The sequence below is a fragment of the Helicobacter sp. 12S02232-10 genome (genome assembly GCF_002272895.1).
GTDB lineage: Bacteria > Campylobacterota > Campylobacteria > Campylobacterales > Helicobacteraceae > Helicobacter_J.
On record NZ_MLAQ01000003.1, the window covers coordinates 1 to 192,966 of the forward strand.

The 192,966-nt window shown below is 34.9% G+C and carries 223 protein-coding genes and 7 tRNA genes; 108 read left to right on the top strand and 122 right to left on the bottom strand.

Going from position 1 to position 192,966, the window contains the following annotated elements:
- Positions 1-60 precede the first annotated feature (60 nt).
- From BKH41_RS02940 to BKH41_RS03020, 18 genes are all read right to left on the bottom strand, one after another.
- Complete coding sequence (locus BKH41_RS02940; protein WP_095296951.1) at positions 61-1,179, bottom strand: phage tail protein; 1,119 nt, start codon at positions 1,177-1,179, stop codon at positions 61-63.
- A 10-nt stretch (positions 1,180-1,189) separates the two neighbouring features.
- On the bottom strand, positions 1,190-1,699 hold the full coding sequence (locus BKH41_RS02945; protein WP_095296952.1) for a phage major tail tube protein: 510 nt from the start codon (positions 1,697-1,699) through the stop codon (positions 1,190-1,192).
- 133 nt (positions 1,700-1,832) lie between these two features.
- Positions 1,833-2,246, bottom strand: coding sequence for a hypothetical protein (locus BKH41_RS02950; protein ID WP_095296953.1), 414 nt, complete (start codon positions 2,244-2,246; stop codon positions 1,833-1,835).
- Positions 2,246-2,425, bottom strand: a complete 180-nt coding sequence (locus BKH41_RS02955; protein WP_257875389.1) for a hypothetical protein — start codon at positions 2,423-2,425, stop codon at positions 2,246-2,248. Before BKH41_RS02955 ends, BKH41_RS02950 begins: the two co-directional genes overlap by 1 nt.
- Positions 2,415-2,771 carry a hypothetical protein gene (locus tag BKH41_RS02960; protein WP_095296955.1) on the bottom strand — a complete coding sequence of 119 codons (357 nt, stop codon included), beginning with the start codon at positions 2,769-2,771 and terminating at the stop codon, positions 2,415-2,417. Before BKH41_RS02960 ends, BKH41_RS02955 begins: the two co-directional genes overlap by 11 nt.
- Entirely contained in the window at positions 2,764-3,261 is a 498-nt protein-coding gene (locus BKH41_RS02965) for a glycoside hydrolase (RefSeq protein WP_095296956.1), read from the bottom strand. Before BKH41_RS02965 ends, BKH41_RS02960 begins: the two co-directional genes overlap by 8 nt.
- Positions 3,258-3,578: a phage holin family protein gene (locus BKH41_RS02970; RefSeq protein ID WP_095296957.1), complete on the bottom strand. Its 321-nt coding sequence runs from the start codon at positions 3,576-3,578 to the stop codon at positions 3,258-3,260. Before BKH41_RS02970 ends, BKH41_RS02965 begins: the two co-directional genes overlap by 4 nt.
- Positions 3,575-4,168: a hypothetical protein gene (locus BKH41_RS02975; RefSeq protein ID WP_095296958.1), complete on the bottom strand. Its 594-nt coding sequence runs from the start codon at positions 4,166-4,168 to the stop codon at positions 3,575-3,577. Before BKH41_RS02975 ends, BKH41_RS02970 begins: the two co-directional genes overlap by 4 nt.
- A gap of 69 nt (positions 4,169-4,237) precedes the next feature.
- Positions 4,238-5,737, bottom strand: coding sequence for a hypothetical protein (locus BKH41_RS02980; RefSeq protein ID WP_095296959.1), 1,500 nt, complete (start codon positions 5,735-5,737; stop codon positions 4,238-4,240).
- 22 nt (positions 5,738-5,759) lie between these two features.
- Positions 5,760-7,154 carry a tail fiber protein gene (locus BKH41_RS02985; protein WP_095296960.1) on the bottom strand — a complete coding sequence of 465 codons (1,395 nt, stop codon included), beginning with the start codon at positions 7,152-7,154 and terminating at the stop codon, positions 5,760-5,762.
- The gene (locus tag BKH41_RS02990; RefSeq protein WP_095296961.1) at positions 7,155-7,661 is read right to left on the bottom strand and encodes a phage tail protein; all 507 of its coding nucleotides are present in this window, start codon (positions 7,659-7,661) and stop codon (positions 7,155-7,157) included.
- Positions 7,654-8,691, bottom strand: a complete 1,038-nt coding sequence (locus BKH41_RS02995; RefSeq protein WP_095296962.1) for a baseplate J/gp47 family protein — start codon at positions 8,689-8,691, stop codon at positions 7,654-7,656. The genes BKH41_RS02990 and BKH41_RS02995 overlap by 8 nt, the downstream gene beginning before the upstream one ends.
- 1 nt (position 8,692) lies before the next feature.
- The gene (locus BKH41_RS03000; RefSeq protein WP_095296963.1) at positions 8,693-9,079 is read right to left on the bottom strand and encodes a hypothetical protein; all 387 of its coding nucleotides are present in this window, start codon (positions 9,077-9,079) and stop codon (positions 8,693-8,695) included.
- Complete coding sequence (locus tag BKH41_RS03005) at positions 9,076-9,405, bottom strand: hypothetical protein (protein ID WP_095296964.1); 330 nt, start codon at positions 9,403-9,405, stop codon at positions 9,076-9,078. The genes BKH41_RS03000 and BKH41_RS03005 overlap by 4 nt, the downstream gene beginning before the upstream one ends.
- Positions 9,402-9,617, bottom strand: a complete 216-nt coding sequence (locus BKH41_RS03010) for a hypothetical protein (RefSeq protein WP_095296965.1) — start codon at positions 9,615-9,617, stop codon at positions 9,402-9,404. Before BKH41_RS03010 ends, BKH41_RS03005 begins: the two co-directional genes overlap by 4 nt.
- A 9-nt stretch (positions 9,618-9,626) precedes the next feature.
- Positions 9,627-9,914, bottom strand: a complete 288-nt coding sequence (locus BKH41_RS03015; protein ID WP_095296966.1) for a hypothetical protein — start codon at positions 9,912-9,914, stop codon at positions 9,627-9,629.
- 425 nt (positions 9,915-10,339) lie between these two features.
- Positions 10,340-10,486: a hypothetical protein gene (locus BKH41_RS09990; RefSeq protein ID WP_219350014.1), complete on the bottom strand. Its 147-nt coding sequence runs from the start codon at positions 10,484-10,486 to the stop codon at positions 10,340-10,342.
- 20 nt (positions 10,487-10,506) lie between these two features.
- The gene (locus tag BKH41_RS03020; RefSeq protein WP_095296967.1) at positions 10,507-10,728 is read right to left on the bottom strand and encodes a hypothetical protein; all 222 of its coding nucleotides are present in this window, start codon (positions 10,726-10,728) and stop codon (positions 10,507-10,509) included.
- A 479-nt stretch (positions 10,729-11,207) separates the two neighbouring features.
- On the opposite strand from BKH41_RS03020, the gene BKH41_RS03025 reads away from it, so the two are divergent.
- Positions 11,208-11,492, top strand: coding sequence for a type II toxin-antitoxin system RelE/ParE family toxin (locus BKH41_RS03025; RefSeq protein ID WP_095296968.1), 285 nt, complete (start codon positions 11,208-11,210; stop codon positions 11,490-11,492).
- Positions 11,493-11,500: 8 nt separating this feature from the next.
- Positions 11,501-11,806, top strand: a complete 306-nt coding sequence (locus tag BKH41_RS03030; RefSeq protein WP_095296969.1) for a HigA family addiction module antitoxin — start codon at positions 11,501-11,503, stop codon at positions 11,804-11,806.
- Positions 11,807-11,849: 43 nt separating this feature from the next.
- Here the strand turns inward: BKH41_RS03030 and BKH41_RS03035 are convergent, their stop codons facing one another.
- From BKH41_RS03035 to accB, 7 genes are all read right to left on the bottom strand, one after another.
- Positions 11,850-12,920, bottom strand: coding sequence for a site-specific integrase (locus BKH41_RS03035; protein WP_095296970.1), 1,071 nt, complete (start codon positions 12,918-12,920; stop codon positions 11,850-11,852).
- A 207-nt stretch (positions 12,921-13,127) separates the two neighbouring features.
- A tRNA-Met gene (locus BKH41_RS03040) sits at positions 13,128-13,205 on the bottom strand.
- A 44-nt stretch (positions 13,206-13,249) separates the two neighbouring features.
- Complete coding sequence (locus BKH41_RS03045; RefSeq protein ID WP_095297233.1) at positions 13,250-13,720, bottom strand: hypothetical protein; 471 nt, start codon at positions 13,718-13,720, stop codon at positions 13,250-13,252.
- Between the two features lie 52 nt (positions 13,721-13,772).
- Positions 13,773-14,891, bottom strand: coding sequence for a UDP-4-amino-4,6-dideoxy-N-acetyl-beta-L-altrosamine transaminase (gene pseC / locus BKH41_RS03050; protein WP_095296971.1), 1,119 nt, complete (start codon positions 14,889-14,891; stop codon positions 13,773-13,775).
- Entirely contained in the window at positions 14,891-15,562 is a 672-nt protein-coding gene (locus BKH41_RS03055; protein WP_095296972.1) for a hypothetical protein, read from the bottom strand. Before BKH41_RS03055 ends, pseC begins: the two co-directional genes overlap by 1 nt.
- 41 nt (positions 15,563-15,603) lie before the next feature.
- On the bottom strand, positions 15,604-16,962 hold the full coding sequence (locus tag BKH41_RS03060) for an acetyl-CoA carboxylase biotin carboxylase subunit (protein WP_095296973.1): 1,359 nt from the start codon (positions 16,960-16,962) through the stop codon (positions 15,604-15,606).
- Positions 16,963-16,966: 4 nt separating this feature from the next.
- On the bottom strand, positions 16,967-17,428 hold the full coding sequence (gene accB / locus BKH41_RS03065) for an acetyl-CoA carboxylase biotin carboxyl carrier protein (RefSeq protein ID WP_095296974.1): 462 nt from the start codon (positions 17,426-17,428) through the stop codon (positions 16,967-16,969).
- Between the two features lie 108 nt (positions 17,429-17,536).
- Here accB and dcd point away from each other — a divergent pair, with 108 nt between their 5' ends.
- Complete coding sequence (gene dcd / locus BKH41_RS03070; protein WP_095296975.1) at positions 17,537-18,106, top strand: dCTP deaminase; 570 nt, start codon at positions 17,537-17,539, stop codon at positions 18,104-18,106.
- A 1-nt stretch (position 18,107) separates the two neighbouring features.
- Here the strand turns inward: dcd and BKH41_RS03075 are convergent, their stop codons facing one another.
- Together BKH41_RS03075 and BKH41_RS03080 are read right to left on the bottom strand one after the other, a co-directional pair.
- Complete coding sequence (locus tag BKH41_RS03075) at positions 18,108-18,710, bottom strand: phosphatase PAP2 family protein (RefSeq protein ID WP_180762714.1); 603 nt, start codon at positions 18,708-18,710, stop codon at positions 18,108-18,110.
- 167 nt (positions 18,711-18,877) lie between these two features.
- Positions 18,878-18,954, bottom strand: a tRNA-Arg gene (locus BKH41_RS03080).
- 141 nt (positions 18,955-19,095) lie between these two features.
- Here BKH41_RS03080 and rpsU point away from each other — a divergent pair.
- From rpsU to accA, 5 genes are all read left to right on the top strand, one after another.
- A complete protein-coding gene (gene rpsU, locus BKH41_RS03085) occupies positions 19,096-19,308 on the top strand; it encodes a 30S ribosomal protein S21 (protein WP_095274037.1) in 213 nt (70 codons plus the stop codon).
- Positions 19,309-19,454: 146 nt separating this feature from the next.
- Positions 19,455-20,198 carry a 3-oxoacyl-ACP reductase FabG gene (gene fabG, locus BKH41_RS03090; protein WP_095296977.1) on the top strand — a complete coding sequence of 248 codons (744 nt, stop codon included), beginning with the start codon at positions 19,455-19,457 and terminating at the stop codon, positions 20,196-20,198.
- 100 nt (positions 20,199-20,298) lie between these two features.
- Positions 20,299-20,532, top strand: a complete 234-nt coding sequence (acpP, locus tag BKH41_RS03095) for an acyl carrier protein (protein WP_095296978.1) — start codon at positions 20,299-20,301, stop codon at positions 20,530-20,532.
- A gap of 59 nt (positions 20,533-20,591) precedes the next feature.
- Positions 20,592-21,830 (top strand): beta-ketoacyl-ACP synthase II, encoded by a 1,239-nt coding sequence (locus BKH41_RS03100; RefSeq protein WP_095296979.1) that lies wholly within the window; start codon positions 20,592-20,594, stop codon positions 21,828-21,830.
- Between the two features lie 18 nt (positions 21,831-21,848).
- Positions 21,849-22,778, top strand: coding sequence for an acetyl-CoA carboxylase carboxyl transferase subunit alpha (accA, locus tag BKH41_RS03105; RefSeq protein WP_095296980.1), 930 nt, complete (start codon positions 21,849-21,851; stop codon positions 22,776-22,778).
- 219 nt (positions 22,779-22,997) lie between these two features.
- Here the strand turns inward: accA and ruvB are convergent, their stop codons facing one another.
- Positions 22,998-24,026: a Holliday junction branch migration DNA helicase RuvB gene (gene ruvB, locus BKH41_RS03110; protein ID WP_095296981.1), complete on the bottom strand. Its 1,029-nt coding sequence runs from the start codon at positions 24,024-24,026 to the stop codon at positions 22,998-23,000.
- Between the two features lie 3 nt (positions 24,027-24,029).
- Positions 24,030-24,815 carry a 3-methyl-2-oxobutanoate hydroxymethyltransferase gene (gene panB, locus BKH41_RS03115; protein ID WP_095296982.1) on the bottom strand — a complete coding sequence of 262 codons (786 nt, stop codon included), beginning with the start codon at positions 24,813-24,815 and terminating at the stop codon, positions 24,030-24,032.
- Between the two features lie 154 nt (positions 24,816-24,969).
- Here panB and BKH41_RS03120 point away from each other — a divergent pair, with 154 nt between their 5' ends.
- The 13 genes from BKH41_RS03120 to rimP are packed head-to-tail and all read left to right on the top strand — an operon-like array spanning position 24,970 to position 36,503.
- Entirely contained in the window at positions 24,970-25,632 is a 663-nt protein-coding gene (locus BKH41_RS03120; RefSeq protein ID WP_095296983.1) for an outer membrane beta-barrel protein, read from the top strand.
- The gene (locus BKH41_RS03125; protein WP_095296984.1) at positions 25,622-26,272 is read left to right on the top strand and encodes an outer membrane beta-barrel protein; all 651 of its coding nucleotides are present in this window, start codon (positions 25,622-25,624) and stop codon (positions 26,270-26,272) included. Before BKH41_RS03120 ends, BKH41_RS03125 begins: the two co-directional genes overlap by 11 nt.
- 8 nt (positions 26,273-26,280) lie before the next feature.
- Positions 26,281-27,231 carry an outer membrane beta-barrel protein gene (locus BKH41_RS03130; RefSeq protein WP_095296985.1) on the top strand — a complete coding sequence of 317 codons (951 nt, stop codon included), beginning with the start codon at positions 26,281-26,283 and terminating at the stop codon, positions 27,229-27,231.
- Between the two features lie 52 nt (positions 27,232-27,283).
- Positions 27,284-28,561, top strand: coding sequence for a 3-isopropylmalate dehydratase large subunit (locus BKH41_RS03135; protein ID WP_095296986.1), 1,278 nt, complete (start codon positions 27,284-27,286; stop codon positions 28,559-28,561).
- 9 nt (positions 28,562-28,570) lie between these two features.
- Positions 28,571-29,998: a M23 family metallopeptidase gene (locus tag BKH41_RS03140; RefSeq protein ID WP_095296987.1), complete on the top strand. Its 1,428-nt coding sequence runs from the start codon at positions 28,571-28,573 to the stop codon at positions 29,996-29,998.
- Complete coding sequence (locus BKH41_RS03145; protein ID WP_095296988.1) at positions 29,970-30,518, top strand: septum site-determining protein MinC; 549 nt, start codon at positions 29,970-29,972, stop codon at positions 30,516-30,518. The genes BKH41_RS03140 and BKH41_RS03145 overlap by 29 nt, the downstream gene beginning before the upstream one ends.
- A complete protein-coding gene (lpxC, locus tag BKH41_RS03150) occupies positions 30,515-31,408 on the top strand; it encodes a UDP-3-O-acyl-N-acetylglucosamine deacetylase (protein WP_095296989.1) in 894 nt (297 codons plus the stop codon). Before BKH41_RS03145 ends, lpxC begins: the two co-directional genes overlap by 4 nt.
- 5 nt (positions 31,409-31,413) lie before the next feature.
- The gene (locus BKH41_RS03155) at positions 31,414-31,890 is read left to right on the top strand and encodes a hypothetical protein (RefSeq protein ID WP_095297235.1); all 477 of its coding nucleotides are present in this window, start codon (positions 31,414-31,416) and stop codon (positions 31,888-31,890) included.
- Positions 31,891-31,922: 32 nt separating this feature from the next.
- Entirely contained in the window at positions 31,923-32,807 is an 885-nt protein-coding gene (thrB, locus tag BKH41_RS03160; RefSeq protein ID WP_095296990.1) for a homoserine kinase, read from the top strand.
- A gap of 18 nt (positions 32,808-32,825) precedes the next feature.
- Positions 32,826-33,113 (top strand): DUF448 domain-containing protein, encoded by a 288-nt coding sequence (locus BKH41_RS03165; RefSeq protein ID WP_095296991.1) that lies wholly within the window; start codon positions 32,826-32,828, stop codon positions 33,111-33,113.
- Positions 33,095-35,686, top strand: a complete 2,592-nt coding sequence (gene infB, locus BKH41_RS03170) for a translation initiation factor IF-2 (protein WP_095296992.1) — start codon at positions 33,095-33,097, stop codon at positions 35,684-35,686. Before BKH41_RS03165 ends, infB begins: the two co-directional genes overlap by 19 nt.
- Positions 35,687-35,698: 12 nt before the next feature.
- Entirely contained in the window at positions 35,699-36,073 is a 375-nt protein-coding gene (rbfA, locus tag BKH41_RS03175; protein ID WP_095296993.1) for a 30S ribosome-binding factor RbfA, read from the top strand.
- Positions 36,066-36,503: a ribosome maturation factor RimP gene (rimP, locus tag BKH41_RS03180; protein ID WP_095297237.1), complete on the top strand. Its 438-nt coding sequence runs from the start codon at positions 36,066-36,068 to the stop codon at positions 36,501-36,503. The genes rbfA and rimP overlap by 8 nt, the downstream gene beginning before the upstream one ends.
- Before the next feature lie 21 nt (positions 36,504-36,524).
- On the opposite strand, the gene queC is transcribed toward rimP, so the two are convergent.
- On the bottom strand, positions 36,525-37,211 hold the full coding sequence (gene queC, locus BKH41_RS03185) for a 7-cyano-7-deazaguanine synthase QueC (protein WP_095296994.1): 687 nt from the start codon (positions 37,209-37,211) through the stop codon (positions 36,525-36,527).
- A 67-nt stretch (positions 37,212-37,278) separates the two neighbouring features.
- Between queC and BKH41_RS03190 the strand changes: the two genes are divergently transcribed.
- From BKH41_RS03190 to mnmA, 3 genes are all read left to right on the top strand, one after another.
- Positions 37,279-38,559 (top strand): hypothetical protein, encoded by a 1,281-nt coding sequence (locus tag BKH41_RS03190; protein WP_095296995.1) that lies wholly within the window; start codon positions 37,279-37,281, stop codon positions 38,557-38,559.
- A 358-nt stretch (positions 38,560-38,917) separates the two neighbouring features.
- Positions 38,918-39,787, top strand: a complete 870-nt coding sequence (locus BKH41_RS03195) for an outer membrane beta-barrel protein (RefSeq protein WP_095296996.1) — start codon at positions 38,918-38,920, stop codon at positions 39,785-39,787.
- A 348-nt stretch (positions 39,788-40,135) separates the two neighbouring features.
- Positions 40,136-41,164, top strand: coding sequence for a tRNA 2-thiouridine(34) synthase MnmA (gene mnmA / locus BKH41_RS03200; protein WP_095296997.1), 1,029 nt, complete (start codon positions 40,136-40,138; stop codon positions 41,162-41,164).
- A gap of 22 nt (positions 41,165-41,186) precedes the next feature.
- Here the strand turns inward: mnmA and BKH41_RS03205 are convergent, their stop codons facing one another.
- Positions 41,187-42,125, bottom strand: a complete 939-nt coding sequence (locus BKH41_RS03205; protein ID WP_095296998.1) for a transglutaminase-like domain-containing protein — start codon at positions 42,123-42,125, stop codon at positions 41,187-41,189.
- 149 nt (positions 42,126-42,274) lie between these two features.
- Positions 42,275-43,720 (bottom strand): catalase, encoded by a 1,446-nt coding sequence (locus BKH41_RS03210; protein ID WP_095296999.1) that lies wholly within the window; start codon positions 43,718-43,720, stop codon positions 42,275-42,277.
- A 157-nt stretch (positions 43,721-43,877) separates the two neighbouring features.
- Between BKH41_RS03210 and BKH41_RS03215 the strand changes: the two genes are divergently transcribed.
- The 14 genes from BKH41_RS03215 to fliY all read left to right on the top strand — a co-directional run bounded on the left by BKH41_RS03215 (position 43,878) and on the right by fliY (position 55,380).
- Positions 43,878-44,807 (top strand): ribose-phosphate pyrophosphokinase, encoded by a 930-nt coding sequence (locus tag BKH41_RS03215; protein ID WP_095297000.1) that lies wholly within the window; start codon positions 43,878-43,880, stop codon positions 44,805-44,807.
- Positions 44,808-44,814: 7 nt separating this feature from the next.
- Positions 44,815-45,663, top strand: coding sequence for an ATP phosphoribosyltransferase regulatory subunit (locus BKH41_RS03220; RefSeq protein WP_095297001.1), 849 nt, complete (start codon positions 44,815-44,817; stop codon positions 45,661-45,663).
- 11 nt (positions 45,664-45,674) lie between these two features.
- Positions 45,675-46,916, top strand: coding sequence for an adenylosuccinate synthase (locus BKH41_RS03225; protein WP_095297002.1), 1,242 nt, complete (start codon positions 45,675-45,677; stop codon positions 46,914-46,916).
- Positions 46,913-47,338 carry a flagellar export protein FliJ gene (locus BKH41_RS03230; protein ID WP_095297003.1) on the top strand — a complete coding sequence of 142 codons (426 nt, stop codon included), beginning with the start codon at positions 46,913-46,915 and terminating at the stop codon, positions 47,336-47,338. The genes BKH41_RS03225 and BKH41_RS03230 overlap by 4 nt, the downstream gene beginning before the upstream one ends.
- Positions 47,335-48,027 (top strand): MotE family protein, encoded by a 693-nt coding sequence (locus BKH41_RS03235; protein ID WP_257875390.1) that lies wholly within the window; start codon positions 47,335-47,337, stop codon positions 48,025-48,027. Before BKH41_RS03230 ends, BKH41_RS03235 begins: the two co-directional genes overlap by 4 nt.
- 70 nt (positions 48,028-48,097) lie before the next feature.
- Complete coding sequence (gene aroQ / locus BKH41_RS03240) at positions 48,098-48,637, top strand: type II 3-dehydroquinate dehydratase (protein WP_095297004.1); 540 nt, start codon at positions 48,098-48,100, stop codon at positions 48,635-48,637.
- A complete protein-coding gene (locus tag BKH41_RS03245) occupies positions 48,618-49,670 on the top strand; it encodes an aminopeptidase P family protein (protein ID WP_095297005.1) in 1,053 nt (350 codons plus the stop codon). The genes aroQ and BKH41_RS03245 overlap by 20 nt, the downstream gene beginning before the upstream one ends.
- A 29-nt stretch (positions 49,671-49,699) precedes the next feature.
- Positions 49,700-50,185 (top strand): 2-amino-4-hydroxy-6-hydroxymethyldihydropteridine diphosphokinase, encoded by a 486-nt coding sequence (folK, locus tag BKH41_RS03250; RefSeq protein ID WP_095297239.1) that lies wholly within the window; start codon positions 49,700-49,702, stop codon positions 50,183-50,185.
- Complete coding sequence (gene flhF, locus BKH41_RS03255; protein ID WP_095297006.1) at positions 50,182-51,588, top strand: flagellar biosynthesis protein FlhF; 1,407 nt, start codon at positions 50,182-50,184, stop codon at positions 51,586-51,588. Before folK ends, flhF begins: the two co-directional genes overlap by 4 nt.
- The gene (locus BKH41_RS03260) at positions 51,585-52,442 is read left to right on the top strand and encodes a MinD/ParA family protein (RefSeq protein ID WP_095297007.1); all 858 of its coding nucleotides are present in this window, start codon (positions 51,585-51,587) and stop codon (positions 52,440-52,442) included. Before flhF ends, BKH41_RS03260 begins: the two co-directional genes overlap by 4 nt.
- Positions 52,443-52,451: 9 nt before the next feature.
- Positions 52,452-52,787, top strand: coding sequence for a hypothetical protein (locus BKH41_RS03265; protein ID WP_095297008.1), 336 nt, complete (start codon positions 52,452-52,454; stop codon positions 52,785-52,787).
- Position 52,788: 1 nt separating this feature from the next.
- Complete coding sequence (locus BKH41_RS03270) at positions 52,789-53,493, top strand: RNA polymerase sigma factor FliA (protein ID WP_095297009.1); 705 nt, start codon at positions 52,789-52,791, stop codon at positions 53,491-53,493.
- On the top strand, positions 53,486-54,547 hold the full coding sequence (gene fliM / locus BKH41_RS03275) for a flagellar motor switch protein FliM (RefSeq protein WP_095297010.1): 1,062 nt from the start codon (positions 53,486-53,488) through the stop codon (positions 54,545-54,547). Before BKH41_RS03270 ends, fliM begins: the two co-directional genes overlap by 8 nt.
- Positions 54,547-55,380, top strand: a complete 834-nt coding sequence (gene fliY, locus BKH41_RS03280; RefSeq protein WP_095297011.1) for a flagellar motor switch protein FliY — start codon at positions 54,547-54,549, stop codon at positions 55,378-55,380. The genes fliM and fliY overlap by 1 nt, the downstream gene beginning before the upstream one ends.
- Positions 55,381-55,398: 18 nt before the next feature.
- Here the strand turns inward: fliY and BKH41_RS03285 are convergent, their stop codons facing one another.
- From BKH41_RS03285 to gltX, 5 genes are all read right to left on the bottom strand, one after another.
- A complete protein-coding gene (locus tag BKH41_RS03285; protein ID WP_095297012.1) occupies positions 55,399-55,722 on the bottom strand; it encodes a multidrug efflux SMR transporter in 324 nt (107 codons plus the stop codon).
- Between the two features lies 1 nt (position 55,723).
- Positions 55,724-56,341: a TetR/AcrR family transcriptional regulator gene (locus tag BKH41_RS03290; RefSeq protein ID WP_095297013.1), complete on the bottom strand. Its 618-nt coding sequence runs from the start codon at positions 56,339-56,341 to the stop codon at positions 55,724-55,726.
- 172 nt (positions 56,342-56,513) lie between these two features.
- The gene (locus BKH41_RS03295; RefSeq protein WP_095297014.1) at positions 56,514-57,605 is read right to left on the bottom strand and encodes a hypothetical protein; all 1,092 of its coding nucleotides are present in this window, start codon (positions 57,603-57,605) and stop codon (positions 56,514-56,516) included.
- An 82-nt stretch (positions 57,606-57,687) separates the two neighbouring features.
- Complete coding sequence (locus tag BKH41_RS03300) at positions 57,688-58,242, bottom strand: YceI family protein (protein ID WP_095297015.1); 555 nt, start codon at positions 58,240-58,242, stop codon at positions 57,688-57,690.
- Positions 58,243-58,306: 64 nt separating this feature from the next.
- Positions 58,307-59,686 (bottom strand): glutamate--tRNA ligase, encoded by a 1,380-nt coding sequence (gene gltX / locus BKH41_RS03305; RefSeq protein WP_095297016.1) that lies wholly within the window; start codon positions 59,684-59,686, stop codon positions 58,307-58,309.
- Between the two features lie 88 nt (positions 59,687-59,774).
- Here gltX and BKH41_RS03310 point away from each other — a divergent pair, with 88 nt between their 5' ends.
- From BKH41_RS03310 to cmoA, 7 genes are all read left to right on the top strand, one after another.
- On the top strand, positions 59,775-60,395 hold the full coding sequence (locus BKH41_RS03310) for a trimeric intracellular cation channel family protein (protein ID WP_095297017.1): 621 nt from the start codon (positions 59,775-59,777) through the stop codon (positions 60,393-60,395).
- A gap of 23 nt (positions 60,396-60,418) precedes the next feature.
- A complete protein-coding gene (locus BKH41_RS03315) occupies positions 60,419-61,252 on the top strand; it encodes a 3'-5' exonuclease (RefSeq protein WP_095297018.1) in 834 nt (277 codons plus the stop codon).
- Complete coding sequence (locus BKH41_RS03320; RefSeq protein WP_257875391.1) at positions 61,242-61,487, top strand: hypothetical protein; 246 nt, start codon at positions 61,242-61,244, stop codon at positions 61,485-61,487. The genes BKH41_RS03315 and BKH41_RS03320 overlap by 11 nt, the downstream gene beginning before the upstream one ends.
- A 95-nt stretch (positions 61,488-61,582) precedes the next feature.
- On the top strand, positions 61,583-62,221 hold the full coding sequence (locus BKH41_RS03325) for a superoxide dismutase (protein WP_095297019.1): 639 nt from the start codon (positions 61,583-61,585) through the stop codon (positions 62,219-62,221).
- Positions 62,222-62,319: 98 nt separating this feature from the next.
- Positions 62,320-63,507, top strand: a complete 1,188-nt coding sequence (locus BKH41_RS03330) for an MFS transporter (RefSeq protein WP_095297020.1) — start codon at positions 62,320-62,322, stop codon at positions 63,505-63,507.
- Positions 63,508-63,624: 117 nt separating this feature from the next.
- Entirely contained in the window at positions 63,625-64,404 is a 780-nt protein-coding gene (locus tag BKH41_RS03335; RefSeq protein WP_095297021.1) for a thiazole synthase, read from the top strand.
- The gene (cmoA, locus tag BKH41_RS03340; protein WP_095297022.1) at positions 64,404-65,117 is read left to right on the top strand and encodes a carboxy-S-adenosyl-L-methionine synthase CmoA; all 714 of its coding nucleotides are present in this window, start codon (positions 64,404-64,406) and stop codon (positions 65,115-65,117) included. Before BKH41_RS03335 ends, cmoA begins: the two co-directional genes overlap by 1 nt.
- Here cmoA and BKH41_RS03345 read toward each other — a convergent pair.
- Positions 65,114-66,139 (bottom strand): bifunctional 3,4-dihydroxy-2-butanone 4-phosphate synthase/GTP cyclohydrolase II, encoded by a 1,026-nt coding sequence (locus BKH41_RS03345; RefSeq protein WP_095297023.1) that lies wholly within the window; start codon positions 66,137-66,139, stop codon positions 65,114-65,116. The two genes, cmoA and BKH41_RS03345, sit on opposite strands and share 4 nt — an antisense overlap.
- A 133-nt stretch (positions 66,140-66,272) precedes the next feature.
- Positions 66,273-66,632: a cytochrome c gene (locus tag BKH41_RS03350; protein ID WP_095297024.1), complete on the bottom strand. Its 360-nt coding sequence runs from the start codon at positions 66,630-66,632 to the stop codon at positions 66,273-66,275.
- 66 nt (positions 66,633-66,698) lie between these two features.
- Here BKH41_RS03350 and folD point away from each other — a divergent pair, with 66 nt between their 5' ends.
- From folD to nspC, 12 genes are all read left to right on the top strand, one after another.
- Complete coding sequence (gene folD, locus BKH41_RS03355; protein ID WP_095297025.1) at positions 66,699-67,562, top strand: bifunctional methylenetetrahydrofolate dehydrogenase/methenyltetrahydrofolate cyclohydrolase FolD; 864 nt, start codon at positions 66,699-66,701, stop codon at positions 67,560-67,562.
- 8 nt (positions 67,563-67,570) lie between these two features.
- Positions 67,571-68,467 carry a signal peptidase I gene (lepB, locus tag BKH41_RS03360; protein ID WP_095297026.1) on the top strand — a complete coding sequence of 299 codons (897 nt, stop codon included), beginning with the start codon at positions 67,571-67,573 and terminating at the stop codon, positions 68,465-68,467.
- Positions 68,467-69,126, top strand: a complete 660-nt coding sequence (locus tag BKH41_RS03365) for a site-2 protease family protein (RefSeq protein ID WP_095297027.1) — start codon at positions 68,467-68,469, stop codon at positions 69,124-69,126. The genes lepB and BKH41_RS03365 overlap by 1 nt, the downstream gene beginning before the upstream one ends.
- A gap of 12 nt (positions 69,127-69,138) precedes the next feature.
- Positions 69,139-69,576 carry a ribose 5-phosphate isomerase B gene (rpiB, locus tag BKH41_RS03370; protein ID WP_095297028.1) on the top strand — a complete coding sequence of 146 codons (438 nt, stop codon included), beginning with the start codon at positions 69,139-69,141 and terminating at the stop codon, positions 69,574-69,576.
- Between the two features lie 21 nt (positions 69,577-69,597).
- Positions 69,598-69,930: a hypothetical protein gene (locus tag BKH41_RS03375; RefSeq protein WP_180762715.1), complete on the top strand. Its 333-nt coding sequence runs from the start codon at positions 69,598-69,600 to the stop codon at positions 69,928-69,930.
- A gap of 17 nt (positions 69,931-69,947) precedes the next feature.
- Complete coding sequence (locus tag BKH41_RS03380) at positions 69,948-70,505, top strand: adenine phosphoribosyltransferase (RefSeq protein ID WP_180762730.1); 558 nt, start codon at positions 69,948-69,950, stop codon at positions 70,503-70,505.
- A complete protein-coding gene (locus BKH41_RS03385) occupies positions 70,501-71,142 on the top strand; it encodes a DedA family protein (protein WP_095297243.1) in 642 nt (213 codons plus the stop codon). The genes BKH41_RS03380 and BKH41_RS03385 overlap by 5 nt, the downstream gene beginning before the upstream one ends.
- Positions 71,129-72,562, top strand: a complete 1,434-nt coding sequence (locus tag BKH41_RS03390; RefSeq protein WP_095297031.1) for a leucyl aminopeptidase — start codon at positions 71,129-71,131, stop codon at positions 72,560-72,562. Before BKH41_RS03385 ends, BKH41_RS03390 begins: the two co-directional genes overlap by 14 nt.
- Before the next feature lies 1 nt (position 72,563).
- The gene (gene ychF, locus BKH41_RS03395; protein ID WP_095297032.1) at positions 72,564-73,664 is read left to right on the top strand and encodes a redox-regulated ATPase YchF; all 1,101 of its coding nucleotides are present in this window, start codon (positions 72,564-72,566) and stop codon (positions 73,662-73,664) included.
- 142 nt (positions 73,665-73,806) lie between these two features.
- Positions 73,807-74,646, top strand: coding sequence for a radical SAM/SPASM domain-containing protein (locus BKH41_RS03400; RefSeq protein WP_095297033.1), 840 nt, complete (start codon positions 73,807-73,809; stop codon positions 74,644-74,646).
- Between the two features lie 65 nt (positions 74,647-74,711).
- Complete coding sequence (locus BKH41_RS03405; RefSeq protein ID WP_095297034.1) at positions 74,712-75,683, top strand: chemotaxis protein; 972 nt, start codon at positions 74,712-74,714, stop codon at positions 75,681-75,683.
- Between the two features lie 3 nt (positions 75,684-75,686).
- Entirely contained in the window at positions 75,687-76,901 is a 1,215-nt protein-coding gene (gene nspC / locus BKH41_RS03410; RefSeq protein WP_095297035.1) for a carboxynorspermidine decarboxylase, read from the top strand.
- On the opposite strand, the gene BKH41_RS03415 is transcribed toward nspC, so the two are convergent.
- Positions 76,898-77,362 carry a tRNA (cytidine(34)-2'-O)-methyltransferase gene (locus BKH41_RS03415; protein ID WP_095297036.1) on the bottom strand — a complete coding sequence of 155 codons (465 nt, stop codon included), beginning with the start codon at positions 77,360-77,362 and terminating at the stop codon, positions 76,898-76,900. The genes nspC and BKH41_RS03415 overlap by 4 nt on opposite strands.
- Before the next feature lie 101 nt (positions 77,363-77,463).
- On the opposite strand from BKH41_RS03415, the gene BKH41_RS03420 reads away from it, so the two are divergent.
- Complete coding sequence (locus tag BKH41_RS03420) at positions 77,464-78,759, top strand: PAS domain-containing methyl-accepting chemotaxis protein (protein WP_095297037.1); 1,296 nt, start codon at positions 77,464-77,466, stop codon at positions 78,757-78,759.
- Positions 78,760-78,776: 17 nt separating this feature from the next.
- Here BKH41_RS03420 and BKH41_RS03425 read toward each other — a convergent pair whose 3' ends face one another.
- Genes BKH41_RS03425 through BKH41_RS03440 form a run of 4 tightly spaced genes read right to left on the bottom strand, consistent with a single transcriptional unit; the run spans position 78,777 to position 83,903 of the window.
- Positions 78,777-81,020: an endonuclease MutS2 gene (locus BKH41_RS03425; RefSeq protein WP_095297038.1), complete on the bottom strand. Its 2,244-nt coding sequence runs from the start codon at positions 81,018-81,020 to the stop codon at positions 78,777-78,779.
- Positions 81,020-81,433: a hypothetical protein gene (locus tag BKH41_RS03430; protein ID WP_095297039.1), complete on the bottom strand. Its 414-nt coding sequence runs from the start codon at positions 81,431-81,433 to the stop codon at positions 81,020-81,022. The genes BKH41_RS03425 and BKH41_RS03430 overlap by 1 nt, the downstream gene beginning before the upstream one ends.
- On the bottom strand, positions 81,433-82,767 hold the full coding sequence (gene murC, locus BKH41_RS03435; protein WP_095297040.1) for a UDP-N-acetylmuramate--L-alanine ligase: 1,335 nt from the start codon (positions 82,765-82,767) through the stop codon (positions 81,433-81,435). The genes BKH41_RS03430 and murC overlap by 1 nt, the downstream gene beginning before the upstream one ends.
- Positions 82,764-83,903, bottom strand: a complete 1,140-nt coding sequence (locus BKH41_RS03440) for a succinyldiaminopimelate transaminase (RefSeq protein WP_095297041.1) — start codon at positions 83,901-83,903, stop codon at positions 82,764-82,766. Before BKH41_RS03440 ends, murC begins: the two co-directional genes overlap by 4 nt.
- Positions 83,904-84,031: 128 nt before the next feature.
- Between BKH41_RS03440 and BKH41_RS03445 the strand changes: the two genes are divergently transcribed.
- The 7 genes from BKH41_RS03445 (at position 84,032) to BKH41_RS03475 (ending at position 87,117) form a co-directional block, all read left to right on the top strand.
- Positions 84,032-84,106 (top strand) — tRNA-Gly (locus tag BKH41_RS03445).
- Between the two features lie 103 nt (positions 84,107-84,209).
- Positions 84,210-84,297 (top strand) — tRNA-Leu (locus BKH41_RS03450).
- 15 nt (positions 84,298-84,312) lie between these two features.
- A tRNA-Cys gene (locus BKH41_RS03455) sits at positions 84,313-84,387 on the top strand.
- A 58-nt stretch (positions 84,388-84,445) separates the two neighbouring features.
- Positions 84,446-84,533, top strand: a tRNA-Ser gene (locus BKH41_RS03460).
- A 101-nt stretch (positions 84,534-84,634) separates the two neighbouring features.
- Positions 84,635-85,027 (top strand): DUF1090 family protein, encoded by a 393-nt coding sequence (locus BKH41_RS03465; protein WP_095297042.1) that lies wholly within the window; start codon positions 84,635-84,637, stop codon positions 85,025-85,027.
- Positions 85,028-85,102: 75 nt separating this feature from the next.
- The gene (locus BKH41_RS03470; RefSeq protein ID WP_095297043.1) at positions 85,103-85,507 is read left to right on the top strand and encodes a DUF1090 family protein; all 405 of its coding nucleotides are present in this window, start codon (positions 85,103-85,105) and stop codon (positions 85,505-85,507) included.
- Positions 85,508-85,572: 65 nt separating this feature from the next.
- Positions 85,573-87,117: a Na+/H+ antiporter NhaC family protein gene (locus tag BKH41_RS03475; RefSeq protein ID WP_095297044.1), complete on the top strand. Its 1,545-nt coding sequence runs from the start codon at positions 85,573-85,575 to the stop codon at positions 87,115-87,117.
- Here BKH41_RS03475 and BKH41_RS03480 read toward each other — a convergent pair.
- From BKH41_RS03480 to BKH41_RS03500, 5 genes are all read right to left on the bottom strand, one after another.
- Positions 87,114-87,986 (bottom strand): phosphoethanolamine transferase, encoded by an 873-nt coding sequence (locus tag BKH41_RS03480; protein ID WP_095297045.1) that lies wholly within the window; start codon positions 87,984-87,986, stop codon positions 87,114-87,116. The genes BKH41_RS03475 and BKH41_RS03480 overlap by 4 nt on opposite strands.
- Positions 87,941-88,801 (bottom strand): sulfatase-like hydrolase/transferase, encoded by an 861-nt coding sequence (locus tag BKH41_RS03485; RefSeq protein WP_095297046.1) that lies wholly within the window; start codon positions 88,799-88,801, stop codon positions 87,941-87,943. The genes BKH41_RS03480 and BKH41_RS03485 overlap by 46 nt, the downstream gene beginning before the upstream one ends.
- Before the next feature lie 297 nt (positions 88,802-89,098).
- A complete protein-coding gene (locus BKH41_RS03490) occupies positions 89,099-90,226 on the bottom strand; it encodes a cytochrome d ubiquinol oxidase subunit II (RefSeq protein ID WP_095297047.1) in 1,128 nt (375 codons plus the stop codon).
- Positions 90,219-91,781, bottom strand: a complete 1,563-nt coding sequence (locus BKH41_RS03495) for a cytochrome ubiquinol oxidase subunit I (RefSeq protein WP_095297048.1) — start codon at positions 91,779-91,781, stop codon at positions 90,219-90,221. The genes BKH41_RS03490 and BKH41_RS03495 overlap by 8 nt, the downstream gene beginning before the upstream one ends.
- A gap of 9 nt (positions 91,782-91,790) precedes the next feature.
- Positions 91,791-92,009 carry a DUF4492 domain-containing protein gene (locus tag BKH41_RS03500; protein WP_095297049.1) on the bottom strand — a complete coding sequence of 73 codons (219 nt, stop codon included), beginning with the start codon at positions 92,007-92,009 and terminating at the stop codon, positions 91,791-91,793.
- A gap of 157 nt (positions 92,010-92,166) precedes the next feature.
- On the opposite strand from BKH41_RS03500, the gene BKH41_RS03505 reads away from it, so the two are divergent.
- Entirely contained in the window at positions 92,167-94,113 is a 1,947-nt protein-coding gene (locus BKH41_RS03505; RefSeq protein WP_095297050.1) for a 6-hydroxymethylpterin diphosphokinase MptE-like protein, read from the top strand.
- 16 nt (positions 94,114-94,129) lie between these two features.
- Here the strand turns inward: BKH41_RS03505 and BKH41_RS03510 are convergent, their stop codons facing one another.
- Both BKH41_RS03510 and BKH41_RS03515 read right to left on the bottom strand, forming a co-directional pair.
- A complete protein-coding gene (locus tag BKH41_RS03510; protein WP_095297051.1) occupies positions 94,130-94,921 on the bottom strand; it encodes an ATP-binding protein in 792 nt (263 codons plus the stop codon).
- 14 nt (positions 94,922-94,935) lie between these two features.
- The gene (locus tag BKH41_RS03515) at positions 94,936-96,276 is read right to left on the bottom strand and encodes an MFS transporter (protein ID WP_095297052.1); all 1,341 of its coding nucleotides are present in this window, start codon (positions 96,274-96,276) and stop codon (positions 94,936-94,938) included.
- Positions 96,277-96,369: 93 nt separating this feature from the next.
- On the opposite strand from BKH41_RS03515, the gene rdgB reads away from it, so the two are divergent.
- Positions 96,370-97,074: an RdgB/HAM1 family non-canonical purine NTP pyrophosphatase gene (gene rdgB / locus BKH41_RS03520; RefSeq protein WP_180762716.1), complete on the top strand. Its 705-nt coding sequence runs from the start codon at positions 96,370-96,372 to the stop codon at positions 97,072-97,074.
- On the opposite strand, the gene BKH41_RS03525 is transcribed toward rdgB, so the two are convergent.
- The 3 genes from BKH41_RS03525 to BKH41_RS03535 form a co-directional block, all read right to left on the bottom strand.
- Positions 97,001-98,398: a methyl-accepting chemotaxis protein gene (locus tag BKH41_RS03525; protein ID WP_095297054.1), complete on the bottom strand. Its 1,398-nt coding sequence runs from the start codon at positions 98,396-98,398 to the stop codon at positions 97,001-97,003. The genes rdgB and BKH41_RS03525 overlap by 74 nt on opposite strands.
- Positions 98,395-98,895 (bottom strand): PAS domain-containing protein, encoded by a 501-nt coding sequence (locus BKH41_RS03530; protein ID WP_095297055.1) that lies wholly within the window; start codon positions 98,893-98,895, stop codon positions 98,395-98,397. The genes BKH41_RS03525 and BKH41_RS03530 overlap by 4 nt, the downstream gene beginning before the upstream one ends.
- 247 nt (positions 98,896-99,142) lie before the next feature.
- Positions 99,143-99,637, bottom strand: a complete 495-nt coding sequence (locus BKH41_RS03535; protein ID WP_095297056.1) for a PAS domain-containing protein — start codon at positions 99,635-99,637, stop codon at positions 99,143-99,145.
- A 117-nt stretch (positions 99,638-99,754) separates the two neighbouring features.
- Between BKH41_RS03535 and truB the strand changes: the two genes are divergently transcribed.
- The 13 genes from truB to BKH41_RS03600 all read left to right on the top strand — a co-directional run bounded on the left by truB (position 99,755) and on the right by BKH41_RS03600 (position 108,644).
- Entirely contained in the window at positions 99,755-100,606 is an 852-nt protein-coding gene (truB, locus tag BKH41_RS03540; protein WP_095297057.1) for a tRNA pseudouridine(55) synthase TruB, read from the top strand.
- Entirely contained in the window at positions 100,578-100,808 is a 231-nt protein-coding gene (locus BKH41_RS03545; protein ID WP_095297058.1) for a carbon storage regulator, read from the top strand. The genes truB and BKH41_RS03545 overlap by 29 nt, the downstream gene beginning before the upstream one ends.
- Before the next feature lie 10 nt (positions 100,809-100,818).
- Positions 100,819-101,604, top strand: a complete 786-nt coding sequence (locus tag BKH41_RS03550; protein ID WP_095297059.1) for a 4-(cytidine 5'-diphospho)-2-C-methyl-D-erythritol kinase — start codon at positions 100,819-100,821, stop codon at positions 101,602-101,604.
- Entirely contained in the window at positions 101,601-102,059 is a 459-nt protein-coding gene (smpB, locus tag BKH41_RS03555; protein WP_095297060.1) for an SsrA-binding protein SmpB, read from the top strand. The genes BKH41_RS03550 and smpB overlap by 4 nt, the downstream gene beginning before the upstream one ends.
- A gap of 2 nt (positions 102,060-102,061) precedes the next feature.
- The gene (gene exbB / locus BKH41_RS03560; RefSeq protein ID WP_095297061.1) at positions 102,062-102,523 is read left to right on the top strand and encodes a TonB-system energizer ExbB; all 462 of its coding nucleotides are present in this window, start codon (positions 102,062-102,064) and stop codon (positions 102,521-102,523) included.
- 11 nt (positions 102,524-102,534) lie between these two features.
- On the top strand, positions 102,535-102,933 hold the full coding sequence (locus BKH41_RS03565) for a biopolymer transporter ExbD (protein ID WP_095297062.1): 399 nt from the start codon (positions 102,535-102,537) through the stop codon (positions 102,931-102,933).
- Between the two features lie 69 nt (positions 102,934-103,002).
- Entirely contained in the window at positions 103,003-103,137 is a 135-nt protein-coding gene (gene rpmH / locus BKH41_RS03570; protein WP_095297063.1) for a 50S ribosomal protein L34, read from the top strand.
- Positions 103,097-103,522 carry a ribonuclease P protein component gene (rnpA, locus tag BKH41_RS03575; protein WP_257875392.1) on the top strand — a complete coding sequence of 142 codons (426 nt, stop codon included), beginning with the start codon at positions 103,097-103,099 and terminating at the stop codon, positions 103,520-103,522. Before rpmH ends, rnpA begins: the two co-directional genes overlap by 41 nt.
- Before the next feature lie 35 nt (positions 103,523-103,557).
- Positions 103,558-103,908: a membrane protein insertion efficiency factor YidD gene (gene yidD, locus BKH41_RS03580; RefSeq protein WP_095297065.1), complete on the top strand. Its 351-nt coding sequence runs from the start codon at positions 103,558-103,560 to the stop codon at positions 103,906-103,908.
- Between the two features lie 13 nt (positions 103,909-103,921).
- A complete protein-coding gene (gene yidC, locus BKH41_RS03585; RefSeq protein ID WP_095297066.1) occupies positions 103,922-105,595 on the top strand; it encodes a membrane protein insertase YidC in 1,674 nt (557 codons plus the stop codon).
- Positions 105,592-106,410 (top strand): Jag N-terminal domain-containing protein, encoded by an 819-nt coding sequence (locus BKH41_RS03590; RefSeq protein ID WP_095297067.1) that lies wholly within the window; start codon positions 105,592-105,594, stop codon positions 106,408-106,410. The genes yidC and BKH41_RS03590 overlap by 4 nt, the downstream gene beginning before the upstream one ends.
- Entirely contained in the window at positions 106,403-107,773 is a 1,371-nt protein-coding gene (mnmE, locus tag BKH41_RS03595; RefSeq protein ID WP_095297068.1) for a tRNA uridine-5-carboxymethylaminomethyl(34) synthesis GTPase MnmE, read from the top strand. The genes BKH41_RS03590 and mnmE overlap by 8 nt, the downstream gene beginning before the upstream one ends.
- A 1-nt stretch (position 107,774) precedes the next feature.
- Entirely contained in the window at positions 107,775-108,644 is an 870-nt protein-coding gene (locus tag BKH41_RS03600) for a 1-aminocyclopropane-1-carboxylate deaminase (RefSeq protein WP_095297069.1), read from the top strand.
- Positions 108,645-108,647: 3 nt separating this feature from the next.
- On the opposite strand, the gene BKH41_RS09745 is transcribed toward BKH41_RS03600, so the two are convergent.
- From BKH41_RS09745 to gap, 5 genes are all read right to left on the bottom strand, one after another.
- Positions 108,648-109,367, bottom strand: coding sequence for a TerC family protein (locus tag BKH41_RS09745; protein ID WP_180762717.1), 720 nt, complete (start codon positions 109,365-109,367; stop codon positions 108,648-108,650).
- Positions 109,368-110,330, bottom strand: a complete 963-nt coding sequence (gene corA, locus BKH41_RS09750; RefSeq protein WP_180762718.1) for a magnesium/cobalt transporter CorA — start codon at positions 110,328-110,330, stop codon at positions 109,368-109,370. It abuts the gene before it with no gap.
- A gap of 98 nt (positions 110,331-110,428) precedes the next feature.
- Positions 110,429-111,640, bottom strand: coding sequence for a phosphoglycerate kinase (locus tag BKH41_RS03610; RefSeq protein WP_095297070.1), 1,212 nt, complete (start codon positions 111,638-111,640; stop codon positions 110,429-110,431).
- A gap of 234 nt (positions 111,641-111,874) precedes the next feature.
- Complete coding sequence (locus BKH41_RS03615; protein ID WP_095297071.1) at positions 111,875-113,146, bottom strand: glucose-6-phosphate isomerase; 1,272 nt, start codon at positions 113,144-113,146, stop codon at positions 111,875-111,877.
- Positions 113,147-113,155: 9 nt separating this feature from the next.
- A complete protein-coding gene (gene gap / locus BKH41_RS03620; protein WP_095297072.1) occupies positions 113,156-114,148 on the bottom strand; it encodes a type I glyceraldehyde-3-phosphate dehydrogenase in 993 nt (330 codons plus the stop codon).
- Positions 114,149-114,339: 191 nt separating this feature from the next.
- On the opposite strand from gap, the gene BKH41_RS03625 reads away from it, so the two are divergent.
- From BKH41_RS03625 to BKH41_RS03645, 5 genes are all read left to right on the top strand, one after another.
- Positions 114,340-114,627, top strand: a complete 288-nt coding sequence (locus BKH41_RS03625) for an HU family DNA-binding protein (protein WP_095297073.1) — start codon at positions 114,340-114,342, stop codon at positions 114,625-114,627.
- 58 nt (positions 114,628-114,685) lie between these two features.
- Positions 114,686-114,762, top strand: a tRNA-Arg gene (locus BKH41_RS03630).
- 228 nt (positions 114,763-114,990) lie between these two features.
- Complete coding sequence (locus tag BKH41_RS03635; RefSeq protein ID WP_095297074.1) at positions 114,991-116,025, top strand: site-specific integrase; 1,035 nt, start codon at positions 114,991-114,993, stop codon at positions 116,023-116,025.
- Positions 116,026-116,075: 50 nt separating this feature from the next.
- On the top strand, positions 116,076-116,516 hold the full coding sequence (locus BKH41_RS03640; protein ID WP_095297075.1) for a hypothetical protein: 441 nt from the start codon (positions 116,076-116,078) through the stop codon (positions 116,514-116,516).
- Positions 116,506-117,075: an ImmA/IrrE family metallo-endopeptidase gene (locus tag BKH41_RS03645; protein WP_095297076.1), complete on the top strand. Its 570-nt coding sequence runs from the start codon at positions 116,506-116,508 to the stop codon at positions 117,073-117,075. The genes BKH41_RS03640 and BKH41_RS03645 overlap by 11 nt, the downstream gene beginning before the upstream one ends.
- A gap of 58 nt (positions 117,076-117,133) precedes the next feature.
- On the opposite strand, the gene BKH41_RS09755 is transcribed toward BKH41_RS03645, so the two are convergent.
- The 9 genes from BKH41_RS09755 to BKH41_RS03680 all read right to left on the bottom strand — a co-directional run bounded on the left by BKH41_RS09755 (position 117,134) and on the right by BKH41_RS03680 (position 120,143).
- Positions 117,134-117,304, bottom strand: a complete 171-nt coding sequence (locus tag BKH41_RS09755; RefSeq protein WP_180762719.1) for a hypothetical protein — start codon at positions 117,302-117,304, stop codon at positions 117,134-117,136.
- A gap of 57 nt (positions 117,305-117,361) precedes the next feature.
- Complete coding sequence (locus tag BKH41_RS03650) at positions 117,362-118,249, bottom strand: hypothetical protein (protein ID WP_095297077.1); 888 nt, start codon at positions 118,247-118,249, stop codon at positions 117,362-117,364.
- A gap of 50 nt (positions 118,250-118,299) precedes the next feature.
- Positions 118,300-118,677 carry a hypothetical protein gene (locus tag BKH41_RS03655; RefSeq protein WP_095297078.1) on the bottom strand — a complete coding sequence of 126 codons (378 nt, stop codon included), beginning with the start codon at positions 118,675-118,677 and terminating at the stop codon, positions 118,300-118,302.
- The gene (locus BKH41_RS09760) at positions 118,674-118,841 is read right to left on the bottom strand and encodes a hypothetical protein (protein WP_180762720.1); all 168 of its coding nucleotides are present in this window, start codon (positions 118,839-118,841) and stop codon (positions 118,674-118,676) included. Before BKH41_RS09760 ends, BKH41_RS03655 begins: the two co-directional genes overlap by 4 nt.
- 41 nt (positions 118,842-118,882) lie before the next feature.
- Positions 118,883-119,179 (bottom strand): hypothetical protein, encoded by a 297-nt coding sequence (locus BKH41_RS03660; RefSeq protein ID WP_095297079.1) that lies wholly within the window; start codon positions 119,177-119,179, stop codon positions 118,883-118,885.
- Between the two features lie 62 nt (positions 119,180-119,241).
- The gene (locus tag BKH41_RS09765; RefSeq protein WP_180762721.1) at positions 119,242-119,415 is read right to left on the bottom strand and encodes a hypothetical protein; all 174 of its coding nucleotides are present in this window, start codon (positions 119,413-119,415) and stop codon (positions 119,242-119,244) included.
- Positions 119,416-119,450: 35 nt separating this feature from the next.
- On the bottom strand, positions 119,451-119,705 hold the full coding sequence (locus tag BKH41_RS03670) for a hypothetical protein (RefSeq protein ID WP_095297081.1): 255 nt from the start codon (positions 119,703-119,705) through the stop codon (positions 119,451-119,453).
- 1 nt (position 119,706) lies between these two features.
- A complete protein-coding gene (locus BKH41_RS03675) occupies positions 119,707-119,907 on the bottom strand; it encodes a hypothetical protein (RefSeq protein WP_095297082.1) in 201 nt (66 codons plus the stop codon).
- Positions 119,904-120,143: a hypothetical protein gene (locus tag BKH41_RS03680; protein WP_095297083.1), complete on the bottom strand. Its 240-nt coding sequence runs from the start codon at positions 120,141-120,143 to the stop codon at positions 119,904-119,906. The genes BKH41_RS03675 and BKH41_RS03680 overlap by 4 nt, the downstream gene beginning before the upstream one ends.
- Before the next feature lie 417 nt (positions 120,144-120,560).
- On the opposite strand from BKH41_RS03680, the gene BKH41_RS09630 reads away from it, so the two are divergent.
- Positions 120,561-120,911: a hypothetical protein gene (locus BKH41_RS09630; RefSeq protein ID WP_143428695.1), complete on the top strand. Its 351-nt coding sequence runs from the start codon at positions 120,561-120,563 to the stop codon at positions 120,909-120,911.
- 184 nt (positions 120,912-121,095) lie between these two features.
- Here the strand turns inward: BKH41_RS09630 and BKH41_RS03690 are convergent, their stop codons facing one another.
- Genes BKH41_RS03690 through BKH41_RS03700 form a run of 3 tightly spaced genes read right to left on the bottom strand, consistent with a single transcriptional unit; the run spans position 121,096 to position 122,122 of the window.
- Positions 121,096-121,377 (bottom strand): hypothetical protein, encoded by a 282-nt coding sequence (locus BKH41_RS03690; RefSeq protein WP_095297085.1) that lies wholly within the window; start codon positions 121,375-121,377, stop codon positions 121,096-121,098.
- A gap of 20 nt (positions 121,378-121,397) precedes the next feature.
- Positions 121,398-121,841 (bottom strand): hypothetical protein, encoded by a 444-nt coding sequence (locus BKH41_RS03695; protein ID WP_095297086.1) that lies wholly within the window; start codon positions 121,839-121,841, stop codon positions 121,398-121,400.
- Positions 121,838-122,122, bottom strand: a complete 285-nt coding sequence (locus BKH41_RS03700; protein WP_095297087.1) for a hypothetical protein — start codon at positions 122,120-122,122, stop codon at positions 121,838-121,840. Before BKH41_RS03700 ends, BKH41_RS03695 begins: the two co-directional genes overlap by 4 nt.
- 330 nt (positions 122,123-122,452) lie before the next feature.
- Here BKH41_RS03700 and BKH41_RS03705 point away from each other — a divergent pair, with 330 nt between their 5' ends.
- Both BKH41_RS03705 and BKH41_RS03710 read left to right on the top strand, forming a co-directional pair.
- Positions 122,453-122,827, top strand: coding sequence for a hypothetical protein (locus tag BKH41_RS03705; RefSeq protein WP_095297088.1), 375 nt, complete (start codon positions 122,453-122,455; stop codon positions 122,825-122,827).
- Positions 122,828-122,893: 66 nt separating this feature from the next.
- On the top strand, positions 122,894-123,727 hold the full coding sequence (locus BKH41_RS03710) for a hypothetical protein (protein ID WP_095297089.1): 834 nt from the start codon (positions 122,894-122,896) through the stop codon (positions 123,725-123,727).
- Here the strand turns inward: BKH41_RS03710 and BKH41_RS03715 are convergent.
- From BKH41_RS03715 to BKH41_RS03745, 7 genes are all read right to left on the bottom strand, one after another.
- Positions 123,714-124,427 carry a DNA/RNA non-specific endonuclease gene (locus BKH41_RS03715; protein ID WP_257875393.1) on the bottom strand — a complete coding sequence of 238 codons (714 nt, stop codon included), beginning with the start codon at positions 124,425-124,427 and terminating at the stop codon, positions 123,714-123,716. The genes BKH41_RS03710 and BKH41_RS03715 overlap by 14 nt on opposite strands.
- A gap of 12 nt (positions 124,428-124,439) precedes the next feature.
- Complete coding sequence (locus BKH41_RS03720) at positions 124,440-124,901, bottom strand: hypothetical protein (RefSeq protein WP_095297091.1); 462 nt, start codon at positions 124,899-124,901, stop codon at positions 124,440-124,442.
- The gene (locus BKH41_RS03725; protein ID WP_095297093.1) at positions 124,902-125,384 is read right to left on the bottom strand and encodes a hypothetical protein; all 483 of its coding nucleotides are present in this window, start codon (positions 125,382-125,384) and stop codon (positions 124,902-124,904) included.
- The gene (locus BKH41_RS03730; RefSeq protein ID WP_095297095.1) at positions 125,381-125,779 is read right to left on the bottom strand and encodes a hypothetical protein; all 399 of its coding nucleotides are present in this window, start codon (positions 125,777-125,779) and stop codon (positions 125,381-125,383) included. Before BKH41_RS03730 ends, BKH41_RS03725 begins: the two co-directional genes overlap by 4 nt.
- 78 nt (positions 125,780-125,857) lie before the next feature.
- The gene (locus BKH41_RS03735; protein WP_095297097.1) at positions 125,858-126,766 is read right to left on the bottom strand and encodes a hypothetical protein; all 909 of its coding nucleotides are present in this window, start codon (positions 126,764-126,766) and stop codon (positions 125,858-125,860) included.
- A complete protein-coding gene (locus BKH41_RS03740) occupies positions 126,750-126,995 on the bottom strand; it encodes a hypothetical protein (protein ID WP_095297099.1) in 246 nt (81 codons plus the stop codon). The genes BKH41_RS03735 and BKH41_RS03740 overlap by 17 nt, the downstream gene beginning before the upstream one ends.
- 137 nt (positions 126,996-127,132) lie before the next feature.
- Positions 127,133-127,630: a Rha family transcriptional regulator gene (locus BKH41_RS03745; RefSeq protein ID WP_257875394.1), complete on the bottom strand. Its 498-nt coding sequence runs from the start codon at positions 127,628-127,630 to the stop codon at positions 127,133-127,135.
- A gap of 166 nt (positions 127,631-127,796) precedes the next feature.
- Here BKH41_RS03745 and BKH41_RS09770 point away from each other — a divergent pair, with 166 nt between their 5' ends.
- Positions 127,797-127,964 carry a hypothetical protein gene (locus BKH41_RS09770; protein WP_180762722.1) on the top strand — a complete coding sequence of 56 codons (168 nt, stop codon included), beginning with the start codon at positions 127,797-127,799 and terminating at the stop codon, positions 127,962-127,964.
- Positions 127,965-127,988: 24 nt separating this feature from the next.
- Here the strand turns inward: BKH41_RS09770 and BKH41_RS03750 are convergent, their stop codons facing one another.
- The 3 genes from BKH41_RS03750 to BKH41_RS03760 are packed head-to-tail and all read right to left on the bottom strand — an operon-like array spanning position 127,989 to position 131,435.
- Positions 127,989-128,540: a hypothetical protein gene (locus BKH41_RS03750; protein ID WP_095297103.1), complete on the bottom strand. Its 552-nt coding sequence runs from the start codon at positions 128,538-128,540 to the stop codon at positions 127,989-127,991.
- Positions 128,537-129,058, bottom strand: coding sequence for a hypothetical protein (locus BKH41_RS03755; protein WP_095297105.1), 522 nt, complete (start codon positions 129,056-129,058; stop codon positions 128,537-128,539). Before BKH41_RS03755 ends, BKH41_RS03750 begins: the two co-directional genes overlap by 4 nt.
- 37 nt (positions 129,059-129,095) lie before the next feature.
- Positions 129,096-131,435 (bottom strand): phage tail tape measure protein, encoded by a 2,340-nt coding sequence (locus BKH41_RS03760; RefSeq protein WP_095297107.1) that lies wholly within the window; start codon positions 131,433-131,435, stop codon positions 129,096-129,098.
- 140 nt (positions 131,436-131,575) lie between these two features.
- Here BKH41_RS03760 and BKH41_RS03765 point away from each other — a divergent pair, with 140 nt between their 5' ends.
- Complete coding sequence (locus BKH41_RS03765) at positions 131,576-131,881, top strand: hypothetical protein (protein WP_095297109.1); 306 nt, start codon at positions 131,576-131,578, stop codon at positions 131,879-131,881.
- A 126-nt stretch (positions 131,882-132,007) separates the two neighbouring features.
- Here BKH41_RS03765 and BKH41_RS03770 read toward each other — a convergent pair whose 3' ends face one another.
- The 28 genes from BKH41_RS03770 to BKH41_RS09775 form a co-directional block, all read right to left on the bottom strand.
- The gene (locus BKH41_RS03770) at positions 132,008-132,259 is read right to left on the bottom strand and encodes a phage tail assembly protein (RefSeq protein WP_095297111.1); all 252 of its coding nucleotides are present in this window, start codon (positions 132,257-132,259) and stop codon (positions 132,008-132,010) included.
- Between the two features lie 49 nt (positions 132,260-132,308).
- Positions 132,309-132,821 (bottom strand): phage major tail tube protein, encoded by a 513-nt coding sequence (locus BKH41_RS03775; protein ID WP_180762723.1) that lies wholly within the window; start codon positions 132,819-132,821, stop codon positions 132,309-132,311.
- Positions 132,822-132,877: 56 nt separating this feature from the next.
- Positions 132,878-133,999, bottom strand: a complete 1,122-nt coding sequence (locus BKH41_RS03780) for a phage tail sheath C-terminal domain-containing protein (RefSeq protein ID WP_095297115.1) — start codon at positions 133,997-133,999, stop codon at positions 132,878-132,880.
- A 369-nt stretch (positions 134,000-134,368) separates the two neighbouring features.
- Positions 134,369-134,533, bottom strand: coding sequence for a hypothetical protein (locus BKH41_RS03785; protein ID WP_180762724.1), 165 nt, complete (start codon positions 134,531-134,533; stop codon positions 134,369-134,371).
- Positions 134,534-134,546: 13 nt separating this feature from the next.
- Entirely contained in the window at positions 134,547-134,882 is a 336-nt protein-coding gene (locus BKH41_RS03790; RefSeq protein WP_095297119.1) for a hypothetical protein, read from the bottom strand.
- Positions 134,875-135,468, bottom strand: a complete 594-nt coding sequence (locus BKH41_RS03795) for a hypothetical protein (RefSeq protein WP_095297121.1) — start codon at positions 135,466-135,468, stop codon at positions 134,875-134,877. Before BKH41_RS03795 ends, BKH41_RS03790 begins: the two co-directional genes overlap by 8 nt.
- Positions 135,465-135,785 (bottom strand): phage holin family protein, encoded by a 321-nt coding sequence (locus BKH41_RS03800; RefSeq protein WP_095297123.1) that lies wholly within the window; start codon positions 135,783-135,785, stop codon positions 135,465-135,467. The genes BKH41_RS03795 and BKH41_RS03800 overlap by 4 nt, the downstream gene beginning before the upstream one ends.
- Positions 135,782-136,510 carry a hypothetical protein gene (locus BKH41_RS03805; protein ID WP_095297125.1) on the bottom strand — a complete coding sequence of 243 codons (729 nt, stop codon included), beginning with the start codon at positions 136,508-136,510 and terminating at the stop codon, positions 135,782-135,784. The genes BKH41_RS03800 and BKH41_RS03805 overlap by 4 nt, the downstream gene beginning before the upstream one ends.
- Positions 136,507-137,970 (bottom strand): hypothetical protein, encoded by a 1,464-nt coding sequence (locus BKH41_RS03810; RefSeq protein ID WP_095297127.1) that lies wholly within the window; start codon positions 137,968-137,970, stop codon positions 136,507-136,509. The genes BKH41_RS03805 and BKH41_RS03810 overlap by 4 nt, the downstream gene beginning before the upstream one ends.
- The gene (locus tag BKH41_RS03815; RefSeq protein ID WP_095297129.1) at positions 137,963-139,408 is read right to left on the bottom strand and encodes a hypothetical protein; all 1,446 of its coding nucleotides are present in this window, start codon (positions 139,406-139,408) and stop codon (positions 137,963-137,965) included. The genes BKH41_RS03810 and BKH41_RS03815 overlap by 8 nt, the downstream gene beginning before the upstream one ends.
- Positions 139,409-139,418: 10 nt before the next feature.
- Positions 139,419-139,928, bottom strand: coding sequence for a phage tail protein (locus BKH41_RS03820; RefSeq protein WP_095297131.1), 510 nt, complete (start codon positions 139,926-139,928; stop codon positions 139,419-139,421).
- Complete coding sequence (locus tag BKH41_RS03825) at positions 139,921-140,958, bottom strand: baseplate J/gp47 family protein (RefSeq protein ID WP_095297133.1); 1,038 nt, start codon at positions 140,956-140,958, stop codon at positions 139,921-139,923. Before BKH41_RS03825 ends, BKH41_RS03820 begins: the two co-directional genes overlap by 8 nt.
- Positions 140,959-141,366, bottom strand: coding sequence for a hypothetical protein (locus BKH41_RS03830; RefSeq protein WP_095297135.1), 408 nt, complete (start codon positions 141,364-141,366; stop codon positions 140,959-140,961).
- Positions 141,363-141,770: a hypothetical protein gene (locus tag BKH41_RS03835; RefSeq protein WP_095297138.1), complete on the bottom strand. Its 408-nt coding sequence runs from the start codon at positions 141,768-141,770 to the stop codon at positions 141,363-141,365. The genes BKH41_RS03830 and BKH41_RS03835 overlap by 4 nt, the downstream gene beginning before the upstream one ends.
- Positions 141,767-142,036 (bottom strand): hypothetical protein, encoded by a 270-nt coding sequence (locus BKH41_RS03840; RefSeq protein ID WP_095297140.1) that lies wholly within the window; start codon positions 142,034-142,036, stop codon positions 141,767-141,769. The genes BKH41_RS03835 and BKH41_RS03840 overlap by 4 nt, the downstream gene beginning before the upstream one ends.
- A gap of 11 nt (positions 142,037-142,047) precedes the next feature.
- Positions 142,048-143,937, bottom strand: coding sequence for a phage major capsid protein (locus tag BKH41_RS03845; RefSeq protein WP_180762725.1), 1,890 nt, complete (start codon positions 143,935-143,937; stop codon positions 142,048-142,050).
- Positions 143,930-145,405 carry a phage portal protein gene (locus BKH41_RS03850; protein ID WP_095297145.1) on the bottom strand — a complete coding sequence of 492 codons (1,476 nt, stop codon included), beginning with the start codon at positions 145,403-145,405 and terminating at the stop codon, positions 143,930-143,932. The genes BKH41_RS03845 and BKH41_RS03850 overlap by 8 nt, the downstream gene beginning before the upstream one ends.
- Before the next feature lie 7 nt (positions 145,406-145,412).
- The gene (locus tag BKH41_RS03855; RefSeq protein ID WP_095297147.1) at positions 145,413-145,628 is read right to left on the bottom strand and encodes a hypothetical protein; all 216 of its coding nucleotides are present in this window, start codon (positions 145,626-145,628) and stop codon (positions 145,413-145,415) included.
- Entirely contained in the window at positions 145,625-146,356 is a 732-nt protein-coding gene (locus tag BKH41_RS03860) for a BRO family protein (protein WP_095297149.1), read from the bottom strand. The genes BKH41_RS03855 and BKH41_RS03860 overlap by 4 nt, the downstream gene beginning before the upstream one ends.
- Positions 146,353-147,132 carry a phage antirepressor KilAC domain-containing protein gene (locus BKH41_RS03865; protein WP_095297151.1) on the bottom strand — a complete coding sequence of 260 codons (780 nt, stop codon included), beginning with the start codon at positions 147,130-147,132 and terminating at the stop codon, positions 146,353-146,355. Before BKH41_RS03865 ends, BKH41_RS03860 begins: the two co-directional genes overlap by 4 nt.
- A gap of 198 nt (positions 147,133-147,330) precedes the next feature.
- On the bottom strand, positions 147,331-149,070 hold the full coding sequence (locus tag BKH41_RS03870) for a terminase gpA endonuclease subunit (protein ID WP_095297153.1): 1,740 nt from the start codon (positions 149,068-149,070) through the stop codon (positions 147,331-147,333).
- Positions 149,070-149,354: a type II toxin-antitoxin system RelE/ParE family toxin gene (locus BKH41_RS03875; protein ID WP_095297155.1), complete on the bottom strand. Its 285-nt coding sequence runs from the start codon at positions 149,352-149,354 to the stop codon at positions 149,070-149,072. Before BKH41_RS03875 ends, BKH41_RS03870 begins: the two co-directional genes overlap by 1 nt.
- Positions 149,332-149,547 carry a hypothetical protein gene (locus BKH41_RS03880; RefSeq protein WP_095297158.1) on the bottom strand — a complete coding sequence of 72 codons (216 nt, stop codon included), beginning with the start codon at positions 149,545-149,547 and terminating at the stop codon, positions 149,332-149,334. Before BKH41_RS03880 ends, BKH41_RS03875 begins: the two co-directional genes overlap by 23 nt.
- A 35-nt stretch (positions 149,548-149,582) precedes the next feature.
- On the bottom strand, positions 149,583-149,972 hold the full coding sequence (locus BKH41_RS03885) for a DUF1353 domain-containing protein (RefSeq protein ID WP_180762726.1): 390 nt from the start codon (positions 149,970-149,972) through the stop codon (positions 149,583-149,585).
- The gene (locus BKH41_RS03890; protein ID WP_095297162.1) at positions 149,965-150,513 is read right to left on the bottom strand and encodes a hypothetical protein; all 549 of its coding nucleotides are present in this window, start codon (positions 150,511-150,513) and stop codon (positions 149,965-149,967) included. Before BKH41_RS03890 ends, BKH41_RS03885 begins: the two co-directional genes overlap by 8 nt.
- A complete protein-coding gene (locus BKH41_RS03895) occupies positions 150,510-150,806 on the bottom strand; it encodes a GPW/gp25 family protein (RefSeq protein WP_095297164.1) in 297 nt (98 codons plus the stop codon). Before BKH41_RS03895 ends, BKH41_RS03890 begins: the two co-directional genes overlap by 4 nt.
- A complete protein-coding gene (locus tag BKH41_RS03900; RefSeq protein ID WP_180762727.1) occupies positions 150,803-151,324 on the bottom strand; it encodes a phage baseplate assembly protein V in 522 nt (173 codons plus the stop codon). Before BKH41_RS03900 ends, BKH41_RS03895 begins: the two co-directional genes overlap by 4 nt.
- A gap of 10 nt (positions 151,325-151,334) precedes the next feature.
- On the bottom strand, positions 151,335-151,529 hold the full coding sequence (locus BKH41_RS09775) for a hypothetical protein (RefSeq protein WP_180762728.1): 195 nt from the start codon (positions 151,527-151,529) through the stop codon (positions 151,335-151,337).
- 1,237 nt (positions 151,530-152,766) lie between these two features.
- Here BKH41_RS09775 and BKH41_RS03905 point away from each other — a divergent pair.
- The 3 genes from BKH41_RS03905 (at position 152,767) to BKH41_RS03915 (ending at position 156,999) form a co-directional block, all read left to right on the top strand.
- A complete protein-coding gene (locus BKH41_RS03905; RefSeq protein ID WP_095297168.1) occupies positions 152,767-153,366 on the top strand; it encodes a type II toxin-antitoxin system RelE/ParE family toxin in 600 nt (199 codons plus the stop codon).
- Positions 153,367-154,217: 851 nt separating this feature from the next.
- Positions 154,218-154,661 carry a hypothetical protein gene (locus BKH41_RS03910; RefSeq protein WP_095297170.1) on the top strand — a complete coding sequence of 148 codons (444 nt, stop codon included), beginning with the start codon at positions 154,218-154,220 and terminating at the stop codon, positions 154,659-154,661.
- Positions 154,662-155,334: 673 nt separating this feature from the next.
- Positions 155,335-156,999, top strand: a complete 1,665-nt coding sequence (locus BKH41_RS03915) for an AAA domain-containing protein (protein ID WP_257875395.1) — start codon at positions 155,335-155,337, stop codon at positions 156,997-156,999.
- Positions 157,000-157,012: 13 nt separating this feature from the next.
- On the opposite strand, the gene hypD is transcribed toward BKH41_RS03915, so the two are convergent.
- From hypD to pgeF, 5 genes are all read right to left on the bottom strand, one after another.
- Entirely contained in the window at positions 157,013-158,125 is a 1,113-nt protein-coding gene (hypD, locus tag BKH41_RS03920) for a hydrogenase formation protein HypD (RefSeq protein ID WP_095297174.1), read from the bottom strand.
- A 3-nt stretch (positions 158,126-158,128) separates the two neighbouring features.
- Positions 158,129-158,617, bottom strand: a complete 489-nt coding sequence (locus BKH41_RS03925; protein ID WP_257875396.1) for a DUF2147 domain-containing protein — start codon at positions 158,615-158,617, stop codon at positions 158,129-158,131.
- Positions 158,614-158,874, bottom strand: coding sequence for a HypC/HybG/HupF family hydrogenase formation chaperone (locus BKH41_RS03930; protein ID WP_095297176.1), 261 nt, complete (start codon positions 158,872-158,874; stop codon positions 158,614-158,616). The genes BKH41_RS03925 and BKH41_RS03930 overlap by 4 nt, the downstream gene beginning before the upstream one ends.
- 10 nt (positions 158,875-158,884) lie before the next feature.
- A complete protein-coding gene (gene hypB, locus BKH41_RS03935) occupies positions 158,885-159,610 on the bottom strand; it encodes a hydrogenase nickel incorporation protein HypB (RefSeq protein WP_095297178.1) in 726 nt (241 codons plus the stop codon).
- A 76-nt stretch (positions 159,611-159,686) separates the two neighbouring features.
- Positions 159,687-160,445: a peptidoglycan editing factor PgeF gene (pgeF, locus tag BKH41_RS03940; protein ID WP_095297179.1), complete on the bottom strand. Its 759-nt coding sequence runs from the start codon at positions 160,443-160,445 to the stop codon at positions 159,687-159,689.
- A 132-nt stretch (positions 160,446-160,577) separates the two neighbouring features.
- Here pgeF and nrfH point away from each other — a divergent pair, with 132 nt between their 5' ends.
- The 11 genes from nrfH (at position 160,578) to rplT (ending at position 172,238) form a co-directional block, all read left to right on the top strand.
- A complete protein-coding gene (gene nrfH / locus BKH41_RS03945) occupies positions 160,578-161,033 on the top strand; it encodes a cytochrome c nitrite reductase small subunit (protein ID WP_257875397.1) in 456 nt (151 codons plus the stop codon).
- A 17-nt stretch (positions 161,034-161,050) separates the two neighbouring features.
- Complete coding sequence (locus tag BKH41_RS03950; RefSeq protein ID WP_095297183.1) at positions 161,051-162,877, top strand: ammonia-forming cytochrome c nitrite reductase subunit c552; 1,827 nt, start codon at positions 161,051-161,053, stop codon at positions 162,875-162,877.
- Positions 162,878-162,959: 82 nt separating this feature from the next.
- Positions 162,960-164,054, top strand: a complete 1,095-nt coding sequence (locus BKH41_RS03955; RefSeq protein WP_095297185.1) for a hypothetical protein — start codon at positions 162,960-162,962, stop codon at positions 164,052-164,054.
- On the top strand, positions 164,041-164,427 hold the full coding sequence (locus BKH41_RS03960; RefSeq protein ID WP_095297187.1) for a diacylglycerol kinase: 387 nt from the start codon (positions 164,041-164,043) through the stop codon (positions 164,425-164,427). The genes BKH41_RS03955 and BKH41_RS03960 overlap by 14 nt, the downstream gene beginning before the upstream one ends.
- A gap of 76 nt (positions 164,428-164,503) precedes the next feature.
- Positions 164,504-166,993: a DNA topoisomerase (ATP-hydrolyzing) subunit A gene (gene gyrA, locus BKH41_RS03965; protein WP_095297189.1), complete on the top strand. Its 2,490-nt coding sequence runs from the start codon at positions 164,504-164,506 to the stop codon at positions 166,991-166,993.
- Positions 166,994-167,025: 32 nt separating this feature from the next.
- Positions 167,026-167,658: a hypothetical protein gene (locus BKH41_RS03970; protein ID WP_143428698.1), complete on the top strand. Its 633-nt coding sequence runs from the start codon at positions 167,026-167,028 to the stop codon at positions 167,656-167,658.
- Positions 167,655-168,980, top strand: a complete 1,326-nt coding sequence (locus BKH41_RS03975; protein ID WP_095297192.1) for a sigma-54 dependent transcriptional regulator — start codon at positions 167,655-167,657, stop codon at positions 168,978-168,980. Before BKH41_RS03970 ends, BKH41_RS03975 begins: the two co-directional genes overlap by 4 nt.
- Before the next feature lie 279 nt (positions 168,981-169,259).
- Positions 169,260-171,071 (top strand): threonine--tRNA ligase, encoded by a 1,812-nt coding sequence (thrS, locus tag BKH41_RS03985; RefSeq protein WP_095297196.1) that lies wholly within the window; start codon positions 169,260-169,262, stop codon positions 171,069-171,071.
- The gene (gene infC, locus BKH41_RS03990; protein WP_095297198.1) at positions 171,068-171,586 is read left to right on the top strand and encodes a translation initiation factor IF-3; all 519 of its coding nucleotides are present in this window, start codon (positions 171,068-171,070) and stop codon (positions 171,584-171,586) included. The genes thrS and infC overlap by 4 nt, the downstream gene beginning before the upstream one ends.
- Positions 171,587-171,607: 21 nt before the next feature.
- Positions 171,608-171,802: a 50S ribosomal protein L35 gene (gene rpmI, locus BKH41_RS03995; RefSeq protein ID WP_095297201.1), complete on the top strand. Its 195-nt coding sequence runs from the start codon at positions 171,608-171,610 to the stop codon at positions 171,800-171,802.
- Positions 171,803-171,887: 85 nt separating this feature from the next.
- Complete coding sequence (rplT, locus tag BKH41_RS04000) at positions 171,888-172,238, top strand: 50S ribosomal protein L20 (RefSeq protein ID WP_095297203.1); 351 nt, start codon at positions 171,888-171,890, stop codon at positions 172,236-172,238.
- Positions 172,239-172,491: 253 nt separating this feature from the next.
- Here the strand turns inward: rplT and BKH41_RS04005 are convergent, their stop codons facing one another.
- Entirely contained in the window at positions 172,492-173,043 is a 552-nt protein-coding gene (locus tag BKH41_RS04005; RefSeq protein ID WP_095297205.1) for a DUF4149 domain-containing protein, read from the bottom strand.
- A gap of 47 nt (positions 173,044-173,090) precedes the next feature.
- Here BKH41_RS04005 and yaaA point away from each other — a divergent pair, with 47 nt between their 5' ends.
- Positions 173,091-173,834 (top strand): peroxide stress protein YaaA, encoded by a 744-nt coding sequence (gene yaaA / locus BKH41_RS04010; protein WP_095297208.1) that lies wholly within the window; start codon positions 173,091-173,093, stop codon positions 173,832-173,834.
- Between the two features lie 63 nt (positions 173,835-173,897).
- Positions 173,898-175,673, top strand: coding sequence for a pyruvate/oxaloacetate carboxyltransferase (locus tag BKH41_RS04015; RefSeq protein WP_095297210.1), 1,776 nt, complete (start codon positions 173,898-173,900; stop codon positions 175,671-175,673).
- Here BKH41_RS04015 and BKH41_RS04020 read toward each other — a convergent pair whose 3' ends face one another.
- The 5 genes from BKH41_RS04020 to BKH41_RS04040 all read right to left on the bottom strand — a co-directional run bounded on the left by BKH41_RS04020 (position 175,674) and on the right by BKH41_RS04040 (position 183,056).
- Positions 175,674-176,564 (bottom strand): DMT family transporter, encoded by an 891-nt coding sequence (locus BKH41_RS04020; RefSeq protein WP_180762729.1) that lies wholly within the window; start codon positions 176,562-176,564, stop codon positions 175,674-175,676.
- A gap of 68 nt (positions 176,565-176,632) precedes the next feature.
- On the bottom strand, positions 176,633-177,442 hold the full coding sequence (locus BKH41_RS04025; RefSeq protein WP_095297214.1) for a ferritin-like domain-containing protein: 810 nt from the start codon (positions 177,440-177,442) through the stop codon (positions 176,633-176,635).
- A 71-nt stretch (positions 177,443-177,513) separates the two neighbouring features.
- A complete protein-coding gene (locus BKH41_RS04030) occupies positions 177,514-179,544 on the bottom strand; it encodes a dynamin family protein (protein ID WP_095297216.1) in 2,031 nt (676 codons plus the stop codon).
- On the bottom strand, positions 179,541-181,835 hold the full coding sequence (locus BKH41_RS04035) for a dynamin family protein (RefSeq protein ID WP_095297218.1): 2,295 nt from the start codon (positions 181,833-181,835) through the stop codon (positions 179,541-179,543). Before BKH41_RS04035 ends, BKH41_RS04030 begins: the two co-directional genes overlap by 4 nt.
- 714 nt (positions 181,836-182,549) lie before the next feature.
- Positions 182,550-183,056 carry a peptidylprolyl isomerase gene (locus tag BKH41_RS04040; protein WP_095297220.1) on the bottom strand — a complete coding sequence of 169 codons (507 nt, stop codon included), beginning with the start codon at positions 183,054-183,056 and terminating at the stop codon, positions 182,550-182,552.
- 108 nt (positions 183,057-183,164) lie between these two features.
- On the opposite strand from BKH41_RS04040, the gene BKH41_RS04045 reads away from it, so the two are divergent.
- Entirely contained in the window at positions 183,165-184,028 is an 864-nt protein-coding gene (locus BKH41_RS04045) for a hypothetical protein (RefSeq protein WP_095297223.1), read from the top strand.
- 49 nt (positions 184,029-184,077) lie between these two features.
- Here the strand turns inward: BKH41_RS04045 and BKH41_RS04050 are convergent, their stop codons facing one another.
- The gene (locus tag BKH41_RS04050; RefSeq protein WP_095297225.1) at positions 184,078-185,676 is read right to left on the bottom strand and encodes a ShlB/FhaC/HecB family hemolysin secretion/activation protein; all 1,599 of its coding nucleotides are present in this window, start codon (positions 185,674-185,676) and stop codon (positions 184,078-184,080) included.
- A 25-nt stretch (positions 185,677-185,701) separates the two neighbouring features.
- The gene (locus BKH41_RS04055) at positions 185,702-186,358 is read right to left on the bottom strand and encodes an outer membrane beta-barrel protein (protein WP_095297227.1); all 657 of its coding nucleotides are present in this window, start codon (positions 186,356-186,358) and stop codon (positions 185,702-185,704) included.
- 326 nt (positions 186,359-186,684) lie between these two features.
- On the opposite strand from BKH41_RS04055, the gene BKH41_RS04060 reads away from it, so the two are divergent.
- Positions 186,685-192,417, top strand: a complete 5,733-nt coding sequence (locus tag BKH41_RS04060; protein ID WP_095297229.1) for a hemagglutinin repeat-containing protein — start codon at positions 186,685-186,687, stop codon at positions 192,415-192,417.
- Positions 192,418-192,966 lie beyond the last annotated feature (549 nt).

Genomic DNA, 192,966 nt, shown 5'->3' on the forward strand with positions numbered 1-192,966 from the left:
ATTGATTGATGAGGATTTAGTCATCTCCATATTGCTATAGAGGGCAAAACCTCTGATTCCTTAATTTAATTCCTTCACCAATTCTGCCCCATAGCTATCGACTTTATAAATCTTATTGGTGATGTTTTTGATGATTGGGGTTTCTTGGGCTTTGTGTTCGATATAGATTTTGCCCTCTGCAATGGATTCATTGGTGTTTAGGTTTTCAGGTACAGAAACACTAAAGCCGATAATCACATTATTGGCAATGAGTTTTCTATAAAAGGCTTCCAAATCATCAACGACTTTTTTAAGCGTGTCAGAGACTTGTTTATCAATCGCTTCTTTTTGAGATTTAGCGATGGTTTCAATGATGGTATCAAAGATAACAGCACTATGGATAGAGGGAAAATCAGGATCGGTTGTTTCCCCACCCCAACTTCTAATGCCATCATCACTGATAGCCATAGTAATGCCCTTACTTCTTAAGCGATCAGCCCTGCAATCCTCCCCTGAAATAAATTCAACTGTATCCACGATGGAAGCAACTCCATCAATAATCCGATTTGAAAATGTTTGGGCGAATCCATATTCACTTTGATTCATCACTTTGATGTATTGGGCAATGATAAAGTTGGCTAAAGGTCTGATGACTAAATCAGATCTTTGCACCATTTGATAAGTGATGATGGCTCGTTTGGATTGAAAATCCTTGATAAAAGCATTGATTTTATCTTCTTGTATTTCAAGGATTTCCAAAGCATAGACTGCTCCGAGTTTATCGCCTACCTTTTTCAATTCTTCCCAAAAGCCTCTTTGATTATTATAAGTAGGGGCAAGGATAAATTTAGGCTTAAAGCCTGTGGCTTGCTCAGCTTGCAATAACACTTCCATTGCTAAAAGGGCTTTTCCTATATTGGCTTGTTGTCTTTGATTTTTATCTTCTTGGGTATCTTTTACAAAGCTTGAAAGTATCAAAGTCGTATTGATACCACTAGCTTTTAAATCCTCTAGCGCATCTTTAATGCTCCCATTACCCACACTCTTTAAGGCTTCATCGATTGAGGGGTAGTATTTTAGCCATTCGTTTTCTTTTTTTACATCATCGCCGACAATGGCTAATGTCCTTGTATTGTTGATTGTATAAGCTTTTGTAGCTTGATTGTAGATTTCAATATTAATGCCATATTTTGCACTCATTGCTCACTCCTTATTGAATATTTTTTCTGATCTCTAAATACTGATCCACGCCATTAACTGCATAAATGGAATTGATGACATCATAGAGTAAAAGAGGGGCTTTATCTGCCTGATAGCTAAACATATGCACTGCCATTTCAAAAGATAGCTCAGCTTCTTTGTTGGGTTCATATTTGGGCAATTCCAATATTTTCACACTCCCGTTAAATGTCGCAATGATTTGAGTTTGCTTTTTTATTAACCCATCAGAACTTAAGTTGTTTTTGATATAGATATTTAAAGGCAAATAAGCATTGAGTGTATTGAAATACACCGCATTCACATTTGAGACTACGAATTTTGCCGATAAGGGTTTTAGGGTCGGTAAGACCTGCTCGTATTTGCCGATAGAATTGCTTTGCTCAATGATTTCGTGTTCGATTTTAGGGGGTTCAAAAGATTTTAATACCCCTAGACAACCGATACCATCGATAAAAAGATTCCCACCGCTGAAAGCTTGAGGATTGAAGTTAAATGCCATATTGTTCTCCTTAATATAATTTAATTTAATGGGATTCTTTTAGAATCCCAAGACCACTACAGAGGATTAAAAATCCTCTTGCGTTCCTAAAGCTCAGGGTTATCACTGATTACATCATTGCTCAACCCATTTTTTAAGGACTTCTAAAGAATCCCAAGACCACTACAAGAGAGGTTTGTCTGCTTGTCATTATTTTATTGACTTGTTTTGTCAAAGATTCTATAATTGCCACACCCAACTTTGATAGGGCTGGGTGTCTTAAAAAATATGACCTTGTTGGTAAAGGAGCTCCGCTGATTGCAATCTTTGCGGAGCTTTTTTTATGCTTAAAAACATAAGGGGCAGTGGGTGTGGATTTTACCAACAGGGAGTCCGTAATGGATATATTGTCTATATTCCTTGCGGTTATTGGGATAGCAGTTGCTATTTTTAGAGAAGAGATTAGAAATTTTTTTAATCTCAAGCTTAAATAACCGCCGTTCATATTTCCCGCTAGAGACTTATCACCTTTAGCGGGTTTTTTGATTCCCAATCCTTTTATCTCCATCATTCCCCCCTGCAAAAATTTAGATCTTTTTCAATCAGTTCGGTATAAATCAAAATCGCTTTTAAATCCTTTATCAAATCCCCGCTTTTAACAGGACGTTCTTGTTTTTGGATTTGGCATTGGGTAGGAATATAAACCTTTTGATACCGCACGCTTGAAGCACAACTGCTAAAAAACATCATTATCCCTGCTATCCCTGCCATTAAAAAATATCGATAACGCACGATTGACCTCCTCCAGTTCTTTGGCACAAAAATCTTCAGTTTGTTCTTTGGCACTTCTTAAGGATTGGTATTTTTTAAGAGTCTCTTCTTTTGCTTTGATTTGGGATTCTTGATACTCTTTTGTTGCAAGTTCTTTATCTTTGATGGCTTGGTTTTGAGAGTCAATGATATATGTGGTAATCCCGCTTTCTACGCCTGATTGAATCTTTTGATGGATATAATATTTGATACCTAGAATGCCTGCTAAGACAAAAGAAACAATCAGGGCAGAACTCCAAAATAAAATCTGTTTATTAAGCATTTCTCACCTCATCATCTTTGTGTTCTCGCATTAAAACAGAGAGTTTTTTAGCTCTCTCTTTCACCTGCATTGCCCAAGATGAATTGAGCATTTCGTGGGAGGCATTATCATAATCAGCGCTATTGAGAGCTAAAATCATCTTTTTAAACAGAAGTAGGCGGGGAATGCCTAAGTTATAAGCCATATCCAAAATAATGCTTTGTCTGACAGAATCAAGCTTATGAAACCATCTATATTTGGAGAGTTCGTTATAAAGTCCCTCTAAATGATTCTTTAGCCACTCTTCTGCTTCTTTTTTTCCATAAACCCCTAAATTCATCTTGATATCCCTCTCTTCTGCTTCAGAAAGCGGGTGGGCTTTGAGATTGCGTCCATAGCCAATGGTGGGAATGAATTGGGTATCCAAATAGACTCGCCCTTTATACCCTTCGTGCTTTTTAATCATCTCAATTAACTCCTTGCTAATTGTTTGATTATTTTCTTCTTTCATTTCTCTTCTCCGCCAATCCCTGTTTTTTTCTTAAAGAGTTTGATTAAAAGCCTTGCAATCGTTTCAGCCCCTATAAATCCAAGACCCCCGCCGATAGCACAAGATAAAGAAGCAGGCAAACCATAATAAATAGAGATTTCATACCCAATCCAAGTCACTAACATCGAAGATCCCACACCATAGAGTACAAATTGAATGGCTTTGCTTTTTGAGTTGATAGGCTCTTCTTGGATAGCCCTTAAAATATAAAGAATCCCTACAGCAAAGCCGACGATAATCACAAAAAGATAAAGCTTAAAGATTTCCCAAGCACTCATTTTGACTCCCTATCATCTTTGGTTTCTTGTTTATCTGTGATTTCTTGAATTTCTTTTGATTCTTCCTCATCTATCCATTCAATTGCTTCCACAGCTTCAATACTTTGTGCCTGATTGATTTTGTCTTTGAGTACGCCACACTTAAAAAGTATCTGGGCTTTATAATTCAAGGCATCGTTATAAAGTTGTTTAAATTGTTCTTTTGTATGGGGGATATTTTGTTTATTGAAAGGATCAGAAAGGGTAGCACATCGGAAAAACGAATCAATGCCTGCAAGGATAATGCCCATTAGATTGATTTGATCTTCTTGAGTCATATCATAGATATGGGGTTTTCCTAGAGCATTTGAAGTCAGTTTTTCTAAATGTTTATCACAGATTTGATTCATCTCTCTGATGGCTTTTTGCTTAGAAAAATTTAATTCTTCTTTCAACGCTTCTAGATAATAGGCAGGAGGTTCAGACTCAATAAAAGGTTTTTGTAATTTGGTTTCTGAATGGATATAGACAAATTCAGAATCAGAAGTGAAGCTAATAAATTCACCTTGCACTTCAGTGATTTGGCTTAATGGTAATTTGTAAGTTTTCATTGGTTTATCCTTTAATTTTATTTAAGCGTGGTGTTAAAACAGCCCTAAAGCCTTGCAGAAATGCATTCATCATTTCTCTTCCAAAGGCAATATTTGAGGTTGCAAGAGATTGGTTGTATAGTTGATATTCCCGCCATTGCTTGTTCCACAAGCATACAAGCAACACCCATCAGTAGCAATCAATACCCTCTCACCTTCATAATACGAACAAAGATCATAATCGATGATATGATTTGGTGTGGGTATTCTTGCCCAAGACCTTATATTGTTGTTATGCCCTTGCCCTAAAGCGTTATTGTTGTAACCAAAGCTCCAAAGAGTGCCATTAGTATCTTGAGCAAAAAAGGAAGCATAGGCATAGGGTTTAGTAAGGATACTTTTAAAACTCACATCCGTTCTAAGAGTTTTACCTAAAGAAGTTCCGCTTCGCTCATCTCCAAAGCCAAAATCCCCATACCCCCAAGCCCATACGTTCTGAGTAGCATTTAAAAACAGGCAAGTCCCATAAACCCCAGAACTCACAAATTGAGTGTATTTATACTCCCCCATTTCACCCCCGACTCCTGCACTAAAGATTTGCACTGGGTTTAAAACATCATTTAAAATATCTTTTGAATTTTCCCTTGCCCCGCTAAAACCACAAGCCCATAAACTGCCCCTGCCATCAATATAAGTCTTCGCATCGACTTCAAAAAATGTTAAGCCCTTCCAACCGCCCCTATCGGCAGTGTAGTGATAAACTTTCGTGATGTTTTTTAAAGGAAGCTCTTCAGGGGTTAAAGCATTCGTAGCTTTGCCTAGTCCCAAGCACCCGTTTCCATTCCAGCCCCACGCATAGGTTTTTTTGCCTTGTCTTGCAAATACCCCACTTACAAAGTTATTCCCGCCCCAAATTTCTTCGATGTCAGAGAGAGAATAAATTTTTATAAAACGATTGCAATCAAGTGTATTCCCGATTCCAAGTTCGCCCTCTGTATTTCTTCCACAACTCCAAACGCTCCCATCTTCAAGCAAAATCGTACAAAATTGATATCCTGAACTGTAGCTTTTAGAACAAACCTGCTTAATTTTTGAAGGCATTGTGACTCTTTGAGGTACTGGCACAGGGCTGTTATGCCCTACGCCTAAACAACCTTGAGAATTATTCCCCCATACCCACATCGAATCTGAATTTTTTTCAATCGCAAAGAAGTTGGCGTGACCGCCCACTACATCAATAATCTCTACACCTTGTGGGATAGCAAGACGTGAGAAGCCCGCCCACGCTCTTCCACTCCCGCTTGTATTGGTATCACCCCCACTAACAAAGATATCGCCGTATCTGATGATTTTTGATGCATCAAAGGAAGTGATGACTTTTTGAACCATCACACCCCGATACATATTCACATTTTTTAAAAGTCGGATTTGTTTTTTCAAATAAAACAGAGTATTTTTTGACATTTTTTTTTCAAACTCTTCTTTTAATGCCACCATATAAGTTTCTCTTGCTTTAAATTCTTCTTTTAAATCCATCGATTTTAAAGCTTTTAATGCCTCTAGTTTGTCTAATATGTCATTTTCATTCATTTTTGCTCCTTATATTTTTGTGTTAGTCTCTGTATGGGTTAGCTCCTATCCCCTCTAAAGCCTCTTCAGGAGAAACCTTTATGCGTTTCGCAGGTACCCCTCCGATTTCAGGGATTACATAGTATGCCTCTAAAGGTTTGGACGGGAGACCTTTTTTAACGGGCAATCTCTCGCCACGTGCAGGTTCATAAGGTATCTCTTCCTCTTCAAACCATTCAGGATGTTCCTTTTTCATTTTTTCTTCTTCCTCTTTTACATAATTTTCGTACCACTCTTGGGCTAATTCAGCTCTGATTTCTTTTCTCATTGCAAGCACTTGATTTTTGATACTTAGTTTTTGTTCTTGGCTTAAAGGGGTGCTTGCATAAATCCCTTCTAAATATAAAATGCGATTCACCTCAACACCATCACTTCTGCCATAGATGGGGGAGGAGCGGGAGGCATCAAAATGAGTGATTTTCCCCCCACCTCCATAGCGATACCCATCACATCCGCCGTTTTCAATCCAAAATGCACCATTATCGCCACCTTGAGAGTCACCCCAAAATGCACCTGTGATATTAGGGAGCCCTGATAACTTTTTTTCTCCCACTTCATTGGGGTTACTTGTGCCTTTAGAATAGAAATCAGAAGTGGGTAGTCTAAAGGTTAATCTCCCATCATTTCCCGTTATCCCGATGGTATAAAACCACAGCAGGGGATAGTCGCTTGCTTTGAGAACTTGCCCTAGAGGGATGTGAGTTGGTGGGAGGGAATTCCTATAAAAATAGTCTTTTCTGCCGATTTCTTCTCTGATTTTTTGCTTTTCTAGCAGTCTTTGAAATTCTTCATTGATATAGTTTTCTAAAGCTTCTATAACGATTTGTTTTTGAATGGCTTTGAGTTTGAGGTTAAATTCTTTAATGGGCTTTAAAGTGAGTTCTATTTCATTTTTTAAATCCGTTTGCACATAGTTTAAGAAGTCTTTGAAATTAGAGAGCTCCGCTTCTGAAATATAAGTATCATTCTTAAAAACCATTGATGCACTCTCACCCTCTATATTTGTTTTAAAGATAAATGTCCCACCCACGCCTTCTACCTTTTGGATTTTGGGAGTAAGGGCAATGGCATAAAGGCTTTGTTTTTCTTTATCCCCAATTGCTAGGGCATAAATGAGTGCATCATAAGAATCCTCATAATTTAATAAAATCTCAAAACAGAGATTGCCACTCACATCATAATACGCACTTCTGATATCTTGAGTAAAAATAACATTGTTTTTTATCGCTTCATAATTAGGATTTTCTCCAATCAGTGTATCGATATTAAAATCTTTCTCACTGCTACCGATGAAAAAGGCTTGCGGGCTTGCGTTCTTGATTTCTTCTAACAGATTTTTTTTAACCTGTTGGCTAAGTTTGGTTTCTATTTTTAACATTTATATTCTCCATTGCACCGCTTTTGCTACAGCGACTTTTAAAATTGCAGGCGGAGTTTTAAAATCCAAGCCTTTGAGTTCAGACCTTAATGGCTTGACTGCACCAACTAGGCGTTTTAAAACAATCAAACTAGAGCTATCAAATTCCTCTGTGAGTTCCACACCCAAAGAGAATTCAAAAGCTTTGAGTTTGAGGTCTTGTTTTTGGGTTTGAATGGCAATATCTTTATAATCAATTAAGGTTGCCTCAAGGGCTTTTTTAGTTCCAAGCGTGCGTTTTTTAGTCATCGGAGCATTTAAATAAGCGACTTTTTTATTTTGAGGCAAAAAAGAAATATCTAGATCAAAGGTTTTTGCAATCAAGTGCAAATCTTGGGCTTTGAGTTCTTTAGGATCATAAAAGTGAGAGAATCCAAGATGAAAGCGTTCTTCAATCACATCTCCAATTAAAGACTCCAAAGCTAGAATATGTTTGGGGAAATGTGGAGGCAAATAACTCTTATTCATCCCTAGCCCTCCCAACTTGAGTCAAGATGTTCAAATCTTTTAAAACCAAAATCCCATCAGGGCTACTCTCCTTTAACCCATCAACACAAATATCTACAATCATCTCATCCACAAAAGCAGAAGCGATCACTTTTGAATCACTCACTTCCTCGCCAATATCCAAGCTTGCAAACAAAGAACTCACATTATGATGTACCAAAGCAATGATTAAAGAATTTTTATCATTGCTTTTAAGACTTAAAGTGATGGTAAGGTTGCAATGAATTGGCGTCGCTTCTATGTAGGAGACTTGATCGGTTAAAGGGATTTTATCCTCAATGTTTTCTTTGAGTTTCAAAAGGGCATTTTGCGAGTTTGCCACATAAATCACTTTCACTTGCCCTAAACCTTGATGGATAATTTTAGATTTAGAGACTTCAGGGATTGCGCAGTAGTATTGGTAGCTCTTGAGATTGCCTGCAGTGGAAGGACGGCTTAGGGATAATAAAAATCTCTTTTTTAAATCTGCATCGCTCTCAATACCCTTTTCTTGAACAAATGGGGAGATTTTTTGAATCTCTTTGATATAAATGTTTGGAATTTCTAAGGTTGTCGTGTCATAATCTTGAGTCAGTCCTGATTCAAGTTCGATATTAACAATGCTTTCTTCTTGGATTTCTTCATCTTTAGCTAAATAGGCATTATGCCCTGCATTGTCTTTAAACTTAGTGCCTTTTGGCAGGGTCAAAGGCGTGGTGGCAGTGATTTTTATTTTGCATACAAAAGGGGTGCCTTTAAAGCGTTCAATCCCTGCTAAAGCGACCAAAGCATCTAAATATTCTCCACTTGAAAACTCTAGATAATTTTGAGCAATCGTGTAGTTGATGTAGTTAATGTAGCGATTCATTCTGAAGAGAAAAGCAGAGGTCAAGACGCTAAAGTCATCACCGATTAAAGGGGCATAATCGGGGTAGGTTTCTTTGAATTTTTCTAAAATCATATTCTTTTCATTTTCAATCTCAAAGGGGATTAAGAAATTTGGGAGATTCATATCACAGCTCCCAGCTTAGATTGAAATAACTGACTTGGAGGTTAATGGAAGTTTTAAAGAAAGAGAAGTCCAAGTATTGGGATTCTTTATTAATCTCTTCCACAGCATAGATAAAGCACTCTTGAGGCAATGTGCCAATCAATTTTAAGACTGCATTACTCAAGTCGATGGATTCTAGAGCGTCGGTATGGATAATTAAAATCTCTAGATTGCTTTGGATTTTCCAATTGCCACTTGCAGGGATAGAGATAGAATCGCTTAAATCTTTAATGATACAGACAGGCAATTCATTTGGGTCATAAGTTATTTTTTCAAATAAATCTGTATGATGAAAGATTTTTAATCCTTCGATGGCATTTTGAATTGTTTTTAAGAGTTCTTTTTTCATAAAATCTCATTATTTGGCATTGGTATGGGGTTAGAATAAGTCTCTTTTAAAACCAATCGATTTAAAACTTTGGATTCATCAGCAATTTGAATGATTTGATAGTTTTGAGAAGATGCAATCTCTGTAATGGTATCTCTTAGCCTCAATTGATTCCCATCTTCTTTGAGGATTAAAAGCGTGGTTTGATAGCCGATGGAGTTATCATCATAAAGGACTTGGGCATTTGTTTTGAAATGCCCGCTAAATTCAAAATCGCCTTTTTTAAAAACATCGCACGCATTTAAAAGGGTGCTTAAATCTTTGTTTAAAAGAGTTTTTGGAATCATTGGGCATTTTCCTTAGAATCTTTAGCATTCTTATCATTTTTAGGGGCTTTGGGCTCTTTTAAAGCCTCTGATTCTTTCTCCTCTGTAATGACTTTATCTCTTAAAAGGCGATGGATATAATTTTCATCGGTGCCTTTGGGGAATTCTATGCTTTTGCCTTTGGGGTAAAATGCCCCCAAGAGTTGTGTGTCATAAGCAATGGTATAACGCATTTTTTATCCTTATTTAGTTTTTTTAGAGATGACAAATGATGGCATTGAGTCCAGCAATTTCTTTGGCAAATTCTGAAGCCAGCCACTCGTTTTAAAGAGGGTAATATAAAAACCCCCGCCCTTTTTTTGAAATCCATCATCTATAGAGTCTCTGACTTGTTTTGTATGGTGTATTTCCAAGATTTTACACACGCCACTCAAGCAAAACAGAAGATTTTCAATATCCCTTGATACTTTCCTTTGCCCTAAATTAGAATGATTAAAAATTTGGAATGATTGGCTTCTTGTTATGCCCATTTAATCCCTACTTTAATTTTTAGCAGGATTCTAACACGCGATTTTTAGGAGGGTTTGGATAAGAATATTTTTAAATGGCGATAAATGATTGTGAGTGATTGTGAGGTATCTTGAGTGATTGTGAGTTATTTTTATTTCATTTACTTTTCTTGTTTTTTTATGCCATTTTTGAGAGAAAAAATCTTGATTTTTTAATTTTTAAGCTTTATGATTATCAATCTATGGCATTAATAAATCAACACTTACAGTGAGGTTTTAATTTGGAATCGACTTTTAAGCAGTTCTTTTTGAACCATAGATTTTCACTCTTCAAAGGGGCAACCCCAACAGGGGAGAGAGGTCTAGAAAGAACCTAAATAGGGTGGGGGGGATTCTATTGAGGTAAAAATAATATAGATTTAATTAAAGAATGATTAAGCGTTGCATTATAAACTTGGCAATCTTCTAATTCTTGGAGACTTGATATGATCTTTGAGTTTTAAAATAGAGTAAGTTGATGTGATTTTTTCTTCGCTCAAATCTTCAATTAATTCCACTTCACAAACCAATTTATCACCTTTTGCAAACTGCACCTGCTCATTCTCAATTTTTCTTAAAAATCTGCATCTTTAATGGCGGCATTAATGCTTCCTCTGCCATCTGCAAGTTTCCATTTATTGTTTTTGTTAAAAGCAAGAGAAATGATACTGAATGCTTGAGTATAGACTCTTATTTTTTTGTCTGAATCTTTTGTATAAATTGTTTTTTTGAAATAATCCCTTTCATCTTTTTTAATCTCTAAAATATTGATCATTGCACTTGATTTTAATCTCATCAATAGAATCTGTTTCCAGTGGATTTTAATAAAATTCTCTGCAGCTGTTATCTTTAATTTAAACAAGATCCAATTTTTAGATTTTATTTGCAGTTTCTTTTTTATTTTTATCATCAATTTTAATGCAATTTCAGGCTACAACTAAGATCGGTTTGAATCAAAAATTCAATTTTTAAAATATTGCAATTTGAGTGCTAAGAAAATTAATCATAGATTTTGTATTACGGGGATTTTTAGGATTCCTAGCAAACAATCATTATTTGTCGGGAATTGATAGGGGCGACAATGGTTGGTTTCATCGATTTTTAAGCATTTCTTTTTTGAGAATTTGTCGGAAAATGGTCTTTAAATTTTAATAAAAAATAGGGGTATTTTGGAGGGGGTTGTGAGAATCGTATTTATCGGTAATTAAGATTTGAATACTTGTTTTATATAACTTTATGTGTTATAATTAATAAAGTCATTAAATAAGGCATCAATTGATCCAGTCATTTAAAAATAAAGAAACCAAAAGGCTTTTTGAGACAGGGGAGTATGATAAGCTACCTCCAGACGTTGTAAAGCGGGCTTTATTGAAATTAGACTTTTTAAATGCGGCGAATGATTTATCGGATTTGAAATCTCCTCCCTCCAATCATTTGAAGCTTTTAAAAGGCGAGTTGAAAGGATTTTACAGCATTCGTATCAACGATCAATTTAGGCTGTGTTTTAGATTTGAGAGATCTGATGCTTATGAGGTTTTTATTGTTGATTACCACAAATAGGAGTAAAAATGAACAGACAACCCACACATCCAGGCATTATTTTAAATGAAATGTATTTAAAGGATTTAGGCATTTCACAAGAGGCATTTTCCAAAAAAATAGGCGTTAGTTTTCGCTCTGTCAATCAACTCATCAATGCAAAAAGGGGCGTTAGCGTAGAGATGGCTTTACGTTTGAGTAAGGCACTTGGAACAACGCCTCAACTATGGCTAAACTTACAAAATCAATACGATTTATTTAAGGCACAGGCTTTAAAATCAGGGGCAATCAATCTGATTACGCCGATAAAATCAAAACTTGCAGTGAGGCTTTAACGCTCCTCCTATCAGCAAAGCGATTTAAGGGTTGAGGTGGGGATTAGGTTAAACTATTTTTATTCCATAAATTTTTAACCCACTCTTTACCGCTATCAGGCATTAAATGGGCATACCTCATCGTCATTTGGATGTCTTTATGATTTAAGAGTTTTTGGATAATCTGTATGGGTGTGCCTTTGATGGCAAGATGAGAGGCGAATGTGTGGCGAAGACTATGAATTACAATCTTTTGCTTGGAATCAGGATTGTTTTGGTTGAAAAGAATATTTAAAACTTTACGCAAATGTTCCGTAATGAGACGCTTAGATTTTTGAATGATTTTGCCATCATCTTGGAGTTTATCCCATTTCTTTAAAATCAACTCAATCGTATCATCGTTAAGATATCCTTGATAAATAGATGAATTTTTAAAATCTCTTAAAGTGATAGTTTCTGACTTTAAATTAATATCTTTTTTTCTGATATCCAATAGGGTCATCAGTCTTGCACCCGTGCATAGGGCAAGATTTACAAATAATAAGTATTCATAATCATTCCTTAGAGTTTCTTTGAGTAATAAAACCTCCTCTTTTGTTAAAAATCGTTCTCTCTGATTATCTATTTTTAAATTTTTAATGTTTTTGATATTTACAAGGTAGGGATTTTTAATGTTATACTCCAATTCTGCAAAGCTAATTATTTGTTTTAATGTGCTTATTACTTCATTGATACTTTTAGGCGATAGTGTTTCAGAGAGCTTAATAATAAGACTATTAATATCTTTTTGATTGATAGATTCAACCATTCTAGATTTAAAAATATCTAGATGGTTTAATTTGCTTTTATAAGTTGCCAACGATCTTTTTTTTAATCGCAGTTTTTGAACTTCTAAAAATCTATCGGATACCTCTTGGAAATCAATATGTTTTCGTTCTTCGTAGTTATATTCTAAATCAATTCTCTTGTTATGGGCTTTTTTTTCGCTCCAACCTCCAAATTTAGTTCCCACCTTTCGTTCAATCTGTTTTCCATTTTTAGTAAATCTGACGTAATATACTACATCCCCATCTTTTAAATTTTTATATCTCACACCTTCGTATTTTAGGCTACTTTGTTTTTTTTCCTGTTCCATTTCTGTCCCTAATCTGTCCCTAATTTAAAATTATTGTGAGTGATTGTGGGGTATCTTGAGTTATTGTGAGTGAAAAATACAACCACTTCAAATATTTTAAATTATACCCTACAGATACGTATTTTACGCATAAAATTATTGTGAGTGATTGTGGGGTATCTTGAGTTATTGTGAGTGATATTTTTAAGAAAAGGAGTAAAAATCATTTGGTGTCAAGAGGGAGACTTGAACTCCCGACCTCCGGCTTATGAGACCAGCGCTCTAAACCAGCTGAGCTACCTTGACTTAAAGCTTGTAATTATAAGCGAAAACCCTTAAAAAGTCAATAATTACAGGGTAATATCGACTTTTTGAGCCGTGTTATAAGCGTTTTTATATTTTTCTAAAAAACCATTTAGATTTTGGGGTTCAATGCCAAAAGCTTTTTGGGCGCTTTTTTCATAGGCATTAGATTGCGTTTGGATTTCAGGAGTGTGTTTGCCATTATAAAAACTTGTGAGGCTATAAAGCGATTGGGCTGCCAACATTTTTTCACCTTCACTCATCCCTGCTGTAGCTCTTTGAAAAGCTTCGTATTCATCATTACTCATCAGTTCTAAAACTAAAAGCCCATAAGTTTCTCTTTTTTTAGAATCTTCTCCAAGATCTGTATGAGGTTCTTTGTTTTGTGGGACTTCAAGAGGTTTTTCTGATTTTTTTTCAATTTTTGGAGTTTGAATCGGAAAATTTTGCTCTTTTGGGGTTTGATTGTTCAATAGATTGTAAATAGAGGTTTTTGGTAATTGCGAATTGATTTCCACGAGAGTCTCCAACAAGTTTTTAGAATCTCTAGCAAAAATCGCTCCAAAATTATTATAAACAGGTCTTGATATTTTCAAAAACCTTTAAAATCTTTTCCGCACTTTGTTTGGCCATCTCCAAATCCATTTTTTGATGACAAGGTATGGAAATTTCAGCGCGATAAAAGTCTCTTGCATTTGGGAGCTCCATTTCTCCTAAAAGCTTTTTGTAAAGACTGAATTCATAAACTGGCTTGTAATGGACTTGAATACCAAGTTCGTCTTGTAGCAAAGCTTTAAAAATATCTTCTTTGGAACACCAAAATTCCGGAGCCAAAATAATCGGATATAGATGGTTTGTAGTGGTGTGAGGCATATCTTGATGTAATGTGAAAAAATAAGGGTTTCCCTTGAAAGCTTTGTCATAAAATTGAGCGATTTCTTCTCGAATTTGGAGAAAGCTTTCAAGTTTTTTAAGCTGGGATATTCCCAATGCAGCTTGAAATTCAGTCATTCTAAAATTAAAACCACTTTTGATTACATCGGTATTCCAAAGTTCTTTTTTTACTACTCCGTGCGAGCGGATAAGTTTAGCTTGCTCATAAAAATCTGTGTTATTTGTGACGAGTGCTCCGCCTTCACCTGTTGTGATGGGCTTGATGGCATGAAAGCTAAAAATCGTAATATCAGCAAGCGTACCGATTTTTTTATTTTGATATTTTGCCCCGATGGAATGGGAGCTGTCAGAAATAAAAATAAGACGATTTTTTTCACAAATATCTTGAATGCTTTTGACTTCAACGCTGTTTCCTGCGTAATCAACGCTTACAATTGCTTTGGTTTGAGGAGTGATGAGGGAGGAGATCAGTTTTTCATTTATATTGCCATCTCTTTTAATATCGCAAAATACAGGTAATGCACCGCATTCAAGCATCATATTAGCAGTAGCTGCAAAAGTGATGGGAGATGTGATGGCGTGATTGTTTTTTTCTATGTTAGCAGCTTTATAGGCTGCATAAAGAGCAGAGGTTGCAGAATTAAAGACAAGGGCGTGTTTTACCCCTAAGTATTCACAGAGATTGTTTTCAAAATCTTGAGTGAGTTTTCCTTGAGTCAGGTTTGAACTCTCTAAAGCCTTAATAACTGCTTTTATGTCTTCTTCTTCAATAAGTTGCGTGCTATAAGGGTTCATTAGCCCAGTAGCTTTGCTAAGCGTTCCAAGGTTATCCCATCGGTTTTATGAGATTCTTTAAATTGTTTTTCGTTCAACGCTGATTTATCAAGTGTATCATAATCGGAATTGGTTTTTTTAAAGCTTTCAAGATTGGTTTCAAGCTTTTGATTGAGAAGATGAATGGCATTTTTGGCATATTTTTTTTGGATATTGAGATTTTTCAGAAAGCTTTCGGAAGTTTCGGGGCTATCTGCTTTGATTTGGGAAGGTTTGATTGTGCTTGCATCAAATTTGACATCTAAATCAAGGCGTCTATAATTTTTAATAAAAACGTTTTGACCATTGAAATCGGAAGAATCAAAAGTTTTAGTGATTTTTTCTTTGATTTTATCAGCCTTATCAATGCTTTCTTGCTTGTCTTCTTTTTCTTGATTTTGGAGTTTTTTAGAGATTTTTAAAAGAGATTTGCCTTCTTCAGACATCTCATCAATACTTAAGATGGCAGTTTGAAGAGCGCCAATGGCATTGTTAATTTCTTTTGTCGATTTTGACAGGTCACTTTCGTCAATTTTAATGGAATCTTGAGAATTTTTAACTTCGTTTGGTTTTTTTTCAGAAACAACCTCTGAAGATTTTTTTGAAACAATAGTATCATTGATCGGAGAGGGATTGCGGGGGGTAATCTTCATAATCCATTCCTTTGGCTTATTTTGAACAAAGCAAGCATTTGTTATTCCATATTTTGCTCTAAATATTTCGTATGGATTTTGGAAAGCTTAAAGTCGGCGTTGTCCATCATTTTGAGATGAAAAGGTATGGTTGTTTTGATCCCTTCGATACAGAATTCTTTTAAAGCTCTTTTCATTTTTGCGATGGCTTTGTTTCTGTCTTCCCCCCAAACGATAAGTTTTCCTATCATAGAATCATAAAACATAGGGACGACATAGCCGGCATAAGCGTGAGTATCAAGCCTCACATTTGCACCTCCTGGCGCGATCCATTTGGTGATTTTACCTGGGCAAGGATAGAATTTTTCAGGATCTTCTGCAGTGAGACGACATTCTATTGAATGTCCTTTAAATTTGATAGTTTCTTGTTTGGGGAGCTCTTCGCCTTCTGCGATTCTTATCATCCATTCTACCAAGTCTAGACCACTCACCATTTCACTGATGGTATGTTCGACTTGAAGCCTTGTGTTCATTTCCATAAAATAAAAATCTTTGTAATTGGCATCCAAAAGGAATTCAAAAGTCCCAGCACCTACATAACCAATATGCTTGGCTGCTTTTACGGCAGTATCTAAAAGGGATTGTCTGACTTCAGGGCTAAGGACTGCAGCAGGTGTTTCTTCAATGAGTTTTTGTTGTCTTCGTTGGGTTGAACAGTCTCTTTCTCCGATATGGACAACATTTCCGTGTTTGTCTGCAAGGATTTGGACTTCAATATGCTTGGGATTACGGATGAATTTTTCCATATAAATGGTTCCATCTCCAAAGGCGCTTAATGCTTCACTTTCAGCGGCTAAATAAAGATTTTTCAAAAGTTTTGGTTCTTCAACAACGCGCATTCCTCGCCCACCCCCACCGGCAGCTGCTTTTATGATAACAGGATAGCCGATTCTTTCAGCCACTTCCTCAGCCTCTTTATAACTCTTAAGAGCCCCTTCACTTCCAAGAATTACGGGAACACCCGCATCTTTCATCACATCTTTCGCCTTTGATTTATCGCTCATCATTACCATTACATCTGCATTAGGACCTATAAATTCCACTCCGTGATGGGAGCAGATTTCGACAAAATTCTGATTTTCGCTTAAAAAGCCATAACCCGGGAATATGGCATCTGCATCAAAAAGATCTGCTGCGCTCATAATGGCAGGGACATTAAGATAACTTTCAGATGATTTTGGTCCCCCGATACAAACTTTTGCATCAGAAATATCAAGATAGTGAGCATCCTTATCTGCTGTCGAATAGATAGCAATTGCTTCTTTTCCCATTTCCTGAATGGTTCGAATTGCTCTAAGGGCTATTTCGCCTCGATTAGCGATGAGAATTCTATGGAGTGTTTTTTTTTCTACTTGTTTCATAGCGCTATATTTTCTCTACTTTGATGAGTTTTGTTCCGTATTCAACCGGTTGAGCGTCATTAACCTCCAAAGAAATGATTTTACAATCGTATTCTGCTTCTATTTCGTTCATAATTTTCATTGCTTCAATAATCCCAATAGTTTGACCTTTTTTTATAGTGTCCCCGACATTCACATAGGGAGCGGAGTCTGGAGATGGGCATCTGTAAAAAGTTCCTACCATCGGTGATGTTATAAAATCCCCGCTTTCAGAACAAGGAGCAGAGGGTGTTGGAATTTGGGGAGCGTTTTGGATAATGGGCTGAGGAGGAGTATGGGTTGTCGGGTGAATTTGAGAGGGGATTGCTGGGTCGAAAACAGGCTGTTTGTCAAGTTTAAGTTCAAAATCATTTTGTTTAAGACTCAGACGCGTTATTTCTGAATGATTAAAGATTTCGATGAGTTTTTTTATTTCTACAAGGTTCATAATTTATTTATCCTTTAACTTGAAAAATTTAGAATTCTCAATATTATTGAATTGAGATTGCCTTTCGTCTTTGGTATAATACCATAAGTTTAGCTCAAAAGAGGATTTATGGGATTAAAATCAGATACTTGGATTAAGGATATGAGCCTTACGCAAAGAATGATAGAGCCTTTTTGTGAAAAACAAATCGGGCAGAATGTGATCAGTTACGGATTGAGCAGTTATGGTTATGATATCAGGGTAGGCAATGAGTTTATGATTTTTACAAACGTGGGGGCGACATTGGTTGATCCTAAAGATTTTCATTATGATAATGTTGTAGAGATTGATGCTTCCAAACAAGGTTATTGTGTCGTACCTCCAAATTCTTTCGCTTTGGCAAGAACGGTGGAATATTTTAGAATGCCTAGAGATACGCTTGCAATTTGTTTGGGAAAAAGCACTTATGCTAGATGTGGGATTATCGTGAATGTAACGCCATTTGAACCTGAATTTGAAGGACATATTACTATTGAAATATCTAATACTACGCCTTTGCCGGCAAAAATTTATGCCAATGAAGGCATTGCTCAAGTATTGTTTTTGCAAGGGGATGAAGCTTGCGAAGTAAGCTACAAAGACAAAAAAGGAAAGTATCAAGGGCAGATCGGTATCACCTTGCCAAAAATTTTAAAATAATCTAAAATCTGTAACTTATTGCAACCCCATAAATATTTTGATAAACCCCTTTGGATATTTCCTCTTGATCGACATTTACATCAATATTCACATCTTTGTTTAATTTGCTTGTGACCAAATATGAAATCCCATATCCCAATAAAGCTCCAGCGATCACTTGGGTTACGGTGTGTCTTTGGGCTGTAATTCTTGAAATTCCTACCAAAGTTGCTAAAATAGTTGTAGGAACACCCCATTTCCACCCGTATCGTCTTTGCATAAAACCTGCTGCAGAAAATGCAGATGCTGTATGCCCAGAAGGAAACCCATCATAGCTTCCATTATTAGGTCTTTGGCTGATTCTTGCCCAGCTTGGATGATTTCTTGAAATGCCTACAAAACTATATTTAATAGCAAATGTAAGTGCTAGAGTGCTGCCCGTTCCAATCGCGAGATAGCCTAACCCTTTATAATCTTGTTGGGTTAAGGAATAGACTGCTGCCATTGCAGGTAAAAATTGAAAGATATCTCCATAGATTTCAAAAGCATCTTTTTTTCGTGCTTGCGATTGTGTCAGAAGACTTGCGAGCATAAAAGTGATGAAAAATATTTTCAGAAATTTCATAAAAATCCTCATTATTTATATAAATTGAGATTTGTATTATACAGATTTTAGTACCCATTCCTCTTTCGAAGTTAGAATATAGTTTTTGTTAAGCAATTTTTTGTCATTGCTTTTGGATTTGATATTTGGTTAAGTTTCAAATTTAATGCATTATAAATGTTTGGAGATGGTGTGCCCAGAGGGATTCAAACCCCCGACCTACAGGACCGCAACCTGTTGCTCTATTCAGCTGAGCTATGGGCACTTTTTTAAGTTGTTTGGATGAAAGCAAATTTTACCAAAAGTTTATTGATTTTTATGTTAAATTTATGGTTTTTGACCTATAATCTCTTTCGTAGAAGTTTTAGGACTTCGATAATTTAAATAAAGAAAGTGGTGATTTGGAATGCCTGGTATTAAAGTCAGAGAAAATGAGTCTTTTGATGAAGCTTACCGAAAATTCAAAAAGCAGACCGATCGAAACTTGGTAGTAACCGAGTGTCGAGCGAGAAGATTTTTTGAATCAAAAACTGAGAAGCGCAAAAAACAAAAGATCAATGCCAAGAAAAAAATGCTCAAGCGTCTTTATATGCTCAGACGCTATGAGTCTAGACTTTAATTTCTCAACCTTTGGGTTGAGAAAAATTGAGTCCTTCAATCTTCTTAAAAATCTAGTCATTTATTTTAAACTCGAAACTTTTTGTTAATATTACCTTTTTAAATTTTAGATGAGAATCTAAACTAAGGATAATTAGGAGATTAATAATGAAATTTAGTGGTAAAAATGTCTTGATCACGGGTGCTTCAAGAAGCATCGGCGCAGAGATTGCTAAAACTTTGGCAAGTTTTGGTCTTAAGGTTTGGATTAATTATAGGAGTAAGCCCGAAATCGCTGATAAACTTAAGGAAGAGATTGAAAAATCTGGTACTCAAGCAGCTCTTATTAAATTTGATGTGACTGATGAAGAGGGATTTATTGAGGGAATAAAAACAATCATTGATTGTGATGGAGAATTATCTTATTTGGTAAATAATGCTGGAATTACAAATGATAAGCTCGCTCTCAGAATGAAAACCGAAGAATTTATGAATGTTGTGGATGCAAATTTAAAATCCACTTTTATTGGGTGTCGCGAAGCCCTCAAGTTGATGAGCAAGCAGAAATTTGGAAGCGTGGTAAATATTGCTTCTATTGTAGGAGAAAGAGGTAACCCAGGGCAAACTAACTATGCTGCAAGTAAGGGGGGTATGATTGCGATGAGTAAATCTTTTGCCTATGAAGGGGCGTCTAGAAATGTAAGGTTTAATTGTGTTACCCCTGGTTTTATAGAAACAGATATGACGAGTATTTTGAAAGAGGAAGTCAAAGAAAACTATATCAAAAACATTCCCTTAGGAAGGCTTGGAGATTCTAAAGAAATTGCACAGGCAGTGGCATTTTTATTGAGCGATTATTCAAGTTATATCACCGGTGAGGTTTTGAAAGTCAATGGTGGGCTTTATATGTAAATTTTTGCAGAAAACGCGGTTTTTTTATTTTTTAATTTGTTTTTATTAAAACTTTAGTTAGAATCATAAATTTAAATCGAAAATTATGTAAGGAGATAAAATGGCTTTATTTGATGATATACAAGCTGTAGTGGTCGAACAACTGAACGTAGATGCGAATCAGGTAAAATTAGAGGCTGAATTTGTGAAGGATTTGGGTGCTGACTCTCTTGATGTTGTTGAACTTGTAATGGCATTAGAAGAAAAGTTTGGGATTGAAATTCCTGATGAGCAGGCTGAAAAAATTGTAACGGTTGGCGATGTGGTAAAATTTATTGAAGCCAATAAAAAATAATCAGCTCCTTTAAAATAGGGAGGAGCTTGCTCATTTTATCGTTATAATAAGGAGTATATGTGCGTCGGATCGTTGTAACCGGTTTAGGAATGATAAATTCGTTGGGATTGAATAAAGGGGATTCTTTTAAATCTATTGTGGACGGGGCGTGTGGCGTTAAAAGAATTACTTGTTTTGATGCGAACGATTTTCCGGTGCAAATAGCAGCAGAGATAACAGATTTTGATCCTAATGAAGTGATGAATCCTAAAGAAGTCAAAAAAGCAGATCGTTTCATTCAGTTGGCTCTGAAAGCTTGCAAAGAAGCGATGACTGACAGCGGACTTTTGAATACTGAAGGTAAATGTAGCGATAGCATTGCTGATAGGTTTGGTGTGAGTTCTGCAGCAGGAATAGGGGGGCTAGGGAATATTGAAAAGAACTCTATTGCCTGTTTTGAAAAAGGTCCTAGAAAAATCACTCCATTTTTTATTCCTTCGGCTCTTGTAAATATGCTTGGTGGTTTTACATCTATCGAGTTTGGCATTAAAGGTCCAAATTTATCGAGTGTTACAGCTTGTGCTGCAGGAACTCACGCAATTATTGAGGCAGCCAAGACAATTATGGTCAATGGTGCAGATAGGATGCTTGTAATAGGTTCAGAATCGACAATTTGTCCTGTCGGCATTGGTGGTTTTGCTGCGATGAAAGCCTTGTCATCTAGAAATGATGATCCTTTGAGGGCTTCCCGTCCTTTCGATAAGGATAGAGATGGTTTTGTGATGGGCGAAGGTGCGGGTGCTTTGGTATTGGAAGACTATGAGAGTGCCAAAGCTAGAGGAGCAAAAATTTATGCTGAGCTTGTAGGTTTTGGAGAAAGCGGGGATGCTAATCATATGACAACTCCCGCTCCAGAAGGCGAAGGTGCTTATCGTGCAATGAAAGCTGCTTTAAATATGGCAGGTGTTAAGATTGATTATATCAATGCTCACGGGACAAGTACAGGATATAATGATTTGTTTGAAACTATGGCTTTGAGAAATGTTTTTGGCGGCAAAGAAAATGTTCCACCTGTGAGTTCGACGAAAGGTCAAATCGGACATTGTTTGGGTGCTGCAGGTGCTATTGAGGCTGTTATTTCAATTATGGCAATGAATGAAGGTGTTTTGCCTCCGACCATTAATCAGGAGACTCCAGATCCTGAATGTGATCTTGACTATATACCTAATGTTGCTAGAGAAGCAAAAATTGAAACCGTAATGAGCAATTCTTTTGGTTTTGGCGGCACAAATGGTGTCGTGATTTTCAAAAAAATATAATCATATTAGAGCGTAGAAGTGGCTACTTATTTAGATTTTGAGCAACGTATCAAGAGCATTCAAGATGAAATAGAAATGGCTGTGATTCGTGGCGATCAAGCTGCAAAAGATATTTTAGAGATAGAGCTAGAAAAGGAAGTTCGTTCAGTTTATGCAAATATGAACGATTATCAAAAGCTCCAGTTGGCTCGTCATCCTGACAGACCTTACTCAATGGATTATATTGATTTGATTTTAAAAGATGGCTATGAAATATCAGGAGATCGTCATTTTAGCGATGATAAAGCGATTGTTTGTTTTTTAGGAAAGATTGAAGATCAAACAACTTTGATCATTGGAGAAGAAAAAGGACGTGGCACTAAGAATAAATTGATGCGTAATTTTGGAATGCCAAATCCTGAAGGCTATCGTAAAGCGCTCAAAGCTGCAAAATTTGCTGAAAAGTTTGATATTCCTATTTTAATGCTTGTGGATACTGCCGGTGCTTATCCTGGGTTGGGCGCAGAAGAGAGGGGTCAGAGTGAAGCAATTGCAAAAAATCTCCAAGAGTTTTCAACCTTAAGAGTTCCCACTATTTCAATTGTTATTGGAGAGGGAGGAAGTGGTGGTGCTTTGGCGATTGCAGTTGCTGATAAGCTTGCAATGATGCAATATTCTATTTTTAGTGTCATTTCTCCGGAAGGTTGTGCGGCCATTTTATGGAATGATCCCAGTAAAATAGAATCCGCTACAAAAGCAATGAAAATTACTCCTGATGAACTTAAGAAAGCCGGTTTGATTGATGATATTATTTTGGAACCAAGCAGAGGAGCGCATCGTGATAAAGGGTATGCGGCCAATTCTATTAAAGAATATTTTTTAACCAATTTAGAAATCCTTAGGAAAGATCCTGATTTCGTCCAAAAGCGTTATGAAAAATTAATGGCGTATGGGGCTTTTTCTGAATAATTTCTAATCTTCTAATTGAAGAAATAAATAAAATTCCCATTATTTGATCAATCCTTTCAAAATAGACAATTATTCTTAGAGCTATTCAAATGCAATACTTTAATGTTTAATGAAAGAATTTTAAGATTTATGGTGTTTGATTCTCCTGTTCTTATCAATATTTTGGAATGTGTTACTTTTCTATACATCAAAACTAATTCTTTAAGTGGGTTGCATAGATTATAAAAGTCCTTTTTGATTCATTTTTATATTTAGAATTTCATAGGTTTTATAGGTGGCAATTCTGCCTTTTGCAGTTCGCTCTAAGTAACCATTAGCAAGCAAGTAGGGTTCGATCACATCCTCAATAGTTCCTTCATCTTCACTCATTGCAGCTGCGATTGTGCTTAATCCTATCGGTTTTCCTTTGGTCTCTGATAAAATTTTTAAATAGCGTAAATCCAACTCATCAAATCCGAATTCATTGACACCTAGTTCATTTAAAGCATATTTTGTAATCTTAAGATCTATAGTTTTTTTTTCGGCGACTTCAGCAAAGTCTCTGACTCTGCGGAGTAATCTGAGGGTGATTCTAGGTGTTCCACGTGAGCGAGAAGCGATTTCTTTAGCGCCTTCTTCATCAAGAGGTTTGCCTAATTTTAAACTTGCTTTTTGAGCAATTAGAGCAAGTTCGCCAACTTCGTAAAATTGCATTCGGAAACTCATTCCAAATCGGTCTCTCAAGGGGTTGCTTAACATTCCTGCACGCGTTGTAGCTCCAATCAGTGTGAATTTAGGGAGATCGATTTTGACGGTTTGGGCAGCAGGACCTGAGCCAATAATGATATCTAGGCGAAAATCCTCCATTGCAGGATAAAGAATTTCTTCGATTGCAGGACTTAAACGGTGTATTTCATCAATGAATAAAATATCTCCATCATTCAGATTTGTCATTATTGCAGCCAAATCTCCTGCTTTTTCAATCATCGGGGCGGCTGTTACTCTAATGTTTGCAGCCATTTCATTGGCAATAATATGGCTGAGAGTGGTTTTTCCAAGTCCAGGAGGTCCAAAAAATAGCGTATGGTCAAGACATTCGCCCCTTTTTTTGCTTGCTTGAATAAAAACTTTCAGATTTTTTTTTATTTTTTCCTGCCCGATGTATTCTTCCCATAAAGCAGGTCTTAGAGAATTTTCGGCATTTTCTTCAAAATCAAGTTTTTCAATGTCGATAATGCGACTGTTTTCTTCTAATGATACGCGTTCCATTGTTTAGTAGCTTTCTTCTAAAGAGGGAAAATTTTCTGATTTGACATCTTGAACATATTTTTGAAGTGCTTCTTGAATAAGTGTTGCACCATCAAGATATCTCCTGACAAATTTTGGCTTGAATCTTTGAAAAAATCCCATCATATCACTCCATACAAGAATTTGACCATCGCATTTTTTTCCACTACCTATGCCTATGGTTGGGATTTTTAGTTTTTGAGTGATATGGTTTGAGACTTCAGAAGCTATTCCTTCAAGTACAATCATAGAAGCGCCAGCGTCTTCTATTGCAAGAGCATCATCTATGAGTTTTGAAGCTTCTTTCTCGCTTCTGCCTTTGATTTTATAACCGCCTTCTGAACGCGCAAATTGAGGCATTAATCCAATATGTCCAATTACAGCTACCCCTTCTTTAACAATAGCTCGTACTGATTCTGAGCGTTCTTTACCTCCCTCAAGTTTGATGGCGTCTGCAGAGGTTTTTTGATAAAATTTTAAAGCGTTTTTGACCGCCATTTTTGAGTTTTGATAGCTTCCAAAGGGCATATCTGCAATGATAAAAGATTTTTTAGCGCCTATGCATACCGATTTTGTGTGGTAAATCATTTCTTCTAATGTAATGCTTAATGTATCCTCTTTGCCACCAAAGCTCATATTCAGGCTGTCTCCAACTAAAATTACATCTGTTTGAGCGTCAAATAGGCTTGCAAATAATGCGTCATAGGCCGTGACGGCTGTAATTTTTTCAACTCCTTTTTTGGATTGGAGGGTGTGAATAGTCATTTTCATTTGTTTGCTCCTTGTTTCTTGGGAATTATACAATTTATTTGTTTAGGAGCTTTTTATGAAAAATGTTCTAAAATTCTTTATACAAAAAAAGGAAATTTTATATAAAAATAGATAAAATAACCCGATATTAGAACAACGTTTTTAAGGTTGGCAGATGTTGCAACGGATTGCATTGTTAGTATTATTGTTTTTAGGATCGGTTTGTGTCGCAGATACGATTAATTATGGCACACTCGATCCTTCCTATTACAAATATATCAAATTTTATCAAAAGACAACCGATAAAGAAATTGCCGAACTTGTCCAAAATCTTGATGAAGCTAGTAAAAAAACAGGGCTTTTTTTGGGATTGAGCGTGGGTGCTTTGGGGAATGATGTAGCAAGCAATTTAAAAAAAGATTATCTTTTTGCTTATGGAGCTAAGTTTGGTTATCAGTCTTTTATTCCTTCAATTTTTGAGAAGCTTTTTTTGCCTAATTATGTAGGTAGAAGAATTTATATCCAGTATCTAGCTACAGAATCTAAGGAGGAGCCTTTGGGAAGACTTGATTTTTCAACGATAGCAGTTAATGGTGATTTAATGATTGATCTGCCCGTATGGAAAGGATTGTCTGCTGGCATAATTGCAGGTATTGGACTTGGAAGTATGATTCATGGGTATAATGCTAACTCTGAATTTGCAGCGATGTTGAATACCGGTTTTGGGGTTACATTTTTTGGTCACAATCGTTTGGAGCTTGAACTCAAGTTTATCACAGATAAAAACATTGAATGGTTGGGGGCATTGTTTATGGCAGGGTATCAGTATGTTTTTTAAGCGTTTAATTCTATGTCTTTTATTTGCTCTAAGTTTTAGTTTTGGTCTTGAGACTGACAAGCCTGCCGATCAAAAAAGACAAGTTTATATGCTCAAAGGACAGCTTTATGAGCAAGAGCAAAAGCTCCGGCTTGAAGAGATGGCAAAAGAAAAAAATGGCTTTTTTGTTGGTTTAATCTTGGGCAATATAACACTCAATGCAACCCCTGCAGGCTATGTTGATTCACATCCTTTTCTTTATGGAGCAAGAGTGGGTTATCAGCAGTATTTGAAAGATTATATTGGAGGTCTTAGATTCTATGGGGAATATTTGAGAGGCGATATGGAAAGTATGGCTTATCAATTGGCAAGCTTTAATCTTGATTTGATTGCAGATGTTCCTTTAGATGACGATAAAAAATATGCCTTAGGGGTATTTGGTGGCGTTGGAATGGGTTGGATGGATTATGCTGATCAGGCTGTCAAGCCCCCTTTGAGCCAGTTTGGCGTGGTGATAAATTTAGGCATAGCTTTGACTTTAAATATCAGACATCGCATTGAGTTAGGTTTAAAAATCCCTCCTATAAAAACAAAAGAGACAAGCTTGTATCGATTTGCCACTACAAACGCTTATCTCATAAGTTATAATTTATTGTTTTGAGGCATCAAGTGAAAAAAATTATTTTTATATTATTGGTAATTATGTTGCAGGCAGAAGCTGAACCTCAGACCTCTATAAAGCTTATTGCGAGCTTAGATGGAGAGATCCATTCGCTAAAAGAGCAGATCATCAAAAATGGTGGCACTCCTGAAGAGTATTATCCGAATAAAAAATATATCGAATCTCATTATCCTAACGCTTCTGAAGAGAAAAAAAGACAATTGATGCAAAAATATGGTCGCGCAGATTCTAAAAGTGGTATTTTTATGGGAATCAATGCGGGATATGGGTCATTATTTAATGATTATATAGATGGGCATTATAATCAGACAACAACCACCATTGATGATCTTAAAAATCAGAGAACAGGAGTTTTAAATTCTCCTCTTAAATTGCAATCTAATCTTTATATGTTTGGTGGTAAGCTTGGTTATCAGAGTTTTTTTAATCCGTATTTTGGTGCTAGAATCTATGGAGATGCTATGATTTCGACCGGAAATATTAAGAACAAAGATGATGGCACAAAGATTGGTTCAGTTATTTATATGTTGGGAGCATTGAATCTTGATTTGCTTGTAGAGATGCCTTTGGATAGAAGGTATCGGTATTTTGTGGGTGGGTATTTTGGTATTGGCTTTGGGGCAATGATTTTGCTTGATAGTGCTGATAAAGAAAAAATGAAGCCGCTTTTGAAAGATACAAGCTATAGCAGTGATAATGTCTTATGGAATACGCTTCTTCAGGTTGATTATACTTTTAATGCAGGGGTTGCTTTTACCATCAATACTAAAAATCGCCTCGAAGTAGGGGCAAAAATCCCGTGGAATTTTTTGAGATTAGGACTTGAGAGTCCGGCGAAATATCAGAATGCAAGTGGGGATAGCAAAACGCTTGAATCTAAAGACATTGAATTTAAGCGCTCCGTAATTTGGACGGCAAGTTATATTTATCTCTTTTAAAAATGAAGAAAATTATAGTAGAATTTAGCCTTAAAAGTAAAAGGGAAGCAGAATGACAGGACAGACGATTACGGAAAAAATTTTTTCCGCTCATTGCGGTAAGGCAGTATATGCAGATGAGATTGTAGAGACTGATATTGATATGGTTATTGGGAACGACATTACTACCCCTCTCTCAATTAAAGCATTTCGTAGCATTGGAGCAAAATCTTTGGCAAAGCCCGATAATTTTTGCATTGTAATGGATCATTTTATCCCTGCTAAAGACATTGCTTCTGCAAACCAAGCCAAAATCAGTCGCGATTTTGCAAAAGAATTTGGTTTGAAAAATTATTTTGATGAGAGAGATATGGGAATTGAGCACGCTCTCTTGCCTGAAAAGGGTTTAGTGTTGAGTGGTGATGTGATTATCGGAGCAGATTCTCATACCTGTACTCACGGAGCTTTAGGTGCTTTTTCTACGGGTATGGGTAGCACTGATTTGGCGTATGCGATGATCACGGGTAAAAATTGGTTTAAAATTCCCCAAAGCATTAAAGTTGAATTTATCGGTAAGCCTTCTGAAAGGGTATATGGCAAGGATTTGATTCTAGAGGTTATTCGTCAGATTGGGGTTGATGGAGCGCTTTATCAAGCTCTTGAGTTTTGCGGAGATACGATTGGATATTTGAGTATGGACGATCGTTTCTCATTGTGCAATATGGCCATTGAAGCCGGAGCCAAAAATGGCATCATTGCTGCTGATGCAATAACTAAGGAATTTTTCAGGAGTAGAAACGAACTCAATGGTTTGAGAGCAGAGCCAAAGTATTATTATTCAGACAAAGATGCTAAATATTCTAAAATTATTAGAATTGATGCGAGCAAACTTGAGCCGGTAGTTGCCTATCCTTATCTTCCAAGTAATGGTAAGTTTGTTAGTGAGGCAGTAAAGGATGAGTTGAAGATCGATCAGGCATTTATAGGATCTTGCACAAACGGGCGTTTGAGCGATTTAAAAATAGCAAGCGAGATTCTGAATGGCAAAAAAGTGCATTCAGATGTTCGTCTTATCATTACTCCAGCTACTCAAAGAATTTACAAACAGGCTCAAGAACTTGGGTATATAGACATTCTTATTGAAGCTGGTGCATTGATTTCCAACCCGACTTGCGGGGCTTGTTTGGGCGGATATATGGGGATATTAGGAGATAACGAGCGTTGCATTTCGACAACAAATAGAAATTTTGTTGGAAGAATGGGTGCAAGAAGTTCAGAAGTTTATTTGGCTAATTCTGCTGTGGTTGCTAAAAGTGCTATAGAGGGAAAAATATCCGATCCTAGAATATAAGGTTAATCAATGAAATTTAAAACTTTTATAAAATTATTTTTTTTAATTATTGTAATTGTAGGTGCTTATGCCGTTTATAATTCAAAATTTTTCGAAAGAAATCCTCCAGAAGTAGAAATTTATATGTCTATAAATAAAAAAGATCGTGTGGAGTTAGGGAGTGAGGCATATTGGAACCCGAATAAAAAAATTTACGTCAGCGTTTCTGATGATACCGGAATAAGATCTTATAAGGTGAGTGCGGTAACTTCAGATAATGTAGTTGTATTTGATAAAGAAGAAATTGTTTTGGACAAGCCCAAAGAGAAAGCTTTTTTGTTGCCAAAGCCTGAAATTAAACTTCCTGATGGGATCAAGATTCATTATAAAATTTCTGTTACTGATTGGAGCAATGCAAATTTTTTCAGTGGTAATACAACTGTAAAGAACTTAGATTTGATTGTAGATACGCAAGCCCCTATTATCAATATTGTGGCCAATTCTTATAAAATCACTTACGGGGGTAGTGCTTTATTGATTTTTAGAGTTGTAGATAATGGCGTGCGTTCCATTAGTGTGAGTAATGGCGAAAATGATTTCAAGGTTTTTCCTTTTATGAAAGAAGGGTATTACGCAGTTATTTTGGCTTGGCCTGTGCAGAATAATTTTTTTAACGGAACTATTACGGTTTTAGACAAGGCATTCAATCAAAAAAGAGTTTCCATTCCTTTGATCAAAGATATGAGCGTTCGATATAGATATTCTAGCATTAAAGTTAAAGATAGTTTTTTAAATGGAAAACTTAATGAATTGGTGGATACCGTTGGCGAAAGAAAGCCTGAAAGTTTTTCAAACAATATTGAAAAATTTAAATATATCAATGAAACAATTCGTCATAAAGATGAAGAAATTATTTATAAAGCTGCCACAGAGATTAATTACAATTCTTTATTTGAACCGGTAACTTTTTCGGCTTTTTTACCGTTGAAAGGTAGTGTGGTTGTCGGAAATTTTGGAGATCATAGGACGTATTTTTTAGGTAAGCAAAAAATCAGTAAATCAATGCATTTGGGATTGGACATTGCGAGCGTGAGAAACGCGCCAATAATCTTAAGTAATTCGGGCAAAGTCGTCTTAACAGAGCTTTTGGGTGTGTATGGAAATACTACGCTTGTGTATCATGGTTTTGGTCTTTCTTCTTTATATTCGCATATGTCAAAATTTGAGGTTAAACCCGGTGACGAGGTAGCTTCAGGAACCGTAATCGGATTTACGGGTCAAACGGGATGGGCTTTTGGGGATCATTTGCATTTGGGTATTTTGGTTCAAGGTCATCCGGTTAGGGATGTGGAATGGATGGATCCTAAATGGATAAAATCAAATATCACAGATGTTTTTTTAAAAGCAAAAAATACTATTGAGGGCATTAATGATCAAAACAAGACAGAAAAATATTAGGGTTTTTGAATTGGAAGGAGGAGTAACTTCTGAATATATTGATTTTGTGACCAAAAATTTTGTTTTGCTTAAGGATTATTTATTGGTGTTTAAAAACCGGGTTGAGCCTGCGCTTCTTCAAACTCTAGATAAACTTAAAATCGTTTATGTCGTAAGTGAAAATGAACTCAGGGGTAAAGAGTTTTCCAAGATCTCTCCTACCGATGTTAAAACCGAAATTCGTTATAAAAGTATTCGTAGCGGCGAGGAAATAGAAAGTTTAGGGAATCTTGTGATTCTTGGAAATGTCAATAATGGAGCTAGAATTGTATCAGAAGGAACTGTGAGTATATTTGGAAAATGTGAAGGAATTGTTGTTTGTGGGGGTGAATATTTGATCTTAAAAACTTTATGTTCCAATCATATTGTTTTTAAAGGAGAGATCTTAAATCAAGAAATCGTAAAAAGAATAAGCTCAAATCATTCATTAAAAATAATTACAAAAAATGGCGATAATATATCCGTAAAGGAAATAGAATGAAACAAAGAACGATAGCAAAAAAAGTTGAGTTGATTGGTATCGGTTTGCATAAAGGCGTGCCTGTCAGAATGGTCTTAGAGCCGTTGGAGGCTGATAGTGGAATAATTTTTTATCGTAGCGATAAGGCTGTTAGCATTCCGATGAAGCCTGAAAATGTAACAGATACGATGATGGCCACCGTATTGGGAAAAGGAGATGCTAGAATATCAACGATAGAGCACCTTCTCTCAGCTATTAATGCTTATGGGATTGATAATCTGAAAATATCAGTAGATAATGAAGAAATCCCAATTATGGATGGCAGTTCTATAGCTTATTGTATGCTTTTGGATGAAGCTGGTACGCTTGAGCTTCCTTCTCTTAAAAAAGTCCTTCAGATTAAAAAACCTATAGAAGTCCGTGATGGAGATAAGTTTGTGAGAGTCGAGCCTAATGATAAAATGGTATTTGATTTTACCATTGATTTTAAACATCAAGCAATTAAAGAGCAGACATATAAATTTATTTTTACAAAACAGGCTTATAAAGAAGAAATTGCGCGCGCAAGGACTTTTGGGTTTTTGCACGAGGTAAATTATTTGCGTTCTCAAGGATTGGCAAAGGGCGGTAATTTGAGCAATTGTATCGTGCTTGATGAAAGTGGCATACTCAATAAAGAAGGTTTGAGATATAAAGAAGAGTTTGTTCGCCATAAGATTTTGGATGCTATTGGAGATATGGCAATTCTTGGAATGCCTTTGATGGGAAGCTATATCTCTTTTGCAGGTAGCCATAAACTCAATTCTTTGCTTACTCAAAAAATACTTTCAGAAAGTAATGCTTATGAAATTCTTACTTTAGAGCAAAATGAAGAAGAAAAAATGTTTGAATTTGCTAAAGAATTGCAATAATTTTGATGAGTAAAAAAATTGATTTAGTTTTAATTTCTGTAAATTCCCCTTTAAAATGCGGGATTTATCAGGATTTGTACCTTAGAAAAGAATTTTTTTCCATCCAAAAAACAAGCGATGGGCTTTTAGAGATTTTTTCTGAAATCTTTTCTTATTTGCAAGATCAAAACTTAGATTTGGATTCAATTTTTTATGCGAGGGGACCAGGTAGTTTTACTTCACTTAAATTGACGCATATTTTTTTGCAGACATTGACTTTAAGCTTGGGTGTAAAGCTTTATTCTAGCGATAGTTTTTATTTCAATCAAAATGCCCCTATCAGCGCCTTTGGAAATAAGTTTTTTATTCGTGAGGATTCGGGGGGAATCAAGCTCAAAGAGTTGAAGATCAAAAAAAACGATAATTTTTTTCTGCCCGAAAAAATTGATTTGAGTGCTTTTGATTCTCAAAATGCCCCTCTTTATATTTTGCCACCTATTTAAGATATAATGGCAAAAAAAATTTTAGGAAATAGATGACGATAAGCGTTCCTGCAACAAGCGCAAATTTAGGACCTGGTTTTGATTCCTTGGGATTAAGTCTTGATTTTAGAAATTATTTTAATATTACCCCCTCCACTCTTACAAGTATTCAACTCGTTGGGGAGGGTGAAGGATTTCCAAAATTTCGCGTTGATAATATGTTTGTGAAAATATTCAAAAAAACCTTATCAGATCTTGGAATGTCAGAGCGTGATTTCAGATTTTTTTTTAAGAATAAAATTCCCATTTCTAGAGGAATGGGAAGTAGTTCGGCAGTTATCGTGGGGGCGATTAGTGCAGCTCATTATTTAGTCAAAAATAGTTTAGATAGGAGAGAGATTGTTAATGCAGCTCTTCTTTATGAGTCTCATCCTGATAATATCACACCGGCTGTTTATGGTGGGTTTAATGTTGCGGTTGTGGAACATAAGAAAGTTTATCAATTAAAGCAGGAAATCCCTCAAGTGCTTAAAGCAGTGATGGTTGTACCCAATCGTTCAATTTCTACTAAATACTCTAGACAAACCCTTCCAAAGCGGTATTCAAGTGCAGAAAGTGTTTTTAATCTTTCGCGTGCTTCATTAATGAGTATGGCTTTTGTGCAGGGAAAATGGGAGTTTTTAAGATTGGCTTCCAAAGATAGATTTCATCAAGAAAGAAGAATGAAACATTTTCCCATTCTGTTTGCAGTTCAAAAAACTGCTTTAGAAAATGGAGCTTTAATGAGCACACTTTCTGGGAGCGGGTCTTCTTTTTTTAATATGTGTTATGAAGACGATGCACAAAGACTCTCAGAAATTTTTAATAAAAAATTTCCAAACTTTAGAGTTTTTGTTTTAAACTTTGATAATCAAGGCGTTGTTCTTGAGCAAGAATAAGCTAATTTTGGTATAATTATGGGTCAATTGATAGATTTTAGAAAGTTCTCATCTCAAAATGCTGTCAGAATGTGCGTTTGTTGCCGCCAGCGTTTTATGCAAAGCGAGCTTTTCAGGCTTCAGATAAATAACGCAGGGATTAAGCTATTTGACGGGAATGGCAGAAGTTTTTATTTGTGTGAGAAGTGTATCAATAGCAGTAAAATTATCATAAGTTTGACTAAACTCAAAAACGCCCCCAAAGACAAAAATATTATCAAAGAGCAGATAGAGGAGATTAGAATTAAATGGCAAAAGTTAGATTGACAGAGATTGCAACTGAAGCAGGTAAGAGCTCAAAAGAAGTGTTGGAAAAAGCTAAAGAAATGGGCTTGAATGTCAAAACCGTCTCAAGCGGTTTGAGTGACGAAGAGGCTGCTTATCTGTATGAATATATCACTACCGGAGTCAATAATCATTCCAAAAATATTTCTAAAGCTAAAGTTGTTAAAGAAGTGAAAAAATCACAGGTCAAAGAGACAAAAACTTCCGTAAAGGAAACAAAGACCAAGAAAAATTTTGAAGAAACTTCTGAGTCTAAAGCGTCTGAAACAGAGCCCCAACCCCAAGAGTCTGTAACTTTAGAAGAGACAAAGCCTATTGTAGAGAAAATTGTAACCCAAATTCAAACAGGTGTCGCTAGAAGAACGGGTATTCGTATCGTCAAAAAGGGGAACGATGAAAAAACTCCTGCTGTTACAGAATCTAAAAAATACCAATATGCTCCTTCTGCTCAAGAGATGCTTGAAGAGTTGAGAAATGAACAGGAAAAGGGAACTAAAAAATCCAAAAAACCCCTTAAGCCTAAAATCCATAATACTCACAAGATTAAAGAGCATAAAATAGATTTGCTTAGTGATAGGGATTTGAAAGAAGTGGATGCATATGATGAAGAGCAAAATGAAATTATGCTTTTTGATTTGCACCAGCAAGATATTCGTGATGAAGAAGAAGAAAATCAAGTTAAACAAGCGATTACAGATAGGATCAAGGTTCATAAAAAAAATCCTTGGATGAGCGATGGGAGCATTAAAAGAAGCACAAAAAGGAGAAGACCTCCTAAACAAGAAGCTTTAGTCAAGGTTGCTCAAAGTGTCATCAGTATTCCTGAGGAAATCCGCGTGTATGAGTTTGCTGATATTGCTGGCAGAAGTTTGGCAGAAGTTGTGAAAGTCTTATTTAATCTTGGAATGATGGTAACCAAAAATGATTTTTTAGACCGAGATGCGATTGAGATTTTAGCAGATGAATTTAAAATAGAGGTTTCAATTCAAGATACTTCTGGAGAGCTTGAATATGTAGAGCAACAACAAGTTTCAGATACATTAAAAGAACGTCCGCCTGTGGTAACGATTATGGGTCACGTCGATCACGGAAAAACTTCTTTGCTTGATAAGATACGAGATACAAGAGTTGCAGGAGGTGAGGCAGGAGGTATTACCCAACATATTGGGGCTTATATGGTTGAGAAAAATGGAAAAATGATTTCTTTTATTGATACTCCCGGTCACGAAGCTTTTAGTCAGATGAGAAGTCGCGGGGCTCAAGTTACAGACATTGCTATTATTGTCATTGCTGCTGATGATGGGGTAAAACAACAAACGATTGAAGCTTTTAATCATGCTAAGTCTGCAGGGGTGCAAATTATTGTTGCAATGAATAAAATGGATAAGGAAAATGCTAATCCCGATAAGTTGAAAGCTGAATGTGCCGAGCTTGGATTCAATCCAATTGATTGGGGTGGGGAATATGAATTTATACCAATTTCAGCAAGAAGTGGGGAGGGTATTGATCGTTTGCTTGAAACAATCTTAATTCAAGCTGAAGTAATGGAATTAAAAGCTGATCCTTATGCAAGTCCTAGAGCTGTTATTTTAGAAGGTAGTGTTGAAAAAGGAAGGGGTCCTGTAGCGACATTGATTGTTCAGAATGGAACCTTAAGGGTTGGAGATTCTATCGTTGCAGATACAGCTTTTGGGCGTGTGCGAGCTTTAATTGACGATCAAGGCAGGAGTGTTAGCGAGTTATCTCCTTCGTGGGTTGCAGCCGTTACAGGTTTATCAGAAGTACCGAGTGCAGGTTGTATCCTTATGGGCGTAGAAAATGATTCTATTGCAAAAGAATATGCCCAGAAAAGAGCGACTTATTTGCGTCAAAAAGAATTGAGCAAAAGCACAAAAGTTTCTTTTGATGAGCTTTCACAAATGGTTGCCAAAGGACAGCTTAAATCTATCCCAATTGTAGTAAAAGCCGATACACAAGGAAGTTTGGAAGCTATTAAGGCGAGTTTGCAAAAACTCAATAATGATGAGGTTGAAATTAATATTATTAGTAGCGGGGTAGGCGGGATTACTGAAAGCGATATTGCATTGGCGGCTGCAAGTAGTAATTCTTTGATTTTGGGTTTTAATGTTAGACCGACAGGAGTAGTCAAGATTAAGGCAAAAGAGTTGGGCGTTGAAATCAAAACTTATTCGATTATTTATGGGCTTATTGATGATGTAAAAGCTTTGGTTTCAGGATTGATGTCCCCACTTATTGAAGAAGAAAATACTGGTCAGGCAGAAGTTAGAAATACTTTTATGATTTCAAAAATCGGGACGATTGCAGGTTGTATGGTTACAGAAGGGATCATTGCTAGAGGTATCAACGTGCGTTTGATACGCGATGGGGTTGTTATTCATACAGGGGCGATTGCTTCGTTGAAACGTTTTAAAGACGATGCTAAAGAAGTTGCTAAAGGTTATGAATGCGGGATAATGTTGGAAAATTATAACGATATTCAAGTCGGGGATATATTTGAAACTTATAAAGAGGTTCAAAAGGCTCAAGTGATTTGAAAAAGAGAATTGATGGATAAAAGTATTCGTTTGCAACGCACAGAATCGGTTTTAAAAGAAATCCTCCAAGAGGCTCTTTGTTCTTTGGGAGATATAAAGTTGAATGCTTTGGGGATTACAAATGTAAATTGCTCAAAAGGCAAATACTATGCAGAGGTTTTGATCCATCCTGATTTTCATACGCAAGATGAGCAAAAGCAGATTTTATCAAGTCTCAAAAAAGCAGAAGGTATTTTGAAAGAATATGTTTTAAATTCTAGCGGGTGGTATAAATGCCCGAGATTGAATTTTAGCTTTGATGATAGCTTGGAAAAAACCAAAACTCTTGATGATATTTTTGCTCAAATTGCTAAAAAGAAGAATGAAGGAAAAGTAGATGATTCATAAAGAGCTTGAAGATAAATTGGAGCAAATGATTCAAACCTTAGGATGCGAGCTTTATGATATTTCTTTTTTGAAAGAAAATAACATAGATATTTTAAGGGTCAGTATTATGGCTAAAAACGGCAATACGACACTTGATGTTTGCCAAGAAGTCAGTGAGTTGATTTCGCCGTTGCTTGATGTGTATGATCCTATCAGTATGAAATATACTTTAGAGGTGAGTTCTCCAGGAGTGGAGCGTTTATTGAAGACAACAAGACATTTTAGGCATTCCATAGGCGAGGAAGTATTTGTAAAAACGATGGATAAAGAAGAATTCGAAGCTATTCTTAAGAGTGCAGATGATAAGGGTGCAGTTTTTGAGACTGAAGCAGGAGAGAAATTTTATCCTTTTGAGGATTTGAAAAAAGTCAAGACTATTTTTCGATGGTAGGCAAAGAGTTGATTCTTGTTTTCAGTGTTGATGGGCATAGGTTTTGAGATATTTTTCATAAGCTTTTTTGCGTAGTATGCACGCGTTACATACTCCACATCCATAGCCCCATTCTTGATAATTGCTTCTATTGCCTTCATAGCAAGTATGCGTGTCTTCAAGCACGATTTGAAGTACTCCTAAATCTTTTGCAAGCGCAAATTCTTTGGCTTTATCAAGATGCATTAGTGGTGTATGGATTTGAATATTTGTTTCAGAACCGAGATTTAAAGAATTTTCAATGGCATCAATAAAGTTTTCTCTGCAATCGGGGTATCCGCTATAGTCTTGTTCTGAAACCCCTAATGCAATATGTTGCGCCCCGATTTTTTGAGCAAAACTATGAACAATCGTGATAAAAAGGGCATTGCGATTAGGCACAAATGAAGCGGGTAAATTTGAGTTGGTCAAATGAGGGTCATTGATATTTTTTTGGTTGTTTTGCAACAATGCAGACTCTACAATTTGGGAAAAAAAACTTATATTGATAATATGAAAGGGCAAGGAAAGTTTTTGAGCGATGAGTTTTGCTTGCGTAAGCTCAATTTTATGTTTTTGATTATAATCAAATCCTACCAGTACGACCTCATCAAATTCTTTTTTTGCCCAAGCTGCCACTGTTGTGCTGTCTTGCCCTCCGCTAAAGCTTACAACGCATTTTCTTGCCATTATTTTCCTTCATTAAAATCAATTTTAGAGCTTTGATATAATACAAATAATTTCTTTAAGGATAAAAATGTTCGCGATCAATTTGCCCTCAAAAGTTCAAAAAATAATCAAAACATTGGAGAATAATGGATTTGAAGCTTTTGTAGTCGGGGGTTGTGTGCGTGACAGCTTGCTCAAAGAAAAATTTTCAAGATTTGCGAATCTCATTCCCAAAGATTGGGATATTGCTACATCTGCAAAGCCTTTTGAGGCAATGGGGGTTTTGAAATCTGCAAAGTTCTTAGTTGTTCCCACTGGTATCAAACACGGAACAATTAGTGCAATTGATGGAAAAAAAGTTTATGAAGTCACCACGTACCGCATTGATGGAGAATATGAAGACTATCGCAAACCTAAGGAAATTTTTTTTATTCAAAATCTTTTGCAAGATTTAAGCAGGCGGGATTTTACATTCAATGCAATGGCTTATCATTCTACTTTAGGGCTTGTCGATCCTTATGGGGGGCAAGGGGACTTGGAAGAGGGGTTGATTGCCGCAGTTGGAGACCCACATAAACGTTTTCAAGAAGATGCATTGAGGATTTTGCGCGCTTTAAGATTTGCTTCAAGATTTGGTTTTAAAATCAGTGCTTTGACTAAAGAGGCAATTTTTTCTCACCAAAGACTTTTAGATTTTATTTCAAAAGAACGTATCAGAGAGGAATTTAATGGCATACTTTGTGGAGAATTTGCAGAAGATATATGTAAGGAATATGTCCAAATTATCTCTTTTATTTTTAAAAATATTGGTGTTGATTTTGAAAAAAATATTTCTGTTTTTGAAGTTCTAAACCATTGTCCCAATGATTTTTGTATCCGAATGGCAGCTTTGTTTTGCACTATAAAAAAACCTAAAGAATCACTTCAGGATTTTTTGGAAGAATTTAAATATGATAAAAAAACGCGAAAAACCATTATTGAACTTTTTCAATACGCTTCTTTGGATTTTTCCACTCAAGAAAACCAGATAAAAAAACATTTGCAACTTTTAGGAAAAGAGAAATTTAAAATGCTTTTGGAGCTTAAAATTGCTCAAGCTAAAGCATTTGCACTTACTGATAGAATTGAAAAGTTTTATGAAATTAGTGTAAAATCTCAAAAGATTTTACACAATCAAGAGGCGTTTATGCTTCAGGATTTATCAATCAATGGGAATGATATTAAAAAATTAGGGATTCAAGAGGGAAAAGAAATAAAAATAATACTTGAATACGCCCTTGATGGGGTGGTTAATAAGAAAGTGCCAAACTCTAGAGATGCTTTGATTGTTTTTATCAAAAATTTTATTCAATCAAATATTGGTTCCTAAGATAGACATCAATCAAAGAGAGTTGTAAGTATATCCATTGAAATCGGAAATGAAATTAAATTTAGTAGAACAAATACTAAAAATCAATCCACACAAAACAATCCCAATTAAAGCAAAAATTCAAAAAAATCGACAATTCTTCAGGTAAATTCCCTTCCACTCAAAAACAAATGGATTTTTGTAAAGCCATTGCAAAACCTCTAAATATCAATTTACCAAAAAACTTAGGCATCAAAAAATTCAATGAAAAATATGCAATCTTTTTCCATTTTTTTATCCTTTAAGTCTTGACTGGGGGGGGGGGGATAAATGATAGAATTCATAGTTAATATTTATTAAATGAACCTAAGGAGGTCGTATGAAAAAAATGGTTTCAGCTTTAAGTGCAATGAGTATTTTTTTAATTTCAAATAGTCTATATGCAGATGATATTGATGAACAAATCCAAAAACTTGAAAAAGAAAATAAGCTTTTAGAATTAAAACAAAAGCAAAAAGAACTTCAAGCAGGAGTAACAAATCAAAATCAAAACGATAAAGCAAATCAATCTAAAAATGCAAAACAAAATTCGAAAAATGGTTTTTCAGTGGGGATTGAGGGGACTCTTGGAAGCGTTGATGATGAATTGTATGACTTTAATCGTACATCAAAAGCAAGAGTATCCACAACTTCAGATACCTCTACTTCTTTTGATTTAGGTTTAATGATGGGTTACCAACATTATTTTGGGCAGAGCCAAAGACACGGTATCAAGGTTTCAGGGCATATTTATTCAGGGTTTGGAAATAGTTGGGTAAAAAGTGGTTCATCAAGTGCAGGAAGTCAAGATCAAGTCGCCAAAGTTTCCTATATTCCAATTAAAATCGGGCTTGATGTAAAATATCTATGGGATTTTTTAGAAAGAGGCAAGCACACTTTGGGATTAAATGTGGGAGTGGGATATCAAGAAGATATGTATGTTAGTGGGAAGCTAGAAGACCAGAGTCCAAACAGTAACACTCAAGATTTAAAATTAAATTCCATTTTTTCGGGCAATGTCTATCCTGTAATCGGATTGCATTATTATTATTCACACCACCAGTTTGAGTTGATGTGGAGAGGCGGAGGGGCTTTGATTGGAGTGAGCAGTGAATCAGAAACTTTAAATAATGCTGAATCCAATGACTATATAAATCAAAAAATACTTTCACGCTCCTATCTGACATTTAATTATGCCTACAGGTTTTAATCCTAATCAATTCTTTTTTTATACACCTATAACCTATTATGTGCCTATCTTATGTATGGCACATATAGGTATTTCAATCATAAAATATAAATATTTCAAATATTTTAAAATCTCAATCTTTTCTTTTATAGTTTTAAATATTTTAATCAATACCAATAACTTAAAACTGATTTTATTGAAAAATAAGCTTATAGCCTTATATGGGGTTTAAAAATTCGAAAAATATGACAAAAACGTTGCATAAATAAGCTTTTTCATTCTATAATTTCAGGGAGCAAATAATGCAAAATTTTTGGCTTAATGTTGTTTTTTAGATGATAAAAATTATTTAGATTTTAAGGAAATTTAATGAAAGTAGCACTTTTAATGAGTGGAGGTGTGGACAGTTCTTATTCGGCCTATTTGTTAAAAACTCAAGGTTATGAAGTTTTAGGTATTTATTTGAAGCTTCATGACAAGGAAGCAAAGCACCAGATGTTTTTAAGAAATTGTGAAAAGGTTTCTAAAAATTTAGGTTTTGAATTCAAAGTTATTGAAGCACAAGAAGAATTTAAAAAATCTGTTTATGATGAATTTGTGCAATCCTATAAGCGAGGTGAAACTCCAAATCCTTGCGCATTGTGCAATCCGCTGATGAAGTTTGGATTAGCAATGGATTATGCCTTGAAAATGGGTTGTGAAAAAATAGCTACAGGTCATTATGCAAGAATAGAGGAAATTGGGGGTATTAAAAGGATTCGAGAGGCAAAGGATAAAACCAAAGATCAGAGTTATTTTTTATATGCAATTTCGCAAGAAGCCATCAATCGTTTGATTTTCCCGCTTGGAGATATGCTCAAAGAGGAAGTGAAGCCCAAAGCTTTTGAAGTGATGCCTTGGCTTGGGTCTTTAGAGACTTATAAGGAATCTCAAGAGATTTGTTTTGTTGAGACCGATTATATTGATATTTTAAAAAAACACACACAAGTTGAAGAGGAGGGGATTGTCAGGAATGCTGCTGGAAAAGAGGTTGGGAAGCATAAGGGTTATATGCAATATACGATCGGAAAACGCAAAGGCTTTAGCGTTAAAGGTGCGCACGAACCTCATTTTGTGCTTGGGATCAACCCGGAAAAAAATGAGATTATTGTGGGTAAAAAAGAAGATTTGGCAACTAATCGTGTCGAAGCTATCAATAAGTCCTTACTGCAAAATTTTAACGGGGGAGAATTTAAGGTAAAGATTCGCTATCGTAGCACTCCTTCAGAGGCCAAAATCATTATTGATGGAGATAGAATTATCGCCGAGCTTAAAGAACCTGTTTATGGAGTTGCTAAGGGACAGGCGTTGGTTGTTTATCAAGATGATAAAGTGTTGGGAGGCGGGGTGATTATTTAATCTCTTAAGGGGGTATGACCCCTTAAGAGAGTTGTTTATAAGAGATGTTTTGAATGAAGTGTTTTGATTCATAATAGCTTAATTTATCTCCATCTACAAGTGCAAAAGCATTATCAAAAGAGTTTAAAACGGATTTTTCTATTTTGATGTCTCTTTCATAATTGAGTAGGACAAAATTTCCTAGCCATTGTTGAGATCCCTCAAGGGTCGGGTTTTTTATGGGTGCGATTACATCATAAGGTACCCATCCTTTTTGTTTGAGATAAACTTCAGCTTTTGATGTAAAAGAGATTTGATGATGATTTAAATCAAGGCCAAAAGCTTCTTTGGATGGAATTCCACAAGCTCTGCATAAAGATACAAATAAAGTTGTTGCACTGATATTTTCACCTGAGAAAATAACTTTTGAGTCTTTGGTTTGGATTTTTCTAATCCCTTTCATATTTTTTGCATTTTGATAATCTAAATTGTTTTTGATCCAAGCATAGATATTTTGAACTGTTTGTTGATCATTGGTTGTTTTTAGTTTTAAAGCCAGCTCTTTGATGGATCCATCGGTTCTGATATAGCGAGTAGAATGGAGAAAGGTTTGCAGATTTTCTTTGGAATTTAGAGAGTTTTTAGAGTTTCTTTGGGTGAGCAAAAGATCCATTTGGATTGAAATATTTTTTGGTTTTTTTTCTTGGTTGTATTGAGCATATACGATAGGCACTCCATTTTGGCTGTAGGTTTTATGGAGATCATAATTCCCTTGTATTTTTATTTTGCTAGGTTGCTGAAAGTCTGCAGTTATTGGCATTGGAATCCAAAGTTTTACTTCTTGGGCGGAGTCAAAGTTTATTTGATATGAAAGATCAAGAGAAACTTTTTTTGTTTTTGAGGTATTTGCATTCAAGATGCTTGAACTCATTAAAATACCTGTTCCCAAAATACCGGTTTTTATGAAATCTCTACGTTTCATTTTTTTATCCTTTAATAAAAAATATCTATAAATATATTATATTAATTAAAATACTCAATTAATAAAAATTATTTTTTGCAAATTAAAGAGTTTTGAAATGGAAATTTTATAGAGATACCCGCGTTAAGGGGTATCTGAGTTTAGAAAATTTAGAGTACAAGCTCTTCGACTCTTTTTCCATAGGCAGGATCTGCTTTTTTGAAGTGTTCGATTTGGCGTTTTTTAATATCTGTTGGTACGCCTTCCATAGCTCTTTTGATATTTTGACAAAGCCTTTCTTTTTCCTCTGGAGTCATCAAGCGATACAAATCTCCTGGTTGGGTGTAATAATCGCTGTCATCTTCTCTGAAGTTATAGTCATAAACCTCTGTTTCTTTTTCAAGTTTGCTTAAATCAAGCTTAGGTTCTTTGGCATTAGGATCTTCTTTATAGCCTGGGAATGAACTTGGAGTGTAGTTGATCATTGAGCCGTATGCACCATTTTGCATAAATCCATCACGCGCAGTTGTATGGAATGGGCATCTTGGGGCATTGACTGGCAATTGAGTATGATTAACGCCCAATCGATATCTTTGAGTATCTCCATAAGAGAAGAGTCTGCCTTGAAGCACTTTATCGGGGCTGTAGCCGATTCCTGGTACAATATTTGCAGGATTAAAGGCTGCTTGTTCAATTTCTGCAAAATAATTTTCAGGGTTTTTATTGAGTTCTACGATCCCTACTTCAATTAAGGGATAATCTTTTTGACTCCAAGTTTTTGTGAGATCAAACGGATGAAAACGATAAGTTTTAGCGTCTTTTTCGGGCATTATTTGTACGCACATTCTCCATTTGGGAAAATTGCCTTTTTCAATGTTTTCAAACAAATCTCTTTGATTGGATTCGCGATCATGAGCGATAATGGCAGCAGCTTCCTCATCGGTCAAATTTGCAATCCCTTGCATTGTTTTCAAGTGGAATTTAACCCAAAATCTTTCATTTTTAGCATTGATAAAGCTGAATGTATGGCTTCCAAATCCGTGCATATGGCGGAAACTTTTTGGGATTCCTCGATCGCTCATTACGATGGTTACTTGATGGAGAGATTCGGGGTTTAAGCTCCAATAGTCCCAAGCTGCTGTTGCACTTCTGAGATTTGTTTTAGGGTCACGTTTTTGAGTGTGGATAAAATCTGGAAATTTTAGTGCATCACGAACGAAAAATACGGGAGTATTGTTTCCTACAAGATCCCAGTTGCCTTCTTCTGTATAATATTTCATTGCAAAACCTCTAGGATCTCTCTCAGCATCAGCAGCCCCTCGTTCTCCTGCAACGGTTGAAAACCTGAATAAACAAGGAGTTTTTTTACCTACTTTACTAAAAATTTTTGCTTTAGTGTATTTGGTAATGTCGCCTGTAACGGTAAAAGTTCCATAAGCCCCGCTTCCTTTAGCGTGAACAACTCTTTCAGGTATTCTTTCGCGGTCAAAATGAGCTAGTTTTTCCAAAAACCAAGTGCTTTGGAGAAGCATAGGCCCTCTTGGGCCGACTGTAACAGAGTCTTGATCATTCCCAATGGGGGTTCCTGTTGCATTAGTTAATGTAACGTTTTTCATTGCATGTCCTTTTGATTTTTATGTACGATTTCAGTATAGTGAATAATTATAAACAAATAATTATTATTAATTAAATTATTTTTGTTTTTCAGTAAGACTTTAACTGATATTCTTTATAATCTTATGAATGCAAATTTTTGTTCAGGATTGAAGCGAAATGCGAGGATTTAAAATTTTTACAGGAAGTGCGCATCCAGAGTTTAGCAAGGAATTGGCTAAACATCTCGACGCAGTGGTTTCAAAGGCGACACTCAATCGTTTTAGCGATGGTGAGATCAATGTGCAAATCAGCGAATCAGTTCGTGGCAAAGATGTTTTTATTATCCAGCCCACTTGTGCTCCGGTTAATGACAGTTTGATGGAGCTTTTGATTATGACAGATGCATTCAGACGGAGTTCGGCTAACTCAATCAATGCTGTCATCCCTTATTTTGGCTATGCTAGACAGGATAGAAAAGCTGCACCTAGAGTTCCTATAACTGCAAAACTTGTGGCAAATTTGATGGAAAGCGCAGGGATTGATCGGGTGATTACGATGGATTTGCACGCAGGACAAATTCAAGGTTTTTTTGATGCGCCTGTTGATAATCTATATGGTTCAATTGTTTTTAGAGATTATGTGCGTTCTAAAAGATTTAAAAATCCTATTATCGCGAGTCCGGATATAGGAGGGGTTTCAAGGGCAAGGTATTTTGCCAATCAACTTGGAATGGATTTGGTCATTGTGGATAAAAAGCGTGAAAAAGCAAATGTCAGTGAAGTAATGAATATTATAGGAGATGTTGAAGGCAAAGATATCATCTTGGTTGATGATATGATTGATACAGCCGGAACGATGTGTAAAGCCGCAGATGTCTTAAAGTCTAAGGGTGCGCATTCAGTGATGGCTTTAGGTACGCATCCGGTGTTAAGCGGACCAGCTATTGAGAGGATTGAAAAAAGTGCATTGGATGAGGTTGTAGTGAGCAATTCTATTCCATTGAGACAACAATGCTCAAAAATCACGGTTTTGAGTGTAGCTCCTTTGTTTGCTGAAGTGATCAGAAGAATTTATCATAATGAAAGCGTAAATTCTCTTTTTATATAGGATAGATATGATTTTAGAACACGAAATACCTCAAGGGACAAAACTGCACTTTGGTCTTTCGGCCAAAATTAAGCGCAGGATAGAAAATCTTGCTTGCGAAGTTTTTTACCAAAATGGTTTTGAAGAAATTTTGACACCTTTTTTTGTTTATCTGGAACACCAAAAAAATTTTTCAAATCGTAACATTATCCGTTTGAGTTCTCAAAATAATCATCAAATATCTTTGCGCTATGATACTACCATCGATGCTATTAGAATTATAACAAAGCGTTTGGGCAGGACTACTGATCAGAAAAAGTGGTTTTATATACAGCCTGTTTTCAGTTATCCCACAAATGAGATCCATCAAATCGGTGCAGAATGTTTAGATGTCGATGAAATGTCTAAAATACTTTGCTTGAGCGTAGAAATTATGAATAAGCTTGAAATTACGCCTATTCTACAGATTTCAAATGTGAAGATTTTGAAGCTGTGTGCACAGGATTTAGGTGTGGATATGCCAACATTTAGAAAAATGCAGATTGAAGACATCTTAAAATCGGGTAGTTATCTTGTAGATTTGCTTAAAATTCAAACTAAAGAGGATTTGGAAAATTTTGTGCCTCGCGCTCCTAGTTTTTTAAAATCAGAACTTGTGGCATTGTCTGAAAGCGCAAGCTATTGCAATTACAAAAAGACGATTTTTTCTCCTCTTGATTTTGCTCCAGTTGATTATTATAATGATTTGGTTTTTAGGATGTTTGAAGGAAACCATACGTTTCTTTTAGGGGGAAAATATACGATTGAGGGGATTCAATCTTGCGGTTTTGGAATTTATACCGATGATGTTGTTGATTATTTGATAAAAATATTTTGAAGGAAATTAGGATGGCAGATCTCGTAGTAGGGATTCAGTGGGGAGATGAAGGGAAAGGTAAGATTGTTGATAGGCTTGCTGTGAATTATGATTATATTGTAAGGTATCAAGGTGGGCATAATGCTGGGCATACGATTGTTGTTGGAGGAAAAAAATACGCCCTGCATTTGATGCCTTCAGGTATTTTGTATAAAAAATGTAAAAATGTGATTGGGAATGGGGTTGTTATTGCTCTAGATGCATTGTGCAATGAAATGGATCAATTCCAAGATTTAGAGGGTAGGCTTTTTATTAGTGATAAAGCCCATATCATTATGCCTTATCATCAAATCATTGATAAGGCTAGAGAAAAATCTCTCAGAAATGCCATAGGAACAACCTGTAAGGGAATAGGTCCTTGCTATGGGGATAAGGTTGCTAGAAGTGGATTTCGAATTAGAGATCTGAAAGATATGGCGGCATTAAAACAAAAAATTCAATTTCATTTGGAACAAATTGCTTATTTGCAAGATTTATATCAGGTGCAACTTCCTTCTTCTAAAGAGATTGAAAACTATCTTCAAGAGTATGCTTCTAAAATCTTGCCTTTTGTAACCGATACGACTAGATTGCTTTGGCAAGGTATTGATGAAGGGAAAAAGATTTTGCTTGAAGGGGCACAAGGCAGTATGCTTGATATTGATCACGGGACTTATCCTTTTGTAACAAGTTCGACAACTACTGCATCTGGGGCGTGCAGTGGTAGCGGGCTGAACCCTAAAGATCTTGACAAAATCATCGGTATTTCCAAAGCCTACTGCACTCGTGTAGGGAATGGTCCTTTTCCTACCGAAGATTTTGGGGATATAGGAAAATTTTTACGTGAAAAAGGTGGCGAATTTGGGGTGACTACAGGCAGAGCAAGAAGATGTGGTTGGTTTGATGCTTTGAGTGTTAAATATGCCTGCAGAATTAATGGTTGCACCGAACTCAGCTTGATGAAGTTGGATGTATTGGATGGCTTAAAGGAAGTAAAGGTATGCATTGCTTATAAATATAAAGGTCAGACAATTGATTATGTCCCAAGTGATTTTAATGGTTTGGAGCCTGTTTATAAGACCTATAAAGGTTGGAATAAAACGGCTGGTGTTCGTCACTTTTCAGATTTACCCCAAGAAGCCAAAGATTATATTTCAGATTTGCAGGAGTTGGTAGATACAAAGATTTCTATTGTTTCAACGAGTCCAGAGAGAGATGATACAATTGTCTTATGAAAACAAAATTTGATTCGCTCCTTAAGCTTAAAAAACAAGCCCTAGATAAAATAGAAAGAGAAATCATTAAAAATAATTATTTAATTACTGCTAAATATCAGGAATTAAATACCCTTATGGTTGAACTCAGTGAAGTTTGCATTCCTCAAGTTGGAAATTATTGGGATTTTAAAAGAACTGGCGAAATAAAAAAGATATTGATTTATCAAATGGATTTTATCAAAGAAGAAATATCGGGACTAAGGAATATCGCTAAAAAACTTCAAGGATTTTATAGGGCAGCTTCTGTTGAATATGAAAAAATAAAATATCTCCAAGAAAATGAAATTAAAAAAATATTAGGACATTTAAAAAAATCAGAGATAAAAAATCTTGATGAGGTTGCTTTGATGCTTTTTACTTCAAACAAAGAGAACATATGATAAAAAATCTTCTAAATATTGCATTGTTTGCATTATTCATTCAGAATGCTATGGCTCAAGAAATTGCCTTGCCAGATACTTCTCAATCTTCTTCACAACTTTTAAATTGTAATGCTGTCTTTGAATCTAGAAAAAATGAAATCAAAGAGCAACTAAGAGAACTTGATGAAAAAAATCAGGCTATGGAAGCTCTTAAAAACGCAACTCAAAATATTTTCAATCAACGTGAAACTAAGTTGAAAGAAAGAGAAAATGCTTTGAGTTTAAAACTAAAAGAAATTGAAGACAAAGAAGCTAAGCTCAAAGCGATGAATGATGAAAATGAGGCAAAAATAAAAAATCTTATTAAAAAAAATGAAGAGGTATTAAAAGAAATTGATCAAGCCAAAAATAATAAGCTCGCTCAAACTTATGCCAAGATGAAAGATTCTAAAGCTGCTCCTATCATTGAAAATCTTCCTGATATGGAAGCTGCTGCTATTTTATTTTCTCTTAGTGCCCAAGATATGGGAAAGATATTGGCTAAAATGAATCCTAAAAAGGCTGCAGAGCTTACTGAAATCCTAAAAAAAGGTCCTCCGTTTAAGGAAGAAAAAAAGGTTTTACCTAAAAAAACACAAAATCAGGAGATACCTAATGAATTGTCTCCTAAAAATGAGGATACAAATACTCAAGATTCTTCAATATAGCTTTTGGATTGTATTTTAATCCGAATTATGTTATATTTAAGGAAATATAATTTTTAATTTAGGAGAAAAGATGAGAATTTTAGTTATACAAGGTCCTAATTTGAATATGCTTGGACATAGAGATCCTAGAATTTATGGCACAATGACATTGGAGCAAATCCATGAGAATATGAAAACTTTTGCAAAACAGAATAATCTTGAACTTGATTTTTTTCAAAGTAATTTTGAAGGAGAAATGATTGATAAGATTCAAGAATGTGTAGGTAGTGACTATGCTGGAATTATTATGAATCCAGGAGCATATTCTCATACTTCGATTGCGATTGCAGATGCGATTATGGCAGCAGGGGTTCCAGTTATTGAAGTCCATTTAAGCAATATTCACGCTAGAGAAGAATATAGAAGACATTCTTATACAGGGGCAGTCAGTGCTGGAGTTATTGCAGGATTTGGTGCTTTTGGATATCATATGGGAATCATTGCGATGTTGCAAATTTTAACTGAAATTCAGACAATCAGGGAAGCCCAAGCTGCCCAAGCTAAAAATGCTTCAAGCGATGCAAAAATTGAAGTAAAAACCGAAACCAAAAATGAAAAAAAAGATAAATGACGAATCTTATCTTACTCTAGATGAAAATGCCCAATATTTTGAATGCGGGTATAGTTGTGATAACGGGTTGTTTTTAAAAATTGGGGATAATAGGTTTTTTATAACTGATTCCCGATATACCCTTGAGGCAGAACAAGAAGCGATTGAAACAAGAATTGTGGAATCAAGCGATTTATTTCGCACAGCAGCTGATATTATAAATAAAAATTCTGTTAAAGATATTGTTTATGATCCTAATCAGATTACAATAAGTGCTTTTGAAAGATTAAAATCTCATCTTGATTCAAAAAAAGAGTTAAAGGGTTCTCCTAATTTTCATCGATTCAAGCGGATTATTAAGACCGAATCTGAAATTAAGCTGATTCAAAAATCTCAGAAACTCAACAAAGAGGCCTATAAAAATTTTGCTAAGTATCTTAATGAATGCAAAATTCATTTAAGCGAGCAGGATTTATACTACTTCTCCCAGCAATTTTTAACCCATAACGGCAAATATGATCTTAGTTTTAAACCTATTCTTGGAATCAATGCAAATGCTGCTAAACCTCACGCTTTGCCAAGCAAAAAAGACAAAATTAAATATGGCGATCTTTTATTGTTTGATGCAGGTATCAAATACCAAAGATATTGTTCAGACAGAACAAGAACAGCTTTTTTTGACAAAAGCGGGATTGTTTTTAAAAAATGTCAGAATTTTAAAGATAAAGATTTGCAAAAAATTTATGACATCGTTTTGTGTGCTCAAGAGAAAACTATTAAGCTTTTAAGAAGTGGGATGATGGGCAAAGAGATTGATGGGATTGCTAGAGGGGTGATAGAAAAATCTGGTTATGGAAAATATTTTGTTCATAGCACTGGGCATGGGATTGGGCTTGATATTCACGAATTACCCTTTATTTCTCAAAAAAGCGAAACGGTTATAGAAGATGGGATGGTGTTTTCAATTGAGCCTGGAATTTATATTCCAAACTTTTATGGGGTGCGCATTGAAGATTTGGTGGTTGTGAAAAATGGCAGAGCAGAGGTTATTTGACCTTTGAGAAATGCGCGATATTGCTTAAAATGAGAACTCTAATTTTTACTGATTTTTTTCCTTACAGAGTTTTTTTGCCCCACTATTTTACCAATACTGTTACTCTTGGAATAGGGGGAAATGTTGGTAATTGTGAAAAACGTTTTAAGGAACTTTGGAGATGGTTTAGCTCCAATAAAAATTTTTCTTTTTTGGCTTCTTCTCCTATTTATAGAAATCCGCCTTTCGGATATGTTTATCAAGAAGATTTTTATAACGCTACCATTACGCTTTCTACTAATTTGTCCATCGTTGAGCTTTTTGGACTTGTTTTTTATTTAGAACGCAGATTTGGAAGACCTAAGAAAAGAGCGTTTAAAAATTCTCCAAGGACTTTAGATATAGATATAATCTTTTTTAATGATTTGATTTTAAAGCGTCCTTATCTTAAAATACCGCATCCAAAATGGCATCAAAGAGAGTCAGTTTTGATTCCTCTTTTTTTAGAATACTTAACCCAAAAGGGATATAAATGAAACTTTATACTTATGGTGGAGAAACGGCTGCAGAGGCTTTAAAAACTGCTCAAAGCAAACACGGTGAAGACGCTTTAGTGGTTAAAACGCGAGAAATTAGAAAAAAAACAATGACTCAGCCTGGTCTTTATGAAATTGTTGTAGCCGTTGAAAGTGATGATGCCGATGAAAATTCTCCTGAAACAAGCTTGGAAGCACCAAAGTCTAAAAACAGCATCCAAAAGCGTTTGGATGAGATTTTAGAAAAAAATATGGAAAAAAAGAAAAAAGAATCAAGAAATTCTTATGATGATGTCACTATCCAGCTATCTGATGCAGTTAGAGAAATCAGCAAAATCGCAGGCACAGAACCTTCTAAGTCTGCAATTAAAAAGGAATCTGTTATTGTTCCTGATATGTCAAAAAGCTTGGATTTAAGATTGGAAAATAAACTAATTCGAAAACAAGAAGACAGAATAATCAACCAACAAAATGATACTAAAGAGCTCAAGCATATCAAAGTCGAACTTGATAAGATAAATGATAAGATTAAATTAATACAAAATATGTTTTGGGATGAAAAAGCTCCTAGAGAAGAAACCCCTCAGATACCCCAAGAGTTTGCCGAAATTTATCGCCTAGCTAAAAACAGCGGGATGAATAAAATCCATTTGGATGAAATTATGAAGTTGAGTTTGGAATTGATGCCTCTTAAAATGAGAGAGAATTCTTTGACGATTAAGCGCTATTTTCGTGAAGTGTTGCGGAAAATGATTTATTGTCGCAGCGAACATTTGGATATGGGAGCAAAAAAAATCATTATGTTGGTTGGTCCGACTGGAGTGGGGAAAACCACCACACTTGCAAAGCTTGCTGCGCGTTATTCAAAAATGCTTGACAAAAGATATAAAGTTGGCATTATCACACTTGATACTTATAGAATTGGAGCGCTTGAACAGCTTACTTGGTATGCAAGGAAGATGAAAATCAGCATAGAAACTGTGATTGAACCTGAAGATTTTTTGAAAGAAATTGACACATTGCGTTATTGTGATTATATCTTGGTAGATACTGCAGGGCATTCCCAGCACGATAAGCAAAAAATCAATATGTTAAAAAAATTTATCAATAATGATTACAAAATTGATGTTACCCTTGTGCTTTCAGCTACAACTAAATATGAGGATTTAAAAGATATTTATAATTCTTTTGGAGAGCTTGATATTGATACTTTAGTTTTTAGCAAACTTGATGAAAGCAGAGGTTTGGGCAATTTATTTTCTTTGGTTTATGAGAGCAAAAAGCCTGTAAGCTACCTTTCAATTGGGCAAGAAGTTCCGATGGATTTGATGGTGGCAACAAATGATTATTTGGTTGATTGTATGTTGGATGGTTTTTCAAATCCTAATCGAGCGTCTAAATGAATCAAGCCAGTAATTTAGAACATTTGATGAAAACTTCTCCTCAAAAAGGAAAAACAAAATTTATTGCCATTACAAGCGGTAAGGGAGGGGTTGGAAAATCAACGATTAGTGCTAATCTTTCTTATACTCTTTTTAAGATGGGTTATAAAGTCGGGGTATTTGATGCAGATATCGGGTTGGCAAATTTGGATTTGATTTTTGGAGTCAAAACAAATAAGAATATTTTGCACGCCTTAAAAGGAGAAGCCAAGTTTGATGAGGTGATTTATCCTATTGAAAACGGTCTATACTTAATTCCTGGGGATAGCGGAGATGAGATTTTAAAATATGCCAATCAAGATATTTTAGATGAGTTTGTCGATGGAAGTGAGATTTTGGACAGCTTAGACTATATGATCATTGATACGGGAGCAGGAATTGGGGAGGTAACCCGAGCTTTTTTGAATGCCAGCGATTATGTTGTGGTTGTAACTATTCCTGATCCTGCAGCAATTACAGATGCCTATGCTACGATTAAAATCAACTCTAAAATCAAAACAGAGCTTTTTGTGATTGTAAATATGGCAATTTCCCAAAGAGAAGGAATGGGTGTTTTTGAGAAGATACGGAATGTTGCTAAGAAGAATTTGCCTGATTTAGAATTAAATTTTTTAGGTTGTTTGCAAGCTGGTGATTCTGTTAAAAAATCCACAAAATATCGCGAACTTCTTTGCAAGGTTGAGCCTCTAAATAATTTTTCATCTTCTATGAATCAGATTGCGAAGATGATTGTTTCAAAAGTGGAACAAAATGTGCTTCAAAATCCGAAAGAAAGCTTTGCAGGGTTTTTTAAAAGGATATTGGGATATTTATAAGGAACGCAGATGAGACCAAATAACTTCATTAATTTTTCTGTTGTTTTTGGATTTTTTGTGGGGCTGGTTTTTGCCATTGCAAAGTTTAATGAACCTGAAATTATTTTATTTTGGACGATCATTTCAACGATAGGATTTTATTTGATCACTCTTTTTTGTGCTTCAGCTTATATTTGGTTTATTGATTTTGACAAAACATTATTTAATAAAGCCCATCTTGAGAAAAAATTAGAACATTTTGATCGCGAATTTGATATGCGAGAGAAAGAAGCTGCTAACATTCGCCGCTATATCGGGAATTCTGATTTTGCAGAAAATAAACTTCTTTCAACTCAGGCAAAATAAAATGAATAAAAAAAATATGCAAGGCTACAACCAGAATATTAAATATTCTCAAGATGAGCTTGCAATGCAGTATTTGCCCGCAGTTCGTTCGATGGCCTATCGTATTAAAGAGCGTGTTCCTAGTTCGGTGGATCTGAATGATTTGGTATCTGTTGGCACTGAAGAACTCATTAAGCTTGCTAGAAGGTATGATAATAAACTCAATGATTCTTTTTGGGGATATGCTAAAACTCGTGCTAATGGTGCGATGCTTGATTATTTAAGATCGCTTGATATTGTTTCTAGGGCTTCTAGAAAATTGATAAAATCCATTGATTATGAAGTTTCAAAATATTTTAATGAATATCACGAAGAACCCAGTAATGAATATTTGGCAAAAGTTTTGGGTGAAGATGTCGATAAGATTAAAGAGGCTAAGATTGCTTCTGATATTTATGCTTTGGTCCCCATTGATGAACAATGCAATATCATTGAGCAAGAGAATATTTTAGAAAAACTTGAACACGAAGAGCTTGTAGGGATTATTCAAGAAATTTTAAAGACGCTTTCAGAGCGAGAACAGCTGATTATTCAATTATATTTTTTTGATGAGTTAAATTTGAGTGAGATTAAAGAGGTCTTAAATATTACCGAATCAAGAATTTCTCAGATCATCAAGGAAGTTATTAAAAAAATAAGAAAGTCTTTAGGAGAAAAAAATGGCTGATATATTGAGTCAAGAAGAAATTGATGCGCTCCTTGAAGTGGTTGATGAGGGTGATGATGCTGAAGTTTTGCAAAAACATGACATTGTTCATCAAAAACAAGTAACTCTATATGATTTTAAGCGTCCCAATCGCGTTAGCAAAGAACAACTTCGAGCTTTTAGAAGTATCCACGACAAAATGGCTAGAAGTCTTTCAAGCCAGATTTCTGCAATTATGAGGAGTATTGTTGAAATTCAGTTGCACAGCGTTGATCAGATGACTTATGGGGAATTTTTGATGAGTTTGCCAAGCCCTACAAGTTTTAACGTGTTTTCTATGAAACCTATGGATGGAACAGGGGTTTTAGAGATCAATCCAAGCATTGCTTTTCCTATGATTGACAGACTTTTGGGGGGCAAGGGAGATCCTTATGATCATTCAAGAGAATTTAGTGATATTGAGTTGAATTTGCTTGATACCATACTCAGACAGATTATGCAGACGCTTAAGGATGCGTGGTCTCCGATTACTGAAATTTTTCCAACCGTCGATGCGAAAGAATCTAGTGCAAATGTTGTTCAAATCGTTGCTCAAAATGAAATTGTTATTATGGTCGTGATGGAGATTATTATCGGACATAGTAGCGGGATGATGAATTTATGTTACCCTGTAATTTCTCTTGAAACTATACTTTCTAGGCTTGGAGGCAGGGATTTGATGCTTTCTGAAACCAGCTCAAAGAAAAGTCGTAACAAGGAACTTCAAGCCTTAGTGGGTGGAGCAGGTGTGAATATTTCGGTATTTTTAGGAGGAGTCAGATTGACCTTAAAAGAAGTGTTAGATTTGATGGTTGGGGATATCATTCGTTTGGATAGGGCAGCTGATGATACCGTTGTTGTGAATGTGGATGGAAAAGAGAAATACTTGGCGAGTGTGGGACTTCAAAGATATCGAAAGACGATTAAAATTAAAGAAATCATAAAAACCGAAAAAGATAAAGTCAAAGAAATTCTTGAAATGCTTGAAGCGCAACGAAAAAGCAAGGTAAATGATATGGAAGAAGAGGAAGAATAATGAATGATTTTATAAAAATTTTTACTCAAGAGACCATTTCTACGATAGAGGGGCTTACTGGTTCTTCTCCTGATATTGCCAATATTAAAACAGATTACGCGACCTCTATTGCTTTGCCTGTTCCTTATGCAATAACTTATATCGCAGTTTCTGGAGACTTGAGTACAAATGTTGCTTTAATTATGCCTGTTGAACTTGCAACGGCTTTGGCAGATTTAATGGTTGGCGGGGAGGGTGCGAGTAAGGGCGAAATGGATAGTGATGATTTGGATGCGGTTAAAGAGATCAATTCAAATATATTTGGAGCAATTTCAACCTCTTTGGGTTCTCAAAAAAATCTTCCCAAATTGAATTTTTCTTGTCGTAATATAGAATTTGTAATCACTCCGATTGATTTAGGGCTCTATGATAAGGAATATGAGTTTTCTTTTTCGCTCAATACAATTAAATCTAGTTTTGTTTTTTTGACAACATCAGATTTTACGAGTATGTTTGATAATATTCAGCCTCAGCCGACGAATGCCTCTTCTGAAGTTTCTCAAAATCATTTACTCAATCAGGATGAAATCAAAAATATTGGAATGCTTCTTGATGTGAAGCTTAATGTCAAAGTCAGGATTGGTCAAAAAAAGATGCTCTTAAAAGATGTTATATCGATGGATATCGGTAGCGTTGTCGAACTTAATCAACTTGCCAATGATCCTTTGGAAATTCTTGTAGATGACAAAGTGATTGCTAAAGGAGAGGTTGTGATTGTGGATGGAAACTTTGGCGTACAGATAACAGATATTGGGACAAAAAGAGAGCGTTTGGAGCAACTTAGAAGCCAGTAAAACCTTGAAGGTTTTTGCTTAGTTTTTTGAAATCAATTTTAACCCCACTAGACCAATTAAAATCAGTGCTAAAAAAAGAATCTTCAAAAAACTCACTTCTTCTTTGAAAATAAAGATTCCTGCTAAAGTGATGATTACAAGTCCAAATCCTGCCCAAGAAGCGTAAGCGATACTCAAATCAATACCTCTTAGTGCATACCAAAAAAATGTGAAAGAAATGATAAACATCAGGACAAAAATTCCAGTATAAATATGGTTTCCTGTATTAGCTGCTTGTTTGAGCGATGTTGTCCCTATTGTTTCAAAGATAACTGCGATTGCTAAAAATATCCAATATTTCATTTTAATTCCTTTCGGTATTTTTTTCTAAAAGATCACAAATTGCCTCAATAAAAATCAAAATTTCTCTATTTTTGATTTTCCAATGTTTTCTCATATCTCTTTTTCCATCTGATAAAATTTCATAACAAAGAAAAAAACTATCAATGCCAAAAGATAGAAATTCACTCATTGCAAGCGCATTTTCTAATCTTTTTTTACTTGCGATATCAGTATGGAAGCTTTGGGTAATTAAGTATTTAGTATCTTCCTTGATTTTTTTGATGTGTTGTTTAAAAAGCTTATTTTGGGTATTGAGAGTATATGAAAAAAAGTCGGCATAAAATTCACAAATTTCAAAATTACGTTTTTTTGTAAAACAATAAATATCAAAAATGTGCATCAATTTTTCTCTTAAAGTCTTTGAGCTGTAAAGTTGATTTTCCAATCTTATGCGATAAGTTTCAGACAAACTAGAGAGAATTTCAAAAATCAATTCATCCTTGCTTTTGAAATAATAGTAAAAGACACCTTTTGGAATTTTTATTTCATTTAAAAAAGCATTCAAAGAAAAATTGCTGATTTTTGTTTTAAAAATTATCTTTGTAGCATTGAGAATAATTTCTTGTCGTTTATCTTGCATATGAATGATCCTTTAGACAGGTTATTGTAGAAAAAAATTTTTAATCAAAAATAAACCGATGGTCTAAAAGATTTAATGAATAATCCCCATACTCTTAACTCATTGGGATTAACAAGTGTCTGTTAGTTTTGTAGAGCATCAGAGACTTAGAATTTTTATGAAAATTCGGCGATTAGAAATTTTGGGAATGTTGTTTGAGTTTTTTAAATAATTTATGAGTGTCTAAAGAAATTGTCAGCATTTCTTGATTGGCAAATATTTGATTGACAAAATGCAGAATAATGCTTAATCTCGCAGTTAAAATATCGTTTTTATATTCGTAATAAAAATCTGCCCGATCGTAGTTTGTTGCTTGATAAAAAGGCAAGCCGTTATAGAAATCTTCGCCGTATTGGGAATAATATTTCATTTGCGGTTTTCCAAAATAATAGCTGTTTTTAATGCCAAATCCTTTATATTGCGCTCCAATATCAATTTGCCAGCCAAGACCATTGTAGAAAGGATCTAAACCCGTACTTAAACGACGTTTTCTTTCCAATGAAGAAAGGGTTCCAAATTGTAAGTAAGCTTTTTCCATAAAGGGCAGAAGGTCTTGAAGGCTTGAACCCACATAAAGATTATAATAAATGCGATCAAGCAAATAAGTGTCTCCATTAGATCCATCTTTAGCGAGATATTCATCATTTTTAAAATGATACATCAGAAAATTCCCACCCACATAAAGATAGTGTCTTAAAAATTGGAATTCACTTGATGCTAAAACCATAAATTCATCCAATCTTTTAGAGAGATTCCCGCCATACCAATCAAAAATAAACTCTGCGTAGCCATTGACCTTATCTGAAATATTTTCAGGCTTGTATTGGAACATAACACCGTTGATGTTGGGATTGAAAAAATAAAAATCATTTCGGAAAAAACTTAGAGGGTAATGCGCGATTGAATGCGTTCGAGGAAAAATACCAAAATAACCCCGAAATTTTTCTCCAATAGCGCTGTAGTAAATTGATACATTGGCTTTTGTAGGAAATTTTTGTTCGCCCATATTTTGCAGAACATACCCGCCAAACATTAGGGATTGATAATTATCAAATGCAATGCCGACTTCTGGGGCCAATCTAACCCCATAAATTGTTCTAGTATCCCAATAAGGAACGGAGTCTTCAAGATTATCTAGATAAAAATTAAATCCTAAACTATATTTCCATTCATAAGATTGAGCAATAGAAATAAGAAGAAGAAAAATACAAAACCCGCGCCACATTGAAAGCCTTATCTTTTTCGGGTATTGTATAAAATAATCGTTTTATAATTGCTGAAAAATTTAAACTTATAGAAGCTTCAGATTATTCTGAAGCTTCTATTTGGATTTTTACTTTAACTTCATCGCTTACGATTGCATTTGGAGTTTCAGTCCCGACTTGAAAATCTTTTCGATTGATTTTACCGCTGATTTCCAAAGCCATCAGTTGTTTTTTTGTCATTGGATTGGTGCCAGGTCCTTTTATATCAACTTCCCATACTACGGGTTTTTTGATACCTCTGATAGTAAGATCTCCATAAATCTTATCACCTTTTTGTTGTGTCATTTTGAAAGTTGCTTTTTGGAATTTGCTTGCATCAAAAAAATCGCTTGTTTTTAAATGGGCATCTCTTTTTGAGTTTTTTGTATCTACAGAGCCAATATTGATTTCTCCTTCAAACTTATTGATTTTTTTTGTGCTTGGATCGATGTCTAAGACTCCATTAAAAGTGTTAAATTCGCCATTGACTTTGCTAATAAGCATATGTTCAACTTCAAATCCTACGGAAGAATGTGCTGGGTCAATCGTAAAGTTTTTTGCATTCACTGCACTTATAGAAAGTGCGATTACTGCAGCAATTGAGAGAAACTTTTTCATAAATGTCCTTTGTGTTTTATTTTTGATATGGGGGATATTCTACTGCGGAAAAGTTAAGGATTCATCAAGTGTTGCAAAACTTTTGAATTCTTTTTATAACCTCTTCTTTTCCGATAACAAACATCGCTTCAGGCAAACCTATCCCTCCGGATTTTCCAAGTAGAGCAATTCGTAGAGGTTGCATAAACTTACCTGCTTTGAGGGAGTTTGAATCCATAAAGGAATGGATATGTGCGTTTAGATTATCTTGCGTGTCAAAAGAAACATTTTTAAGTGTGTTGCTGAAGTTTTCTAAAATTTTATAGGCTTGCGGTTCAATTTTTTTAAGGGACTTTTCTTCATAGATTTTGGGAGGAGTCAGTATTTCATTCGCAGATAGGGCAAAATCTTTAAGTGTTTGGGTTCTATCTTTCAGAGATGCGTAAAGAACATCTCTTTTGGGCGGAGTTAAATTTGGACAGTTAAAATCTTCTAGAAGTTTTTGAAGTGCATCATTGGATGTTTTTTTGATGTAATGGGCATTGAGCCAGAGAAATTTTTCTTGATTATAACTGCTTGGAGAAGAATTCAATGCGTTTGGATCAAAATATGCAAGCATCTCTTGCATACTGAATATTTCCTGATCCCCATAACTCCAGCCCAAACGAACCAAAAAGTTTAAAATGGCTTCGGGCAAATAGCCTGCTTTTTTATAATCCATTACTCCCATTGCTCCATCACGCTTACTAAGCTTATGCCCTTGTGGGTTGAGAATCATCGGAACGTGATAGAATTTGGGAATTTTAAACCCGAGTGCATTATAGACGATGATTTGTTTGGGTGTGTTGGAAAGATGATCGTCCCCACGAATGACATCAGTAATCCCCATTAGAGCATCATCAATGCTCACTACGAAATTATATGTAGGGGTTCCATCGCTTCTAGCGATGATGAAATCGTCCAATTCTTTGGAATTGATTTTAATGTCCCCTTTTATGCCATCGTGAAATTCTATTGTGCCCGTTAATGGGGCTTTGATTCTTACCACAGGAGGGATTGTGCTTGGAGGAGTTCCTTTGAAATCTCTATAACGGTTATCGTATCTTGGTGTTTCACCTCGATTTTTTTGTTCATCTCTAAGCGCGTCAAGCTCTTCTTTTGTCATATAGCAGTAATAGGCTTTATCTTCTTTGATAAGTTTTTGGATATAGCTTTGATATAAATCAAAGCGTTTTGATTGATAAACAACGTCTCCGTCATAATCCATACCCACCCATTTGAAAGCTTCAATGATCGCTTCAGCAGCCTGCAAAGAATTTCTTGCTAAATCTGTATCTTCTATTCTTAAAAAAAACTTGCCTTGATGGGCACGGGCATAAAGGTAGTTAAATAGTGCCGTTCGTAGTCCTCCAATATGAAGATATCCGGTTGGAGAAGGGGCAAATCTGGTAATGATTTCACGCATCAATTTTCCTTGTTATTTTGGATAATATATCTGATGGGATTGTACTAAAATTTTAGATTCATTCAGATATTTTAGGGGTAAGATTGCAATGCTTTTGACGATACTTTATATAATAGGCATTACTGCAGAGGCTATGAGCGGAGCCTTGGCTGCGGGGCGTTATAAAATGGATTTATTCGGAGTTATGTTTATTGCTTTGGTAACAGCCATTGGAGGGGGATCGATACGTGATGTTTTGTTTGGGCATTATCCCCTTACGTGGGTGGCAAATCCCCATTATGTGATCATCATTTGCGTCGCATCCATTTTGACTACCCGCATTGCTTCGGTGATGACTCGATTGGAATCTTTATTTTTATTTTTGGATTCGCTCGGACTTGTTCTTTTTAGCATTATTGGTGCAGAAGTAGCTAGAAAAATGGATTATGGCTTTGTGCTTATTGTTAGCAGTGCAGTTATTACGGGTGTTTTTGGAGGTATTTTGAGGGATATTTTTTGTAATCGTATTCCTTTAGTTTTCCAAAAGGAGCTTTATGCGGGTGTAGCAATGATAACGGCTAGCTTATATTATATTTTGATTCAATACTTTGGTGTTGAGGTTTTGATAGCAAGTATCATTACTTTGATTTGCGGGGTGATTTTGAGACTTTTGGCAATTTATTATAAAATAGGCTTACCTGTTTTTAATTATGAGGGCAAACAAAAATAATTACACCTATAAAAAGGAAAAAAATGATTTGTGTATTTGATATTGAAACCGTTCCAGATGTTGCTTTGATTCAGAAGAGTTTTTCTCATATTAAAGCTGATTCATCTTTAGAGATTTGCAAAATAGCAATGGAGGAGCAAAAAGAAAAAAGCGGGAGTGATTTTTTACCTCTTTATCTCCATAAAATTGTTTCTATAGCAAGCGTTATTGCTGATGATTACGGGCATTTTATGAAAGTTGGAAATTTTGGTAAAAATCTTCTTGGGGAATCGCAAAATGATCAAGAGGAAAATCTCATTGAGGATTTTTTAAAATTTTTTAACAAATCCCAACCTAAACTCGTGAGCTTTAATGGTAGAGGATTTGACATACCTGCGATTATGCTTCGAGCTATGCGTTACAATTTGAGTGCAACTGCTTATTATGAGCAAGATAATGCTGCATTCAATAAAAGCAAATGGGAGAATTATCGTCAAAGATTTTCTGAGCGATTTCATACTGATTTGCTTGAAAGTTTGGGAAGTTTTGGGATGGTGCGTAATCTCAAGCTCGATTCTGTTTGTGCGATGCTTGGGATACCTGGTAAATATGATATGAGCGGGGATCTTGTATATAAAGTTTATTATGATGAAAATTCAGAAGAAAAAAACAAGATTGCTAAAATTGATGAATATTGTCGGAGCGATGTGTTGAATACCTATTGGGTTTATCTCAAATACGAGCTTTTAAAAGGAGAAATTACGATAGAAGATTATTTTAGTATTTTGAGAGAATTTAAAGATAAGATCCCTCAAAATGCAGGCTATAGTAGTGTTTTTACTGAAGCATTGGAAAAAGAGCTTGAAAATGCAAGATAAGGAATCAATGCTGAATGCTTATGGAGAAATTGTGACTAAGGATGGGTTGATTGAAGAAATAGAATCTTTACTCAATCGACTTGAGGATTCTGCGCAAAACACGGTTTTAAATGCAGAAATGATGAAATCTCTTGATATTGTGTCGTTAAATTCTATTCGCAATGGTCTTTTGCAAAAGTGTGGTAATGAAGTGCAGGCAAATTTGGAATGGCTGCATTCTTTAAAAGATCTGTAAAGATAAAAAATAGATTTTAATTTATTTATCAAAAATAGAATTAAAATGATTATAATTAGTGAGTTTTTACAACTAAAATTATTAGGAGACATATTATGTTCAAATTAAGAGAATTACCTTATGCTAAAGATAGTATGGGAGACTTTTTAAGCCCTGTTACGTTTGATTTTCATTATGGAAAACATCACCAAACTTACGTGAATAATCTAAACAATTTAATCCAAGATACTGAGTTTGCAAGTAAAGATCTGTTTGCGATCGTTACTAAAGCTAATGGTGGTTTATTTAATAATGCAGCTCAGGTTTATAATCACGATTTTTATTGGGATTGCATTGCTCCAACAACAAGTGAGATGAGTTCGGATGTGAAAGATGCTATCAGTAAAGATTTTGGCTCGATCGATTCTTTTAAAGAGTCTTATTTAAAAGCTGCAACTGGGCTATTTGGTTCAGGTTGGTGTTGGTTGGTTTATAACCCTTCTTCTCAAAAGCTTGAAATAGTCCAAACAAGTAATGCTGCTACACCTGTAACTGAAGGTAAAGTTCCTGTGCTTGTAGTGGATGTTTGGGAACATGCTTATTACATTGATCACAAAAATGCTAGAGCGGCTTATTTGGATAAATTTTATAATCATATTAATTGGAAATTTGTGTCAGAAGCTTATGAATGGGCGAAAAAAGAGGGCGTCAATTCTGTGGCTTTTTATATGAATGATCTCCATAAGGAAGCTTGATTCTTTTCTTACCCTCTACTGCCCGTTTTTACGGGTTTTTTATGCTTTTTTAAATGGTTGCATATGCAACATTATTTTATTTCTAGGATTTAATATATATGGATACCCCAAAATTGATTTTAAAATCAAAAAATACCGATAGTTTTGTATTTAAAACTGCTCTTTTTAGCATTGCTGCACTCACTGTTTTGGGTAGCACGATTATTGCCCCTTCTTTGCCTGCATTAGAAGCGCATTTTTCTGATGTTGAAAATATAGGATTTTTGTCAAAGCTTATTTTGACATTGCCTGCGCTTTTTATTATGTTTTTTTCTCCTATTAGCGGTTTTATGTTTGATAGATTCGGCAGGCTTAAACTGATTTATCCAGCTATGTTAGTTTGGAGTTTGTCTGGAACAAGTGGATTCTTTTTGGATAATTTATATTTGCTTCTGATTTCTCGTGCTGTTTTTGGCATTGCAACTGCATTTTTGATGACGGGGGTTAGTGTGCTTTTGAGTGATTATTATACTGGAGCTAAAAGAGAAAAAGCCCTAAGTATGCAAGGGTTTTTTATGGCTTTTGGAGGGGCGATTTTTTTAATTTTAGGGGGTTATCTTTCAAATTTAGATTGGAGATACCCATTTTTGGCTTATTTACTTGGAATTTTAATCTTAGTTTTTGCTTTTTTAATGCTTTTTGAACCCGAACGCCATATACGAAATTCTCAAGATTCATCCGATTTAGAAAAAAAGTTTTCTATAATAAAATTTCTTCCAGTTTATTTTCTGGGAATTTTTTGTATGGCAATGTTTTATATTGCTCCTACCCAGTTACCCTTTTTTATCACTCATACATTAGAAATGGACAGCTCATATGTGGGTATTTCTATGGCGACTGCTTCTGTCTCTATGGCCATATTTTCGTTATTCTACAATCGTTTGAGAAGTTATTTGAATATATTTAAAATTTATTTTTTAGCATTATTTTTAATAGGAACTTCTTTTGTGATTGTTGGGATATTTCATAATTATGCCACGGTTTTAATAGCGTTTATTTTAATGGGTGCAGGACTTGGTGTGATGATGGTAAATAATAGTTCGTGGTTATTTATGCTTGCAAAAGACTTTGAACGTGCTAAAGCTTACGGATTTTTGGCAGCATCGCTTTTTATGGGTCAATTTATTTCGCCCTTTATTACCCAACCTATAGCAAAAGCATTTGGTCTTATCGATATGTTTTGGATATTTGGCGGGCTTGTTTATGTTGTTGCTCTGATATTTTTATTTGCAAAGATGAAACGTTGAGAGGATTTTATTTGCACTTTGGAGATTGTATGTTGTATTTTTCAAATTCAAGCCGTTCAGATTTGGTATAAAAGATTTGTTATAATCGCTTTCATTATTATGCAATAAGGTAAAAATATGCAAGATTTATTAAAAATCGGTTCTAAAACTTTTGAATCAAGGTTGATTGTAGGTAGTGGAAAATACAAAGATTTTTCCACTACTAAGCAGGCTACTTTGGCTTCAGGGGCGCAGGTGATAACTGTGGCAGTCAGACGGGTAAATATTACAAATCCAAATGAAGAAAATCTACTAGATTATTTTAAAGATACTAAGGTGGATTTTTTGCCCAATTCAGCAGGTTGCACAAATGCTCAAGAGGCTATTACGCTTTTTAGACTTGTAAGAGAGGCAATCGGCATTGATTTTATCAAGCTTGAAATCATTGGAGACACACAAAGGACGCTTTATCCTGATGTGATTGAAACACTTAAAGCGTGCGAGGTATTAGCTAAAGAAGGTTTTTGTGTGCTTGCTTATACGAATGATGATCCTATTGTTGCAAAAAGGCTCGAAGATGCCGGTGCGTGCGCAGTAATGCCACTGGCTGCTCCGATTGGAAGCGGGTTGGGGATTCAAAATCGTTATAATATCAGTTTTATTAAAGAAGCTATTCAGGTTCCTGTTATTGTTGATGCGGGTGTAGGCTGTGCTTCGGATGCTTCTATTGCAATGGAATTGGGGGCAGATGGAGTTTTAACAAATACTGCTATTGCGATGGCAAAAGATCCTGTAATGATGGCTGAAGCAATGAAATACGCTGTCATAAGTGGTAGAAAAAGTTTTTTGAGTGGGAGAATAGAAAAAAAGAGCTATGCAAGCCCTAGTTCTCCGATATTTGGAATGGCAAAACTTTAATGAAAGACGAACTTTTTTCCACTCCTTTTGCCAAACAATTTGAGTTTGATGAAGAGGTTGCAAGTGTATTTGATGATATGGCAGCGCGCTCAATTCCTTATTATACAGAGTCTTTAAGACTTTGTGCTGATTTTGTGCTTCAAGCTCTTTGCCCCAATACTTGGGTTTATGATTTGGGGTGTTCGACAGGAAATTTTTTACTCGAACTTGCTGGCAAGCTTGATAATAACAAGGTAAATTTAGTGGGAGTGGATAATTCAAGTGCAATGATTGAAAGAGCAGGGCTTAAAGCAAGTGCTTATGGTAAAAGAATTGATTTTATCTGCCAAGATTTTTTAAATTTTGATATCCATAATGCTTGCGCAGTTGTTGCCAACTATACAATGCAATTTGTCAGACCAATGCAAAGAAGCTTGCTTGCAGAAAGAATCTTTCAAGGTTTAAACAGCGGAGGAATATTTATTATGAGCGAAAAAATGACGACTCAAGATAAGGTTTTAGATAAACAAATGATTGAGCGTTATTATCTTTACAAAAAAGAGCAGGGTTATACTCAGAATGAAATAGTATCAAAACGCGAGGCTTTGGAAAATGTTTTGGTTCCTTACAGCTTGCAAGAAAATATTCAAATGCTCCAAAATTCCGGTTTTGAAAGTGTAGAAGTGTTGTTTAAATGGGTCAATTTTGGCACTTTGATTGCTAGAAAAACCTAGATTTGCACAGATTCAATAACCCGTAAATCAAACCCACTTAAGGCATTGTATGCTCGTACATTGTTGGAAGTGATGAGTTTGAAATCTTTAATGCCTAGAAGTTTTAATATCTGTGCGCCAATGCCAAAGCTTTTGATGATGTCTCCATTATTGGTATTGTCGTTAATAAATACCAGATATCCGCCCATTTGTTTGAGTTTATCAATGGAACGCATTAAAAATTCATAATTTTTTCCCTCACTAAGAAGCTCATAATCGCTTTTGATAGTATGAAATCTGACAAGTGGGATAGCATTGTCTTGGAATTTAAAAGCAATGTGTTCCCTTTGAAGATGATCCATAAAAACGATTTTTTCACATATAGATCCTAAGAAATCAGATTGTTGTTTTGAAAGAACTTTCAAAAGGTTTTCATTTTGGAGTCTATAGCTGATGAGGTCAGAGACATAAAGTGTTTTTAGATGGTGTTTTTTTGCAAATTCAGCAAGGAATTTATCCCCTCTTTTTGCCATAGAACCATCTTCTTTCATAATCTCACAAATCACGCTTACAGGTTTGATGCCTGCGAGTTTGCAGATATCGATACTTGCCTCTGTATGTCCTGTTCTGACTAGAACCCCGCCCTCTTTGGCAATGAGAGGGAAAATATGACCTGGACGCACAAAGTCATCAGGAGTCGTGTTTTCATTACACATCAATTCAATGGTAAGATGGCGTTCGAAAGCTGAAATACCTGTTTTAGCTTTTTTGGCGTCTATAGAGACGGTAAAAGCAGTTTCGTGATTAGAGCTATTGTGATTTACCATTGGGGGGAGGTCAAGTTTTTGAGCAATTTCTTTTGTGATAGAAACACAGATCAATCCTCTAGCCTCTTGAGCCATAAAGTTAATCTTTTCAGGGCTTGAAAAGATACCTGCCATTACTAAATCGCCTTCATTTTCTCTATCTTCATCATCCATAATAATAATCATTTCACCATTTTTGATAGCGTTGATAGCTTCTTTGACGCGTTGTAAATGCATAAAAAATCCTTAGATTAATAAAGTGCAATCATAGCATTAAATTTTAAAAGAATTGCGAGCTAGCGTATTTCAAAAAAGTTTGGGTTATTACAAGTAAGGCATTGTATGAAAGGTTGGAGCGATGAAAAATAAATTATTTTTTTGAAGTGATATAGAGATAAATGGCTTTGATTTCTTCATCTGTCAAGTCGTATTTGGGCATAATGCCCTTATCTTTGCTCATAGCTTTTTTGAAGGTTTTAAAATCCATATCATTAATTTTTGGTGTTTTGATGATTTTATTTTTACCTTTATTTTTATAGCTTGTTATGACTTCACTTTCTCCATTTTTTCCGTGACATTTAATGCAACCTATGTTTCGAGGATTTTCATAAAGTTTTTTTCCATATTCTTGGGGTGTGATAAAACTTTCATCTTTGGAATTTTGGGATATAAGGCAGGCAGGAAAGATAAGAAAAAGAGAAAAACAGATAAATCTGTTGTTTAGAAGCATAAAGTTTCCTTTTAAAGTTATAGAGATTTTATTATAATACAGCATTTCAATTTTAAAGGCGATAAAATGACGCTCCTTGATGGCAGATCTTTAGCAGAAATTATTGAAAAGCAGATTATTGCCCAAACAGATTTATTCAGGGGGCAGAAAGTGGTACCGACGCTTGCGGTTATTTTGGTCGGGGAAGATCCTGCTAGTTGCGCGTATGTAAATATGAAGGTAAAAGCTTGCGAACGTTGCGGCGTAGTTTGTGTGGCAAAAAAATTACCCCAAGAAATTACGCAGGAAGAATTATTAAAAATCATCAAAAATTTCAATGATGACTTTGAAATTGATGGGATTTTAGTCCAACTTCCTTTGCCTAAGCATATTGAAACAAAATCTGTTTTGGAAGCAATTGATCCACAAAAAGATGTTGATGGATTCCATCCTTTTAATATTGGGAGGGTTTTTGCAGGTATTGATGCATTTAAACCGGCTACTCCGATGGGGGTAATGAGTCTTTTAGAAAACTATCGCATTCCTTTAAAGGGTAAAAATGTTGCTATAATTGGAGCTAGCAATATCGTCGGCAAACCATTGGCTTCATTGATGCTAAATGCTGGTGCAACGGTCAGTATTTGCCATATAATGACCAAAGATGTAGGATTTTTTACTAGAAATGCAGATATTGTTTGCGTTGGTGTGGGTAAGCCTAGATTGATTTGTGCAGATATGGTTTGTGAAGGTTCAGTTGTCATTGATATTGGAATCAATCGTTTGGAAAATGGGAAATTGGTCGGTGATGTGGATTTTGAGGCTGTGAGCAAAAAAGCGGCTTTTATCACTCCTGTACCAGGTGGCGTAGGACCAATGACAATTGTTTCTCTGTTGCAAAATACGCTTTTAGCAACTAAAAAACGAAAAATTGAAAATAATAAAAAAGTATAGGGAATTAGATGAAATTTTTAAAATCTGTTTATAACTTCTGTGCCAGTTGGACAGGCACTATTATCATTGTTTTGTTTGTAATCTTTTTTGTGGCACAAGCTTTTGTTATCCCATCACGTTCAATGGTAGGGACTTTATACGAAGGAGATATGCTGTTTGTTAAAAAATTTTCTTATGGCATTCCTATTCCAAAAATCCCGTGGATTGAACTCCCGATACTTCCAGATTTTAAGGGAAATGGTCATCTTTTGGCTGGCAAAAGACCACAGCGTGGTGATATTGTTATTTTTATCCCTCCGCACGAACCCAAAACTTATTATGTCAAAAGAAATTTTGCAGTTGGTGGGGATGAGGTTATTTTTACACAAAACGGATTTTATTTGCATCCATATGAGGGCGATGATTATGTGCAGTCCCACTATGAATCTTCCAGGATTGTTGTAATGATGGATAAGAAATTTGTTTTTGAGCCTTATTCTCAAGATCACCCTGGAATTCATTATAGTAACGGTAATTCGTCTTATTTTGTGATGGCCAATATAGCTCAAGAGTCTTTTAACAATGGATTTTTGGGTGCCAATGATGACCCTAATCGCCGTGGAATTGCAATGATGCCTTTGAATCTTGATGGAGAACTTGTGTTTTATAAGAAAATTTCTCCTGATGAGTTTTTTATGATAGGGGACAACCGCGATGATAGTAACGATTCTAGATTTTGGGGCAGCATACCTTACAAAAATGTTGTAGGGAAGCCGTGGTTTATTTATTTTAGTATTAATCTCAAAAACAGCGTTGAAGCGGGTGCAGATAAGAATCCTAAGGCACTTTTTACGATTAGATGGAAGCGAATGTTTAAAACCGTTGAAGGTCTTGAAAAACAGCTTGGGGAAAAGGCAGGAACATAATGAATTTTTCCGATCAAAATATGTCTGCAATTTTCTTAAAAGTATTTGCTTTTTTGATTGCTATCATCGGACACGAAATTATGCACGGTTATGTGGCATTTCGTTATGGTGATGATACGGCAAAAAAGATGGGAAGGCTTAGCATCAATCCGTTGAAGCATATTGATCCTGTGGGGTCTATCCTAATTCCTTTGATTTTATTTTTTGTTCAAGCACCTTTCTTGTTTGGCTGGGCAAAGCCTGTTCCGGTCAATATGAATCTTATTATCCAAAGATGGGGCTATGGTGCGGGTATAGCTGTTAGTTTGGCAGGCGTGGCTTATAATTTGATTTTAGCACTTATGATTAGTGGAATTTTGTTTAGTGGGGTTTTTGGCAGTGCTTCAGAGGGTTGGATGCAGATTTTGATTTTGTTTTTTGTCCAGCTTATTATTTACAACGTTGTGTTGGGAATTTTTAATCTTTGGCCCATTCCTCCTTTAGATGGTTCGCAGGCTTTATCTTTTCTTTGTTTAAAAATGGGCATTCAGGGTATACCGAAATTTTTTTATCAGATAAGTCCTTATGGAATGATAATTCTTTTAATCATTTTGGCAACACCTTTATCGCAAGTATTTTTTTATCCGACGCAATTCTTATTGCGTTTTTTATTGACATAAAAAGGATTTTAAATGATCTATATCTTAGGTAGCGATCATGCTGGGCTTATTTTGGGAGATTTTGTGAAAAATTATCTTTTATCAAAAGGTTTTGAGATCATTGATTTTCTTCCTAAAGATTCTCAGAAAGTTGATTATCCTGATTTTGCCCGCAAGGTTTGTACGGAGATTTTAAAAACACAAGATGCTAGAGGGATATTGATTTGTGGCACGGGATTAGGAATGAGTATTGCTGCTAATCGTTATAAGGGCATACGGGCTGCCTTATGCTTGGATGCCTATATGGCAAAGATGTCTAGGCTCCATAATAATGCTAATGTCTTGTGTTTGGCCGAACGTATTAGTGGGCTTGGTGAAGTAGAATCAATTTTGGAGACTTTTATTCAAACTGATTTTGAAGGCGGCAGGCACGAATGCAGGATTTCAAAAATTGAGAATTTCGATTTATAGGGGACGGCAAGGATGATGAATATGGCGATAGAATGGTTTTTGATTACTGCTTTTATTCTTTTTATTCTTTATATGATTATAAAAACTTTTTTTTATAAATCCATCGCCGAAAAAGAAGAAAGGAACTCAGCTTCAATGAAGCTTACGCTCCAAGAGGCTGAAATTTTGATCCAAAAACACCAACTTCAGCTTCAAAGGGCTTTGGGTAATATCGATATCTTGACCCAAGAAATGAATTCACTCAAAAATGAAGTCAAAATACTCAAGCAAAGGAATTCTCAATATCGCATTGAGACAGACAAATATAAAAGCAGGATAAAAGATTTGGAACAAAAAATCGAAGCTTTGCTATAAGGAAAAATATGCTCCCAATTTCTGAAAAACTCAAAAAAGATCTGTTTTCTTCCATTAGAGACATACCTGATTATCCAAAACCAGGGATTTTGTTTAAAGATATCACAACTTTGATAAACCATTCGGTTTTGTTTTCATCTTTGATTGATACCTTAAAGGAACGCTATGAACCTTTAGATATAAATTTTGTTGCTGGTATTGAATCTCGCGGATTTATTTTTGGCGCAGCTTTGGCTTATGCTTTGAAAGTAGGTTTTGTCCCTATTAGAAAAAAAGGCAAACTTCCTTTTACAACCGTGAGTGAAAAGTACAGCTTGGAATATGGTTTTGATGAAATTGAAATGCATATCGATGCTTTTAGAAATATAAAGGAAGCTAGGGTTATTTTGATTGATGATTTGATTGCTACAGGAGGAACTGCCCAAGCAGCGGTTAGATTGATTGAGAGTGTAGGGGCAAAGTGTGTAGAAGCTTGCTTTATATTGGATTTACCTGAATTGGGAGGATCTGAAAAATTACGCGAGTTTATTCAGGTATTTACGATATTGGATGCAGGGCTTGAAAATGGGCATTGAGACGTATATTATTGAACTTTGGGATACTTATGTAGCTGATTGGGGCTATTTGATTTTATTTTTGTGGAGTATTTTAGAGGGTGAGCTTGGTTTGATATTTGCTGGAATCGCAGCACATACTGGGCATATGAATGTTTTTTTAGCTGTATTTGTTGCGGGTCTTGGAGGATTTGCCGGAGATCAGATTTATTTTTATATAGGTAGATTTAATAAGGGGTATATCCAGAAGCATTTGAGCAAACAACGCAGAAAGCTTGCTTTAGCGCATTTGCTGCTCCAAAAATACGGATGGCCGATTATTTTTATTCAGAGATATATGTATGGAATGCGGACAATTATACCTATCAGTATTGGCTTGACGCGTTACAGTGCTTTAAAATTCGCGATCATTAATCTTATCAGTGCTTGGGTTTGGGCCTCTGTAACGATTTTATTGGCGTGGTTTTTAGGGGATCAGATTTTGCATATTTTAGGATGGCTCAAACACCATCCTTATATTTTTATTATTTTATTGGTTGTTTTCTTGGGATTTGTGATTTGGTATTTTAATTCCCATACTAAAAAGATTGATAAAAAAATTCAAAAGATCCAATCTCGATTAGAGGTGAAAGAAGGAAAAAACGATGTTAAAAATTAGTTTAAAAAAGACAAATCTTGCCCAGACAAAGGCGGATTTAACGATTGTGTTTGTTGTTAATAAAAATCTTAAGCATTTTTGGATCCAACCTGAGGTTTTGAAAGAATTTGGATATGAAGGCGAAGGGATTTTTTTTGATCAGCAAAATAAGATTGTTTATGCAGGAGTGAATCTTTTAAATGTTGATATTTTTAGAGAGTCTGCTGCGCAAGTGATCCGTTATATCAAAAAAATGCCTTTTAAAAATGCCAAAATAGGTGTTTATGGTGATGAGGAAATGATGCAGGGGATATTTTTGGGAATGTTGCTTGGATTGTATGAATTCAATCAGTATAAAAGTAAAAAATTTTCACCAATCTTAAAGGAAATTTTTATCGCCAATGAAAGTTTTGACAAAACTCCTGTAAAGCCCTTGCAAAAAGCTTTGGACAAGGCTTTGATCTTAGCTCAAAGCATTGTTTTAGCCAGAGATGCTATCAATACGCCCCCAGAATATGCCACTCCTTTGTTTATGGCAGATTTGGCTCAAAAAATTGCTGATGAAAATGACCTTAAATGCTTTATTGGCGATGAAAAATTTCTCAAAAAAGAAAAAATGCAAGCTTTTTTGGCCGTAAATAGGGCATCTGTTCATCCTCCAAGATTGATCCATTTGACTTATAAGCCAAAGAAATCAAAGGTAAAAATTGTGCTTGTAGGCAAGGGACTTACTTATGATAGCGGGGGATTGAGCTTGAAGCCTGCAGATTATATGGTAACAATGAAAGCGGATAAAAGCGGAGGATGTGCTGTTTTGGCAATTATTAATGCACTTGCAAAAATGGGGATTGAAGCTGAAGTCCATTCAATTGTAGGCGCAACTGAAAATATGATCGGGGGAAATGCTTACAAACCTGATGATGTCTTGTTTGCTCGTGAGGGTAAAACGATTGAAGTACGCAATACCGATGCAGAAGGGCGATTGGTTTTGGCAGACTGCTTGAGTTATGCGCAGGATTTGAAACCGGATTATTTGATTGATTTTGCCACTCTTACAGGAGCTTGTGTGCTTGGATTGGGAGAATATACAAGTGGGATTATGGGGCATAATGAGGATCTTAAAAGCAGATTTGAAAAATTAGCTTTAAAGTCGGGTGAATTGATGGCAAAACTTCCCTTCAATCGCCATCTTGCCAAACTTATCGAATCTAAAATTGCTGATGTTTGTAATGTTGCTTCTTCCCGATATGGCGGAGCTATTACAGCAGGAATGTTTTTGAGCGAATTTATCCGTCCTGAATATAAGGATAAATGGTTGCATATTGATATTGCTGGTCCTGCTTTTGTTGAGAGGGAATGGGACATTAATGCCGCAGGAGCAAGTGGTGCTGGTGTAAGGGCGTGTGTTGAATTTATCCTTGATGTAACAAAGAGAGGCTAAAATGGGTCTCTCTATCGGAATTGTTGGGTTGCCAAATGTGGGCAAATCAAGCACTTTTAATGCACTCACAAAAGCTCAGAATGCACAATCTGCGAATTATCCTTTTTGTACCATTGAACCGAATCGGGCAATTGTTAATGTTCCTGATAAAAGACTTTCAGAGCTTGCAAGAATTGTCAATCCTGAAAGAATTTTGCATTCAGTTGTTGAATTTGTAGATATTGCTGGGCTTGTTAAAGGTGCAAGCAAAGGAGAAGGATTAGGGAATCAATTCTTGGCTAATATCAAGGAGTGCGATGCGATTTTGCATATCGTGCGTTGTTTTGAGGATTCAAACATTACTCACGTGGAAGGCAGGATTGATCCGATTTCAGATATTGAAATTATTGAGCTTGAACTTTTGCTTGCAGATATACAAACCCTCAATAAACGGATTGAAAAACTTCAAAGACAAGCAAAGACAGATAAAAGTGCCAAAGAAACTTTGGAATGCGCATTTGTGCTTTTGCAACATTTGGAAAATTCCAATCCGATAAGGACTTTTAAAGATAAAGATAATGAAGTTTTTGTTACTCTTGATAAAGAGTTACGATTTTTGAGTAATAAAGAGGTTATTTATGGGGCTAATGTTAATGAAGAGTCCGTTGGTTTTCCTAATGAATATTTTAAAAAGGTTCAAGATTATGCCCAAGCCAATGATTCAGAGGTTATTATGCTTTGTGCGAAACTTGAAGAAGAAATGGTTGGAATGGATGATGTAGAACGTAAAGAATTTTTAGAAAGCTTGGGGTGTGAGGAAAGTGGCTTAGAACAGATTATCCGCACAGGCTTTGCTAAGTTGGGTTTGATTAATTATTTTACCGCAGGGGTTAAAGAGGTTCGTTCTTGGACGATTCATAAAGGCGATAGTGCGCCTGTGGCTGCGGGGGTCATCCATAAGGATTTTGAAAAAGGTTTTATCCGTGCAGAAACAATTTCTTATGAAGATTTTATTAAATACGGCGGTGAAACAAAAGCCAAAGAAGCTGGAGCTGTTAGAATAGAAGGCAAAGACTATATCGTGCAAGATGGTGATGTGATGCATTTTCGATTCAATGTATAGATTTAATGATCCAAGTTTTGGGTTGATGTTTTTGTAAAAATTTTAGGAGTTTTTATCTCGATGGTAAGTGTTGCATATCGAAATATTAAGCATTTTAAGTCTTTTCTGATGAAACTTAAAACCTACTAAATAATTGAATTTAATGTTTAGATTTAAAAAAATTTATATAGAACTGAGTGATATTTGTGGGCTAAAATGCAGTTTTTGCCCCAACCCAAAAAACATTCGTAAAACGATGTCTTTGGATTTGTTCAAAAAAGCTTGCGAACAAAGTGCGCCTCTTTGCGAACGTGTTACTTTTCACGTATTGGGCGATCCGTGCAGAATCAAGAATTTAGGGGATTATTTAGATATTGCTCAAAGATATGATTTGAAAGTTGAACTGGTGACAAGTGGATTTTATTTGCACCCGTCTTTATTTGATCTGCTCCTTTCTCCTCCGATTTTTCAGCTTTCAGTTTCTTTGAATGCAGGTTTTGATAAAAATAATCACGCCCATAAAGATTACCTTAAAAACATATTCAAGCTTTGTGCTTATAAAATTTTAAAAGATACGCCTAATTTTATTAATTTGAGGCTTCAAGAGACTTCTTTAGATGAGCTGTGTTGGGTTAAGGATTGCATTTTGAAAGAATTTGGGATTGAGGATAAAGAGCTTGGAATGCGTTTTCGTTTGGGTAAAAAAGTTTTTTTAAACATTACAAGAACTTTTCAATGGCCCAAAATTGAAACCCAAGAGCTTCCCAATCTAAACAAATATTGTCACGGATTGATTTCTCAAGTAGCTATTTTAGCAGATGGAACTGTTGTTCCTTGCTGTGTGGATTCAGAAGGAAAAATTAATTTGGGAAATTTGCATCACCAATATCTTACAGATATTCTTTCTTCGCCCAAAGCCTCTAAGATACGAGAAGGGTTTATGCGAGGGGAAGCTTGCGAGGAGCTTTGCAAGCATTGTTGTTATCCTGCTAAACGGACTTAAAGTTTTTTGGAATAAAACTATGTTATGATAGTCAGAGAATATTTACTTCAATGAAGGAACAGGATATGTCAAATCTATCGCAAGTTGATCAAGTTACGAGTTTGCATAAAAATAATGAACTTCAATTGCTGTGCTTTCGTTTGGAAAAAAATAGAGATTTATATGCTGTCAATGTCTTTAAAATAAGGGAAGTTGTCAAATATCAAGGTGCTCTTACGATTGTCAGTCACGAAAACAGTTCTTTGGTCGAAGGTCTTATTACGATTAGGGAGCTTACCATTCCTTTGATTGATATGAAAAAATGGTTTTATTATGACAGCAAGAATAAGAGTAAGGATTTAAGACCTTATAGAATCCAGCGCGAAGAAGGCGAAGACGATATTATTATGATCTGTGAGTTTTCCAAATGGACAATTGGCGTCAGGATTTATGAGGCCGATAGGATCTTAAATAAAAAATGGACAGAAATGGAACAAAGTGCTGGTGTGGGCGGGAATGGAGGAAATAGTAAATTAGTGAGTCGCACGAGGTATTTTGATGGGAAGCTTGTGCAGGTGGTAGATATTGAAAAAATGCTTGTGGATGTTTTTCCTTGGATAGAGGAGGAAAAACACGAAGAATTGAATAAAGTCAGCAAAGTTAAAACCAATAAAAGTATATTGCTTGCTGATGATAGCCCGAGTGTTTTAAAAACAATGCAAATTATCTTAGACAGGCTTGGGGTAGAGCATAATGATTTTATCAATGGGCAAAAACTTCTTGATTATTTATTCGCTCCCACTACAGATATTGATAATATTGGAATGATTATCACAGATTTGGAAATGCCTGAAGCAAGTGGCTTTGAAGTCATCAAGCAGGTAAAAAATAATTCTGAAACTTCCCATATTCCCATCGTTGTTAATTCTTCAATGAGCGGGAGCAGTAATGAGAGTATGGCAAGATCTTTAAATGCCGATGATTTTATATCCAAATCAAACCCCATTGACATAGAGAGAGCCGTTAAGCAATTTATCATTGAAAGGCAAACGATTTAAGATATGAATTTTTTTAAAATCCCAACCCCTTGTTATGTTCTTGAAGAAGATAAGCTTAAAAAAAATCTCAAGATATTAAATTTTGTTCAAATAGAAAGTGGTGCTAAAGTCTTACTTGCCCTTAAAGGATATGCGTTTTGGCGAAGTTTTGAACTCATAAGGGATTATATTAAAGGATGTTGTGCAAGCGGTATTTATGAAGCTATGCTTGCTTTTGAGGAATTTGGTTCTCGAGAGATTGATAAAGAGATTTGCGTCTTTAGCCCTGCTTATAAAAATTTGGAGATGGAGCAATTGTTGCCTATAGCCACACATATTATTTTTAATTCTTTTGCACAGTGGCAAAAATTCAAAAATAAGATTGAAAATAAAAACAAGCACCTCCAATCCTTAGGTTTTTCAGAAATTGAAGTGGGTTTGCGGGTAAATCCACTTTATAGCGAAGTACAACCTCCTATTTATAACCCTTGTATTTCGGGGAGTCGTTTGGGCATTACACCATCAGAGTTTGAAAAAGGGGTGCGGAATTTTGGTTTGGAAGGAATTCAGGGATTGCACTTTCATACTCATTGTGAGCAGAATTCTGATGTTCTTGAAAGAACGCTTGTTCATTTTGAAAAATATTTTAAACCTTATGCTTCTCAGATGAAATGGTTTAATTTTGGTGGTGGGCATCACATCACACGATCAGATTATGATGTGCAAAAACTGATTGCCATTATTAAGGATTTTAGGGCAAGGTATGGCGATGCTGATGTTTTTTTAGAACCTGGAGAGGCAGTTGGCTGGCAAAGTGGTTTTTTGATTGGGGAAGTGGTGGATATTGTTTGGAATGAGATTGCCATAGCGATTTTAGATGTGAGTGCAAGCGCACATATGCCCGATTGCCTTGAAATGCCTTATCGTCCTAACGTTAAAAAAATATCATTGGTTGGAAATGAGCAACAAATTGAAGAAGATAAGGGTGAGAAAATCGGAAAATATTCTTATCGCTTTGGAGGTCCGACTTGTTTGGCTGGAGATGTGATTGGGGATTATAGTTTTGAAACTCCATTAAATGTGGGAGATAAGATTTTATTTGAAGATATGATGCATTATACAATCGTCAAGAATAATACTTTTAATGGTGTGCCTCTCCCAAGTTTAGGGGTCATTTCCAATGGAGAATTCCGGCTTTTGAAAAACTTTGATTACAATGATTATAAAAATCGCAATTAGAATTTTAAATAATTTTCCGTTTGCCTGATGGCTTCATAAAGTACTGCTCCTACTGCGGTTGCTAAATTGATGCTTCTGGTTCCTTGTGTCATAGGAATTTTTAGGGTTTGATCTGGATTTTGAAATAAGATCTTTTCATCAAGTCCGGCATCTTCTCTGCCGAAGTATAAAAAACACTCATCTTCAAAGTCGCCTTCATAATAGAGTTTTTTTGCTTTTGTACTTAAGAAAAAATGTTTTTTATCGATTGGATGAGCTTTCCAAAAATGTTCGCTATTTTCCCATTCGCTAAGTTTAAGGTTTTGCCAATAGTCCATACCGGCTCTTTTGAGCGATTTTTCATCAATGGAGAATCCTAATGGGTGAATCAAGTGCAATCTTGCGTTTGCTGCTACGCAGAGTCTGCCAATATTGCCAGTATTTTGTGGAATTCTAGGTTCGATAAGTACGATGTTTATCATAGTTGTCCTTATTTATAGGTAATTTTATCCATTTTTTAGATAGAATTTTGCTATTTAGGCAATTAGAAAATAATTAAATTTTAAATGATAGAGGAGAATTAATGTTTTTTAGAAAAAAGAATGTATCTGAAGATTTAAAACTTAGGGAAGAAATGCAAAAAATGGATGATATTTTGAAGGCTGTTAATCGTTCAATGGCAAGTATCGAATTTAGTCTTGATGGTACTATTATTTCTGCGAATGAGAATTTTTTGAGATTGATGGAGTATAGTTTAGATGAGATTAAAGGAAAACACCACAGTATATTTTGTGGCTCTAAATTTGTAAATTCCGATGATTATAGAAGATTTTGGGATAAATTAAAGAATGGAGAATTTGAATCAGGGGTTTTTGAAAGATATACCCGATCAGGGAAAGAAGTTTGGCTTGAGGCGACTTATAATTCAATATTAGGACCTGATGGAAAACCTTATCGAGTGATAAAATTTGCTACCGATGTAACCCAGAATGTTATTTTTAAAAATGATTTGGAAAGTGTCTTAAAAGCAGTCAATCGCTCAATGGCTACGATTGAGTTTGATCCTAAGGGGATTATTATTTCTGCGAATGAGAATTTTTTGAAAGTGGTGGGTTATACTTTAGATGAGATTAAAGGGAAACATCACAGCATATTTTGTGAAAAATCTTTTGTTGATTCCATTGAATATTCGAGATTTTGGGAAAGTCTTCGGGCAGGAGAATTTCAGTCAGGCAATTTTGTAAAGAGGATTGCAAAAAATGGCAAACATATTTACTTGAATGCAAATTATAACCCTATTTTTGATGTGGATGGAAAGATTTATAAGATCATTAAATTTGCTACAGATATTACTGCTCAGGTTGATAAGGATAAGGCAAATGAAAAATTAGCTTCAGAATTGGTATTGGAAAACGATGAACTTACTAAAAATGGAGCCAATGTCATTGATAAGACTGCTGGGAATATCAGACATATATCAGAAGTGATACAATCAAGTTCAAACCTTATTTCTTCTCTTGATGTGCAATCTGGTGAAATTACATCTGTTATTCAAACCATCAAAGATATTGCCGATCAAACCAATCTTTTAGCTTTAAATGCTGCCATTGAGGCTGCTAGAGCTGGCGAACATGGTAGAGGTTTTGCTGTTGTAGCCGATGAGGTGCGTAAGCTTGCAGAAAGAACAGGGCATTCAATTACTGAAATTACAACCACAATTAATTCAATGAGAGATGTCACCTCACAAGTTGTTGAAAGCATTCGCATCAGTCTTGATGAAATAGACAATAGTGTGGAACTTGCCAATGGAGCAAAAGATTTTATGGAAAAAATTCGAGAGAGTTCTTCAAAAGTTGCTAATGCGATTTTAAATAAATAAAATCGGGTATTTAGATTTTATAATTTGATGATTTTTGCACCAAATCCTCCCATTTGAGGAGGAGCATCATAAAAAGCCAAAACTTTTGGATGTGTCTTTAAAAATTCTTTAATCACAAAAGATAATTTTCCTGTTCCAATCCCGTGATATACAATCACTTCATCAAACCCTCCAATCAGAGCATCTGATAGAAATTTATCTAATTTTTCAATCGCTTCTTCACCCCTTAATCCGTGTAAATCCAAGCTGACATTGAGATTTATAGGATTTTGAAAATGTAGTTTTGGTTTATTTTGAATTGAAATATTTGGAATGAGTTTGAGTTTTTTTGCATCGATTTTTAATTTGATACCCTCATCAAGCTCTATTTGGCATATATTTCCGTTTTTCCCTTTTACAATCCCCTTAGCAGAACCGTATTGGATTCTATCTCCGATTTTAATTTCTTTTTTAGATTCTGAAGTGTTTTTAAAAATCTCATTTTGTTTTTTAAACGAGCTTAAAATTTTATTGGCATTATTAATATTGCGATGGATATCGCTGATTTCTTTGTCTTTAATGCTTTGCTTGAGTTGATTTAAAGCCTCTTGGTAAGTGTTTTGAAGAAAATTTTTTTCTTTGATGTAATCAGATTCTAGTTTATAAATAAGATTTTGTTGTTCAGTTTTTTTTCTTTCATATTGGGTTATTTTTGATTCAAGATCAAGCATTTTTTGTTTGAGTGCCATTTCAAGCTGCGCAGATTTTTCGATCAATTCGTTGAGTTTTTCTTTATCTTGACCATAAACTTCTTTGGCTTTTTTGATGAGATTTTCAGGGATACCATATCTTTTAGCGCTCTCAAAGGCGTAGCTTTTTCCAATACTCCCATATAAAAACTCATAAGTAGGAATTTGTTTTTCTTCATCAAAAATTGCTGCACACATTTGAATTCTTTCATCTTGTGCCATAAGCGCGGCAAGTCTTTTATGATGAGTGGTGACAATGATTTTAGCGTTTTTATCCAACAAGAATTCCAAAAGCACTTTATAAAGACTGCTAGCTTCATCGGCATCCGTTCCGAGTTCGATTTCATCTATAGCGATAATGAGATCTTCAAGACCTAAAATTTGACTGAAATTTAACATTCGTCCTGCAAACGTGGAAATATCGTTTTTACTGTTCTGGGGATCAGCGATGATGGCGAATATGTTTTTAAAGTTTGGGATTTTAGAATGGAAAGCATTGATTTTCATAGGCAATAAATATTTGGATAAAAAAACACTTGTTAAAATAGACTTTAATAACATTGTTTTTCCACCTGCATTCACGCCTGTAATCATCAACAGGTTAGAAGAAAAATCAATACTGATTGGTTTGGGATGTTGTAGTGCGGGATGAGAAAAGTCTTTTAGGATAATTGTTTTGTTTGTGGTTTTGTTGGTGACAAATTCAAGATTGTAGGTTTTGGCAAATTTCACTCTAGCTTGGAGATGGTCGAATTTATCAAATTCTTTATTGATAAAACTCAAAAAAAGTGTGTGTTTGTTTAAAATTGAAGAAATATTTTTGCAGATTTCATAAAGACAAGCCTGAAGTTTGTCATCAAGCTCGGAGATTTTTTGACGGATACTGCGGATTTGTTCGGGTAAAAGATAGAAAAATCCGTTTTGGGAGCGTGAAATAATGATTCCTTTAATGATGTGATTGAATCCTGCTTTTAAAAGTAGTGTCTCATTTGTGTCAATATAGTGGATTTGTTTATCTACAAGATAAGGAGAAAGTTTTTGTGAATGGATGATCTCATTAAGTGTTTTTGAAATTTGAGCTTTTTGTCTTGTGACAGATTGTTTTAAGCTATCAAGATCTTCATAAATACCTGTTTTAATTTCGCCTGTGATTTCGAAATTTTTTGTTAAATCAATGATTGGAGTCGGGATTTGGATATTTTGGAGATATTTCCAAATGTAGGACTCTTGAGGGATTTGGCTGAGAGATTTGAGATACATAAAATAACGGATGATTTTTATAAATTCAAAAATTTCTTCAAGTTTTAAGACGCCAAATTTCTTAAGATGTAGAATTTGCGTATTTAGTTCCTTAGTCTTGGCAGGCGGTGCAAAATCAATCTTGTCAAGTTCTTGAATGAAATTATTTAAAGCAAGCCTGTCTCCTTCTATATGGATTGGCTTTTTACGGGCAAAAAATTCCTTGAAGGAATCAATAAAATCTTTTAAATCAAGTTTATCAATCAAGACTTGATATCGGTGATTTTCTTGCATCAGTCTCTTTGAAGTTCTTCTTCAAGATTCTTAGGTATAGGATCTTGAGGTAAATTTTCTTGGATCATTATAGTGCATTTGTCTAGAGAAATGATGATATTATTCATCGGCCCATTTTTTTTGCCAATAAAGCTCAATGTTCCCGTAACTAGATTGAAATTTTCTTTATTAATGATAATCCCATCGCATTCAAGCGATTGACCTCTTAAAAAAGCAGTTTGGAGCATCATATCGTTTTTGTCTGATTTGCTTTGAAAATAACTGTAAATTGCTGCTAATGCACCAAATAAAATTAGAGCTGTAAGGGCAATTATTTTCTGTTTAGGCGTAATGATGCCAAAATCTCTAAGAATAAAATATAAAAGTAAAAGCGTCAGTGCAAGCACTAAAAAGATTGCTAATAATGAAGACATTATTTTTCTCCCCTTAATTGATAGGTAATATCGCCTGCTCCAAGACCTATAACAATACCTTCTTTGATTGTTTTGATTGTTTTGTCTCCATAGAGAAGTTTGATTTGTTCATTGTCTTTTTTGATTTTTTGAGCAAAGATGGGGCGATAATGCCCAAAGATTTTTTCCATATCCAAGAAGACTTCACTTTCACCTGCCTTCCATACAGGTAAAATGATGAGTTCATCACAATTTTTCTTGAAACATTCTTGAAATCCTTCCAAATTGTCTAAAAGCCTTGAATATTTGTGAGGTTGCCAAATGGCGATAATTTTGTTTTTTTGTTTTAGATTTGAGTAGATTTTGACAGATTCGAGCGTGGCTTTGATTTCGGTGGGATGATGAGCATAGTCATCAATGATGGTTAATTGCCCCTTTTGAATAATATCAAAGCGTTTTTTAATGCCTTTGAAATGGGTCAGATTTTTTCTGATTTGTTCAATCTCTAGTTCAGTTTTGGCAGCCAAAATCGCCAAAGAAGCGTTAATAGCGGTGTGTTCTCCAAATCCCCACACATCAAAACTGCCCAAGTCTTTGAGAGTGAAGCGGGTATAAGGTTCATCTTCTTTTAGGATATAAGAAATATTAGAGATATCTTTTGAGGGAAAAAGTCTGCAGGATTCTGAAGCAAATGCATTGAGAAAAGGATCTTCGGCATTGATGCATCGCTTTGAAGCTGAAGTAAGAAATTGTCTGTAGGCGGCGTGGAAATTTTCTAAACTGTGTTCATAACTTTCCATATGTTCAGGTTCAGCGTTGGTAACGATAGCGCAGTAAGGATTGGAATTTAGAAAACTTCTATCTGACTCATCTGCTTCAAAAACAATGCTTTGGCTTTGTATTTCTCTTACATTTGATCCATATTCTTTGGTATCAGCCCCAATAATAGCTCCAAATTCAGGAAAAATAGCACTGAGCATTGCGCTTGTAGTGCTTTTTCCGTGCGCACCACAGACGCTAAATACTCGTTTATTGCATAAAATAAACTCTAGAGCTTCTTTTCTTGAGAGAATCAGAATTCCTTTTTTTTGAGCTTCTTGGATTTCGATATTTTCGGGTTTAATAATGGCTGAATGGATGACAAGCTCTTGGTCGGTGATGGCATCTTTGCTATGAGGTATAGTTATAGGAATACCAATGGAGCGCAGGTATCTTGTGGCATTGCTTTCAGTAATGTCAGAACCGCTGATGTTGGCGCCTTGAGCTTTGAGATATTTGGCAAGCCCTGAAATTCCTATTCCACCGATACCGATGAAATGAATTTTGAGTTTGCTGATATCTTTTTTGAGAATCATTGTTTGCCTTTTAAATAGGAATTGAGAAAATTCGAGATAGTTTTTAAGGCAGGTTTTAAAATATTTTCTTCATATACAAGTGCAATTCTGACATAACCCTTTCCTATTCCTTCTCTGCCAAGAAAACTTCCAGGGAGAACTAAAATTCCTTCTTCTTCATAGAGTTTTTGAGTAAAGTCAATATCTTCTGTAACTTCAAGCCACAAGTAAAATGTATAAGGAGAGATGAATGTTTGTGGAAATATTTTTTGGGCAATTTGGAGATTTTTGGCATATTTTTTCCTGATATCTTCACTCAAGCAAAAGTCTCCCCACGCCTTTGCACTTGCTCTTTGGAGAGGATTAGGAATAGCACATCCTATGTAAGAGCGGTATCTCCGGTAATTTTTTAAAATATTTTCATCACCTGCAATAAACCCACTCCTGAGGCCTGGAGCTGAGGAGCGTTTTGAAATAGAATTTAGTGCTAAAATATTTTTAAATTCTTGATTGCCTGATTCATAAGAGGCTTGAAGTATTGAGATGGGCGGGGTTGATTGGTAGATTTCGCTGTAGCATTCATCATTAAGTAGGACAAAATCGTATTCTAATGCCCATTTTACCCATAACTTAAGCTCATCCATACTGAGAGTGGCTCCAGTTGGATTATTGGGGGAGTTTAGAATAACTAGATTAACTTGTTTTTTTTCTTCAGAATTCAAAATAGGTTTAAAATCATTTGCTTTTTCTAGATTCATATAAATGGTCTTTGCTCTAGAGGCAATGGCAGCTCCTTCATAGATTTGATAGAATGGATTGGGATGGGCGATCGTTGGCTCAGGTGTGTCAAAAAGTAAAAATTGGGGGAAATTAAAAAGTACTTCGCGGGTTCCGAATGTGGGAATAATTTGAGTTGATTTCAGAGAAATTCCAAAACGATTTTTTATAAAATGCAACTGAGCATTTTTTAGATAATCTTCCCCGTCGCTTTTGGGGTAATATCGAAGCTCATAAGCGTAATCTTTGAGTTCATCTTGTATTAAAAGCGGGGTTTGAAATTGGGGTTCTCCGATTGTCAGGGTAAGACCTTGTTTTTTGGGGATAATGGAGGCGGTCAGATTTTTCAATCTTTCAAACGGATAGGGTTGAAAATTCACTTTTTACTCTCTTGTGTGATGGCTGCTTTAAAATGCTTATTGTATATAAAATTTTGTAATTTTTTGCTTTTGCCTTGATTTTTTTAAAAAGGGTTGCTAGAATTATGCCCTTGATACAGGAAATATTTGCGGGAATAGCTCAGTGGTAGAGCACAACCTTGCCAAGGTTGGGGCCGCGGGTTCGATCCCCGTTTCCCGCTCCATACTTTTGACTTTCTTGAAAAAAGATAATTTAAGTTATAGCTTTAATTTTAAATCTCTTTGAGTCAAATTTATTTTGCTGTGTTTTTTTATTTTTGATAGAATGCCCGGGTGGTGGAATTGGTAGACACAAGGGACTTAAAATCCCTCGGATATTGCTTCCGTGCCGGTTCAAGTCCGGCCTCGGGCACCATATAAGTCAAAATAAGGCGACATAGCCAAGTGGTAAGGCATGGGCCTGCAAAGCCTTGATTCCTCGGTTCGAATCCGAGTGTCGCCTCCAAATAAAAAATGCAATTAATTTCATTTTCTTAATCTTGCTTTATTATGACCAAGTGTTTCGGGAGATGGCTGAGCGGTCGAAAGCGGCGGTCTTGAAAACCGTTGAGGGTCACACCTCCGGGGGTTCGAATCCCTCTCTCCCGGCCAGCTCATTTTCTTTTTTATTTCTGTTTTCTAAAATACTTTGACCTTTATTGTATAATCTCTGTTGCATCTAAAAAGAACTATTTTTTTAAGGGTTAGAAGCGATGTCAAAATATTTCTTTATATTTTCTTTACTATTTGTTTTAGGCTATGGCGGACCGATTTGTGATTTTAAAATCAACAATGTTTCATCTCAGATTGATTATGCCCTTAAAAAAAATCCCAATCAAAATCTTTCAGAATTAAAAAAAAATCTTCAAGAACTTGAGAAAAATTGTAAAGATTCTGATGTTTTGAAAGATATCAATCAAAACATTGAGATGACTCAGAATAATCTAGAACAAGCAAAAATAAATCTTAGTGATGCCCAAATAAAGGGTAATATTCATCAAATCAGACAGGCTCAGATTGATTTAAAAATAGCCAATTTGCAATACATTGCTGCCAAGCAAGAGCTACTTAGAATGAAAGATTTGCTCAAGGAAAATAAAAAATAAGTTTATTTTAGTTTTATTATTGTTTGATTATCATAATATTGTGTATTTACACAATAAAATTTATAGGAGTTTTAAATGATAAAGGTATTATTTTTTAGTTCTTGTTTATCTGCAATATTAATAGCAGGACCGATTTGTGATTTTAAAATCAATAATGTCCAATCTCAAATTAATGATGCGCTTAAGCAGAAGAACAAAAACAAAGCTTCAGAACTTAAGCACGCTTTAAGAGAGCTCAAAGAACATTGCAGTGATGAAAAGGTTTTAAGAAAAACGCAAGAACAGATCATTAAGCTTGAAAAGAAAATTTCAGAAGCTAAGAATGAACTTTCAGAATTGAAACTGAAAGATAAGACCAATAAAATCAAAAAAATGGAAATGAAAATAAAAATGCTTGATACAGAGCTTGAATTTGAAGAAAAAGAATTGCAAAAAATGAAAGATTTATCGAAAGCAAATGGAGCTGAATCTAAATCTTAGAGAGGTGCTTGCATTCATTTTTGGTATGATTTTGTTATCTTGAACAAACAACATTAAGGGATTTTATGAACTATGCTGATTCTGCTTTGAGTCTTTTGGTGCCAGTCTGCGTGATTGGGATGGTTTTTTTTACCAAGAGAGTTGTTCTTTCATTGTTTTTAGGAATTGTCCTTGGCGGGATAATGATGAATTATGATAATTTTTGGGGAATTTTTATCTATGTTTATGAGAGGATATCTTCAGTTTTATATACATTGCAAGCAGATAAGAATGGATCATTTAGTCTGTATATAAGTTGGTGGAGTGTTTATGTCTTTGGTTTTTTGATTATTCTTGGAATTTTGACGCAAGTGATTTCGCACTCTGGGGCGGTAAATGCGTTTGTAAAATGGGCAAGGCATCGTATAAAAAGTCCGCAAGGATCAGAATTTATAGCTTTTCTAGCAGGGATTGTGATCTTTATTGATGATTATTTCAATGCTTTGACCGTCGGGCAAATTTCTAAATCTCTTAATGATGCCAATCATTCCACAAGAGAAAGACTTGCTTATGTGATTGATTCAACTTCTGCCCCAGTATGTATCTTGATGCCGATTTCAAGCTGGGGGGCTTATATCATAGGGGTTATGCAGACAAGCGTTCCTGCTTCAGTAGGGGATGGCTTGTTTGTATTGATGAATAGTGTATGGAGTAATTATTATGCGTGGTTTGCTCTTTTAGCGGTATTTTTAACTATTTATTGGCAAATCAATTTGCCAGCGATGAACAAATATAGAAATATAGGTGTTAGCGACTTGCTTCAAGATGATGATTTAAATAAACCTTCAAGTTCAATATGGCTTCTGATAATTCCTGTGCTAGTTTTGATTTTTTCGATCAGTTTTATGATTTTATGGACAGGGTATCAGGCAGGAAAAGAAGCGACGCTTTTTGCAATGCTGAAAAATACCGATACAGCGTTTTCTCTTTTTTATGGCGGGTTGTTTGCACTGCTTGTGAGTATCGTGATTTCTTTGAAGCATTTGCATCAAGAGTCGTTTTTTCTTATGATAACTCGAGGTGTTAAAAGTATGCTCCCAGCAATTTTTATTTTGATTTTGGCTTGGGCAATAGGTCCGGTGATACGTGATGATATGCAGACTGGAGTTTATTTGGCTGATTTGAGTAAAGAGTTTTTATCCCAACGCGCAGTTGTAATGATGCCTGTGATTTTGTTTTTGATCTCAGGGTTTATTGCATTTGCTACTGGGACGAGTTGGGGGACTTTTGCGATTATGCTTCCAGTTGGAGTGAGCGTTGTACTTGCTTCTGGAGGAGATATTATGTTGTCAATTTCTGCAGTGCTTGCAGGAGCTGTGTATGGGGATCATACCTCTCCAATTTCTGATACAACAATTTTATCAGCTACCGGAGCAGGATGCTCTGTGCAAAGTCATTTTATTACCCAATTGCCTTATGCGACTACTGCGGCTTTGTGCGCATTGATAAGTTTTGGAGTGGCAAGTTTGACTTCTTCGCTTTTAGCAGCTTATGTTGTGGGTATTGTATTGATGGTGGGTATATTTTATTTTTATAAAATATTTTTTAAATCCTCCAAGATTTTGAACTAATAGGGGATTGTTTTCCCCTTATCATAATCATTATCTCCACAATAAAATCTTTTGCGTTTTATATCAAATTGTGAGCTAAAAATATTTTTAGATTCGATGTTGTCTTGGGTTTTAATGCCAATCAAAGGAAGCAAAGATTGGATAAAGTCATCAGTCATAAAAGGTTTTTTCAAAGCAGATTTTATTAAATCAACCTCTTTTTTATGTTTCATTTTAAATGCATCGGTTACAAAAATCATAAATGGAATTTCTACTCCATAATTACTGCATCTATGTCCGACTGAATGATCACTTTGAAATACATCTTGAGCGTGATCACTGAAGTAAAAAATAATGGAATCAGTATTTTTAAACAGGTCAAAAATTTGATTTAACACATCATCGGTATAATACAGAGAATTAACATAGTCACTGATTATTTGTAAGTCTTTTTGATACTTTGTATGTAAATTTTTAGCATCAATATCGCTTGGTTTGAATTTAGCATAGGAATGGGGAAAGCGACTTTTATACTCTAAGTGTGAGCCTTGCAAGTGGAAAATGATAAGATTTTTATTATTTTTTTCATTTGATGCAGTATCTAAAAGGGATTTATGTTTTTGATACAAGCTAATGAGTTGTTCATCATAGGATTCAGATGGTTGTGGTGGTGTCCAAAATGAGAAATCCGCTCGGGAAGCTAAAATGCTCGGATTGCTTTCCCATAGGCTTGTTTTTTCTTGATTAGAAAACCAAAATGTTTTATATCCTGCCATTTTCATAATATCTAAAAGATTCATTTGCTCATACCAAGGCGTTTTTCTATTTTCATAATCGCTAAAATTTAAGATAGTTTGGAAAACTTGTTCGGTATGGGCTTCTGGGCTGATGACATCTTTAAATACAAATAACCCCCCCCCCCAACTTTTGCTTGAGCTTTATCTAAATGAGGAGTATTCTCTAAATCATAACCATAGATATGCATAAAATCTTTTGAAGCACTTTCTCCTATGATGATGACAATATTAGGTATGGTTGCGTGATTTTGCAATAGATAAGTCTTTGGGTTTTTGAGATTTGATTCTATATTTTTCATATAATTTTGATATTTTTTAGTTTGCACGATACTTGTGATAATAGAATAAAAGATATTGGTAATATTAATGGATTGAACTAGTTTTTCAAGTGTATGGAATTGATTGATTTCATTTTTTACATAATCTTTGATAGCAAGAATTGATAAAACAATGATGGCAAGAGCTAAAAAAATACCGACAAATTTTTTATTGATTGTGAGAATAAAATCTTTTTTTATAAGGAAGAATGCCACGCAAATTCCGATATAGACAATAATTAAAATAATGTTGGTCGGTATTTGAAGATAGAATCTTAAAAAATTTTTAATTTCATTTTCTTGAGTAGCTAAAATTGTATCGAAAATATTTGGTGAAATAGGGGTATTGAAATTAACAATGCAAAATAAATCAATAAAGCCTACAATCATACAGAATAAAACGATTATGTTTTTGATAATACAACGCCATTTTTTAGACTTCAAAAAATCAAGTAAAAAATAAATTATCAAGATAAAAATAAAGCTATAAATGACAGGTCTAGTATAGTTGCTGAGTTTTGTAAAAGGAGTAAAGAGCGGGATAATGGCGTTTATCAAAATAAATATATAGAATCTTTTATCTAATATCATTAAAATTCCTATCCCATTTAAAATTAAGAATGTAGATTATATCTAAATAATTATCTATTATATAGATATTGAAATATGTAGAAAACAAAGAAGAAAAATTTTCATTTTTATAATGTTTTGTTTTTTAGGGAGAAAAAGGGAGACAAAAAGAAAAAAAGGGGAGGAGGAAAGGCTTAGGATTTAGATTCTAAGCTTTGGATTATCTCAATGTGGCTGATATTGAGACAAATAAATTTATAAGACAGATAAATCATTACAGGCCACGCACAAAGATATAATGTTGTCATTTTGCTTCCTTTAATAGAGATGTGAGGAATTTTTAATTTCCTCTTCGGTAAGTTTGACTTTATCCATAGAATACCAAACATATACGATATAAGCAAGTACAAAAGGAATGAGCAATGATACATAACTCATCGCCACAAGTGTGTAGTGACTTGAAGAGGCATTTTCTATGGTTAGTGAGCTTGAAAGGTTATAGGTTGATGGATAAAAAGGACTTTCTCCTAACCCTACGTTTAAAAATATCGCCATTACAGTAAGAATAGTCCCTGCTCCCAAGATAAAGATAGATTTTTCGTAGTCTTTGAAGACATTTAAATAAATCCCTGATAAAACACCCACCACCCCGACTAGAAAGATCACAAGCAAATAAGGGTGTTTGATAAAAGCAAGAAAATATTGATGGCTAATCATTACAATTTCTCCATTTTGGGCAATTCCAAATCCATCTTTGAGGCATATCCACGCAATAAATCCGAGAAAAAATGGCAGAAAAAGCAAGGTATTGATAAGCATTTGTTTTTTTGCACGCTCCCTAATAATGATTTGATCAATATTATTGAACAGATAACTTGCACCAATAATGCGAGAAAGAAATACAAGAGCAAAGCCTAATAAATAGTTTGCAGGGTTTTGCAGTTGTTCAAGACCTCTAGATTCGCTTTTCCAATCTACAAAATTATATTCACCCAGCTCGAAGTTTGAACCTGAAAAAAATGTGCTGACAGCAACTCCGATTAAAAATACTCCCAAATATCCGTTGATGTATAAAAATATTTCATAAGTTTTTTTCCCCCAGACATTTCCTTTTTTCGTTCTAAATTCATAGGCTACAGCTTGAAGAATGAAACAAAATAAAATGCATAGCCATACCCAATAAGCCCCTCCAAAACTTGTAGAGTAAAATAAAGGAAATGCGGCAAATGAGGCACCCCCAAAAAGAACCAAAGTCGTAAAGGTTAGTTCCCATTTTCGACCCAGAGAATTGATAATCAAGGTTTTTTCCAACTCTGTTTTGGCAAGTGCATTTAAAAGCGACTGCCCGCCTTGAACAAAAAACATCATCACGAGTCCGCCACCTAACAGACTGATGATGCACCACCAATAAACTTGCAGTTGGTATAGACTCAGTGTTTCAAACATTTTCATTTCCTTTTTTGTCTGATTTGAAAAATACAGGGTTTTCAAATCCTAATTTGATTTGCTTGATCATAATGGTGATTTCAGCAATCAATAGCGCGGTAAATAAAATTGCAAAGATTGCCAAAGAAATTCCTACATTAACGCTTGAAAGATGTGTTGCTGCAATTCCAACAGGCATCAGATCTTGAATAGCCCAAGGTTGTCTGCCTACTTCAGCTACAATCCAGCCTGCTTCTGCAGCAATATAGCCTAGAGGAATGCTAAAAACACAAAGCCATAAGATTTTTTTGTATTTTTCAATGGAGTTTGCCATACTCAAATACAGAACTACAATAAAAAGAAGCAAAAAGTAACTCCCCAAAGCCACCATAAGATGGAAGCTATAAAAAGTTGTCGCGATTGGGGGAATGGTCTCTTTAGGATCATTTAAAAATCCATAACCAAAATTTTTCATATTTGCTTCTAAAACACTTTGAGCAGCCCGCATTTTTTCAGAATCATTATTTGCTTTTGCTTCTTTGTAGTTTTTGAGGGCATTGACAGCCATCTTGCCACTATCAATCTTTTCTTGCATTGGAGGAATCAAAAATTTTGGATTTCCATAAATTAAATCATCAATTCCAGGCACAAAACTATTTAGGCTTCGATTTCCCAATAAAGAAAGAGCATATGGAATTTGGAGATTAAATAGGAAAGTTTCTTGCTTGTCTCCAGGTTGCTTGTTTGGATTGAGAATTCCAAAGGCTACCAAAGAAGCACGTTTTTCGCCTTGATAAATACCTTCCATTGCCGCTAGTTTCATAGGTTGATGCTGTGTAACGCGGTATGCACTTTCATCGCCACTAAACATCAAAAATATTGCCGTAACTAAGCCAAAACTTGCCCCAACAATAAGACTTTTTTTAGCTGCCCAAAAATCTCTTTTTTTGAGGAGAAAATAGGCAGATATCCCCATTACAAACAAAGCACTGATGACATAACCGCTACCAATAGTGTGTAAAAATTTTGAGACTGCAACCGGAGAAAGGGCAACTTCCCAAAAGTTTGTCATTTCATTTCGGGCTGTTTGGGGATTGAATGTTGTGCCGATGGGATATTGCATCCAAGCATTGGCAACAAGTATCCAAAATGCGCTTAAATTGCTTCCGATAGCTACAAGCCAAGTGGAGAGTAGGTGGAATTTTTTTGAGACTTTATTCCAACCAAAAAACATCACTGCAAAAAAAGTTGCCTCCAAGAAAAATGCCATAATCCCTTCAATGGCCAAGGGAGCTCCGAAAATATCCCCGACAAACCAAGAATAATTCGCCCAGTTTGTACCAAACTCAAATTCCATAATAATGCCTGTAGCCACACCTATGGCAAAATTAATTCCAAAAAGTCCCATCCAAAATTTTGTAATTTTTTTCCATTCTTCTTTTCCTGTTTTGATATAGATGCTCTCCATAATCGCAACGATAAAAGAAAGCCCGAGTGTTAGGGGAACAAACAAGAAATGATAAAGAGCTGTAAGGGCGAACTGCGCCCTTGAATAATCCACACTTGAGAAGTCCATATTTCTTCCTTATTTTGTTAAATTTTCAAGCACGAAAGAGCTTTTTTGTTCATTGGTATTGAAGGTATTGTCAATATTTTTGTCAAACAAAAAAATTTTTAAAATTCCAAACATAATGATAAGCTTGATAATGATAATCTTCCAAAGAGTTTTTCCTGTTTCCATTTTTTTGAAACCTTCAATATAGAATAGAAAAACTCTTTTGAAAAAATAATGCAACCTTAACATCTTTGCCTCGTTTTGGTATATTCTGAAATACTAAATGGGTATTTTAACACCTTAAGCTTAGGAGCAAATTCAATCGGGCTTTTGTAAAAAAGTTCAATAAAATATGCAATAATTTGGTTAGAGTACCAAAAATAATAAATTTATTTCAAGGATTAAAATGACGTTTTTGGAAATTTTGAAAATGAATGACAAACCCCAAATTGAAAATGAAATCTCAAGAAGGTTTGCTAAAAATATGGAATTTTTTCATCAAACTTCCCCAAGGCTTTTTGATACTCTTAAGGCTCCTGCAAGCGAATATAATTTGCTTTTTGATGAAAAAGGACTCAACATTATCAATTTAAAAAGCCGGCAGCTTACTTATCCTTGTGTTGAAGACCAACACCAGATGGTTGCAATTTGTGAAGATATTGCTCGATCCCCTGTTTCTAATCCAAAATGGAAGATCCATACCAATCATATTTATCTAGACAAAATGGATATTTCCAAACTTCCAATCACTGGTGATGCTTGCAATTCCTTCATTGATCTCTTGCATAAGCACGGGGGGATTAAAGAATATTATTTGAGCCGTTCTTTTCTTCCCACTACGACTATTTTTGGGTTATTAGGCGGGTTATTTTTAGAATTTATTCGGGAGCGAGGAGTATTTTTTCATTCTTTGCTTATTTTTGAAGAAAATATCGATATGTTTCGAATTAGCTGTTATTTTGTCGATTATGAAGAACTGTTTAAAAATACTTCGCCTAAAAGTTGTTATATTTTTGTCAAAGACCTTGTGGATAAATTTTTTATCCGCAATTTTTTTGTACAAAAAAAGATCACGAATAATTTTTTGAGGCTTGAGCTTAAAATATATTCTAGTCCCAAGATTGATGCAGTTCAAAAGGTTATTGAAGAGGAATATGCAAGTAATGCAAGAGGATGGGGAAGTTTTGAGGATGAAATGATTGGGATTGAGAATACCTTTAAGAATATTCCGTTCAAGAGTCTTAAAAATCCTGTTCTAAAAATTCCTCAAAGAGTCAATGCGCCCATTTGTGTCGTAGGTAATGGAGCGAGCTTGGATGGGTTACTTCCTTTTATCAAAAGCAATCAAAATAAGATGATTATTTTTAGTTGTGGCACGGCGTTAAAGCCTCTGAGGGCTTATGGCGTTGTACCTGATTTTCAAATAGAGATTGAACGGATTGATTATCTTTTGGATGTTTTAAAAGATGCTCCATTGGGGAATATTCCTCTGTTGTGTGGGAATATGGTCAATCCCTCAGTATTGGATTTAGCAAAGGAAGCTTATATTTTTATGCGTGGGGGGAGTGCGAGCGGGTATCTTTATGGATCCAAAAGCGTAATGGAATACAGCGCGCCTTTTGTGGGTAATGCAGGTTTTGCTTTGGCTTGCCAGCTTGGAAGTGAAGTATTGATGTGTGGGCTAGATTGTGGCTATATTGAAGGTTTGGGAAAACACGCCTCATCTTCTTTTTATGGAGATGAAGAATTTGTTTTGCCTCCAGGTGCAGTTGTTGTAAGAGGGAATTTTGATAAAAATGTCTATAGCGATTCGATTTTTTTGCTTTCAATGCATCAAATTTCTTTAGCCATTAAAACTTTTATTCCAAAGATGGCTTTAAATCTTGGAGAGGGGGCATATATCGAAGGAGCCAGACCGACTCGGGCGCAAGAATTTAATTTGGCAAAAATCAATAAGAAAAAAATTATTAAACAGATTAAAAGTTATTTTGTTAAAAACTTTAAAGAAATTTTCACAGATCAAAGAGAAGATCTTTACACTGGAGAGCTTTCAAGTTTTAAAGATGAGCTTATTGAAATTTTTAGAACACCAATCAAAACAAAGAGAGAGCTTTTTGCCTTGATTGATAGGGTCAATTTATTGTGTGTGAAAAAAAGTTCAACCTCTCCTTTTGTAGGCATTTTGTTTGAGGGTTCTTTGGCGCATATGTGTCAAAGCTTAATGATAGCGTGCTTGCATTTGCCAAACGATACAATTGGAATGTTTTATGAAGATGCTAAACTAGCGATTTGGGAGGCCTTGGATAAAATGATGTTTAAATATCGCTTGCAGGCTTTGATGCAACCTGCTTAAATTTTTTTGATAGCTTTTAGATTTTAAGATAGGACTTATCGCTGAAACTTTCAGCGTGAAGGTTGCAAAACGCATTTTTCAGAGATTTAAAAAATTCAGGATTCGTTTCTTCCATTTGAGAGAGAAAATTTTTAGTTGCAAGCCTTGCTATGGGAGGTTTGTCTGAATCGGGTTGTTTTGCAGGGCAGTTGCAATCAGGGGCAGTGGGGATATTTTGAGATTTTACAAAATCTATGCTTTGTCTTTCACGTATATGGATCAAAGGACGGATTACTTGTAACCCGTTTTCAGCACGATAAATCGGAGTCATACTTCTAAGAGAGCCGTTGTAAGTGAGGTTCATAAAAAAACTTTCAGCCGCATCATCTAAATGATGCGCAATGGCGACTTTGTTATAACCCATTTCCAAAGCTTTGGAGTAGAGTGAGCCACGTCGCATTCTAGAACAAAAACTGCAATAAGAACTGCCTTCACGCCGTTTTTCTTTGATTGTGTCTGCAATGGTGGTATAAAAGATTTCGTGGGGAATGCCTTGACGTTGGCATAATTCACTCAGCCAATCAAATTTTTCTCCCAATCCATAATGAATTGTAAGTGCCTTGAATTCGAATTTAAAAGGGGCGTGACGTTGCATTCTTTCCAAAATGCAGGCTAAAAGAATAGAGTCTTTACCCCCACTCAACCCTAACAAAACCCTATCGCCTTCTTGAATGAGTCCATATTCAGCGTTGGTTTTTCCTACGGTATTGAGGATTTTTTTGCTGATCTCATATTTTGGTGGCTTGGAATCTGAAACTATTTGTTCCATCAATATCAATCCTTTTATTTTTTGAATGTTGCACAGATTTCAATGATTTGTTCTTCGGTATATTTTTGTGCATCGTATTTTACAATAATTATATTTTCACTTTCATTCACATACCATTCAATAATGCCTGTAGTATTATTAATAGCTTTAAATTTTTCTTTATGATAAGAATCAAGCGGGAGATAAATATTTTTTTGCTTGGCGGGATTTTTTAGGAAAAAGAGCATAATGATCCAAAGAATGCACAAGCAAACCACACCTAAAGCAAGTTTTTCTATGCCTAGAAAATGATAAAGCACGCCCCCAGCTGTTCCTCCGACAAATGAGCCGATATAGCCATAAGTCGTAAATATCCCTAATGCTGTTCCTCTTTGATGGGCTTTGGCGTATTTGCTTGCCAAAGATTGCATAATGGGTTCTAAAGTGGCAAAACCAATAAAAAAAATCATAATTCCAGTAATAAAGAGCCAAATTTTAGGTGAGGCAGAGTCTGTATTCGAATAAGAAATGCTAGCGTAGGCGATCAAAAACATCAAAATGCCATAAAGCATTACAAACTTGGATTTTCCGTATTTTTCAGCAATAATGCTTGCTGGAGCCATTGCTAAAACACCAATAATCGCCCCAGGCGTATAGATTTTCCATAAACTTTCTTCGCTCAATCCAAATTTATTGACAACGACTAAAGGGATAATTACAAAAATTAAAGTCATCAATGTTTTTTCAAAAAATGAACTTAGATTGATAATCCAAAGATTTTTGTCTTTCAAGGTATGTTGCCACGCAGGTCTTTCTTCAAATGAATAGGTTATTTTTGGAGTGTCTGGGACTTTTGTATAGAGTAAAATCATTGAACACAGTGTCAAGAAAGCTGTGATTCCAAAGAGCCAATTTGCTCCAAAGCGTGCCCCGATAACTGGTCCTATAAGCATTGCAAGTGTGAAGCTTGCAAAAATACCCCCACCCATAATCGCCATTGCTTTAGTGCGTTGTTCTTCTCTGACAAGATCAGTAATTTGAGCACTTACTACCCCTCCTACAGCTCCAGCTCCTTGTATCAGTCTTCCAATTACAAGCAGTTCGATATTGTGTGCGAAAGCACAAATTATGGAGCCAATCATAAAGACAAACAGACCTAACATCACGATTTTTTTTCGATCATAGAGATCGCTGGCAATTCCGATGGGAGTTTGAAAAATGACTTGTGTGAGGTAAGCCCCACCTACGGCGAGTCCGAGCATTAAAGGGGAAGCATTGAAACTGGTTGCATAAAGGGAAATTACGGGTAGGACAATAAAAAGCCCTAAAAATCTAAGCACAGCAATCCCAGTTAAGGGAAGAGTATTTTTTATCATCGCAGACCTTCTTGAGACTTGGGTTGTTTTTGTTATGATTATAGCCAAAAAAGTTTGATAAGATTTTGAGATAAAAGCAGAAGGAGAATTGTATTGAAAGGGAGGATAAAAATCTTTATCGGGAGTTCCAATCAGGGAAAAATTAAGGAAATACAAAAAATTTTTAGCGATTATGAGATTGTGCCTAATCCTGATATTTTTGAAGGTCTTAATATAGAAGAAAACGGAAGTACTTTTGAAGAAAATGCTTTGATAAAAGCAAAAAGTTTTTATGGAGTCTTAAAGTCTATTCCTGATGATTTATTAGTGATGAGTGATGATAGTGGTTTGCATATTGAAGGTTTAAATGGAGAACCAGGTATTTATAGCGCAAGGTATGCCAATTTAAACAATGGGATTTGTGAAAATGCAACCGATATTGCCAATATTGAATGCGTGATTCAAAACTTGCACAAAAAATCCATTCGATCTTCAAAGGCGACTTTTGTAGCAGCGATTGCTTTGGTGGGAAAAATCAGGGGAAAATACGTTGAAAAAGTCGTGAGGGGAGAGCTTGAGGGAAAAATCATTGACAGCCCTAGGGGAGAAAATGGTTTCGGTTATGATCCTTTGTTTATCCCGATAGGCTATGAACGCACACTAGGAGAGCTTGAAGAGCGAGAAAAAAATCAAATTTCTCACAGAAAAAACGCGTTGCAAAATGCAAGAATTTTTTTGGAGCAGATCACGCGTTATTCACTTCAAGTTTATCAAAGAGGGTTTTGCTTTGAGATTCGAGTGCTTGAACATCTAAAATGATACGCTTAGAGATTTCTGGCGTGATCTCATTGGAAATGGCAGAAACTGCATTTTTTGAATGCTTGGAAATCTCATCTTTGATTTGATGCAAATCGTCTTCAGAAATAAAATGATGTAAGATATTTTTTGTTTCTTCATCATCAAAAAGTGGAGAAATAGGATTTCTATCAAAATCTTGATTTTGGGTTTGATGGTTGAGACTGAGATAAATATGGGATTTATATAAAATATGATCTAATTTTGTGATGCTGAGTATGAGGTACTTGGAGAGTTTTACGAAAACACTTGAGAGTCCGTTGCTGTTTTGTTCCATATCATCAAAAACGACATTAAAATCAGTGATTTTTTCTTGCGATGCACTTGCGATTTGATAAACTTCTTCACTGCTTGTTTGGATACTATCGACTTCTTGTTGCATTGTTTGAATTGCGATAGAGATTTCATTTGTGGCTTTGTGAGTTTTTTCTGCGAGTTTTCTGATCTCATCAGCTACAACTGCAAATCCCTTACCGTGTTCGCCTGCTCTTGCAGCCTCTATGCTTGCATTTAATGCCAAGAGATTGGTTTGAGTGGCAATGTCAATGATGAGTTGAATGACATTTCCAATGTCTTGAGATTTCTGTGCAAATCCTGAGATTGCAGAATTGCTTTGATCCATCAATACCATCAGATTATTAATGGATTCTGTAATGGAAGCAACGTCATTTTTGCTTTTATTAGAAAGGGTTTTGATGGTTTGGATACCCTTATCTACATCGTGCATTAGCTCAACATCTTTTCCAAGTTCGTTTGATATTTTGGTCAAATTATTATTTTGGCTATCTAGACTCATATTCATCAATGATTTTGAAAGGGCATTTTTGACATTTTCTTTATAGTTGGTTTCAATATTTTCAAGCACATTGTTGATGTTGCGAATATTTTGTCCAAAAGTTCCCTTAAGACCTTCATAAATACCTTTTCTATAAAATTCATTTTTAGAGGAAGCTTCAAGAGAGGTTTTCATTTCGCGCAAAAACGCTTCAAGATGGTCAAGTAAATCGTTGATATTATCTGCAATAGTTACCAAATCTTTTGGTCCGCTTGCCTCAATGATACGACTTTCAAAATTTCCTTCTTTGAGGTGTTGGGAGATTTTGAGGATTTTTTGAATGATTTTTTGCGTATCGTTATTTTGATAAATGAGAAATCCAGCAAGTGCTATGAGAATTATAAAAACCCCATCAATAAGAAAACTTCCCAATCCCAAAGGATTGAATAGAGTGTTAAGGATAATCCCTATAAGACCGATAAAAATACTCAGAGCTGAAATTTTAGTGCTCATTGAAAATCCTTTTGTAAATCAAATATGATTTCATTATATGTTTTATTGAATTTTTTAGAGAGATCCTCGAGTATTCTGATGCCTGCATTTGCTCCTTCTATTTGTTCGGCTTCTTGCATTTGAGCGTAAATTTTTGAAATTGCTTCAACTGCTTTGGGATTTGGTTTGCGTCTGATTGAATAGTAGCTGATGATGTTATTTTCAATATCAAAACTTGGGGTAATGTTGGCAAAAACCCAATAAAATCTGTTATTTTTTGATTTATTTTTAACAAAGGCAAAGATTTCTTTTCCATTTTTTACATAATTCCATAAAAGCTTAAAAATAGCTTTTGGCATATCGGGATGTCTGATAATGTTGTGGGGTTGATTGATAAGTTCGTGCTCCATAAGTCCTGCATAGCGCATAAAATCTTTATTGCAATAAATAATTCTTCCTCTTAAATCTGTTTTTGAGGTAATTAAAGTGTCTGTTTCCAAAATTAATTCTTGTTCCAAAAGGCACTCCTCATTTGAATGTCATTATGTCAAAACCTTAGATTGGAATAATATCCAATAAATCTTGTTCAATTGGATTTCTATCGTTAATGCCAACTTTTGGTAGGTATATGCTATATTTTACGGAATAGATTTATTTTTATTTGTATAAGATTTTAAATTTTAGAGTTATTTATAATAATCATAATTAATAATTAATATTTTTGTAGTCCAAATTCATTTTTTCAATTCAATAATTTGCCAGATTTTAATCCATTTGCATTTCAAAAATTATTTGATTGTAAGATTTTCCAGTTTTTTTGGAAAGTTCTTCAAGCATTCTGATTCCCCCCTCCATACCCGCATTTTTTTCAACTTGAATCATTTGTGCATAAATCCCTGAAATTGCTTCAACTGCTTTGGGATTTGGTTTGCGTCTGACTGAGTAATACCCGATGATATTGTGGTTGGCATCAAAGCTTGGAGTAACGTTGGCAAAAACCCAGTAAAATCGACCTTCTTTGTTTTTGTTTTTCACAAATGCAAAAATTTCTTGTTTGTTTTGGATATAATTCCATAAGAGTTTAAAAACGGTTTTTGGCATATCAGGATGCCTGATAATATTGTGAGGTTTTCCGATAAGCTCATATTCTTTATAGTGGGCATAATACAAAAAATCTCTGTTGCAATAGGTGATTTTACCTTTGAGATCTGTTTTTGAAGTGATGAGTGCGTCAGGTTTTAAGATTAACTCTTGCTCCATATAAAACTCCTTTTTGTTGTCATTGTGCTGTATTATTTCATTATAAGAATAAAAATGATATTAAAGGCTATATATTTTATTTAGGAATTTACATTTTATATATTCCAAGGGAAGCAATTGAATGTTTTGGTAGCAGCTTATAAGCCTGCGCAGATTTCTTGTAATTATTTTCTTCAGCGTTTAAAACGTGATTATAAAGTCAAAAAAGCTGGCTATTCTGGGACTTTAGATCCTTTTGCACGAGGAAGCTTGATTGTTGGATTTGGGAGCTATACAAGGCTCTTTCCTTTTTTGTCAAAAACTCCCAAAGTTTATGAGGCGACTTTGTGGTTAGGCGCACAAAGTTTGAGTTTGGATACAGAAAATATTGTTTCTGTTTTGATTTTGAAAGAATTTGAAAAAGTGCGCATTGAAGATGTTCTTGAAACTCTAAAAGGAGAGATTACTTATGTTCCTCCAAAATATAGCGCCAAAAAGATTCAAGGCAAAAGGGCTTATGAGCTTGCTAGGGCTGGTATGGAAGTGGAATTACCCGAAATTAAAATGCAGATTTTTGATTTGAAGCTTTTAAATTACAACCATCCTTATGTTACTTTTCGTATTAGCGTAAGCGAAGGGGCTTATGTTCGAAGTGTGGGAAAGATGATAGCTGATGCTTTAGGAGTTTGTGCCTCATTATCTTCCTTAGAAAGAATCAGTGAAGGAATGATAGCAGGCAAGATGGGGCAAGTGGAAGAAATAGACCCTTTAAAAGTTTTGAAATATCCTGTAATTTCAGATTTTTCAAATGAAATTTGTGAAAATCTGCGACAGGGTAAGAAATTTTTAATACAAAATCAAAAATCCGGAATATATATAGCCAATTTTGAGGATTTTTTTTCTATAATTGAAATTAGAGAAGATAAGAGCGTTAAGTATTTACTAAATAGGATGAGTAAAAATGTTAATTTTATCAAGAAAGTCCGATGAGGGCATTGTCATTGGAGAAAATATCAGCATTAAAGTTATATCAATAGACAGAGGGAGCGTGAAGTTAGGTTTTGATGCCCCACCAAACACATTGATTTTAAGAGCTGAGCTTAAAGAAGCTGTAACTTCTGAAAACAAAAAGGCTTCTGTTGATATCGGTAAAGACGCCCTTAGTACGATAGGGAAAGTCTTTAAACATTAAAGAGGCAAAGTTGATATTCGATGTATTTCCAAAACTGAATATTTTTTTAAAAATACTTGGTTTTAAGGGCTCTTACCATCAAATTTTTTCTCGCTTTGTCTTGGCAAAAGGAGAAATTAAAGACATTATTGAGATTAAAAGTGCGGATCATTTTTCTTTGAGAGGTGATTTTGGTTGCTCAAAAGAAGATAATTTGATCTATTTATCTGTTGTTGCACTTGAAAATTTCTTGAAAACTCAAGGCAAACAATTTTCAATGCTTAAAACCTTGAGTATTGAAGTGCAAAAAGGCATTCCTAAGGGGGCAGGATTGGGTGGAGGAAGCGCAGATGCAGGAATGTGCCTTAGAGAAATCAATAAATTTTTTGATTTGGGATTGGATGGGGATGCATTGCGTTTGGTTGGATCAAAAATCGGAGCGGATGTAGCATTTTTTACAAGCGGTTTTACAAGTGCAAATGTGTCGGGAGTAGGGGAGATTTTAGAAAAGTTTGACGAAAGTGATTATGATTTTGAAATTTTTACTCCAGATATATTTTGTGATACTGCAATCGTTTATAACCAATACGATAAAATGCTGCAAGAGGGTATTTTGTCTCTGAATTCTTGTTTTGAAGGTTCAAATAAGTGTAGTGATGAATTTTTGTCTTTTTATGAACGTAGCTCGCTCAATGATCTTTTTTATCCCGCAATTCGTGCTTATCCTGCTCTTGGTGATATTCATAAAGAGCTTGGAAAAGAATGGTTTTTTAGCGGGAGTGGCAGTAGCTTTTTTCGCTTAAAGGGGCGTTCTTGATTATTATAGCAAGAAACAAAAAGGCTTTTTTTGATTATGAAATCTTAGAAACAATAGAAGCTGGCATTTCTTTATTGGGATCAGAGGTCAAAGCTTTACGAAAGAGTCGGGTTAATCTGAAAGACAGTTTTGTTAAGATTGTGCGGGGGGAAGCATTTTTATTTGGGGCACATATTTCCTATCTTGAAACCACAAACCCTTATTACAAACCTAATGAAAGGCGTGAGAGAAAATTGCTTTTACATAGGAAGCAAATTGATAAATTATCTGGAAAGGTTAGTATAGAGGGGCTTAGTATCGTTGCTTTGAAGATTTATTTTAATCAAAAAAATAAAGCGAAAGTCCAAATCGCTTTGGTAAAAGGAAAAAATCTTCACGATAAGCGCGAAAGCATTAAAAAAAGAATACTTGATAGAGAAGCACAGGCAAGTATAAAAAATTATTATAGAGGTTAGAGATGAAAGAATGGCTTGATTATGGGGTTTTGTTTTTTTTAGGCTTTTTATCTGTTGTTGTGATTGCCATTGGCATTGAGAGGATTTGGTTTTATGCAACTGTTCGGGTAGATGATTATACTGATAAAAGAGAACTTGAACTTGATTTATACAAGAGACTTACTTTGATTGCAACGATTGGTTCAAATGCTCCTTATGTTGGACTTTTAGGAACAGTCGCAGGGATTATGGTTACTTTTATAGATATCGGTTCGACATCTTTTGTGGATACTAAAGCGATTATGGTCGGTCTTGCTTTAGCGCTTAAAGCTACAGGAATGGGATTGATTGTAGCGATTCCATCAATTGTAATCTACAATATGTTGGTGCGAAAAAGTGAGATTATCATTACAAAATGGGATATTTATCACAATCCACCTGTGCAAACTAAAGCTTCTCCTAAGCGTTTAGACAAAGATTTTTAAGGGGCGATTGAATGAAAAAAATGGATTCAATGAATCTTGTTCCCTTTATCGATATTATGCTTGTACTTTTGGTGATTGTACTTACGACGGCTTCGTTTGTTTCTACCTCAAAGTTGCCTATCAATATTCCAAAAGTTGATCAAAATTCTTCCAATACTCCTCAAGAAGTGGATAAAAAGCGTGTTAATATAGCCATTACAAACGGAGGCAAATATTATCTGAATGAAAAAGAAGTGAGTTTTGATGCCCTTAAAAAAGCCGTCAGTTCTTACCCAAAAAATACACCGATTGTTTTACAGGGAGATAAGGATAGTAATTTGGATAGCTTTATTAAAGTGGTTGATTTGCTTCAGGCAAACAATCTTAAAGAGCTTTATGTTTTAGTTGAAGACAAAGAAAAATCCAAATAATTTCAAAGTATATTTAAGTAAAAAGTCATTATAATGCAAATTTTCATTTTAATTTAAAAGGGCATAGGGATGAAACGAACATATCAACCGCACAATACGCCAAGAAAAAGGACGCACGGTTTTCGATCCAGAATGAAAACAAAGAGCGGCAGGAAAGTTATCAGTGCTAGAAGAGCCAAAGGAAGAAAAAGACTCGCTGTCTGATTTGCTTTGTATGAATTCTTTAAAAAACAAAAAAGAGTTTAGTATCGTATATAAAAAAGGCAATAGGAGATATGCGAGGAATTTTACCCTGTATCTTTTGGCGTTGAATGATAAAGATTTATCATTTTTTCGCCCAAAATTGCCATATTGTGATTTTTTACTAGGTCTTAGCGTATCTAAAAAGGTTGGAAAAGCTGTCGAGCGCAATTTCATTAAAAGAAGAATAAGGTTTATGTGCAGGAATCATTTTGAAAAGCTTAAAAATTATGCATTGGTCTTTGTGGCAAAAGAAGGGTTAGTTACGACTTCTTATGCCGAACTTGAACAAGATTTTTTAAAGTGTTTGAAAGGTTTTTCTCAATCGCATTCATTTGTGTCTGCATAATTCTCTTAGAAACCTTAAATATTTGGAAAAACTTTATGAAAAAAAATTTTCTTCATTCTTGTATATTTTTCGTTATTCAAGGTTTGATTCTTATGTATCAAAAATTTGTTTCTCCTTTTCTTTCAAGTAACTGTCGATATTACCCAACTTGTTCAGAATATGCACTTTGGACATTAAGATTTAATCGTCCTTTGAAAGCTCTTTATCAAATCTGTTTGAGAATTTTAAAGTGTAATCAGTTTTTTAAAGGCGGGATTGATTATCCCATAGGTTGCGAGGTTTTGGAAGCAGATTTTTCTTCCCCTCAAAAAATTGTGTTTTGGTTGGTTCCGTTAGCAAACTTACGATCCCCAAAAATAAAATTTTATATTATCAAATCATTATAATGAGGTATAGCAAGTGAAACAAGACAATAATTCGAACTTGAGAATCATTTTGGCAGTGGCGGCTTCGTTTTTGTTCATCGTTATTTATAGTTATTTTCAAAAGCCTGCAGACACCCCCATTCAAGAATCCCAGCACGATAGGGTTACTGAAAATGCTAGGCAAGATGTTTCTGCCCCAGCTCCTCTTGTTTCTTCAAAAACTTCCCCTAGAACTGATGTAGAGTCTAATAGAATCATTGCAAGGGTTGTATCCAAAGATGTTCAGATTGACATTGATCATTTAGGAAGAATTGCTCAAGTTTATCTCAAAGATAAAAAATTTACCGCTCCAAAACAAGAAGGTTTTTTTGATCACGTAAAAAGACTTTTCGGATTTGCTTCCAAGCCTCAAGAAGCGATTGACAAACTCCCGCTTTTAGGAAATGATGCCTTAAAACCTTTGGAAATAAGATTTTCAGATGTTGCACTCAATAATGAAGCTTTCAGTCAAGATTATGAAGCTGCTAAAGATCGAATTGAACTTCTTGATACTCCTCAAACCCTGATTTTGACTCAAAAACTTCAATCTGTTACGATAAAAAAGATTATTACTTTTTATCCGAATCTAAAATACGATATAAAAATTGAGCTTGATCGACAAGATTTACCCTATGTGATTACAAACGGATCTAGACCTGTTGCTGATGCTGATGGATATGCTTTTCACGGGGTTTTATTGGAAACAAGCGAGGATAAGATAGAAAAAGTCGAAGACAAAGACGCTAAGAAACCTGAGCAATTTGGTGGTGCAAAATTCATTGCAAGCGTTGATCGTTATTATACGTCACTATTTTTTACTCAAACTCCTAAGGGATTTAATGCGATTATTGATGCAGAAGCAGGAACAAATAATCCTTTACCTTTTGTTTCTTTGAATGGAAATGCCGAAATTGAGGGTTATATAGGTCCTAAAAATTATAAAGAACTCAAACAAATCTATCCGATTCTTACAGATGTTGTGGAATATGGGATGATTACTTTTTTTGCTAAGCCTGTATTTTTGCTTCTCGATTTTTTACATACCTATATCGGTAATTGGGGTTGGTCCATTATTCTTTTGACTTTGATTGTGCGTATTGTTTTATACCCTTTGAGCTATAAGGGTATGGTGAGTATGCAAAAACTCAAAGAGCTTGCACCAAAAATGAAAGAAATTCAAGAAAAATATAAGGGTGATCCTCAAAAACTTCAATCCCATATGATGCAGCTTTATAAGAAAAATGGTGCCAATCCGATGGGCGGATGTTTGCCTTTAGTGCTTCAAATTCCTGTATTTTTTGCCATTTATCGGGTGCTTTATAATGCTGTAGAGCTTAAAAGTGCAGGATGGATTTTATGGATTCACGATTTATCAGTGATGGATCCATATTTTATGCTTCCTTTATTGATGGGTCTTTCTATGTATTTTCATCAGGTTCTCACTCCCAACACGATTGCTGACCCCACTCAAGCAAAGATTTTTAAACTTTTGCCTGTTTTCTTTACAATCTTTTTAATCACTTTTCCTGCGGGTCTTGTGCTTTATTGGACTGTTAATAACGTTTTCTCCATTATCCAGCAGCTTCTAATCAATAGAATGCTTGATAGAAAAAAAGCTCTTGAAATACAAGAGCATAGACTCCAGCAACATCATGGTGAGAAAAAATGAAAAAAATTATTGCTGCAACTTTGCAAGAAGCTATTACTCAGGCTTCGATAGAATTGGGCTGTTCGGTTACAGAGCTTGATTATGAGGTTGTTCAAAGTCCTTCAAAAGGATTTTTTGGAATCGGTAAAAAAGATGCGATTATTGTTGCAACTATTCTCAAACAAAATTTTACTCAAAAGCCTCATTCAACTGCCTCCCAACCCACTCCTATTCTTTCGACGCCAACCCCTCAAAAAAACATTTTATCCTCAGGGCAATCATTAGAAAATTCTTCTTTGAATCCATCAAATTTTGAAGGAAATAAGTCAAGCATTGATGAAAGTTTTTTTAAAGAAAATGAAAAGACAGATTCTGAAAAAATCACGCAAGAAATTCAAAATGAACTCAAAGCCCTGTTTGCTTCTATGCCCTATAAAATTGATAAAATTGAAGTAGGCATTTATGATCCTCAAACGCTTTTAATTACTCTAGATGGGGAGGATTCTGCTTTGATGATCGGGGAAAAAGGCTATCGTTATAAAGCATTGTCTTATTTGCTTTTTAATTGGATCCATCCTAAATATGGCTATAACATTCGCTTAGAAATCGCTCAATTTTTAAAAAACCAAGAAGAAGCGATGGATATTTATCTTCAAAATATTATTACGACCGTATATGAAACTGGTAAAGCTCAAACAAAGCCCCTTGATGGAGTGCTTGCTTATATTGCCTTAAAAAAACTTCGAGACATTTTTCCAAATAAATATGTTTCTTTTCGCACCAATACTTTTGATGAGCGTTATATTATTGTGAGCGATTTTATCAGAAATGAATGAAAAAGATACGATTGTAGCCATTTCTACACCTCAAGGGAATGGAGCGATGGCCATTGTCAGAATGAGCGGTTCGAAAGCTTTTATAATTACGCATAAACTCACTAAAAAAAATAACTTTTCCCCACGCTATGCGACTTTATGTTCTATTTATAATGATTTTGATGAACTGATTGATGAAGCAATTGTAATTTATTTTAAGGCTCCTTTTAGCTATACGCGTGAAGATGTATGTGAAATACAATGTCACGGAGGCTTAATAAGCGCTAAAATGATTTTAGAAGCCTGCCTTAAGGCGGGTGCTCGCCTTGCAAATGCAGGTGAATTCAGTAAAAGAGCTTTTTTGAATGGAAGGATTGATTTTTCGCAAGTTAGTGCGTTAGCAAAACTGATTGAGGCTAAAAGTCAAAATGCAGCAAAAGTCCTTGTGAGACAGCTTAAAGGAGAATTGGGGAATTTTGTGGAGGAGACTCGCGAAAGCTTATTGCGTTTGCTTGCTTACAGTGAAGTGATGATTGATTATAGCGAGGAAGATATTCCTTCAGATATGAGTGTTGGCATTCTTTCTCAACTTGAAACTATTATGGGGCGTCTTCAAGGTATCTATGAGTTTTCAAGTATGCGTCAAGGAATGGTAGATGGGTATCGTTTGAGTATTATTGGCAAGCCCAATGTGGGTAAGAGTTCTGTTTTAAATGCAATTTTACTTTATGATCGTGCCATTACCAGTCCGATTGCAGGTACTACTAGAGATACAATTGAAGAGAGTATTCAGATTGAAGGGAATATTGTTAAAATTATTGACACTGCTGGCATTAGGGGGACTAAAGATTCTATCGAAGCTTTAGGCATACAAAAAAGCATTCAAGCTGCAAGAGAAAGTGATATGATTTTAGCTATTTTTGATGCTTCTACAAAATCAGATAAAGATGATAAGGACATTTTAAATCTTTTGAATGAATTTCCTGATAAACGTTGCATAATTGCATTTAATAAGAATGATTTGCCAGCAGTCTTGGATTTTAAAGAGATTGAAAAATCACTAAAAATACCTTATCAAAGTATTTCAATTAACGCTAAAGATTCTCAAAAATGCGCCTTAAAGCTCAAAGAAATTTTTTCTTCTATTTTGAAACAAGATGAAATTGGGGAAGAAATACTTTTGACTTCAGTATTCCAAATACAAGCGATTGAAAAAACGATTAAAAGCATTCAAGAGGCCATCAATGTATTTGAAAGTCGTGAATTGGAACTTTTTTCTTACAATATTAGTGATGCATTGGAAGCGATTTCAAGCATTACTCATCCTTATGATATCTCTGAAATGTTTGATAAAATGTTTGGAGAGTTTTGTTTAGGTAAATAATTTGTTTTCATTTCCTGCTCCATTTGAATCGTATTTTTGGCGGGGTAGAAAAATTTATCTCAAACGCGATGATCTGCTCCATCCTGTTTTAAATGGAAACAAGGCTAGAAAATTTGAAGCTCTTTTGTATTTGGATTTGAATGAAAAAACGCTTGTGAGTTATGGAGGCAATCAATCCAATGCAATGTTTGCACTTTCTTATATTGCTAAACTCAAGGGCTGTGATTTTCTTTATGTTACTCCTACGCCAAGTACTTATTTAAGAGAGTGTCCGCAAGGTAATTTTGCACACGCCCTTAAGAACGGAATGCGTTTGGAGTTTGTCTCAGGGGGTATAGATGTTCTTGAAGATAGAGCAAGAAGAATCTTTGAAAGTTTAGATAAAAAAGCATTGTTTATTCCTCAAGGAGGGGCCTGTGAAATAGCCAAGAAAGGCATTGAAAGGCTTGCTTTGGAATTACGTGAGGATATGAGGGACTTGAAAAATCCCGCAGTATTTTATGTTTCAGGAAGTGGGGCGAGTGTGGCATATTTAGCAAGTTTTCTACCCTGTATTTTTAGTGTAGGGGCAGCGGGTGACTCTACTTATTTAGAATCGCTTTTTAAGACTATTGGGGCGGGATTGCCAGAAAATATTATAAGCTCAAGCATAAAAATTCCTTTTGGAAAACCTCATAAAAAGCTTTATGAAATTTATCTTGAGTGGTTGTCTTTGGGAGTAGAGTTTGATTTGATTTATGATTGTTTGGGTTGGTTGTGCTTGAGTGAAAACTTGAAGCTTTTTGAAGATAGAGAAATTGTTTTTGTGCATTCGGGCGGATTGCTTGGCAATCTCACGCAAAAGTTACGGTATGAGAGGATTTTTTTATAAGGATTATTTTTTGGCTTTTTTATTTGCATAAATATTTATGCATTCTACTCCCAAAGAAAAGACCATTGCAAAATAAATATAGCCTTTTGGGATATGAAAATCAAGCCCATCAGCCACTAGGGCAATACCTACCATCATAAGAAATGCAAGTGCTAAAGTTTTGATGGTAGGGTTGCGCTCGACAAACTCAGAGATACTTTTGGAAGCTACCATCATTATTAGAACTGCCAATACAATTGCAATCACCATTACAGGCAGATGATCTGCCATTCCGACTGCTGTAACAACAGAATCAAGTGAAAAAATAATGTCTAAAATTGAGATTTGAATGAGAGTAGAAAAAAAACCTGATGTTTTTTGATCAATATCCTTTTTTTCCAAAGCAGGAGAATTTATTTGAGAATGGATTTCGTGAGTACTCTTATAAATAAGAAAAAGACCCCCTAAAATCAAGATAATATCTCTGCCTGAAATTTGGTTTCCTAAGATTTCAAAAAGTGGTTGTGTGAGTTTCATTATCCAAAAAAGCGAAGCAAGTAGAGCAATGCGTGTAAACATTGCCAATCCCAACCCCAAGACTCTAGCTTTATCCCTTTGGTGTAGGGGAAGTTTGCTTACGATAATGGCAATGAAAATAATATTGTCAATCCCTAGAACGATTTCTAATAGTGTAAGTGTTGCTAAAGCAATCCAAGCACTTGGATCCAAGAGCCATTCAAGCATTTAGAGCCATCCTTTTTTCTTAAAATAAATTACAGGAAGAATCGTGGATATAATCATTACGAGTATCGTGATGGGGTAACCAAATTGCCAATGCAATTCAGGCATATTTTCGAAATTCATTCCATAGATCGTGCCAATCAGGGTTGGAGGCATCATTGCCATTGTCGCTACGGTAAAAACTTTAATAATTTTATTTTGTTCGACATTGATTTGACTAGTAAAAAGACTTTGAATGTTGTCCAAGACATTCATATTAACGGTAGTGAATTCTACAAGGGAGTTGATATCTTTGAGTACAATGGTCAGATTTTTTTTTACATCCATATCTACTTTATCGCTTTTGAGAAGCGCAGTAATGGCACGACGTTTGTCAAAAAGGGAATCTCTAAGTCCCATATTGAGCTCTTGGAGGATTGAAAGCTTTGTAAGAATATTATCGTGGTTGAGATTTTTTTCGTTAAAAACAACATTTTTTCTAAGATCGCTAGTCTCTCTACCTGCACTTTCAAGCAAATCGGCATCTTTTTCGATACGCACTTCAAAGATTTTACTCACAAGATCAAACCCGTCTTCAAAATTTTTAGGACTTGCCAAAACACGTTGTTGGATTTCATCAAAGACCTTGAATTCATTATAGCGAATAGTAAATAGGATGCCTTTATAGAGGATGAAAGTAACCGTTTGGTTGTGTAGTTCGAGTTCTGAATCCCTCATTAGAAAGTAGGTATTGATGGTAATGCTTGTACTATCTTCCCAATATCTTGCGCTTTGCTCAATCTCTTCGCGTTCTTCTTTAGTAGGAATGTCAAGCATATAAGTTTTTGCAATGTAAGATACTTCAGCACTTGTGGGGTGCAAAAGATCGATCCAAAGAATAATTCCTCCATCTAAGCAAATGTTTTCAGTGCTTTGAAAACTTTCTCTGGAAACAAGTGACTTTTTTTTCATAAACACATTCATCATATTGCCACCTTTTAAGAATAAAAACTTTCATACTACGGACTGAAACTTAAACAGATTTTTAATTATTCCTCCTTAAGTATCAAAAGCCCAATCATAACCTATTTTTTGTCCAATACCTCAAATGCGGGCAGAATTTTGCCTTCAAGCAATTCTAAGGAAGCACCACCGCCTGTAGAAATAAAACTCATATTATCTCTTTCGCCTGCCTTATCAATAGCATCAGCAGTATCGCCCCCACCGATGAGAGAAAATGCATAAGTATCTGAGATTGAATGGGCAATGTTGAAGGTCCCACGCGAAAACTGCGATATTTCATAAATTCCAAGCGGACCATTCCAGATGATGGTCTGACTTGAATGAACGACTTGGGCAAAAAGTTTTGTGGTTGCTGGTCCCATATCTACGGCCATATATCCCTCTGGAATATCTTGCGCAGGAGTGATTTTTATGTTTTTATGTTTTTTGATATCATCTGTGCTAACCACATCTACAGGCAGATAAATTTTGACATTTTTTGTTCTAGCTAATTCCAGAATTTTGGAAGCATCTTTGATCAATCCATCTTCAATCAGTGATTTTTGCATATTATAACCGAGTGCCTTGAGGAATGTATTACTCATTGCCCCACCAATAATGATTTTATCTACGACATCTAAAATATTAAAGAGAAGTTCAAGCTTGGAGCTTACCTTGCTTCCGCCTACGATAAGCAAAACAGGTTTTAGAGGGTTAGCTAAAGCTTTGGCAAAAGAATCAATTTCTTTTTTAAGCAAAAGTCCTGCTACTCTTTCTTTGGTAAATTCGGCTACCCCATAGGTGCTTGAATGAGCACGATGACTTGTTCCAAAAGCATCATTTACATAGATATCGCACAGGTTTGCAAGATCTTGACTGAGTTCTTTGGAATTTTTTTCTTCACCTTCATAAAAACGAATATTTTCAAGAAGAATAACCCCACCCTTAGGCAATGTATTTTGGAGTACATGCGCTGATTCAATGCTGTCTGCAAACGCGACATTTTTATCCAAAAGCCTTTCAAGTCGCTTGAGGATATGTTTGAGTGAAAATTCAAGATTTTTTTCCTTAGGACGTCCTAGATGGCTTACCAAAATAATGGATTGAGGATTGTTATCGATACAATAGTTGATGGTTGGAAGTGCCTCTCGGATACGTGTATCATCAGAGATATTAAAATCTTTATCCATCGGGACATTGAAATCTACCCGAATAAGGATTTTTTTGCCAGTAATATTGACATCTCGAATGCTTTTTGTTTGTTGCATTAAGGTAATACTTGCCACTTGTAACATAATTTGCTCCTTAAACTTATTCAATCATTGCGGGGAATCAGGTTAAAATACCTTGTTATCCCTGTAATTTGGATTAATGGCGCAATGGCTTTTTATAATGTATGATTTTATCAAAACCAAGCTTGTATTCAGCCAAAATATTCTTAAGCTTTGAGATTTATTAAGTCGTGTCGGTGAAAACGAATCAAAATTATAAAACTATAATCGTTTGGCATCTCTGCATCGAGATGGAAATTAAAACATTTCTCGCAAACGAATTTTTCCAAACTCCACGCCAGGCTGATCGTAGGAATTGATGTTAAAAATCCCTCCCACACAAGAGGTTAAAAGCTCAAAATAAATAATGAGTCTTCCTGCACTTGTTTCGCAAAGTTCATCAATTTCAATATGATCAGTAGGAATACCCTCGTTTTGTATTGTTTCCATTGTTGCAATTTGCTGGAGATTGAGCAGTTTGGCAAAAGAGGTACCATTGACAAAATCTGTGGATTCTAAGTATTTAAGCTTAAGATCGGGGATTTTAGGTTCGGTATATTTAGCGCGATTGAGACTGATAAAGGTTATGGTTTTATCCATCAAGCCTTGAGTAATGAGTTGCAAGAAAGAGTGTTGATCAATACTTCCGATTAATCCAATGGGTGTCAGGCCGACTTTTTTGCCATAAATATCAAGCTTTCCTAAAGATTCCCCCCAAAGTTGCACATACCAAGAGTTAAAATCCCTAAAGGCACTTGAATAGGAAAAAAGAATATTGATAGGAAATCGGTCGCGATTTTTTGCTAGGAAAATTGCTTTTTTTAGCAGATGTTCTTCCTTGCGTTCAAAAAATCTTTTTTCAAATTCTGCTGCTCCTTTAAGGAATTCTTTAGTGTCATAACCCAAAAGAGTCAAGGGAAAAATCCCTACAGTGCTTAGAATCGAAAATCTCCCTCCGATATTTTTGGCTATGGTGAGAACGGTTATTTTGTATTCTTTTGCCAAAAAATATAAAGGAGAATCTTCATCGGTGATAAAGATTAGATGTGCTTTACTTTGGGCTGAATTCAAAAGATTGTAGCGTTTGATTACGTATTTCATTAAAGAGGAGGTTTCAATCGTTGTTCCTGATTTGGAAATGATGACAAATAAAGAATCTTTCACTTCAAGCCCAAAGAGTGATTTTTGAATTTCAATGGGGTCAGTATGTTCTAAAAAAATCAGTGCAATATCTTTGCGAGAGGGGAGGTGGTAAAGGATGCCATCAATTGCTTTGAGTCCTAAAGAACTCCCTCCTATTCCAATGATGACGAGGTTTTTTATATTGTTGAGAAGCGCTTGGTTTTTTTGAATATAGTTTTGAGAGTCTTTCAAGGCTTTTTCTTCAAATGGAAGCTCGTAATACCCACTTTTTTTGTTTTTGCGCTCTGAAGAAATGATGTCAAAGACATTATCTAGGGCTTTTTTAGTCGGGTGTGCAAGGTGCCTGAGTTCAGAATTTTTGTCAAAATATTGGTTAAAGGTTAGCATTGTCAGACTTTAATGGGTCATTGCCCAAATGCTCATATCTACAAGTCTGTGACTATAGCCCATCTCGTTGTCATACCAAGCAAGCACTTTGATGGCTTTTTCATCAATGACAAGAGTTTTATCAGGCACAAAAACAGCGCTGTAAGATGAACCGATAAAGTCACTAGAAACGCATTGATCTTCATCGACAAAAATAATTCCTTTCATTGACTCTTCTTGAGCAGTTTTAAAAGCTTGGTTCAAATCGTCTTTAGTTACTTTTTGAGCGAGATTTGCACTTAAATCCACAAGGCTTACATCAGGCGTAGGCACACGAATTGAAAGACCGTTGAGCTTCCCTTCAAGTTCAGGCATAACTAATCCGATAGCTTTTGCTGCACCAGTGGTAGTAGGGATCATATTGAGTGCAGCAGCTCTGGCACGACGGATATCTTTATGTTTTACATCTAAAAGATTCTGATCGTTGGTATAGCTATGAATAGTTGTCATCAGGGCATTTTCTAAGCCAAAATTGCTATGAAGCACTTTGATGATGGGGGCAAGACAATTGGTTGTGCAAGAGGCGTTTGAAATAACCCTTTCCCCTTTGTATGCGGTATGATTCACGCCATAAACAAATGTTGGTGTATTTTGGGCGGGTGCAGAAATGATAACTTTTTCAATATTATCTTTAAGATGGAGAGAGGATTTTTCTAAGGAATTGAATTTGCCGGTACATTCAATCACTCCTCTTGCACCATATTTGGAAAAGTCTAGATTTATAGGATCTCTATCAGAAAGAATTTTTACACTCTTGCTTTTGCCGATGCGAAGTGTTGTATCATCAATCTTTTGAGCATCATAATGCTTATGAACAGAGTCGTAACGAATGAGATGGAGCAGGGTATCAATATCAGCGGTTGTATTGAGCGCAACAAGCTCGATATCATCTCTAGAACCAATGATTCTTGCTGTGCAAAGTCCAATTCTTCCAGTTCCATTAATAGCGATTTTTAAAGTCATTTTAAATCCTTTGTCAGAGATTTATTTAGAAGTTTTGATAAGACTATTCTATATCAAAATCTCTTAAGAAAAGCTCGAAAATTCACAAAAGTTTTGTAAAATCCCCTAAAATACTTGATTTTAATACAAAATATATGTAGAATAGCCACGTTTTGAATAAAAACAAAATATCCTATGAATGGAGGTTTATTATGAATAAGGCAGAGTTTGTAGACTTTGTAAAAGATGCAGGTGATTTTGCAACCAAAAAAGAGGCTGAAAATGCAGTAAATGCTTTTACCGCAGCTGTAGAAAAAGCTCTTTCAAAAAAACAAAGCGTTGAGCTTGTTGGATTTGGAAAATTTGAAACTGTTTTGCAAAAAGGTAAATCCGGAAAAGTTCCCGGCAGTACTAAAACTTATAAAACAGCAGATAAAATGGTTCCAAAATTCAAGCCTGGCAAAGGTCTTAAAGATCTTGTTGCAAAAATAAAAAAATAATTTATACCGCATTTTGGGCTTGTATCAAAGCTTAAAGTGCGGTTTTTTATTGTCTTTTGTCCCCGTAGCTCAGCAGGATAGAGCGTATGATTCCTAATCATAAGGCCGTGGGTTCAAATCCCGCCGAGGACACCATCCCTATTTATCCCCATTTCTTAAAAAATACGTTTATAATACGACAGAGTATTTTAAAGACTTTTATAAGCAGTTTAACCCATAATATAGAGGCTTTTAGGCGATAATTTTAATCGTTGTTTTTTCTTAAAAAATACGTTTATAATACGACAGAGTATTTTAAAGACTTTTATAATCAGTAGTTGATTAGGAAAAAATTAGGAAAAAATAAAACAGGAGTCAATATTGATGGAAACCACAAAATACGAGGGTGTAAAGATTAATAGATTAAAAAATGGTGATATCGCATATTATGTGAGATTCAGCAAGGATGGCAAACAACATCAACAAAGAGTAGGGAGCAAGTTTCAAGGGTGGAATGAAAAAAAGGCTTTTAACAAAAAGATAGAGTTAGAGCATAGTTATGTTGATAGAAAGCCTGTTAAATTCTCCGAAGCGGTTGCTAGATTTCTAGAAGTTCAAAAATCACATTTGAGAAAAAAGACTTTATCAACATACAAGGGAGCAGTTAAATCGATAGATTTTTTAATGGATAAAAAAGTAGAAAATATCGCCCAAAAAGAAATCAATGATTTAAAAATAGAATTAAGGGAGAAACTATCGCCAGCCACAATTAGTAGAGCGATTATGTTGGTTAAACAAATCATTAAATTTGCAGAATCAGAATACGGGATTAAAAATCCGCATATTGATAATTTTAAAAATTTAAATATTGATAACAAGCGAGAACGTTTTTTAAAAAAAGATGAAATCTTATTGCTTAAAAAGGCATTGAAAAACGAGTATGAGTGCTTATTATTCGTTAATCTAGCACTTTGCACCGGTGCAAGGCTGATGACTTTATTAGAGATTAGAAAAAAGGATATTGATTTAAAAACTAAAACAATCGCTTTGAATGATTTTAAAAACTCTTCCAAATATCAAGGCTACCTCAATAGTGAAACTATAGAATTGATTTTAAAAAAGTGGGATAATCTCCAAGATGATGATAAAGTTATTCAAAGATCAAAACGCTTACTTACAGAACGTTTGCGTGAAGTTTTTAACCAACTCTTCAATCAAAACAACCCCTCCACTAAACAAAAAGTCGTAATCCACACGCTAAGGCACACATTTGCTTCCCATCTTGCCATACAAGGCACACCCATACAGATTATTCAAAAACTCCTAAACCACAAAGATATTCAAATGACAATGCGTTACTCCCACCTTATGCCTGATAGTGGTAAAGAATGGGTAGATAGATTGTGGGATAAGAATTAGGAATATTTTTTGCTTGATTCTGATTATTCTAGTTTGGAGTTATGAAATATATGGATACTTCTGCAATCTTAACTACAATGACAGTTTGCATAGCGATCATAACAGGTGTTGCTACAATTGTAACATTAGGTGTTGGTGGCTACGGATTTTATTTTCAAAAAATGCTCACTAAAAAAACAGATGATGAATTCAAGAAACATTTTGATTCTGCACTAGACAAAATTGCAGAAGATTCATCTGTTTTAGATCATTTTATTACGAAGATTATTAAAAAAGAAGAATTTAAATCAAGGTTTTTAGGTTTAATTGAGAGTGATATTGAAAGAATAGGGCTTATTGAGGACGATATTCAAAAAATTAAGAACGATATTCAAAAGCTGACGTCAGATTCAAGAAAAACATCAAATAATGAAAATTTTACAGATGATATAAGAAATACCGATATAATAGAAAAGATTCATAAAAAGCAAAGGGAAAAAAATGAAGCTTGATGAACTGAAAAAAATGCTCATAAATAAAACTCCCGAACAGATTATAGAATTGATTGGAATGAAAGATGTTCCGATAGATATAAAAACCATTTTACGCAATAAATTTAACATAAAAATTGATGAAAAACGCGAATGGGAAAAACTAGCTTTAGATGGGTGCGTTTATCTTGAAAAAGGTTATCCTGAAATATGGCTGAATAATACTGTGTCTGAAGTCAGGCAAAGCTTCACTCTAGCACACGAATTAGGGCATATTGTAAATGATATCTTGCCAAACCCTGAAAATTATCAAGGTCCTATAAAAGATGATTTTAACACGCTTTATAGGAATGGGATAAGCAATTCGATGGAAAGAAGGGCTAATGACTTTGCAGCCAGATTTTTGATGCCTGCTAAGTTTATCGCTAAAGAAGCTCGAAAACTTACCGAGAGTCCTGATTTTGAAGAAATCGGTTTAGAAGAATTTATTAAAAGAATGGCAAATCGGTTCAGAGTTTCTTACGATGCAATGAAATACCGACTTATAAATTTGGGTTATTTAGATAAAGAAAAGATCTGAAGACTGGGGTTTATGGGTCGCAAGATCCAAATCCCTGATTGTCCTATTAATTTATATTTTATTTTTTCTTATCATCTTTTTTAAAAATCTTAAACTCTTTTATAGTGAATTTTGCTCCCTGATATGTAAAAAAAATTAAAGCTACAAAAGCAATCAAAATGATTGCTATAAACAGAGATTGCAAGCCCAATATGATTATTTGTCCTAAAAAACCAATTATTTTTTCCATTCCTATCCTTTCTCTTTTTTCAATTAATTATAACATTTTCCATTTTTTCTTTTTGTTTTAAACCCTCATCTTAGGATTCTTCTTGTTTATAGCCTCTTCCTTCGCCCACGCCTTAAACCTGATTGATCGCCTTAAATCTTTAAGCTTTTGAATTTGCAGGCTTAGCATTTCTACAGAAACACCCATCACGCCTCTTGCTCCTAATCTTTGCGTGATATCATTGATAATATCAATGCCTGCATTTGCTCCATCTTTTTCTATCCAATCAAAGAATCTAGTTTTAGTCTTGATTGTAATCTCTAATCGTTTCCAATTCTTTAGCTCTTCTTTAATGGCTTCTTTGTGATATTCGGTTTGTTTTTTATATTTGTCATAAAGTAGAATTTTTAAAAGCCCTGTATCAGGATTAGGATTATTGAGATACATCCCACTCCCTTCATTCCTAATATTGGGTTTAATCCCTTCTGTTTGGTAGGGTTTTGTAGCTTCTTGAAAGAGAGGGCGATTAGTGTTATTCACACTTCTCTCCCAATCAAAATCCACTGCTAAATCTATAGAATGGACTTTGTATCTTTTTAAAAATGCTTTTAAGATTTTAAGTGTTAAAGGCTCGATGTCCTTGCTGGGTTGGTGCAATCCTGCAAAGACAACCTCTGTAAAGTATGCATAGCTTTTTTTATTATTTTTTGAATATTCGTGGCAAGTCTTAGAATTTTTGATAATTAATATTGTGTTTGATAATGATTTGACTCCACGCTTGAGATTGATGTATTTGATATCTAATTTATGCTTTTCATTGTCAGATTGATAGTTTTTAAATTTTTGTTTCACATAGAAATCAATTTGCTTGTTTCTTGTGGTTTTTCTCTTTTTATGAAAAAGTCCTAATTTCTTTAAAAAGATGTTAAGAGATTCAGTCGCCACACATATTCTAATACTATCCATTCCTGAGGAATATCCTAAATAGTCTTTAAAAATATGTGTTTTTGACATTTTTATTTTTCGATTTGATAAAATTTTTTAATGCTTTGATTTTTATATTTAAAACAAAACCCATAAAAATCATCATCATTAAGATTTACTATAGCAATGAATTCGCCAGTCTTGATTTTTGTTGTTAATAAATAATCTTCAATTGTTTTTTTGACATATTTTTTTAAGTCGTCCTCATCTTTTTTAAAGTTTGTGCTATAGAATGCTCTTAATGGGATATGTTCTTTGTTGATTCCTATAGAAAACAAAATCATTTCTAATAAAGTGTTTTGTTCTAGTGCTTCCTTTCTCTTTTCTCTCAAAAGTCGCACTTCTGATTTTTTATTTATATCCATATTTTTCCACAATTCTCTATAGTTTGTTTCAAAAAATTTTGTCATTCTCTATCCTTTCTTTGAATTTGTTTTTCAATATAATTCACACAGACAATCAAATCTGTCAATAGAGTTCTTTTAAACTCTTCATCTTCAATTAGTTCAAAATCCTCTGAAATTGCTAAAAGTTTTTCGCTCATTTCTTGGAGTGCTTTTTTAATAGTTTCCATTTCTTTCCTTTTTAATTGATTTATTTTTTTATTCTTTATTCTTATAGCAATGCCACTAATTGAGTTGCCTTGCCCCTGTTTAAAACAACCTCCATTAAAATGGCAGGATTGTTTTTATATTTAACCTCAATCACAAATACTCCATCTTTGAATTGATATTCATTGAGGGTTTTTTCAATGGTGGGTTTTAAAAAAGATTCCATTGAAGTAGAAGAATCTTTTTGTATTAAAGGTACAAAACAAACAATGAATGTTTCTTCAGAGATATACCCTTGATAGAGATTACAAAGCAAATATTCTGTTTGATTGTTTTGTTTTTTAAAGTGTTTCATTTTCATTGATAATCTCCTTTATTCCCACAAGCCTAAGACTTCAAATTTGTAAATAACAAGAAATCTTCTTATCTTCTTGAGTCATCGATAATGGGATAAATAAAATTCCTTTGATAAGCTCTTTCAAAATTGAATTTTTGATAGATTTTGCCTTCAAATTCAAAGAACCATCTAGGGCTATAATCTGCTTTTTTGCCTTTGATAAGAAGGGGATTGGAATTAAATTGTTTATTTTTCTTCATAGGAAAGCCTTTTAATTTTTTGTCTTTCATATTTTTTAGTCTTTGGGGAATTTGAGGTCGTTATCAACCATCCATTCTGCGATATCATTGGCTAAAAAAACGCGTTTGCCTTCTAATTGAGTGTATCGGGGTAAATCTATTGCCCCTTTAGTGATTTTGTCTCTGATAGTAAATTCTCTTAAGGGGATAACGTTCTCCATCTCTTTAAAACTGAGAATCGCCCCATATTTTTGAATCAATGATTGGGTGATTGAAATTTTTAACATTCTTCTGTATTCTGTTTCTGTCATCTCACACCCCCTTATCTTCCAAAACGGCAACTCTTTCTTTGAGATTCCTCACGATGGAACGCATAATTTCTAAAGAATCATTAACACTCTTGAGTGATTCAGATTGCTTGGCGATGATATTCTTGAGTTCTACTAATACCTCATCGTTTTGGTTGCTTTGGACTTCTTGGGCGGATACCACGATATGGATTAATTCTCTCATTGTTCTACTCCTTCTTTGGATTCAGAGACCTCATCGCCTACGTAAATGATGTAGCCGTTATCAATAAGCTCTTTAAGCTTGATGTTTTTAAATTTTTTTCTTTTTTTGGAGCTTGCAATAAGTTTATAAAAGCTGTCTCTTGGAATTTTTAACTTTTTACACATATTTCTAACATTTAAAAAATCTTCCGCGATTTTTCCTCTGCAAGGACTATAAATGCCATTTGATTTTTTCATTTTTTTCCTTTCATCATTTTGAATATATAATTATACAATATGAATATCAAAAAAGTCAAGATGATTTAGTTATTTATTATTCAATATGAATAATAAATAAAATCCCCAATCCCTTTAGCAGTATTGTTTAAAAGTAATAATAGGAGTAGTGATTGTTGTAGTAGTCAAAGAGTGGAGGCTAAGCCTCTTTTATGGAGCTTGGAACCCTTATTGCTTTGTGTTGGAAAACAAAGGATTATAGATGGATTGGGTGACATTAATCGTTTCATTATTTACAGCTTTTGGAGTTGTTGCAGGATGGGTTATAAGTTCTTTGCAACTTGATAAAAACTTGATGACAAAAATATCTCTTTTGTAAAGGAGCAAGTATCAAGATTAATTCAAGCGGATACAAAGCTTGATTTTCATCTAGGCGTGGTGATAGACAATTTCAGTGAAGGTCAATATAACTATGGCAGAATAGACCTTGTAATGGAATGTCTTAAAGAAATCAGGGCAGTTGTTTTGATTTATATTAAAGATTCTCAAAGAGATATGGCAATTTTAGATGGGGCTATAAAAATTTTTGTAGGGAAACCACACCCTACAAAAACAGAAGAAATTGAATTTATAAACAAATGCCGAGAGACTATTGTAAATAAAGCATTACAAACAATTAAAGACTTGGATGTAACAGCAAATCTCTCCACTCTTGGAGTTGCTTTAAATATGCTTCGACAGATTCTTTTTTATAAAAGTAAGAAAAATCAGACTTCGCCAAGTTCTTGAGTCTATCAATTGTTAGATTCAAAATATCAATCTCTTTTTTTAAAAGATTGATTTTTTCATAGATTACAAGATTAAATTCATTTTCAAATCTCTCATTTAATTTTATAAGTTCTTCGGGTATTTCTTTGCGAAACATTAAAACTCCTTTTATTTAATTTATTTTATTGGAATCCCCAAGTATCTGCTAAGATATAATTTCACACTTAGTAAAATAACCGCTAACCAGTTGATATTTTTCTTTTGCAGTCAATGGTCTTTTATAAAATGAGTCTGCGTTTTCCATAGCATCTAATAGACTTTTATAGGCTTCTTCTAAAACATTCATTTGAGCTTTTATTTTAGAAATCTTAAAATTAATTAATGCCTCATAGGTCTCATCACTAAAAGTCTCTACTAACCCAAATGTTCTATCCTTTGTTCTTTCTTCTAATCTTTTGATTTCTTGATTAATTTCTTCTTGTTTCATTTTAACTCCTTTATTTTATTTTAATTCTCTTGGGATTCTGTAACAGAATAATGGCTATAATCGGAATACTTAGATAGATTTTTTGATAACTTCTCTCTAATAAACCACTTGCATAAACTCTCTCTGTCTTTTAGTGCTTCTTGTGGTGCAATGAGACCTTTAGGGAATCCATATTTCCTATTAAAGACAACGTTATCTGTAGTATCTATATTAAATGGTTCCCTAACAATTTCTCTTTTTTTGGTTTCAGATAATTGCATAAAAAGACTGCGTTCTGTTCTAGTTTTAAATAAGCCATCGATTTCATCTTCGATTTCTTCTAGAATTTCTTGATAAAATTCTTCAAATGTTTTTAAATATCCTGCTTCCGTAAATTCTTTCTCAAATAGTTCTGTGTAGCTATTTGCCTCCCATTTTTTTAGTCTGAATTCGTTTCCTTTTTTATAAGAAATTGTAATTGTCATTTTGTTTCTCCTGTTGATTGGGCATTTTGGATTAAATCTAAAGACTTTTTAGATCTATCACCAATTTGATGAATTAATTTTTCAATATCGTTGATATCTTCTTTCATTTTTGATTGTTTTGATTTGAATTGGTCGATTTCGTATTTGATTGCATAAATCTCATGCCCGTGAAACTTCACCTCATCATTAAGATTCTCTATTCCCTTATTGAGTTTTCTTTCTAAGAGAAAGATATAGATGGTTAATAAGATGATGATAATTGCTAATATGATATTTTCCATTTTAATGCTCCTTGCATTTTGATATAATTAAGTCGATACGATTGAAAGCTTGCCACCTTATGGGTATCACCCCTCCTTCTCACCCCTTTAGGGGCTAACCGCTTAGTAGTTTATAAATACTAAGGGCTAAATAAATGATTTCGAGTAAAGTTACAATCATTTTTAAAGCTTTCATCGTATCTCCTTTCTTGGATTTAAAACCTTTTGGGGGTTTTATGATAGTATTATACAATATGAATAATAATAAGTCAATCAATATTATTCATATTGTATAAAATATTTTAGGAATAAGGATTGCTTAACTATGATTAAATTTTAAAGGATATTTTTATGAATGGGAATGAATTCAAGGCTATTAGAGAAAAATTGGGATTAACTCAAAAAAAATGGGGAGATCTGTTGGGACTTTCTTTGATTCAAATTTATAGGCTTGAAAAAAAAGGAGAGGAAGAAATAACAGAGCCTATAGCAAAATTAACATTATTATTATCTCAAAATGAATCTTCCCTGATTTCAATTGGGAGTAATGTCGTTCAAATTAAAGGTGATAGAAATAATATTAATCATATGATGCATCCAATTGATAGTGAAATGCAGGAACTCATAGATCTTTTAAGAACTTACGCTACTCCAAAAATGAAAATGGATTTAAAAGAAAAACTTTTAAAATATAAGGAATTTGAAGAAAAAATGAATAAAAAATAGTATTTGATATCTGTAAATTTTATGTATAATATTAAAAACTATAAATATCATAGGAGAGTATTCTAAATGATAGAAGCTTTAAAAACAATTCTTGGATTATATATGGCTGGTTTTGTAGTTTATTGGATTTTTTCAAGTTTAAAAAAAAGGGAATCGCCTAGAGGCAGAATTTATAAAAATTTTCGTAATATATTTTTTATTTGCCTTATAATATCTGGACTATGGAATCTTATTGAAAATAACATTAAAAAAAATGAAATTTTTAAAGTTAGTATCAATCCTGATATAATAATTTCTCAAAAAAATTATCCTAGGGAATATTTTGAAAATCTAAAAGCAGAATTTTTTAAAACAGGAGATGCTGCTAAATTAGGCAAAGCGCTAGCTTATAACTATAGAATTTTAAGAGAATCCATTGATAAAAATGACCTTAAAATTTATCGTGTTGCATTACGGAACTGCGTAACAGGGAACATTTTCAATAATATAGGATATAAACATAATCTAAAAAATTGTTACAATGAATTTTTTAAAAATAAAATAATATTTAAAGAAAAATATCAAGAAAAAAAATCATTTCCATTTTTATGGGGTAACTTTAAGCACTTAAATACAGAAATACAAAATAATATTATGAATAATAGTTTTTACTATGTAGCATCACAATATGACTTTATTGATGATAACATTGTAATTAGTATCATATTTGAAGGTAACTATGACAATAAGATTGGCTATTTTATTGCTAGTGGATTAATAAAGAATATATCGAAAAAAACAGGATATACGACATTTGATAAGGATGATTTTAGGGTTAGAAAATTAAGTCAACAGGAAATAGATCAAATACAAAAACAATTTGAAGAAAAACTAAAAAATGATGATCTTAGTGAGGACTAACCCACCCCCTACAATCCACTTGATAACTCTCCAAACTTTCATCATCGACTTTATGATTGGGATACTCATAGCATTCTTGAATATCTTTAGATTCAATCACCTTTACATAACCCACAGGAATTGCGATCTCATTTTTAATAAATTCCGTTTTTTCTTTGTCTTTGGGATAAATAATAATATTTAAAACCTCAGCGCTTCCTTTTAATTTTGCTATTGCCCTTTCTCTATCTTCTGCCTTTCTCCAAACTCTTTGATTAATCTGTGGATTTTGTGGTGTGATGTTACTCATTAAAAAAGTAGAGGCTTGAGCTTCTATTGTGGCATTCATTGATTGATTGGATAGGGTATGCCCTCTGTCATAACCGCTATGGGTGTAGTCTTGAGTTTTAGTTCTATAGGGGGCAGGGACTTGCATATCAGGTTTAAAGGCAGGGCGTTTGCCCGCAGGTCCCATTGCAAGGATTTTAGCTTCAAGATGGTAGGCAACTGCTTTGGTGCCTTTGTGCTTGTAGCTATAGCAGTTTAAATAATAGAATTTATCTAAGATGATGTCGCAGTTTTGTTTTGTGAAGTATTTTGAGAAATGAGAGTGTAGTTTGTAGTGAGAATAGATTTTGTCTGTTGTATGGATGGGAATGGGCGTAGAAGATAGTGAGGCAAAGGCAATAATAAACGCAATTATTATTCTAATAATATTCAATTCTGTCACTCATTATTTTGAATCAATATTGTTTAAAGATAAAAGTTCTTTTTTTATTTTAGATACATCAAGAAAAGGCAAAATGAATCCTATTATTCCACCCATTGCTAATATTTGAGTAAAAACTGGTTGAATATAATAATAGCTTGATATCGTTGCCAATCTTAAATGGTCATCCTCTATTTCTCCTTTAGTCTCAATAATAGACATTACTTCTGTATTTATACTCATTCCTTTTTTTGTGGCTGGGTCTTCAAATCGCAATGCAAAAATAATAACAACCGAGCATTTATCTTCTTTTTTTGAGAATTTTGAAATCCTAAATCCTATAGATGTTTTTGGCTTTGGAGAGAAGTTTTTTAGATCTACGCCCATAATTTCTTTTGTGCTAAAAGAAATGGCATTGAGTTGGATTCCAGCAAGCTCGCATTCCTCTGGGTTTATGAATGATAAATAGGGTTCTTTTTCTTCCATTTACCCCCCTATAGTCATAAATTTTGGGTTTTTGATTTTTTTACCAAAATTTTGATAATGAAGTTGAATTTTAAGAGGCATAGCCTTGTATTCCATACTATTATCATCAATATAATAGTTGTTGTTAATTTCAAATTCTAAAAAATAATTTTTTTTATCGCTCGGCGATCTGAAATCGGAGCAAGAACATAAAATAGGCATTGTAGCTTTTGGATAATTCTTATAATTCTCGGCACTGATTTTATTAATAGCCTTGCTATGTTTTAAGAATTTATCATTTTGTATGTATATAATATACATATCTTGAGATTCAAAAAAATCACATTCAATATCCTCGCCAAGTTCTTTTAGTCTTTTTGCAAAATCTTTGACTGCTTTTACATCATATTCAGGTATTACTCTTAAATTTCTTAAAGGGCAACTAATTTTTATGATTGGACTTATTTTTTTAAAAAAATCTAAATGTTTTGAAATAGTTTTCATTTTAATTCCTTTAACGATTCTTCCAGATACTTCGCTTGAAGAATAGAAGACTCTAATAGTCTTAAACAATCGGAAGTATCTTCTTGGTAGTCCAATTGATTGCGTTTTCCCCTCAAATCGCTAATCATTATGATATCGTTCCTAAATTTCGGAAATAACTCATTCAGTTTAAACCATAACCCGTTATGCTGATTAGTGCTATGAGTGAGTCTATCTTCCATTTCTATATAGCCTTTTTCAATCAAAATGCTTTTAGCTAATAAAAACACTCCATAATATAGGCGATTTACAATAACAGAGCATAAATGTTCTCTTGAAAAATCTTTCAACTCATCAAACTCTCGCCTATCTAATATATCGGCTATTCTTAAATTTCTGAATGCTTTCTCTTTCAAAAAAACCCTTGTTTATCAGTTAAACGATGAGAGTATATAGCATTTATCATCAAAAAACAATAAAAACTTTAAATTTAATTATCCCCCGAACTCCACACTCATTCTCCACCCACTGCTATCAATACTATGACTAATCTTTTTAATCACATATTCCCCGCTTATCTCTTCATCACCACCCAGTTTTAAAATTGTGCCTGCATAGATAATTCTTCCGATGGATTCAATACTGCCTTTTCTCTTATCAGATTGGATACTTTTATAATAGCCTTCTGCTCTCTTATAAGCCTCATCATCAGTTTTTGAATGAATGGAACGTTTTAGGGTTGGTTCTTCCTGTCCGATTCGGATCGTTTTTAATGCATTGGTTTCTGTGTTTTGATAAGTAACCTCAACGCTTTTATAGAAGAGTTTTGAATAAGATTCCAGTTTTACAGATATACAATCATCAGCATTCATTGTGATTGTAGGTTTTTTATTGGAGTTCTTTTCTAAAAAGATGAGGGTATCATTCTTAATGCTTTGAGTGAGATTGAGTTCTTTAGCAATATGAAAGAGTAAAGAACTATCACTTTGATTGATTTGATTGATATGGACAATCTCATCCATTCTGTTAAAATCAATCTTTGGAGTGAGGTTGTTTTCTTTTGCAATGGATTCTAAGATTTGTTGATAGCTGAGTTTGTCAAAGCTTCGATTTTTTTTAGTTCTTAGATTGGAAGTAAAATCAATAGAAGCACATTCTATTTCATAACTTGTTTTATAGGTGTATTCTATTGAAGCGATATAGAAACTTCCCATTAAATGGTTATCAATAAAAAATTTTATCTTGTCTTTGAGATTAGGTTTGATGGAAGGGAAGAGTTTGATTTTAAGAGTATCGCTTTTATCACTCTCAAAGTCTTCATAGCTAATACTAGTTACTAGATGGCTAATGTCTTTATCATTTAAAGTGATTTTGAATTGATGATTGTTATAGTTGGATGCCATAAAGTCCCTCTACATCTTCATTATTATTGGTTTGATTATTTGATTGCTCGATTGCATTAAGGTCAATGATTACTGCATCGCCTCCATCTAAAAGGTCTTTGTTTAAGAGTTTGTAGTTTTGCATTAAGAAATCATCATAAGCTTTTTGATTGAAAGTGTTGCCATAGAGTTTAAAAAAGATAGTGTCTAGTCTTTCGCCCTGTGTGGCTGTGTAGGTAGTGAGATTCATTGGAACTCCTTGATTTGTTTTAGATTTTATAATAAAATGGTTTTGTCTAATCTTTGACGGGGTTGGACGATTTAAAAAATAAAGTGCCTTACAATTGGTATAAGCCCGATTCCTTTATGGGGTCGGGTTTTTTTTGGCTAAATACCTCTACAGTAACGATCTTCAAACTCCTTGATCTTTAATAGTTTTTTATTACATTTTTCAATAAATGCAAGGTTGGAATGGTGTTTTACCAAATAATAGAATAAATCATATTCTTCTTGAATGCCTTTGCAGAAATCTTTTATAGACTGATTAGACTTTGATTGTTCTCTTAAGGCATTTTCCATTTGATTAAATGCATTAATAAAAGCGATTTTCCATTGATAGGCTTTAATTCCTGTGAATCCCATTACTAATAAAGAGAATCCATCTCGGGTGATGTTGTAGTATTTATCTTTTCTTATTTTTCCTGCTATTTTATCAAATCCCCTTATTTTGGTCTCTCTGTAGGTCTCCTTAAAATTAAGGGCAGTGAAATTATCTTGTGGCAATGCCCTAATTTGTGCTATAATATTGTCGTGTCTTTTTTTAAAGACTTTAGCTATGTCTAATGAAGTAGTATATATTGCAGTATCTACTACTTCAAACTTCACTGTTATTCCATTTATGAAACAATCCTTGTTCATTTCAACTCCCTGTAATGTTTTGTAATTTTTAAATTACATTGATATTATAATTGTATTTTTTTGTATTGTCAAGTATTCTATTAATTGTATTTTTTTATGATAAAATACATTGAAAATCTATTAAGGAATATTTATGGGTGAAAAAGAAAAAAAACAAACAGAAATCATTTCTATCCGACTTGATGAGGATACGAAACAAAAATTAGCCAAAATAGCAGAAATAGAATATAGACCCTTGGCACTTCATATAAGAAAAATCCTTGAAGAATATATAAAGGATTATGAAATTAAAGAAAAATAGTAATTATCGTTAAATGCCTTAAAATCATAACTCCAAATTCTTTAAAAACTCTTCCCTCACTTTATTTTCTAATTCCTTTGCTTGGCTCTTAGCAACCTTTGAAAAAGAATTCAAAGATAAAGGATAATAAAGCTTTTGTTCTTCTCCCTTAAAGTTAGGATAACTCTTCTTAGAGGGTTTATAAGTGAATAATGGACTTTGTTCGTGTTTAGAATTCCCTCTAATTGCAATGAATTCTCCTCCTGTGGTTTTGCTTTTTGCAATGAAATGCCCTTTTAGAAATACATTGCCTTTACCAGCTTTGGGTTTGACATTGACTCCAATTATTTTTTTTCCATTCATCACATTTGTTTTTTTAAAGTGTTTGATAGAAATATGGGTATCCATTGCTCTAAGGGAAACTTTGAGATTGTTTGGATTTGCTTTCTTATAAAAAATCATTTTTCTAATTTTTTTTAATTCAATATCCATTTCTTTCTTAATTAACTTGGCTTGTTCTCTTGCAATCTTAGAAGCTGTTTTATTGATGGCTTTAGAGAGATGGCGGGATAGGGCTTTGTTTAGGTTGCTACTCATAATATCACCCCCTCAATTCCTAATTCTTTCGTATAATAAGTAACACTTCTTTCTTTAGTCAGCACCCAATGCTTTTTAGATTCACTTAGCCTTTGAATCAAAATCTTTTTATGGGATTGATTCAATATAGTGAGTTTAAGGGGTTTGGCTTTTTTAATGAGTTCTTTAAAACCCTCATAATCTTTTAAATCGTGAGCTAAGATAATGGCATTAATGCTGATTGTTTCTTCATTGCCCCCTATCTTTTGATAGATAGGACGTTTAATGGTCTCAATCTTTTTAATGCCGATGCCTAATTCTGTGCTAATGGTTTCAATATTTTGAGAGACACGGAAAAGGAATTTGTCTATTTTAATGAGAGTGTCTTTAGTTTGAACATCTTTGTATTTTTTAAAAGGATCTTTAGGTTCTTCAATGGGTTGGTTCTCTAATTCCTTTTGTTTTTGTTTTTGAATTTCAAGTTCTTCTTCTAATTTCTTTCTTTCATTTTCATAGGGTTTATTGAATAGGTTTAGCATTCTTTCTCCTTAGTTCTTGCTTATGATTGTTTCTTTTTTAAAAGTCATCATCATAGCTGTAGTCGTTAATGGCTTGTGCGATGGCTTGGGGTTGTGCATTGGTATGAATGGTGATGTTTTTATAATCATTGATTTGTCTAGAATTGTCATTATTGGCAATTTGAGAAAGCATCTTTTGTTGGTTTTCATTGCGTTTAGCTAGAGTTTCATCAATTAAGCCTTGATAAGTGATAGAGTTTGTTTTATTTTGATTGAGATTGGCTTTAACTTCTTTATCATCGCCTAATAGCCATTTGCCAATTGCAGAGTTACTAAACCAATTGGTTAATTTACCAATCCCCTCTATTGCGAGTGAAATTCCTTTGATTAATAGTTCAAAGGGCATTAGCATTGCTTTTAAAACCCAACCAAATATCTCGCCAATGATTTTTCCCATACTTGCAACCTCTCCAAATTCTTCATTGGTTTGATCTGCTTGAGAGAATAGTTTAGAGAATAGAGGGGCTAAAGGTGCAAAAGCAGTTTTAATGGAGTTCCACAGGGTTAAAAAAGTTGCTTTAAGAGGTTCTATCGCTCCTTTCATTCCATCAAACAGACCGATAAAAAAAGCTTTAATCGGTTTCCAAAATTTATAAATTAATAGGGCAACCCCTGCTAAAGCTAAGCCAATCCAACCGATTGGAGAGGTCAATAAAGTCAAACTAAAAAAACGAATGCCTGCTCCAATTATTTTTAAGACATTTCCAAAGGATATAAAAGAGATTTTTAAAAGGCTTAATCCTTTGCTAAAGATATTTAGCTTTCCTGTCATTAATGAACCCAAGAACCCAAATATAGACCTTGTGCCTGTTTTAACGCGGGTGTTTAAGAGGTCAAGTCGCGATCGTGTTGTTAAAAGTGAATTATTAAATATTGTGTTTTTGATGGTGGCTTTTGTTGTTCCGAGCATTAATAGTTTTAATCCGCTGTAAAATCGTTGAAAGGGGTAAAAAATCAATGTCCCGAAGGCACGCCAACCGACTATTAGCAATCCGATTGATTTAGCCGCTATTAATCCTCCAACTCCCCACTTAATAAAAAATTCTGTTACAGGACTATTTTTAATCGTCTCAGACAACCAAGACAATCCCTCTCTAAAAATATCAAACATACTTTTGAGCGTAGGGATAAATATATCTCCAATCGTTGCTTTAAGTTCTGTCCAAGCTGCATCTAACATAAAGATTGAATCCCCAAATCCATCCCCTGCAGCTCTATCCACTGCTTTTTGCAATGCCCCTGTGCTATCTTTACTTGATTCTAATGCTTTTTCAAAAGCTTTGACTCCATCTTTAGCAGAATTGATATTGTTTGCCATCTTTTTACCAAAGATTTCAGAGATAACTCCAAATCTTTCTTCATCATCTAAACCATTCATTGAATTGAGTAAATCTTTAATGGCTTCTTGGGGATTACTTTGTATATCTTCTTTTAAGATCTCAGCATCTAATCCCATCTTCTCTAAAGATTGTTTAAATCCTTCACTTGCATTATCAATATTATTGAGTTCTGTAAAGAATTTATTAATGCTTGAACTTGCCTCTGAACTATCTAGTCCTACTGATAAAAAAGCAGTCGATAGTGCTGAAGTTTCTTTAGCGGAGAGTCCAAATGCTTTTGCTCCTGCTGATGTTGCTTTGGTAATTTCTAGTATTTTTTTAGCTGATTGCCCTGTAGATTGAGCCATTTGGGTAACCTCATCACCAAAAATATTTAAATCTTTAATATTTAGGTTAAAAGCTTTTGATATGCCACTGCTGAGATTGACTGCTTCATCTTGCGTCATACCTAATCCGATTTTAAGATTGATGGCATTTTGAGTGAAATCTTTTAAGTCATTTTTAGCCACTCCGAGTTGTGCAGAGAGTTCTCCCATCTTTAGAATATCTTTTAAATCCATTCCATTGCTTTTGCCCAAACCAAACATATCTTTTTTAAAGCCCTCTAATTCTTTATGAGAAAAGTTAGAAAATTTATTGATTTCATTGATGGCAGTATTAAAATCTAATGAAGCAGAGACTGGTTTAGAGATGAGACCTTTGAAAGCCATATAAGTGCCAATGGCTTGCGGGATAAGATTTTTTAATTGATTGGTGGCTTTATCTAGTTTTAAATCCAGCTCCATTTTAGTTGCCTGTCTTAGTTTAGATTTAAGTTCATTAATTTCATTTGTGGGCATATTGTTTTTTAACCCCAGCTTTAATCCTTTAGTGGCTTCTTCAATGGATTTTTTAAGGTTGAGACCCAAATCCAACTTTGTAGCTTTAGCAACTCTACTGATGGATTTATTGAGATCATCAAGATTGGCTTTAATGTCTAATATGATTTCTGAATTCATAGGATTCCTTTATAGTAATGTGAGTAATGTGGATTAAAGATTGAATGTAATAAATCTTTTAATTGAGTTTTTAAATCCAATTGATTTTTATTCCATTTTCTCTTGATTTTTTTACAATGAGCAGTTAGAATGGAATAAAAATGAATTGGGATATGGGTATTATGAAAAGAATTTTTATTAAAATACATAATTTTTTGATGTGGTGTGCTATCGTTTTCCCTATCTCTGTTTTCATTGTAGGAATGGTTGTGTCTATTTTTGATGGCAATATTGGTGCAAAAATTACTGGGACGGGACTTGCGATAGAGATTTTTTATTTGATCTTTGTCTTTGTTGTCTGTGGTTTTTTGTATGTTGCAATAATTGATGGTTGGTATGCATATGATGAGCCTTTTATTGACAATGATTTTTCCAGTTGTTTTATCAAGATTAGAGACGACCAATAACCCCACCCCTTGCCTCCAAAATCTTTTTAGCAATCCTAATATAGTCTTCAAATTCACTCCATTCCATATTTTTAATATCCATTAAACTAAAATGCAAGGCATAACCGATAATGGCTATGCCTTCTCTTAGTCCTTTGGGTCAAATCCCATAAATTCTTTCACACATTCTAAGAGTCTTTTAAACTCTCTCACTCCCATTTGATTAATGGAATCAATCGTTAAATCTCCCTCGCTCATATCTACTAAAAGATGTTTAGCAATGGTGAGTTCATCTTTGCTTTTCTTTTGTGCGGATTCAAGTTGTAAGATGGTGGGTTCTTTGAGTGTGATTTCTTTGCCGTTTTTAAGGGTGAAGGTTTTGATATCGGTTTCTGTCATTTTGTATCCTTTTGTTTCTTTTTTTAATGGAGGGTATAACCCTCATTCCTTAGCTGATATTCTTTCTAATCTCTAAGAATTGATCCACTCCATTGACTGCAAATACATTATTTATCACATCATAAACAATCACAGGGACTTTATTGATTTGATAACTAAACATATAAACAGCTATCTCTAAAGTGAGTTCTGCTTCTTTATTCATTTCAAAATTAGGTAACTCTAAGATTTTCGCACTTCCTTGCAGTGTTGCAATGATTTGAGATTCTTTCCTTATAAAGTTCTCCATACTGCTAAGGTTTTGTTTAACGTAGAGCATTAGGGGAAGACTTAGATTCATTGCATTAAATATTGTGGGATTCACCCCACTGATTGTTAATTTTGAACTGAGTGCTTTAAGAGTGGGTAAGACTTGTTCAAATTTGCCAATTGCTCCACTTTGTTCAATCACTTCGTGTTCTATTTTTGGTTGTTCGAATCCTTTTAGAATGCCTAATAGTCCGATTCCGTGTAGAAATACATTGCCTCCTGTGAATGCTTGAGGGTTGAGTGCTAATGCCATCATATGCTCCTTTTTTATTTATTTTAATTGGGATTCTAAAAATCCGCCTTTATTCCTTAATTTAATTCCTTAATCAACTCTGCCCCATAAGAATCCACTTTATAGATTTTATTTGTGATGTTTTTCATTAATGGAGTTTCTTGGGCTTTGTGTCCGATATAGATTTTGCCTTGAGCGATACTCTCATTAGTGTTTAGACTCTCAGGCACAGAGACTTCAAATCCAATAATGATGTTATTGCCCACTAATCTCCTGTAAAAGGCTTCTAAATCATCAACCACTTTTTTAAGAGTGTCTGAAATCTGTTTATCAATGGCTTCTTTTTGAGAAGTAGCAATTGATTCCATAATGGTGTCAAAGATAACAACTGAATGGATGGAAGTAAAATCAGAATCTGTTGTTTCTCCTCCCCAGCTTCTTAATCCATTATCGGCGATGGCTAGAGTGATGCCTTTCCCTCTTAATCTATCAGCCATACAATCTTCTCCACTGATAAACTCTACCTTATCCACAATGCCAATGATGCCATCAAGAATTCGATTTGAGAAAGTTTGTGCGAATCCGTATTCAGATTGATTCATCACTTTAATGTACCCTGCGATAATGAAATTTCCTAAAGGTCGGATTGTCTTATCTAATCTTTGCACCTTTTGATAAGTGATGATGGCTCGTTTTGCACTAAAATCTTTGATGCATTCATTGATTTTTTCTTCTTTGGTTTCATTCACTTCTATGGTATAGATAGCTCCTAGTTTATCACCGATGATTTTTAATTTCTCCCATACCCCTTTGTCATTATTATAAAGAGAAGAAAGAATAAACTTAGGTTTCAATCCAGTTGTTTGTTCTGCGCCTAAGAGTGCTTCTATTGCTTCAATAGCTTTTACAATATCTTTTTTTTGTTTTTCAGTTTCATCTACTCCTGTAGTGTCTTTAACAAAGCTTGAGATAATCAAAGTGGTGTTAATGCCTGTTGCCTCTAAATCTTTTAGAGTGTCTTGAATGCTCCCATCACCCACTGCTTTAATGGCTTCATCAATGCTTGGATAGTATTTAACTCCCACATTTTCAGTGTTAGCATCATCGCCTACGATAGCTAGGGTTCTTGTGTTGTTGATTGCATAAGCTTTAGTTGCTTGATTGTAAATCTCAATGTTAATGCCGTATTTGGAACTCATTTTTTCTCCTTTGATTTATTTTATTGACTTGTTTTGTCAAAAGATTTATAATGCCCTCGTCTAGTTCTTAGTGCGGGCTGGACAAAGTTAAACAAGGTAACCTTTCGACGGGTTGAACCCGATTCCAATTTTTTTGGAGTCGGGTTTTTTTTTGGTTTGCTTTTTGGCGGGTTAGGGGCGGAAATTCGTCGAAAGGAGACCACAAAGATGGACTCAAATATCATTTTTACGATCATTGCGATTTTTGTCGCGGTATTTCGGGAAGAGATTAGGAATTTCTTAAAACTCAAGCCCAAATGATTGTCGCCTACCTTGTTACCTCCCTTGAGCTTCACTACCTCAGGGGAGGTTTTTTTATCCCCATCACTTTCACTTTCCTCCCCTGCAAAAATCCAAATCTTTTTTAATGAGTTCTGAATAAATCAGAACCGCCTTTAAATCCTTGATAATATCCCCGCTTCGTTGGGGTTTTTCCCTCTCTTTTATCTCACAAGGGGAAGGGATGAATACCTGTTGGTATTTTGTTTTAACCATTCCTGTGCATCCACTAAGGATGAACATTAGAGTTAGGATTATAAAAAAGCTCCAATGCATTCTTTATCTCCTTTAATTGATTCTCACAACTCAAGTCTTTTTCTTGAATGACTTGATATTTTGTAATGATTTTTTCTTTTATCTTTGGATCTTCTTCTTGATACTCTTTAGTTTGGAGTTCTTTGAGCCTGATGGCTTGATTTTGAGTTTGGAGGATATAGGTAGCAATCCCACTCTCTATACCTGCTTGAATCTTTTGATGGATATAGTATTTAACTCCTAAAAACCCTGTTAGCACCAAAGAAATTAATAAAGCACCACACCAAAGCAGAATCTGTTGATTAAGCATTTTGTACCTCAATGCCCTCTATGGTTTCTTTGTGTTCTTGCATGAGTTGGGAGAGTCTTTTTGCTCTGTCTTTCACCTGCATTGCCCAAGAAGAATTTAACATTTCGCGCGAAGCATTGCTATAGTCTTTGGAATTAAGAGCTAAAATCATTTTTTTAAAGAGTAAGAGTCTTGGAATGCCTAAGTTATAAGCCATATCAAGAATAATACTCTGCCTTGTGGCATCAAGATTTTTAAACCATCTGTATTGATAGAGTTCATTATAAAGTTCCTCTAAATGATTCTTTAACCACTCCTGTGCTTCTTTTTTTCCATAAACACCAAAGTTTAATTTGATGTTTCTTTGCTCTTCTTCACTGAGGGGGTATTGTTTTAAGTTTCTACCATAGCCGATTGTTTCAATGCTTGCAGTGTCTAAATAGACTTGCCCCCTGTAGCCTTCGTGTTTTTTAATCATTTCTAATACTTCCTCACTGATTGGGCTTGGATTGTTTGTTTCTTTTTTGGTTTGTGATATTTCATTATTCATTGTTAAACTCTCTTTTTTGATTTTCTTTTCTGTTTTTAAGAGATGATTTGTTTTCATTTCTCATCTCCAATGCCTGTTTTCTTCTTAAAGAGTTTGATTAAAAGTCTTGAGATGGTCTCTGCTCCAATAAACCCTAATCCTCCCCCAATCGCACAAGATAAGGAATCAGGCAGACCATAATAGGTATGGGCAATCTCATAACCAATCCAAGTCACTAACATCGAAGATCCCACACCATAGATGATGAATTGTAAGGCTTTAGATTTTGTATCAATGTGTTCTTCTTGGATGGTTCTTAACACATAAAGAACTCCTACTAATGCCCCAATGGTTGCTAAAAAAATATAGAATTTCATATTCTCCCAAAAACTCATTTTCTCTCCTTTTGTAATGTTGTTTGTTTTGTTATTTCCTCATCATCTTTGATTCCCTCAATAACATCTTGAGTTTTTTCTTGATTGGAATTTTCATTGTTCTGATTATTTTGTGAGGGTGTTATTTCTTGAGTTTGAATTCCTTCTTTATCTCTAATATCTTCTGCTTTCTCTTTGTCTTCACTCTCTTTCTCATCTATCCAATCAATGGCTTGGAGTGCTTGGAGTGTTTGTGCTTGATTGATTGCTTCTTTGAGTTCCCCACATTTAAAAAGCATTTTTGCCTTATACTCTAAGGCATCAGCATAGAGTTTTTTTAGTTGAACTTTTGTATGGGGAATGTTTTGTTTATTGAAAGGATCATCAATTGGGGCACATCTGAAAAAAGAATCAATGCCTGCTAAGACTAATCCCATCAGATTGATTTGATCTTCTTGAGCCATATCATAGATATGGGGAGTGCCTAGTGCATTTGAAGTTAGTTTCTCTAAGTGCTTGTCACAAGCTTGATTCATTTGTGTGGTGGCTTTGATTTTGGCATAATCTAGAGCTTCTTTGATGGATTCCAAATAATGAGTCGGCAGTTGTGTTTCCATAAAGGGGTCTTTTAACTCAATTTCAGATTGGATATAGACAAATTCAGAATCAGAAGTAATGCTTTTAAATTCTCCTTGCACATCTGTGATTTTTTCTAAAGGAATTTTGTAGGTTTTATAAGTTTTCATTTGGGTTCTCCTAAGGGTAAGATTTGGGGTTGCAAGACATTCGTGGTATAGTTGAGATTCCAGCTAAGAGTGACGCCACAGGCATATAAACGCTCTCCATCAGTGGCAATAAAGACTCTCTCTGTTCCATAGTAGGAGCAAACATCATAATCAATGATATTAGGAGGGGTCGGTAGTTTAGTCCAGACTCTTGTATCAGTAGCATTGCCAATCCCTAAGGCATAGTTGTTATAACCAAAGCTCCAAAGATCGCCGTTAAAGTCTTGAGCATAAAAGGCGTTTTGATTATAGGGTTTGCAGTGAATGGATTTGAAAGAGACACCTGCGTATAAGCTTTGAGTTAAAGAGTTTCCTGTGCGATTTTCTCCAAATCCAAACTGCCCATAACCCCAAGACCATACGTTATGATTCGAATTTAAGAGTAAGGCTGTGCCATAGATGCCACTACTGACAAACTGATCGGATGCTTTAATACCACTACTAAAGACTTCAGTAGCACTTAAATTGTCGCCTAATCCTCCATCAAGACCACTTTCTCTACCTCCGTTAAATCCTGCGTGATAAAAGGCATTTCCTGCTTCAAAATACGTTAGTCCCTTCCATCCGCTCCAATCTAAGCAGTAGTGATAAACTTTATTAATATTGGCTAGCGGGTGGAGTTCAGGGGCTAAGATGGGGGTGTTGGTTTTACCTAAGCCCAAGCACCCATTCCCATTCCATCCCCAAACATATGTTTTAGAGCCTTTTTTAGCAAAGACCCCACTCACAAAGTTATTCCCACTCCAAATCTCTTCAATATCTTCTAAAACAGAGACTCTAACAAAGCGATTGGAATTAATCGTATTGCCAATGCCGAGTTGTCCTTCTGCATTTCTCCCACAACTCCATACGCTCCCATCTTCTAAAAGAATGGTGCAGAATTGATTGGCTGAGAGATAGCTCATTGACCTGATTTGTTTGATTTTAGCACTCATTGTAACTTTAGTAGGGATTGGGACGGCATTGTTATGCCCCACACCTAAACAACCCTCTGAATTATTGCCCCATACCCACATATCAGCAGAATCCTTAACTTGAGCAAAGAAGTTGGCGTGTCCGCCAATCACATCAATAATCTCTACGCCTTGGGGGATGGCTACTCTTGCAAATCCTGCTGTAATCGGAACTCTTCCTGCACCGCTTGTAGTGGCATTGCCTCCTGAAACAAAGATATCCCCATACTTAATAATCTCATCATTAGCCCCCACAATCACTTCTTGAAACATAATGCCCTGATAGATGTTTTGATTTTTTAAAAGGCGGATTCTTTTTTTAGTGGGGCAATATTGGGAATAGGTATCTACTAAATCTTGTTTTAATCCTGCCTGATAGGTCTGTAAGGCTTTGGTTGTTTCGTTAATGTCGGTTTGCTTGATACTTTTCAAATCTTCTAATTTTGAGATGATGTCATTTTCATTCATTGTTTGCTCCTTTTTTATAGATAAGTCCTTTAAAGTTTGGTGTGCGATACAAGGGCTTTGAGGGGTAGCCTAATAATGCAGGGGTTTCAGGTTTTACTTCTCCTTCTAGAACAATCATTTTTTCAATCTCTTCAATTTGTTTTTGAGTGATTGCATTTTGTTTATCCGTTTCTTTGATGGTTTCTTCGTATGCCTCTTTTGCTTTCAAGTCTTCATAGAGATATTTTGAATTTCTTTGGAGCATTTCGTAATATTCTTTTTTTTCAGGATCTAAGGGCTTGCCTGCATAAATGCCTTCTAAATAAAGATTGCGACTCACATCCACATCTTCACTTCTGCCATAGACAGGAGAAGAGCGGGAGGCATCAAATCGCATTCCATAATAGTTGTCTTGATAGTATCTATTACCGACATCAAAGTGGTTTTTTGGGTCGACAGGTTCAAATGCACCGCCCCCATACAATGAGTGTGCCCGATCAACACCGATATTTCCCGTGATATTGGGCAATCCACTCTGCCTAAACTGCCCGACTTCTTTAGGATTATCTGTGCCTTGAGAGTAGAGATTAGGGGCAGGAAGTCTAAAGGTAAGCCCCCCATCATTGCCTGCTGTGCTGATTGTGTAATACCAAAGCAGGGGATAATCACTTGCTTTTAGAGTTTTCCCCAGTGGCACGTGGGTATTTGGGAGGGAGTTTCTATAAAAATAATCTTTCCTGCCGATTTGCTCTCTTTCTTCTCTTTGTTTTGTGAGGCGTGCGATTTCTTCATTGCAGTAATTATCAACCATCTCTAGCACCACTTGCTTTCTTAAGGTTTCAAACTTTTCTTTAAAATCTTTTAAGGGTTCAAGTGTGAGTTGGATTTCATCGCTTAGAGTTTTAATTTGAGTGTCAATTTCACTCTTTTTAGCTTCTAGTTCGGTTTGAATTTCTGTGCGTGCAGAACTGATTTGATTTGTGATATCATTTTGCACGTGGCTTAGATATTCTTTTAAGGTGTTGAGTTCGGTTTCAGAGATATAGTGGTCTGTTTTAAAGACCATCGTTGCGTTATTGCCTGTAATGTTGGTTTTAAAAACAAAGGTGCCTCCCACACCTTTGATTTTTTGAATCTTAGGGGTGAGTGCAAGCGTAAAAATCTCACTCTCATTGCCAATTGCAATGGCTCGGATGTATTCTGAATAAACACTTTCATAATCTAATAGAATCTCAAAGCAGAGATTGCTATTTTCATCGTAGTAGGCACTTCTGACAGGTAGAGTTAAAAAGACTTTGGTTTTAAAGTCTTCATAATTGGGATTTGCTGTCAGATATTCTTCTGCATTCCAATCAATGGAAGAGTCTCCGATAAAAAAGGCTTGGGTAATGCCATTTTTAATTTGCTCTAAGAGTCTTGTTTTAGTTGTTTCATTGAGTTCTGTTTGGATTTGAGTCATCGTATTTCTCCTATATTTTCCACTGGATAGCGGAATTAATAATAATGGGCGTGTTGGTGTGGGGAATTCGCACATCAATTCCCTTTAAAGAATCTCTGAGAGGTTTGACATCTGAAACTAAAGTTCTAGCATTTGCTAATACAGAGCTATCAAAGCCATCTTTGCCAATGGTAAAGATTAAAGAGAATTCAAAAGGCTTTAGTCTGATATCTTCTTTTTGGGTTTGGATTTGTGCGTTGCCATAGATGTTAAGGGCATTTTGCACGGCTTTCTTTGTGCCTAGATTTCTTTTTTTAGTCATTGGCTCACTTAAATACTCTAAGGCTTTTGAGTTTTCTAAAAAAGAGATATCTAAATCAAATGTGGAGGCGATATAGTCTTTATTAAAGAGAGTTGGGGTATAGAAATGATTCTGGCTCACCAGCCCATTGAAAGCAAAAGTTTCTGCCATTATTTCAGAAAGGACAGAATCAAGAGCTTGAATGTATTTGGGGAAGTGAGTGGGGAGGAGATTAGACATTTTCTCCCCCTTTAACTTGGGTTACAATATTTAAACTCTCTAATATTAAAATCCCATCAGAACTCACAGACTCTAATCCCTCTATACTTACATCTTCAATTAACTCATCCATAAAGCTGGAGGCAATGATTTTAGTTTGAGATATGCCCTCGCCGATTTCTAAAGGCTGGAATAAGGCTTTGACGTTGCTATCTACAAGATGAATAATTTCAGAATTCTTAGTGTTGTTCTTTAGGGTTAGCGTGATGGTAAGATTGAGATTAATTTCTTTGGCTTCAATGTAGCTGAGCTTATCAGTGAGGGGGATTTTATCTTCAATATTTTCTTGGAGTTTTAAAAGAGCATTGGGGGTTTTAGCCTGATAGATGACTTCAATTTGTCCTAGACCTTTATGGATAATTTTAGATTTAGCCACTTCAGGGATTGCGGAATAGTATTGATAACTCTTTAAATTTCCTGCAGTAGAAGGTTTAGAAAGAGAGAGGAGGAAGCGTTTTTTTAACTCTGTATCACTCTCGCCTTGTGCTTCTTGCGTGAAAGGGGTAAGCTTAACAATTTCAGAGATGTAGATGTTGGGGATTTCTAGAGTGGTGGTTTCATAGTCTTGGCTCAGTCCTTTTTCTAATTCGATTTCTACAATGCTTTCAGTCTCAATCTCTTCATCTTTGGCTAGATAGGCGTTATGCCCTAAATTGTCTTTGAATTTAGTGCCTTTGGGCAAGGTGATAGCAGAAGTAACAGAAATCTTAATTTTAGCTACAAAGGGTGTGCCACCAAATCTTTTAATGCCTGCTAAGGCGACTAAAGAATCCAAATATTCGCCACTAGAAAACTCTAGATAGTTTTGAGCGATGGTAAAGTTAATATAATTGATATAACGATTCATTCTGAATAAAAAGGCAGAAGTTAGAACGCTGAAATCATCGCCAATTAAGGGAGTATAATCAGGGTAGCTTTCTTTAAATTTTTCAATGATGATATTTTTTTCATCTTCGATATTAAATGGGATTAAGAATTTAGGTAAGTTCATTTACAGCTCCCAATTCAGATTAAAATAAGAGACTTGCAGATTAATAGAAGTCTTAAAGAATGAGAAGTCAAGATACCCTGCTTCTTTATTAATTTCTTCCACAACATAAATGAATCGGTGTTGGGGGAGTATGCCAATGAATTTTAGAATTTGGTTTGTGAGGTCGATAGATTCTAAGCCATCGGTATGGAGGATTGCAATTTCAAGATTGCTTTGAATCTTCCAATTGCCACTGGATGGAATCGATATGGAATCATTTAAATCTTTAATAATACAGACTGGCAGATCAGATTCTTCATAGGTGATTTTTTCAAACAAATCTGTATGGTTAAAGATTTTAAGATTAGTGATTTCAGATTGAAGTGTGGCTAAGAGTTCTTTTTTAACAGAGGGATTAGATTGATTCATTGGTTTTCTCCTTTGTTAATCGTTGAATCACTATCTTGATTGGCAGAGTCGGCTAGAGTTTTTAAACTTGGAATTTCTTTAGCTTCTAAAGATTCTTTAGCACTGCGATTGGTCTCTTTTAAAACAAGTCGTGTTAAAACTTTGGCTTCTGTTTGGGTTTGAATGATTTGAAAATTTTGCAAGGAAGAGACTTCTGTAATGATGTCTCTAAGTCTCAAATTATCCCCATCATTTTTAGTGATTAAAAGGGTAATCTGATAGCCGATGGCTCCATCTTCATACAGGACTTGGGCATTTCTTTTTAAATGCCCTTTAAAGATAAAATTACCTTTTTTAAAGATATCCGCCCCCACGTTTGTGAGGATAGAACTGAAATCTTTAGATAAAAGGGACTTTGGAATCATTTTTTAGCCTTTTTGGATTTTGATTGGCTGTCTGATTGTTCTTCTGCTTGATTCCCTACTTGGATAGACTCTTCCTTATCCGAATCAGGTGCTGGCTCTTGAGATTGTTTGGTTGCTTCTGTAGCTTCAATCACCTCTATAATCACTTTATCTCTAACAAGGCGAGTGATGTAGTTTGGGTCTGTGCCTGCAGGAAATGTAATCACCTTGCCTTTGGGGTGGAAGATGCCCCAAAGCTGGGTATCATATAGGATTTGGTATTGCATTTAGACCCTCCTTAACTTTTGGCTTTGGTAGATGTTACAAAGGCATTGGGGCGTTTAAAGCCATAATCGATATCATAAAAGGCTTCAATGGTGCTAATCCCACCTTCTGTTTCTAAATATTTAATTTCTAGCCCCTTACTCCAAATTCCCATTAACACATTAGAGAGGTCAGCTAGCATAATGTCTTTGTCTTTAAAAATGTTATTCATCACCACATCAAATCCCACCATCTTGCCGTTTTCTAAGAGGGTGCGTTCAGTTTCTGTGATGTTATTTTCATTGATGGATTTTGGAGTGCCTTCAAGTGCAACATAATCGGTTGAATTACAGATAAAAACACATTTAGAGGTATCATAATCGTTACTCCATAGCTTAGCCTTAAAGTCTAAAGCCCCTTTATAAGAGGGCTTAGCTAGAAAATCATTAATCGCACTTGTGCCTGCAAGATTAAAGATTCCCGTAATCGGTGATGTGCCATAAAATAGGGCTTCTTCTGCTTTGAATTTCACAGCTTGAATGATTTTTTTGATAATGTAGGAATTGAGAGCAAATGGTGTCATATAAAGCATTTGGCGGGTGAGTTTGATTTTTACATAGATTGTATGGGGTTCGAGTTTAATATCGCTAAAAGTTGGGGTTTGCCCTTGTATGCTTTGCCCTTCTTCTAAGAAATACGCATTAAAAGAAGTCTCATCTCTTGGAATTTGTTGCACGCCTGTAAGGTCTGTCATTATATCAAGCATTGAGAGAACTTTAGATTGTTGGCGGATGAGTTCGATAAATTTATCCCCGTGATAAGTGATGGGCTCAATGCTTTTTACACCGGGCAAATTGGATTTAATTGTATCGGTGCCTGCCACATCATAAGGAGTGGGGTCGGCAAATTGATTAAAAAAGCTGTTGGGGAGTTTGAATCTGCCATTTTCTGTTTTATAATCTAACTCCACTCCTGCTGTGCCTTTTACAATATTTGCAATAGAGAAGGCGGGTTCTTGAGCTTTATCTGAAGTCTTAATAGAGAAATTAAGCTGGTTGTTTAGCTTAGATTGATAAACCTCTTCTCTGAATTCTGCAAATTTTTGCCCCTTAGAGACAGCTTGGAGTCCGAGTTGTTGCACGCCTAAGATTTCAGCAAGTTGTGCAATTTCTTTGGCTTCTTTGGCATAGTTTGACTCTTCATTTGGGTGAGTCGGAATTGATTTTAAAAGCTCTTGGCTTAACTTTTGTTCTTTTGAGATGTTTAGAGTCTCTTGGGTTTGATTTTGAATGTCTGTTGTCATTTGATTTTCTCCTGATGTTAAATTTGAATGAGTGATTGTCTTAGCTTCTGAAACTTCCTTCACTCTCTCTTTATTAGAGATTTGAGAAAATTTAGAAACCACCGCCTGCGGGTCTGCCCCTTTCCATACAGCAGATAATTCCACGATTTCTCCGCTTTTAATTTGGTAGTGGGGAATGCCATCAATCTCCCCGACTTCTTCAACTTCAGAATCCCCAAATCCCACAGATACAGAATCATTGAGTCCTGTTTTAAAGCGGTCAAAGGCTTCTTTAGAAGCAGGGATATCCTCAAAGAATTTGACTTTAACTTTAAAGCCCTCACCATCCTTTTTCACCTCATCGATGCGACCGATGGAATTGTTAAAGGTTGGGTTGTGGTCTAAAAAGAGGTGCTTCGCACTCCAAACAACCCTGTCTGTATTAATCGAAACGTAATAATCTTCAAAGAAGCCACTGCGTTTAATGGTAGGGTGATTGGAGAGGGCGATAAAAGAAATGGTTAAGTTTTCTTCATCGATAGGATTCTCTTTAAAGAGTTGGGCGCTAAAATCAAAATTTGTCTTTATGTTTTGAAGTTGTTTTGTTTTTTCTATGTTTTCTTGAATTATCGTTTTAGTCATCTTCTTGCTCCTCTGTGTCATCTTGATTCTCCTCTTGATTAAAGGTTGGCGTTTGGTTAGGGTTAAAGGCTTGATTGATTTGGGCAATCAATTGAAAGAATGGAATGGATTCTTTGAGTTCTTCTAAATGCAGTGCAGGGTCTTTGCCTTTATCCCTTAAGAATTCTGCTAAAGTTAGCATTCCAGATTTTAATTGGATTTGTTTGGCAGTGGCTTCTTTAGATGGGTCAATGTATTCCCACCCTTGAGCTTTAAAACTAAAATCAGGCAAAATAAGAGAATATTCTTTAGGACTGATTTTTCCTGCGATTAAAAGATGTTTCAGCCATCGTTTAAAGATGATGTTATGGACTTTTTTGATAATCTTTTTTTGGATTCTTTTAAAGAGTCTTCTCTCATTGGTGCCACCTTGTCTGATGGAGCTATAATTCACACTTCTTAAATCCCCTGTGAGAGTGGCGTAAGAAAGTCCCAAACTCTTGGCGATATCCCTTTCAGAATTGTAAAGAAATGTAACCATATCAGTCGTCGCAGGCGGATTGAGTGTTTGGATTTTTAGGTTTTCATCAATTTTATTGATCACGCCTGATTCAATGAGTTTCACAATCTCTTGAGGTTTCTCTTCTTCCTCGCCAATCCCTTTATAAACTTTTGAGGGGTCAAATCCTGTTTGTCCTGTGTTTTCCGGGGTGGCAACAGCAGTAAATTCTGCCCCGATATGTTCTTTGGCAATGATGGCTGAGATATATTCTTCTTTTTGTAAAACAGGGAAGATGGAAGAGGAGAGGGCAGAGAGTCCTCGCACTTGGGTAACATAAGAAGTTTTTTTAAAATGGATCATATTCTTGGCACTGACTTGAATATAAGCCCTTGTTTTTTCATCTTTTAAAATATAATAAGCAATTGGAGTTTGTCCGTTAAAAACAATGCCCTTTTTAATATTCTCCCCATCATCAAAGTCGTGGGGAACATTTTCAGGGGGAATGATTTGAAGCTTGAGACCTTTTGGGGTATCATTCAGATAGATAAAACACTCGCCATCTCGCAAGTAATATTTGAGTAAAAATTCTTCAATATCCCTAAAATCAAAGACTTCAAATTGGTCACATTCGAAGCACCAATCCTCCCAAAGTTCTTCAATCTTTTGATTTAAAATTTCATTGTCTGTATTCACATCTAAAATAAAGCCGTTGTCCCCAAAGATTTCAGATTCCATCGTTTCAAAATAGCCATTGATTAAAGGGGAAGCCGAAGATAAACTCCTTGCTTGGACACGAATGGTTGTATAGACGCTATCAGGGCTTGTGTCTTTGAACAATGCTCGGATTTTATTCTCATACATTTTTTTGTAATTAATAGAGCGATAAGAGGCGTTAAAATAAGGATTGATGGTTTGTTTAGGAGGAGTGGTGCTAAATTTAGGGGGTTTCTCTGGGATTTTTTGGATTTGATAGCCTAATAGTTGCATCTCACACCTATTTTAAAATCAACTGAATGGTTTGGCTTTGATTGGCAGAGGCAATTAAAGAAGCCTTAAGGGCTTTGAGTTCTTTTATCATCTCAATAGGACTGCGTTTTTCGATGGATATGCCATCAATGGAATACTTAGAGATTTCAGAGCCGTTTTTAAGATTGGTTAAAATCTCAGCTTCTGCTTCTTCAATGGCTTGAATCTTTTCTGCAAGAGTCATACAGAAACCTCATCAAAGAGTGATAGAATAAATTCTCTTCCTTTTTGAGTGATTCTTCGTGTGTAAATCACCTTCCCATTATCTAAGACTTCTTGTTTAATGCTTTCATAACCTAAATCTGCATAATCACTACACATTACCCAAGTGCCATTGATTTGGTATTGTATTTTTTTAGCTTGAAGGGAATGATTGAGAGCAATGGCAGATTTAAATCCGAGTTCTTTAGCAATTTCAGTGGCTGTATAGGTCTTTTTGGTATGAGTTAAAAGCAAAACCTTACTTTCAGCTTGTTTCCTGCGTGCAACCTCATCTTTTAATCTTCCCATTAATTCCATAAAGAATTGGGGATCATTCATCATCTTATCAATAGTGGATTCTGTAGCATAAATGCCATTTTTTCGAATGGAGGGAAGGACTTCAGAGGTAATCCAACGTCTAAATGGTTTGGCGTTAGGCTTGTTACTTCGGACTAAAATATAATAAAGCTCGGGTTCTGTAACCATTGTGAAAGTTTGAATCCCACCCTTAGTTTTAAAGGGGGTGGTATAAAAACTGCCCCCTTTGTCAAATTCCTCACTTATGGAATCTCTGACTTGTTTTGTGTCTTTTATTTCTAAAATTTCACAGACATCTTTTAAACAAAACAGAGGATTCTCTATATCGCCTGCAACTCTGATTTGTCCTAAGTCTTGATGATTAAAAATTTGGAGTGATTGGTTTTGATTCATATTACAACCTCATCAAAGAGTGATTCTTTTAATTTCTCCGTCAAAAAGATTTGACCCTTACCTGTAATGAGTGTTTTAGTAGAAACTCTATCGCCATAAGGGGTTTTATAAGTTTGTTCGATGACTTTTAAATAACCTCTTTCTAACATTTCTTGATAAGGTTGGTTATTAGGAAGGATGTATTTATTCTCTCTTAACCATTTAAAGAGGCGGTTTTGTCCAATTTTAATGTTTTCATCAAAAAGAAGTTTTGCAAAATCCCCAATTGGAATGGCATTGGAAGCATTGGCGACTGAATTTGCAAAACTCACTAAAGGTTTATCATTTTGGATTTGATTCTCTAAGCTTTGGATTTCTTTGGCTTGAAGTAAAGCTAATTCTAAAGCTTCAATATAATTGGTTGGAACTTTTTTTGAATGGAGGGATTTTTCACAGGTGATAAAATAACGCCTGACTTCCATTCCGATTTGATTGTTTTCTACCATAGCAATTTGTTTGGCAGTATCTAGAGTGAGGATATAGTCTATTCTATTCTGACCACCTGCATTGCCCTTATTTGCTTGCTCCCCAAAATTGGTGAGCGAATTGATTATGATAAAATCCTCATTTGCAACAAAACCATACTTACTGATTCTGTCTTTAATCCAAGTGCTAAAATCCTTTCCGACTTCCAATGCTTTCCATAATTCTCTAGCATTCACGCCTAGAGTTTCATTGTCTTGGATTTTAGTTTTTTGGATTTGGATTTGATTTGAAAGATTTGGAGTGGCGCCCATATTTAACCCTGCCTATAAAATTTAGCAGGATTGTAACACGGGAATTTTTGAGGAATTTGGGGGTAAAATGCTCCAACTGATTATAAAAGTCTTTAAAATACTCTGTCGTATTATAAACGTCGAAAATCTATTTATTTTTCATTTACTTTTCTCATTTTTTCTCCCCCTTTTTTTATAAAAAAATCTCTAAAATTGCTTTTAACTCGTTTTTTTAGCTCGCCTAAGTCCCATCTGAAAAGTATAATCATCTAATCTTAAAAGTTTCGCACACAAGAGGTTTAAAACGCTAATATCCAATGCTTCATTTCTTCTCCCCTCTGATTCCCACCGATAGGTGTAATAACCCCTTGCATTCTTGGTTTTGACTAATTTTTCACTGGTGAGCTGGTAAAAATACTCCATCGTATAGCTTTTATTCCAATGCATATACCCGGCTCCATACATTTTTGTTTGAAGCAGTTTAAAGATTTCTGCCTTGCCTTTATAAGTCCCGACAGAATAAAGCAATATTCCCTCTGTCTTCTTAGGATCATTCATAAATTCTTTTTTAGTCATCTCCTCACTTGCCCCTTTAGTGGCAATGAATCTTCCATTCCCCATTCTGACAAAATTATACGCCATATTCTTGGTATTGCCATCACCACTATCCACAGCCACGCACATCACTCTTAACTTTTCTCCGTTTGCCTTAGAAAACACTCGATTCACAGCAATATAAGCATCTTCCCATACCTTAGGAAGTTTAGGATTCCCTTGTAAAACAAGATACTCCACTCCCCAAGATTCAAATCCTTCTGCCCATCCTTTGAATTCCATCTCTAATCGGTCATTTTGCACATCAATGCCACAGGTAATAAAGAGGATTTGATTTGGCAGTGTGGTTGGGGTATAGTCTTCTCTTCTTGCATAAAGTTCGTTCTCTTCAAATTTAATACTAGGGGGTTCAAAGGTCTCTGTTTTAATCGTATTTGTAAAGACTTGGAATTTATGGATATCTTCTTTAGACTCCAAGAAGTCCTTAACGATATCTTTAAGAGGCAGAAAGGGCGAATAGAGACCATTTAGAAAAAATCCGACTTTCTTTCTGCCTTTTTGAGTGGCACGCCACTCCCCCTTAGTAACTGCTTGATTCTTTTGTTGCTCACTCCATAAGCTCCCGCATTCAGCACAAGCATACCGCACACTCTCTAAGTCATGGTCTCCCTTTTCGTCTTGCTCCCATTTGATATTTTCAAAGAGAAGAATTTGTTTGTAACCACATTCAGGACAAGGCACATAGTAGTAACGTTTATCGCTTCCTTCAAATTCTCTCTCAATCACACTATTATTTTTGATGGTGGGAGTGGAAACCTTAATGATTTTTCGGTCATAATAAGTGTTAGTTCTCTTTTGTGCTAAATCAATGCTATGTCCCTCTTTGGTATTCTCACAACGATCGACCTCATCAACGATTAATACTTTAATGGGCTTACTTGCGAGCTTAGAGGGGGAGTTGCTTCCAACTAGAGCAAGGTTACCCCCTTTGAAGTTCTTAATTAAAATCGTGTTATTGGATTCCCTTGCATAAATGAGATTGCCTAACTCCTTGCAGTCTCGAAACATCGGAGCTAGTCTTCTTTTAGAGTAATCTTCTGCCATATCTTCTGAGGGTAAAAGGAAGAGAATGGAGCTGGGGTCTTGGTGGATGTAGTAACCGATTGTGTTATTCAAGATTTCAGACTTTCCTAGTTGAGAACCCCACATTAGCACAACTTCTTGGATATCAGGGTTAGAAATCATATTCATTGGCTCCATCTGATAGCTTAAAGCTTCAAATCTCCCAAAATTTGCAGAAGATTCTTGAGATAAGACCCGATAAGTGTTACTCCACTCTGAGAGTGAGAGGTGGGGTTTGATAAAGATTGCGTTAGCAAAGGCAGATTTAAGAGGGGAGGACATTAGGAATTCCAGATATTATCTCTATAGATACCTAAAAGTTCTATGTTTTCTGTGATTCTATAAATAACAACATAACCCTTAAATATAAATTCCCTGATATTTTCTTGATTAAATAACTCGCTTTGGCGGTGTGAGTATGGCATATCTGGGATTTTAAAGAGCTTTTGAAGTAAATCATCTTTGAATTTTATAGCGTTTTGCGGATTATAAACTGCTATAAAAGCCACGATTTTTTGCAATTCAGATTTAAATCTTGCTGTTTTAATGACTTGCATTTTTGGCATTTTCTATGACCTCATCAAACTCATCCCATTCTAGAGGTGTCAGCACCTCAAGACCTGCATCAATTCTCTCTATTAATTCTTTGATTTCATCAACGGGTTTTTTAAACTCTACTTTGTCTTGGGGCATTTGTTTTAGAATCTTGAAAAAGTCAGGCAAAAAATCATCTTGCACTTTTATGGTTAGCTCTTGCATTCAAACTCCTTAATTTTTCTTATTCTACCTAAAATTTACTTCCATTTTAAAACCCACTGCTTGAGTTTTAACCAATACGCATATGTCCTTACACCTCCATATAACACAATTCGATGATAAGGACTGACCTTTTTAACTTTCATTGCCTCATTAAAAACCTTATCACAATAATCCCGATTCACTAGTCCTTTATGATAGAGTTCGCACAGATAATCGTGCAGGACTGCAGGCTTAGAATGTCTTCCAATGGGACTCACTAGAATTCTAAAAAGAAAGGGAACACTTGCAAAGTCTGATTCAAATCCTCTTGGGACTTTAATCACCTCATCGTTATTCTCTTCTCTATAATAATCAAACTCTTCTTTGATTAAAAGATTGCCGTTGTCTAGAATTTCGCCTTTTAGTGGCGTGGTAAAGCTACTCATTTTCATTCTCCTTGTCTGTTTGGTTATTTGGTTGGTTATCTGTATCCCTCTCCCTGCTTTCTTCTCTTTCTTTTTCTCTATTCTCTTGCACTTCTAATGCCTTTTGATGATAGATTTCAGGGTCTTTGAGTTCTTTGAGTGTGTTTTCTATTTCGGTTTCAAGAGCATTTATCAGCTGATTGTCTAGGTGGAGTCGTCTCTTTAGATGGTGGGGAATTCCATAGAGCTTATTGGATATTGTAATCGCAATATCTTCTAATTCTTTAGCAACTTTTTCAATGGAAATGAGTTCGCTAATCTTCTCTTGATATTGGATCTCTTTTAATTTTTTCTCAATCTTCTCTTTTTCTAAACGCACCTTACCTAAATCTGAACCCTCATCAACATTATCAGTCTTGTATTTAATATAGCTTTGAAAGTTTAAAGCAACATCCCAAGCATCTTTATCTTCTTTTTTAAAGACTTCAATCTTCTCTAATGAATAAATATGCCTTGTAGTAATGCCGATGAGTTCTCCGAGTTCTTTGGTTGAAACTATCATAGGACAACCTGATAGTCTGAATTGATAGAAATTATGAGTTTAGAATCTTCAAATCCAACTGCAATATTTTGAATATTAAGTCTTGGCTCATAGAGTCTGATTTGTTCTTGAACCTCTTCTGTGATGGCTAATCTTGTTTCAGGTGTGAGTGGTTTATCTATCCAATCATAAGAAAGCCCAAAGTTAGGATTTAATGGAATGGAGTATTTTTTAGTTTTAAAGATTCGATTTAGATTCTCATTAATCGAGAGTTTATAGTTATTATTGTTTTGTGTGTTGATTGTTTGATTCATAATATTGCCTTTACTTTATTTGAGCCTTGAGTATGGGGAGACCCTGTGAAAGGACAGATGCTTTGGGTTGTAATCACCCCACCTCCACCTGTATCTCCCAGATTGATAGAGTCTGCTTTAATATCTGCACTCTTGCATTCAATCTTCACATCATCGCTTTGAATTTGGGCTTGCTTGCAGTTAATTGTGATATTAGCCTTTGATTGGATTTCTAATGTATGGGAGCCAGAGTCATAGCTAAGGGTGGTGCCATCTTTGTAGGTGATAACTTCTTTATTTGCAGATAACTCAGGATTGGGTTTTGGAATGGAACCCATACACAAGAATAAATCCGACTCTTTAAAATGAAAAATTAAAGCGTTTTCACCAACTTGGGGAGGAATGAATTGAGATTTAAAAGGATTATTTGTGCTTAAATAAGTCATAAAATCGGTTTTAGTTCCAACGATATCCACTTTAACCTGATTGCCTTGCACTTGGGTAATGGGTGCAATGTAGATAGAGACTTCTCCAAACATAAGTCTTCCTTTAACTGATTTTGCCTGTGCCAGTCTGAGCAGTGGCAGATCCTGTGGTGGTAACCACAATCGTGCTTTGAGTAACAATGTGATTGATGATTTCTTTACAAAGCACTTCAATAAAAGCTTCATTCTCTTTTGTGGAGGCAAAGCCTTTGGCTTGGAGTGCTGTTTTAATTTGAGTGCTTAAGAGGGTGGGGTTCATTATTTATCCTGTCTGTTATTTGAAAAATTATAACATTTGGACTTATGAATAAGAGTAGTTAAAGTTAATGGATAGTAATAAATCAAGAAAATTATTAAAAATTATTGGCTATGTTTCATAAGGTATCATTCTTTTAAGTTATTTGAATGCCATATGAACTCTAAAAAACACCCATTTCATATAAAAATCAGGAATTTTTTAGATGAGTTTTTTTGAATTTGTCAAGTGTGAAAGTCTGTAATCAGGGTATTGTTTGCCTTATTGCTAAAACATTCAAACGCCGTTTAAATAACGTTTAAAGAGGTTTGAAACATTATAACTTTTAAAATATTAGTGGTTGTGTTTAAAATTGATTCAGAAGCTTTTTTAAAATTTGATTTCCATATGAATATGAACTGAACTTTTTTGAATCATAAGTCTGCTTTTTTCGGGGAGGGGCAACCGCAATAGATGGGGGTGGTCTAGGAAGGACCCGAATAGAGGGGGGATCCCCCTCTTCTTTAGGTTTAAAAGGAAAACACTAGAATAAGCTGAACAAAAATAAAATTTTAAAAAGGTACAAATTGAATGCTTTAAACAATAAAGGCTTAAATCTAAAAGAAAGAGGACTCTGTAATCTTATAAAACTATTCCTTAAGATAACCTAAAACATATTTGGTTTGTTCTTTATCTCTCTTAACTCTTTGATTAGAATCTTTTAGTCTTAGCTCTTTATTTGTTTTGATTTTCTTTTTTCTTATTTTCTTTCTAATTCAATATTTCAAGATTGAATTTTCATTGCAATTTCTTTATTATTTTTTTATGCAGTTTCTCTTTTGAAATCTTGATATTTTTAATGGCTATTTTTCTGCAGTTTAGGGTTACAAATAAGAGAAGATTGATGCAAAATCTTATATCTTAAAACAATGCAGTTTGATGATTAAATGACTAATAAAAACAAACTCTTAGGATTGTTCTATGTGGGATTAGAGAGATGAAGTGCAATTGTTGTGATTAATCGGTAATTAAGGGATATTACAACTATTATACTCAGCGGTAATTCAGCATTTCTTTCTTGAGAGTTTGTCGGAAAATGACTGCTAAAAATTAAGAGAAAAAGAGGGGGAAAATAGAGGGAATTATAAGAGGTAGATTCAGCGGTAATTAAGGTTTGGATATAGAATAGAATTATATATTTTAAGCTATAATTTATATGTTTAAAGATATAATTCTAGATCTTTAAGTCTAAGGATTAGGTTTGTGGGTTATTGAAACTTTAAATGAAAAAGTTGATAAAGAAATTGAAAAGCTTCCTCCTAAAATTAGGGCTAGATTTTTAAAGATTATCGGCTTATTAGAAATTGGAGGCAATTTAGTTAAAGAGCCACATGTTAAATCGTTTGGAGATGGACTTTTTGAAATCAGGGTTAAAAGCGAGGAGGGAATTGCTAGAGCATTCTTTACTTATGAAAAGGATAAGGTTATTATCATTTTTCAAGTTTTTATCAAAAAAGACCAAAAGACCCCAAAGAATAGAGTTAGAAAAAGCAAAAAAGATTTTAAAACGAATAAAGGAGTCAAAATGAATTTTGAAAAGTTAAAGCAAGAATCAATGAAAGACCCAGTATTTAAAGCTGAATGGGATAGATTGACGCCTTATTATAATTTACAACAACAACTTATCGAAGCTAGAATCAAAGCAAGGCTTACACAAGAAGAAATTGCCCAAAAGATGAAGGTAAGTCAAAGCGTCGTATCTAATTTTGAACGAAAAGAACTTGATTATCGCATTTCAACTTTAATCAAATATGCCGAAGCCTGTGGCAAGAAGCTTGAGATTAATTTTGTAGATAAGTGAATTACTTTATTAAAACCTCCGCCTATAAGTGAAACGACTCAACGGATGAGGTCCTTTATTGACTGCAAATTGATTCAAATTAGGAAAATAAAAAAATCAAAAGTCTGTATTTATGGGGGTTATAGGCGTGGGTTAGAATCCATATTTTAATTTATCGTCAAATTCAAAAAAATAAAATCCCCTTATTTAGGGAATTTTAAACATTTAGTGGCTTCTATACAAGGATTCGATTTGCGCCATCTAAAAAATAAATCACCTATTTAACGGCTTTACAAGATTTAGGAAAAAATCATTATTCCTAATGATACCTCTAAAACCACGTAATATAGGGATTTTAAGGCTTATCTAGGAAAAAATTAGGAAAAAAATAAATCTTAAAGCCTATTTTTTGGGATTTTAATCCTATGGAAAAGAATCCCGCCGAGGACACCAGAATTTCTTTCTTTTCATATTCTTTCATATTCAATTCCTATCTTTTATCATCTTTTAAATTCGTATTATTCGAACCTCGAGAATTATTTTTGATTGATTTTGGTCTTTTGCAGTATGCTGTTTATCTATTTTTAAATTGTTAAGTTGATTTTACTAAGAAAGATTTGAAATAAATTTCAAAAAAAATCAATTTTTTATTGACATACCCCCCCCCCCATCAAGATATACTAATAAGCGATTTAAATTATTTACTATTAATGGAGAGGTGATGTAGTTTTTAATTTTATTGGAATATTTTAAAAATAGGGTCAAGTAGATTGTTGTGGATCTTAATGAATATGAGGTATAGGAGCTTAAGTTGCTACATATGATAGAGGTTGATAGGGTTTATTGATTGATTTAATGAATGAAGGAAAAATATGAAAAAGACACTTTTATTTATTCTAGCTTTATTATTTGTGGCTTGTAGCAACGGGGGTGATAAAACAATTACGATTGATGGTTTTACAATCGGAGAAACAACAATCGCTGCATTTGAAAAATCAAGGTTTGGAAAATGTCTCAAGCCAGAAAAATTTTCTGCCCCTAACGCTCCTGATACAATAAAGATGTTTATTAATTATAGAAGTGGATGTTCCATAACAATACAGGATGTAGCAGTATTTAACGATATTGTTTTAACTTTTGATAACAATATTCTTCAAAAATTTTTTTTAGTTAATATGGACACTTGCAATGTGTCTGAATTAAAAAAATTCCTTGATACAAAATACAATAAAATTGAATCTGGAAATAATTTTATCACTTATGACAACGGAGCTGGTGTTTTAATCGATTTTGGAAACAACAAAGGATGCTTGTAAAATGCTTTATACTACAGAATCATTTGCCGATAAACTACCTGATCTTAATAGAAAAAATCAGAGAAAATTAATGGAAGGGCTTTAATTCAAAAGTCCCACGGAAGCTTGGAGCAATGAAAATCAACTAAAATGCATTCAATTTTAGTTATTGGCTGGTTCTATCTTTGCAAATACTTTAAGATTGTCTCTAGTGATAGGGAATGATACGTTCCATAGGGGGTTATGGTTCTATAAGCTATATTGCATTTTAATTCAAAGTTTTAAGCTTGAAATCTTTTAAGAGCAATTTGTTTTAAAATCACAAAAGAGCAAGATGCATTTAAAAAATACTTTTTCCTAAATTGCAGACTCAAAATCCTAAAATTCAGGAAAAAACTAAAGATAGGAGAATGGGAGGAATGAATTTTTAGAGCTTGCTAATTTTATAAACTATACAATAAAACCAAATGCTGCAAATGCTAAAACTGCGACTATTCTTGCAAAAATCGCCATTGTTAAAAATAATAATATGAAAAGAATTCTAGAGATTCCTAAAAATCAATCGCCAAATAAGATACCATACCAAATTAAGCTAAGAGAAATGGTATAAAAACTTTTATATAATTAGAAGATATCAAAATAAATCATTTTTCAGATGGAAAAACTTGAGTTACACAGAAAAGGTGCATTGTTTATGAAAGAAATCTTGGTGCGTTCGAGTCAAGTCTATTATCATTTTTTGGAAGAAAACGCTTTAGGATTGGAAGAGATAAAAATCCTTTCTTTTAGCCTCAATGATGAAGAGATTTCTTTTTCGCTTAAGGGGAAAGTTTTTAATCCTGAGAGTTTGATTTTAAGAATTGAAGATGAAGAATTTTTGGTTGGTGAAGAGGGGTTGGAGCAAAAATATTTTGATGAGCGAAGTAATAATTTATGCCTTTCTATTGATAAAAATATCCATCAAAAACTCACAAAAACCAAGAAAGAAAGAGTTTTTCTTTTTAGTGATTTGAAGTTTTTGGTTAAAAATGTGGAAAATTATTTTGAGACGATATCTGATTTAAACTTTCCAGATAGTTGTATTGGTATTGAGCCTATTATTTCAAAAGAACCTACTCTTGAGCAAGCATTAGCCATAAAAAATATTTTTTCTCACCCCTTGACATATGTTTGGGGACCTCCTGGAAGCGGAAAAACCCAAATTGTATTGTTCGAATCTCTTTTTAGCCTGATCCAAGCTGGCAAAAAAGTTTGTGTTTTGGCTCCTACGAATAACTCTTTAGAGCAAGTTTTAAAAACATTGATTAAAAAATTTGATGCATTGGAGCTTAATCGTGAAAAAATTTTGCGTTTAGGAATGCCTACAAGCGGATTTTTGAACACTTATATAGAGGTTTGCGATCCCAATATTCTCAAAAAATCTGCCCCTCAAAGTCTTTTTAGCTATGCTTTTAATTTTAAAGATAGGCTTAAAGAAGCTCTTGTTGTGGGGATGACTGTGGATGGATTTATCCGCAGATACAAAGCATTGGAAGTAAAATTTGATCATATATTTTTAGATGAATGTGCCTTTACACCCCTTATCAAGGCTTGTGCGCTGTGCGTGGATAATACGCCTTTGACTTTCTTGGGTGATCACAAGCAATTAAGCCCAATTTGTCAAATGCCTGAAATGCAAATTGCTCAAGAGGAAAATTTTTATGCAAATTTATGGAATCTTTCTGCACTCAATCTCGAAGAGTTTTTAATGAGTAAAAATTTTGAGAGAGAAAATCCTATTTTTTCCAAAAGCCAATATCAAGAAGTAGAGTTTAAAAATATATGCGTTATGAAATTGACCAAGACCCATCGATATGGAGATAATTTAGCAAGGATTTTGGACGGGCATATCTATAAAAATGGTCTTAGGGGAACCAAACTTCAGACCGAACTTTTTTATGTCGATAGCAAACGAGAACCTAAAGATAAAACTCATACCAGCATCAATGAGGCTAAGAATGCTTTGGAGTTGGTGCAGACATTTTGGGGGAGTGATTATGCAGTCTTAACCCCTTTTGTCAAACAAAGAAGGCAAATGATTGAAGTAGGAATCCCGCGTGAGAAAGTTTGGACAATTCACAGCTCTCAGGGACAAGAATTTGATACGGTGATTTTCTCTCCCGTCTGTTTGCATTATCATCTTACCAATTCTTCTAATATCAAGGCCTTATATGCTCTAAACGTAGCAATTAGCAGGATAAAAAAGCGACTTATTATCGTGTGTGATTATGATTTTTGGAAAAGCCAAAATGGGCAATTTATAAAAAATATTCTTGAGCTTTGCAGTCCTTTTGAAGCGATGACACCCCTACCTTTTTAGTAAAGTAATCAATTTATATTGTGCCATATTTATAATAAGCCGCACACGCACCCTCTGAGCTTACCATACAGCTTCCCATCGGATTTATAGGCGTGCAAGATTTTCCAAAAACCTTGCAATCATAAGGTTTGGCGACTCCTTTGAGAATATCCCCGCAACGACAGGCCTTGTTATCTTTTATCGGGGTTTTTGTTAAGAAAGAATCGAAAATAATTTCAGCATCAAATTGTTCGTATTCTTTTTTGAGTTTTAGAGCAGAATATGGAATGTTACCCAAACCTCTCCATTCAAAATTTTCCCTTCGAACCATTGTTTCTTCTACCATTGCTTGAGCTTTTAGATTTCCCTCCATATCAACGATACGAGAATATTGGATTTCTAGTTTTGGAGAATTTTGAAGGGCTTGATTGATGAGACGCAAAATGCTTTCCATCATATCCACAGGTTCAAAACCGCTCACAACGATAGGAATTTGATATTTTTCCAAGATAGGGCGGTAGATTTTGGCTCCTGTAATAACGCTTACGTGAGAGGGAGCTATGAGTGCGTTGATTTTACAATCTCTTGAGTCCAAAATTGCTTCTAGTGGAGGAGGAACTAAAACGTGATTGATATGAAAAAAGAGATTTTTAATTCCAGAATTTTTGGTTTGTTTTAATAAAGCTGCAGTCATTGGCGCGGTTGTTTCAAACCCAATTGCAAAATAAACCACTTTTTTATCTTGGTTTTTACGTGCGATTTCAAGGGCTTGGGTTGGTGAATAGATAAACCGAACGTCTTTTCCTTCTGATCTTGCATTTTGAAGACTTCCTTTTGAGCCTGGCACTTTAAGCATATCTCCAAGTGTCAATAAAATAGTATCTTCGATTGAAGCGATCTCATAAGCTTGATCAATTCGGTTTTTTGGCATAACACATACCGGACACCCCGGACCATGAACAAATGCAACATTTTCTGGGAGCAAGCCTGTAAGCCCATATTTCATTAATGTATGGGTATGCCCGCCACAAACTTCCATAATGTAGAGTTTTTTAGAAAGTTTTGAAGCGCTTTGAAAAATTTGTTTGGATAAGGCTAAAATTGTGTTTTTATCTCGAAATGAATCAATCAATATGGCATCGTTCATTTTTTATTCTTTAGGGATGGTTTTAAGCACTTCTTGGAAGGAAGGTTTTTGGGAAAGGTATTTTTGAGCTTCTTGTTCAGAAAGTTTTTTCCAAATCAAAGTCTCTCCCATCAGACCACTTTTATCGATACTCGCCCTAAGTTTTAGATCATCTTTTTCAAGCGTAATTTTGAGATAATATGTTTTTCCGTTGTCAAAATTGTAGATTTTACCATTTTTATAGGTATTTCCATCTCGAACCAAATCATAAACAAATACTGTCCCCTTATCAAATCTTTCTTTAAGTGCAGGATTTGGATTGTGAATGTCTTTTTTAGGTTTTGAACCATCTACATTGGCAAATCCATATGCATAATATTTTCCATTGTGCTTGAAAAATTCGACGATGGATTGTCTCCCGCTGTCTCCAATATGGGTTATATAAATCCCATTTAAATCTCCTGCCCAAGCCATTGCCATCAATAAGATAAAAATCCCCATTATTTTTTTCATTGTTTATATTCCTCATCAACATATTCTTCATCCATAGATTCTATCATTTGTTCATAGAGCTTGATGGATTCTAGGGCATCTTGTTCATTAATTTTGCTCATTACATAACCAATATGTAAAAGAACATATTCGCCTATCTCAACTTTTTCGTCCATTAAATCCAAACTTGCTTGACGTTGCACACCCATTGTTTCAAGCGTGACAGAGTTTTTACTTTCATCAATGGCGATGATTTTAGAGGGGATTGCCAAGCACATTGTGTTTCCTTTAAAAAGAATGTCGGGAATAATACCCTTGTTTTTTGTTGTTTATAATAAAATCTTTGAAAGTTTCTAGACTTTTTTTATCTTTAGAGCTAGTAAGAAAAATAGGTATTTCAGGTTTGAGTTTGGCCATATCTTCTTCTACTTGAGAGACTCTGAAACCAAAATAATCTATCATATCAGATTTGCTGATGACTACAGCATCTGCGCATAAAAACATCGTAGGATATTTAAGAACTTTATCATCTCCTTCAGGAACTGAAAGAAGGACAATATTAAGGGCGGCACCTAAGTCATAGCTTGCTGGACAAACTAAATTTCCTACATTTTCTATCACCAAATAATCTGCGTTTGAAAACGCTCCTTGAGTTTTGAGTTTTTCATATGCTTTCTCAACCATAGCTGCTTCAAGATGGCAAGCTTCACCTGTGGCGATTTGTTCGGCATATACTCCCTTTTTTATGAGTCTTTCAGCATCTCGATTGGTTTGCAAATCCCCCTCAACAACGCAGAATTTAAAATCTTCAAATTGAGAAAGATTTTCTAAAAGAGTCGTTTTTCCGCTTCCTGGAGAACTCATTAAGTTAATAACATAAAGCCCTTCATTCTTGTAATTTTCCCTTAATTCTTTGGCTTTCTGATCATTTTTGCTAAGAATTTTTTCCACGATTTGTATATTTTTTTTGCTTAGATTTGGATTATTGTTTAAGGAACTTTCCCTATTGTTCATTTTATTTCTCCTTTGGTTGGTTATTATGGGTTGGTCTGTGTTTCCTTATTATACTTTTTACATTTAAATGTTTGGATTATCTAAGAGCAGCAATAAGCCCAAATCTTCCTGTAATTCCCTCGCGTCGGTAGGAAAATAAATTTTTTTCACAACAAGTACAGGTGGGTAGAATTTCTGTTTGGGAAGGTTTGATTTGACAGCTTAAAAGTTCGTCTTGAAGCATTTTGATAAGATCAAGATTATATGTTACATCTTTTTGAATCAGATATTTTTTGGGAAAAGAAATCGCGAGTTCATTTCCAATTTCATAACAACATTTTCGGATCGAAGGACCGATAAAAATAAGCATATTCTCAACTTTCGCTTTGGGATTTTGCAAAATATGCGCAATTGTTTTGCTTACGATTCTTTTTTTAACCCCCTCTCTGCCGGCGTGAATGACTCCAAAAGTGTGAATTTTAGGTTCATAGACAAGTACAGGGTTGCAGTCTGCCACCATTGCCATACAAGCAAAGCTTTTTTCTGTGCAAACCATAGCATCTCCTTTTCCTACAAATCCTGATTTATGAGGCTGTTTGGAGACCTCTAAAATTTTGTCACTATGGATTTGATCCATCCAAAGAAGCATTTTGTTTGGAAAAAAGGTTTTACATACCATTTCTCTATTGAGAAGAACGGATGAGTCTTGATCTCTTGTATGATAGGCTAAGTTTAAGGTTTCATAGGGAGCTGTGCTAAAACCTCCGTGTTTTGAGGTGATGAAGAATTGAATATCTGTTTGCGCAAATAAGCGACTTTGTTCGCTGGAATAAAAAATTGCTTTTTCATTAACCATTTATTGATCCTTGTAAAATAGGCAAATTGATTTAGATCAAAATACAATTCTTATTTTAGCATTAAAATAAGCAGTGCAAATCACTAATAAGGAGAGTTTTTGAAAATAAGTAAGCCAAAAACTTCATCTCTTTTGGTTATCGTGGCAGTGTTTGTGGTTGTAGTAGGATTAGGGGGAGCGTTTTATACTTTTTATAACGCTAAAGGTTTTTCTTATTTGAGTAGCAATTCTGCTGCCTGCAATAACTGTCATGTGATGAATGAGGTGTATGATGATTGGAATAAGAGTTCTCATAGAGAAGTTGCAACTTGTAGTGATTGCCATTTGCCTCACGAGTTTATTCGCAAATGGATAGCAAAAGCTCAAAGCGGTATAGGTCACGCCTATGCTTTCACTTTTGATAAAAATCTGCCGATGCATTTTAGTGCATCTAAAAAAACTCAAGAGATTGTGCAAGAAAACTGCATTAATTGCCATTTGCCATACGTGCAAAATGTTGTGAATCCAACCTTGCGACCCGAACACCAAGATAAATCTTTGAAGTGTGTTTCTTGTCATCAGGGTGTGGGTCATTCGCGTGGATTTTAAAGTTCTAGGAGGAGATAATGAGAAATAAGATATTGTGGGCTGTGATTGTTGTGGGTATTTTGATAGGGGGAGGTATTTTTTGGTTGAATTCTGACATTACGCACAAAAAATATGAGACTTCAGGCATTAAAACAAGTCCGATGATGCAGTTGAGTGATAATGATCCCAGATTTGAAACTTGGGGCAAATATTTTCCGGATTATTTGGATATGTATTTGAGTATTGAAAAATCAAAACCAAAACCTACAGATTTTGGGGGGAATCTTTCTTATAGTAAGCTAATAAGATATCCTCAATTAACCGTGCTTTGGGCAGGCTATGCCTTTAGTGCGGATTTTAATGAGGAGAGGGGGCATTTTTATGCACAAAATGATCAGATGAGTACAGCTAGAAATCACAAGGATTTCTTGAATTCTTGGGGTTTGAAAGCATTTAATGGTCAGCCCACTGCTTGTATGAATTGCCATAGCGGTTGGGTTCCTTGGCTCTATAAGAATGTTGCTAAAAATGATTGGGTTGTTTTTAATACGACACAATATTGGACAATGATTAAAAATGTTCCTGTAATGGATGGTCAAGCTCCTGATAGCGAAGCCCATAGAGGACTTCACGGGGGAACAAAAATGGGATTGACTTGTGCAGATTGCCATAATCCTGATGATATGAGTTTAAGAATTACGCGTCCTGCAGCTATTAAAGCAATGATTGTCAGGGGTTATCAGCCTGATCCAGTTGCAGGTATCAAAGCCAGCAGACAGGAAATGAGAACTTTGGTTTGCTCTCAATGCCACGTGGAATATTATTTTCGCCCTACAGGAGAGAAAGTAACTGTTATGGGTGAAAGCATTTCAAAAGATCCTAATGCAAAATGGTGGAATGGTACTCAAAAAACTTATGAAGAGACTGATATTTGGAGAAATGGTAATAAACCTATTGAGATTTCTGCTGATGGGATTGAGCTTACATTCCCTTGGGGAGAGTGGAAAAAAGGTAAGCCTTTCAGGATTGAAATGTTAGATGATTACTATGATAAAATCAGCAATATTTTTCCTTCTGATTGGGTTCATAGAGATACTAAGGCTCCAATGCTTAAAATACAACATCCTGAATCTGAGATGTATAGTGGGGGCGTGCATGCTGCTAATGGTGTCAGTTGTGCAGATTGTCATATGCCTTATATTCGCAAAGGCTCTAAAAAAATCACCCAGCATAATCTTATCTCACCGCTTGATGATATCAATAGCTCTTGTAAAAGTTGCCACACCCAATCAGAGGATTATTTAAGGAATCAGGTTTATACCATTCAAAATTCTGTTGCCTTTGATCTTAGGAGTGCAGAATATGCTATCGTGAGCTTGATTGCAGATATCAAATATATGAGAGATCAATTGGGCAAAATAAGCACTTATCAAACAGATGGTAAGCCTGATGATGCCAAGATTTCAAAAGCGCTTGGAAAGATTTTGGAATTGCATAGAAAATCTCAAATGCGAGCTGATTTTGTAAATGCTGAAAATTCTGGAGGCTTCCATAATCCAAAAGAAGCTGCTAGAGTCACACTTCAAGCTGTAGATATGGCAAGAAGCGCTCAAACTTTACTTGCTGAAGTGGCAGCTCAAAATCATATTCCGTTTAAGGCATCGAGTTTGGGCTTCAAAGATATGCAAAAACTCAATCCAGGTGAGCTTAAATGGAAAGCAGATGTAAATGGGCATAAAAAAGGCGATAGATATTATGATGAAAAAGATGTCAATATTGATCCTCCAAAAGATCTAATCAAACTAGATGAAGAGATCAATCCTTACAACTACAAAGTTTTGGACAAAAATATCACAACACATTGATTTACATCCTCTCTTTTAAAGGGAGGATTATTTCTTATTTTGCTATAATTTTCAAAATTCTGAAAATTTAAGGATATTTTTTATGTTTAGCAAAAAGCTTGTGGTTATTTTGTTATTATTGGGAGCTTTAGTAATTGTCGCACTTTTAGGGATTAGTTATAAATTGGGTTCAAAAGTCAGAATTGAACTTCAGACTGCTCTCAATGATTATCTTGAGAGAATGGTTAGAGATTATGCTTCTGATGATAAGCCTTTGTCGGTTAAATATGATTCTTTTGTATGTAGCGGTATGAGTAGCTATAAATGTGTAAGCAAACACGTTGCTCTTATCAATACCTCCACCCATCAAGAACTTATGGGAATTTCTAATCTTACTTTAAATATTGATGATATCGGAACCGGTTCTGTTCAAGTTTCTTTAAAATCTCCAAGTTTGTCTTTTGAAGGTTTTGATAAGATGATTCAAGAGAGTCAAAATAAAGAGACAATCAGTATTTATGAAGCTTTTAAACCTGTTTCTTTTGAGTGTAGTGAAAAAGACAAGATGACAGATAAATACGCCGGTGAAATTACTTCGCATAATCAATGCAGGATTATAGCTGGGAATACACAGTATCATTATAGCCTCTATGGCAGGATTAAAAGCCCTAATTTTGCAGATAAAACCATTTTAAATGCAATGATTTCTTATTATTCTAAGTTTGGATTTCCAGAGAAAATAAGCGAAGAAATTAGCGATTTTGAATTTGCTGTTGATGAAATTTCTTTTTCTTTGGCTTCAACGGGGCTTAAAGATATTTTATACCCTATTTTTGAGGCAGATTACCAATCTCGTAAGCCACAGCCTAAAGCTCCATTTAATGATCAACTTTATGAGAAAGCTCTTGGCGATCTTAAAAATTTCATCGGTTTTGGTCTTGCAATAAGCGGTTTGCTTGAAAATCCCTATCAAGAAGCTTTAAGAGAGTTTATAGAAGGCATACAGACTATGGCGATGGGTAAAGCTTCTAAAGTTAGACTAGCTTTGGTTCCTAAGCAAACGCCCGCACCTTATTTTAAAATTCAACCAACGACTATTTTAAATCTTGATCGAACCGGCACTCGCCAAAGAATTTTTGCAAAAATTCTTAATAATTATAATTTAATTGCCAATACCGTTTTGAATGAAAAAAAATAGAAATGATAAAAAAGGCAAAAAAGGCTTTGTCAGAATTTTAAATGCATTTTTTTATTCCAAAGATGGCATTCAGGCAGCTTGGATTGATGAAGCAGCTTTTAGGCAAGTTTTTATTTTAGCTGTTTTGTGCGCAATTCTTGCATTTTTTATTGTTGATACGTGGCTGGAATATGTAGTGCTTATTTTACCTTGCGTGATTTCAATTTTAATCGAATTATTAAATAGTGCTATTGAGAATGCTATTGATTTTGTGAGCCTAAAGACGCATCCTCTGGCGAAAAAAGCCAAAGATATGGGAAGCGCTGCTCAATTGATTGCTTTGTTTTTTTGGTTTATGGTTTGGGGTAGTTTTTTATGGATGCGCTATTTTTAACAGATTAAACCCAAGTCCCCTTTTTAAGCAAAAATAAGTTAAAATATAGGGTTAATTAGAATAATTTGGAGCAATAATGGATAATTTATTGGATAATACAAGCGTTGTGGATATAAAAATTGATGATTCCATTAAGGAAAGCTATCTTGATTACTCAATGAGTGTCATTATCGGGAGAGCGCTTCCAGATGCTAAAGATGGGCTTAAGCCTGTTCATCGAAGAATTCTTTATGCGATGAGTGAGCTTGGATTGACCTCTAGAGTTGCTTATAAAAAGAGTGCGAGGATTGTTGGTGATGTGATTGGTAAATATCACCCTCACGGGGATACCGCTGTTTATGATGCACTTGTGAGAATGGCGCAAGATTTTTCGATGCGGCTTGAACTTGTTGATGGGCAAGGAAACTTTGGTTCCATTGATGGAGATAATGCTGCAGCAATGCGATATACTGAAGCAAGAATGACACAAGCAAGCGAAGAGATTTTAAAAGACATCGATAAAGATACGGTTGATTTTGTTCCAAATTATGATGATACACTCAAAGAGCCTGATGTGCTTCCTAGTCGGATTCCTAATCTTTTAGTAAATGGTTCAAGCGGTATTGCTGTAGGTATGGCAACTTCCATTCCCCCTCACAGGATAGATGAAATTGTAAGTGCTTTGATTTATGTGATCGATACCCCCGATGCTTCTTTGGAAGAACTGATGAATATTGTTGCAGGACCTGATTTTCCTACAGGAGGGACAATTTATGGAAAGCAAGGAATTATAGACGCTTATCGCACAGGAAGAGGAAGAATTAGGGTTCGTGCAAAAGTCCATATTGAAAAGACAAAAACCAAAGATATTATCGTGATTGATGAAGTGCCTTATCAGACAAATAAAGCTAAATTAGTCGAGCAAATCAGCGAACTTGCCAAAGATAAAATTATTGAAGGTATTTCTGAAGTCAGAGATGAATCTGATCGTGAGGGAATTCGCGTAGTTATTGAACTCAAAAAAGAGGCAATGAGCGAGATTGTTTTAAATCATTTGTATAAATCCACTACGATGGAAACGACTTTTGGCATCATTCTTTTGGCTATCAATAATAAAGAGCCAAAAATATTCAATCTTTTAGAGCTGCTTAATTTATTCATTTCTCATCGAAAGACCGTTGTCATTCGCAGAACGATTTTTGAACTTGAAAAAGCCAAAGCTAGAGCACATATTTTAGAAGGACTTAGAATTGCACTTGATCATATTGAAGAGGTGATCAAGCTTATCCGTGCGAGCAAAGATACTGAAGAGGCCAAAAGTGGTTTGATGGAAAAATTCGGACTCAGCGAGCTTCAAAGCAAGGCTATTTTAGAAATGAGACTTCAAAGACTTACTGGATTGGAGCGTGATAAAATTGAACAAGAATACGCTGAATTACTTGCTTTGATTGAGAGTCTCAATGCCATTTTAAAAAGCGAAGATGAATTAAAGCGGATCATTAAAGAAGAGTTACTTGAGATTCAAGAAAAATTTAGTTCTCCCCGCAAAACACAAATCGAAGAGGATTATGATGCAATTGATATTGAGGATTTGATTCCCAATGAGCCGGTTGTAGTGACAATGAGCCATCGTGGCTATGTCAAACGTGTCCAGCTTAAGACTTATGAAAAGCAAAATCGTGGAGGTAAGGGAAAAATATCGGGCAATACTCACGAAGATGATTTTATAGAATCTTTCTTTGTGGCTAATACGCACGATACGATTATGTTTATCACCGATAAAGGACAGCTTTATTGGCTTAAAGTCTATCGAATTCCTGAAGCTGGAAGAACTGCTATTGGCAAGGCGGTTGTAAATCTTATCAATTTGCAACCTGAAGAAAAGATTATGGCTACGATTACCACGACGGATTTTAATCAGGATAAATCTTTAGTATTCTTTACGAAAAATGGTATCGTAAAGCGGACTAATTTGAGTGAATATAGCAATATCAGAAGTGTTGGTGTTCGAGCGATTAATTTGGATGATGGCGATGAGCTTGTAACTGCAAAAATTATTGATAAAAATGTTAAAGAGCTTTTTATTGCGACTTATCAAGGTATGTGTATTCGATTTGGAATTGATGATATTCGTGAAATTGGACGGGTAAGCAGAGGAGTTACAGGCATTCGTTTCAAGGCGAATGAAGATTTTGTAATCGGAGCGACTACGATTACAAGCGAGACAGACAAGCTTTTGACCGTGAGTGAAAAAGGCATAGGAAAACAAACTTTAGCCGGTGCTTATCGTCTGCAGAGCAGGGGAGGTAAGGGCGTGATTGTTATGAAACTTACTCCTAAGACGGGCAAGCTTGTAAGCGTAGTGAATGTGGATGATGAAAATATGGATTTAATGGTGCTTACAACCAGCGGCAAGATGATACGTGTTGCCATAGAAGCCATCAAAGAGGCAGGTAGAAATACCAGCGGTGTAAAAATTATCGATGTAGCGGGTGAAAAGGTTGCTTATGTGAGTCGTTGCCCTAAAGAAGACATTGAAGAAGACCAAGAGCAAAACGAAAATGAGGGTGGTTTAGATATAGAGTGAAAATCCTGTTTTTTTTGAGTTTGGGGGTATTATTGACGAACATATATGCTTATGATTTAGAGACTTGGAAGAAGAATCCGCCAGCACTTGCCCCTGCGCCTTTTCTTGAGATTCCATCAGAATTGAGTATCCCAAATGGAACCGAACCTTTTACCCCTCCATTTCTCCCACCTGCAAGAAATGATAAATTTTTTTATGATCCTATTTTTAGTATCTTGCCTCAAGTTCTTCCAAGCGATCTGCCTTCGCCAGATGCTTTTTTAGAAAAAAATGAAGGACCTAAAAAAAAAGAATTTTTAATTTCTTATAAATTATACGTCAAAGATGGAGTGGCACAAGGGGAGCGTTATGGCATTTCAGAACCCATTAAGACGCGTGTGGGAAGTGGAAAATATATTTTTGATTATCAATGCAGGATAGATGTTTTTGAAGGCGATATTTTAGGAGACGATCAAGCTGATTATGCCTTAAAGATCATTTTGGAGCATCAAAAAGAAGCCGTGCTTGAGTGTTTATATAAAAGTGGCGTGCAAGTTCGCGATGATACTTTTGGAAACAATTTCGCCTTAAGTGCTAAAACTACTCTTACGCTTCCGGCCAAAACCGTGCAGGCGTATTTGGATAATAGTTTTTTAATTTTAGAAGTTTGGAAGGAGAGGAAATGAAGATTGCTATTGTTGAAGATGATATCAATATGCGCAAAAGCCTAGAGCTTTTTTTTAGTGATAACAAAGATTTAGAAATTATAAGTTTTAAGAGTCCTAAAGATGCACTGAAAAACCTTGATGAAAGTTTTGATTTAGTGATTACAGATATCAATATGCCGCAGATGGATGGTTTGGAGTTTTTAAGATTACTTGAAGGACGTTATGAGGCGATTGTGATTACTGGTAATGCAACTTTAAATAAGGCAATTGATTCGATTCGGCTAGGCGTAAAAGATTTTTTTCAAAAACCTTTTAAGCCCGAACTTTTACTTGAAGCAATCTATCGGACAAAAAAATTTATAGAGTTTCAGAAAGTTCATCGTACGCCGTCTTCAAAGACTATTAAAGCCAAAAGTCCAACGGAGCAAAAACATTTTTTTGTCGCCACTTCTAAAGCATTGGAAGTGGTTCAAAAAACTGCTCAAAAGGTAGCTTCTACTGATGCAAGCGTATTGCTTTTGGGGCAGAGCGGGGTAGGAAAGGAAGTGTTTGCAAATTTTATCCATACCCATTCACCTCGTGCGCATTTTCCTTTTGTCGCAATCAATATGGCTGCCATTCCCGAACATTTGCTTGAATCTGAACTTTTTGGCTATGAAAAAGGTGCTTTTACTGATGCAACGGCCTCTAAAGCAGGGCTTTTTGAGAGTGCCAATGGTGGGAGTGTGTTTTTAGATGAGATAGGTGAAATGCCTTTAGGGTTGCAAAGTAAGCTTTTGCGAGCCGTTCAAGAAAAAGAAATTATGCGTTTGGGGGGCAATAAGGTCATTAAAATTGATGTGAGATTTATTTCTGCGACCAATGCAGATATTAAAAAGAAAGTTGCAGCCGGAGAGTTTCGGGAGGATTTATTTTTCAGACTTCAGACTATTCCTATTTGTATCCCTTCTCTAAAGGAAAGGAAAGAAGAGATTCTTCCACTTGCAGAATGGAAGTTGGATTGTGTATTGCAAGAATATGGCTTTGAACCTAAAACCTTTTCTGAAGGTGCTAAAAAGAAAATGTTAGATTATGAATGGTATGGGAATATTAGAGAGTTGCTTTCTGTTGTTGAACGCGCAACGATTTTGAGTGAAGGAGATTGCATAAAAGAGGAAGATTTATTTTTGGAAAGCAGGAGTCCTAAAGAAAATGTTTCTAAGATAGCTGTTCTTGAAAGCGAACTCATTCAAGAAGTTTGCAGGGATTGCGGGGGGGATTTGAACAGGAGTGCAGAAGTACTTGGAATGAAACCTGATGTTTTGAAACACAAGATTGCTAAATACAATCTTGTGTTTTAGAAATGTTTTTCAAAATAATGTTTGGATATAATTTAGGATAAAATTGGAATGGTGAGATGAATCGTTTTTTAATATTTTTTAGCATTATTTTATTTATGTATGGGTGTTTAAAACCTATGGAGGAGCCTCAAGCTGAAAAAATAGATTCTGAGGTGGAATGTGGTTTTGGGTCGAGTGGTTGTTGATTTTAATAAAAAGCATATTTAATTTATGTTATAATTACGCTTTTTTGTAGAGTTTATAACGCCATAAATCCGGTTAATTAAAGGTAGTTTTTATATGTCAGAGGTTATTGGCATCAGACATAACGATGAAATTCTTGATATTCAAACGGCTCAGAGTCGCTGTATTTGGGGTGAGGAAATTCATTTTGATAATTCAAGTGAGGCGCTTGAGATTATTAGGCATTCTTGTGCGCATTTAATGGCTCAAGCCATTAAAGAACTTTATCCAGATGCCAAATTTTTTGTAGGTCCGGTTGTGGAAGAGGGGTTTTATTATGATTTTAAAACCTGTGCAAAAATTGGCGAGGAAGATTTAGCAGTTATCGAAAAGAAAATGAAAGAGATTGCCAAAAAAGGCTTTCCTATCACTAAAGAAGTGATGACCCGCGAAGAAGCGATGAAAAAATTCGCAGGTGATGAACTCAAACAAGCTGTGATGGCAAAAATTCAAGGCGATAGCTTTGGAGTGTATAAACAGGGAGATTTTGAGGATTTGTGTCGCGGTCCTCATCTTCCTAACACAAAACTTTTACATAGCTTTAAACTCACTAAACTTGCAGGGGCTTATTTGGGGGGTGATGAACAGGCGGAGATGCTGACTCGAATTTATGGGATTGCATTTGCGGATAAGGAAAGTTTGAATGCCTATATCAATCAATTAGAAGAGGCAAAAAAACGCGATCATCGGAAGCTTGGATTAGAAATGGGTCTTTTTGCATTTGATGAAGAGATTGGGGCGGGACTTCCAATTTGGCTTCCTAAAGGTGCGCGTTTGCGCAGAAGAATTGAGGAGCTTTTGACAAAAGCTTTGATTGTGCGTCAATATGAGCCTGTAAGGGGTCCAGAGATTTTAAAGAGTAGCGTTTGGAAAATCAGCGGGCATTATGATAACTACAAAGAAAATATGTATTTCACGACAATTGATGATGTCGAATATGGTATCAAACCAATGAATTGCGTAGGTCATATCAAAGTTTATCAAAGCTCTCAAAGAAGCTACAGGGACTTGCCTCTTCGATTTTATGAATATGGGGTTGTCCATCGCCACGAGAAAAGTGGTGTTTTACACGGACTTTTAAGGGTTCGTGAATTTACCCAAGATGATGCACATATTTTTTGCCGGCCTACTCAAATAAAAGATGAAGTTAGCAATATCATTGATTTTACCCGTAAGATTATGGAAGCCTTTGGATTTTGTTATGAAATGGAGCTTTCTACCCGACCTGTTAAGTCAATCGGTAGCGATGATGTTTGGCAGACTGCGACAAATGCTCTTAAAGAAGCTTTAGAGAGTAATGGTATTGCATATCGTACAGATGAGGGCGGAGGTGCTTTTTACGGACCTAAGATTGATATTAAAATTACTGATGCCATTGGGAGAAAATGGCAGTGCGGGACAATTCAAATAGATATGAACTTACCTGAAAGGTTTGAGCTTAAATATACTGATGAAAATAATGCTTATGCACAACCAGTGATGATTCATCGAGCAATTTTAGGTTCTTTTGAACGTTTTGTGGCAATTTTGACCGAGCATTTTGGCGGTGAATTCCCTTTCTTTATCGCACCCACACAAGTCATACTCATACCGATTTCAGAAGAGCAGCTTACCTATGCTTTAGAAATCAAAGAACAGCTTTTGAACATAGGGGCGTATGCAGAGGTAATGGATAAAAATGAGACTTTAAATAAACGCATACGTAACGCTGAAAAACAAAGAGTGCCGATGATAGCCATTATCGGCGAAAAAGAAATGGCAAGCAAAACTTTGGCCATTCGCGACAGAAGATCAAAAACCCAATATGAACTAAATAAAGAGGAGTTTTTTAATATGGTAGAAATTAAAATAAAAGAGGTTAGCTTTTGAGTAAAGAAGAAGTATTGTTAAACGAAGAAATCAGTTTTCCAGAGGTTAGATGTGTAGGAGATGAGGGGGAAGTATTTGGTATTATTTCTTCATCTGAAGCTCAAAAAATTGCCAATTCTAAGGGGTTGGATTTAGTGCTTATTTCTCCCAATGCAAAACCTCCGGTGTGTAAAGTAATGGATTATGGAAAATATCGTTATCAAACTGAGAAAAAACTCAAAGAGGCCAAAAAAAAGCAAAAACAAATAGAGGTTAAAGAAATAAAACTCTCTACCCAAATAGCTCAAAATGATATTAATTATAAAGTCAAACACGCTAGAGAATTTATCGAAGAAAGCAAACACGTTAAATTTAAAGTTGTTTTAAAAGGACGTGAAAGTAATGATCCTAAGGCTGGTTTGAGTGTCTTGGAGCGGGTTTGCGCAATGATTGAAGATATTGCCACACCTGAAAAAGAGCCAAAAACAGAAGGTAGATATGTTTCGTGGCTTTTTGTGCCTAAGAAAAGTAAATAATCTTATGAAAGGAGAATAGCAATGCCAAAGATGAAAACAAATCGCGGTGCGCTCAAGCGTTTTAAAATCAAGAAAAACCTTATCAAGCGTGGCGGTGCTTTTAAAAGTCATATTTTGACCAAAAAAAGCCCCAAACGAAAAGCTGGTATCAATGCGCCCCATTATGTTCATAGCGCGAATATGGACTCTGTCAAAGCAATGCTTTGTAAGGCTTAAGCAGACAGAAATTAGTGGCTCCCCTCAATAAAAAGGGAAAGTTTAGTCATAAGACTACACCTATAAATTAGGTTAAGGAGAAAATATGAGAGTAAAAACAGGTGTCGTTAGAAGAAGAAGACATAAAAAAATTTTAAAACTTGCGAGAGGTTTTTATAGCGGCAGGCGAAAGCATTTTAGAAAAGCAAAAGAACAGCTTGAAAGAAGTATGTATTATGCTTTCAGAGATCGCAAACAGAAAAAAAGAGATTTTAGGAGTTTGTGGATTGTAAGAATTAATGCTGCGTGCCGAATTAATGGTATTAGTTATTCAAAATTTATGCACGGTTTAAAATTAGCAAACATTGATTTGGATAGAAAAATTCTTGCCGATATGGCGATGAATGATCCAAATGCGTTTGCAAAAGTTGCAGAGAGTGCCAAAAAATCTTTTTAATTCTGTTGTCTTAAAGTGATGATGGGTTCATCGCTTTAAGATTGCTTTGTTTGCTTCGTATAGCTTCTATTGATTCTTTATAGTTGATTTTTAAAAATATCTTTCTACCCATATCTTTATCAATTTTATCCCTGCAAAAATTCAAAGCATTTCAGAATAAGTTTTGCAATCAAGAAAATCTTGACTTGATTTTATCTTTTAGAATAGTGGTTATTTTTCCAATGAAGTTTAGACTAAACCCCTTAGGTTTGTCTTAGGCAGACTTTTTTCGGGATACCTTAGGAGTTGTTTTAGGCGTTTTATGAGCGGGCTTGGAAGATAAAAGAACGATTCGTGAGAGAAAAGAAATACTAAGAGTTACTAGAAGGATTTTAAACAAATATTCGCTTTGAGTGTGCATATTTTCAAATTCTGGAGTCGCTGTGTAGGCTGCACCCATATTTTGAGCTTCAAGGATATTGGGCGTATAATAAAGGGTAAAAATAAATATCAGTGCAACACTCAAAGCATTTAATCCCAAAAGAAAGATTGAAGATTTGAAAGAAGATTTAAAGACTAAAAGCTCATAGATAATGATAATAATGGCAGTATAATTCAATAATTTATCATTGAGTTTGATAAAAATTTGCGTCATTAAAATTCCTGAATCATATTGGGTAATACCCAGATCAGGCAAAAAGGAATAGGCGTTAAAAATAATGGGTGCCACAATGACTCCCGAAACGATTATCGCACCAATCCCTAAGCCTATAAGCCAAAGATAAAGAGCATTAATGATATGCACAACAGAAGCTAGCTTATTCATTTATTCTCCTGTAAAAATATGTATAATAATACCAAAAGGAGACTGAATTGAAGATATTATTTAGTCCCAGTGAGGGGAAAAGAATTTCTGAAATTGTTTCAGATAAAAACGATTTTGATTTCTTGGACACCTTGATCTCAAAAGGAAGCGTTATCAGGAAAAATATTGCAAAATATATGGAGATTTTAAACGAAGATGATAATGTCATTTCGAAGCTTTTTGGAGTAAAAAATTTAAACTCAAAGTGCGTTTTAGATGAAATGCTTTTATGCTCAAATCTTGGTAGAACAAGCAAAATGCAAGCAATCAGATTATATAGCGGGGTTGCTTATAAAGCTTTGGATTTTCAAACACTTCCCATAAAAGCACAAAATTATATTTTAGAGAATGTGTTTATTTTCAGCAATCTTTTTGGAATGGTGCGTTCAAGTGATCTTTTGCCTTTTTATAAATGCAATCAAAATTTTAAATACCAAGATTTTGGCTTGAACAATTTTTATAAAAAGCTTTCCCCAAAAATTGATGAACTTTTAGAGAACGAATCGATTTTGGATTTAAGAGCAGAGGTTTATATTAAAGCTTATCGGCTTAAATTCAAGCATACACGTGTGGAATTTTTAAAAAATGGCAAGAAAGTCAGCCATTATGCCAAACATTATCGAGGAATTTATTTGCGAGAACTAAGTCTTTCTCCTGATGTGAGGCTTGAGAATCTTCAGATAGAGAATTTGCAATTTATTGGGAGTAAAACCCTTGAGAATGCCAATATTTTACTTTATGAGGTCGGATAGATGAAATGTTTGGGAGGGCGGTTTTTTTGATACAATCAAACATAAAACCAAAGGAGCAGGATAATGGTAAGAATTACAGAGAATAGTTTGCGCGATGGGCATCAATCTCTGATAGCGACCCGAATGAGAACAGAAGATATGATAGAAGCAGCAAAGCTGTTTGAAAAAGTAGGGTTTTACAGCGTTGAAGTTTGGGGTGGGGCGACTTATGATACTTGCTTGCGTTATCTCAAGGAGGATCCTTTTGAACGATTGGCAACGTTTAAAGAAATCTTTAAAACGACACCTTTACAAATGCTTTTGAGAGGGCAAAACCTTGTAGGTTATAGACATTATGCAGATGATGTCATCAAGGAGTTTGTTGCTTTAAGCTCTCAAGCTGGAATGGATATTTTTAGAGTTTTTGATGCGTTAAATGATGCGAGAAATTTAAAAACCTCGATTGAAGCTGTAAAAAAACAAAATAAACACGTTCAAGGAGCAATTTGCTATACCGTTTCGCCTGTGCATACCATTTCTTCATTTGTCGCGTATGCTAAAGAATTAATGCATATGGGGTGTGATTCTTTAGCGATTAAAGATATGGCAGGATTGATAACACCGATGAATGCATTTTCATTGGTAAAAGCTCTTAAAGAAGAAGTAGGGGCAATGCTTAGCTTTCATACACATTCTACTGCAGGCTTTGCCTTTGGCTCACATATGAAAGCTTTGGAGGCGGGGGCAGATATCTTAGATTTATCTAATTCAGCGTTTGCTGAGGGGACAAGCCACCCCTGTACCCAATCTATGGTCGCTGCACTTAAGGGTTCTGCGTATGATAGCGGTTTGGATTTGGAGAAGATGGAGCAGGCTGCAGAGATACTAAGGAAAAATAGAGCCAAATACAAAAGATTTGAATCCATTTATAATCAAATCGATACGCGAGTACTTCTTAGTCAGATTCCTGGGGGAATGATTTCAAATCTTGCCAATCAACTTAAAGAACAAAATGCCTTAGATAAAATGGATGCGGTTTTAGAGGAGATACCAAATGTCAGGAAAGATTTTGGCTATCCTCCATTAGTGACACCATCGAGTCAGATTGTAGGGACACAGGCGGTTTTAAATGTTTTATCAGGGAGTCGTTATCAAAGCATTACTAAAGAATCGAAGAATTTGATACGAGGACTCTATGGAAAAACTCCCGCACCGATTTCCCAAGAGCTTCAAGATAGAATTTTAGGTGATGGTGAAAAGATATTTGATGGACGCCCTGCAGATTTGCTTGATAACGAGCTTCCAAAAGTCATTTCAGAAGCTAAAGAATTTGCAAAAAGCCCTACAGATATCATCTCATATGCAATGTTTGCAGGAGTAGCAAAAACATTTTTAGAAGAGAGAAATTCTTGCAATCTCAAGCCTGAAAGCATTCAAGAAAGCGATGGAGATGGTTTAAAGGTTCCTAGTGAATTTGATGTAGATGTCAATGGAGAAAATTATCACGTTGTATTTTGCGGGGTGCATAAAGACTCCAAGACAATGAAACTCAAAATAGGCAATCAATCCAAAAATGTAGAATTTGGAAAAAAGAAAAATGAATCTCTTCCAAAAAACGATTTGAAGCCCCAAAGATGTTCGGATTTAAAAAACTCCTTAAAAGCTCCAATGCCAGGTGTCATCAACAGGCTTTGTGTAAAAGTTGGGGATTGTGTTAAAGAGGGAGATGTTTTGTGTATTTTAGAAGCTATGAAAATGGAAAATGAAATTTTGGCATTTATAGATGGAGAAATTAAAGAGATTTACGTGCAAGAAAATTCACAAGTCCAAAGTAATGATATTTTAATGGCGATAGAGTGATTATTTTGTTTTGAAGCAAATCGGCTTAAAGAGATTGATGAGACAAATCCCTGTTATTGCAATAATACCTCCGATGATTGTGCTTAAATCAGGGATTTCTCCCAAACTGATCCAAGAAAGCAATACTGCAAAAATTGGCACTAAAAGCATAAAACTTCCTCCCTTGTTGATTCCCAATACACTGATGCCTTTATAAAAAATAGTTGTTGCAAAAGTTGTGGAAAAAAGTGCTACGACTACCATACAGATCCAGAAATTTTTATCCAAACTTTGGGGATTTGGGAGACCAAAGATGAAAAATGATGGTAGAAAAACAACAAAACTAAAAATAGAGGAATAAAAATTTAGTGCAATTGCATTGATATGACTTGTGGCAGTTTTTGAAGAAAGATTGACACAAGCCCACAATAAAGCTGCCACTAAAAAAATAATATTAAAAGGGGTAAAAAGGGAAGAGAAGCTATCTGCTTTCATTAAAAATGCCCCTGAAACAACTCCTAAAAAGAACCCGATTTTTTCACGCATAGATAAAGTATTATGATAAATAAAGACCCCCATAATGGAAGCAAGTATAGGAGCTAAAGTCGTGACGATTACGCCTGCAATCCCAGCATTTCCAAAAGTAAGACCCAGATAAAATACCGGTGTATAAAGTGCGTTAAAAATAGAAACTATAAGGATTGGACCCAAGCTTTTTTTGGGAGGCTTAAAAGGAATACGCAAAAACATCATTATAGGGATAAGGGAAAAAGCCACCAAAGCATAGCGGATAGAAGTGATTTCATAAGGAGAGAGATAAGTGACCATAATTTTTGAAAGAGGCCAAGAGAGCCCCCAAGACATCATCGCTAGAAGTAGTAAAAAACTAAAGAATAATTCTTTGTTTCTCATCAAAATCCTTTTAATCCCATATTTATGTCGGTGCATTATACCAATTATGGGAATTGGGATAAGTAAAATCAATCTAAAAGAGGGTTTAAATTTTGAAGTTCTTTTAATTCTTTTTCTGTAAATCCAGCTTGCAGACGCGCTTGAGTATTGAGAATTTTGCCTTTTAGGCGAAAAGCTCTAAATTTATACAGAAGTTCCTTAAAAGAATCTTTGTTTGGATTGGCATACCTCCACCATTTATCCCCTTTTTTGACGTGTGAAATTTCATCATTTAAGATAATATCTAAGGCTTCTTTGATTTTTGATTTTATCGGATGTGATGTTGTTTGGATTTTTTGAGCAACAAAAGGATTGGCATCAAGTCCCATCGCCTCAAGACCGCGATGAACCAGTCCCATTCTCTCCATAAAAGAAGAGCAGGTAAGAACCATTGCTTGATGTAAATTATTATGAACGTTGAAATCGCCATAGAAAAATCCCAATTCTTTTAAAATTTCTTCCAACACAAGAAAATGTTTGATCTCTTCATCTGCGACTTCAAGCCAATCTTGATAATATTGAAGTGGAAGATTTTTAAACCTATAAGCAGCATCTAAAGCCAGATCAATTGCGCTATATTCGATATGGACTATGGAGTGGATAATTTTGGCAATATTTTGAAGTGAGGAGAGCATTTTAGGGCGTGAAATTTTGGTTGGATGAATGATTTGGCAAAAATTCGCATACGAGGGTTGCGTTTGAATTTTTGCTTCGTGATGAGAATCAAAGTAAATTTTTTTTTCTAAAAAATCAGAATAAAAATCTCTAAAAGAAGCAATTTTAATTTGAGGATTAGATTCAAACAAAATAGATTCAAGAGATGAGAAAAATTCTTTCATTTTTTAATCTTTCCTATAAAAAATTAATCCAAAGATAAAATAATCTCCTATCAATTGATTTTATCGGATTCTTAGGATTTGTGATTTGTTTTTGCTTCAATGCTTGCATAAATTTCATCAATATTTTTTTTCAACGAGTCTAAATCATAGATTCTTTTTTCCACCAAGATCGACTTTTCTTTTCCAAGTTCAAGAATACCTTCGTTCAATGCTGCAAAGATTTCATTCAATGAATCATCTTCCTCAAGCAATGTATGGGAATACTTACGAATTGAGAAATTTTCATCAATGATTTTATTGAGCTCTTCTTGAGTTGGCGCAGGAGCTTTTTTAACATAATGCATACTTGCGTGTTTGGAGTCTTTATAGATTCTTTGGAGTAAAATCGAGATAGTGTGTTTAATGCAAAGTTCGCGTGTGGATTCTAGGCGAGTGGCTATTTTGCAAAACAAAATTTGTATTTCTTTGCCTGATTCTAAAATGCATTCGATGAAATCAATCGCAATATTTTCATAGATCTTAGAAGCAAAAATACGCAAATTGTTATAATTAAAATCACTCAAAATATTGTCTTTTTTTCGGATAAATTCGTTTTGTGCCTGCCATTTTTTAAGTTCGGCACTAAAATCATCAATGCATTTTTCAAAAGTCGAATCAATATTCAAATTGAGTTTTGAAAATTTATAATTAAGTGCCTTATAAGTTCTATAAGGTCGGGATTTTGGATCAAGCAATTCTTGATAAATAGTTTGAGTGTCTATTTTATAGGTTGTATAGGTATCTTTCTTTCCTTTGAGGGTCTGAAGCAGGTTAGGATTTTGAAGAGATATGTTTATTTTTTCTGGATGGGTGTTGCTCAAGATGCTTTCAATAATATTATTGCGATCGCTTTCTAGGCTTTTAAAAAACAAATCGAGCTCTTCAAGAGTTTTTTCTTTCAAGTTTGCAAAAGTTTCTAAAAATGATTCGATTTGATTTTGGATCAAATTGAGGAGTTTTGAATAAATACCTGCTATTTGTGTGTAGTTTTTTTTGATTTTTTCAACCAAATAGAGTAAATCTTCTTTGATACAATCCTCTTTTTGTTTTTTTGCTTCCCCAATAAGGTCACGTTGGAGTCGATCAAAAATGGCATCAAAATTTATTTGCTGGTCTTGGAGATAATTTGGAATTTCGGGAAGATTTTCATAAAACAGGCGTATATTTTGTCCTCCCTCATCAAAGGCTTTACTCAGAAATTCCAAGCGGTGCTTGAAGTCTTTTGATTTGATGGTACCATAGTCGTAGTAAAGTTTTTGCAGTTCTTTTTGTAGAAAAAATTCTTCATTAATTCCAAGCTCTCTATAAAGAATCATTGCAGATATGGGTAGAATATCACTAAAAACTTCCCCAAAATGTTCTTTAGCAAAATTCAGAGTAGGGATAATGTCTTCAGATTTTTCAAGTACATCAATGTGCGTGAGGACGCATATTGAGACGGAAGACTTTTTAGCGATATGAGATTTTAGAGCATTAAGCTCTTCAGCATTAGCAAGATCATCGATTCGATTCAGCCAAATAAGGATTTCGCATTGGTTGATATTGAGTATGGTATTTTTAAGATTTTCTTCATCATTTAAGTCGATGTCGGGGTATTTGTAAATATTGAATTCCTTTAATATCGGAATAGGGTATTTGATTTCGAAATAATTGATTTTATCAAGCTCCTCTTGGCTTAAGGAGTTTAGAGAAAGCGTATTAAGTCCTGCGGAGGTTTTGTTTTTATGGTGGGCGATAATTGATCTTGAATGCCCATAGCCGATAATGTAGGTTTTTTTGGAATGGAGTTGATCACTTGGAAGAATGTGGTTTTTTAAGATGGTGTTGATGAAAGTAGATTTGCCATTGTCTCTTGCACCCATAATTGCCAATTTTAAGGGTTCTTTGGCTTTTTTATTGAGATTTTTTAAAAAAACCTTAAGTTCAGTAGAGGGAAAAAATTTTTCACGTGTGATTTTATAACTCACTTCTTTAAGCAAGCCTTTTAAATCGGATTCAAAATGCGGTGAAAGATTATTTTGAATCATTTCATATTGTTTGATAAAATCCGCAATATAGCTCATTTGCCTCCCTTTAATTCTTTGATCTGTGTAAGAATGGTATCTTGAAGAGCTTTAAAGTGTTCAATTTGTTTGGATTTTTCTTTTTCATCAAGATCTTGATGTGGGGTACAGGAGTTTATAATGACAAATTGCATTGATTCTATCATTTTATTGATATGATTTAAAAAGATAGTTATTCCGATCTGTATTTTTTCTTCTAAATAAACAATAATATTTTTATAGCTAAGATCAAAAGCTTTGTCGATATTTTTTTGAATGTCTTTGAGTTTTGCCCCATCGCGCAAAATATGATTGATGTATTTTTTAAGTTCTTCGGTATAAAGGTTGAGGTCTCCTTCTGTGTATTGGTATTTGGTTGTTTTGAGAATGTTTTTTTGATAAAGCTTGATTAAATCAAATTCAAGACTGTCTGATGGAATAAAAGCATACGATTGATTGATGCCTTCAATGAAATGTTTCATTTTTTTATTAAAGTCTTCTTGCGTTTTTTCTATAAGGTATTTGAGGCTGTCTTTAAGGTTGTTTGCTATGATGTCTTCAAGTCTTGAAGCATTCACATAGTTGTTTTTTGAGGCTTCATAAGAAATGAAATCAATCAAGTGTTCTTTGAGATTGAGCCCTAAATCTTTGATTTTGATTTTTGAGTTTTGTGCGCTTGCCTCAATCGCTTTTACGATTTTTTCTGCGGATTCAAGGATTTCTTTTTGGGCATTTTCGAGTTTTTTGCTCAAATCTGAAATTTGCATTTTCTCAGCAGTATTTTCAAGCAATTGCAGGTATTTTTTTATCGTCCATTCTAAAATAGCATAGGTGTTTAAAAGCAAGTTTTTGGAATAGTTGGTCGGTTGTTTGAAAATGATTTCATTGATATAATCTTCAAGTGCGACTATGCCCGTATCCTCTAAATCATACCCTCTTGATAGTGCTTCATCAGAGCGTCCTGTTCGATGTAAGAGTGCAAGCGTGCTTGAAATAGGGATAAAGTCGATTTTTGAGATATTTTTCTTAAGGATTTTGGGGTGGTAGGTTTGTAGTTTTTGGACTTCTTCGATGATATTTTGGCTTAGATTTTTTAAATCCGGCAAGCTCACAAGATCAGAACGCGTGAAAATAATCAAGATTTTTTCGAGATTTTCATAATGGATAATATTGGAGAGAAATTCAATGTCTTTTTGCGAGATTGGCTTAGAAGCATTGATTAGATAAAGCGTGATAACGCTTTGTGAAAGCGAATTTTCGGTTTGATGGGTTTTGTAATTAAATCTTGTATTGATATTGGGAGTATTGACAAAAACAAGATTGTTTTTTAAAAATTCCATTGAAGAATAAATCGTGATTTCTTTAACTAGATATGAAATTTTTGAATAATGCTCACTGCTTGCATAGGTTTTGATTTCTTCGGGCTTGATTTCTTTCACAAATCCTGTTTGAGTAATGCAAGAATCAATATAATTGCCAAAAGATTTTCGGCTCTCGACAATAGAAGCGTTTAAATCATCATCGAAATATAAATTTTCAAGCAACCGATCCCATTCGTTTTGAGTGAGAAATTTTATCTCTCCTTTTGGTTTGGGATTGTAAGTGATTGTGATTTTATTGGTGGATTCAGGGATGGCTGAAATGGGTAGAATTTCTTCGTAGAGGAGTGCATTTAAGAGGGTTGATTTTCCTGATTTTGCGATACCACAAAGTGATATTTCAAATTTTGTATTGAGGATTTTATCAATTTGATTTTTCATAATATCTTCAAGCCAAATTGGTGCATTTGTGGCATTTTTTGTTTTTTTAAAAATGTCTTGAATGGTTTGGAGATGTTGATGAAACCAACTTGATTGAATGTCAAAAGGTTTTATTTTTTTATTTTTTGGGGCTTTATTGTGTTTTTTGAGCGTACCACTTAGACTATGAATTTTATGTTTAAAACTTGTTTTGATACATTGTTCTTCTTCATACAGAATGATGCCTTCGGTTTTGAGTGTATTTAAGTGTTCAAATATTTCTTGAATCATCTTAAGGCTATTTTTGCTTTGGATGAAGTCCAGCACTGATTTTTGAAGCGATTGGATATTATTCTGGTTCGCATTGACACCGAATTTTTGGAGCAAATCCTGAAACAACGGCGTATTCAGAAATATATTTTTATTTCTATTGTTATATGACAATATAATTGCAAAAATTTCTTCAGCAGAAGACAAATCTATAGACGTGAGATTTATATTTAAATCTTGAGGGGTTTCTTGAGAATAAACCAGAGAGAAAAAATATTCTGCAATATCGTCTTTTGTTCCCATATCACCCTTCCGACAAAGTTTTGCATAACATATAAATGCATTTGTAAATAATAACACAGGAATAAGTAAAATCAATAAATCCCGACCAAATTAATTATCTATTATAGTTAAAGTCGCAAAAAATTTTATAAATTAAGCTTACTTGAAATTATAATCGATTAATATGCATTTGATTCCTTATAAAAGACTCTATTTTAGTATAGGAAAAATTTATTTAACTATATTTAAGATAACTCCTTATAAAATAGAAAATAATTTTGTAAAAGCTTTAAGGTATCAAAGACATTAAGAGCAAGGAATAAGATAAAAAATGTTGGCACAAATATTGATTCCAAAAGCACTTTTATAAGGGCTAAAAATCTTTATAACACATCTGTGCAAAATTCATCGTATGCTGATTTTATTTCTGACATTCAAACAAGCTCCCATATTTTGGGTATAAAAACAGATGCTGACCTTTCCTATCAAAGTTCGATAACAATTGGAGTAAAGATGGGATGCAGAACAATGCAATAAAATGACAGCAAAATAAAACTCCAAAAAAGATAAACCAAATGAAACGCATAAAATTCGCATTATTAAGCGAGATTTTATATTGGCATAGTAGATTGAGATTTTTATCAAGTTAAAGGGTATGAAATCAAATAATGCAACGATAAATTCATAGCAATCGCATAAGGAATGCTATGAATTTTGATTTTCTTTGTTTTGAAGTCATTGTAATGTGGGTTTGCTTTCCATAATGCAGATACTTTCAATGATATCGTTTTGTTTGAGTGAATCTAGGATATCCAAGCTTTTCTTATCATCAGGCTGAATTTGTCCAAATACGGTATGTTCGCCATCCAAATGAGGCAAATCGACAAAGCACAAGAAAAATTGGCTTCCTCCAGTATCTCTCCCAGCGTGAGCCATCGACAAAGAACCTTTTTTGTGTCGGTTAGGATTATTTGTAAGCTCGCATTTGATGCGATAATTAGGACCTCCTGTTCCTGTTCCATTGGGGCAACCCCCTTGAGCGACAAATCCTTCAATGACGCGATGGAATTTTAGCCCATCATAAAATCCATCTTTTGCCAAAAAGGCAAAATTCATTACGGTTTGGGGGGCATCATTTGGAAATAGTTTGACAAGGATATCTCCTTTTTTTGTCGTAATCAGTGCGTATTGAAGCTTATTTAATTCCTCTTGATTGATATCATAGGTTTTTAATTCTTCCATAAATTTTATTTTTCCTTATGTTTTTTTATGATTAAACTCATTTTTGATTTTACCGATTTTAGTCTGTGAAAACAAGATAAATAAAAATTTTGGATTAAAGATTACGAAGTGCGAAAGAAACTATATCCTTTTATCGGTTGCATTGTCGTCTTGGTTTTTATTTCTCATATTGCTTTGATGGCTTCTGAAGACGTCTTAGATGATGGAGATGGGTCTATTGAAACTGAAGTTACTCCAAAAGTGGATTTTTCTCCCCAATCTTCAAAGGCTTTTAATTGGATATACAGCACTGTTATCATCACCGTGTATTTTGATGATGGGAGTTATCGTCAAGGTTTTGGAATGTTATTAAAGGATGGGTTTTATTTGACTTCTTCAGAATTGACTTACAACGCTGGTTTGTATCCCAAAAAGATTTTTGCCAAAATGCAAGATGATAGTGCAAAACCTTTGATTTGTGTGGCAAAACTCCAATTAAAAGCTATGGATAGCGACAAGGGTTTAGCGTTGCTTAAAACCTCTTCTTTCACTGATGATTATTGCAATACTCGAAGCGAAAGCTATTATCATAAGAGGATTTATGAAAAATATTGGAAAAATGTTTTTTCAAATATTCCGACAAAAAAACTTATCTTAGGTGGTCTTTATTTTCCCATACTTGAAGATACCGATACTTTTGGAGTCCGTAGAACCATTCCGCTAAAAGAAGAAAGCTATTATGATTATAGCTTGGAAAAAGAAGTTTTTTACGGCTACTCATTGCCTCTAAACTCTTATCAGAGATTCACTTTTGGAAAGCCTTATTTCAATAAAGATGGCGAGTTTTTGGGAATTTTTAGCATCACTGCACAATCTTATTTGCCTGCTTTGATAAAAAAAGAGATTGTCCAAGATTTTATATGCGAACTGAAAAAAAAGAATATTTTTACCCGACATTCTTTGCCAAGTCGTTGTAAAGCCAATGGAGTATGAGAGCTCAAATCGATTGAATTTTAATCCAAAATAAGAGCGATCAGATGTTTTACCAATTCATTCCTATAGAAAAAAACAGATTTTGAACGGGTGCTTTATACGGATTGTAAAGAGGAGCATTGAGAGAGATTTGAGCATTGAAGTTTTTATGCAACACGTTCAAGCCTATCCCGCCCCCACTCAAGCTTCCACCTTGTTTATCTCCGATCAAATCCCGCACCATTCCCCAATCCACTCCAATATTGGGAGCTATGGTGATCCCCCAGAAACTTGGCAGATAAACCATCAAATCGTTTTTATAGATCACACCCATTTGACCACTGATACTGAAATGATTAAATCCTCTCACAGTGTATCGGCTTCCAATACTCATTTTCTTGCTTGCATAGAGTCTATCTTGAGAAATTTGAGTGCGGATATTGCTTGTATATCCAAACGTTAGAACCCATATTTTAAAAGGCGCATACAGATACATATTGACATTGGGTATTGTGTAGACATAATCAGTATGAATTTTTTCATTGTGTTTTTTGAGCATCGGAAGCCCTTGCAATATTCCTATTGAAATATTAAAGACCAAGTTGTTTATTTTTCTTTGATAGCCCAGTGCAAGTGAAATATCCGTGAGATTATAGCTTTGGACATCAAGCTTGATATCATCTAAATAGCTTTCCATCAGTCTCACGCCCCCATCAAGATTGATGGAAACTTGATTTTTATCATCTGCATAGGCAGAGACTTTGATCCCAAGATCAAGATTGATATTTTTGCCTTGATATACTGGAAAAATATCAGCGAATAAAATTTCTTGAGCAGAATCTGAATACGACCCATCAAATGAGAAGCTGAATCGTCTGATCGGGATGGAGTAACTCACAGATGCATAGTAGCTGTGATTTTTCTTATTCATTGGTAAAGAAGAGAGGGCATAGAAACTCAGCTTATCAGCAAGATGTAGAGGATTTTCCCAGCTGCCATACAGCGAGGCTTGATAATTTTGCCCAATACTCCCGCCATTATCGATACTCCCACCTAAAAATACAGGTAGAGATAATTTGGGTGCATCGATTGTAAGAATACTTTGATTAGATGTATTATTATCGGTCGTGATGTAGATTTGGGGTTTTATGTAACGTAAGTTTCGCAAATTATTCAGACCGACTTCAATTTTTCTTAAATCCAAAACATCGCCTTTTTTGAGTGGAAAATCTTTTTTGAAAGAAAGCATATGGGGTTCATTGATATAGCGGATTTTTCCTATAGTGCCTACTTCTGCATTGATGCGTAAGATATGATCGGAGAGGGATTGGGGACTCAAGCCAAAAGTTGTCGTGATATAGCCTTTGGATATCGTACGCGATTGAATCTTAGAGAGGAGATTTGAGATGTCTTTGGCACTCAAGCAATGCTTGGAGATGGGCTTAAAATTTGAGATGATTTTATGAGCGTAAGAAAATTCCTTTTTGGATTTTTGGGGCAGACCTGTGAATTTCAAATCGATTCGCTCGATTTGAAAGCATTTTGCATTCTCATTGGTATCTTTTTGATTTGCAAGGAGGGGTTGGATAGGTTTTGAATGTAGTGATAGTATTGGCAATATACAAAAAGATAGGAGCAGAAAAAATACCTTGCTCCTATCGCCTAACATCAGCTAACTCATTCAAATAAACAACTCAGAATGAATAAGAATATGCAACATAGATATCCACAGGATTTCTTAATCTTATTTTAGTGGATTCAGATGCATCGCTGAAATCATATGTATAATAATTATATAACGGCACTTTTACACCTAACTCCAAGCGGCTATGATTATCGATGATTTTTGAAAATCCTGCATTGATTACAAAGCCATTTGAAGCTACTTTTTCATACTCTGATGCATTTTTTTTCATATTTGAAAAATCTTTTGATTGCACCCATTGATACCCTCCACCTATGAATAATCCCCAAGGACTCTCGCTATCTGAAAAATTTAAGAGATAATCTATATTTGCACCATATTTGAAAAGATCTGTAGAAGCTGAATCATTTAAAGGGTATGTGAAGTTAGTATAGTTAAAGGTTCCATAGAGGCGAAGCCCATTGTAGGCGTTAAAATATTGCTGATACCCGATTCTAGCTCCATACTGCAGATTGGTGAGAATCTTTGTTTCAGATTCCATACTGTCAGGATCTTTGTTTTTAGCCAAACTATAGCCTATTGAACCGCCAAGTTCGGCTCCGATAAATATGCCAGACTTATCACTTCTGTTATCTGCAAATGCCGAATTTGTCATCGCTAAAATCATTCCTGCTGTTGCCAAAGCTTTTTGTAATGTGATGAGCAATATAATACATTTGAAACCTCTCTTGTTTATTGGATTTTTGGTTGGTTTTTATCGATATTTGTTTGAGACCTGAATCTTTAGATAAAAACCTATTGAGGATTATAATACAAAATTACAAAAAAGTCGTAAAAAATTTTATGAATCAAGATTAATTGAATAATAATCGATTAATATGCATTCGATTCCCTGTAAAAATCTCTATTTTAGTATAGAAAGTATAGAAAAAATTTATTTAATTATATTTTAAGATAACTCCTTATAGAATAGAAGACAATTTTGCAGAAAGGTTTGAGATATCAAAGACACTTAAGGGCAAAGGAGATAAGATGAAAAATGTTTCATTAATGTGTCAATCATCAAAGCATAATGACAAGTATGATTGCATTTCTATGGTCTCTATACCTAAGGAAAAATTTTTCTCGCGTTTTTTTTCTCAAAGATTTTTGATCGGGGTTGTTTGCATCTCTCTGGTTTCAGCCCGACTTTTATCTGCTGCAGATAATGTCCCTGATGTCTTAAATGCTCCATTGCCTGAGCCTTTGCCCCTCACTCCTGATAAGGGAACCTTTGCTCCCCAAGTCATCAAAGCCCACAATGATGTTCCTATCGTCAATATCACTTCTCCAAATGCAGCCGGCATTTCTAACAATGCCTTTAAAGATTTTAACGTTGATAAATCTGGATTGATTTTTAATAACATCAAAGATTCCCCGAGCTTAACACAACTCTCTGGCTATATTAATGCCAACCCCAATCTTAACGGCTCTCTCCCTGCTAAACTCATTCTCAATCAAGTCACTTCTTCCCATATCTCTACGCTCTTAGGCTATATGGAAGTGGCGGGAAATAAGGCAGATGTAATCATTGCCAATCCCAATGGCATTGATTGTAATGGCTGTGGTTTTATCAATACTGCTAATGCTACAATGATTGCAGGGAAGCTTTCTGAAGAGTTTAACGAACATTTTTTGATGATGAAAAATATGCAAGATGCGATGCAATCTCTGCAGTTTGAAGTCAAAAACGGGCGTATCCATATTGGGGATTTTAATGGCAAAAATCTCCAAGCCCTTAATCTCATCTCAAATGCTCTTGTTATCGATGGCAAGATAGATGCCATTAAGATTGCAATGATTTTGGGGCAAAATGATATTGTGCTAGATCCGACCAATGCCTCTGTCTTGCTTTTTCGCCCGATTTTAATGCCTGCTGATGATAAAGATGGAGAAAAACCCGCACTTGCTTTAGATGTCGCTTATAGCGGAGGGGTATATGCAAACTCTATCTATCTTGTAGCTACACAAGAGGGTGTAGGGGTCAAAAATAGCGGGACGCTCGCAACTTTTGCTTCGAGCGATGGAAAAGATGGAGGTTTTATTATTCATAGTAATGGCGATATTGAAATCACTAAACCCGCCCCTCTCAAAACACTCACCCCGACTGCTGATACCGATACAACAGAACTTTCAAACGCATCTGAAGCAATCAATGCCGATCCCGATGCTCCGATACATCTAAATGGCTCGACGCCAATGATCTATGCGGGTGGGGATTTAGAGATCAGTGCTTCTAGCATACAAAATTATTCTATCATCTATGGAGAGAAAAATATTTCGATTAAGACAGAGGGAAATATAGACAATCTCGGAGAGATGGCATTGGTTCCTGAAGTGGTTTCGGTAGAACCGGGTTTTGGTAGAGATGAAGTAGCAGACAATTATAAAGAATATACCTACACAACTACCATTACGCAAGATAAGCTCAAAAAAGGTAGCTACCATCCCGCCATCATCTATGCTAAAGGCGCACTCAATCTAGATGCCACCCTCATCAATAATACAAACTCCATCATTGCCACCCCTCAAGGAGAGCTACACAATCAAGCTAATCTAAACAACACAACCCCCATTCCAAGGAGGGTAGAAGAAAAAGAGGGGACTATGAAAGAGTATGACAGATACGGGGGAGGTTGCGGAATATCGGGAATTTTTGGAAAACATAATTGGAATTGCCATAGCAAAACCAATTATAATCCATACCATCCTGCCCCTGAAATCTCTATGCTCACTGTCACTGATCTGCATATCCCTACGATTCCTCTAGAAGAAATGATGGCTGATTATGTAAATGCCCTGATTGATGAGTATAATGCCACCCCTTATCCCTATGTAAAAGATACTAATCCTGCGTATCAAACCCCAAGTGCTTTTTTACACACTGCTGATTTTCAATCAAGTGTTGCTGATTCTGCACCCTTATCTGCCATAAGAGATAAGATGGAGATCAATAATCAGCTCAATGTCATCTTAGGAAAGCCATCTTCTTCAGCTGATGTGGGTGTAGGTATCACAGCGAAAGAAGCCCATCTGAATGCATCCTCAAGAGATGGCAATCTATATAATACCTCCTCTATCACCACAGGCTTACTCTACTTAGGTGCCCAAGATATTCGCAATACCAACGGAGTGATCCACTCAAACGGGGATATCAATGTATCAGGCAAAGATTTCAGCTCTGATTCAGGCAGGCTTGAAGCAAACGGGGATATCAGAGTAAATGCTACAAATGTCTCTATCAAAACTGAAAAAACAAACAATACCGCCGATGCTTTTTTAGGATCGAGATTGTTAAAAATATTTGGATTCAAGCCGATTTTTTCTTCGAATAATGACACATTGAATCCAACATCTAGCATCAAAGCAAAGAATCTCTATATCAATGCCAAAGATACTCTGTTGCTAAAAGGAGCAGATATAAAAACAGCTCAAAATATGAAATTCAAAGCCAAAGATATTAAAATCACGACTGCAAATGTCAAAAACTATTATAGCGACAACAGTCGCACCGATACCACTGCCATTGCTAAAAGTTCCAAGCTCCAATCAGGAGGCGATATCATTTTGGAGGGAAGTAATGATTTGGATTTTACCTCTGTAGATATGGGAGCAAGCGGTGATATAGACCTTTATGCCGGTGGCAAGCTCACTATGGATGTAGCTAGGAATGAAAATAGTAATATTGTAAATATTGGTTTGAATAGAACGATTCATAAAGAAAATAATTTTTTAAATAATAAAATTACAAGTAATAATATCTCTATCTATTCTTATGGAGACGTAAATCTTGCTTCTTTAGAATTAAAATCTGACAATAATATAAATTTAGAATCCGAAAACAATGCAAGTCTTAGTGGAGTTAAGGCAAATGCTATTGGGAATATTAAAATGCGTTTTGACCAAAATTTAGATATGGGAAGAGTGACTGATGCTAGGGTTTCTGATAAAGTGATATTTAATAATTCATTAACGCAGTTATTTTTTAGAGATAAACTTCTGCAAAAAACAATAAAAGTAAAACAAGATACTGAAATAAGTGGTAATAATGTTTCTATTGTTGCAGGAAATGCGGTGATGAAAGCAGTTCAATTTAATAGTAATAATGATTTAAGCATTAAAACCAAAGATTTAGACATTGATGTTATTGCCACCGATATTGACCAATCCCATAGGAATAAAATCGATCTATCTACTGTAAATGATATTTCTGTCATTAGAGGTGGAAATATACATATTGATTCTGATAATTTTAAAATGACTTCCGCAGATCTTAAGGCAGATAAGAACGTTGTGATTGCAGCTAGTGGCGATGTTACTATGGATACCGCACAAAATACGACATATACGAGTGAAACCACAAAAACAGTTAAGAGAGGTTTTTTTTCTGAAGAAACTACCACCACTACCATTACTGAAAAAACTGCTAAAAACCTTGCTAATACTATTGATGGAGAATCTGTAAATATTTTTGCGGGAGGTAGTACCACTGCGTATAATCTGGCTTCTGTTTCTAAAAATTTTGGTATATTTTCCAAAGAAGGAACTACATTATCCAATAAGGCAGATTCTTACGATAAAACTACAAATGTTTATACAGAAAAAAGAGGTTTTGCAGGTGGTTTCAAAGATGGAAAATTATCTGTAAGCTATGGGAAAGATACCCAAGATATGACACTTTCTCAATCCGATTCCAAACACCACAATCAAACTATTGTTTCAGATAAAATTACCCTAATGTCTGGTTCTGCAGATATAAGGGTGGAGTCTGCTGATCTTGAAACAAATCAGATGGAATTTAAAAGTGATAACGTTTTGGTAAGTTCTTTAGAAGATGGTCATACAAGCACTCAAAATATAAAGACAACTTCCGATAGAGTAGGAATAGAGTTGGAAGTTCCCACTAGGGTTACGGATATATTGACTAATAAAAATAATATCCTTGCCAAAGCTGCAGGTAAAACGATTTTGAATGTTAGTGGCAAAATATCTGGATTTAAAACTATTTCTAAAATTGCCAATGCAAATATTGATGGTAAAGATATTGCAGGGACCTATCAGATGTTAAAAACAGATGTTAAATCTATTATTCAAAACCCAAAAATTTCGGTAGGCTATAAACATTCAGATTCATATGACCATACTACTACTATTGCTAAAACTGCTTCTACTTCTTCTATTTCTGCTCAAAATTTAAACATTATTTCTAAAAATACTACTGATATTATCGGTTCTGATATAAATGCACAGAATATGTCTGTAACAGCCAATAACTTTAATGTTTCTTCTGCTAAAGAAAGTCTAAATACTGTATCCCATAGTGATTCTGTATCTGATGGGGTTGGTGCTAAAATTAGTATTAATAATGTTGGAGCCAATGCGGCATATCACAAATCTGAAAACAATACATCAACTTCTTTTGCCAACTCTAAAGGCAGTAATCTTAATGTAGGTAATTTAAATATAAAAAGTTTGGAAAGTACAAATATTGAGGGTTCTCATCTGAATGCCAATACAGCAAATATAGAAACTCAAAATTTTACCTTGTCGGCTTCAGAGAATGCTTTTAATACCAACACAAGCACCAGCTCTTATGGTGGAAAAGTGAAATTAGCTTATAATGGTGCTTATCAGGGAGAAATTAAAGGCGATTATTCTCATTCTTTGAGTTATCAGAATAGGCTTATTCATCAGGGTTCTACTTTTGATGTAAAAAACTTAAATCTCAATGCCAAAGATGATATGAATCTGATTGGCTCTGCAATAAATGTTAAAAATTCTGCTAAGATATCTGCAGCTAATCTCAATATTTCTGCCACTCAAAATAAGAAAGAATCAAATTTTGACAGCAGAAATATCAAAGGAGTTATAAAAGGGGAAATCGGAGTTTCAAAAGTTGGTTTTGGAGGAGAAATTTTGGGAGGGCTTGAACATTCAGGCTCTTCTACAAACTTTTATGACAGTGCTACTTTATCTGGAGGAAAGCTTGATATTGTTGTTGCCAAAAATATGAATATTACAGGAGGCAATGTTTCGGCAGATCATCTTAGTGCAAATATAGGAAAAAATCTTTCAATTGCTACTACAATAGATACCGGTTCTTCTAATTCTGGATTGTTTGAAGCACATATGGCTGGTGGATATGGTACAGGGGAGTATACAGGTTTTCATTCAGATTATAATTTCAAAATATTGGACAGCTCAGATCAAAATCTTTCTCAAGTTGCTGGTATTTCTTCTGATGTCTTGGATATTTCTGTGGGTGATACGACGATGCTTAAAGGTTCTTATATTAATTCAAATGCCTCTGATGTTTCAAAGCTAAATACTAATAAGATTGTTCAAGAGTCTGTTTCTACCAATAGTCATACTTTGAGTTTAATAAAAGATAGTCCTTCTGTAAGTTCTTATAAGCACACACAAACTACTTCAGGGATTACAGGGGTTAATATTGTTGCTGATGATGGAAATGTCGCTCAAACGCCTCAAAAAACTTATGAACAAAATGTTTCTACAAATTTTTATTTTGGAGTCCCAAACTCTATCCTTGAAGAGATGAATAAACCTCAAAAAATTATTTCATTGACTCAAGATTTTAATAATAAATTTTCTCAGAGCAAAGGAATTTCCAAGATTGGAAATCTGGCGGATTATGCTGAAAAGCTTTATGAGACTGTCGTGCCTGATGAATTAAAATCTCAAATCAGTAAGGAGTTTAATAAATAAAAAACTTAGGTCAGTAATTCGGCAAAAGAATAAGGAAAAAGATTATTTAAATAACAAGGAACATAAAAACCTGAAAGATTTTATAATATGTTTCGCTATAGTGTAGGTACGGATTATTTGATAAATTTTTCCAATGACTTAAGCCCTTGGTGGCTATTTTGGGGAGGAGATATGAGTGGCTTGAAGAAAAAAATTTTTCACAATGGTTTGCTAATCTGAAAAAAAATGAAGGAAAGAGTAAAAAACACGGTGCATTTGTGAATATAGGTATTTTCAAGATATTTTTGAATCACAATAGATTTGAATTGGGTGCAAAGATAAGAATTTATAAAATATGGGATTTTGAGAAGCTTACAAAGACAATCTATGAAAATCGAGTTTTTGCAAATCCCGTGGATTTTTATTCATCTTATAGCTATTCATTCTAACTCTTTCAGCAAACCTTAAGCTACTTGCCTGTAATATTCCAATCCCATTCAGGTGAGCCTCATTTAAAACTCTCCGATTAATTTTTAATTTTTACCTCTTTTGGATTTTCTAATAGAGAGA

Bases quoted from the DNA above. Each gene is read 5' to 3' on its own strand.
- BKH41_RS02940 (WP_095296951.1), bottom strand. From the start codon at position 1,179: ATGAGTGCAAAATATGGCATTAATATTGAAATCTACAATCAAGCTACA.
- BKH41_RS02945 (WP_095296952.1), bottom strand. From the start codon at position 1,699: ATGGCATTTAACTTCAATCCTCAAGCTTTCAGCGGTGGGAATCTTTTT.
- BKH41_RS02950 (WP_095296953.1), bottom strand. From the start codon at position 2,246: ATGGAGATAAAAGGATTGGGAATCAAAAAACCCGCTAAAGGTGATAAG.
- BKH41_RS02955 (WP_257875389.1), bottom strand. From the start codon at position 2,425: ATGTTTTTTAGCAGTTGTGCTTCAAGCGTGCGGTATCAAAAGGTTTAT.
- BKH41_RS02960 (WP_095296955.1), bottom strand. From the start codon at position 2,771: ATGCTTAATAAACAGATTTTATTTTGGAGTTCTGCCCTGATTGTTTCT.
- BKH41_RS02965 (WP_095296956.1), bottom strand. From the start codon at position 3,261: ATGAAAGAAGAAAATAATCAAACAATTAGCAAGGAGTTAATTGAGATG.
- BKH41_RS02970 (WP_095296957.1), bottom strand. From the start codon at position 3,578: ATGAGTGCTTGGGAAATCTTTAAGCTTTATCTTTTTGTGATTATCGTC.
- BKH41_RS02975 (WP_095296958.1), bottom strand. From the start codon at position 4,168: ATGAAAACTTACAAATTACCATTAAGCCAAATCACTGAAGTGCAAGGT.
- BKH41_RS02980 (WP_095296959.1), bottom strand. From the start codon at position 5,737: ATGAATGAAAATGACATATTAGACAAACTAGAGGCATTAAAAGCTTTA.
- BKH41_RS02985 (WP_095296960.1), bottom strand. From the start codon at position 7,154: ATGTTAAAAATAGAAACCAAACTTAGCCAACAGGTTAAAAAAAATCTG.
- BKH41_RS02990 (WP_095296961.1), bottom strand. From the start codon at position 7,661: ATGAATAAGAGTTATTTGCCTCCACATTTCCCCAAACATATTCTAGCT.
- BKH41_RS02995 (WP_095296962.1), bottom strand. From the start codon at position 8,691: ATGAATCTCCCAAATTTCTTAATCCCCTTTGAGATTGAAAATGAAAAG.
- BKH41_RS03000 (WP_095296963.1), bottom strand. From the start codon at position 9,079: ATGAAAAAAGAACTCTTAAAAACAATTCAAAATGCCATCGAAGGATTA.
- BKH41_RS03005 (WP_095296964.1), bottom strand. From the start codon at position 9,405: ATGATTCCAAAAACTCTTTTAAACAAAGATTTAAGCACCCTTTTAAAT.
- BKH41_RS03010 (WP_095296965.1), bottom strand. From the start codon at position 9,617: ATGCGTTATACCATTGCTTATGACACACAACTCTTGGGGGCATTTTAC.
- BKH41_RS03015 (WP_095296966.1), bottom strand. From the start codon at position 9,914: ATGGGCATAACAAGAAGCCAATCATTCCAAATTTTTAATCATTCTAAT.
- BKH41_RS03020 (WP_095296967.1), bottom strand. From the start codon at position 10,728: ATGAGATTAAAATCAAGTGCAATGATCAATATTTTAGAGATTAAAAAA.
- BKH41_RS03030 (WP_095296969.1), top strand. From the start codon at position 11,501: ATGAACAGACAACCCACACATCCAGGCATTATTTTAAATGAAATGTAT.
- BKH41_RS03035 (WP_095296970.1), bottom strand. From the start codon at position 12,920: ATGGAACAGGAAAAAAAACAAAGTAGCCTAAAATACGAAGGTGTGAGA.
- pseC (WP_095296971.1), bottom strand. From the start codon at position 14,891: ATGAACCCTTATAGCACGCAACTTATTGAAGAAGAAGACATAAAAGCA.
- BKH41_RS03055 (WP_095296972.1), bottom strand. From the start codon at position 15,562: ATGAAGATTACCCCCCGCAATCCCTCTCCGATCAATGATACTATTGTT.
- BKH41_RS03060 (WP_095296973.1), bottom strand. From the start codon at position 16,962: ATGAAACAAGTAGAAAAAAAAACACTCCATAGAATTCTCATCGCTAAT.
- accB (WP_095296974.1), bottom strand. From the start codon at position 17,428: ATGAACCTTGTAGAAATAAAAAAACTCATCGAAATCTTTAATCATTCA.
- dcd (WP_095296975.1), top strand. From the start codon at position 17,537: ATGGGATTAAAATCAGATACTTGGATTAAGGATATGAGCCTTACGCAA.
- BKH41_RS03075 (WP_180762714.1), bottom strand. From the start codon at position 18,710: ATGAAATTTCTGAAAATATTTTTCATCACTTTTATGCTCGCAAGTCTT.
- rpsU (WP_095274037.1), top strand. From the start codon at position 19,096: ATGCCTGGTATTAAAGTCAGAGAAAATGAGTCTTTTGATGAAGCTTAC.
- fabG (WP_095296977.1), top strand. From the start codon at position 19,455: ATGAAATTTAGTGGTAAAAATGTCTTGATCACGGGTGCTTCAAGAAGC.
- acpP (WP_095296978.1), top strand. From the start codon at position 20,299: ATGGCTTTATTTGATGATATACAAGCTGTAGTGGTCGAACAACTGAAC.
- ruvB (WP_095296981.1), bottom strand. From the start codon at position 24,026: ATGGAACGCGTATCATTAGAAGAAAACAGTCGCATTATCGACATTGAA.
- panB (WP_095296982.1), bottom strand. From the start codon at position 24,815: ATGAAAATGACTATTCACACCCTCCAATCCAAAAAAGGAGTTGAAAAA.
- BKH41_RS03120 (WP_095296983.1), top strand. From the start codon at position 24,970: ATGTTGCAACGGATTGCATTGTTAGTATTATTGTTTTTAGGATCGGTT.
- BKH41_RS03125 (WP_095296984.1), top strand. From the start codon at position 25,622: ATGTTTTTTAAGCGTTTAATTCTATGTCTTTTATTTGCTCTAAGTTTT.
- BKH41_RS03135 (WP_095296986.1), top strand. From the start codon at position 27,284: ATGACAGGACAGACGATTACGGAAAAAATTTTTTCCGCTCATTGCGGT.
- BKH41_RS03140 (WP_095296987.1), top strand. From the start codon at position 28,571: ATGAAATTTAAAACTTTTATAAAATTATTTTTTTTAATTATTGTAATT.
- BKH41_RS03145 (WP_095296988.1), top strand. From the start codon at position 29,970: ATGATCAAAACAAGACAGAAAAATATTAGGGTTTTTGAATTGGAAGGA.
- lpxC (WP_095296989.1), top strand. From the start codon at position 30,515: ATGAAACAAAGAACGATAGCAAAAAAAGTTGAGTTGATTGGTATCGGT.
- BKH41_RS03155 (WP_095297235.1), top strand. From the start codon at position 31,414: ATGAGTAAAAAAATTGATTTAGTTTTAATTTCTGTAAATTCCCCTTTA.
- thrB (WP_095296990.1), top strand. From the start codon at position 31,923: ATGACGATAAGCGTTCCTGCAACAAGCGCAAATTTAGGACCTGGTTTT.
- BKH41_RS03165 (WP_095296991.1), top strand. From the start codon at position 32,826: ATGGGTCAATTGATAGATTTTAGAAAGTTCTCATCTCAAAATGCTGTC.
- infB (WP_095296992.1), top strand. From the start codon at position 33,095: ATGGCAAAAGTTAGATTGACAGAGATTGCAACTGAAGCAGGTAAGAGC.
- rbfA (WP_095296993.1), top strand. From the start codon at position 35,699: ATGGATAAAAGTATTCGTTTGCAACGCACAGAATCGGTTTTAAAAGAA.
- queC (WP_095296994.1), bottom strand. From the start codon at position 37,211: ATGGCAAGAAAATGCGTTGTAAGCTTTAGCGGAGGGCAAGACAGCACA.
- BKH41_RS03190 (WP_095296995.1), top strand. From the start codon at position 37,279: ATGTTCGCGATCAATTTGCCCTCAAAAGTTCAAAAAATAATCAAAACA.
- BKH41_RS03195 (WP_095296996.1), top strand. From the start codon at position 38,918: ATGAAAAAAATGGTTTCAGCTTTAAGTGCAATGAGTATTTTTTTAATT.
- mnmA (WP_095296997.1), top strand. From the start codon at position 40,136: ATGAAAGTAGCACTTTTAATGAGTGGAGGTGTGGACAGTTCTTATTCG.
- BKH41_RS03205 (WP_095296998.1), bottom strand. From the start codon at position 42,125: ATGAAACGTAGAGATTTCATAAAAACCGGTATTTTGGGAACAGGTATT.
- BKH41_RS03210 (WP_095296999.1), bottom strand. From the start codon at position 43,720: ATGAAAAACGTTACATTAACTAATGCAACAGGAACCCCCATTGGGAAT.
- BKH41_RS03215 (WP_095297000.1), top strand. From the start codon at position 43,878: ATGCGAGGATTTAAAATTTTTACAGGAAGTGCGCATCCAGAGTTTAGC.
- BKH41_RS03220 (WP_095297001.1), top strand. From the start codon at position 44,815: ATGATTTTAGAACACGAAATACCTCAAGGGACAAAACTGCACTTTGGT.
- BKH41_RS03225 (WP_095297002.1), top strand. From the start codon at position 45,675: ATGGCAGATCTCGTAGTAGGGATTCAGTGGGGAGATGAAGGGAAAGGT.
- BKH41_RS03230 (WP_095297003.1), top strand. From the start codon at position 46,913: ATGAAAACAAAATTTGATTCGCTCCTTAAGCTTAAAAAACAAGCCCTA.
- BKH41_RS03235 (WP_257875390.1), top strand. From the start codon at position 47,335: ATGATAAAAAATCTTCTAAATATTGCATTGTTTGCATTATTCATTCAG.
- aroQ (WP_095297004.1), top strand. From the start codon at position 48,098: ATGAGAATTTTAGTTATACAAGGTCCTAATTTGAATATGCTTGGACAT.
- BKH41_RS03245 (WP_095297005.1), top strand. From the start codon at position 48,618: ATGAAAAAAAAGATAAATGACGAATCTTATCTTACTCTAGATGAAAAT.
- folK (WP_095297239.1), top strand. From the start codon at position 49,700: ATGAGAACTCTAATTTTTACTGATTTTTTTCCTTACAGAGTTTTTTTG.
- flhF (WP_095297006.1), top strand. From the start codon at position 50,182: ATGAAACTTTATACTTATGGTGGAGAAACGGCTGCAGAGGCTTTAAAA.
- BKH41_RS03260 (WP_095297007.1), top strand. From the start codon at position 51,585: ATGAATCAAGCCAGTAATTTAGAACATTTGATGAAAACTTCTCCTCAA.
- BKH41_RS03265 (WP_095297008.1), top strand. From the start codon at position 52,452: ATGAGACCAAATAACTTCATTAATTTTTCTGTTGTTTTTGGATTTTTT.
- BKH41_RS03270 (WP_095297009.1), top strand. From the start codon at position 52,789: ATGAATAAAAAAAATATGCAAGGCTACAACCAGAATATTAAATATTCT.
- fliM (WP_095297010.1), top strand. From the start codon at position 53,486: ATGGCTGATATATTGAGTCAAGAAGAAATTGATGCGCTCCTTGAAGTG.
- fliY (WP_095297011.1), top strand. From the start codon at position 54,547: ATGAATGATTTTATAAAAATTTTTACTCAAGAGACCATTTCTACGATA.
- BKH41_RS03285 (WP_095297012.1), bottom strand. From the start codon at position 55,722: ATGAAATATTGGATATTTTTAGCAATCGCAGTTATCTTTGAAACAATA.
- BKH41_RS03290 (WP_095297013.1), bottom strand. From the start codon at position 56,341: ATGCAAGATAAACGACAAGAAATTATTCTCAATGCTACAAAGATAATT.
- BKH41_RS03295 (WP_095297014.1), bottom strand. From the start codon at position 57,605: ATGTGGCGCGGGTTTTGTATTTTTCTTCTTCTTATTTCTATTGCTCAA.
- BKH41_RS03300 (WP_095297015.1), bottom strand. From the start codon at position 58,242: ATGAAAAAGTTTCTCTCAATTGCTGCAGTAATCGCACTTTCTATAAGT.
- gltX (WP_095297016.1), bottom strand. From the start codon at position 59,686: ATGCGTGAAATCATTACCAGATTTGCCCCTTCTCCAACCGGATATCTT.
- BKH41_RS03310 (WP_095297017.1), top strand. From the start codon at position 59,775: ATGCTTTTGACGATACTTTATATAATAGGCATTACTGCAGAGGCTATG.
- BKH41_RS03315 (WP_095297018.1), top strand. From the start codon at position 60,419: ATGATTTGTGTATTTGATATTGAAACCGTTCCAGATGTTGCTTTGATT.
- BKH41_RS03320 (WP_257875391.1), top strand. From the start codon at position 61,242: ATGCAAGATAAGGAATCAATGCTGAATGCTTATGGAGAAATTGTGACT.
- BKH41_RS03325 (WP_095297019.1), top strand. From the start codon at position 61,583: ATGTTCAAATTAAGAGAATTACCTTATGCTAAAGATAGTATGGGAGAC.
- BKH41_RS03330 (WP_095297020.1), top strand. From the start codon at position 62,320: ATGGATACCCCAAAATTGATTTTAAAATCAAAAAATACCGATAGTTTT.
- BKH41_RS03335 (WP_095297021.1), top strand. From the start codon at position 63,625: ATGCAAGATTTATTAAAAATCGGTTCTAAAACTTTTGAATCAAGGTTG.
- cmoA (WP_095297022.1), top strand. From the start codon at position 64,404: ATGAAAGACGAACTTTTTTCCACTCCTTTTGCCAAACAATTTGAGTTT.
- BKH41_RS03345 (WP_095297023.1), bottom strand. From the start codon at position 66,139: ATGCATTTACAACGCGTCAAAGAAGCTATCAACGCTATCAAAAATGGT.
- BKH41_RS03350 (WP_095297024.1), bottom strand. From the start codon at position 66,632: ATGCTTCTAAACAACAGATTTATCTGTTTTTCTCTTTTTCTTATCTTT.
- folD (WP_095297025.1), top strand. From the start codon at position 66,699: ATGACGCTCCTTGATGGCAGATCTTTAGCAGAAATTATTGAAAAGCAG.
- lepB (WP_095297026.1), top strand. From the start codon at position 67,571: ATGAAATTTTTAAAATCTGTTTATAACTTCTGTGCCAGTTGGACAGGC.
- BKH41_RS03365 (WP_095297027.1), top strand. From the start codon at position 68,467: ATGAATTTTTCCGATCAAAATATGTCTGCAATTTTCTTAAAAGTATTT.
- rpiB (WP_095297028.1), top strand. From the start codon at position 69,139: ATGATCTATATCTTAGGTAGCGATCATGCTGGGCTTATTTTGGGAGAT.
- BKH41_RS03375 (WP_180762715.1), top strand. From the start codon at position 69,598: ATGGCGATAGAATGGTTTTTGATTACTGCTTTTATTCTTTTTATTCTT.
- BKH41_RS03390 (WP_095297031.1), top strand. From the start codon at position 71,129: ATGTTAAAAATTAGTTTAAAAAAGACAAATCTTGCCCAGACAAAGGCG.
- ychF (WP_095297032.1), top strand. From the start codon at position 72,564: ATGGGTCTCTCTATCGGAATTGTTGGGTTGCCAAATGTGGGCAAATCA.
- BKH41_RS03400 (WP_095297033.1), top strand. From the start codon at position 73,807: ATGTTTAGATTTAAAAAAATTTATATAGAACTGAGTGATATTTGTGGG.
- BKH41_RS03405 (WP_095297034.1), top strand. From the start codon at position 74,712: ATGTCAAATCTATCGCAAGTTGATCAAGTTACGAGTTTGCATAAAAAT.
- nspC (WP_095297035.1), top strand. From the start codon at position 75,687: ATGAATTTTTTTAAAATCCCAACCCCTTGTTATGTTCTTGAAGAAGAT.
- BKH41_RS03415 (WP_095297036.1), bottom strand. From the start codon at position 77,362: ATGATAAACATCGTACTTATCGAACCTAGAATTCCACAAAATACTGGC.
- BKH41_RS03420 (WP_095297037.1), top strand. From the start codon at position 77,464: ATGTTTTTTAGAAAAAAGAATGTATCTGAAGATTTAAAACTTAGGGAA.
- BKH41_RS03425 (WP_095297038.1), bottom strand. From the start codon at position 81,020: ATGCAAGAAAATCACCGATATCAAGTCTTGATTGATAAACTTGATTTA.
- BKH41_RS03430 (WP_095297039.1), bottom strand. From the start codon at position 81,433: ATGTCTTCATTATTAGCAATCTTTTTAGTGCTTGCACTGACGCTTTTA.
- murC (WP_095297040.1), bottom strand. From the start codon at position 82,767: ATGATTCTCAAAAAAGATATCAGCAAACTCAAAATTCATTTCATCGGT.
- BKH41_RS03465 (WP_095297042.1), top strand. From the start codon at position 84,635: ATGTCAAAATATTTCTTTATATTTTCTTTACTATTTGTTTTAGGCTAT.
- BKH41_RS03470 (WP_095297043.1), top strand. From the start codon at position 85,103: ATGATAAAGGTATTATTTTTTAGTTCTTGTTTATCTGCAATATTAATA.
- BKH41_RS03475 (WP_095297044.1), top strand. From the start codon at position 85,573: ATGAACTATGCTGATTCTGCTTTGAGTCTTTTGGTGCCAGTCTGCGTG.
- BKH41_RS03485 (WP_095297046.1), bottom strand. From the start codon at position 88,801: ATGATATTAGATAAAAGATTCTATATATTTATTTTGATAAACGCCATT.
- BKH41_RS03490 (WP_095297047.1), bottom strand. From the start codon at position 90,226: ATGTTTGAAACACTGAGTCTATACCAACTGCAAGTTTATTGGTGGTGC.
- BKH41_RS03495 (WP_095297048.1), bottom strand. From the start codon at position 91,781: ATGGACTTCTCAAGTGTGGATTATTCAAGGGCGCAGTTCGCCCTTACA.
- BKH41_RS03500 (WP_095297049.1), bottom strand. From the start codon at position 92,009: ATGTTAAGGTTGCATTATTTTTTCAAAAGAGTTTTTCTATTCTATATT.
- BKH41_RS03505 (WP_095297050.1), top strand. From the start codon at position 92,167: ATGACGTTTTTGGAAATTTTGAAAATGAATGACAAACCCCAAATTGAA.
- BKH41_RS03510 (WP_095297051.1), bottom strand. From the start codon at position 94,921: ATGGAACAAATAGTTTCAGATTCCAAGCCACCAAAATATGAGATCAGC.
- BKH41_RS03515 (WP_095297052.1), bottom strand. From the start codon at position 96,276: ATGATAAAAAATACTCTTCCCTTAACTGGGATTGCTGTGCTTAGATTT.
- BKH41_RS03525 (WP_095297054.1), bottom strand. From the start codon at position 98,398: ATGAGCACTAAAATTTCAGCTCTGAGTATTTTTATCGGTCTTATAGGG.
- BKH41_RS03535 (WP_095297056.1), bottom strand. From the start codon at position 99,637: ATGGAGCAAGAGTTAATCTTAAAACCTGACGCACTCATCACTTCAAAA.
- BKH41_RS03545 (WP_095297058.1), top strand. From the start codon at position 100,578: ATGTTAATTTTATCAAGAAAGTCCGATGAGGGCATTGTCATTGGAGAA.
- exbB (WP_095297061.1), top strand. From the start codon at position 102,062: ATGAAAGAATGGCTTGATTATGGGGTTTTGTTTTTTTTAGGCTTTTTA.
- BKH41_RS03565 (WP_095297062.1), top strand. From the start codon at position 102,535: ATGAAAAAAATGGATTCAATGAATCTTGTTCCCTTTATCGATATTATG.
- rpmH (WP_095297063.1), top strand. From the start codon at position 103,003: ATGAAACGAACATATCAACCGCACAATACGCCAAGAAAAAGGACGCAC.
- yidD (WP_095297065.1), top strand. From the start codon at position 103,558: ATGAAAAAAAATTTTCTTCATTCTTGTATATTTTTCGTTATTCAAGGT.
- BKH41_RS03590 (WP_095297067.1), top strand. From the start codon at position 105,592: ATGAAAAAAATTATTGCTGCAACTTTGCAAGAAGCTATTACTCAGGCT.
- mnmE (WP_095297068.1), top strand. From the start codon at position 106,403: ATGAATGAAAAAGATACGATTGTAGCCATTTCTACACCTCAAGGGAAT.
- BKH41_RS09745 (WP_180762717.1), bottom strand. From the start codon at position 109,367: ATGCTTGAATGGCTCTTGGATCCAAGTGCTTGGATTGCTTTAGCAACA.
- corA (WP_180762718.1), bottom strand. From the start codon at position 110,330: ATGATGAATGTGTTTATGAAAAAAAAGTCACTTGTTTCCAGAGAAAGT.
- BKH41_RS03610 (WP_095297070.1), bottom strand. From the start codon at position 111,640: ATGTTACAAGTGGCAAGTATTACCTTAATGCAACAAACAAAAAGCATT.
- BKH41_RS03615 (WP_095297071.1), bottom strand. From the start codon at position 113,146: ATGCTAACCTTTAACCAATATTTTGACAAAAATTCTGAACTCAGGCAC.
- gap (WP_095297072.1), bottom strand. From the start codon at position 114,148: ATGACTTTAAAAATCGCTATTAATGGAACTGGAAGAATTGGACTTTGC.
- BKH41_RS03625 (WP_095297073.1), top strand. From the start codon at position 114,340: ATGAATAAGGCAGAGTTTGTAGACTTTGTAAAAGATGCAGGTGATTTT.
- BKH41_RS03635 (WP_095297074.1), top strand. From the start codon at position 114,991: ATGGAAACCACAAAATACGAGGGTGTAAAGATTAATAGATTAAAAAAT.
- BKH41_RS03640 (WP_095297075.1), top strand. From the start codon at position 116,076: ATGGATACTTCTGCAATCTTAACTACAATGACAGTTTGCATAGCGATC.
- BKH41_RS03645 (WP_095297076.1), top strand. From the start codon at position 116,506: ATGAAGCTTGATGAACTGAAAAAAATGCTCATAAATAAAACTCCCGAA.
- BKH41_RS09755 (WP_180762719.1), bottom strand. From the start codon at position 117,304: ATGGAAAAAATAATTGGTTTTTTAGGACAAATAATCATATTGGGCTTG.
- BKH41_RS03650 (WP_095297077.1), bottom strand. From the start codon at position 118,249: ATGGATAGTATTAGAATATGTGTGGCGACTGAATCTCTTAACATCTTT.
- BKH41_RS03655 (WP_095297078.1), bottom strand. From the start codon at position 118,677: ATGACAAAATTTTTTGAAACAAACTATAGAGAATTGTGGAAAAATATG.
- BKH41_RS09760 (WP_180762720.1), bottom strand. From the start codon at position 118,841: ATGGAAACTATTAAAAAAGCACTCCAAGAAATGAGCGAAAAACTTTTA.
- BKH41_RS03660 (WP_095297079.1), bottom strand. From the start codon at position 119,179: ATGAAAATGAAACACTTTAAAAAACAAAACAATCAAACAGAATATTTG.
- BKH41_RS09765 (WP_180762721.1), bottom strand. From the start codon at position 119,415: ATGAAGAAAAATAAACAATTTAATTCCAATCCCCTTCTTATCAAAGGC.
- BKH41_RS03670 (WP_095297081.1), bottom strand. From the start codon at position 119,705: ATGACAGAAACAGAATACAGAAGAATGTTAAAAATTTCAATCACCCAA.
- BKH41_RS03675 (WP_095297082.1), bottom strand. From the start codon at position 119,907: ATGAGAGAATTAATCCATATCGTGGTATCCGCCCAAGAAGTCCAAAGC.
- BKH41_RS03680 (WP_095297083.1), bottom strand. From the start codon at position 120,143: ATGAAAAAATCAAATGGCATTTATAGTCCTTGCAGAGGAAAAATCGCG.
- BKH41_RS03690 (WP_095297085.1), bottom strand. From the start codon at position 121,377: ATGAAACAAGAAGAAATTAATCAAGAAATCAAAAGATTAGAAGAAAGA.
- BKH41_RS03695 (WP_095297086.1), bottom strand. From the start codon at position 121,841: ATGACAATTACAATTTCTTATAAAAAAGGAAACGAATTCAGACTAAAA.
- BKH41_RS03700 (WP_095297087.1), bottom strand. From the start codon at position 122,122: ATGGAAAATATCATATTAGCAATTATCATCATCTTATTAACCATCTAT.
- BKH41_RS03705 (WP_095297088.1), top strand. From the start codon at position 122,453: ATGAATGGGAATGAATTCAAGGCTATTAGAGAAAAATTGGGATTAACT.
- BKH41_RS03710 (WP_095297089.1), top strand. From the start codon at position 122,894: ATGATAGAAGCTTTAAAAACAATTCTTGGATTATATATGGCTGGTTTT.
- BKH41_RS03720 (WP_095297091.1), bottom strand. From the start codon at position 124,901: ATGGAAGAAAAAGAACCCTATTTATCATTCATAAACCCAGAGGAATGC.
- BKH41_RS03725 (WP_095297093.1), bottom strand. From the start codon at position 125,384: ATGAAAACTATTTCAAAACATTTAGATTTTTTTAAAAAAATAAGTCCA.
- BKH41_RS03735 (WP_095297097.1), bottom strand. From the start codon at position 126,766: ATGGCATCCAACTATAACAATCATCAATTCAAAATCACTTTAAATGAT.
- BKH41_RS03740 (WP_095297099.1), bottom strand. From the start codon at position 126,995: ATGAATCTCACTACCTACACAGCCACACAGGGCGAAAGACTAGACACT.
- BKH41_RS09770 (WP_180762722.1), top strand. From the start codon at position 127,797: ATGGGTGAAAAAGAAAAAAAACAAACAGAAATCATTTCTATCCGACTT.
- BKH41_RS03750 (WP_095297103.1), bottom strand. From the start codon at position 128,540: ATGAGTAGCAACCTAAACAAAGCCCTATCCCGCCATCTCTCTAAAGCC.
- BKH41_RS03755 (WP_095297105.1), bottom strand. From the start codon at position 129,058: ATGCTAAACCTATTCAATAAACCCTATGAAAATGAAAGAAAGAAATTA.
- BKH41_RS03760 (WP_095297107.1), bottom strand. From the start codon at position 131,435: ATGAATTCAGAAATCATATTAGACATTAAAGCCAATCTTGATGATCTC.
- BKH41_RS03765 (WP_095297109.1), top strand. From the start codon at position 131,576: ATGAATTGGGATATGGGTATTATGAAAAGAATTTTTATTAAAATACAT.
- BKH41_RS03770 (WP_095297111.1), bottom strand. From the start codon at position 132,259: ATGACAGAAACCGATATCAAAACCTTCACCCTTAAAAACGGCAAAGAA.
- BKH41_RS03775 (WP_180762723.1), bottom strand. From the start codon at position 132,821: ATGGCATTAGCACTCAACCCTCAAGCATTCACAGGAGGCAATGTATTT.
- BKH41_RS03780 (WP_095297115.1), bottom strand. From the start codon at position 133,999: ATGAGTTCCAAATACGGCATTAACATTGAGATTTACAATCAAGCAACT.
- BKH41_RS03785 (WP_180762724.1), bottom strand. From the start codon at position 134,533: ATGGTTAAAACAAAATACCAACAGGTATTCATCCCTTCCCCTTGTGAG.
- BKH41_RS03790 (WP_095297119.1), bottom strand. From the start codon at position 134,882: ATGCTTAATCAACAGATTCTGCTTTGGTGTGGTGCTTTATTAATTTCT.
- BKH41_RS03795 (WP_095297121.1), bottom strand. From the start codon at position 135,468: ATGAAAACAAATCATCTCTTAAAAACAGAAAAGAAAATCAAAAAAGAG.
- BKH41_RS03800 (WP_095297123.1), bottom strand. From the start codon at position 135,785: ATGAGTTTTTGGGAGAATATGAAATTCTATATTTTTTTAGCAACCATT.
- BKH41_RS03805 (WP_095297125.1), bottom strand. From the start codon at position 136,510: ATGAAAACTTATAAAACCTACAAAATTCCTTTAGAAAAAATCACAGAT.
- BKH41_RS03810 (WP_095297127.1), bottom strand. From the start codon at position 137,970: ATGAATGAAAATGACATCATCTCAAAATTAGAAGATTTGAAAAGTATC.
- BKH41_RS03815 (WP_095297129.1), bottom strand. From the start codon at position 139,408: ATGACTCAAATCCAAACAGAACTCAATGAAACAACTAAAACAAGACTC.
- BKH41_RS03820 (WP_095297131.1), bottom strand. From the start codon at position 139,928: ATGTCTAATCTCCTCCCCACTCACTTCCCCAAATACATTCAAGCTCTT.
- BKH41_RS03825 (WP_095297133.1), bottom strand. From the start codon at position 140,958: ATGAACTTACCTAAATTCTTAATCCCATTTAATATCGAAGATGAAAAA.
- BKH41_RS03830 (WP_095297135.1), bottom strand. From the start codon at position 141,366: ATGAATCAATCTAATCCCTCTGTTAAAAAAGAACTCTTAGCCACACTT.
- BKH41_RS03835 (WP_095297138.1), bottom strand. From the start codon at position 141,770: ATGATTCCAAAGTCCCTTTTATCTAAAGATTTCAGTTCTATCCTCACA.
- BKH41_RS03840 (WP_095297140.1), bottom strand. From the start codon at position 142,036: ATGCAATACCAAATCCTATATGATACCCAGCTTTGGGGCATCTTCCAC.
- BKH41_RS03845 (WP_180762725.1), bottom strand. From the start codon at position 143,937: ATGACTAAAACGATAATTCAAGAAAACATAGAAAAAACAAAACAACTT.
- BKH41_RS03850 (WP_095297145.1), bottom strand. From the start codon at position 145,405: ATGCAACTATTAGGCTATCAAATCCAAAAAATCCCAGAGAAACCCCCT.
- BKH41_RS03855 (WP_095297147.1), bottom strand. From the start codon at position 145,628: ATGACTCTTGCAGAAAAGATTCAAGCCATTGAAGAAGCAGAAGCTGAG.
- BKH41_RS03860 (WP_095297149.1), bottom strand. From the start codon at position 146,356: ATGAATCAAAACCAATCACTCCAAATTTTTAATCATCAAGACTTAGGA.
- BKH41_RS03865 (WP_095297151.1), bottom strand. From the start codon at position 147,132: ATGGGCGCCACTCCAAATCTTTCAAATCAAATCCAAATCCAAAAAACT.
- BKH41_RS03870 (WP_095297153.1), bottom strand. From the start codon at position 149,070: ATGTCCTCCCCTCTTAAATCTGCCTTTGCTAACGCAATCTTTATCAAA.
- BKH41_RS03875 (WP_095297155.1), bottom strand. From the start codon at position 149,354: ATGCCAAAAATGCAAGTCATTAAAACAGCAAGATTTAAATCTGAATTG.
- BKH41_RS03880 (WP_095297158.1), bottom strand. From the start codon at position 149,547: ATGCAAGAGCTAACCATAAAAGTGCAAGATGATTTTTTGCCTGACTTT.
- BKH41_RS03885 (WP_180762726.1), bottom strand. From the start codon at position 149,972: ATGAGTAGCTTTACCACGCCACTAAAAGGCGAAATTCTAGACAACGGC.
- BKH41_RS03890 (WP_095297162.1), bottom strand. From the start codon at position 150,513: ATGATAGTTTCAACCAAAGAACTCGGAGAACTCATCGGCATTACTACA.
- BKH41_RS03895 (WP_095297164.1), bottom strand. From the start codon at position 150,806: ATGAATCAAACAATCAACACACAAAACAATAATAACTATAAACTCTCG.
- BKH41_RS03900 (WP_180762727.1), bottom strand. From the start codon at position 151,324: ATGTTTGGAGAAGTCTCTATCTACATTGCACCCATTACCCAAGTGCAA.
- BKH41_RS09775 (WP_180762728.1), bottom strand. From the start codon at position 151,529: ATGAACCCCACCCTCTTAAGCACTCAAATTAAAACAGCACTCCAAGCC.
- BKH41_RS03910 (WP_095297170.1), top strand. From the start codon at position 154,218: ATGAAAAAGACACTTTTATTTATTCTAGCTTTATTATTTGTGGCTTGT.
- BKH41_RS03915 (WP_257875395.1), top strand. From the start codon at position 155,335: ATGAAAGAAATCTTGGTGCGTTCGAGTCAAGTCTATTATCATTTTTTG.
- hypD (WP_095297174.1), bottom strand. From the start codon at position 158,125: ATGAACGATGCCATATTGATTGATTCATTTCGAGATAAAAACACAATT.
- BKH41_RS03925 (WP_257875396.1), bottom strand. From the start codon at position 158,617: ATGAAAAAAATAATGGGGATTTTTATCTTATTGATGGCAATGGCTTGG.
- BKH41_RS03930 (WP_095297176.1), bottom strand. From the start codon at position 158,874: ATGTGCTTGGCAATCCCCTCTAAAATCATCGCCATTGATGAAAGTAAA.
- hypB (WP_095297178.1), bottom strand. From the start codon at position 159,610: ATGAACAATAGGGAAAGTTCCTTAAACAATAATCCAAATCTAAGCAAA.
- pgeF (WP_095297179.1), bottom strand. From the start codon at position 160,445: ATGGTTAATGAAAAAGCAATTTTTTATTCCAGCGAACAAAGTCGCTTA.
- BKH41_RS03950 (WP_095297183.1), top strand. From the start codon at position 161,051: ATGAGAAATAAGATATTGTGGGCTGTGATTGTTGTGGGTATTTTGATA.
- BKH41_RS03955 (WP_095297185.1), top strand. From the start codon at position 162,960: ATGTTTAGCAAAAAGCTTGTGGTTATTTTGTTATTATTGGGAGCTTTA.
- BKH41_RS03960 (WP_095297187.1), top strand. From the start codon at position 164,041: ATGAAAAAAAATAGAAATGATAAAAAAGGCAAAAAAGGCTTTGTCAGA.
- gyrA (WP_095297189.1), top strand. From the start codon at position 164,504: ATGGATAATTTATTGGATAATACAAGCGTTGTGGATATAAAAATTGAT.
- BKH41_RS03975 (WP_095297192.1), top strand. From the start codon at position 167,655: ATGAAGATTGCTATTGTTGAAGATGATATCAATATGCGCAAAAGCCTA.
- thrS (WP_095297196.1), top strand. From the start codon at position 169,260: ATGTCAGAGGTTATTGGCATCAGACATAACGATGAAATTCTTGATATT.
- rpmI (WP_095297201.1), top strand. From the start codon at position 171,608: ATGCCAAAGATGAAAACAAATCGCGGTGCGCTCAAGCGTTTTAAAATC.
- rplT (WP_095297203.1), top strand. From the start codon at position 171,888: ATGAGAGTAAAAACAGGTGTCGTTAGAAGAAGAAGACATAAAAAAATT.
- BKH41_RS04005 (WP_095297205.1), bottom strand. From the start codon at position 173,043: ATGAATAAGCTAGCTTCTGTTGTGCATATCATTAATGCTCTTTATCTT.
- BKH41_RS04015 (WP_095297210.1), top strand. From the start codon at position 173,898: ATGGTAAGAATTACAGAGAATAGTTTGCGCGATGGGCATCAATCTCTG.
- BKH41_RS04020 (WP_180762729.1), bottom strand. From the start codon at position 176,564: ATGAGAAACAAAGAATTATTCTTTAGTTTTTTACTACTTCTAGCGATG.
- BKH41_RS04025 (WP_095297214.1), bottom strand. From the start codon at position 177,442: ATGAAAGAATTTTTCTCATCTCTTGAATCTATTTTGTTTGAATCTAAT.
- BKH41_RS04030 (WP_095297216.1), bottom strand. From the start codon at position 179,544: ATGAGCTATATTGCGGATTTTATCAAACAATATGAAATGATTCAAAAT.
- BKH41_RS04035 (WP_095297218.1), bottom strand. From the start codon at position 181,835: ATGGGAACAAAAGACGATATTGCAGAATATTTTTTCTCTCTGGTTTAT.
- BKH41_RS04040 (WP_095297220.1), bottom strand. From the start codon at position 183,056: ATGGAAGAATTAAAAACCTATGATATCAATCAAGAGGAATTAAATAAG.
- BKH41_RS04050 (WP_095297225.1), bottom strand. From the start codon at position 185,676: ATGTTAGGCGATAGGAGCAAGGTATTTTTTCTGCTCCTATCTTTTTGT.
- BKH41_RS04060 (WP_095297229.1), top strand. From the start codon at position 186,685: ATGAAAAATGTTTCATTAATGTGTCAATCATCAAAGCATAATGACAAG.